This window comes from Brachybacterium vulturis (genome assembly GCF_043641765.1).
Lineage (GTDB): Bacteria > Actinomycetota > Actinomycetes > Actinomycetales > Dermabacteraceae > Brachybacterium > Brachybacterium vulturis_A.
In genome coordinates, this window is sequence record NZ_JBHZRO010000004.1 from 1 (window position 1) to 229,184 (window position 229,184).

The following is a 229,184-nucleotide window of genomic DNA, read 5'->3' on the forward strand; positions in this document are numbered from 1 at the left end:
TGATGACGAGTCGTCGCGGTAGCCATATGCCCAGGCTCTCAGGCGAAACCGCCTCACATATGGGAGACACGCCCTAGCTGGCGACGCTCACGAGTCGTCGCGGTTCGCTACGCCTTCGATGTCCGCGGTGCCGCGGTAGTCCTCGTCGGTAAGGGCGGCCGTGAAGATGTCGGGGTCGATGATCTCGTGCGGCACGGGCCGTCCGTCCTCGACGGCGGAGGCGTAGGAGAGCCAGCCGTACATCATCGACAGCGGGAACTCGTCGTCGTTGCCGCAGTAGCTGCGTCGGCGCCAGAGCGACCAGAGGACGATCGACTGGGCGATGTCGGCGGTGACTGCGTCGCGGCGGGACTCGGTCGCCTTGCGGAGCTCGGTGAGGGTGAACTGGCCGTCTTCGCTACTAGCCGCACAGGCAGCCATGACCCGGGCAGCGCCGGGCGGCATGGGGTCGGCGATGGCGATGAGGTTGATGTCCAGCAGCAGCCGTTCGCGGTCCCATTCGTCTTCGTCCTCGGGCACGAAGGTGACGTCGTTGCCGTCGCGGAAGGTGCCGAAGCCGGGGTGCGGGGTCCGCCAGGGGTCCGACGGCGGCAGGGTGTCCAGGATCGTGGCGGTCACGCCGGTGGCCCAGGCGATGGTGAAGGCGGGCGTGCGGCGGGTCCATTCGCGGAAGCGGCGGTCGATGTCGACGCGGGTCGTCATGGGCACGAGGGGGTCGTGCGCGGCGGCGGCCCACTGGGCGAATGTGCGCCGGCGCGAGGTTGCTTCCTCGCGTGTGATCTCCATGATTCCGCCCGTCGTCCGCTCGAACTGCATCAGGTCATCGTTCCATGTCTGCCTGCAGGAACGAAGTCTCGTGCACTTGATTCGGTGCACCGTGGCATATAACCAGTATGAGCAACTCACTCGCAGTCATCGGACTGCCCCACGTGCGAGAAGCGCTGGAGAGCTTCGGATTCGAAGTCGTTTCCGGCGACGGGTTCCCCGAGGTCTCTCGGCTTATCCGCGACACGGCGGCCACTTCGGCGCTTCCGGTCCTGGTCGAGGATCACAAGCAGATCGGGCTCGAGCAGCTGATCTCCCGCCTGCCCGAGACAGCTCCGGTGGTGATCGTGCGCGGGGCGGACCCGATCCTTGGAGAGACGCGTAGTTCGATCCCGATGGCGTCGAGCCTGGGCGACTATCTCGGTGCGCTCGGGTTCCAGGATCTTGACCCGATGCTGCAGGGCCTCCGCGTCGAGGCCGACGGCACGATCCCCCAGCCCCTACCCGAAATGCTCCCAGCCCGGGAGCACCGTGTCGACTCAACCACGACTGAGCCCGACTCGTCTGATCGGGCGCCTGTCGAGCCCGTCGAGGACTGGCTGAACGATGAGGACGACGATGCCGCGCGCCCGGCGCCGTCCCTCGCAGAGTCTGCGCCCATCACCAAACGCGCCGCAGCGCAGTCGGCGCTGACGGACTGGCTCGAGGATTCCACCGACGATCCCGAGCCCGCGGCAGCGCTCTCGGACGGCTCGGAAGCGGACGATGAGGAGGAGTTCGACGGGTTCCACTCCCCCACCCCGCAGCAAGGCTCGCGCATTCCCCGGGTCGAGTCGGAACCGGATGAAAGTTCACCGGTCTTTCCGGGCAGGCGTCCAATCGCCCTGCCGACCTTCGCCGCCGGCACCGACTCAGCGCCGATCACCGATCCGGATCCGCAGCTCGATCCCCTGGACGAGGAGCTCTTCGACGACCTCTCCGACAGCCTCGAGGGGCCGGGCGTCGAGGACGAGGACAAGGTCGATGCCGATACCGCACTGGATGACGTCACCAAGGCCAGTGCCACCAAACGCAGCCGGCGCAGCACTGCCCCCGCCGAAGTGATCGCCTGCTTCTCCGGGAAGGGCGGAGAGGGCAAGTCCACACTCGCGCTCGCACTCGCGCAAGCGGCCGCCGAGATCGGGGACAAGCGCGTGTGTCTGATCGATGCGAATCGTGCCCAGGGCGATCTCGGCCTTTACCTGCGGGTACGGACCACGGACCTCCCTTCGATCTACGACGCCGTCATGATCGGAGACCCCGCCTCGGCGATCCTCTCCCCCGAGCAGCTGAACCAGGCACGGCAAGGCCGGGGCGATCACCTCGCGTTCTCGTTCGTCCAGGCGCCCCGTCCGGTCAAGGGCCACGACGACATTGGTAAGGAGATCGCCACGGTCACGGCCGCGCACTACACCGAGGTCCTCCAGATCGCACGGGCCCGGTTCGACCTGGTCATCATCGACACCCAGATCACCGAAGGGCTGGACACGACCGGCGTGATCGACCGGGTCATTGCGCCGCTGCTGGCGCGCGGGGGCTACGGGGTCGGGATCTGCGAGCTCACCACACCAGGCGTGGAGAACCTGCTCGTGGCGATGGAGTCGCTTCGTCAGCACGGCGCCGAGGCGACGCGGATGATGTCGATCGCGAACAAGGTCCGGCCCTCGATCACCGACTACGGCAAGCTGCCGCAGCTGCTGGGCAGGGACTCATCGTGGAAGGGCGCGATCCACTACGACGACCGCATCTACGACGACCTCGTCGCCCGGCGCATCCCCTACGCGGTACCGACCCTCTACGGCGTTGTCATGGACGTGCTCCTCTCCGTCACCGGGGACCCGGAGTTCGACCTTCGAGACTCAGGAACCGTTCCCTCTGGACGGCCGTGGTGGAAGAGGTGGCTGCGACGATGAACCGGGCCACTTCCGAGCAGCTGTGCACGCTCCTGGACCAGATGATCTGGGCGCGCTGCGCCACCGAACAGGCGCGACCGCGGCACCGGGTGCGACTGCATGCCTTGCCACCGACTATGTGGATCCGCCCAGCCCGAGGCGTCGGCGGCCACAAAGCCACTCGGACCGGCACTCTGCCCGCCACCATCAACTGGCGGAACGGAACCCTGCACGCCGCCGACCCCGCCACGGGGCACCCCGTCTCCGCAGGATGGAGCGTGGACGCCGCCGGCACCCACCTGGCCGGCGCCATCGACCTCGCCGAAGGAACCACCAACCTCGGGCGCCCCACGGGCACGATGTGGCCCGCGCACCATGCACCCGTGTTGTCCGCGTATCAGGCGACGCGGCTGCTCGATGAGTTCATCGAGCGCGGTGAGCTCGCGCGGTGGACGATGCTCGCGCACCTGGAGCAGTACGCCCAGGAGAGCGTCCATCAGGTTGCGACGTCGATCTGCCGGGAGATCACCGGCATCGAGGAGCACGAGACCGCGGTGAGGCTGCTTGATGATCAACAGCTCGACCTCGTCGTCACCCACGTGCTCTACGGCGCTGCCGGCCCGGACAGTCGCATACTGCGCTCCTTGGACCGTTGCCTGGACCCGGCCACCACCCGGAACGTCGACCCGATCCGGTACCTCACCACCCAGATCCGCCGGGACCTCGGCGACCAGGTCCGCGTCGCCATCGGCGATCCCCAAGTAGGCCCTCGAGTCCGTCGCGTCGCCCGCTCACTCGGCACCGGCGCCGGCCTCGAGCAGATCATCGACCGCTACAACGGCCTCCACCCCACTGACCGGGTGTCCACCACACGCGCCATCCGAGCATTGACCGTGGCCCCGTCGCTGGAATCCATTGCCGTCCGCAACATCGTGGAGGCCAGTGATGTCTGAGCACCCCACCGGCGAGATCGACATGTCCCTACTCATCAGCCAGCGGCGCGTCGCCAACGCTGCGCGCGGTGAGCTCTTACAGCTGATCACCGACGGGACCGTCACGCCGTGGGAGGCGATCATCGCCGCCGCGGCGTCTGGAGAGAAGCCGTTGCTGCGTCTGCGCCTGGAGCAGATCATCACCGCCGGCCCGGGGATCGGTGCCGCACGAGCCCGCGCCGTCATCGCACAGGTGCTGCACATCCTCGAGGCCACCGAGTCCCGCACCGCGAACGGGCACGTCACCCTCGCCTTCATCCTCGACGAGCAGGCCCGCGGACGGCGCCTGCTGGCGGTGCTGGATGCATTCATCTCCCATGGCTTGATCCAGCAGGCCCAGGACCTCACCGTCTGGCCGGGATTCCCTTTCGCCGCCGCCCCGTTTCCCCGGGAGGATGCACGATGACCGCGCTGTTGCTGAACACGACTGCAAGGCTCCGTCGGCGGGCTGATCATCATCGTCGCTGCGACTGCGATCGGGACACGCTCGAGACGCCGTGGAAGGCCGAGATGTGCCAGATACTCCACGCCCGGAACCGGGTCGAGAAGCGCGCCCTTCTCGATGAATTTTTGTACACACATGAAAGCGAAATTGCGCGGGTCCTGAAGAGGGCGCAGCATATTTCGCGTCTGGACTACCACGACAAGGATCTGGTCCTCTCCTATTTCGGAGATGCGCTGATGAGAATGCTCGAGACGCGGTGGAGGGCGAAGTCCGGGCCCGGGACCAGCAGTGTGTTCGACTACTCACGAAACCTGCCGACGATCCTGGAGGCGGAGACGCGGTACTGGATCCGTGAAGACCGACGGAAGGGTCTATTGAACGGAACTGCCGGGGTCCCGGGCGACAGCTCTCATGATCGTCGGGCGAAGCTGGTGAAGCGTTCCCGTGAACTGTTCGAGGCCGAGCATGCACACACCCCCTCCGATGCCGAGCTCGTCGACTTCCACAACACGCGCATGTACGCGACTCGAAAGGACGCCGCGCGGCAGTCCGTCCTGATCACGATCCGGGGTCTCGGCAGTCTCCGGTCGATACCGTTGGAGGATCCGTCTCTGTTCGGTGAGGATCGTCTGGCCTGGACGGATGTACCGGATGAGGGGGCGTCTGAGCGCACTGCGCGGATTCGGTCGATCGTGGCCGAATGCGCGCGGAGAGACGCCGTACGAGAGGCTACGCGTATTCGCGCGCCGAAGCGTCAGCCGGTCCCTATGGCGAGCGTGGCGCGGGTGTTCTTCGCGCATCACTGCGAGGGAGAGTTCCCTACGCGAAAGGAGCTGGTCGCAGAGCTCGGCGTGACTGAGCCGGCCAGCCGCCGCGAGATCGGATCACATCTCAATGAAATCCTCGCGATCTCTCGCCGACAGTTCGCGGACTACCGAAACGCCGACTGAACGCCAATATGCACGACTCCTCAAGGGAAGTGTGCCTACACTGTCCGCGCAATCACTCTAATCACTGGAGGTCACAATGGCTCGCAAGACCCAGGTTCTGCTCGTTGACGATATCGATGGTTCGGATGCAACGAACACGGTGACGTTTGGGCTGGACGGCGTCTCGTACGAGATCGACCTGAACGAGGACAACACTCGTCAGCTGCGCTCCGAGATGGAGAAGTGGACCGTTATGGCGCGGCGCACTGGTGGTCGTGCGCAGCGCGGCACCGGTGCCAGCACCGGCGGCGACGCCGCGAAGATCCGCCAGTGGGCGGTCGCGAACGGTTACGAGGTCTCGGAGCGGGGTCGCATTCGCGCCGATGTCCGTGAGGCCTACGCCAAGGCGAACTGACTCCGCACTGTCCTCACTCGGCCCGGCACACCTGGATGGTGCCGGGCCGTGGTGCGTCCGCGCACGTCTTGCAGCACGGGTCCGCTGATGAGTGCAGCGCTGCCTTAAGACAATCTTGAGAATGCGTTCGATCTCTCGCGTCATCCTTTCGACCGTACAGGTAAAGGCCCGGCCTACCCTCCGGGGGTATCAGGAGAGCGTGCGCAAAGCCGCGGTTAAATCTTCAAGCAGGGCACCCCATGCCTCCGTAGAACCGCCGAACCAGCCCGTACGTTGGTTTCACTGCCCACGAAATGAGCTGGCGCTTCACTGGTCGCTCTGCCGTCGCTGCGGCACTGACGAAGTCATCGACTCCCTCCCGTCTCGAGGAGGGAAACCTACGGAGTAGAACCATGGCCCATAACAACACCCACCGCGCCTTCGGCCGAGCAGTCACGCCTGTCGGGACCGCTGGCCGCGCGTTGCGGGGCACCGGCGGTGCCGCTGTCCTCGGCACGGTCCTCCTCGGATCCGCTTTCGCCGCGGGGCCGGCTCAGGCCGCCCCGGCCGCGTCGCCCGCCGCACCTGCCATTTCTGCACAGGCTGCTGCGCCGGCGGCGCCGGCCCCGGCACACGCGACGTCCGTCTCCACGGCGGAGAAGCTGCGGTGGGGTTCGCAGGGCTCTGCCGTGGAGCAGCTGCAGTCAGCTCTGAACGACCATGGTGATTCGCTGTCCGTCGACGGAAAGTTCGGCAAGCTCACCCATGGGGCTGTGAAGGACTTCCAGCGCTCGCACGACCTGAAGATCGACGGCGTGGTGGGCCCTGAGACGCGCGGCGCGCTGAACGGCAGCGACGCTCCGGTCTCCGGCGGCGGGACGTCTGCTCCTGCCCCGGCGAAGTCCGCGATCAGTTCGCAGCAGGCGATCGTCGATGCCGCGCGCAGCCAGATCGGTGCCTCCTACTCGTGGGGGACCTCCAAGCCGGGCGTCAGCTTCGACTGCTCGGGTCTGAGCTCTTACGCGTACGAGCAGGCCGGTATCGACCTGCCCCGTACCTCGTCTCAGCAGGTGGCGGCTGGAACCACGATCTCGAAGTCCGAGGCCCAGCCCGGTGACCTCGTGGTGTGGCCTGGCCACCTCGGGATCTACGCCGGTGGCGACACGGTCATCGACGCGGGACGCAGCCCGGGTGCCGTCACGGAGCGGACTATCTGGGGTTCGCCGACCTTCGTCACCTTCCGCTGATCGCACGCCACAACGCCAGCGCAGAGGGAGCCCCGACCAACGGTTGGGGCTCCCTCTGCGTGTAGACGCAGCGTCGTCAGCTGATCGAGGCCAGCAGCTCAGCGCAGGCCTGCTCGCAGCGACGGCAGGTGTCGGCGCAGACCTTGCAGTGCTCGTGCATGCCGGCGTGCTTCTCGCACTCCTCGGCGCAGGACCGGCACGCTGCCTGACACGCCTCGAGTAGAGCACGGTTGAGGGCGATGTTCTCGCCCGTCTGACGGGACAGGACGCGTCCGGTGGCTTCGCAGACGTCGGCGCAGTCCTGGTTCCGGCGGATGCACTGGGTCAACTCCGCCACCATGTCCTCGGCCAAGCAGGCGTCCGCGCAGGCTGTGCAGGTCTGGGCGCACTCGAAGCAGGCCTCGATGCATGCGGCGAGCTTCTGCTGGTCGATGGTGCCGAGGTCCTTCGGGTAGGTCTGAAGCATTGAGGCGACGTGATGGGTCATGGTGATGCTCCTTTTCGCTCCGAACGGACCGGCGGATACCGACCCGCTCCGCCGACGATAGTCAGGGCACCCCGAAAGACGGAAGCGAGTAGACCGTCCGTTTCGGAGGCAGTGCGGATCGACTGGTCAGCGCTGTGCTCAAGAAGTCCAGATCTGGCCTTGAGGAGATCTTGACCTGGGAACCATAGGCTGGCGCAAAGTGTCCTCTGACTAGGAGAGATTATGCGTTCTCGTCGTTCCTTCGGTCGTCTCGCGGCCGTCGTTTTCACCGGTGCGATTGTGTTTGCCGGCTGCGCCGACAGCGGGTCTGACGGCGGTCAGACGTCGGGTGGGTCCGAGGCATCGGAGGCGTCCGATGGTGGTGGCCACGGGGGTATGGAGCACCCGATGGATGGCGGCCCTGCGCCCGAAGGTATGGCAGCTGCGGAGGATCCCGAGTTCCCAGTCGGCACGGAGGTGACGCTCACGGCGGACCACATGGAGGGTATGGAGGGTGCGACGGCGACGATCTCCGGTGCCTTCGACACCACGACCTACTCGGTCAGCTTCACCCCGACCGATGGCGGCGAGCCGGTCACTGACCACAAGTGGGTCGTTCACCAAGAGCTTGAGAACCCGGGCGAGGCACCGCTGGCGGAGGGCACGGAGGTGGTCATCACCGCTGATCACATGGCGGGTATGGAGGGTGCTGAAGCCACCATCGACAGTGCCACCGAGGAGACTGTGTACATGGTCGACTACGAGGCCGACGGGATGATGATGACGAACCATAAGTGGGTCGTCGAGAGCGAGATCGAGCCTGCGTGATGACCACCCCGTCGAGCCCTCGAGGTGCAGTCGCTTCCTCCGGGGATGGCTCCCGTCGTCGCACTGTGCGGCTGCCCCGACGATCGGTCTTGATCGGTGCCGGTCTGTTCCCGCTCGTGGTCGCCGGCTGCGGCACCGTCGGGTCCGAGCCCGCATCCATCGCGGGTGATCAGGAGCTGCTCCAGGACCATGGCTTCGCCGACGCCGACGCGCACGAGATCATCGACCGGCTCGAGGCGCTCCCGGTGGCCGAGCGACCGCAGAACCTGATCGCCAGCGTCACTGCGACGTCTCTTCAGCTCCAGGACGATGCAGGGCGGGAGGCCGAGCTGCCTCTTCCGCAGGATCAGTTCTACCTGTCGGTGGCCCCGTTCGTGGAGACCACCCACGAGTGCGCCTTCCACAGTCTGACGACGTGCCGCGGGGAGCTCCGCAGCCGCGAGCTCACTGTGAGCGTGGTCGACAGCAGCTCGGGCGAGATCCTCGAGGAGGGCACTCGCACCACTCACGACAACGGGTTCATCGGTTTCTGGCTGCCGCGCGGGGCCACAGCGGAGCTCACGTGCACTCTCGAGGGCTACACGGGGTCCGCGTCCATCTCGACCCAGGCGGAGGATGATCTGACGTGTCTGACCAGTCTCCAACTGACGTGATCGGACGAAGCCTCCGCACCGCACTTCGACGCCCCGTCACCGACCCATTCATGAGGAGCGGGGCTCGGGTCGGCCCGAGTCGGCGGACCACACTTCTGAGCGGCGGTCTATTCGTCCTTGCTCCCCTACTTGCGGCGTGCAGCAGTTCTTCGGATGCCGCGAGCGAGGCGAACGCCGGGTACGTCTCCGGTGACGGGGTCGTCGTGGAGATCCCCCCTGAGGGCCGCGCCGCTTCTCTGGAGATCCGGGGAACGACGTACGGCGGTGACGACTTCGACTCCACGGCGCTGCGCGGTGCACCGTTGGTGATCAACGTCTGGTACGCCTCGTGCCCGCCGTGCCGTGTCGAAGCACCAGCACTGAAGGCCGTGCACTCCGAATATGGTTCACAGGGCGTGGAGTTCGTGGGCGTCAACACCCGCGACAAGGCCGGACCGGCCGCCGCATTCGAGAAGACCTTCGGCATCACCTATCCCTCCATCCCGGACCCCGATGGGGTCGTGATCACGTCGATGGACGGCAGCGTCTCACCCAACGCGGTCCCCACGACATTGATCCTCGATGCTGAAGGACGAGTAGCCGCCCGGATCACGGGCGCAGCCGACCAGAGCACTCTCGAGAGCCTTTTGGATGCCGTGCTGGCGGAGGGTGCCTGATGGGTGAACTCTTCGCCACCACCGTGCTGAGCGGACCCCTGGCCGCAGCCCTGCTGCTGTCGACAGTTGCTGGTCTGGTCGCGTTCCTCTCACCGTGCGTGCTCCCGGTGGTCCCCGGCTACCTGGGATACATCACCGGCCTCACCGGACCGGGCACCGGGCCGCGTAGCAACAGTGATCCGGGCGAGCGTCCGTGGCGCCTGGTCGCCGGCGCGGTGCTGTTCGTGGCTGGATTCACTGCGGTGTTCCTGGTCATCGGCGGCTTCGTCGGCGCCCTCGGGTCATTGATGGTCCAGTACACCAGCGCGATCAATCGGATCTCCGGGGTGCTGGTGATCCTCATGGGACTGGTGTTCGTGGGAATCTTCCCCCGTCTCTCCGGTGAGAAACGGATCCGGAAGCGCCCCGATGCCGGACTCGCCGGCGCACCCCTGCTCGGGATCACGTTCGGCTTCTCCTGGACTCCGTGCATCGGCCCAACGTTCGCCGCGGTCGCCGCGCTCAGTCTCGGGGAGGCCTCCGCGAGCCGCGGCGCACTCCTCGCGTTCGGCTACGCGATCGGGCTCGGGATCCCGTTCATCCTCTTCGCCCTCGTGTTCCGGCGCGCCCTCGGCATCTCCAAAATGCTGTCCCGGCATCGCCGCACGCTCCAGATCGTCGGTGGCTCCGTGCTCATCGCCATCGGACTCCTGCTGGTCACCGGCGTGTGGGAGCAGTGGATGGCTCTCCTGCAGGTGCGGATCGGCAACTTCACTACGATCGTCTGAGGGGTGCGTTCCGCCGTGCGCGGCGGGCTCAGCGGTCAGCGGTCGCACGAGGAAGCCGAATGGTGAAGGTGGCTCCCTGTCCGGGCCCCTCACTGGCTGCGGCCATGGTCCCGCCGTGCGCATCGACGAGGGCGCGGCTGATCGTCAGGCCGATGCCTGAGCCGGAGTTGTCACGGGTGCGGGAGCTGTCGGCGCGGAAGAACCGTTCGAACAGGCGTGACCGGTCCTCATTGGTGAAGCCTTCGCCGTCGTCCGCTACCGTGATCTCCACCGTGCTGCCGTGGGTGGCTGCCGAGACCGTGACGGTGCCTCCGGGGGAAGTGTGCCGTAGAGCGTTGCTCAGCAGGTTTCCGAGGACTTGGGCGAGGCGGTCCGGGTCCGCGTGGATCGTCACGGAGTGGGGCAGGGCCGTTTCTCGTCGTAGTGCCACGCCCGCTGTCTCGAACCGTTCATCCCATGCCGGGAGTATCGACTCCAGCAGGTCGTCGACGGTGAGGGGGTGCAGCTGTACCGGGAGCTGGCCCTCCTCGGCCCGGGACACTTCACTGATGTCGTCAGCCAGCCGCGAAAGTCGCATGGTCTGGCTGGCGAGGATGGGCATGGCTGTCTCCGGCTCGATGACGCCATCGGCCATCGCCTCGTGATGTGCCGAGAGGGTGGCGATGGGGGTGCGCAGCTCATGGGCGAGGTCGGAGAGCAGTTGGCGTCGGGTCTCCTCGACGGCGTCCAGGCGCGCTGCCATGTCGTTGAGCGTGGCGGCCAGGGAGTCGAGTTCGGTCCCGGCTCCGACGGAGGGCACGCGCGTGGAGTAGTGGCCGCGGGACAGTTCATCGACAGCCGAGGTGAGGCCGTGAAGCGTCTGGCGGAGTCGTCGTGCCAGGTTCCAGGTGACCAGGCCGGCGGCCAGGAGGGAGACCACCAGTCCGACCCCGAGGGCAAGTGCGAGCGCGTCACGGTAGGCGCGTTCGATGTGGACGAGCTCGTCGCTGCCCACCGGGAGATCGGTCTGGAGCAGGTGGTAGTGGAAGACGGCGGGCCCGATGATCACCGTCAGCACCGTGATGGTGAGCGCGCCGGCGAGCAGCACGATGAGCTGGCCGATCATCAGGCGCGAGGCCAAGCTGGTGCCAGGGCGAACCGTTCGCACAGAGGTACCCGGTGCGGTCACGAGCTCATCCCTTCCCCATCCGGTACCCGATACCGCGCACCGTGGTGACGAACCGTGCAGACTCAGCCGTCTCGTCGAGTTTTCGTCGGAGGTTGGCGATGTGCACATCGACGAGATGGTCATCTCCGATCCAGCTGTCTCCCCAGACGGCCTCCATCAGCTGTCTGCGACTGAAGGCCTGGCCAGGACTGAGCGCCAGGGTCATCAGGAGTCCCCTCTCGGTGGGGGTCAGCGGAAGTGGCCGGCTGGCGAGTCGCACCTCCTGGGCGGCTGTGTCGATCTCGAGCTCTCCGTACGTGCGCACTGTGTCCGAGGATGCCGTCACGGAATCGGCGCGGGGCCTGCGCAATACGGCCTGGACCCGAGCGACGAGTTCACGCACGCTGAACGGCTTGGTGAGGTAGTCATCCGCCCCCACCGACAGTCCGACAAGGCGATCCACCTCCTCGGACCGTGCCGTCGTGATGAGCACGTAGCAGTCGGAGAAGGCTCGGATCCTGCGCATCACCTCCAGACCGTCGAGCCCGGGCAGGCCGAGATCGAGGATGATCACGTCCGGCGACAGAGTGCGGGCTGCCTCCACCGCCTCGGGACCGCTTCGCGCGCTCGCAGTCGCGTAGCCGGCCTTCACGAGATACGCCTGGACCACGTCCGACAGCGCGGCTTCGTCCTCGACGACGAGAATCATCGCCGCTGCACGATCCGTTTCACTCCTCATGGCTCCAGTCTGGTCCCTGATCCTGGAGATCGCGTGTCTACGGAGGTGCAGGCGGACTATCTGGACCAGATCTTGAGGAACTCTCGATGAGAACTTCGCCCGCCCCGGGGGAACCTGATGTGGACCGTGCCGCGGACGAACTCGACCCACCAGGGAGCTGCTCGATGATGCCTACCGATGCGATGTCGTGGCTGATGTGGGTGATGGTCGCCGGTCTGCTCGCTCTTCTCTGGGCCTCGGCACTGCTGCTGGCATGCACTGTGCTGCCAGGGCGCCCCCGACGCGCGCGGGACGAGAACGAGGCGATCGGAGAACTCTCACTGCGCCTCGCTCGAGGCGAAATCACGGCCGACGAGTTCGAACTACAGCGACAACTGGTCCTGAAGGCCTTTCGGCCTTGACGCCGCCCCCTCACTCCAGAAGGACTGCACCTGTGAAGAGCTTTCCCCGCCGCACCGTGTTCACCGGAGGTCTCGGCGCGGCAGCGCTGACGCTCGCGGCATGTGGTAACCGCACCACCCCGACTGAGGCGGGGACCTTCGCACCGCCTCCAGCCCTGACTCCGAAGGCCGGTCAGAACGTCATCACCCAGACCCTCACCGCGGCGCCGACGACCGTGGATCTTGGAGGGAAGACGGTCTCGACCTGGGCATACGGCGAGAGCCTCCCCGGGCCGCTGATCCGCGCCACAGCTGGCGACCTGCTGCGCATCACGCTCGAGAACCGCCTGCCCGAGACCTCCACGATCCACTGGCACGGAATCCGACTGCACAATGCGGCCGACGGGGTGCCGGGGATGACGCAGGATCCGGTCGAGCCGAACACCTCCTACACCTACGAATTCGTCGCCCCCGACCCCGGCACGTACTTCCTCCACTCCCATGTCGGCCTGCAGCTCGACCGCGGGCTCTACGCCCCACTGATCATCGATGACCCCGACGAACCCGGAGACTACGACGCGGAATGGATCGTGACCCTCGATGACTGGATCGATGGGGCGGGGCAGACTCCCGATGAGGTGCTGGCTGCGCTGACCGGTACCAGTCCCTCGGATTCCGGAGGCATGGACCACGGCGACATGCCCATGGGCGACGACCCCGCCGACGGGGGATCCAGAGGCATGGACCACGGCGACATGCCCATGGGCGAGGAGCCCTGGGGCGATGCCGGCGACGTGACCTACCCCCACTTCCTCCTCAACGGCCGGGTTCCCGAAGCGCCGGAGATCTGCGAGGCGAAGCCCGGCCAGCGTGTTCGCATCCGTCTGATCAACGCCTCCGCCGACACCATCTTCGCCCTCGCACTCGGAGACCACGATCTCTTGGTCACCCACTCGGACGGATTCGCCGTCGAACCGGTCGCCGCCAAGGCGCTCTATCTCGGAATGGGTGAACGGTACGACGTGGCGGTCACCGTAAAGGACGGCATGTTCCCTCTGGTGGCGCGTCCCGTCGGGAAGACCAGCGGCGGCCAAGGGCTCGCCGTGCTGAGGACCGGTGCCGGGAAAGCGCCCGCCGCGGACGTCCAGGTCCGGGAGCTCGACGGGGAGGTGCTCATCGGATCCACGCTGGAACCGGCCGAGACCGCGCGACTCGAGGACCGCCCGGTTGACAGCGAGCTCGAACTCGCGTTCCAAGGCTCGATGCAGCCCTACCAGTGGGCCATCAACGGCGCCCCCTACGGGCAGCACACTCCACTCAGTATCCGCGAGGGACAGCGGGTGCGGATCATCGCGACCAACCAGACGATGATGAGCCACCCCTTACACATACACGGCCACACCTTCGCCCTGCCCTCCGGTCTTCGCAAGGACACCGTGATGATGGCACCCATGGAATCGTTCGCCCTCGACTTCGATGCGGACAATCCAGGCCGGTGGGCAGCGCACTGCCACAACGCGTACCACCAGGAAGTCGGCATGATGACAGGGATCGACTACGCGACCTGACGTCGTACGGCCACGCCCCCGAGGGCGTCACGGTGAGGCCGGTTGCGTCACTGCGCTCGATTCGACCGTCCTTCACCTCATCGTCCGAGACGTTCACGACCAGACGTGTGCCAGCCACCAACCTGCTGATCGGAGGCCCCGCACGGAGCGCATCTCCCCGTTGTCCCCTGCCAGAGCAGACTCTCCAACCCTGCTCGGGCGCCTCATGCGCCGGATGGTTTCGCGCGCCGGACAGGCAGCCGTAACGCTTGCATGCTACCCGGCGGGGGTATAGCCTTCCTTTTGAGTCCATACCCCCTGGGGGTATCCGCTGAGAAGGAGCACAATCATGACGACGACGCACGAGTACCAAGTGACGGGAATGACCTGTGGGCATTGCGAGATGTCCGTCCGCGAGGAGGTCGGCGAGCTCTCCGGGGTGACTGACATTCAGGTCAGCGCCCAGACGGGCCGCCTCGTCGTCACGTCCGAGGAGCCCCTCAATGACGCAACGGTCCTCGCCGCGGTCGAAGTGGCCGGCTACTCGGCGGTCAAGGCCCGATGAATGCCGCGGGACGACTGATCGCCTACGGCGCCGCTGTCGCAGTGACCTTCGGCGGCGCCTTCGTCGCGGCCGGCGCCGTCGTCCCGGACCGGGTCGTCGAGCGATGGGCCACACAGGCAGCCGACACATCGCACGATGAGGCCAGCCACGAGGCCGCAGGCACCCTGCCCGCGGTCTCACCACAAAAGGGAGTCTCGATGTCCTCGCAGGGCTACGTGCTGTCCGAAGTCTCCGCTCCGCAGTCCACCGAGGAGTCCGGTGAACTCGTCTACACGATTACCGGGCCCGACGGGAGCCCCGTCACGGAGTATCAGGAGGCCCACGAGAAGCAGATGCACCTGATCGTGGTCCGCACCGACGGCACCCAGTACCGCCATGTGCACCCGGAGCTGGACCCGTCCACCGGAAGCTGGTCCCTACCCTGGCAGTGGGAGGAGGCCGGCACGTACAAGATCTATGCCGACTTCGCCCCCACCGGCGACGGCGAGGACACCCTGACGCTGTCTCGAACCGTTGACGTTGCCGGCGAACTCACGCCGGTCACCGACCGTCCCCTCTCCGCGAAGGACGAGGTGGACGGGTTCGAGGTGACTCTGGACGGGGACCTGACTGCCGGGACCTCCAGCGACCTCACGCTGAGCGTCACCCAGGACGGCGCTCCGGTGACCACCTTGGAGCCCTACCTCGGTGCCTTCGGCCATCTCGTCGCCCTGCGCGAGGGCGATATGGAGTACCTCCACGTCCACGCCGAGGGCGAGGACCCGTCTGCTGGAGAGACCTCCGGCCCGGAGGTCTCCTTCATGGCGGAGGCACCCACGGCCGGCCACTACTACCTCTACCTGGACTTCCAGATCGATGGCGAGGTGCACACCGCGCGGTTCGTCGTCGAGGCGGAGCAGGGCACCGAGAACGAGAGCGCCGATGCGCACCCAGAGGGTCACTGACCCCATGGGGCCGGATCGACCGTCTCAACAGATCGGAAAGGACCTGCAGTGAACCCCGAAACACCGCTCATCGCGGAAGCCGGCATCGAGCTGGAGATCGGCGGCATGACGTGCGCATCCTGCGCGAACCGGATCGAGCGGAAACTCAACAAGCTCGACGGCATCACCGCGACCGTCAACTACGCCACCGAGAAAGCCAAGGTGACGGCCCCAGAGGGCTACGATCCGCAGCTGCTCGTCAGTGAAGTCGAAAAGACCGGATACACCGCCGCACTGCCCAAGCCCGCCACCCGCAAGGACTCAGCGAACACGCCTGGGGACGATCAGGAGAGCTCCGACCCGGAGCTCACCTCCCTGCGCCACCGGCTGATCGGTGCGGTCGTGCTGACCGTCCCGGTCATCGCGATGGCGATGATCCCCGCCCTTCAGTTCACCTACTGGCAGTGGCTCTCGCTGGCGCTTGCGGCCCCGGTCATCGTGTGGGGCGCCTGGCCGTTCCACAAGGCGGCCTGGACGAACCTCAAGCACGGCGCAGCCACGATGGACACGCTCATCTCGATGGGCACCTCTGCTGCCCTGCTGTGGTCCCTGTACGCACTGTTCTTCGGAACCGCCGGCACCCCAGGCATGACTCACCCCTTCGAGCTGACGATCGCGCCCTCCGACGGGGCAGCGAACATCTACCTCGAGGTCGGTGCGGGTGTCACGATGTTCATCCTGGCCGGCCGCTACTTCGAGAAGCGCTCCAAGCGCCAGGCCGGCGCCGCCTTGCGCGCCCTGCTCGAGCTCGGTGCGAAAGAAGTCTCCGTGCTGCGCGGAGGCCAGGAGCAGAAGATCGCCATCGACGACCTCGTAGAGGGTGACGACTTCATCGTCCGCCCTGGCGAGAAGATCGCCACCGACGGCACCGTCGTCTCCGGCACCTCTGCGGTCGACGCCTCCATGCTCACCGGGGAGTCGGTCCCCGTCGAGGTGGGTGAGGGGGGCGCCGTCACCGGTGCCACCGTCAACGCCGGCGGGCGGCTCGTGGTCCGTGCTACGCGCATCGGCTCCGACACCCAGCTGGCCCAGATGGCCAAGCTCGTCGAGGACGCCCAGACCGGCAAGGCCGAGGTCCAACGCCTGGCCGACCGCATCTCGGGGATCTTCGTGCCGATCGTCATCCTGGTCGCCGCGCTCACCCTCGGGGCGTGGCTCGGCGCCGGGTTCCCCGTCACCGCGGCCTTCACCGCCGCCGTCGCCGTGCTCGTGATCGCCTGCCCCTGCGCGCTGGGTCTGGCGACTCCGACCGCGCTATTGGTGGGCACCGGCCGCGGAGCCCAGATGGGTGTTCTGCTCAAGGGCCCCGAGGTGCTCGAGTCCACCCGCAAGGTCGACACCGTGGTGCTGGACAAGACCGGTACCGTCACCACCGGCAAGATGACCCTCACCGATGTCGTCACCGATGAAGGCACCGATCGCGCCGAGCTGCTGCGCCTGGCCGGCGCCGTCGAGGACTTCTCCGAGCACCCGATCGCCCAAGCGATCGCCAAGGGCGCCACCCAGGAGGTCGGCGAACTCCCGACACTCTCGGACTTCACCAACGTCGAAGGTAAGGGTGTGCGCGGCACAGTCGAAGGACGGGCTGTCGTCGTCGGCCGAGAGAGCCTCCTCGCCGAGACGCAGATGGCGCTGAGCCCCGCGGTCGCCGCTGCCAAGGCGGAGGCCGAGGAACAGGGCAAGACCGTCGTCGCCATCGGCTGGGACGGAATCGCCCGGGGAATCCTGGTGGTCGCTGACACGGTCAAGCCCACCAGCGCTGAGGCCGTCGCCGCGATGAAGGCGCTGGGTCTGACCCCGGTCCTGCTGACCGGCGACAACGAGGCCGTGGCCCGCCAGATCGCTGCCGAGGTAGGCATCGCCGAGGTCATCGCCGAGGTGCTGCCGTCGGAGAAGGTCGATGTGGTCTCCCGCCTCCAGCGCGAGGGCCGCACCGTCGCAATGGTGGGCGACGGCGTCAATGACGCCCCCGCCCTCGCCCAGGCCGACCTGGGACTGGCGATGGGCACCGGCACCGACGTCGCGATCGAGGCCAGCGACATCACCCTGGTGCGAGGTGACCTCCGCAGCGCCGTCGATGCCATCCGCCTGTCCCGCAAGACCCTCGGCACGATCAAGACCAACCTGTTCTGGGCGTTCGCCTACAACACGGCCGCGATCCCCATCGCCGCGCTCGGCATGCTCAACCCCATGCTCGCCGGCGCCGCGATGGCCTTTTCCAGTGTGTTCGTCGTGGGCAACAGTCTGCGCCTGCGCGGCTTCACCTCCATCGCGAAGCACTGACCCCTCCGCAAGAAACCCTATGGAAGGAACCCCATGAACGACACGACCGACCAGACCTCCAGCTGCTGCGGCCACACCTCCCACTCCTCCGTGGAGTCCGAGGGGCGCCCGAACCTGATGGGCGCCGCGGAGGACGACATGGCCACCTGTCCGGTGATGGAGGGCAGGCCCGTCGTCAAGAGCACCGCCGAGGCCGCGGGCTTGTTCCGCGACTACGAGGGCACCCGCTACTGGCTGTGCTGCGCCGGCTGCGGCCCGCTGTTCGACGCCGACCCGAAGAAGTACGTCGCCGCCTGAGGACCACCGCTCAGCGGGAGGGGGCCACTGTCAGGCAGTGCGCCCCCTCCCCCATATAGATCGGAGCTCGGCAATGCCCGACACGACGCACGTTCTCGTCATCGGTGCAGGAGCTGCGGGGTCGGCCGCAGTCCGGGAGCTTGCTCAGCACGAGGGGATCACCACAACCGCCGATTCGGGGCTACGCGCGCCGTCTCTACCTCTCCCCTCCTTCTCACCCACGACCGAGCAGGTCGGCTCGTCGGAGTCAGCGGCCTGGATGCCGCCGCCGACGTCATGGCTCTGGTGCCGCGCCTCAACTCCTCGATCACGCCGATGCTGACAGCGGAATCCAACTCCTCGACATATACCCCCTAGGGGTATATGGTCGGGTGCATGAACGCTGGCAACCACCCACCCCGTCACGACCACGGAGGACCCGGCATGCAGCACTCTCATCCTTCTCCCACACCTCAGGGCGCCCACACCGGTATTGCTGAGCACGACGCACCCGACGCGCATCACGACCACGGAACTCACGGAGACCACGAGGACCACTCGGGACACGAGGGCCACTCAGCGCACGGCGGTCACGCCGGTCACGGGGACCACGTCGGGCAGTTCCGGCGGCTGTTCTGGATCAACCTGATCATCGCGGTTCCGGTTGTCGTGTTCTCGCCGATGTTCGCGATGCTGCTCGGGTACAGCATTCCCGATGTCCCCGGCGCGATGGGGATCGCCCCGATCCTCGGCACCGTCATGTACGTCTGGGGCGGCCGCCCGTTCCTCACCGGCGCCGTCTCCGAGATCCGCTCGCGCCAGCCCGGGATGATGCTCCTGATCGGGCTCGCGATCACGGTCGCGTTCATCGCCTCCTGGGGGGCGACCCTCGGGATCCTCGACCGCCAGCTCGAGTTCTGGTGGGAGCTCGCCCTGCTGATCGTGATCATGCTGCTGGGCCATTGGGTCGAGATGCGCTCCCTCGCCCAGACCACCTCCGCGCTCGACTCCCTGGCCGCACTACTCCCGGACATGGCAGAACGCATCGAAGGCGACGAGCTCGTGAGCATCTCGCCCACCGAGCTGCAGCGAGGCGACCTCGTCCTCGTCCGCCCCGGGGCGAGCGTCCCGGCTGACGGCACGATCCGCGAAGGCCGCGCCGACGTGGACGAGTCCATGGTCACCGGCGAGTCCCGCCCCGTGACGCGCTCCACCGGAGACTCCGTCGTGGCGGGCACCGTCGCCACCGACTCCAGCCTCCGCATCGAAGTCACCGCCACCGGCGACGACACCGCCCTCGCCGGAATCCAGCGCCTGGTCACCGAGGCGCAGAACTCCACCTCCCGGGCACAGCGCATCGCAGACAAAGCTGCGGCGTGGCTCTTCTGGTTCGCTCTCGGCGCCGCCGTGATCACCGCGATCACCTGGTCACTGCTCGGCATGCCCGATGATGCCGTCGTTCGCACGGTGACCGTCCTGGTCATCGCCTGCCCCCACGCGCTGGGGCTCGCGATCCCGCTGGTCGTCTCGATCGCCACCGAGCGGGCCGCCCGCGGCGGCGTCCTGGTGAAGGACCGCCTGGCCCTGGAAGCAATGCGCACCGTCGACGCCGTCCTGTTCGACAAGACCGGCACCCTCACCAAGGGCGAGCCCGTCCTCGCCGAGATCATCACCCGCGGCGCGGACAAGACCGAGGTGCTGGCCCTGGCAGCTGCCGCCGAGGCGGAGAGCGAGCACCCGCTCGCCCGCGCCATCGTCGCCAAGGCACAGACCGAAGGAGCCCAGATCCCTGCGGGCTCAGACATCAGCTCCACTCCGGCACTCGGCGTGAGTGCCCAGGTGGACGGGCACGAGATCCGCGTGGGCGGTCCCCGCCTGCTCGAGGAGACCGGAGTGAGCGAAGTCGACGAGGCCGAGGCCTGGCGCCAGGAGGGCGCGATCATCCTCCACGTCCTCTGTGACGGCGAGGTGATCGGCGGTCTCAAGCTCCACGACGAGGTACGCCCCGAATCTCGCGACGCCGTCGATGCCCTGCACAGCTTGGGCGTCGAGGTCGTCATGATCACCGGTGACGCCGAGGCGGTCGCGAACAGCGTCGGCAAGGAGCTCGGCATCGACCGGGTCTTCGCCGGGGTGCGACCCGAGGACAAGTCCTCGAAGGTCGCCCAGCTCCAGAAGGAGGGCAAGAAGGTCGCGATGGTCGGCGACGGCGTCAACGACGCCCCTGCCCTCGCCCAGGCCGATGTCGGCATCGCCATCGGTGCCGGCACCGACGTCGCGATCGCCTCCGCCGGGGTCGTGCTCGCCAGCTCCGATCCACGCTCGGTGCTCTCAGTCATCGAGCTATCCCGCGCCGCCTACCGAAAGATGAAGCAGAACCTCTGGTGGGCAGCCGGCTACAACCTGATCTCCGTGCCGCTCGCGGCGGGGATCCTCGCCCCGATCGGGTTCGTGCTGCCGATGTCCGTCGGCGCGATCCTCATGTCCCTGTCCACCATCGTCGTCGCCCTGAACGCCCAGCTCCTGCGACGCCTCGACCTTCGCCCGGAGGCGACCGTCGCGGCCGTCCGAGCTCGCCACTGACCCTCCCTCACCGAATGGAATCACTCATGAGCACTGCACCTGACCCCACCGAGGAACAGGCCTGCCACAGCGGACCCCACGGCTACATCCAGGACAAACCCCGCTACCTCAACCGCCTCAAGCGCATCGAAGGCCAAGCCCGCGGGATTTCTCGGATGGTCGACGAGGAGGTCTACTGCATCGACATCCTCACCCAGATCTCTGCCCTGAACAGCGCACTCGAGAATGTAGCGCTGGGACTGCTCGACGACCACCTCCGTCACTGCGTCCTCGACGCCGCCCGGGAAGGCGGAGAAGCAGCCGAGATCAAACTGAAGGAGGCCTCCGACGCGGTACGGCGCCTCGTCAAGGCGTGACGCGTTCCCGGGGACCGCTTGCTCTCTCTCGTAGGCGGGCCGCGGTGCGGTTACAGTCCGATCTTGCCGGCTGTGGAGTCTTCGAGGGCGCTGGCGGGGCGCACGTACCGTGCGAGTGAGTCCAGTCGACGGTGTCTGGTAGTGCGGGAGATGGTCATCGGGTCGACGCCCGCCGCTGCGGCGGATGTCGCGTGTCCGGCGCGCAGCGAGTGTCCCGAGACCCAGGTCTGGGCGACTCCTGCGATGTGGGCGTAGTCCTTCTCGTTGATGTTGGCTGCTGCGGCGCGGGCCTGGATGATGCGGGCGATCGAGCGGTCCGACAGTGCGGTGTCGCCGATACGGGAGTGGTTGTAGATCCGAGAGAACAGCGGACTCCCAACCCCCAACTTCCTACCGCTAGCTTCGAACCATGCTTCGAGTGCGAGGACCGGGCACGTCTCGGAGTGGGCCCCGAGTGGGATGCCGATGAGGTCTCCTCTCCCGGTCTGGTCGGTCTTCGAGCGGCGGATCTGCAGCAGCAGGCCGGCGTCCTGGCGGGCAATGTCGTTCGTGGTGAGGGCTGCGAGCTCGCGGCGGCGCAGTGCGGCGGCGAGCCCGAGCAGCAGGATCACACGATCTCGTGTGCCGGTCGCGGTCTCGAGGTCGTCCATCGCGTCGATGATCTGACGCATCAGGGCGGTCGTCAGAGGAGTCGCCCGGCGGGATGGTGCGGTCCCCAGGGCTCTGCCGACGGAGCGGAGTGCCTGTCGGACTCCGTGGTGGGCGGTGGGGTCGTCGAGACCTTTGTCGAGGTGGGCCGCGGAGATGGCCGCGACGTCTCGCGAGATCGTCGAGTGGGCGACCTGTTCGGCGCGGTGTGCGATGTAGGACGCGACGACCTCCGGACCTGTGGGGATGCTCGGGTAGCCCCGCACCCGGCACCAGGCCGTGAAGGTGTGCATGGCGGAGGCGTAGGAGCGTCGCGTCTCGGCGGAGCGGCTGCTGGCGAGGAGGGCGCCGACACTCTGTGCGTCCTCGAGCGTGACGGGGGTGGGCGGTGCCTTCCATGCGTCGAGGGCTCTGCTCATGTGGGCTCCTTGGATGGCTCGAGAGCTCAGGGGGCTCCCGTGGTGCCCGGTAGCGGGCGTCAGACTGCGCTCTCATTCTCCTGGCTGGAGACCCAGTCGTTGACGTTGGAGACGCGGTAGCGGACGCGGCCGCCGAGCTTGACGTAGGCGGGGCCCAAGCCGAGGCTGCGCCAGTTGGCGAGGGTTCCGGCGGAGAGGCCGAGGACGTCGGCGACTTCGTAGGCGGTCATCAGTTCGTCGAGCGTGACGACATCGCGGGGTGCGGGCTTGCGGGGCATCGTGTCCTCCGGATTCGAGCGGGGCCGCGGTCCGGCCCTTGTGCTCCGCAACAGTGGGCGGGGGCTCACGGAACCTGTCGCGGAGGTAACGGCGCACGCAGGCGGGCTCACTGTGCGTCACGCGATGTGCTCCTGGTCTGACCTGCTCGTGAACCCGAACGAGTGGCTCGATACGGCCACGCCGGGGACGCACGCGACGTCCGTGCAGGAGGTGCAGAGGGCGACGAGGGCTCGGACCGCGTTGACCTTCGCTGGGCTGGGGAGTTCGTCGGAGGGTCTTTGGTCGAGGACGCGGTGACCGTAGGCTGATGGGGTCGGCGAGAGGAGGTGGGTGCATGTCTCGCGCCGCGACCACCAGGCTGGAACCTGGAGAGCACAGCATCGACCGGGCTCAGGTGTTCCCGTACCGCGACGGCTTCGCCATCCGATGGTCGATTCGGCTTCATAGCGGGAGGCTCATGCGCCCGCTCACGCAAGGGCCGACCAAGGGCAAGGTGAGGGCTCGAGCGAGGGCGAGGGCTGCAGACCTGCTGAGCAGTTCCAGCGACGGCCGGTGGAAGGGCACCAGCGACACCCTCGACTATCTGGACAAGGTCACTCTCCCGGCCATCCGTGCCGAGCGACTGGCCGATACGACGACCAGGCGCTACGAGCTCGCATACCGGATTCTGCGCGGGGAGTGCGGCGACGAGGATTGCAAGCACGCTCATTCTTTGGCCGGTCTGTCGTTGCGGGAGGCGATGCGGCCTCGAGCCCTGATCTCGTGCCTGGAGGAGATCGGGAGGCTGCACGGTGCGGTCAACGCGAAGCATGCGAAGACGGTGGCGAAGAAGTATCTGGCGGCGCCGCTGCGCGTGGATGAGGTGATCGAGTACAACCCCCTGATCGAGCTGGATGTCGACCTGTCGGGGGCGAAGATGCCCGCGTACTCGCGGGGCGGTCGGGCGTTGACCGCGGAGCAGTACCGCGCGGCGATCGAGTATCTGCTGGCCGCGGATCCGGAGGACGTGGAGGCGCCGAAGCGTGGGCGGTGGACGCACGGGCAGCGGGTGGTCGAGCGGGCCGCGTGCATCGACATCGTGCTCGCGCAGGCGACGACGGGGCTACGGACCTCTGAGCTGTGCATGAGGCCCACGGAGGACTGCCGCGTGGACGATTCGGGCACGTTCATCGTTGAGTTGTCGCCGGAGGCCACGAAGACGCGGACGGGCCGCCCGGTCCCTGTCCTCGCCCCTGCGGTGAGCAAGCGGCTGGCGGCGAGGCTGGAGTCGGAGTCTCCGTGGCTGTTCCCGTCGCCGACGGACCCGGCCAAGCCGTGGGATCCACGCAACCGCGACAGGAAGCTCGCAGCGCTGTACAAGGAGCTGGCCGAGAAGCTGAACATCGAGATGTTCGAGAATGAGCGCGGGCACTCGTGGCGCACGACGAACAACACCCTGTTGTACGACGTGCTGCCGGAGGCGACCCGCACTCGGTTGTTCGGGCATACGGCAGCCGTGAATCGGCAGCGGTACACGGCGGTCACGAGCACGGAGGCGGTGGTCTCTGCGGCAGCCGCCATGTTCGAAAGTGACCGCTAGAGTGACCGCTAGCGGCGGGATTTGGCGGTCACATCCCGGAACCCCCGTGAAGCGTGTGGCTGCAAGTATCCGCTCACTGCCTGCGCATTCGTCGTCCGACCTGGGCATCTGCCCCTAGTCCGCACCGAGTCAGGGGGTCGCAGGTTCAAATCCTGTCAGCCCGACCATCGGCCTGGGCCGTGTCATCGTCTCCGGACGACGGCGCGGCTCAGGTCTTTTTTCGTCGGCCTGCCGTCGCGGGCCCCGGCACTTCGGGGATGTCGCTCTTCGCCCAGCCCGGACGCGGCTTCCGCTCGGAGTCATCCCGGGAGCGGTACAGGATGTACGGCCGGTTCAGGTAACCGAACGGGATGGTGAACGCGTGGACCAGGCGGGAGAACGGCCAGATCGCGAACAGCACCAGAGCTATCAGCACATGCAGCTGGAAGAACAACGGCGCCGACGCCATGAGGGACGCGTCCGGGTTCAGGGTCCAGAAGTTCCGGAACCAGATCGAGAGTCCCTCGCGGTAGTTGTAGGAGCTCTGGAGGTTGAACAGGGTCGCCAGGATCCCCAGCAGGATGGAGAGCCCCAGCAGGCCGAACATGATCTTGTCGCCGACCGGGGTCACGGTCCTCACACGGTCGTTGGTGGTGCGTCGCCAGGCGAGGATCATGATGCCCCCGGCGGTGACCGCCGAGGCGACGATCCCCATGCCGAAGGCCCCCCAGTGATACATCGACTCGGTGATACCGATCGCGTCGGTCCATCGCTGCGGGATCAGCAATCCCATCAGGTGTCCGAAGAAGACCGCGATGATGCCGTAATGGAACAGCGGCGAACCGAACCGGAGCAGCTTGGACTCGTAGAGCTGGCTGGATCTGCTGGTGACCGTGTACTGGTCCGTGCGGAAACGCCACACGTGCCCGAGGATGAAGATCGCCAGCACGAAGTAGGGCAGCACTATCCAGAGCAGGATGTCCAGCGTCGTGTCATCACTCATCGTCGGGGGCCTTTCGTCAGTTCGATCGGGACGGCACTCGCGGTGGCGTCGTGATCGCAGGAGGACGGGGCCGCCATGGTGTGAGTGGCGACCGCGGCGGCATCCTCTTCCTGCCCGTAGCCGTCCAGTCCCACGGTCTCGTCGTCCGGGCCCTCGGCCGCGAGACGCATCACGGCCTCGCGGTCGTCCACATCCAGCGGTGGCAGCGTCTCCGAGATGGCGTCGAGGACGCCGTGCCATGGTGAGTCGGTCTCCTGCAGGTGCAGTCGCAGCAGTTCCAGACCGGGCCGGTTGGTGCGCAGGATCTTCGCTCCGCGCTCCGCGTCGTACCCGGCGGCGAACTCGAGCACGGTGGGCAGGTGGTCGGGCAGCTCGTTGCTCCCGGCCTCGGCCCCCGCGGCGCGGAAATCCTGCTTGATCCGGACCAGTGCCATACCGCGGCGACGCGTATCGCCCTGGCTGAAGTAGGTCAGGTACAGGCAGCCGCGGCGTCGGGTGTCGAAGGTGTCTACATAGCGGGACTGCAGCTCGCGCAGCGGAAGTGCTTCGATCGCCTCGAGGCTGGCGAGCAGGCCGGATCCGGTCTGTTCGGGCAGGTCCTCGGCGAGCCGTCGGATGACGTCGACCTTTCCGAGCAGTTCGGCGTCGGGGTACCCGAGCAGCCAGGAGGCGCAGATCCAGGTGGCTCGCAGCTCCGCATCGGACAGACCGGAGGCATGCAGGGGATCTCGCTTCTGCGCCAGAGGCACCTCGGCGCCTCGGCGCTCGAGCACGCGGGAGAGCAGTCCCATCAGGCGGTCCCCCCCGTCGGTTCGGGGAACAGCCCCTGCGGAACACCCTTGCCGTCCCAGTTCAGCAGATTGACCCGACCCTCGCCGGGACTCGGCACATTGCCCTCCTCGCGCTTGCTCGCATATCCGGGCCCGGCCATGCCCGCCCCCTCGGCCTCCGCCGCCATCCCGGGCCCGCCCTCACTGTTCAGCGGGCAGTCGGTGCCGATGCCCTCGAGGTTGTGGGCGGACTCTCCGTGGCCTCGCGGGATGACGTAACGCTCGTCGTACTTGGCGATCGCGAGCAGTCGGTACATGTCCCGCATCGTCTCCCCCGTCATGGCGACGGCATTGGCGATGCCCTCCTTGGGTTCTCTGCCGAGATCCACATCGCGCATGTAGGAGCGCATCGCGGCCATCCGGTACAGGACGCGCTCCACGGTCGGGACATCGCCGGCGGTGAAGAGGTTCGCCAGGTATTCCACCGGGATCCTCAGCGTGTCGATCGCTGCGAACAGATTGTCGGCGTCCTCGGCGTCGAAGCCGCTGTCGGCCACGGAGTCCACCATCGGAGAGAGCGGCGGGATGTACCAGACCATGGGGAGGGTGCGGTATTCCGGGTGCAGGGGCAGTGCGACTTCGTACTCCTTGATCAGCTTGAAGATCGGGGAGTTCTGCGCCGCCAGGATCCAGTCATAGGAGATGCCGCCCTTCTCGGCCGCCGCCATCACCTCAGGGTCGTGCGGGTCGAGGATCAGATCCTTCTGGGCCGCGTAGAGGTCCTTCTCATCGGGTGTCGACGCTGCGTCGGTGACCCGATCGGCGTCATAGAGGACGAGGCCGATGTAGCGCAGCCGCCCGACGCACGTCTCGGCGCAGATGGTCGGTTCTCCGAGCTCGAGCCGGGGGTAGCAGAAGGTGCACTTCTCGGCCTTGCCGGTCTTGTGGTTGAAGTAGACCTTCTTGTACGGGCAGCCGGAGACGCACATCCGCCAGCCGCGGCAGTCGTCCTGGTCGACCAGCACGACGCCGTCCTCGCTGCGCTTGTAGATGGCGCCCGACGGACAGGCGGCCACACAGGTGGGGTTCATGCAGTGCTCGCAGATGCGCGGCAGGTAGAACATGAAGGTCTGGTCGAACTCGAGCTGGACCTTCTCCTCGATCCCGCGGATCATGGGGTCCTTGTCCTTGTTCGCGTACGTCCCACCGAGGTCATCATCCCAGTTGCCGGACCACTGGATGTCGATGGGCTTGCCGGTGAGCTGGGATTTCGGTGGTGCCGTGGGGATGTTCTTCTGGGCCGGGGCGTTGAGCAGGTTGTCGTACTCGTAGGTCCAGGGCTCGTAGTAGTCGTCGATATCGGGCAGCAGCGGGTTCGCGAACAGGGTCAGCAGCTTCTTCAGCCGGCCGCCGCCCTTCTGGCGGAGCTTGCCGCGTCTGTCCAGCTCCCAGCCGCCCTTCCACTTCTCCTGGTCCTCGTAGCCGCGGGGGTACCCTTGACCGGGCCGGGTCTCGACGTTGTTGAACCACATGTACTCGGTGCCATCGCGGTTGGTCCATGCCTGCTTGCAGGTCACGGAACAGGTATGGCAGCCGATGCACTTGTCCAGGTTCATCACCATGGACATCTGGGCCATGACGCGCATGTCGCTGCTCCTTCTCTGGTCCGGTGCTCAGTACTCGACGGGGGCGGTGCGTCTGCGGATCACGGTGACCTCGTCCCGTTGCGTGCCCGACGGACCGATGTAGTTGAATCCGTAGGACAGCTGGGCGTACCCGCCGATCAGGTGCGACGGCTTCAGCATGATCCGGGTCAGGGAGTTGTGGATGCCGCCGCGCTTCCCGTCCCGCTCGGTCAGAGGGACGCCGACGATCCTCTCCGGGGCGTGGTACATGAACGCGGTGCCCTTCGGCATCCGATGGCTGACGATCGCGCGCGCCGCCACGACGCCGTTGCGATTGACGGCCTCGATCCAGTCGTTGTCGGCGATCCCGACCGCCTCGGCGTCCTCGACGCTCATCCAGATGGTCTGCCCGCCGCGGGACAGGTTCGTCATCGGAGAGGTCTCGACGTAGGTGGTGTGGATCGACCATTTGCTGTGAGGGGTCAGGAACCGCACGCTGATCCCGGGTGAGGCGGCGTCGTGAGTGGTCTCTCCGATCCCCACCTCCCCGAACAGGGCCGTCATGCTCAGCGGCGGACGGAACACGGGCATCGCCTCACCGATCTCCAGCATCCAGTCGTGATCGAGGTAGAAATGCTGCCGCCCGGTCAGGGTGTGCCACGGCTTCATCCGCTCGACATTGATGGTGAACGGGCTGTAGCGACGCCCACCCGATTCCGACCCGGACCACTCCGGGCTGGTGATCACCGGCTGCGGTGACGCCTGGGTGTCCGAGAACTCGATCGTCCTGCCCTCGGCTTCGGCCGAGAGATCGTGCAGCGTGGTGCCCGTGCGCTTCTCCAGGGTCTTGAACCCCTCGGTCGCCATCTTCCCGTTCGTGGTGCCGGACAGCGCGAGGATGAACTCGGCGGCCTGCCGGTCGGTGCGCAGCAGCGGTTGCCCGGCGCCGACTCCGGAGCGCGCGGTCCCGTTGAGACCGCGCAGGCGTTCGACGTACTCGCCGACGTCGTAGGTCAGGCCCTTGGTGGTCATCCCCAGCGTCTCCAGCAGCGGGCCGGCGGAGGTGAACTTCTCGTGGATCGCCGTATAGTCGCGCTCCACCTCCATGAAGCTCGGCATGGTCCTGCCCGGCACCGGCTCGCACTCGCCCGCCTTCCAGTCCCGCACGCGACCATGCGGCGTCGCCATCTCACCGGGAGAGTCGTGCTGCATCGGGTGGGCGACCACGTCCGTCCGGGTCCCCAGGTGCTCCACGGCGAGCTCGCTGAACTTCTTCGCGATCGTCTCCCAGGCCTCCCAGTCGGTGCGGGCCTGCCAGGGGTTCTCGATCGCCGGGCTGAACGAGTTGACGAAGGGGTGCATGTCCGTGGTGGACAGGTCGTGCTTCTCGTACCAGGTCGATGCCGGCAGGATCACGTCGGAGTGCAGCGTGTGCGTGGTCATCCGGAAGTCCAGCGTCAGCATCAGGTCGATCTTGCCGGTGGGCGATTCCTCCCGCCACCGCACGTCCCGGGGCCGGAACTCCTCCGGGGTCTCCTCGACGTCGAGGGCGTCGTCCGTGCCGATCACGTGCCGGAAGAAGTACTGCTCCCCCTTGGCCGAGGAGCCCAGGGTGTTCGCGCGCCAGACCGACCAGATGCGTGGGTAGTTGTTCGGCGCATCCGGGTCCTCGGCCGCGAAGTTGATCGTCCCCGTCTTCAGTGCGTCGACCAGGTACGGGACCGTCTCCTGGCCTGCTGCGGCGGCACGGTCGGCGACCTCGAGAGAGTTGATGTCGAGCTGGGGATAGAAGGGCTGCCAGCCGAGCCGCTGACTGAGCGCGATCGTATCGGCGATCGAGGTGCCCGCGAAGCGTCCGGTCCCCGTGGTCGCGGCGAAGGTGTCGGTCCCGAACTGGTCGTAGCGCCACTGGCCGGAATGCATGTACCAGTACGGGGTCTGCGTCGCCTGACGCGGCGGGCGCGACCAGTCCAGTGCCATCGCCAGGTGGGTGAAGCCGGTGAGCGGACGCACCTTCTCCTGACCGACGTAATGGGCCCAGCCGCCGCCGTTGACGCCCTGGGTTCCGCACAGCATCGTCAGCGTCAAGAAGGTGCGGTAGATGGTGTCGGAATGGAACCAGTGATTCGTGCCCGAGCCCATGATGATCATGGAGCGGCCGCCGGAGTCGATCGCGTTCTGGGCGAACTCGCGACCGATCTTCGCCGCCGTGCCGGCGGGGACGCCGGTGATGGTCTCCTGCCAGGCAGGAGTGCACAGGGCCTCGGCATCGTCGTCGCCGGATGCCCACTGACCCGGCAGGCCGTCACGGCCGACGTTGTACTGCGCCAGCATCAGGTCGTAGACGGTGGTGACCAGCCGGTCGCCGTAGCGGCGCACCGGGACGCCGCGCACCGCATCACCACGGCCCTCGACGCCGGTGGTGTCGAAGCGCGGCACGAGGACCTCGGCCACGTCCTCATGCAGTCCCAGCAGGGTCAGCGCCGGCTCGATGTCGCCGAGCTCGAGGTTCCACGTCCCGAGCCCCTCGTCGTTGTAGCGGTGGCCCAAGGTGCCGTTCGGGACCACCGGCGCGTCGGTGACGGTGTCCAGCATCATGGGTTTGAAGTCGGCATCCGCGCTGTGGCGCACGGAGTCCGCGCCGATGCCGTCGTCCGTGGCGACGACGAACTTGCCCGGCACCAGTGAGCCGTCCTCGCGGCGCTCCAGCGCCACCAGGAACGGAAGATCCGTGTAGTGCTTGACGTAGTGGTCGAAGTACGGCGTAGTCCGCTCCACGAAGAACTCGCGCAGGATCGTATGACCCATCCCGATCGCGAGTGCGGCATCGGTGCCGGGGTGTGGTGCCAGCCACTGGTCGGCGAACTTGACCGACTCGGCGTAGTCGGGCGCGACCGAGATGACCTTCTGACCGTGATACCTGGCCTCGATCATGTAGTGCGCGTCCGGCGTACGGGTCTGCGGGACGTTGGAGCCCCACATGATCAGGTACGAGGAGTTCCACCAGTCCCCCGACTCCGGCACATCGGTCTGGTCACCCATCACCTGCGGCGAGGCCAGGGGCATATCGGCGTACCAGTCGTAGAAGCTCAGCATCGGGGCGCCGATGAGCTGGTGGAACCGGGAGCCGGACGCGAACGAGCCCTGACTCATCGCCGGGATCGGGGAGAAACCGGCGATCCGGTCCGGCCCGTACTCCTTGATGGTGTGAACGTGGGCCGCGGCGATCAGCTCGACGGCTTCGTCCCATGAGGCCCGGATCAGACCCCCTTTGCCCCGCTGCGACTTATAGCGGCGTGCCTTCTCCGGATCGTCCACGATCGTCTGCCAGGCCAGCACCGGGTCGCCGCCCGGGACCGCCTCCTTGGCCTCGCGGAACAGCTGCAGCAGCTCGCCGCGCACGTACGGATAGCGCACCCGGGTCGGGGAGTACGTGTACCAGCTGAACGAGGCGCCCCGGGGACAGCCGCGCGGCTCGTACTCCGGCATGTCCGTGCCTACCGACGGGTAATCGGTCGCCTGCGCCTCCCAGGTGATCACGCCGTCCTTGACGAACACCCGCCATGAGCAGGACCCGGTGCAGTTCACCCCGTGGGTCGAGCGCACCACCTTGTCGTGGGACCAGCGCTCCCGGTAGAAGGAGTCGGCGGTGCGTCCCCCTTGCTTGTGGAGCTCGCGGTTGTCCCCCGACATCCTCTCGCTGGGGGTGACGAGTCTCCGGGTCCCGATCAGGGAGTCGATCAGGGAGTCGTCGATCTTGCCGCCGCGTGGGCGATCTCGAGATGCGTCCTGGGCGTTCATGCGGTTCCCTTCGTCGAGACTCCCGAGACGGCGGCACCGGAGCCCGATGGTCCAGTGGCGCCCTTCCCACGCTGCTCTGCGCATCGGCGCCTTACCCTGCATCACGACCTGAGGCAAGGGCGGCACTCAGGAGGCTGCGTAAGATGCCTCACTCTCTCGAGGCTACACGGGAATTGCTCTGATGGGGTGATTCGCATCCGTCGAGTCGGGGGCGCACCGGTCAGGAGAAGTGCCCGCGGGACAGCGCGCCGAGCACATCGGAGCTGGTCTGCGAGATCATGTCCAGTGGGATGCCCGCGGGGCACACTGCCGTGCATTCGCCGATCTGGGTGCAGCCGCCGAAGCCCTCGGCATCATGCTGCTCGCTCATCGCCACGGCGCGGGAGTCGCGTTCGGGCTGGCCCTGCGGCAGGGAGCCGAGGTGGGTGATCTTCGCCCCCAGGAACAGCGATGCCGAACCGTTGGGGCAGGCGGCGACGCAGGCTCCGCAGCTGATGCAGGCCGCGGCGTCGAAGGCGCGGTCGGCGTCTTCGCGGGCCACGGGAGTGGAGCTGGCCTCGGGTGCGGATCCCGTCGGTGCCGTGATGTAGCCGCCGGAGGCGACGATCCGGTCCAGCGCGCTGCGGTCGACCACGAGGTCCTTGAGCACCGGGAAGGCACCGGCGCGCCACGGCTCGATGTCGATCTCCTGCCCGTCCTCGAAGTGGCGCATGTGCAGCTGGCAGGTGGTGGTCAGCGACTCGGGCCCATGGGCGATCCCGTCGATGACGACCCCGCACATCCCGCAGATCCCCTCCCGGCAGTCATGGTCGAAGGCGACGGGGTCCTCCCCCTCCGCCGTGAGCTCTTCGTTGAGCACATCGAGCATCTCCAGGAAGGACATCTCCGGGGAGATGTCCCCGACCCGGTAGGGGACCATCCTGCCCCTCGCCTCGCTGTGCGCCTGGCGCCAGATGTTCAGCGTGAGTCTCATGTGTAGCTCCTCTGCGTCAGCTCGACGTGCTCGAACTCGAGATGCTCCCGGTGCAGCCTCGGTGGCGAGTCGTCCCCGGTGAACTCCCAGGCGGCCACGTAGGTGAAGTCCTCGTCGATGCGCTGGGCCTCGCCGCCCTCGGTCTGGCTCTCCGTGCGGAAATGGGCGCCGCAGGACTCCTCGCGATGCAGTGCGTCGATGCACATGAGCTCGGCGAGCTCGAAGAAGTCCGCGACCCGCCCGGCTCTCTCGAGCGTCTGGTTCAACTCCGCTCCCGTGCCGGTGACCCGCACGTCGCTCCAGTACTCATCGCGCAATGCGCGGATCTGGGTGATCGCGCGCTGCAACCCCTTTGCGCTGCGCTCCATCCCGCAGTGCTCCCACAGGATCGCTCCGAGCTCACGGTGGAAGGAGTCCACCGAGCGGCTGCCCCGGACCCCGAGCAGCGCGTCGATCCGTGCGCGCACCTCCTCCACGGCCCGCTGCGCCTCCGGATGAGTGGAGTCCATCTCGGCGGGCAGCGGGTGGGAGGCGAGATAGTCGGCGAGGGTGTTGGGCAGCACGAAGTAGCCGTCGGCCAGGCCCTGCATGAGAGCGCTGGCGCCGAGGCGGTTCGCTCCGTGGTCGGAGAAGTTCGCCTCCCCGATGACGAAGAGCCCCGGAAGCGAGCTCTGCAGGTCATAGTCGACCCACAGCCCGCCCATCGTGTAGTGGATCGCCGGATAGATCCGCATCGGCACCTGATAGGGGTCCTCGCCGGTGATCTTCTGGTACATGTCGAACAGGTTCCCGTACCGCTCCTCCACGGTCCGCCGGCCCAGCCGCTCGAGCGCGTCGGCGAAGTCGAGGTAGACGCCGCGACCACCGGGCCCGACCCCGTGCCCCGCATCGCACTGGTTCTTCGCGGCGCGGGAGGCCACATCGCGCGGCACCAGGTTCCCGAAGGCGGGGTACTGCCGCTCGAGGTAGTAGTCGCGTTCCGACTCGGGGATCTCGCGCGGGTCCCGCGCATCGTCCAGCTGGACGGGGACCCAGATCCGTCCGTCATTGCGCAGTGACTCGCTCATCAGCGTCAGCTTCGACTGGTGCTCGCCGCTGACCGGGATGCAGGTGGGGTGGATCTGGGTATAGCAGGGGTTGGCGAAGTAGGCGCCCTTGCGGTGGGCGCGCCAGGTCGCGGTGACATTGCAGCCCATCGCATTGGTCGAGAGGTGGAAGACGTTGCCATAGCCTCCCGAGGCGAGCACGACCGCATCGGCCAGGTGCGTCTCGATCTCCCCGGTGACCATGTCGCGCACCACAATGCCGCGGGCCCTGCCCTCGATGACGATGACCTCGAGCATCTCGTGGCGGGTGTGCATCTCGACGGTGCCCGCATCGATCTGCCGCTCCAGCGCCTGGTAGGCGCCGAGCAGGAGCTGCTGGCCCGTCTGCCCGCGGGCGTAGAAGGTCCGGGAGACCTGCACGCCGCCGAAGGAGCGGGTGCTCAGCAGGCCTCCGTACTCGCGGGCGAAGGGCACCCCCTGCGCCACGGCCTGGTCGATGATCGCCTTGCTGACCTGGGCCAGGCGATAGACGTTCGATTCGCGGGCGCGGTAGTCCCCGCCCTTGACCGTGTCATAGAAGAGCCGGCGGATGCTGTCGCCGTCGTTGCGATAGTCCTTCGCGGCGTTGATGCCTCCCTGGGCGGCGATGGAATGCGCGCGCCGCGGGCTGTCCTGATAGCAGAACACCGACACGTGGTAGCCGGCCTCGCCCAGGGTCGCCGCGGCGGAGCCGCCGGCCAGACCGCTGCCCACCATGATCACCGAGCGCTGCCGGCGGTTCGCCGGGCTGATCAGGCCTGCCTCGAAGCGCCGCGTGTCCCAGCGGTCCTGGATCGGCCCGTTCGGAGCCTTGGTGTCGACCACGGGGTCACCCACCGTGAACAGAGTGCTCATCACGTCACCATCCCGAATTGGATCGCCAGCGGCGGCAGCACGAAGCCCAGGATGATCACGGCCGTGACCAGGTAGGCCAGCTGGTTCAGGTGCCGGCGCCGCCGCACGCCGGTGTTCGCTCCCAGGGAGGCGAAGGCGCTCCAGACGCCGTGCCGCAGATGGAGCCCGAGCGCCAGCAGGGCGAGCAGGTACGAGAGGGTCACCCACCAGATCGAGAACCCGTTCACCATGCGCTGGTAGGGGCTGTCGGAGGCACCCCCCGGGGCGATCACGTTCAGCGTCAGGTGCAGGAGGTGATAGATCACGAAGAGCCCGAGCACGATCCCGCCCCAGCGCAACGTGAACGAGGCGTAGGTCCGCTGCACCCCCCGCGGCGCCTTCTTCGTCGCGTAACGGCGGCTGCCCCGACCTCCCGTCGCGCTACGCATGCGATGCCAGAGCAGGAATGCCGCAACCGCGTGGGCGAGCACGCTCGCCAGCAGCACCACGCGGAGGACCCACAGCGCTCCACCGCGAGGCAGGAACGGCTCCCCCAGCGTGCGCAGGTGGGCGGCATAGTCATCGAACGCTGCCGCACCGGAGAAGACCTTGAGGTTCCCGTACATGTGGGCCAGCAGGAACAGCGCCATGACGATCCCGGTGACCGCCATCACCGCGTGCAGGACCACCGAGCTGCGCCGTATCGAGGTCCGGCGGCGTACCGGTGCGCGCACCCCCATCGGCACCACTCCCTCTGCTCGCCCTGTGTCATGGATCACTGTGGCAAGATTTTCGCGTTCGGGCAAGGATGCGGACGGGCGACCCCGGTGCCATCCCTGTCCTTGCACCGTGCGAGACCGAGATCACTCCCGGCATGCGACGATGGGGTCATGAAGAGGAAGATCTCGATCGAGGCCCTGGCCCGCCAGCAGATCAAGGCCGCGCAGCGCGCCGGAGGCCGTCGTGCGGCCGAGACCGTCTTCGGCGGGCACGAGAAGGTGCTGCGCCAGACGGTGATGGGCCTGCTCAAGGATGCGGAGATCGGCGAGCGGGAAAACCTCGACGAAGCGACGATCTACGTCCTCGAGGGCCGGGTCCAGCTCTGGGTCGGCGACGACTGCTGGGAGGCGAGGCAGGGAAGCCTGCTGGTCCTCCCCCAGGCGCGGCACCGGCTCGTGGCCATCATGGACTCCGCGCTGCTGATCACGGTGGCCAAGCTGCCGACCGGCCCCGACGAGCGCCCCGCGCCGGCCGATGTGCCCGCGATCCCGACGTCGGCTCCCCAGGAGCCGCCGGCGCCCTGAGGGGTGATCGTGCGCCGACGCGGTATCGACCGGCGTGCTGGTAGTCGATCAGCTGAACATCGGGTTGATCACCCGTCCCCAGGTGCTCTTGTTGCCCCAGATGTTCTGACGCAGGCCCTCGAGCTGCAGGATCTGCGAGTGGTCGACGAACAGGTTGACCTCGTTCCCGTAGTGCTTGAGGTACCACTCGAAGACGGGGCCGTCAGCGGCTTCGAACATCACGTTCTCCAGGCCGACACCGTTGATGATCGAGGCCACCGCCGAAGTGTTCCAATCGGTCACGTTCTCGGTGATGCCCTCGGACTCGATCATCACGATGTCGGCGCCCGCCTCGAGGGTCCGACGTGCACGCTCGATCAGGTCGCCGACGTCCTTGGCGCCCTCCGCGGCCAGCTCGGCCTCACCGGAGTCACCGCCGGAACCGATCTGGATGCCGAGCTCGGGCTTGGCCCTCAGACCGGCCGCCGTCACCCTCTCGACCAACCGCAGCAACCCGGAGGTGGGAAGAATGATGAAGCCGGTGGAGATCTCGATGGTGTCGAAACCGACCTCCTTGGCCTCGCGCAGGTAGGCGTCCACCGCGTCCTCGCCGTAGCGCAGCACGGTCTCGATCCACCCGCCGGAGGAGACGTAGGCGCCGTGCTCATGCGCGATATCGCTGAAGGCACGCACCTGTTCCTTGGGCACCAGCGCGAAGGAGCCGCCCGCCCATTTGATGCCGTCGACCCACTGCCCGGCGACGTCGAAGACGTCCTGCAGGTGGCGGGTGCCGAAGGTGGAGTAGTACGGAGCGCGGATCTCGGTCAGCCCGTGGGTGCGGGGCTTCATCGGACGGTGCGCACGGGGCACGATGTCGAAGCTGACGTCGTGTGCGGAAGCGTTCTGGGTGGTCATGATCTGTCCTTTCAGTGGGTAGATCCGGCGCGGGAGAGCACGTCGGTCAGTCGCCGTACGGGATGGCGCTCGAGCTCGTGGACGATGTCGGCGATCTCCTCGGTCATCTCGGACCCCACGACCGGCAGGGCGAGGCCGCGGTACTTGCGCATCGCCCCGGCCCAGTCCAGAGGATCGGTGTGGAAGCCCTCGTAGGCGGTCTCGAAAGCGGTCAGCACGGTCCCGTCGGCGAGGGTCACCGTCAGGTCGGCCACCATCTCCTGTGGGAACCGTGAGGAGTAGTCGGCGTCCGGTGTGATGTGGACCCGTCGCATCAGGCCCTGCACGTCGTCGGCGACGATCCGCTCGTGGTGATACTGCTCCGGCTCGACCTGTCCGTCCAGCAGTGCGACGGCCAGCAGCCACGGCAGGGAGTGGTCGGCCTCCTCCTTGGTGCGGATAGAGCGCTTGTCCCCCTCCTCGCCACCGCCGATGATCGAGTGGGCCACGTCGAAGGTCCTCAGCTCCACGCGCTCGATGGCGCGGACGAGGAACCCGTCCTGGAGCCGCACCTCGAGGGCGGCATCCAGAGCGGTCTGTGAATGGATCTCGGAATTGTGCTTCTTCACGATCGTCTCGCGCACCTTCTCCAGGTCCTCGCGCGACCAGTCGATCTCGAACGAGCCGGTGATGGTCTCCTGCAGGCCCTTGTTGCCCTCGAACACCTCTGCCGGACCGGTCAGGCCCCGCTGCGCCAGCAGCGCCGCGAAGGTCGCCTCCTTCGCCATGTTCGGGTAGGCAAGCCCCTTCCAGTGGGAGAGGTCGCCCGTCCGGGTGACGCGCAGGGCATTGTTGGCGGTGCCGGAGATCGAGATCGCATTCTGCGTCTGCTCCCGGTCGAGACCGAGAGCGCGCGAGACACCCGCCGCAGCGGCGTATGCCCCCTGCACGGTGTGGTCGAAGCCGCGGGCGCGCACCGGAGCGACGTCGGACAAGCGCGTCTGCACCTGATAGCAGACCGCGAGAGCGGCGAGGAGATCCGCACCGGACGCGTCGACGGACTCCGCGGCCGCCAGCACAGCGCCCAGGTTGTCGGAAGGGTGGTTGGTCTCGCCCGCCGCAAGATACGAGTCCATGTAGTCGAGGTAGCGGCTCAGGGCCCCGTTGTAGAAGGCCACGCGGTCGATCGGGCCGCGACCCCCTCCGATGAAGGTCGCATCCGCACTCCCTCCGAGGTCGGCCAGCAGGGAACGGATCGCGCGCATCGGCGCCGCACCCTGCGCCGCGATCGCGACGCCGAGCGTGTCCAGGACACGGATCCGCAGCTGCTCGGCCGCCGCCTCGCTGAGCTGCTCGTAGCGACTTGCGTGCACGAATGCTGCCAGGTCACGGACGTGAGTCATCGCCCATCATCTCCCTATTTAGGTGAGCCTTGCCTTACTCAAGACTCTACACCTAAATAGTTTGACGTCAAGATACTTGTGGGGTCAGCCCCTCACCGGTCCCACCCAGACCTGCTGGGCGTTGGTGAACTCGCGGATGCCGTGCGGGCCCAGCTCGCGGCCGTAGCCGGAGCGCTTGATCCCGCCGGAGGGCAGGCGCGGATCCGACTTCACGATGCCGTTGACCGAGACCTGTCCCGCCTCGATGCGGCTCGCCATCCCCACTCCCCGCTCGGTCTCGGTCCAGATCGCGGCGCCGAGGCCGTACGGGGTGTCATTGGCCAGGGCGAGCGCGTGCTCCGCATCGTCCGCGGCGATCACCACGGCGATCGGCCCGAAGGTCTCCTCGGTGCAGACGGTCATCCCCGGCCGGACCCCGGTCAGCAGCGTGACCGGATAGAAGAAGCCCTCCCCCGCCGGCAGCTCGCCGCCGAGCACCAGCGTGGCGCCGGCCTCGACGCTGGTGGTGACCTGTCGATGCAGACCCTCGCGCAGCTGTTCGCGGGCGATCGGGCCCACCTTCGTGGCCGGATCGCGGGGATCGCCGACCACCAGATCCCGCAGCTGCGCGGCGAGCAGCTCCACGAACTCGTCGTGCACCGAGCGCTCCACGATGATCCGTTTCGCGGCGATGCAGGACTGACCGGCGTTGATGATCCGTGAGAGCGCCGAGACCTCCGCCGCCTTCGCGAGGTCCGCGTCCGCCAGCACGATGCAGGGGTCGGAGCCGCCGAGCTCGAGCACCGCGGGCTTGATCTCGCTCGCGGCGATCGAGGCGACCGTCGCCCCGGCTCGGTCGGAGCCGGTGAAGGAGACCGCCTGGACGCGGGGGTCACGGATCGCCTGCTCGACATCCTCGGTCTGCGCCAGCAGGGTCTGGAACACACCGTCGGGGGCGCCGGCCTTGCGGAACACCTCCTCGAGCGCGGCTGCGCAGCCCGGCACGTGGGGATCGTGCTTCATGATGCAGGTGTTCCCGGCCATCAGCGCGGGGGCGCAGAAGCGGAACGCGACCCAGAACGGGGCGTTCCAGGGCAGGATCCCCAGCACCGGCCCCAGCGGCAGGTACTGCACGTACGACGAGGTCGCGTCCGAGGCCAGATGCTCGTCGGCGAGGTATTCGGGACCGTACTCGGCGTAGTGCTCGGCGGCCCACGCCGATTTCGCGACCTCCCCGCGGGCCTCCCCGATGGGCTTGCCCATCTCCTCGGTCATCAGGGGCGCGAGCTCCTCGGTGTGCTCGCGCAGATAGGTGGCGACCCGGCGCAGGACCTCCGCGCGCTCGGCGAGGGTGGTGTCCTTCCAGGAGGCGTAGGCGGACTGGGAGCGGTCGATGAGCGCGGTGATCTCCGCCGGGGTCGCGGCGGGCACCTCGCGCACGACGCGTCCGGTGGTGGGATCGATGGCAGTCAGGGTGGTCATAGGTGGCTGCTCCTCTCAGAAGCGGGGCGTGAGGACGGCGCCGGCGGGGAAGGAGCGCGCGGAGCTCTCGTGGACGGTGAAGTCCTCCGGCAGGGTGAAGAACGACGTGCAGCCGTCCTTCGTGATGTGGACGGTGTCGGAGATGCCGACGGTCTTGGTCCCGTCCACCCCCCACATCCACGGCAGCAGGTGGAAGGTCATGCCCTCCTCGAGCCGGCGTTCGTCGCCCTCCAGCAGGGAGACGATGTAGCCCTCGTCCCAGGACGGCGGGAAGGCGATCCCGATCGAGTAGCCGGCGCGGGTGACCAGCTTCGCCCCCACGTCGTTGCTCTCGATGCGGGAGCGGGTCAGCTCCGCGATCTCGGAGATGGTCACCCCCGGCTTCATCAGGGCCCGCAGCTCCGCCAGCGTCTGCTTCATCAGCTCCTGCGCGGAGTGCATCGAGTCCGAGAGCGCCCCGTTGACCACCGTGCGCATCATGGCCGTGTGGTACCTCCGGTAGCAGCCGCCGACCTCGAGGAACACGTGCTCTCCGGGCCTGATCATGCGCCCTTCCCAGGTGGAGTGGCCGATCATCGACCGGGGCCCGGAGGCGACATAGGGCAGGACCGCCGGGAACTCCCCGCCGGCCCGGAACATCGCCGAGGTGATGGCGGCCGCCACATCGTTCTCGGTGGCGCCGGCCATCGCGGTGTGCAGACCGGCCGCCATCCCGGCCTCCCCGGCGTAGGCCGCGAGCTGCATCACCTCGATCTCGGCAGGGGACTTGCGGATCCGCCCCTCCTCGACGATCCCGAAGCAGTCCACCAGGCCCTCTCCGAAGGCGTCGTGGATGCGATCCTGCTGGTAGGCGGGGAAGTAGTAGCTGTTGCGCTCGTACCCCACCCGGGAATCCCCCAGCCGCAGGTCGCGCAGGGTGCTGACCAGCTCCAGGATCGCGTCGCCGTCATCGGGATACGGGCGGGAGTTCTCCACCCAGGTCCGGGCGATCACATTGGACTCCTCGAGCGCCCGGGTGATCATCACCGAGTCGGCCGCGAGCGGCACGACCAGCGCCTGGAAGAAGGAGTACCCGGTGGTCTGGTAGTCCGTGAGGTACATGAGGTTCTCGGGGTCGGTGATGATCACCGCTTCCAGCTCCCGCTCCTCCATCCGCTGCCGCAGCTCTGCGATCCTGCGCTGGTACTCCTCGGGCGCGAAGGTCATATCGGAGCGACGGCGCATCAGAGGGCCTTCGCCGCGGCGTCGATGGCCTGGCCCAGCAGAGCCAGGCCCTGCTCGAGGTCCTCCTCGGGGATCGTCAGCGGCGGGATCAGCTTGATCACCCGACCCCCGCTGCCGCAGGGGCCGATCAGCAGGCCCCGGTCGAAGCTCTCCTGCTGGACCCGCTTGGCGAAGGCGCCGTCGCCGGTGTCCAGGGCCTGCATCATGCCCCGGCCCCGGACCTCCCAGTCCCGCTCCGGGTGCTTCGCAGCGATGGCCTCGAGCGCCTCGCGCATCGTCTGCCCCTTGGCGAGCACGTCGGCGAGGAACGATTCGTCGGTGAAGTAGTCCAGCGCCACGGTGCCCGCGACGAACGACAGCCCCTGTCCGCGGAAGGTGCCGGTGTGGGCACCGGGAGACCAGTGGGCATCGACCTCCGGCTTGTTCAGGGTCATCGCGATCGGGGTGCCGAAGCCCCCGAGGCCCTTGGCCAGGGCGATGATGTCCGGGTCCAGGTCCATCCCGTCGAAGGAGAAGTACCCGCCGGTGCGGCCGACGGCGGCCTGGATGTCGTCGACGATGAACAGCGCGCCGACCTCGCGGGCGAGGTCCTGGATCTCGTGCAGCCACTCGCGGCTGGCGACGTTGACGCCGCCCTCGGCCTGGACCGGCTCGACCAGGAAGGCCGCGGGAGCGGTGACCCCGCTGGAGGGGTCGCGCAGCGCGGCGGCGTAGTCGGCGATCCCGGTGCGGCCGCCGGGGGCGGTCTCGAAGGGCAGGCGCACCACGTCGGTGAGCGGCACGCCGGCCCACTGGCGGAAGGCCTGGTTCGCGGTCGCCGCGAGGGAGCCGAGGGTCATGCCGTGGAAGCCATGGCTGAACGCGACGATCTCGCGCCGCCCGGTGGCCAGGCGGGCCAGCTTGAGCGCCGCCTCGATCGCGTTGGAGCCGGTGGGCCCCATGAACTGCAGCTTGTGGTCCATGCCGCGCGGGGCGAGGATCACCTCGTGGAAGCGGGCGATGAAATCCCGCTTCGTGGTGGTGTACGTGTCCAGGCTGTGGGCGACACCATCCGCCTGAATGAAATCGATCAGCGCTTCCTTCATCCGCGGGTTGTTGTGCCCGAAGTTCAGCACGCCGGCCCCGGCGAAGAAGTCGATGAAGCTGGTGCCGTCCTCATCGACCTGGCGAGCATTGGAGGCGGAGGCGAACACCGTGGGATACGCGCGGCAGTAGCCGCGGATCTCGGACTCATGCTGTTCGAAAATGGTGGTGTCCAAGAGGGACCTCCTTCGCGATGCAGGGCGACCTCGCTCGTCACGCCCGGCCGCATAGCGAAGACCACCCCGTCTGGCAAGTGTGTGCCGGTGAGCTGACTCTCGCCCGGAGACGCTCACCCCGTCAAGTACCCGGTCCTGGCGACACTCCGGGACATTCCCCGCGCAGGTCACCGATCCGACCGCTCGGTAAGGAGGGCTCTGTCAGCTCTCGTCCCCGACGTCCTCGTGGGTGCCCCAGTCCGTCCTGTCCACGGAGATCTGCGCGGCCATGTCCTCGAGGAAACCGGTGACGATGTCGCGCTCGGCGGGCAGCAGGCGCCGGACCGCCTCCACGCGGCGGGCCTGGGCCGTCCCGACGGTGCGCATCGCCGCGCTGCGGGTGGAGGGCTCGATGGTGATCACCAGGGCCCGCCGGTCCGAGGGATGGCGGGTGCGCCGGACGTGCCCGGCACCTTCGAGCCGGTCCAGGAGCTTCGTGGTCGAGGCGCTCGAGATCCCCAGCGCCTGGGCGATCGCGCCCGGGGTGGCACGGGTGCCGGTGTTCTCGCAGACGATGAGGAAGTGCAGGGCGCGCATATCCGTCTGGCCCAGCTGCATGTACCGCAGGGAGGCCTCGCTCAGCTCCTGCTCCGCGGTTCGGAGACGGGCCAGGGCGGCCATCAGGGCATCGATCTGCGCGATGTCCCGGTCGTCCAGGCCACGACGATCGACCAGCTCCTGCCGAGGATCGCTGGCTCCGATGCTGAACAGGGAGGGAGGAGCGGCAGGCTGATCGCGGCCGTCCTCGGCGCGGCGCGAGGAGCTCATGCCCCTGATCATAGCGAGCAACACCTCACCCGGCTGATCTCTCGCTAGGCTAATGAGTTGTGCGACACTGGTGCCGGGGCGCCGCCGGCAGCGGGGCGCACCGCCCACCTCGAAGGAGCATCATGACCTCTCCGGCGCCCTCTCCCACCCCCTCCGGGCCCACGCACCGGCGCACAGGCGGCTCGTTCCCGAGGGTGCTCAGAGTGCTGCTGCCCGCCCTGCTGATCCTGGCCTGGCTGCTCGCCGCCGGGATCGGCGGACCGTACTTCGGCCGGGTCGACGAGGTCTCCTCGAACGACCGCACCGCCTATCTGCCGGATTCCGCGGACGCCACGGAGGTCGCCCAGCGGGCCGAGGACTTCACCGGCGCCGAGGCGATACCCGCGATCATCGTCGTCACGGCCGAGGAGGAGCTGGACGAGGAGACCCTCGCATCGCTCTCCGAGGTCACCGAGGCGCTCGCCGCGCTGGACACGGTCGCCGGGGAGGTCTCCCCCGCGATCCCCTCCGAGGACGGCCTCGCCGTGCAGGTCTTCGTCCCACTGGACACTGACGCGGATCTCGGCGCCGCCGTCGCGGAGATCGAAGCGGAGCTCGCCGCCGACCTGCCGCAGGACCTCAGCTCGTACGTCACCGGACCGGCCGGCTTCTCCGCCGACCTCGCCGCGGGCTTCGCCGGGATCGACGGGCTGCTGCTGGGTGTCGCGCTCGCCGCCGTGCTGGTGATCCTGCTGATCGTCTATCGCTCGCTGCTGCTGCCGCTGATCGTGCTGTCGACGAGCCTGTTCGCGCTGTGCGCGGCGCTGCTGACCATCTGGCATCTGGCCGCCGCGGAGGTGCTGCTGCTGTCGGGCCAGACCCAGGGGATCCTGTTCATCCTCGTCATCGGTGCGGCCACCGACTACTCCCTGCTGTACGTCGCCCGGTACCGCGACGAGCTGCGGCACACGAAGGAGCGAGGCCGCGCCACCCTCAAGGCGCTGCGCGGCACCCTCGAGCCGGTGCTCGCCTCCGGCGGCACGGTGATCGCCGGCCTGCTGTGCCTGCTGCTGTCGGACCTGAAGTCCAACAGCACGCTGGGTCCGGTGGCGGCGATCGGGATCGTGTTCGCGATGGCGGCCGCGCTGACCTTCCTGCCCGCCGTGCTGTACGCCACCGGTCGGGTCGCCTTCTGGCCGCGCCGCCCGCACTACGCGCCGGAGGCGCCGGACGCGGGCGCGGACCCTGCCGCCCACGGGATCTGGGGACGGATCGCGCTCGCCGCACGACGTCGGCCGCGCCCGCTCTGGATCCTCACCGCCCTGGTGCTCGCCGTCGGCTGCCTGGGCGTCACCCAGCTCGAGGCCGACGGCGTGCCCCAGTCCGATCTGGTGCTCACGGCCTCCTCCGCACGCGAAGGGCAGGCCGCCCTCGGCGAGCACTTCCCGGGCGGCTCCGGCTCCCCGCTGCAGGTCATCACCGCCGAGTCCTCCCTCCAGGAGGTCGCCGACCGGCTCCTCGGGCAGGACGGCATCGAGTCGGTGGCGGTCACCGTCGAGGACGCCCCGGCCGGCACCGCCGCGGTGACCGAGGAGGGCATCCAGGCGCAGGGGCCTCCCGGTGCGCCGGCGCCGGCGCCGACGGTGGCGGACGGCGATGTGCTGGTGCAGGCGACGCTCTCGGATGCCGCGGATTCCGCGGCGGCCGAGGCGACGGTGCGCGAGGTGCGGGCGGACCTCGCCGACCAGGATCTCCCGGCGCTGGTGGGCGGCGTGACCGCCACCTCGATCGACACCAATGATGCCTCCGCCCACGACCGCGCGCTGATCATCCCGGTGGTGCTGGTGGTCATCACGCTGATCCTGATGCTGCTGCTGCGCTCGGTCCTGGCGCCGGTGCTGCTGATCACCACCACCGTGCTGTCCTTCGGCACCGCGATGGGGGTCTCCGCGCTGGTGTTCGATCACCTCTTCGCCTTCCCCGGCGCCGATCCGGCGGTCCCGCTGTTCGGCTTCGTGTTCCTGGTGGCCCTCGGCATCGACTACAACATCTTCCTGATGACCCGGGTGCGCGAGGAAGCACGGACGCACGGCACCCGGGAGGGGGTCGTGCGCGGGCTCTCCGTCACCGGCGGTGTCATCACCTCGGCGGGGTTGGTGCTCGCGGCGACCTTCGCCGCGCTCGGGGTGATCCCGATCCTGTTCCTCGCGCAGATCGCCTTCATCGTGGCCTTCGGCGTGCTGCTGGACACCTTCGTGGTGCGCACGCTGCTGGTGCCCGCCCTGGCGCTCGACCTCGGGAAGCTCATCTGGTGGCCCTCGGCGCTGTGGCGCCGCGGGCGGGACTGAGCTCAACGGCGTCGCCGTGCAGCTGCTCCACCCGTGAACAGACGGGTGCGGGTCGGCCCATGTTCCTAGAATGGCTCCCATGAGCGAATCGTCCCCCCTCCCCCAGACCCCGTCGGCCTCCCCCGGCACCGACAGCGAGTACGTCCTGACCGTGGTGTGCGCAGAATCGCCCGGCATCGTCCACGCGATCTCCGGTGCCATCCTCGAGGTCGAGGGCGACATCACCGAGAGCCGACAGTTCGTCAGCGGCACCACGCATCGCTACTACCTGCGGATGCAGGTCAGGACCCCGGCCTCGAGCGAGGCACTGGAGGCCGCGCTGGCCCCGGCGGTCGAGCGCTTCGGCCTCGAGCTCCGCATCGATGAGGTGGGACGGCCCGTGCGCACCCTGATCCTGGGGTCGACGACGCTGCACTGCGTGAACGATCTGCTGTTCCGGATGGAGTCCGGGCACCTGCCGATCGAGGTCCCGCTGATCCTGGCCAACCATCCCACCCTGGAGAAGCTGGCCGGCTTCTACGACGTGCCCTTCGAACATCGCAGCACCAAGGGTCCGGGCGCGAAGGAGGCCTTCGAGGATCGGGTGCGCGAGGCGGTCGAGGAGCACGACATCGAGCTGGTGGTGCTGGCCCGCTACATGCAGATCCTGTCCCCGGAGCTGTGCGCCGAGCTCGCCGGCCGCTGCATCAACATCCACCACTCCTTCCTGCCCGGCTTCAAGGGCGCCAACCCCTACCGGCAGGCGCATGAGCGCGGGGTGAAGCAGATCGGGGCGACCGCCCACTTCGTCACCACCGATCTCGACGAGGGGCCGATCATCGAGCAGGAGGTGCTGCGGGTGGACCACACCCGGTCGCCCGAGGAGCTGATGGCGATCGGCCAGGACGCCGAGATCCGGACCCTGCGCCAGGCCGTGGCGTGGTACGCGCAGTCCCGGGTGCTGCTGGACGGCTCGCGCACCATCGTCTTCCGCTGAGCTCGGGCCCGGTCTCAGGAACGGGGTCGAGCGCGACCGACGCCCTGGGCCCTTTCGGCATCGGCGTACCGCATCCCGGCCGGGACCTGGGCCAGCTCGAACCAGGCCGCGGCCCGTGGCAGCATCCGCACGTCCTGCCAGGGGATCTCGAACGCCGGGTCGCGCCACAGCGTCAGCGCGATCTCCGCCCGACGACCGGACGCCACCAGCACCAGTCGCCGCAGCCGGGACAGCGGATGCGGACCCGCACGGGAGCTGTCGGGGATCGCCACCACACCGCCGAGGTCGAGCGGCCAGACGGTCTCTCCCCAGCACAGTGCGGCCTGCTCGGTGGTGCCCGCGATCACCGCCGGAGGGCGCAGATCGGCGGCCCTCACCGGGGTGGGAGCGATCGGCGCGCCGCGCTCGAGCACCTCCCGCTCCACCCAGGCGCCCGGCAGCAGCGTCCTGCCGGCGACCGAGACATCCACCAGCAGCGCCTCGGAGAAGGGGGCGAGGGCGGGGCTCAGCCGTCCGCCGTGGGACAGGTCCCGTCGCGGGACGGCGATCACGCGCACCACCGCCTGGTCGCCGGGGCGGTCGGTCAGCGCGATCCGGACCCGGGTGCCGGGCAGCGGCATCTGCCCTCTCATCGCTGGCACCGGGTCTCGAGGTGACCCTCCAGGGCCAGCGACAGCTGCCTGGTGAAGCGCTCGTTCATCGGCGGTGGCGCACCGACCGGGGGCAGTGTGCGGACGGCGAGCATCCGCGTGCGGGCGGGGTCCAGCACCAGCGCGGTGGCGCCGGGCATCCACAGCAGCTCGTGTCCGATGTGCTCGCCCAGCGAGAGGACGAATTCCGGGGTGGCGATGGGGGTTCCTCCTGCAGCGGCCGCGGTCAGCCGCCCATGATGACGGGCAGCGATACCACGCCGATCACCAGCAGGTTGACCAGCAGCGCGCCGACGGTGAGCAGCACGATCAGTACCAGCATCACCCAGAACACGATCCAGCCCACCTTGTTCATCTTCTGCGCGGTGAAGGGGTCGTTGTCCATCTGCACGAGTGCGATGATGCCGAAGATCGCCGGAATCGTGCCGCCGCACAGGAAGCCGACGACGATCAGGATGATCGCGCTGGTCTGGAGCGAGCTCCGGTCCGGGAGCGGTCCGGCAGGCTGAGAGGTCATCGCAGCTGGTGTCCTTGTCGTGGGGAGATGTCGGGCGACGTCAGTCGGTGAGGGGACGGCCGTAGGCGTCACGCTCGAAGGCCGGTGACCGGGCCAGCACCATGATCCCCTCGATGACGCCCCACCATGCACCGAGGCCGCAGGTGAAGACGGTGACCAGGATCTGGATGATGCCGATGGTGGTGTAGCCCATGAGGAAGCGGTGCACCCCGAGACCACCGAGGAAGATGCCCAGCAGACCCACCACCAGACGGCTCTGCGGCTGGCCCGGCGGCACCGGGCCGGCGGCACCGGGCTGTTCGTAGGGATCCGAGGCCGAGGGCCCGGAACCGGGCGGCGGCGACCAGCCCTGCTGTCCCTGACCGAAGGGATCCTGCCCGGCGAACGGCTGCTGACCGTAGGGATCCGAGGCGGGCGGCTGCGCCCACGGATCCCGCGGGGGCTGCCCCGCGTCGTTCCGCGCACCGGGCGGGGCGCCGTCATCGTGCCCCTGGGGGTTCCAGGAGCCGTGGTCACCGGGATTGCTCATGGTTCCCACGATACGCGGTCCGGCCGCGGCGCACGGTGCTCAGCGCTGGCGCTTCTCCCGGATCCGCACGCCGATCACGATGGGCGAGCCGGTGAAGGTGAAGTCCTCGCGCAGTCGCCGCTCGATGAACCGGCGGTAGCCGTGCTCGAGGAAGCCGCTGGCGAAGATGACGAAGCGCGGCGGTCGGGTGCGTGCCTGGGTGGCGAACAGGATGCGGGACTGCTTGCCGCCGCGCAGCGGATGCGGATGCGCGGCCACCAGCTGGCCGAGGAAGGCATTGAGCCGGCCGGTGGGGATGCGCCGGTCCCAGGAGTCCAGCGCCGTCTCGATCGCGGGGACCAGCTTCTCGGCGTGCCGGCCGGTCTGGGCGGAGATGTTCACGCGCGGCGCCCAGGCGACGTGCGCGAGATCACGCTCGATCTCGCGCTCCAGGGCCTTGTGCCGTTCCTCGTCCAGCAGGTCCCACTTGTTGAAGGCGAGCACCAGGGCACGGCCCGATTCCAGCACCATGTCGATGATCTTCAGGTCCTGGGTCGAGATCGGCTCGGAGGCCTCGAGCAGCACCACGGCGATCTCGGCCCGGTCCAGCGCCGCCCGGGTGCGCAGCGAGGCGTAGTAGTCGGCACCCTGGGCCTGGAGGACCCGCCGCCGGATTCCGGCGGTGTCCACGAAGGTCCACTCCTTGCCGCCGAGGGTGATCTTCTCGTCGACCGGGTCACGGGTGGTGCCGGCGATGTCGTCGACCACGACGCGCTGCTCCCGGGCGAGCCGATTCAGCAGGGAGGACTTCCCGACGTTCGGGCGGCCGAGGAGGGCGACCCGTCGCGGTCCGTGATCCGCGGGGGCGCCGCGCCCCTCCTCGGGCATGGCGCTCACCACGGTGTCCAGCAGGTCGCCGGAACCACGGCCGTGCAGGGCGGAGACCGCATGCGGCTCCCCCAGGCCGAGATTCCACAGCGCCGCGGCCTCGAGCTCACCGCGCTCGTCATCGACCTTGTTGGCGACCAGCACGATCGGCACCTTCGCCCGGCGGAGCACCTTGAGCAGCTGCTCGTCGGTGGTCGTGATGCCCACGTTCGCATCGACGATGAACATCACCACGTCGGCGAGGGAGACCGCGAGCTCGGCCTGCTCGGCGACGCGGTGGGCCATGCCCTGGACCCGCTCCTCCCAGCCACCGGTATCGACCAGCCAGAAGTCGGTCCCGGTCCATTCCGCCTCGTAGAACACGCGGTCGCGGGTCACCCCGGGCCGATCCTCCACGACTGCCTCGCGTCGGCCCAGGATCCGGTTGACCAGCGTGGACTTGCCGACGTTCGGGCGGCCGACGACGGCGACGACGGGGAGGTTGCGCTGGACGGCGGGGCGGGGCCCCTCCTCCTCGTGCCCGGTGAGCAGCGCCAGGTCCTCCTCATCGAGGTCGTAGGCGGACAGGCCCGCCCGCAGCGCGGCCTCGACCTCCTCGTCGGTGGGACCCGCGGTGCCCTCGGCGCGGGGCTCCCGGTCCGAGAGCACCGCACGGTCGCGGGCCGCCGGCTCCGGACGGCCGTGCAGGGTCTCTTCCTGGGCGGATTCGGCGGCCGCGACCAGCATCAGGACCTGTTCGACCACGTCCTCGACCCCGAGGCCGGTGGTGTCCACGGTCTCGACGCCCTCGGCGGCGGTGCGGAACTCGGAGACGGTGGCGTCGTCGCGGTCGCGGCGCAGGACCTGGTCCGCCATCCGCGCCCGGGTGTCCTCGGTGTCCGCGAGGTCCAGCTCCGCGGCGCGACGCCGCATCCGCTCCTCGTCGGAGGCGGTCAGCAGCACCCGCACATGGGCGTCGGGCGCGACGACGGTGGTGATGTCGCGTCCCTCGGCGACGCAGAAGCCGCGCTCCGCGGCCGCGGCGAAGAACAGCTCGCGCTGGCGGCGCTGCAGGATCGCACGCACCAGCGTGTTGGTGGCGACGGCACTGACCTGCTGGGAGATCCGCTCGGAACGGATCTCGGCGGTGATGTCGGTGCCGGCGACCACGACGGTCGCGCCCGCGGGATCGGTGCCCTGGACGAGGTCGATCTCCTGGGCGGCCCGGGCGACGGCCTCACGGTCGGTGAGGTCGATGCCCTGGTCCAGGCACCACCAGGTCACGGACCGGTACATCGCGCCGGTGTCGAGGATCCCGCCGTCGAGGGCATCGGCCACCAGCCGCGACACGGTGGACTTGCCGGAGCCGGCGGGGCCGTCGATGGCGATGGTGATGCCCTCGGCCGGGCGGGTCGACGCGAGGTCGGAGGGGTCGTGCGGCGCGCTGGTGTGCATCCGGCAAGGATACGGGCCCCTCAGGCGTCCGCGACCCTCCACCCGCGTTCGGCGAGCTCCCGCGTGAGCAGGTCCTCACGGGCGGCGTCGATCGCGAGGTGCGCGAGGCCCACGTCACGCCCCAGCTCGTGCTCGAGGCGGAGGTCCTCGAGGTTCACGCCGACCTGCCCGATCTCCGTCAGCAGCCGGGCGAGCTCTCCGGGACGGTCGGGGACCAGCACCACGAGCGTGGCGAAGGCGTCGGTCGCACCGCCGTGCTTGCCGGGGATGCGGCGCACCCCCCGATTTCCCGCAGAGACGAGCTCGGCGAGGGCCCGACGGGAACCGGTGCCCGGATCCGGGTCCCCCTCCAGCGTGCCGAGCGCCGCCAGCACCTCCTCGAGGCGTTCCCGGACCTCGCCGAGCACCTGCCCGACCGCACTCGCGTTCGCGCCGAGGATCTCCACCCACAGCCGCGGATCGGAGTCGGCGATCCGGGTGGTGTCGCGCAGGCCCTGACCGGCGAGGCCGAGAGCGGGCTCGCTGGGCCGGAGCAGGGTGGCGGCCAGCAGGCTCGACATCACCTGCGGCACATGGGAGACCTGGGCGACGGCGATGTCGTGGGCGGCGGCGTCCATCGTGGTGGGCACCGAGCCGATCTCGAGGGCCAGGCCCCGCAGGGCGCTGACCGCACGAGCCTCGGTGCTCTCGTGCGGGACGATGACGAAGGGACGGCCCAGGAACAGATCGGCGCGGGCGGCGATCACCCCGGAGACCTCACGACCGGCCATGGGGTGGGCCCCGATGTACCGCGGCAGGTCCTCGCTCCGCGCCCGGCGGCGCAGTCCGTCCAGCACCGTGGACTTGACGCTGGCGACGTCGGCGACCAGGGCCTCCGGCCAGCTGCGCAGCGCCCGCTCCACGAGCGCCGCGGAGACGTCGGGCGGCGCCGCGACCAGCACCAGCGCAGGATCGGGGGCGTCAGCGCCCGGCAGCTCCCCCACCCCGAGCTCGACGGCCAGGGCGGCGGTGCCCGGGGAGGCGTCCTCCACCTGGATCTCCACCCCGGCCCGGCGCAGCGCCAGGCCGAGGGAGCCGCCGATCAGCCCGGTGCCGATGATCCGCACCGGTGACGGCACCAGGGCCGTCACAGCCCCACCTCGGCCATCAGGGTTCCCAGCTCGCGACCGGTGAGTTCCCGGGTGGTGCCGGAGGGGAGATCGCCCAGCAGGACGGGTCCGATGCGGGTGCGCATCAGGGCGGTCAGCTCGAACCCCTGGGAGGCGAACATGCGGCGCACGATGCGGTTGCGGCCCTCGTGGAGCGTCACCTCGACCACCGCTTCCCGGCCGTCCTGGGCCAGCACCCGGGCGCGGTCGGCGCGGGCCGGGCCGTCCTCGAGCTGGACCCCTTCGCGCAGCGTCTTGACCAGGCCGCGCGGCGGGCCACCGGGGGCGTCGAAGCGGCACACGTAGGTCTTGTCGACCTCGAAGCTGGGATGGGTCAGGCGGTGGGCGAGCTCCCCGTCGTTGGTCAGCAGCAGCAGACCCTCGGTCTCGTAGTCCAGCCTGCCCACGTGATACAGCCGCTGCGAGTGCCCGGCGGTGAACTCGCTGAGGTCGCGCCGCCCCTCGGGATCGCTCATCGCCGAGACCACTGCCCGGGGCTTGTTCAGCACCAGGGTCAGCTTGGACGTATCCAGCTGCAGCCGGCGCCCGTCGACGTGGATCACCTGAGCGGCGGGATCCACGCGGACCCCCTGCTCCTGGACGATCTCGCCGTCCACCCGCACCCGGCCGCCGGAGATCAGCGCCTCACAGGCACGGCGCGAGCCGAACCCGGCCCGGGCCAGCACCTTCTGCAGTCGTTCGCCGTCCTCCCGATGCGGCTCCGAGGAGGAGCCGGCGGCGGCCTCGGCGGCGATCCGCTTCCCCTCGCCGTCGCGGAGGCGGACGTGACGGGGCGGGGTGAAGGCGCTGCGCCGTCGGGCCGGGCGGCCGGAGCGATCTGCGGCCATCAGGCGGCGGCGCCGCGGGAGATGAGCTCCCGGGCGAGCTGGCGGTAGGCCGCCGCGCCCTTGTTCGAGGTGGCGAAGGAGATGATCGGCTCCGCCGCCACGGAGGCGTCGGGGAACTTCACGGTGCGGTTGATGGTGGTGTGGAGGACCTGGTCCGGGAACGCCTCCACGACGCGCTGGCACACCTCGCGGGCGTGCAGGGTGCGCGGGTCGAACATGGTGATGAGGATGCCGTCCAGCTCGAGGCGCGGGTTGATGCGGTCCTGGACCTTCTCGATGGTCTCGACCAGCAGCGCCACGCCCCGCAGTGCGAAGTACTCGGCCTCCAGCGGGATGATCACGCCGTGGCTGGCGGCCAGTGCGTTCACGGTCAGCAGTCCCAGGGACGGCTGGCAGTCGATGAGGATGACGTCGTAGTCCTCGGCCACCGGGCGCAGCACCCTCGCCAGGGCCATCTCGCGAGCGACCTCGTTGACGAGGGTGACCTCCGCGGCGGAGAGGTCGATGTTGGCCGGGAGCACGTCGAGGTTCTCGGTGTGCGTCTCCTGGATGACTCCGTGCACGTCGTGGCCGCGCTCCATGAGCAGGTTGTAGACGGTCAGGTCGAGCTCGTAGGGATTCACGCCGGTGCCTGCGCTGAGGGCGCCCTGGGGATCGAGGTCCACCAGGAGCACCTTGCGGCCGAGCTCGGCCAGTGCCGCGCCCAGGTTGATGACACTGGTCGTCTTCCCGACTCCGCCCTTCTGGTTCACCATCGAGATGATCCGGGCCGGGCCGTGGCCGTCGAGCGGGGCCGGCTCCGGGAGCTCCGGCATCGGGCGCCCGGTCGGGCCGAGGTCGATGTCGAGCTGCTGGGAGGAGGTCGGGCTCACGTCGGTGTCCTGTCGTCGGCGTCGTGGTCTGTGGCGGGCACGGGGCGCTCCGCGAGGAGTCCGGAGGGGTCCGGTCCCGCTCCCGGACGCGGGAGCTGCGCCGTGCTGTCGTCGTCTCGCGCAGGACGTCCGCCGCCGGTGGGGCCGGGCAGGGGCGTCGTGCCGGACAAGTCTAAGCCCCCCGCCGGGCCCGGGGGTGGGCACCCGCATGGGTCTCGCGCAGCGAATCCACCGTGACCTGCGTGTACAGCTGTGTGGTGGTGACCGATGCATGACCCAGCAGCTCCTGCACGGACCGCACATCCGCTCCCCCGTGCAGCAGATGCGTCGCGTAGGAGTGGCGCAGGGTATGCGGGCTGATCGGCTCGGGCAGAGCGGTCAGCTCCGCCGCCTCGGCGGCGCGTTGGACCACCTGCCAGGCCGCCTGCCGGGTCAGCCGGGTCCCGCGCGAGCCGAGGAAGACCGCCGGTGTGCCGGGTCCGCGCGTGGCCAGGAGCGGGCGGCCACGGGTCAGGTATGCCTCCAGCGCCTCGAGCGCGTAGCGGCCGACGGGCACCATGCGGTGCCTGTCGCCCTTGCCGCGCAGCACGGCCGCGCGCTCCCGCACCTCGACGTCGTCGATGTCGAGACCGGTGGCCTCCGAGATCCGGGCGCCGAGCCCGTAGAGGACCTCGAGCAGGGCCCGATCGCGCAGCGCCCGGGCGGTGGAGTCCCGGCCGGTGCCGGGCCGTCCCGCCGCCTCGATCAGCGCCTCGACCTGGTCGATGGTGAGCGGATGCGGCAGTCGCCGAGGCAGCGCCGGGGCCGGCACCAGCCGGGAGGGGTCACCCGTGGTGGAGACCCGTTCGGCATCGAGGAAGGAGTGCAGACCGCGCACCGCGGCCAACGAGCGGGCGGCCGAGGCGGCCGAGAGCACGCTGCCCCCGTCGGCCCCGGTGCGCAGCGCCTGCAACCAGGCACCCAGGTGCCGCGGGTCGACCGCTGCCGGATCGACATCCTGCCGGGACAGGCCCTGGAGATAGCGGCGCAGGTCCCGTTCATAGGCGGCGAGGGTGTGGGCGGACAGACCGCGCTCGATCCGCAGATGGCTGAGGTACTGCTCGAGGAGCCGGCGGTCTGCGGGGCGCAGCGCCGCGGCGGGGTCCGGCGTGCCGCCCGGGGTCACAGAGTGACGAAGGGATCGATCGCGAGGGCGACGAACAGGACGGTCAGGTAGGTGATGGACCCGTGGAACACGGTCATCGGGCCCAGCGCCTTCCCGGTCAGGCCGCGGCGCACCCGCAGCGCGTAGCGCACCACCAGGGTCCCGAACCAGAGACCCGCGCCGCCGGCGGCGACGCCGTACACCCAGCCGGTGGCGCCGAGCGGGATGATCGCGAGGCTGGAGGCGACCATCAGCGCGGTGTGCATGAGCATCTGGCGGGCCACGCTGGTGCGGGACGCGACCACCGGCAGCATCGGCACACCGGCGGCGGCGTAGTCCGTGGAGAACTTCTCTGCCAGGGGCCAGTAGTGCGGCGGGGTCCAGAAGAAGATGACCAGGAACAGCAGCACGGCCGTCCAGGAGACGGTCCCGGTCACCGCCGACCAGCCGATCAGCACCGGCATGCAGCCCGCGACCCCGCCCCAGACGATGTTCTGGCTGGTGCGGCGCTTCAGCAGCATCGTGTAGAAGACGACGTAGAGCAGGATCGCACCCACCGCGAGGGCGGCCGACACCCAGTTGACCAGCAGTCCCAGCCAGAGCGCGGAGACGATCGAGATCGTGATCCCGAAGCTCAGGGCGGCCCGCGGGGAGATCGCCCCGGAGGGGATCGGCCGGTTGCGGGTGCGCTTCATCTTCGCGTCGATGTCGCGCTCGAGGTACATGTTCAGGGTGTTGGCGCCGCCGGCGGCGAGATAGCCACCGACCATCGTGGCCAGGATCAGCCACAGCGAGGGGAACCCGCCCGCGGCGAGGAACATGGTGGGGATGGTGGTGATCAGCAGCAGCTCGATGATCCGCGGCTTGGTCAGCGCCACGTAGCTGAGGACCACGGAGCGCACGGGCTGCGGGGGCCGATCACCGTCCCGGCCCGAGTTCCGTACCGACGCTCCCTGGGTGGCGGTCACCGCCCACCGTCCTTCCTCCTGAGCGCGACGCGGTCGTCGCGTGAACGCCGCCAGTCTAGGCCGCGGGGGCGGAGCGCGGGACCCCGACACGGGGTGAGACCCGGCACCGTCCGCCCGGCGCGGCGCTCCTGAGGTGCGGCGCGGGGGCCGGGCCCCGCTCCCGGCAACCGGCTGGACGACGGAGCCGCGGGGGCACGGTCCGGACTAAGGTGGGGCCGTCGTCTCGCGCAGGACCTCCCACGCCACCGCGTGCCGAGGCCCTGCCGCCGAGGCCTGTCGAACCCAGCGGCCGCCAGCGCCGCACTCCGCCGAAAGGAATCCTCCGACATGACAGAGACTTTCAAGGCCCCTGAGGGCTGGACCGATCTGGACAGGCGGGCGGTCGACACCGCCCGCGTCCTCGCCGCGGACGCCGTGGAGAAGGTCGGCAGCGGTCACCCCGGCACCGCCGTGAGCCTCGCCCCGGCCGCGTACCTGCTCTACCAGGACCTGATGCGCCACGACCCGACCGACAGGAACTGGCTCGGTCGAGACCGCTTCGTGCTCTCCGCCGGCCACTCGAGCCTGACCCAGTACATCCAGCTCTACCTCGGCGGCTTCGGCCTCGAGAAGCAGGACCTCGAGGAGCTGCGCACCTGGGGATCCAAGACCCCGGGCCACCCGGAGAACTTCCTCACCGACGGCGTCGAGATCACCACCGGCCCCCTCGGCCAGGGCATCTCCTCCGCGGTCGGCTTCGCGATGGCGCAGCGCCGTGAGCGCGGCCTGCTCGATCCGTCCGCCGCTCCCGGCACCAGCCCCTTCGACCACTTCACCTACGTGATCGCCTCCGACGGCGACCTCCAGGAGGGTGTCAGCAGCGAGGCCAGCTCGCTCGCCGGCACCCAGCAGCTGGGCAACCTCATCGTGCTCTGGGACGACAACGAGATCTCGATCGAGGGTGACACCTCGATCGCCTTCACCGAGGACACCGCCGCGCGCTACGAGGCCTACGGCTGGGACGTGCGCACCGTGGACTGGACCCGGGGCGGCAGCGAGTACTTCGAGGACGTCGCCCTGCTGAAGGCCGAGATCCTTGCGGCACAGCAGGTCACCGACAAGCCGACCTTCATCCGGCTGCGCACCGTGATCGGCTGGCCCATCCCCGAGCTGGCCGGCAGCCACACGGTCCACGGCGCCAAGCTCGGCACCGAGGGCGTCGCCGGTCTGAAGGAGGTGCTCGGCTTCGACGTCGAGCAGCAGTTCCAGGTCGACGAGGACGTGCTGGCCCACACCCGCGGGCTCGCCGAGCGTGCGGCTGCCACGAAGGCGGAGTGGGAGCAGGGCTACCAGGCCTGGCGCGCCGCGAACGCCGATGCGGCGACGCTGCTGGACCGTCTGCGGGCGCGTGAGCTCCCGAGCGGCTTCGCCGAGGCCTTCCCGAGCTTCGAGGCCGACGAGAAGGGCATCGCCACCCGCGCCGCCTCCGGCAAGGTCCTGAACGAGCTCGCCGCCGTGATGCCGGAGCTGTGGGGCGGCTCCGCCGACCTCGCCGGCTCGAACAACACCACCATGAAGGGCGAGCCGTCCTTCCTGCCCGAGGAGCACAGCTCCTCCGAGTTCGCCGGTGACCGGTTCGGCCGCACGCTGCACTTCGGCATCCGTGAGCACGGGATGGGCTCGATCCTCTCGGGCATCTCCCTGCACGGCCTGACCCGTCCCTACGGCGGCACCTTCTTCCAGTTCGCCGACTACATGCGCGGCGCCGTGCGTCTCGCCTCGCTGATGAAGGTCCCGGCCACCTACGTGTGGACCCACGACTCCATCGGCCTGGGCGAGGACGGCCCCACCCATCAGCCGGTCGAGCACCTGGCCGCCTACCGGGCGATCCCGAACCTGTCGGTCGTGCGTCCGGCGGACGCGAACGAGACCGCGCAGGCGTGGAAGGCGCTGCTGGAGCGCGACCGCGGCCCCGTCGGCCTGGTCCTGTCCCGCCAGGCGATGCCGACCTTCGACCGCACCGAGTACGCCGGTGCCGAGAACCTGGCCAAGGGCGGCTACATCATGAAGGAGGCCTCGGCGGAGCCGAAGGTCATCCTCATCGCCACCGGCTCCGAGGTGCAGTACGCCGCCGCGGCGCAGAAGCAGCTGGAGGCGGCCGGCACCCCGACCCGTCTGGTCTCGATGCCGTCCGTGGAGTGGTTCGACGAGCAGGACGAGGCGTACCGGGAGTCCGTGCTCCCCGCCTCCGTCACGGCGCGCGTGAGCGTCGAGGCCGGGATCGCGATGCCCTGGCACCGCTTCCTGGGCACCCATGGCCGGGCGGTCTCGCTCGAGCACTACGGCGCCTCCGCCGACGCCAAGACCCTCTTCCGCGAGTTCGGCTTCACCGCAGAGGCCGTGGTCGAGGCCGCGCAGGAGTCGCTCGCCGCCTCCGGCGCGTGAGCACGTGCGGGGCAGGACCTGCGCGGTCCTGCCCCGCCGCCCTCTCCCCCGCCCGTTCGACCGCGACAGGGTTCCCCGAGCCACATCATGGAAGAATCGGACCCTCGCCGACGTTGACCCCGACGACACCAGTTCGACACAGGGCGCCCAGCGCCCGGAAGGAACGACCATGGCTCAGAACACCCACACCCAGGCACTCTCCGACGCCGGAGTCTCCATCTGGCTCGACGACCTCTCCCGTCAGCGGATGGACTCCGGCAGCCTGCAGGAGCTCATCGACACCCGCAACGTCGTCGGGGTGACCACCAACCCCTCGATCTTCCAGGCCGCGATCTCCGGCCGCTCCGAGTACGACGCGGACATCGCCCGCCTCACCGGCGAGGGCAAGGGCGTCGAGGAGATCCTCGAGGTGCTCACCACCGACGACGTGCGCCGCGCCGCCGACCTCTTCGCCGATCTCCACACCACCACGCACGGCGTCGACGGCCGCGTGAGCATCGAGGTCGATCCGCGCCTGGCGCATGAGACCGAGCAGACCATCGCACAGGCGGAACACCTCTTCGAGGTCGTGGGCCGCGAGAACGTGCTGGTCAAGATCCCCGCCACCGAGGCGGGGCTGCCCGCGATCACCGCAACGATCGCCGCGGGCATCAGCGTGAACGTCACCCTGATCTTCTCGGTCGAGCGCTACCTCGCCGTGATGGATGCCTACCTCTCCGGTCTCGAGCAGGCCGCGAAGGCGGGCAGGGACCTCACGAAGATCCACTCGGTCGCCTCCTTCTTCGTCTCCCGCGTGGACTCCGAGATCGACGGCCGGCTGGAGGCTCTGGACACCGAGGACGCCCTCGCCCTGCGCGGCCAGGCGGGCGTGGCCAACGCCCAGGTCGCCTTCGGCAAGTACCTGGAGGTCTTCGCCTCCGAGCGCTTCGAGGCGCTCAAGGCCGAGGGCGCCACCGTGCAGCGCCCGCTCTGGGCGTCGACCGGGGTGAAGAACCCGGACTACCCCGACACCCTCTACGTCGACAATCTGGTCGCCGCGCCGAGCGTGAACACCATGCCCGAGAAGACCCTCGAGGCCGCTGCCGATCACTCCGAGCCCAAGGCCCCGCTGAACGCGGAGATCGCCACCGCGGCCGAGTCCGTCCTCGAGCGCCTCGAGGAAGCCGGCGTCGACCTCGCCGACGTCTTCGCCGTGCTCGAGCGCGAGGGCGTCGAGAAGTTCGAGAAGGCCTGGAACGAGCTGCTCGCCACCGTCTCCGAGTCGGTCGAGTCCGTCCGCGCCTGACCCCGCGAGAAGCACGGCCCGCCCACCGCGGCGGGCCGTGCTCCCGTGCTCCTGTCCGAGAAAGGACGATCGTGACCGACTCCCCCACCCTCCTCACCGGGGCGGACGCGCCGAATCCGCTGCGCGACCCCCGGGACCGCCGCCTCCCCCTCATCGCCGGCCCCAGCTCCATGGTGATGTTCGGCGTCACCGGCGACCTCGCGCGCAAGAAGCTGCTGCCCGCGATCTACGACCTCACCCACCGCGGCCTGCTCCCGCCCAGCTTCGGCCTGGTCGGCTTCGGTCGCCGCGACTGGTCCCATGACGAGTTCGCCGACTATGTCCGCACCTCCGTCTCCGAGCACTCCCGCACCGGCTTCGACGAGAGCGTGTTCGAGCAGCTGCGCGGCGGTCTCCGCTTCGTCACCGGCACCTTCGACGACACCGCCGCCTTCGAGAAGCTCACCGAGGTGGTCGGCGAGCTGGACCGCACCCGCAGCACCGGTGGCAACCACGCCTTCTACCTCTCGATCCCGCCGGACGCCTTCCCCACGGTGCTCTCCCAGCTGGCGGACTCCGGCCTCAACACCGCCGACAACGGCTCCTGGCGCCGCGCCGTGATCGAGAAGCCCTTCGGGCACGACCTCGCCTCGGCGCGCGCGCTGAACGACGTGGTCGAGAAGGCCTTCCGGCCCGAGGAGGTGTTCCGGATCGATCATTACCTGGGCAAGGAGACGGTGCAGAACATCCTGGCGCTGCGCTTCTCGAACCAGCTGTACGAACCGCTCTGGAACGCGAACTACGTCGACCATGTGCAGATCACGATGGCCGAGGACATCGGCATCGGGTCCCGAGCCGGGTACTACGACGGCATCGGCACCGCCCGCGATGTGATCCAGAACCACCTGCTGCAGCTGCTCGCGCTGACGGCGATGGAGGAGCCGGTCACCTTCCGCGCCTCGGACCTGCGGGCCGAGAAGGAGAAGGTCCTCTCCGCGGTGGAGCTGCCCGAGGACCTCGCCTCCCATACCTCCCGCGGCCAGTACGTGGGCGGCTGGCAGGGCGGCGAGGAGGTGCGCCCCTATCTCGAGGAGGACGGGATCCCCGCCGACTCCACCACCGAGACCTTCGCCGCGATGCGGCTGGACATCGCCACCCGCCGCTGGGCGGGCGTGCCCTTCTACCTGCGCGCCGGCAAGCGCCTGGGCCGCCGGGTCACCGAGATCGCCGTGGTCTTCAAGCGTGCCCCGTTCCTGCCCTTCCGCTCCACGGACACCGCGGACCTCGGGCAGAACGCGATCGTGATCCGCGTCCAGCCCGATGAGGGCGTGACGATGCGCTTCGGCTCCAAGGTCCCCGGCACCCAGATGGAGGTGCGGGACGTGACCATGGACTTCGCCTACGGCATGAACTTCACCGAGGAGTCGCCGGAGGCCTACGAGCGCCTGATCCTCGACATGCTGCTCGGGGATCCGCCGCTGTTCCCACGGCAGAAGGAGGTCGAGCTCTCCTGGCAGATCCTCGACCCCATCACCGAGTACTGGGAGCAGAACCTCGACCCGTCCCCGTACCGCCCCGGCACCTGGGGCCCCGACACCGCGCACGAGATGCTCGCCCGTGACGGGCGTACCTGGAGGCGACCGTGATCACCACCCTGACCGACACCACCGCATCGACGATCAACAAGCAGATGATCGAGATGCGGGAGACCTTCGGCGAGAACACCATCGGTCGGGTCCTGACCCTCATCATCATCGCCACCGGCGACGTCGAGAAGCCCCTGGAGGCGGCCGTCGCGGCCAGCCACGAGCATCCCGCGCGGGTGATCGTGGTCGATGCGGAGCCCGAGGCCGCCAGCTCCGGTCTCGATGCCGAGATCCGGGTGGGACGCGATGCCGGCGCCGCGGAGGTCGTGATCCTGCGTGCTCGCGGTGACGTCCTGTCCTCACTGGACACCCTGGTGATGGCGCTGCTGCTGCCCGATGCGCCGATCGTGACCTGGTGGCCGGAGAACGCACCGTCCTCGCCCGTCCACGACGTGCTGGGCTCCATGTCCCAGCGCCGGATCACCGACTCGGCGGCCTGCGCCGATCCGCTGGGGACGCTGAAGCGGCTGCGCCGCGGCTACGCCAGCGGCGACTCCGACCTGGCGTGGAGCCGACTGACCCGCTGGCGCGGACTCGTCGCCAGCGCCTATGAGGTCCCACCCGTCGCCGTCCCCCAGCAGATCCAGGTCAGCGGCACCGTCGATGACCCCTCGGTGGCGCTGATGGCCGGCTGGCTCCGGCACGCGCTCGGCATCGACGCCGAGGTGCTGCCCCCGCGCGAAGGGGCGCCGGACTGCGCCGGGGTGCACAGCGTGCGCCTGGTCCGCGAGGACGGCACCATCGAGCTCAGCCGGGTGGACGACGACTCGATCGTCATGAAGCTCCCCGGGGACGACACCGGTCAGCACGTGACGATGCCGCGTCGCACCCTGCCCGAGCTGGTCACGGAGGAGCTGCGCCGGCTGGATCCGGACGAGGTGTACGGCGAGGTCCTCGCGAGCACCTACAGCAGCGTCGGAGATGCCGCGACCTTCGCCACCGGGAAGCCCGAGCCGCGAGATGTCGTGGGGCCCGATGCCGACGCGGTCGCGGCGGCCGCCGCCTCCGCCACCGCCGCGCAGCTCGCCGCCGCGCTCACGGAGCGCCCGCAGGCCCATCTCGTGCTCACGGGCGGGACGGTGGGCACCAAGACCGCGGCCGCACTGCCCGAGGCCCTGCTGGCGGCGGGCGTGGACTGCAGCCGTCTGCATCTGTGGTGGGGCGATGAGCGCTATGTGGACCCTGACTCCGCGGAGCGCAACGAGGTCGGTGTGCGCGAATCGCTGCTCGCGCCGCTCCAGTCGACAGCCGGTCTGCCCGCCCGCCACGTCCACGTGATGCCCTCCCCGGCCGACGGCATGTCGCTGGACGACGCCGCCGCCTGGTACGGGCAGCAGCTCGACCAGATGGGCGGCGACGAGCCGTTCAGCACCCGGGGCCAGGCATTCTTCGACGTGCTGCTGCTCGGGGTGGGACCCGATGGTCACATCGCCTCGCTGTTCCCGCAGCATCCCGGTCAGCGCCGGGTCACCACCAGCGCGGCCGGGGTGACCGATTCGCCCAAACCGCCGTCGGAGCGGATCTCGCTCACCTGGCCGGTGCTGAACTCGGCCCGGCACGTGGCGCTGCTGGTCGCCGGGGCGGAGAAGGCCGGCGCCGTCCGCGACGCGCATGGGCAGATCGACCCGTGGCGGGTTCCGGCGTCGTCCGTGCGCGGCCTGGAGTCGACCACCTGGTATCTGGACGAGGCGGCGGCGCAGACCTCGACCTGAGCACCCCCGCATGACGAAGGGCCGGTCACCGCGAGGTGACCGGCCCTTCGTCATGCGGGAGGAGGCGTCAGAGCAGCTTCTCGACGATGCCGAGGCCGACGGCGCACAGCCCCCACGACACGGCCACCCCGACGGTGAGCCGGTTCAGGTTCCGCTCGGCGACGCCGGAGGCGCTCGCGGACGAGGAGACGCCACCACCGAACATGTCGGACAGGCCACCGCCGCGCCCCTTGTGCAGCAGGACGAACATGATGGTGAGCAGGCCGAGGACGGCCAGCAGGATCTGAAGGACGAGCTTCAGCAGAGGCAGATCCACGTGGACGGGCACCTTCCGATAAGACTGACGGACCGATCCAGCATACGCCACCGGCCGGGCCCGTTCAGGACCCGGCCCGCGTGGGACGGCTTACGTCAGTGGCTGATTCAGCCCTGATACCCGGCGATCTTGGCGAACTCCTCGGCCTTCAGCGAGGCACCGCCGACGAGCGCGCCGTCGACATCGGCCTTGCCCATCAGCTCGGCGACGTTGGAGGACTTCACGCTGCCGCCGTACAGGACGCGCGCCGCATCGGCGACGCCGTCGCCGTGCTGCTCACGCAGGGACTCGCGGAGGGCATGGCAGACCTCCTGCGCATCGTCCGCGCTGGCGACCTCACCGGTGCCGATCGCCCAGACGGGCTCGTAGGCGATCACGATCGTCGCCAGCTGCTCGGCGTCCAGGCCCTCGATGCCGCCGCTGAGCTGAGCGAGCGTGTACGGGACGTGGTTGCCGGCCTGGCGCTCCTCGAGCGGCTCGCCGACGCACAGGATCGGGGTCAGGCCCGCGGCGAAGGCGGCCTTCACCTTGGCGCTGGTGACCTGCTCGTCCTCGCCGTGGTACTGGCGGCGCTCGGAGTGGCCCACGGCGACGTAGGTCGCGCCCAGGGCCGTCAGCATCGCCCCGGAGACCTCGCCGGTGTACGCGCCGGATTCGTGCGCGGAGAGGTCCTGCGCGCCGTAGGCGATCGGCAGCCTGCCGGCATCGACGGCCACCTGAACCGTGCGAAGGTCCACGAAGGGCGGCAGCACGACGGTCTCGACCTTGTCGGTGTCGAACCCCTTGAGCTGGTCGCCGAGCTCCTCCACGAGGGCGAGGGCCTGCTTCCAGTCGAGGTTCATCTTCCAGTTGCCCGCCATCAGCGGGGTGCGGGGGGTGGTCATTCGGTGTCCTCCTCGAGGATGGTGATGCCCGGCAGGCTCTTGCCCTCGATGAGCTCGAGGCTCGCGCCGCCGCCGGTGGAGATGTGCGAGAAGAGGGATTCGTCGAATCCGAGGGTGCGGACCGCGGCGGCGGAGTCGCCACCGCCGACCACGGTGAAACCGGCAGCCTTCGAGAGGGTCTCCGCGACGGAGACGGTGCCCTTCGCGAAGGACTCGAACTCGAACACGCCCATGGGGCCGTTCCAGAACACGGTCGCCGCGTCGGAGATCTTCTGCCCGAACAGCTCGGCCGTCCTCGGCCCGATGTCCATGCCCTCCTGGTCGGCGGGCATCTGCTCGACGGGGACCACGGTCGGCGTGGCATCGGCGGAGAACTCGGGGGCCACGACGGTGTCCACCGGGAGCACCAGCTCGACGCCGTCGCGCTCGGCGCGCTCCATGTACTCGCGGACCACGTCCAGCTTGCTCTCGTCCAGCAGGGACTGCCCCACCTCGAAGCCCTTCGCCTTCTGGAAGGTGTAGGCCATGCCGCCGCCGATGAGGATGCGGTCGGCCCTGCCCAGCAGGGAGTCGATCACGCCGAGCTTGTCGGCGATCTTCGCCCCGCCGAGCACCACCACGAAGGGGCGCTCGGGCTGGTCGGTGACCTTGCGCAGCGACTCGACCTCGCTGCGCACCAGCTGGCCGGCCGCCGCGGGCAGCAGGGTCGCCAGCTCGAAGACGGAGGCCTGCTTGCGGTGGACGACGCCGAAGCCGTCGGAGACGAAGGCGTCGCCGAGCGTGGCCAGCTCCGTGGCGAAGGCGAGCCTCTCGGCGTCGTCCTTCGAGGTCTCCCCTGCGTGGAAGCGCAGGTTCTCGAGCACCGCGACGCGGCCGTCCTCGAGACCGGCGACGACGTCCTGCGCGGAGGCGCCGACGGTGTCGGACGCGAAGGCGACCTCCTGGCCCAGCAGCTCGCCGAGGCGGCCCACGACGGGCCTCAGCGAGTACTTCGCCTCCGGGGCGCCCTGGGGGCGGCCGAGGTGGGAGATCACGACGACCCGCGCACCGGCCTCGACCAGACGGGTCAGGGTGGGCAGCGCCGCGCGGATGCGGCCGTCATCGGTGATGGTGGTCCCGTCCAGGGGGACGTTGAGGTCCGCCCGGACGAGCACGCGCTTGCCGCGCAGCTCGCCGAGCGAGTCGATGGTCTTCAGCACTGTGGTGCTCCTTCGAGGTCTCACCGTCGGGCCGCTCTGCGGCGCGACGGCTCTGGGGACGAGCGGAGCCCGCCGGGCACCGACCCTTCGGGGCGGCGACCGGCGGGCTCCAGGTCGGTCCTGGTCGTCCTGCGACGACTCCGGGATCAGAGGGACTTGCCGACGAGCTGCGAGAGCTCGACGAGCCGGTTCGAGAAGCCCCACTCGTTGTCGTACCAGGAGAAGACCTTCACCATGTTGCCGATGACCTTGGTCAGCTGGCCGTCGATGATCCCGGAGTGGGGGTCGCCCTCGATGTCCTTGGAGACGATCGGGTCCTCGGTGTAGCGCAGGACGCCCTTGAGCGGGCCCTCGGCGGCCTGCTTCAGGGCGGCGTTGACCTCCTCGGCGGTGACCTCGCGCGAGGCCTCGAAGGTGAGGTCGGTGATCGAACCGGTGGGGACCGGGACGCGCAGCGAGTAGCCGTCCAGCTTGCCCTTGAGCTCCGGCATCACCAGCGCCACGGCCTTGGCCGCACCGGTGGTGGTGGGGACGATGTTCAGCGCGGCGGCACGGGCACGGCGGGGATCCTTGTGCGGGCCGTCGTGCAGCATCTGGTCCGAGGTGTAGGCGTGGACCGTGGTCATCAGGCCCTTGACGATGCCGAACTCGTCGTTGAGCACCTTCGCCACCGGGGCGAGGCTGTTGGTGGTGCAGGAGGCGTTGGAGACGATGTGGTGCTTCGCCGGGTCGTAGTCGCCCTCGTTCACACCGATCACGAAGGTCGCGTCCTCATTCTTCGCCGGAGCGGAGACGATGACCTTCTTGGCGCCGGCCTCGAGGTGGGCCTTGGCCTTCTCGGCGTCGGTGAAGATGCCGGTGGACTCGATGACGACGTCCGCGCCGATCTCTCCCCAGGGGATGTTCTTCGGGTCGCGCTCGGCGTACGCCTTGAAGGTGTTGTCGCCGACGGTGATCGAGTCCGCGTCGTGCGAGACCTCGTCGGGCAGCACGCCGCCGATGGAGTCGAACTTGATGAGGTTCGCGAGCGCGGCGTTGTCCGTGAGGTCGTTCACACCCACGATCTGGATGTCCGCCTTCTGCTCGAGAGCTGCGCGCAGGAAGTTCCGGCCGATGCGGCCGAATCCGTTGATACCAACCTTGACTGTCAAGGGTTCCTCCTCGATCCACAGCGATGCTGTGAAATTCCGGTACTGACATGGCGCGCACGCCCTCGTACGCTCGGACGCCGCCGGTCTCACCCGACGGCCGCCACGATCCTATCAATGACCGGGGTCCGGTGACGGCGGGAGCCGCTCCTCGTCCACCCCTTGGTCGGTCCCCGGGACGCCGAGCTCCTCCGCGCGCTTGTCCGCGGTCGCCAGCAGGCGCCGGATCCGGCCCGCCACGGCATCCTTCGTCAGCGGCGGGTCCGCCAGGCGGCCGAGCTCCTCCAGGCTCGACTGGCGGTGCTCCAGGCGGAGGCTGCCCGCGGCCTGGAGATGCTCGGGCACCTCGTCGCCGAGGATCTCCAGCGCGCGCTGGACCCGCTGTCCCGCGGCCACTGCGGCCCGAGCGGAGCGTCGCAGGTTCGCGTCGTCGAAGTTGGCCAGTCGGTGGGCGGTGGCCTTCACCTCGCGCTTGGTGCGTCGCTCCTCCCAGATCTTCACGGTCTCCGGGGCCCCCATGCGCGCCAGCAGCATCGAGATCGCTTCACCGTCGCGCAGCACCACCCGGTCGGTCCCGCGGGCCTCACGGGCCTTCGAGGCGACGCCCAGGCGGCGGGCGGCGCCCACCATCGCCAGCGCGACCTCGGGCCCCGGGCAGGACAGCTCCAGTGCCGAGGAACGCCCCGGCTCGGTGAGCGTGCCCCGGGCGAGGAAGGCACCGCGCCAGGCGGCCTCCGCGTCGACCGAGGCTCCGCCGACCACGAACGGCGGCATCCCGCGCACCGGGCGGCCGCGCGCGTCCAGCAGACCGGTCTGCCGCGCGAGCATCCCACCCTCCCGGTCGACCCGGACGATGAAGCGCGTGGTGCGCCGGATCCCGGACGGGGCGAGGACGGCCAGATCGGCGCGGTGCCCGTACATGTCGGCGATGATCCCGTGCAGACGGCGGGCGACCGCTGCGGAGTCGAGCTCGGCCTCGACCACCACCCGGCCCGCCACCAGGTGCAGTCCGCCGGCGAAGCGGAGCATCGCCGCCGCCTCGGCCTTGCGGGCGGAAGGGCGGTTCACCTCGAGATGGCTCAGCTCCTCCTTCGCCTCACCCGTGAGAGCCATGCGTGTCCTCCTCGGTCCTCGTCGTCGCGGGAGCCGCCGCGGCCCCCGCTGTCCCGAGCGCGGTCCCCTCGTGCTCGGGTTCGACGTCGCCGTAGGCATCGTCGAAGAGATCACGGTACGCGGCGGCGAGGCGGACCGGGTCGTGATGGGGCGTGCCGTCCCCCACGCTCACCTGGCGCAGGAGCGTCCTGATACCGCGGGAGCGGGCATCCTCCGCGAGGTCCAGGGCGTCCTCGAGCGTGGTCGGGTCCGCGAGCAGCGCGTCGAAGCGGCATCCCTGCGAGGCGTTCACCAGCACCTCGAGCATGTCCTGGCTGGTCATGCCCTCCGCTTCCTGCGCCCCCACCGAGAGGTTCGTGGTGATGCAGACCCGTCCCGGGCTGGTCCGGATCGCCTCGGCGATCTCCGGGATCATCAGGTGCGGGAGCACGGAGGTGTACCAGGAGCCGGGGCCGACGATGATCCAGTCGGCCCGGCCCAGGGCGTCGATGACGTCCTGCGGGACCCGTGGACGCTCGGGGATCAGGCGCACGTCCTCGACGCGGCCCTCGGCGGTGGCCACCTGCCACTGCCCGGAGACCGTGCGCAGCTCGCCGTCGGCCCCGCGCACGTGGGCCTCGATGTCCAGGGGGTCCAGCGCCATCGGCAGCACGCGGCCGCGCGCGCCGAGCAGCTCGGCCATCTGGTCCAGGCCTTCGATGGGGTCCTCGAGGATCTGCCACAGCGCGACGATCAGGAGATTGCCCAGGGCGTGCCCGTCGAGCTCCCCCTCGGTGGCGAAGCGGTGCTGGATGACGTCACCCCAGATCGAGCCCCAGTCGGAGTCCTCGCACAGCGCCGCGAGCGCCATGCGCAGGTCGCCGGGCGGCAGCACCGGCATCTCGGTGCGGATCCGGCCGGAGGAGCCGCCGTTGTCCGCGACGGTGACCACCGCGGTGATGTCGTCGGCCAGCAGCCGCAGTGCGCGCAGGTTCGCGGCGAGGCCGTGCCCGCCGCCGAGTGCGACCACCCGCAGCGGTCGCTGGGGGTCGCCGCGGCGGCCGCGCCGGGCACTGGCGGAGCGGTCCGCGCCGCGCAGACGGAAGCCGCCGGAACGGGGGGCGATGCTCATTCTCGCCCCAGATCGCGGTGACGGATCCGGACGGCGTGGCCGGCCCTGCGCAGCTCCTCGCCGATCTTCTCGGAGACCGCGACGCTGCGGTGCTTGCCGCCGGTGCAGCCGACCGCAAGGGTGGTGAAGTGCTTGTTCTCGGCGCTGTAGCCCCGCAGCACGGGCGTGATCATCTCGAGGTAGCGGCGCACGAACTCCCCCGCATTGGCATCGCCCAGCACGTAGTCGGCGACCTCGGGATCCGTGCCGCGCTTCGGTCTCAGCGCGGGCACCCAGTAGGGGTTGGGGATGAAGCGGACGTCGCTGACGTGGTCGGCCTCGAGCGGGATCCCGTACTTGAACCCGAAGGACAGCATGGTCACCGTCAGCTGCTGCTCCTCGCTGGTGCCGAAGACGGTGCGCATCTTCATGGTCAGCTGATGCACGTTCAGCGGGGAGGTGTCCACCACCAGGTCCGCCATCCGGCGGTACGGGGCGAGCATCTCCCGCTCCCGACGGATGCCCTCGAGCACGCCCTCCTCGCCCTGCAGCGGGTGGGGGCGGCGCACCGAATCGAAGCGGCGCACCAGGGTCGACTCATCGGCGGTGAGGAAGAGCAGGCGCAGCCGCAGATCGGCCTTGCGCAGCTCGGCCACCACGTCGGTGAGCTCGTTGAAGAACGGACCGGAGCGCGGGTCGACCACCACAGCGAAGCGGTTCTCCCGGCCCACGGCGGTGGCACGCAGGTCGTAGAGCGTGCCGATCAGCTGGGGGGCGATGTTGTAGACGACGTACCAGCCCATGTCCTCCAGGGCGTGGGCGGCGGTCTCGCGCCCGGCTCCGGCGAGGCCGGTGATGATGACGACGTCGCCACGGGTGTCGGTGCTCGGGCCGGGTGTTCGGTCCTCGGTCACGGGCGCTCCTTCCAGGACAGGGGCAGCAGGCGGTGGGATGGTCAGGGGTCGATGATCTCGCCGGTCGCCGTGTTCACGGCGACGCCGAGCGCCGCATCCTCGATGACGGTGTCCGTCTCCGTGTTCGCCTTCGCTGCGCTCCCCTCCTCGGATCGTAGCGCGAGCGCGATCTGCGCGGCCAACGCGGGCCCGATCCCGTCGACCGCGGCCAGCTCCTCCTCGCTCGCCTCCCGGATCGCGGAGACGGTCACGAAGCGGTCCAGCAGGGCGCGCCGACGGACGGGCCCCAGCCCGGGGATGCCGTCCAGGGCGCTGGCCTGCATGGCGCGGCCCCGCTTGGAGCGGTGGTAGGCGATCGCGAAGCGATGGGCCTCGTCCCGCAGCCGCTGGACGAGGAACAGCGCCTCGCTGGTGCGCGGCAGGATCACCGGGTACTCGTCCCCGGGCAGCCAGATCTCCTCGAGACGCTTGGCGATCCCGGCCAGGGCGATGTCGGTGATGCCGAGGTCGTCCATGGCCTGCTGGGCGGCGGCGACCTGGGGCGGGCCGCCGTCGACCAGCAGCAGGGAGGGCGGGTAGGCGAAGCGCCGCCGGTCCTCGTCGGACGCCTCCGGTGGATCCAGATGATGCCTCAGCCGGCGGCTGATGACGTCGTACATCGAGGCGGTGTCGTCGCGGGCGGCCCCGCCGCTGACGGAGTAGCGGCGGTACTCGCTCTTCCTGGGCAGGCCGTCCTCGAACACCACCTGGGACCCCACGACGTTGGTGCCCGAGGAATGGGAGATGTCGAAGCACTCGATGCGCAGCGGCGGCTCCGCGAGGTCGAGCGCCTCCCCCAGGTCCTCGAGCGCCTTGGTGCGGGCGGTGAGGTCGCCGGTGCGCTTCAGGCGATGCAGGCGCAGGGCCTCGGTCGCGTTCTCGCCGACGGTCAGCAGCAGATCCTTCTTCTCGCCGCGCTGCGGGACCCGCAGGTCGACTCGCGCCCCCATCAGCTCCTGGACCTGCGCCCGGTTCGTCGGCAGCACCGGGACCAGCACCTCCTTGGGCGCCGTCCCCTCGGAGTACAGGGTGGTCAGCGCGCGCTCGATGAGGTCCGGAGCGGTGGACTCGTCGAGGATCTCGGCGGTCCATCCCCGCTGGCCGCGGATCCGGCCTCCGCGCACGTGGAAGACCTGCACGGAGGCCTCGAGCTCGTCCTGGGCGAAGCCGATGAGATCGGCGTCGGTCGCGTCGGAGAGCACGACGGAGTTCTTCTCCATCACTTTCTCCAGCGCCCGCAGGTCATCGCGCAGGCTCGCGGCGGTCTCAAAGTCCATCGCGGCGGCCGCGGCCTTCATCTGCCGTTCGATGCGGCGGATGTAGGTCGAGGTGTTGCCGGCCATGAAATCGGCGAACTGCTCGGCCAGCCTCCGGTGCTCCTCCTCGGAGATGTCCCCCACGCAGGGGGCGGCGCACTTGCCGATGAAACCCAGCAGGCAGGGCCGCCCGGAACGCTCGGCGCGGCGGTACACCCCGGCGGTGCAGGAGCGGATCGGGAACACCCGCAGCATCAGATCGAGGGTCTCTCGGATCGCGCCCACCTGCGGGTAGGGCCCGAAGACGCGGTCCCCCTTGGCACGGGGCCGGCGGGTGATGTGCACCCGCGGCACCGTCTCCCCCATCGTGATCACCAGGTACGGGTAGGACTTGTCGTCGCGGAACTTGACGTTGAACCGCGGATCGAACTCCTTGATCCAGGTGTACTCCAGGGTGAGCGCCTCGACCTCCGTGCCCACCACGGTCCACTCGACGCTCGCGGCGGTCGTGACCATCCGCCGGGTCCGCTCGTGCAGGACGGCGAGGTCCTGGAAGTAGTTCACCAGGCGCTGGCGGAGGTTCTTCGCCTTGCCCACGTAGATGACGCGGCCGTGCTCGTCCCGGAACCGGTACACCCCCGGGCGGGCGGGGATGGTGCCGGTGGCGGGGCGGTAGGTCGCGGGATCGGCCATCAGCAGCTCACCGCGTCCCGGACAGTCCCGCTCGTCCGGCGGTCAGCATCGGGGCGAGGAAGTGGCCGGTATAGGAGCCGGGCGTCTCGGCGACCTGCTCGGGGGTGCCGGTGGCGACGATCCGCCCGCCGCCGGAGCCCCCCTCGGGGCCGAGGTCGATGACGTGGTCGGCGGTCTTGATGACATCGAGGTTGTGCTCGATCACCAGCACCGTGTTGCCCTTGTCCACCAGCCCGTTCAGCACCTCCAGCAGTTTGCGGACGTCCTCGAAGTGCAGGCCCGTGGTGGGTTCGTCCAGCACGTAGATGGTGCGTCCGTTGGAGCGCTTGTGCAGCTCAGAGGAGAGCTTGACGCGCTGCGCCTCGCCACCGGAGAGGGTGGTCGCGGACTGGCCGAGCTTGACGTAGCCGAGACCCACGTCCACCAGGGTCTGCATCTGGCGGCGGATCGCGGGGACCGCATCGAAGAACACCAGCGCCTCGGCGATCGACATGTCGAGCACCTCGGCGACGTTCTTGTCCTTGAACGTCACCTCGAGGGTCTCGCGGTTGTATCGCTGGCCGTGGCAGACCTCGCACTGGACGTACACGTCCGGCAGGAAGTTCATCTCGATCTTCAGCGTGCCGTCGCCGGAGCAGGCCTCGCAGCGGCCGCCCTTGACGTTGAAGGAGAAGCGCCCCGCGGTGTAGCCCCGGATCTTCGCCTCGTTGGTCTGGGCGAACAGGGTGCGCACCCGGTCCCACACACCGGTGTAGGTGGCGGGGTTCGAGCGCGGGGTGCGGCCGATGGGCGACTGGTCCACGTGCACCACCTTGTCGAGGTGCTCGAGCCCGGTGACCCGCTTGTGGCGGCCGGGCACGATGCGGGCCCGGTTGAGCTCCTTGGCGAGCACCGAGAACAGGATGTCGTTGACGAGCGAGGACTTCCCGGAACCGGAGACGCCGGTGATCGCGGTGAGCACCCCGAGCGGGAAGGAGACGTCCTGCCCGGCGAGGTTGTTCGCGCGGGGACCGACGACGGTGAGCATCCGCTCCTCGTCGACCGCCCGGCGCTCCGGCGGCAGCGGGATCTCCAGCTCGCCGGAGAGGTAGCGGCCGGTCAGGCTGTCGGGGTTGCGCTTGAGGTCGGCGACCGCGCCGGAATGCACCACCCGGCCGCCGTGCTCACCGGCCAGGGGGCCGATGTCCACCACCCAGTCGGCGGAGTTCAGCGTGTCCTCGTCGTGCTCGACCACGATCAGGGTGTTGCCGAGGTCGCGCAGCCGCTCGAGCGTGCCGATGAGCCGGGCGTTGTCCCGCTGGTGCAGTCCGATCGAGGGCTCGTCGAGCACGTACAGCACACCCACCAGGCCGGAGCCGATCTGGGTGGCGAGCCGGATGCGCTGGGCCTCGCCGCCGGACAGGGTGCCGGCGGCCCGCGCGAGATTGAGGTAATCCAGTCCCACGTCGAGCAGGAAGCCGAGCCGGGAGCGGATCTCGCGCAGCACCTCATCGGCGATCTTCGCCTCCCGCTCCCCGAGCTCGAGGCCCTCGTGGAAGGCGAAGGCCTCCCGGATCGACATCTCGGTGACCTCGGCGATGGAGCGACCGCCCACGGTGACCGCGAGCACCTCGGGGCGCAGGCGCGCGCCCCGGCAGGCGGGGCACGGCACCTCGCGCATGAACTGCTCGTAGCGCTCCTTGGCCCAGTTCGATTCGGTGTCGTTGTGGCGACGCTCGAGGAAGTGCATGACGCCCTCGAAGCCGGTGGAGTAGGTGCGCTCGCGGCCGAAGCGATTGCGGTACTTCACATGGACCTGGTGGTCCTTGCCGTGCAGCAGCGCTTCCTGGGCGCGCTGCGGCAGCGCTCGCCACGGAGCGTCCATGGAGAAGCTGAGCTCCTCGGCGAGGCCGGCCATCACCTCGAGGTGGCGGTCGGTGTGGCCCATGGCCCAGGGGGCGATCGCCCCCTCGGCCAGCGACAGGTCCTCGTCGGGGATCACCAGCTCGGGATCGACCTCGAGCCGCTGGCCCAGGCCCGTGCACTCCGGGCAGGCGCCGTAGGGGGCGTTGAAGGAGAAGGTGCGCGGCTCGATGTCATCGATCGCCAGCGGATGACCGTTCGGGCAGGCGCGCTTCTCGGAGAAGCGGCGCGTGCGGCCCGGATCATCCTCATCCAGGTCCACGAAGTCCACCGACAGGATCCCCTCGGCGAGCCGCAGCGCGGTCTCCACCGAGTCGGTGAGCCGGCGCCGGGAGTCCGGCTTCGCGGCCAGCCGGTCCACGACCACCTCGACGGTGTGCTTGAACTTCTTGTCGAGGGTGATCTCCTCGTCGAGCCGACGGTTCTTCCCATCGATCCGGGCACGGGCGAAGCCCTGGGAGCGCAGTGAGCTCAGGAGGTCCACGTGCTCGCCCTTGCGACCCTGGACCACGGGGGCCAGCAGCTGGAAGCGGGTGCCGGGCTCCTCGCCGAGCAGGGTGTCGACGATCTGCTCCGCGGAGGAGGAGCTAACCAGCTCGCCGCAGATCGGGCAGTGCTGCTCGCCGGTGCGGGAGAACAGCAGGCGCAGGTAGTCGTAGATCTCGGTGATGGTGCCGACGGTGGAGCGCGGGTTGCGGTTGGTCGACTTCTGATCGATCGAGACCGCCGGGGAGAGCCCCTCGATGAGGTCGACGGAGGGCTTGTCCATCTGGCCCAGGAACTGCCGGGCGTAGGCGGACAGCGACTCCACGTACCGGCGCTGTCCCTCGGCGAAGATGGTGTCGAAGGCCAGGGAGCTCTTCCCGGAACCGGAGAGCCCGGAGAACACCACCAGCTTGTTGCGGGGGATGTCGATATCGATGTTTTTGAGGTTGTGCTCGCGCGCACCACGGACGACCAGGGATTCACTCACCGGGCCATCCTAGAGGTGGAACCCGGCCTTCGAACAGTTGTTCGGAGGAGAGGTGGGCGACATACTGGGTCCATGAGCGATCACGAGTACACCGGACATGTCGAGCCCGGCGACGAGCCGATGGTGCGGGACCTGCGCCACGTGCAGATCCGCAAGCTCTCCGTGGGGCCGATGAACAACAACGCCTATCTGCTGACCTGCCGGTCGAGTCGGGCGCAGCTGCTGATCGACGCCGCAGCGGACACCGACGCGCTGCGTCGCATGGTCGCCGCGGGTGGGGAGCACAACGGACTCCATCTCATCGTCACCACGCACAGCCACCACGACCACGTGGGCGCGCTCGCGGAGATGATGGCGGCCACCGGTGCCCGCACCGCCGCCGGCGAGGCCGACGCCAAGGAGATCACGGAGCGGATCGACGTGCCCCTGGTGCATGGCGATGTGCTCGAGTTCGGCGCGCAGCAGGTCGAGATCATCCATCTGCGCGGCCACACCCCCGGCTCGATCGCGGTGCTGCTGCGCGCCGGGGACGAGGGCGACCACCTCTTCACCGGCGACTCCCTGTTCCCGGGCGGGGTGGGCAACACGGACCAGGACCCCCAGCGCTTCGCGCAGCTGATCGACGACGTCGAGCAGCGGCTCTTCGACCGCCTCGGGGACGAGACCTGGGTGTATCCCGGGCACGGGGACGACACCACCCTCGGCGCGGAGCGGGCCTCACTGCCGGCCTGGCGCGAGCGGGGCTGGTGACCGCTCCCCCGTCACCGACGTGGTGCGTCCTCGGTCGCGGTGACGGCGGGCGTACCCGTCTGCTCGCACTGGATGCGGACGGCGGGCGGCTCGAGGACGAGGAGACCGGGGCCGACGGTCTCCCCTCGCTCGTCGCCCGGTGGGAGGCGGAGCACTCCCCGCGCTGGGTGTTCAGCGATGCGGCGGCCTGGTATCCGCGGCTGCTCGCGGCCGGGGTGAGGGTCCAGCGCTGCCACGACCTGCGGCTGGTGCACCGGATCCTGCGCCACTCGGCGCTCGTGCACGACGCGGAGGCGCTGCGCGCGGCCGACGTGTGGGACACCCCGCTGGACCCCCAGGCGCCCGTGCGGGATACGGGAGCGACGCTGTTCGACCTCGCGGCGACGTCCCCGCGCTCCGGCGGTGTGCCCTCCGACCTCGAGGAGACGCTGGCCGAGCACGCCCGGCAGCGCACCGCGATCGCCGGGGCGGAGGACCCGGCGCGGCTGCGCCTGCTGGTCGCCGCCGAATCGGCCGGGGCGCTGATCGCGGCCGAGCTGCAGGCGGCCGGGATCCCGTGGGATGTGGCCGAGCACGACCGGATCCTCACCGCCGCGCTCGGGCCGCGCCCCTCCCCCGGCACCCCGCCGTCGAAGATGGTGGCCGCCGGCGCCGAGGTGCGCGCCGCGCTCGGTGACCCGCTGGTGCCGCTGGAGTCCCCGCCGAAGCTGCTGCGCGCCCTGCACCGCTCCGGGATCGACGTCCCCTCCACCTCGCAGTGGGAGCTGCAGCAGCACGAGCACCCGGCGATCGAGCCGCTGCTGCGGTACAAGAAGATGTCGCGCCTGCTCACCGCGAACGGCTGGACCTGGCTGGATGAATGGGTGCACGAGGGCAGGTACCGGCCCGTGTACGTGCCGGGCGGGGTGGTCACCGGACGCTGGGCCTCCAGCGGCGGCGGGGCGCTGCAGCTTCCCCGGCAGCTGCGACCGGCGCTGCGCGCCGATGCGGACTGGCGCCTGATCAGCGCCGACGTCTCCCAGCTGGAGCCACGGGTGCTCGCGGCGATGTCCGGTGACCCCACGATGATCGCCGCGGGTGCCGGGAAGGACCTCTACGCCGGGATCGTCGAGGCGGGGATCGTGCAGACCCGGCAGGAGGCGAAGATCGGGGTGCTCGGCGCGCTGTACGGCGGCACCACCGGGGACAGCGCACGGGTGGTGCCGCGGCTGCGGCGGACCTTCCCTGCCGCGATGGCGCTGGTCGACGGGGCGGCCGCGACCGGGGAGCGCGGGGGGACGGTGACCACCTGGCTGGGCCGCTCCTCCCCTGCGCTCGAGGAGTCGTGGGCACAGGCGCAGCGTGCTGCGAACCAGGTCGATGCCTCGGCCGGTCAGCAGGAGGCGGCGCGACGCTCCGCCCGGGAGCGGGGCAGGTTCACCCGGAACTTCGTGGTCCAGGGCACGGCGGCCGAATGGGCGCTGTCCTGGATGGCGGCGCTGCGGCTGCGGCTCGCACGCTTCGCGGAGGTGCCGGAGTCGGCCGCGGCCGTGGCGTCCGGGCCGGTGTTCTCCCGTCGGGCGCATCTGGCGTTCTTCCTCCATGACGAGGTGATCGTCCACGCCCCCGCAGAGCAGGCCGAGGCCGCGGCGACAGCGATCCGCGAAGCCGCCGATGCGGCCGGGCGACTGCTGTTCCCCGGCAGCGCGATCGACTTCCCCTTGGATCTGGAGATCAGCGAGCGCTCGGCGGAGAAGTAGGCTCCGCGGGCTGAGCGGGCTCCTGCGGATCACGGCTGTCGAGCGCGGCCACCGCGAGGGACAGCCCCCCGTAGGCGAGACCCATCACCACCCGAGGAGCGGGCACGCCCCGTCGGCGCAGCAGTCCCTCCAGGCCGCGGTCGAGCCAGATGCTCGCGGCGTCCGAGCCGGCGATGATGCCGCCGACCACGACCGGGACCGCGGCGGAGGACACCCGCCGGAGTGCTTTCCGGCGTGGTCCGACGGTATCGACCGCACCACCCGGTGTGCACCGACGATCGTCGTCAGCACGGCTGATCCTCGTCGACGCCGCACCCTCGCGGGAGGGATGCCCGTCCGGCATGATGAGTGGATGCGCCTGTGGTCACTGCACCCCCGTCACCTCGACCGTCAAGGCCTCACGGGCTGCTGGCGCGAGTCCCTGCTGGCCCAGGCCGTGCTCGCCGGACGCACGAACGGCTACCGCGCCCACCCCCAGCTCGAGCGGTTCCGCGCGCAGGACGAGCCGCTCGCCGCCGTCGGCTTCTACCTCTCCGTCCTGGCCGAGCAGGCCACGGCGCGCGGATACCGGTTCGATCGCTCGAGGATCGACCGCTCCCCCGCCGATGGAGCGGTAACTGCGCAGATCCCCGTCACCGACGGGCAGCTCACCCTCGAATGGAGGCATCTGCTCACAAAGCTCGAGCACCGCAGCCCCGAGCGCTGGCAGCGAGAGCTCCTCCTCGCGGGCCCCGACCCTCATCCGCTGTTCACGGTGGTGCCGGGCCCGGTCGAGCCGTGGGAGCGCGCACCCGGGTGAGGACGACCTCTGCCCGACCGGACAGCTCCGACGGATGCCCCCCACCCTCCATCCGTGCACATCATGCGACACCGGTCTCTCGTCTGTCGGTGCCCGGTGATGGGCTGGTACCGGACGTCACAGGAGCCGTCGCAGGGAGACCCCCTCATGACCATCACGCCATTGCCGGAGAGACCCGATGGGCGCATCGTCCGCCCGCGCCCCGACCGCCCGCAGGCCGAGGAGCTGGGCGAGCGGATCCAACAGCAGGCGGCGGTGATCGCCGAGGCCACCTGCAAGCTGCTGCTCATGGTCGCCGACTTCGACGAGCGCGCCGGGGTGGGCTGGTTCGTCGGCCTCAAGTCGACCGCCCACTGGCTGGCGTGGGCCTGCTCGATGACTCCGGGCACCGCCCGCGAGCACGTGCGGGTGGCGCGAACGCTCCCGACGATGCCGCTGACCGTCGCAGAGTTCCGGGCCGGGAGGCTGTCCTACTCCAAGGTCCGCGAGATCACCCGGGTGGCCGACCGGGTCGAGGAGGCCCAGCTGGTGGAGATGGCCCGCGCCATGACCGCCTCCCAGCTCGCCAGGGTCATCTCCTCGTTCCGCGCCGTCGACGGCAGTCGTCTCGGTCAGGACGCTGTCCGTGAGGCACGGTGACAGACCCGCGAGGACGGCATGGTGGAGATCCGTGCCGAGCTCCCCGCGGAGATGGGCGCCGAGGTGGTCACTGCGCTGGACCTCGCACTGGATCGCGACGGCCACGACCCGTCGGGGAGCGAGGAGGATGCCGCGCTCCGATCTGCCCCCGGGCCGACCGAGGAGACAGATGCTCACGACGACCCGACCCGGCTCGTCACGGAGGCCGCGCAGACCACCACGACGCCGACGCTGGAGCAGCGACGAGCCGATGCACTGCACGACCTCGCCCGGACCTACCTCGATGCCGAGCCCGATGACCGTTCCGGCGAGGGTCGCCACCTGGTCGTCGTCCAGGTCAGCGCGGACTCGCTCACCGCCGGCGTTCCCGCGGGAACGCTCGGGGCCGCTGGGCCTCCCACCGTCGACGTTTCCGCGGGAAGGTCCGAGCGCTGTGGGGTGGTCGGCCAGAGGCCATTGGAGGTGCACACTGCCGAGCGCCTCGCTTCCACCGGGAAGGTTGCTCTGCTGATCACCGATGACGGAGGGGAGGCCCTGCATCTGGGCCGGTCCCGCCGGCTCGCCTCTCCCGCCCAGCGCCGTGCCCTGCGGCTGCGCGACGGCGTCTGCAGCTTCCCGGGCTGCCATCAGAGTCGTCATCTCGATGCTCACCACACCACCCCGTGGTCACAGGGCGGTGCAACGGACATCGAGGGGTTGGCGCTGCTGTGCCGTCGTCACCATGTGCTGGTCCACGAGGGCGGTCTCCGGCTCGTCCCGGCCCTGGACCGGGCCACGCCGTCCGACCCTCGCTTCGACGTCCTCGACGAGTCCGGCCGTCCCGTGACGGCCCGCTGGCCGGCGCTGCTCGAACAGCTTGCCCTGCGACACCTCCCGGATGCCCCGGACGCCGAGGTGCGGTCCACGGCCTCTGCCTCCGCCTCTGTCCCCGCCTCCGGTGCCTCCGACGACGGTCCTGGCCCGGTCGGCGAACGGTCCGACCGCATCGCCGCCACCACCGGCGGAGCCGGCTTCCGACTCGCCGACTGTGTGGACGCGCTCTGCCGAGCAGTCGTGGAGCGGGCTGCCTGATCCTCGAGCGGTCGACCACCACGCCCTGGCTGCTGGCGCCGCGGGGCACGTTCTCACCGTCGGGCGAAGCGCCGCCACATCACGGTTGGAGAACACTTCTCTGGATATGCGTCGAATTATTGACTCCCCCGACCACGCGCCCTAGCGTCGCCAGCACGCGCATTTCACGATCTCGCGTGTCGATGACGACTCCGGATACGAAACTGGCTCCCCAGAAAGGCTCTCCGTGAACCTGATCAAGCGATTCAAGACCGTTGCGGCAGTATCGACGACACTTCTGCTGGCAGGCACTCTGGCCGCCTGCGGCGGCTCGGCCGAGGAGAGCAGCGGCGGCCTGCAGGACACGTACGTCGTCGCCACCGACACCTCGTTCGTGCCCTTCGAGTTCAAGGAGGACGGCGAGTACGTCGGCTTCGACATCGACATCGTCAACGAGATCGCTGACCGATCCGGATTCGAGATCGAGCTGGAGACCACCAATTTCGACGGGATCATCCCCGGCCTGCAGACCGGGACCTTCGACATCGCGATCGCCGGCATCACGATCACCGAGGATCGTGCCGAGGTCGTGGACTTCACCAGCCCGTACTACAAGTCGGGTCTGCGCATCGGCGTCCCGGCCGACGACACCAGCATCACCGGCGTGGAGGACCTCGAGGGCCTGACCATCGCCACCCGGCTCGGATCCACCAGCGCCGACTACATCGAGAACAACATCGACGGTGCGACGCCGAACACCTACGAGCAGCTCGACCAGGCGTACCTGTCGGTCGAGGGCGGCGGGTCGGACGCGGTGCTGTACGACGCCCCGAACGTGGAGTACTACATCAAGACCACCGGCGGCGACAGCCTGAAGATCGTCGGTGAGCTGCTCGAGGCCCAGGACTACGGACTCGCCGTCTCCCAGGGGAACGAGGACCTGCTCACGGCGATGAACGAGGCGCTCGCCGAGATGATCGAGGACGGCACCTACTCCGAGATCTACCAGGAGTGGTTCGGCAGCGAGCCGGAATGGCTGGACGAGCTGGCTGAGTCCCAGGTCAGCTGACCCTCCACGGATGAACCTGAACATGCACGGGTGGGCCGGCACGGCTCACCCGGAGGAGAAGGTGAGTGCCGAATGAGGACCCTGCTGGACTTCGACTGGATCGGCGTCCTCGACTTCCTGCCCCAGCTCGGCGTGGGCATGCTGTTCACGCTGCTGATCTCCGTCGTCGGGCTGGTGATCGGGTTCGTGCTGGGCGCGATCTTCGGACTCGCGCGCCTGAGCCGGTTCACGGTGGTCAACTGGATCGCCACCGCCTACATCGAAGTGGTGCGCGGAACCCCCCTGCTGGTGCAGGCGATCTGGTTGTTCTTCGCCCTGCCGCTGATCATCCAGTACACGCTGCCATCCGTGCTCGCCGGCATCATCGTGATCGGCGTCAACTCCGGCGCCTACATCGCCGAGATCGTCCGCGGTGCCGTCCAGTCCATCGACAAGGGACAGATGGAGGCGGGCCGATCCCTCGGCATGAGCCACCACGTCACCATGCGCAAGGTGATCTGGCCACAGGCGTTCAAGCGGATGATCCCGCCCCTGGGCAACCAGTTCATCATCAGCATCAAGGACACCTCGCTGCTGTCGGTGATCCTCGTGCCCGAGCTGCTGTTCCAGGCCCGGACCATCGCCTCGAACCAGTTCAATGCGGTGGAGATCTACACGGCCGTGGCCGTCTGCTACCTGGCGATCACACTGACCCTGTCCGGCGTGCTGCGCCTGACCGAGAAGCGTCTGGAGCTCCAGGCATGATCATCGACATCCACGACCTGCACAAGTCGTTCGGGACGAACGAGGTCCTCACCTCCATCGACCTCTCCGTCGACGACGGCGAGGTGGTCTGCGTGATCGGACCGTCCGGGTCGGGCAAGAGCACCTTGCTGCGCTGCATGAATCGGCTGGAGGAGATCACCAGCGGCGAGGTGGTGGTGGACGGTCACCGACTGACCGACCCCAAGCTCAAGATCGACACCATGCGTGCCGAGATCGGCATGGTGTTCCAGCAGTTCAACCTCTTCCCGCACAAGACCGTGATCGAGAACATCATGCTCGCACCGCAGATGGTGCGCCGTCTGGGCACGGACACGGCACGTGAGCGGGCCCGAGCCCTGCTCCGCAAGGTCGGCCTGTCGGACAAGGAGCTGGAGTATCCGAGCCGGCTCTCCGGCGGCCAGCAGCAGCGTGTGGCGATCGCCCGGGCGCTCGCGATGGAGCCGAAGATCATGCTGTTCGACGAGCCGACCTCCGCCCTCGACCCGGAGCTGGTGGGCGAGGTGCTCGCGGTGATGAAGGATCTCGCCCTGGAGGGCATGACCATGGTGGTGGTCACCCACGAGATGGGCTTCGCCCGCGAGGTCGGCGACCGGCTGATCTTCATGGACGAGGGCAGGATCGTGGAGGAAGGGGTCCCGGCAACGGTCTTCGACCACCCGCAGGAGACGCGCACGCAGGCGTTCCTGGAAAAGATCCTCTGAGGCATCACCCGGGCGCTGCGCGGGCCCCTTGCGGACCCGCGCGGAGCTCCCACGGGATCGTCGTTCAGCTCGAGCGCTGCACCGCCCGCAGCTCCTTCTTCAGCTCCTGCACCTCGTCGCGCAGCCGGCCGGCGACCTCGAACTGGAGGGTCTCGGCGGCCTGGTACATCTGCGCGGTCATCTCGTCGATCATGCCGGTCAGCGCGCCCACCGGATCATCCCCCAGGTCCACGCTGCGGCCCTTGACCGCGTCGACGGCGTTCGAGCGCGCCCTGTCGGCGGCCACCCGCTCCTTGCCGGAGCGGTAGTCGGTGGCCATCAGGGTGTCGGTGTCGATGTCCTCGCGGGCCAGCATGTCGGTGACGTCCGCGATCCGTTTGCGCAGCGGGGTGGGGTCGATCCCGTTCTCCTCGTTGTACGCGATCTGCTTCTCGCGGCGACGGTTGGTCTCATCGATCGCGGACTGCATCGAATCGGTGATCCGGTCGGCGTACATGTGCACCTGGCCGGAGACGTTGCGGGCGGCGCGGCCGATGGTCTGGATCAGGGAGGTGCGGGAGCGCAGGAAGCCCTCCTTGTCCGCATCGAGGATCGCCACCAGCGACACCTCGGGCAGATCCAGGCCCTCGCGCAGCAGGTTGATGCCCACCAGCACGTCGAACTCCCCCAGGCGCAGCGAGCGCAGCAGCTCGATGCGGCGCAGCGTGTCCACGTCGGAGTGCAGGTACTGCACCCGCACCCCGTTCTCCAGCAGGAAGTCGGTGAGGTCCTCGGCCATGCGCTTGGTGAGCGTGGTGACCAGCACGCGCTCGTTGCGCTGGACCCGCTTCTCGATCTCCTCGCGCAGATCGTCGATCTGTCCCTTGACGGGCTTGACGATGACCTCGGGGTCGACCAGGCCCGTCGGGCGGATGATCTGCTCGACGTAGCCGTCGGCCCGGCCCAGCTCGTAGTCGGCCGGGGTGGCGGAGAGGTAGACGGTCTGGCCGGTGCGCTCGGTGAACTCGGAGAAGGTCAGCGGCCGGTTGTCCAGCGCCGAGGGCAGGCGGAAGCCGAAGTCGACCAGGGTGCGCTTGCGGGAGCGGTCCCCCTCGTACATCGCCCCGATCTGCGGGACGGTCACGTGCGACTCGTCGATGACCAGCAGGAAGTCCTCGGGGAAGTAGTCCATGAGCGTGTTCGGCGCGGTGCCGGGCTCGCGTCCGTCCAGATGGCGGGAGTAGTTCTCCACCCCGTTGGTGGAGCCCATCTGGCGCAGCATCTCGAGGTCGTGGGTGGTGCGCATCCGCAGCCGCTGCGCCTCGAGCAGCTGGTTCTGGTGCTCGAGCTCCTCCAGCCGCTCGGCGAGCTCGATCTCGATGGTGCCGATCGCGCGGGAGAGCCGCTCGGGGCCGGCCACGTAGTGGGAGGCGGGGAAGATGTGGATGTGCTCCTCCTGCCGGATCACCTCCCCGGTCATCGGATGCAGGGTGAAGATCGCGTCGATCTCGTCGCCGAAGAACTCGATGCGTATCGCGAGCTCCTCGTACATCGGGATGATCTCCACGGTGTCTCCGCGCACCCGGAAGGTGCCGCGCTCGAAGGCCACGTCGTTGCGGTCGTACTGCATGTCCACGAAGCGGGTCAGCAGCTCGTCGCGGTCCAGCTCCTGGCCGGTGCGCAGCTGCACCATCCGGTCCACGTACTCCTGCGGGGTGCCCAGGCCGTAGATGCAGGAGACGGAGGAGACCACCACCACGTCACGGCGGGTCAGCAGCGAGTTGGTGGCGCTGTGGCGCAGCCGCTCCACCTCGGCGTTGATCGAGGAGTCCTTCTCGATGTAGGTGTCCGACTGCGGGACGTACGCCTCGGGCTGGTAGTAGTCGTAGTAGGAGACGAAGTACTCCACCGCATTGTGCGGCAGCAGCTCGCGGAACTCGCTGGCGAGCTGGGCGGCGAGGGTCTTGTTGTGCGCCATGATCAGGGTGGGCCGCTGCACCTGCTCGATCAGCCAGGCCGTGGTCGCCGACTTGCCGGTGCCGGTGGCGCCCAGCAGCACCACATCCTGCTCGCCGTCGTTGATCCGCCGGGTGAGGTCGGCGATGGCGGTGGGCTGATCGCCCGAGGGGTGGTACTCGGAGACGACCTCGAAGGGATGTTCGGCGCGGACCAGATCGGTGACGGGACGCATGTGCCGAGCCTACGACCCCCGGCCGACGGGCGACACAGCCTTGCGGCGTCCTCAGCGCAGGGCGGAATCCCCGGGACCGGCCCCGAGCACGGCGAGCATCATGTCGAGGGCATGGAGGGCGCGGCCGGCGAGCGTCTCCCGATCAGCGGTGTTCAGCACCAGACGATCGGCGCGGCGGATCCGCTCGAGGTCGGTGACCTGTGCGGCCATGATCGATTCGACGTAGGCGCGGTCCTTGCCGCGGTCCCGGACCACCCGGTCGATGCGGTCCTCGCGCCGGGCGAGCACGGCGACGACCCCCCGATAGTCGGCCTCGTGGTGCTTCTCGAGCAGCAGGGGGCTGTCGTGGACGACCACCCGCTCCCCTGCCCGGGCCGCCTCCGCCTCCTCGGCGGCGACGGCGATGTCCACCCGGGACAGGACGATGCGTTCGAGGTCCGCTCGCGCATCGCCGTCGGCGAACACCAGGCGGGCCAGGGCGGCGCGGTCGATGCTGCCGCCGGGGGTGCGGAACTGCTCGCCGAAACGGGCGACGGCCTCCTCGACCCCGTCCCCGGGCAGGTCCAGGACCCTGCGGGAGTGGGCGTCGAGATCGATCACGCGATGCCCGGCGCGGCGCCAGAGATCGGCGACGGTGGACTTCCCGGAGCCGATCCCGCCGGTGAGGCCGAGCCGCAGCGGTGCGGTGACGTGGGGCATGCCTCGATGGTACGGCCCCGTAAGAGCCATCACGCGAAGGTTCCCGCTGGTGACGCCGGGGTCGTACCGTATCGGGGTGGACCCTCTCGAACTGCTGATCACCAATGACGTGCTGCGCGTCATGGACCTGCTGGGCGTGTTCGTGATGGGGGTCGCGGCCGGTGCGCTGGCCTCCCGGCTGAACTTCGATGCGGTCGGTTTCGCGGTCATCGGCATCATCGCCGGTCTCGGTGGCGGGATCGTGCGTGACCTGGTCCTCGACTTCGGCATCCCCGCAGCGTTCGCGGATCCGTGGTATCTCGCCTGTGCGCTGGGCGGCGCCGGCTTCACCTTCGTCATCGCCGCGGACGGCGCCTGGTGGCGGCGCCTGGTGTCCGTGCTGGACATCGCCGCGATGGGGCTGTGGGCGGCCACCGGCACCGCGAAGTCCCTCGGCTACGGGCTGGACGTGCTGCCGGCGATCCTGCTCGGCATCACCAGCGCGGTGGGCGGCGGGGTGATCCGTGACGTGCTGGTGGGGCGGATCCCCGCGATCTTCGGGGGCGGCCCGCTGTACGCGACCGGTGCGCTGGTCACCGCAGTCCTCACCTGGGCGGTGGTGGCTCTGGGCCTGCCCTCTCCGTTGGTGCTGATCGCCGTGGCCGTCGGCTCGCTGCTCGCCGGGGTCGCGGCGTGGCGGCGCTGGACGCTGCCCGGCCACAGCGAGTGGCAGGTGACGATGTCCGCCGCGCAGCTCAAGCGCCTGGTGCGCCGCACCCGCAAGCGCGAGCGTGAGCGCGTCGCCCTGGAGACCGGCACGATCCCCGTGATCGATCCCGACAGCGACGACCTCGCCGATGATGCGGCCGCGGAGGATCTCGACGCGGCGCGCTATGAGGATCGCGTCTTCGAGGCCTCCGCGGCCGAGGAGCTGCCCGGCTCCCCCGAGCACGGGCAGCAGCATGAGCAGCGGGCGCCGGACCCCGGCCCGTCCGGCGACGACCCGGCGGACCACGAGGATCCGGCGGGCGAGAGCCGCTGAGCCGCGCCCGGGTCCAGCGACCCGCCGCGTGGCCCCGGGTCGGGATCAGGGCCGCAGCAGCTCGAGCATCCCCGCGACGTCCTGTGCCCGCAGCTGGCCCGGCGCGGATCCCTCGCCGACCGTCGCGAAGGTGGCGGCGCTGGCGAAGGTCTCGGCGGCGACGCGGCTGCTGGACCCCAGCGGGCCCATGCTGATCGCGATATGGGGGCCCGAGAGATCCTCGGCGGCGGTCAGGCTGGCCGAGAGCAGGGTGAGGACGTCGCGGGGGCCGCGGGGCGTGACCGCGATCTTCGGGACATCCGCGCCGAGCCGTCGCTGGGCACGCAGGATCTCCACCAGCTCCGCCTCGGCCGGGGTCGACTCCATGTCGTGGAAGGAGCCGACGACCACCGTGCCGTGACGGTGGGCGGCGGAGATGACGCGAGCGACCGTCGCCGGTGCACGGGAGGTCTCGATGTCGACCAGGTCGACCGGGGACTGGGTGCCGGCGCGGCGGAGCGCGATCAGGGATTCGAGCAGGATCCCCAGGTCGCGATCCGCGATCGGGCGGGCGCCGCCCTCGGCGGCGGTGCGGAAGGTCACCAGCAGCGCCCGGTCCGGGCCCAGGCGCGCACGCAGCGCGGGCAGCGCGGCCAGCACCGCCTCGCGATGCTCGCCGATGTCCTCGAGGTCGGTCCGGAAGCGGTCCAGCCGCCACTCCAGGATCCGGGCCGGGGTGCTGACCGCGGCATCGGCCTGGGCGAGCAGCTCCTCGGTCTCGGAGCCGACCAGCGGGACGATGATCTCGGGCCGGGCCCTGCCCAGCTCGATCCCGCGCACCGTCGCCGTGCGTCGGCGCGCATCGGTCTCCGGCACCGCGGCGGCCTCGGTTGCGGCGGTTTCGGCGGGGGTCGCGTCGTGGTCGGGGTGCTCGTCGTTCATGGGGTGCTCACTCCTCGGTGATCGCGGCGTAGGCGGACAGCAGCAGGGCGGGGTCGGGCCCCTCGATGCGGGAGACCTTCCCGATCCGATCCAGCACCACGAAGCGCAGCAGACCGGCGCGGGTCTTCTTGTCCCGCTTCATGGCGTCCTCGAGCTTCGGCCACTGTCGATCACGGTAGGTGGTGGGCAGGCCCAGCGAGGTGAGGATCTCGCGGTGGCGATCGACCTCGGCCTCGGAGAGCTTGCCCGACAGGTGCGAGATCTCGGCGGCGAACATCATGCCGATGCTCACCGCGGCGCCGTGACGCCACTGGTAGCGCTCATTGCGCTCGATGGCGTGGGCGAGCGTGTGGCCGTAGTTGAGGATCTCGCGCTCCCCCGCCTCTCGCAGATCGGCCGAGACCACCCGGGCCTTGACCCGGATCGCTCGCTCGATGACCTCGCGGAACTGCGCCGTGGTGACGTCGAGGGCTGCCGCGGGATCCTGCTCGAGGATGTCCAGGATGCGCGCGTCCTCGATGAAGCCCGCCTTGACCGCTTCGGCGAGACCGGCGGCGATGTCGTGCGCGCCGAGGGTGCCCAGCACGTCGAGATCCGCGACCACGGCGACCGGCGGGTGGAAGGCGCCGACGAGGTTCTTGCCCTCGGCGGTGTTGATGCCGGTCTTGCCGCCCACGGCCGCGTCGACCATGGCGGCGACCGTGGTGGGCACCTGGAGGACGTCGATCCCGCGCAGCCAGGACGCGGCGACGAAGCCGGCCAGATCCGTCGCGGCCCCGCCGCCCAGACCCACCACCAGGTCGCTGCGGCCGATCTCGGCCTGCCCGCAGACTCCCCAGAGGAAACCGGCGACCTGGGCGGTCTTCGCCTCCTCACCGTCGGGGATCTCGGCGGCGAAGGCCTGCCGGCCGGTCTCGGCGATCGCGCTGCGCACCTGCTCCGCGACGTCGCGCAGGCTCGGCTGGTGCACGATGACGATGCGTCGCACGCGTGCGGGCACGAAGGCGGGGAGGTCGGCGAGCAGACCACGACCGACGTGCACGTCGTAGCCGCCGGTCGGGGTGGTCACGGGAATGACCGTCGTGCTCATGAGATCTCCTTCTCGGGGTGGGGCGTGGGATCGTCGCGCAGGACGCGGAGGATGGAGCGGGCGACCCGGGCCGGGGTGCCGTGGCCGGAATCGATGCGGAGCGCCGCCAGCTCGCGGTAGCAGGGGGCGCGCTGCACGGCCAGCTCCCGCCAGCGGGACATCGGGTCCTCGCCCGACAGCAACGGGCGGCCCGTGCCGTGCGCGATCCGGCGGGCGGCGATGGCCTCATCGACGTCGAGCCAGATCACCGGCGCACCCTGCAGCAGTTCCCGGGAGACGGGGTGCAGCGGGGCACCGCCGCCGAGGGACAGCACCCCGGGGTGCTCGTGCAGCGCCCGGGCGAGGGTCGCGGCCTCGAGCTCACGGAAGCCGGCCTCCCCGTCCGCGGCGAAGATCTCGGGGATGGTGCGGCCATCGGTCTCCACGATCAGGGCGTCGAGGTCCGCGAAGGGGACCTCGAGCCGGGAGGCGAGGGCGCGGCCGACGCTGGTCTTCCCCGCGGCCATCGGACCGATGAGGATCGCGAGGGGGCCGGTCACGGAGCGGGGTCCGGACGGCGGTCGGTCAGCGCCGACTGCAGAGCCTGGGTCCCCTCCAGGTGGGCTCGGATCTCGGCCACGGAATCGCCGCCGGTCTTCTCCAGCAGGGCGTCGGCGAGTGTCAGCGCGACCACGGCCTCGGCGATCACCGCCGCCGGGGCGACGGCGCAGGTGTCGGAGCGCTGGTGGTTGGCGGTGGTCTGCTCACCGGTGGAGACGTCGACGGTGCGCAGCGCACGGGGCACCGTGGAGATCGGCTTCAGGGCACCGCGCACCCGGATGACCTGGCCATTGGTCATGCCGCCCTCGATCCCGCCGGCGCGGTTGGTCACGCGCGGGTAGGTCCCCGAGGAGGGTGAACCGGTCCCGGACTGGGTCTCGTCGACGGCGAGGATCTCGTCGTGGGCCGCGGAGCCGCGACGACCGGCGGTGGCGAAGCCGTCCCCGATCTCGACGGCCTTCATCGCCTGGATGGACATGATCGCCTGGGCGAGCCGGCCGTCCAGGCGGCGGTCCCACTGGATATGGGAGCCGAGTCCGACGGGGGCGCCGTAGGCGAGGACCTCGACCACGCCGCCGAGGGTGTCGCCGTCGGCCTTGGCGGCGTCGACCTCCGCGACCATCGCGGCCGAGGTCTCACGGTGGAAGCAGCGCAGCGGATCGGCGTCCAGCGCCTCGAGGTCCTCCGGGGTGGGCAGGTCCGCATCCTCGGGCACCCGCACCCCACCGACCTGCAGAGTGTGGGCGACCAGCCGGATGCCGGCGGCCTGCTCGAGCAGCGCGGCGGCGACCCTGCCGGCGACGACCCGGGCGGCGGTCTCGCGGGCGCTGGCGCGTTCGAGGATCGGTCGGGCCTCGTCGAAGCCGTACTTCAGCATCCCCGAGAGATCGGCGTGGCCGGGACGAGGACGGGAGAGCGCCCGGTTGCGGGCGATCTCGCGCTCGTCGCCGGTGCCGGCATCGATCAGGAGGTCCTCCCGCGCGACCGGATCGGCGCTCATCACCTTCTCCCACTTCGGCCACTCCGAGTTCGCGATCTCGATCGCCAGCGGTGAGCCGAGGGTGCGGCCGTGGCGGAGCCCGCCGTGGATCGTCAGCACGTCCTGCTCGAACTTCTGCCGACTGCCGCGGCCGTGGCCGAGTCGGCGGCGTGCCAGCGCCGCCTTCAGATCGTCACTGGTCAGCTCGATACCGGCGGGGACGCCGTCGAGCAGGGAGATGAGAGAGGGGCCATGGGATTCCCCGGCCGTGAGCCAGCGCAACATGGCCTCGATTCTCTCATGCGGCGCAGCCTCCCCGTCCCGGCGTCCGAGGCCGGGACCCCGGTCCGCGTCAGTCCTCGTCCAGCTCCACGGATTCGACCGGGGTGAGCTGCTCGACCAGCGGGACCACATCGGCGATGCCGTCCAGCACCGCCGTGGGCCGGTACGGGTACTGCGTGATCTCCTCCTCCTGGGTGGAGCCGGTCAGCACCAGCACGGACCGCATCCCGGCCTCGAGCCCGGACTTCACATCGGTGTCCATGCGGTCCCCGATCATGATCGAGGTCTCCGAGTGGGCACCGATCCGGTTCAGCGCGGTGCGCATCATCAGCGGATTGGGCTTGCCGATGTAGTAGGGCTGGATCCCGGTGGCCGCCGTGATCATCGCCGCGACCGCCCCCGTCGCCGGCATCGGACCCTCGGCGCTGGGGCCGGAGACGTCCGGGTTGGTGGCGATGAACTTCGCTCCGCCGGTGATCAGACGGATCGCCCGGGTGATCGCCTCGAAGGAGTAGGTGCGGGTCTCCCCCAGGACCACGAACTCCACGTCGGAGTCCGCGAGGATGAACCCCTCCTCGTGCATCGCACTGGTGAGGCCGGCCTCCCCGATGACGTAGGCGGCGGCGCCGGGCTTCTGCTCGGCCAGGAACCGTGCGGTGGCCAGCGCACTGGTCCAGATGGACTGCTCCGGAATATCGATCCCGCTGCGGGACAGCCGAGCGCGCAGGTCCCGCGGGGTGAAGATCGAGTTGTTGGTCAGCACCAGGAAAGGACGCCCGAACCGCTGCAGGGCGGCGATGAAGTCGGCGGCTCCGGGCAGTGCGGCCTCCTCATGGACCAGCACTCCGTCCATGTCGGTGAGCCAGGAGTGGATCGGGTGGTCATCGAGTGTCGCGGTCATGGAACCAGTGTGCCGTGTCCGCCACGCTGCTGCCCAGCCTGTTCACGATCCGCCCACGGCAACGGCCCGGCCCCCGCGCGATGCGGGGACCGGGCCGTTGCTCGGAAGGATCCGTGGATCAGTTGCCGGTGAGCTTGGCGCGCAGGGCGGCCAGGGCCTCGTCGGAGGCCAGGGTGCCCTCGTCCGAGGAGCTCGACTGGTAGGAGGACTGCGCCGCGGCGGGGGCGGCGGGCTCCGAGGAGGAGGACGACGAGGTCGTGGACGCGGCGGCCGGGGCGTTCGCGGACTCCTCGTCGGCCTTGATGGCCTCGATGACCTGAGCCTTGTGCGCGGTCCAGCGCTCGTAGGCGGCCGCGTACTGACCCTCCCACTCCTCGCGCTGGGTCTCGTAGCCCTCGAGCCACTCGTTGGTCTCCGGGTCGAAGCCCTCGGGGTACTTGTACTCGCCGTTGGCGTCGTACTCGGCGGCCATGCCGTAGAGCGCGGGATCGAAGGTGGTGTCGTCACCCTCGGGGTCGACGCCCTCATTGGCCTGCTTGAGCGAGAGCGAGATCCGGCGACGCTCGAGATCGATGTCGATGACCTTGACGAACACGTCCTGGTCGACGGTGACGACCTGCTCGGGCAGATCCACGTGGCGCTGGGCCAGCTCGGAGATGTGCACGAGGCCCTCGATGCCGTCCTCGACACGCACGAATGCGCCGAAGGGGACCAGCTTGGTGACCTTGCCCGGGACGACCTCGCCGATGGCGTGGGTGCGGGCGAAGAGCTGCCACGGGTCCTCCTGGGTCGCCTTCAGCGACAGGGAGACGCGCTCGCGGTCCATGTCGACGTCCAGGACCTCGACCTTGACCTTCTGGCCCACCTCGACGACCTCGGAGGGGTGGTCGATGTGCTTCCAGGACAGCTCGGAGACGTGCACCAGGCCGTCGACACCGCCGAGATCGACGAAGGCGCCGAAGTTCACGATGGAGGACACGGCGCCCTCGCGGACCTGGCCCTTCTGCAGGGTCTGCAGGAAGTCCGAACGGACCGCCGACTGGGTCTCCTCGAGGTAGGCGCGACGCGAGAGGACCACGTTATTGCGGTTCTTGTCGAGCTCGATGATCTTCGCCTCGATCTCCTGGCCGACGTAGGGCTGCAGGTCGCGGACGCGCCGCATCTCCACGAGGGAGGCGGGCAGGAAGCCGCGCAGGCCGATGTCGACGATGAGGCCGCCCTTGACGACCTCGATGACGCGGCCGGTGACGACGCCCTCGTCTTCCTTGATCTGCTCGATCGTGCCCCAGGCGCGCTCGTACTGGGCGCGCTTCTTGGACAGGATCAGACGGCCTTCCTTGTCCTCCTTCTGGAGGACCAGGGCCTCGATCTCGTCGCCGACCTCGACGACCTCACCGGGGTCGACGTCGTGCTTGATGGACAGCTCGCGCGAGGGGATGACGCCCTCGGTCTTGTAGCCGATGTCCAGGAGGACCTCGTCGTGATCGACCTTCACCACAGTGCCCTCGACGATGTCGCCATCGTTGAAGTACTTGATGGTGGCATCGATGGCGGCCATGAGTTCGTCGGCGCCGCCGATGTCATTGATGGCGATCTGGGGGGTCGTGGTGTCGGTCATGTAGGTAAGGACTCCGTCGGGACAGGAATTGAGTAGGGTCGATGGACGTGCCGACCCTCCGTGGAGGGCCGGTCGGTGCCCGGGCGGCGCACGACGTGGTGACCACGACGGCGTCGGCTCGCGCACAGACCTCGAAGAGCCTAACAGTCCGGCCGCAGATCCGCGAGGACCAGGGCACCGACCGACGGCGCCACCGGTGTGACGTCCGTCCCGCGGGGCCCTCCCCGCCGCTCCGGCTCCGCCCGGGGCGTGCGCTCAGTGCGCGGCCTCACGCCAGGTGCGGCCGATGCCGACGCCGACCTCGAGCGGGACGGACAGCTCGTAGGCCGAGTCCATGCCGTCCTCGACGATGGTCCGCACCCGGTCCAGCTCCCCCGGCGCGACCTCGACCACGAGCTCGTCGTGGACCTGCAGCAGCATCCGGGAGGCGAGCTCCGCCTCCCGCATCCGGCGCTCGACGGCGAGCATCGCGAGCTTGATGATGTCCGCCGCGCTGCCCTGGATCGGGGAGTTCAGCGCGACCCGCTCGGCGTTCTCGCGGCGCTGACGGTTCTCGGAGGTGAGGTCGGGGAGATAGCGCCGACGACCCAGCAGCGTCTCGGTGAATCCGGTGCTCCGGGCGGTCTCCACGCTGTGGTGCAGGTAGTCGCGCACCCCGCCGAAGCGCTCGAAGTAGCCGTCCCGCAGCGCGGTCGCCTCGGCCCGGGAGATCCGCAGCTGCCGCGAGAGGCCGAAGGCGGAGAGTCCGTAGGCCAGGCCGTAGCTGACGGCCTTGGTCTTCGAGCGCATCGCCGGGTCCACCGCGCCGGGGCTCACCCCGAACACCCGGGAGGCGACGAAGTTGTGCAGGTCCTCCCCCGAGCGGAAGGCCTCGATGAGGCCGGTGTCCTCGGACAGGTGCGCCATGATGCGCATCTCGATCTGCGAGTAGTCGGCGGTCAGCAGCGTCTCGAAGCCCTCCCCGGCGACGAACACGTCCCGGATCCGCTGCCCCTCGGCGGTGCGCGCGGGGATGTTCTGCAGGTTCGGCTCGGTGGAGGCGAGACGACCGGTCGCGGCGGCGGTCTGCTGGAAGGTGGTGTGCACGCGGGAGCCGGCATCGACCACCTTGTCCAGCCCCACCAGGTAGCCGGTCAGCTTGCTCATCTCGCGGAAGCGCAGCAGCGCGGTGAGGAAGCGGTGCCCGGCGGAGTCGGGATCCAGCGACTCCAGCAGATCGGTGAGGGACTCGGCGTCGGTGGAGTGTCCCGAGGAGATCTTGCGCGTGGTGGGCAGGCCGAGGGTCTCGAACAGCACCACCTGGAGCTGCTTGGGCGAGGCGAGGTTGACCTCCTCCCCCACGATCTGCCCGGCCTCGCGCTTGGCCTGCGCGACGAAGCCCTCGAACTCCTCCCGCAGGGTCCCCAGCGCCTCCTGGTCGATCGCGATGCCGCGCTCGTGCATCGTCTCGAGCACGGCCTGCAGCGGCTGTTCGAGGTCGTCGAGGATGCTGCGGGCCCACGGCTCGCCGGTGGTGCGGGCGGTGAGCTCCTCGGCCGCGGGGTGCAGCGCTGCGGCCGCGGTCGCCAGGCGGGCCCCGGCGCGGGCGACATGCTCGGCACGCACCTCCGGGGTCTCCTTCTTCAGGGTCGACTCCGCGGGCTTGCGGGGCTTCGGCTCGAAGCTGGCCCCGCCCAGATCGGTCGCGAGCGCCTCGGCGTCGTAGCTGCGCGCCCCGGGTCGCAGCACGAAGGACTCCAGTGAGAGGTCACGCGCCCGCTCCCCCAGCCGGTACCCGTTCAGCTCCAGCCAGGAGCGGACCGCCGGGGCATCGGCGACCCGGATCTCGGTGGCGGCGGCGAGGGCGGCGGCGAGCAGGTCGGTGGCCTCGGGGTCCAGCCGTCCCAGCTGGATCGCGCCCGCCACGGCGGGGGTCGCGAGGCCCACCAGGGCCCCGCCGCGGACGTCCTCCACGGCATCGAGGGCGAGCACCTCGCCGCCGGTGTCCAGCAGCTGCTGCAGCGCGGCGGCGTCGCGGATGTCCAGGACCTCCGCGGCCTGCGCCGTCTCCTCTGCGGCGCCCTCGTCCGCCCCCTCGCCCAGCAGCGCGGCCGGGAGGTCACGGCGGATCGTGTCGCCGAAGGCGAGGTCGTCGAACACCTCGAGCACCCGGGTGCGGTCGCCCCGGCCCAGGGCGTAGTGCTCTGCGTCGGTGGGCAGATCCAGGGTGGTGACGGCGGCGTTCATCCGCCGGTTCCGCTCGACGTCCGCGAGGTGATCGCGCAGGGATTGGCCGGCCTTGCCCGTGATCTCCTCGGCGTGGGCGATCACCCCGGGCAGGTCGCCGTACTGGACGATCCACTTCGCGGCGGTCTTGGGGCCGACGCCGGGCACGCCCGGGAGGTTGTCGGCGGCCTCGCCCACCAGGGCCGCGAGGTCGGGGTATCGCTCGGGAGGGATGCCGTACTTCTCCTCCACCGCGTCCGGGGTCATCCGACGCATCTCGGTGACGCCCTTGATGGGCTGCAGCAGGGTGACCTTCTCGCCGATCAGCTGGATCGCGTCACGGTCGCTGGAGACGATCAGCGCCTCGTGGCCCGCCTCCTCGGCGCGGGCGGCGAGGGTGGCGATGATGTCGTCGGCCTCGTAGTCCTCGTAGGTCAGCCACCGCACCCCGAGCGCGTCGAGGACCTGCATGATCAGGTCGATCTGGCCGTGGAAGGCCGGTGGGGTCTCGTCGCGGCCGCCCTTGTACTGGTCGAAGATGCGGTCGCGGAAGGTGCCGCCGGGCAGGTCGAAGGCGACCGCCACATGCGTGGGCCGCTCGGAGGCGACCACGTTGATGATCATCCGGGCGAAGCCGTACACCGCGTTGGTCGCCTGGCCGCGGCCGTCGCTGAACCCGTCGGCGGGCAGGGCGAAGAAGGCCCGGAAGGCCATCGCGTGCCCGTCGATGAGAAGGATGCGCTGGTCGTCGGTGTCACTCGCACTCATGGGGAGCAGTCTCCCACGTCGCTGATGCCCTCGCGGCCCGCTCGGCTGTGGCAGGCTCGAGGCATGAACGACTCCCTGCGCACCCCCGATCCCTCACCGGCCCCGTCCGCCCCGGGCGGTGCCCCCACCGCACCGCCGGTCAGCGACGAGCTGCGCGAGCACTTCACCCCACTGCTGCAGGGGACGCTCCTGGAGCGCTGCGGGATCGAGCTGCTCACCCTGGACGCGGGCGGCGGCACGGCGACGATGCCCGTGCCGGGCAACACCCAGCCGGCCGGTCTCCTGCACGGTGGTGCGACCATCGCGCTGGCGGAGTCCATCGCCTCCTTCGCCGCGCTCCTGCAGGCCCGTGCGGTCCACGGCGACGGGGCGCACGCGGTGGGGACCTCGGTCTCGGCCCTGCATCACCGCTCGGCCCGCAGCGGCAGGGTCCTCGCCTCCTGTGAGCCGCTGCATCTGGGACGCCAGGTGGCCAATTATCTGGTCGATGTCCACGACGACCAGGGACGACTGCTGAGCACCGTGACCGTCGCGACCCAGCTGCTGCCGCCCCGCTGACATCCGCTCACCGGCGGCTCCGGGCCACGCTGCGGCGGCGGGTCATCCGGCGGCTTCGAAGCTCGTCGCCGAGCCGCCCTCCAGCATGTTCGCCGCAGACCAGGTGTACTCGCGCAGCTCCCCGATCCGGGCGTCGGAGAGCGGCCCCAGCTCGAGCTTCCCCGCCCGTCCCTCGTAGGCCACGGTCGCACGGTCCTGGGCCTCGAGCGCAGTCCGCATCACCCGCCGGCAGGTCTCGTAGTCGGTGCAGGCCTCGGAGCCGGTGAGGATCGCCGGGACCGCGGCGGCCAGTGCCGTGCCGGTCACCGACAGTGCGTGCTGCGCGGCCAGGCAGGCCATGGTGAACGCGTCATACCCCTGCTGGGAGTAGGCGAAGCCGCTGCGCAGGAAGCCGCTGCTGCGATTGAGCATCATCGCTCCGTGCCCCGCGGTGATCTCGCCCCCGGGCTGGTACCCGGTGGCAGAGCTCAGGCAGTCCGGGAGCAGCTCCTCCGCGACCGGCAGCTGTGAGTAGTCGACGGTCGCGGCCGGGGAGAGCCGCGCAGGGATCGTGATCGTGGGGCGGTCGTCCTCGTCCAGGGTGGCGTCGTACAGCGCGGAGAGGAAGGGCGCCGACTCCTGACCGCCGTTGAGCACCAGCAGCGCCGGCGGCTCCTGCAGCACGGACTTCACCCGGGCACCGATGTCGCCGAGATCTCCCACCGGGTAGAACTGCTCGGACACGATCCGCCCGCTGCGCGGGTTGAGAAAGAGCTCCAGCTCCTGGAGCAGGCTGCGCCCCTGGGCGGTGTCCTCGGAGAGGAAGGCGACCGTTCCCGGGGTCCCGCCCTCGGCGGAATCGGTGCCCAGCGCGATCTGGCCGTACTGCGCGGCGAGGATCCGGTCATCGGGAGCCAGCCGCATCAGCAGGTTCGCGGTCTGCACCTCCGGGGTGCGCACGCTCATGCCCGAGGTGAACACGTCGATCACCGCCAGGCCCGCCTCGACGATCGTAGGCATCGCTGCGATCAGCGACTCCTCGTCGATCGAGGTGATCAGGCAGGTCGCGCCCGCGCCGGCCAGCTCCTCGATGACCCCGGTGAGATCCTCACCGGGCTCCTGCATCACGTGGCGGTCGAGCAGGGTGACCTCGTGCCCGAACAGTCCGTCCCAGCGGGCGTTGACGTCGATCCGCGCCTCCTCGATCGAGACGGAGATCGCCTCCTCGAAGGCGGCCATCCGGCCGTAGGCCGCACCGATCTGTCCGATCATCAGCGGGGTGTCGGGCTCCTCGAGCGCCTGAGCGGTGGGGGGAGGCTCCGTCGGCCGGGACCCCCGTCCCCGCCCGCAGCCGGTCAGCGCGCCGGCGCCGAGGATCCCGACCCCGAGACCGCGCACCAGGGCACGTCGTGTGATCGCCATCGTCGCGCAGTCCCCCTTCTCCGCCCGACCCACCCCGGGTCCGGGCGGTCCCCTCTCAGTCCTTCGGACCGCCCAACTGGTCCACGACCGCGTCAGCGACCTCCCGCATGGTCAGACGACGATCCATCGACGTCTTCTGGATCCAGCGGAACGCCTCCGGCTCGCTCAGCCCCATGTTGGTCTGCAGCAGCCCCTTGGCCCGGTCCACGCGCTTGCGGGTCTCGAACCGCTCCCCCAGATCAGCGATCTCGGACTCCAGCTGGGTGATCTGCTGGTAGCGCGAGATGGCGATCTCGATCGCCGGCAGCAGATCCGCCGGCGTGAAGGGCTTGACGACGTAGGCCATCGCGCCGGCGTCCCGGGCCCGCTCGACCAGCTCGGCCTGCGAGAAGGCGGTGAGCATCACCACGGGCGCCAGATTGTCCTCCCCGATCCGCTCGGCGGCGGTCACGCCGTCCATCTGCGGCATCTTCACGTCCATCACCACGATGTCGGGGCGCAGCTCACGGGCCTTCGCCACGGCACTCTCGCCGTCGCCGACGGCCGCGATCACATCGAAGCCCGCCTCGGTCAGCGTCTCGACGATGTCCATCCGGATGAGGCTCTCGTCCTCGGCCACCACCGCGGTGCGGCGCGGTGCCTCCACCTGCGGCGGAGCATCGTCCTGGGCGTCGTCGGGGAGGGAAGTCGTATCGTCAGTCATGTCGCCCTGTGTCTCGAGAAGGGCCTCTCCATCGGTGCACAGCACCTCCAGGGTCAAGGCCGGTGGTCATCAGCGGTATCCTAATCCAGCCCTCCTGCACGGGGGGTGAGCCGGGTTGGCGGAATGGTAGACGCGGCGCACTCAAAATGCGCTGTCCGCGAGGGCGTGCGGGTTCGAGTCCCGCACCCGGCACCTCCAGCTGTGTTCTGTGATCTGCAGTGACGTTCACAGTGCGCCCCAGATCGAGTCTCTTGGGGCACGACATGGGCACATGCTTTCCAGGCCCGCGCCGATGAGGAACCTCATCCCGGGCCGCGCTCGCCCGTCGGATCCTCGCGCGGGCCACCGGCCGCGTGACGATCCCCCTCGGATGACCGGCCGGCATCGTCGGGAGGCGCACCCACGGGGACGTGGCTGTGACCGGCCATGGGGCTGCGAACACGGTCATCACGGAACCGACGCGCGATCGCTCGTCGGGCTCCGATCCCGGCTTCATGTGCGACGCGCGAGCGGCCGCAGCAGCGGAGGCCGCACAACATTGTCAGAACACTCACGACGAATGCGAAGCATGCCGAGGCGAGGTCGAACCCTGAACGGCAGCGGCAGACCCGCCGCGCAGGAACATTCCGCAATGCCCCTTCGGAATCTGGGACAGCCTGTTACCGTGAACGGGCGATCGTGCCGCACGTCACACCACCGTGGCGCAGAGCACGCCATCCCTCCCCTGGCGCCGCCCAGCGCACACGGACCCAGAAAGGCGACAACGTGAATCGATCCACACCCTCGACCTCCTCCTCTTCCCATTCCTCACGACTCCCCGGCGCGGCCATCCTGTCGCGCCGCGGCGTCCTCGGCCTCGGCCTCGCCCTGGGCGGCGTCGCGGCCCTGCCCGGCACGGCGGCGCTCGCGTCCCCGGACGGCGGCGAGCTGCCTGTGGTACGCCCACAACCGAGCGCGATGGAACCGAGCGAGCACGGCGTGAACCTCGGTGGGAAGGTCTCGATCATCGTCGGCCAGGACACCGACCCCGCGGCGCTGGCCTCCCTGGAAGCTCTGCTCGAGCGCCCCGGCGGGCCCGTCGACGTCGTCCTCGCGACCGAGGCGAGCACCACCGCCCACGGCCCCCGGATCCACCTCGGCACCCCGGAGGACAACCCGACGGTGGCCCCCGCTCTCGCGGGCCTCGGCATCGACGGTCCGGGCGACCTCGCCGCAGACGGGTACGTCCTGGCCACCGGCCGCGACCGCGGTCCCGTAGCCGTGCTCGCCGGTCGGGACGCCCGGGGCACGTACTACGCCGTCCAGACCCTGCGCCAGCTCCTGGCCGGCACCTCCAAGCTCCCCGCCGTCCTGGTGCGCGACGAGCCGCTGATGGAGATCCGCGGGGCCATCGAGGGGTTCTACGGCATCCCCTGGTCGCACCAGTCACGCCTGGACCACTTCGCCTTCTACGGCGCCCACAAGCTCAACACCTACATCTACACGCCGAAGGACGATCTGCTGCTGCGCTCGAAGTGGCGCGAGCTCTACGAGGGCGAGGAGCTGGACCGTCTCGCCGAGCTGGTGACGACCGCGAACGCCCACCACGTGGCCTTCACCTATGCCCTCTCGCCCGGCAATGACATCACCTACGGCAGCGACGCTGACTTCGAGGCCACCGTGACCAAGTTCGATCAGCTGCGCGAGCTCGGCGTGACCAGCTTCTACATCGCCCTCGACGACATCCCCACCGGTCTCGGCGAGGAGGACGCCGCCCAGTTCGACTCCCTCGCCGCGGCCCAGGTGCACTACCTCAATCGGATCCAGAGCGAGTACGTGGACGCGAACGGACTGGTCCCTCTGCAGACCGTCCCCACGCACTACGCCGGCTCCGGGCGCAGCGCCTACAAGACCGCCTTCGGCACCGGCGCGGATCCCGACATCCGCATCCAGTGGACCGGTGAGGGAGTGTTCTCCCCATCGATCACCGAGGAATCCGTCGCCCGCGCGGTCGAGAGCTACCACACCGACCACCTGTTCATCTGGGACAACTTCCCCGTGAACGACGGCCGCCGCGACCGCCTGTTCCTCAACCCGCTCGAGGGCCGTGACGACTCCCTGCACGAGCTGCTGGCCGGCTTCACCGCGAACCCCATGATCGAGCCCTACGCCTCGCTGATCTCCCTGGCGAACTACGGCGACTACTGCTGGAACCCGTCCGCCTACGACCCGTGGGAATCCTGGGCGGCCGTGCTCGACGAGCTCGCAGGTGCGGACGAGGAGGTCCGGGCCGCTCTGCGGGTCTTCGCGGACCTCAATCAGAACTGGCCCTACCGCGCGGGATCCCCGTCGGCCCCCGAGCTCGGAGCGGACATCGAGGACTTCTGGGCGGCGTACGAGGCCGGCGCACCGAGCGGGCAGGACCTCCAGGACCGCCTGGCGGCCATCACCGCCCTGGACGAGGTCCTGGCCGAGATGGCGTACGTCCAGTTCCATCAGGACACGCGTCCGTGGATCATCGCCGCGGGGCACTGGGCCGACGGGTTGCTCGCTCAGGTCGAGATGCTCGGCGCGCTCGCGGAGGACCGGCCGGAGGATGCGGCGGCGGCCGCGGCCCGCGTGGGGGATCACCTCGCGGAGGCGGGGAAGGCGACCGTTCCCGACCAGCGAGCGGACGGGGTGTATCGGGAGGACCAGATCGTCCCCTCCGTCGGCGATGGACGGTTCGAGACCTTCGCCTCCCGGGCCTGGGAGGAGCTGCGCGCCGTCCTGCCGAACGATCCCTCCCTGCCCTTCCGTGGTCTGCCCGGCACGGCCACCACCACGATCGGCACCTACGGCGACCACCTCCCGGAGCGGATGGTCGACGGCGACCTGTCCACCTTCTACTGGTCCTCCCGGGCCCCGCAGGTCGGCGACGAGATCCGCCTCGAGCTCGAGGAGAGCCACCCGATCGGATTCGTGCGCGTGCAGATGGCCCGCAGCGACACCACTGCCGGCGATCAGATCTACCACGGGGCGCTCGAGCTCTCTGCCGACGGCGACAGCTGGACCCAGGTCGGTGCCACCACCGGTGACCCGGTCGTGGAGGTGACCCTGGATGCGCCCATCGAGGCGCGGTACGGCCGCCTTCGCGTGACCGGCCCCAATCCCGGCGGGAAGTGGGTACAGGTCCGCGAGTTCGGACTCGCCGAGGAACCCCCCACCGCCTGATTCCACCGAGGCCGGCCCCGGACCGAGAACCGGTCCGGGGTCGGCTCCATGGTCACGCGCAGAAGGAATGCGGGCCGATCCCCACGCCCGGCACCTCGCATCGCGATGGCGGCGCCCCGCAGCCCAGGAGCTGCCGGACGCCGCCATCGCGCAGCGTCTTCCGTCTCAGCTGTGCACGCCGGAGGCGATCCGATCAGCCTCGATGCGGGCGGACTCGGTGCCGTCGAGGTCGCCGATGCGATGCACGCGCAGCGTGTTGGTGGAGCCGTGCACGCCGGGAGGGGAACCGGCGGCGACGATGACCAGATCGTTCTTCTGCAGGCCCTTCTGCTCGCGCAGCAGATCGTCGACCTTGCCGACCATCGCGTCGGTGTCATTCTGCATCGGGACCAGGTGCGCCTCGATGCCCCAGGTCATCGACAGCTGGCGGGCCACCTCGGGATACGGGGTCAGTGCCAGCAGCGGGATGCTGGGACGCAGTCGGGACAGGCGGCGCGCGGTGTCGCCGGACTCGGTGAAGGTCACCAGGTACTGGGCGGAGAGCTGGTCGCCGATCTCGGCGGCCGCGCGGGTGATCGCACCGCCGCGGGTGTGCGGGATGGTGCCCAGCGGGAGGATGCGATCCGCGCCGTTCTCCTCGGTGTTGATGATGATCCGGGCCATGGTGCGCACCGCCTCGAAGGGGTACTTGCCCACGCTGGTCTCTCCCGAGAGCATGACCGCGTCGGCGCCGTCGAGGATCGCGTTGGCGCAGTCCGAGGCCTCCGCGCGGGTGGGCCGCGGGCTCTCGATCATCGACTCCAGCACCTGGGTGGCGACGATCACGGGCTTCGCATTGCGGCGGGCCAGCTCGATGGCGCGCTTCTGCACCAGCGGGACCTGCTCCAGCGGCAGCTCGACACCCAGGTCGCCGCGGGCGACCATGATGCCGTCGAAGGCACCGACGATCGAGCGCAGCGCCCGCACCGCCTGCGGCTTCTCGATCTTGGCGATCACCGGCACCCGACGGTTCTCCTCCTGCATGATGCGCAGGACGTCGTCCATGTCGTGGGCGTCGCGGACGAAGGACAGCGCCACCAGATCCGCGCCGAGGCCCAGACCGAAGCGGAGATCCGCCACGTCCTTCTCGCTCATCGCGGGAACGGACACGGCCACGCCCGGCAGGTTGATGCCCTTGTTGTTCGAGACCGGTCCGGGGACCTCGACGACGGTGACGACCTCGGTATCGGTGACCTCGGTGACACGCACGGAGACCTTGCCGTCGTCGATCAGCAGCACATCTCCGGGGCGGCAGTCGCCCGGCAGGCCCTTGAAGGTGGTGGAGACTCGCTCGCGGGTGCCCTCGATGTCGTCGGTGGTGATGGTGAAGGTCTCACCGACCTCGAGCTGATGCGGACCGTCGGAGAACGTGCCCAGGCGGATCTTCGGGCCCTGCAGGTCCACCAGCACGGCGACGTTCTTCCCGAGGTCCTCGGCGGCGCGACGGATGTTCGCGTACACCTGCGAGTGATCGTCGTGCGTGCCGTGGCTGAAGTTCATCCGGGCGACGTTCATCCCAGCCTCGATCAGGGTGCGGATCTGCTCGTAGGTGCCGGTCGCGGGACCGAGTGTGCAGACGATCTTCGCTTTGCGCATGTCAACCCATCTGTAGTTCGTGTGAGGGCCGCGTTCCCTCCCGGAACAGCGCGAGAGCGCCGCCAGAGGGCCGCGGCATCGCGTGTTCTTCCCCCTAGTCTTTCACATTGTGACGGGCTTCTCGCCGGGGTCCACGGGGCGCGGCAGCGAAGTGCTCCCCATCAGCTGCGCATCGACCGCCGCGGCGCAGGAGCGCCCCTCGGCGATCGCCCAGACGATGAGGCTCTGGCCTCGGGCGCAGTCGCCGGCGGTGAAGACGCCGGGCACGGTGGTGGACCAGTCAGCATCGTGCCGGATGTTGCCACGCGAGGTGATGTCCACTCCCAGCTCCTCCAGCAGGCCCTCCCTGCGGGCCGCGGTGAAACCCAGGGCGAGCAGCACCAGGGTGGCGGGAAGCACGGTCTCGGTGCCGGGGGTGGGCACGCGGGACCCGTCCTGATACCGGGTGCGGGCCACGACGAGCCCGCTCACGGCGCCCTCGTCGTCGACCCGGAAACCGGTGGTCGAGGCGAGGTAGGAGCGCTCCCCGCCCTCCTCGTGGGCGGCGGAGACCTCGAACAGCACGGGATGCGTGGGCCAGGGCTGGCTCGCGTCGCGCTCGGCCGGTGGCTGGGTGCCGATCGCGAGGGTGGTCACCGAACGGGCTCCCTGGCGCAGCGCGGTGCCCAGGCAGTCGGCGCCGGTGTCCCCACCACCGATGATCACCACGTCCTTCCCCTCCGCAGTCAGCGGGTCCGCGACCCAGTCACCCTCGACCAGGCGGTTCGCCTGGGTGAGGTAGTCCATCGCGGCATGGATACCGCTGGCCCCACGGCCGGGCACCGCCAGTTCGCGCGGCACGCTCGCGCCGGTGGCGAGCACCACCGCGTCGAAGCGGGAGCGCAGCTCCGGGACGCTCAGCGAGCCCTCCCCCGTCCCTCCGACGTCGATCCCGGTGCGGAAGCGGGTGCCCTCGGCGCGCATCTGCGCCAGCCGCCGCTCGAGATGGCGCTTCTCGAGCTTGAACTCGGGGATCCCGTAGCGCAGCAGTCCGCCGATCCGGTCATCGCGCTCGAGGACCACCACGGAGTGGCCGGCACGGGTCAGCTGCTGGGCGGCGGCGAGCCCGGCCGGGCCGGAGCCGACCACCGCCACCGAACGACCCGTCTGCCGCGTGGGCTCGACCGGCTGCACCCAGCCCTCCGCGAAGGCCCGGTCGATGATGGAGACCTCGACGTTCTTGATCGTCACCGGGGGCTGATTGATCCCCAGCACGCAGCTGGACTCGCAGGGCGCCGGGCAGGCGCGGCCGGTGAACTCCGGGAAGTTGTTGGTCGCGTGCAGGCGCTCGCTCGCCTCCCGCCAGTCCTCGCGGTAGACCAGGTCGTTCCACTCCGGGATCAGGTTGCCCAGCGGGCAGCCCTGATGGCAGAAGGGGATGCCGCAGTTCATGCAGCGCCCCGCCTGCCGGGAGACGACGTCCAGGGTGCCCTGCTCCCTGGCCTCGTAGACCTCTCGCCAGTCCATCAGGCGCAGCGGGACCGGGCGTCGGGCGGGCAGCTCCCGGTCGCGGTCGCGCAGGAATCCTCGGGGATCAGCCATGGGTGGCCTCCATGATCTCGTTCCAGACGTGGTTCGCATCGGGGTCCTCGCCCCGGGCCGCCGCGTCCTCGCGAAGGGCGGTGATGGTGAGGAAGGCGCGTGGGGCGATCTCGGTCAGCCGTTCCAGCAGCTCCTCCTCGTCCGCGAGCAGCGCGGCCGCCCGGTCCGAGCCGGTGCGTGCGACGTGGTCGGCCAGCGCCTCGAGCACGAACCCGCGGTGCTCGGGTCGCACCGGTGTCACCGCGAAGCCGGGGGCATCGGCGGGGTTCAGGCGGGCGGGGTCGAGGTCGAGCACGAACAGGGTGCCGCCGCTCATCCCGGCCCCGAGATTGCGGCCCGTCGGCCCCAGCACCAGCACCGCGCCACCGGTCATGTACTCCGCGCCGTGGTCGCCGATCCCCTCGACGACCAGGGTCGCCCCGGAGTTGCGGACCCCGAACCGCTCCCCCGCGGCGCCGGCCAGCAGCAGGCGGCCGCTGGTCGCGCCGTAGGCGCAGGTGTTCCCGGCGATCGGGGCGGAGGTCAGCGACGGGGCGGTCCCGCGGCCGTGGCCGACGGCGATGATGCCTCCGGAGAGGCCCTTGCCGACGTAGTCGTTGGCGTCCCCTCTCAGGTGCATGCTGATCCCGCGCGGCAGGAAGGCGCCGAAGGACTGGCCCCCGGTGCCCTCCAGGTCCAGCACGATCGCGTCCTCGGCCAGGCCGTGGCCACCGGTGCGGCGCGTCACCTCGTGCCCGAGCAGGGTGCCGGCGCTGCGCTGGACGTTGCGCAGGGTGTCCCGCAGGTGCACCGACCCGGCGGTGCCCTCGAGCACCTCCTGGGCACCGGCGATCCAGGGATGGTCGGCAGCGCGGTCCAGCTGGTGGTCCTGTCCGCGCCGCCGCCGGGGGAAGTCGCCCTCGTGGACGGTCGGCGGGGTGAGGATGGCGGTGAGGTCCAGGCCCTCGCGCTTGGCGGCGCCGAGCACGGTGGCGGCCCGCTCGCCCTCGGCCAGGGTCAGCAGGTCGCCGCGGCCGATCGCCTCGTCCAGGGAGCGCAGTCCCAGCGCCGCCAGATGCTCGCGGACCTGTGCGGCGAGGAAGCGGAAGAAGGTCACCACGTGCTCGGCCTTCCCGGTGAAGCGCTCCCGCAGCTCGGGGTTCTGGGTTGCCACACCGACGGGACAGGTGTCCAGGTGGCAGACGCGCATCATCACGCAGCCGGAGACCACCAGCGGCGCGGAGGCGAAGCCGTACTCCTCCGCGCCCAGCAGCGCGGCGATCACGACGTCGCGTCCGGTCTTCAGCTGGCCGTCCACCTGCACCGTGATCCGATCGCGCAGGCCGTTCTGCAGCAGGGTCTGCTGGGTCTCCGCCAGGCCCAGCTCCCAGGGGGTGCCGGCGTGCTTGAGGGAGTTCAGCGGGCTGGCACCGGTGCCGCCGTCGTGGCCGGAGATCAGGACCACGTCCGCATGCGCCTTGGAGACGCCGGCGGCGACCGTGCCCACGCCGAAGCGGGAGACCAGCTTGACGTGGATGCGCGCTGCCGGGTTCGCGGACTTCGCGTCGTGGATCAGCTGGGCGAGGTCCTCGATCGAGTAGATGTCGTGATGGGGCGGGGGCGAGATCAGCCCGATCCCGGGGGTGGAGTGCCGGGTGCGGGCGATCCACGGATAGACCTTCTCGGGCGGCAGCTGCCCGCCCTCCCCGGGCTTGGCGCCCTGGGCGATCTTGATCTGGATGTCCTTGGCGAAGGTGAGGTACTCGCTGGTGACCCCGAAGCGGCCGGAGGCGATCTGCTTGATCGCACTGCGACGCTCCGGATCTCGCAGGCGCTCGGGGTCCTCGCCGCCCTCACCGCTGTTGGACATTCCGCCCAGGCGATTCATGGCGATCGCCAGGGTCTCGTGGGCCTCCTGCGAGATCGAGCCGTAGCTCATGGCTCCGGTCATGAACCGCCGAGTGATCGCCTCCACCGGCTCGACCTCGTCCAGCGGCACCGGCTCGAGCCGGCCGGTGCGCAGGCGCAGCAGCCCGCGCAGCGTCATCAGGCGCTCGTGCTGGTCGTCGACCTCATCGGTGTAGCGACGGAACTCCTCGTACTGGCGGGTGCGGGTGGAGTGCTGGAGGCGGAACACCGCCTCGGGGGTGAACAGGTGCGGCTCCCCCTCGCGGCGCCATTGGTACTCGCCGCCGACGGGGAGGGCGCGGTGCGCGGGCCGCTGTCCGTCCACCGGATAGGCCAGCGCGTGGCGGGCCGCGTTCTCCGCGGCGATGACGTCCAGCGTGATCCCGCCGATGCGGCTGATGGTGCCGGGGAACCACGCCTCCACGAGCTCATCGGCGAGGCCGACGGCCTCGAAGATCTGGGCGCCGCGGTAGGAGGCGACGGTCGCGATGCCCATCTTGGACATGATCTTCAGGACTCCCTTGCCGAGGGCCCGATTGAGGTTCGCGACCGCCTGCGCGGGCGTGAGGTCGCTGACCACCCCGCGGTCGACGAGCTCCTCGACGCTCTCCATCGCGAGATAGGGGTTGATCGCGCTCGCGCCGTAGCCGATGAGCAGGGCCGCGTGGTGCACCTCCCGCACGTCCCCCGCCTCCACCAGCAGCGCGGCGGAGGTGCGCCGGCCGGTGCGCACCAGGTGGTGCTGGACGGCACTGGTCAGCAGCAGGGACGGGATCGGGGCGAGCACCTGGTTCGCGTCTCGGTCCGAGAGCAGCAGGAACGTGGCGCCCTCGTCGATCGCGGTGACCGCCTCCTCGCACAGCTCGCGCAGCCGCTGCTCGAGCGCGGCCGTGCCCCCGCCCACGGGGTACAGACCGCGCAGCCGCACGGTGCGGAAGTCGGCGGTGGCGGGGTGCGCATCGATCGCGACGATCTTCGCCAGCTGGTCGTTGTCCAGGATCGGGAAGTCCAGGGCGAGCTGGCGGGCATGCTGCGCGGTGGCGTCCAGCAGGTTGCGGGAGCGGCCGATGGTGATGCCCAGGGAGGTGACGATCTCCTCCCGCAAAGAATCCAGCGGCGGGTTGGTGACCTGCGCGAACATCTGCGTGAAGTAGTCGAACAGAAGACGCGGACGGTCCGAGAGCGCCGCGATGGGGGTGTCGGTGCCCATCGCGCCGAGCGGTTCGGCGCCCTTCGCCGCCATCGGGGCGAGCAGGATGCGCAGCTCTTCCTCCGTATAGCCGAAGGTCTGCTGGCGGCGCACCACGGAGGCACGGGAGTGGGTGATGTGCTCGCGCGCGGGCAGGCCCGCGAGCGGGACCTTCTGCTCCTGCACCCAGGTGCGGTAGGGGTGCTCGGTGGCGAGGCCGCGGGTGACCTGCTCGCTGGGGATGATCTCCCCGCGCTCGAGGTCGAGCAGGAAGATCTCCCCCGGTGCGACCCGGCCGGTGCGGACCACCGCGCTGCGGGGCACGTCCACCAGCCCGGTCTCGGAGCCGAGCACGATCAGGTCCTCGTCGGTCACCCAGTAGCGCAGCGGCCGCAGCCCGTTGCGGTCCAGCCTCGCACCCACCTGTGTGCCGTCGGTGAAGACCACCGCGGCGGGGCCGTCCCATGGCTCCTGGAGCGCTGCGTGGTACTCGTAGAAGGTCCGGAGGTCTGGATCCATCGAGGGGTCGTTCTCCCACGGCTCGGGGATGAGCATCATCAGGCAGTGGGCGAGGGAGCGGCCGGACAGGTGCAGCAGCTCGAGCGCCTCGTCCAGGCCGGCGGAGTCGGAGGCACCGGGGGTGTTCACCGGCAGCAGTCGGGCGAAGTCCTCGCCGAAGGCGTCGGTGGCCATGGCACCCTCGGCGGCCCGCAGCCGATTGCGATTGCCGATCACGGTGTTGATCTCGCCGTTGTGCGCGAGGGTGCGGAACGGCTGGGCCAGCGGCCAGGCGGGGAATGTGTTGGTGGAGAAGCGCGAGTGCACGATCGCGAGCCGGGTCGCGAAGCGTGGATCGCGGAGGTCCGGGTAGAACGCCTCGAGCTGGACCGGGGTGAGCATGCCCTTGTAGACCATCACCCGCGTGGACAGGGAGGGGAAGTAGCCGGCGGTGCTGTGCTCGACCCGGCGGCGCACGGCGAAGGCGGCCCGCTCGAGGGCGAGCCCGGTGCGCTCGCCGGCGGCGTCGGCGAGGAAGACCTGCACCATGTCCGGACGCACCGCCTCGGCGGAGGGACCGACGATCCCCTCGGTGACCGGGACGTCTCGGGTCCCCAGCAGCTGCAGGCCCTCCTGGACGGCGATCTCGACGAGCGTGCCGAGCACCCGGTCCCGGCCCGGGCGGTCGCCGGGCACGAAGGCGATGCCGGCGGCGTAGGCGCCGACGGGCGGGAGGTCGATCCCGCTCGCTGCGCGCAGGAAGGCGTCCGGCAGCTGGACGATGATCCCCGTGCCGTCGCCGGTCTCCTCCTCGGCGCCGACGGCGCCGCGGTGCTCGAGATTGCGCAGCGCCGTCAGGGCGTGCTCGACGATGTGGTGACCGGGGTCGCGGAGGGTGGCGATCATCGCCACCCCGCAGGAGTCGACCTCGGAGCCCGGATGATAGAGCCCGTGAGCAGCGGGGAGGGCGGAGAAGCGGGAGCTGAGCGGGAGCATGATGCCTGAACCCTTCGGGGTGGGCGGCCGGTGGCGGGATCGTCGTGACGACGTGCACCCTTGTCCGGGGCGCCTCCCGCGCCGGCGATCAGCGTCGCTCGGGGCGGGGTCCCTGGGGTCCGGGTGCCGGGTCGGGGCCGGTGGAGGGAGGCGTCCCGGACTTCTCGGTCTCGTCCTCGTCGGGGCCGTTGCCCGCGGTCTGCGCAGGCAGCTCGAAGGAGCCGTCGGCGGCGACGACCTCTCCCCCGCGCTGCTGCCTGCGCCGGGTGAGCACGATGAACATCGCGATGCCGACCAGCGCCATCACGATCGCGACCAGGGTGTGGATGCGCAGCGGCCCGATCATCAGCACCGGCTCGGTGCGGATCGCGTCGACGAGGGCGCGCCCGGTGGAGTAGATCGCGACGTAGGCCCAGAAGATCCGGCCGCCGGCCCACTGGTGGCGACGGCTGAGCAGCAGCAGGACGGCGAGCCCCGCGAGCATCCACAGCTGCTCGTACAGGAAGGTGGGGTGGTAGGTGCCGGGGATGCAGCCGCCGATGGTCTGCCCGTTGGTGACGCAGGTGATGTCCCATGCCCACCAGGCATCCAGCGCAGGGCCGTAGAGCTCCTGGTTGAACCAGTTCCCGAAGCGGCCCAGGATCTGGGCGATCAGCAGGGTGGGGGCGACGGTATCGGCCAGGGCGGTGAAGGAGACGCCCTTGTGGCGTGCCATCAGCCAGACCGCGAGCGCACCGCCGGCGACGCCGCCGTAGATCGCGAGCCCGCCCTGCCAGATGAAGAGCACGGCCAGCGGGTCCCCGTCCGGGCCGAAGAAGGGCGCCGGGGAGGTGAGCACGTGCCAGATCCGGGAGCCGACGATGCCGGCGATGATCGCCACGAAGATGATGTCGAAGAAGGTGTCGCCATCACCGCCGCGCGCCTCCCAGCGCTTGGTCGCCCACCACATCGCCGCGCCGATCCCGGCGAGGATGCACAGGGCGTAGAAGTGGATCGTGAGCGGTCCGAGGGAGAGCGCGGAGAGCGACGGGCTGGGGATCATGTCCGTCCTCCGCTCAGGTCTCGGTGCGGGCGCGCTCGACGCCGGCGCGCAGGTCGTCTGCCACCGCCGCCAGGGCGGTGCGGGCCGCTGCGTCGTCGCCCTGGTTCTCGCTCAGTGCGCGTACGAAGGCGGACCCGACGATCACCCCATCAGCATACGCGCCGACCTGCGCGGCCTGGTCACCGTTCGAGACGCCCAGTCCCACACAGACGTTCTTCGCCCCGGCCGCCCGGGTCCGCTCGACCAGGCCCTCCGTGGCCGCGGAGACGCTGGCCCGGGTGCCGGTGACACCCATGGCGCTGGCGGCGTAGACGAAGCCCTCGGTGTGCGAGACCACATGCGCGAGGCGGTCGCGCGGGGAGCTCGGAGCCACCAGGAAGACCCGATCCACACCGTGCCGCTTTCCGGCCTCGATCCAGTCGGCCCCCTCGTCGGGGATGAGGTCCGGGGTGATCACGCCGGCGCCGCCGGCGGCCGCGAGGTCGCGGGCGAAGGCATCGGGGCCGTAGGCGAGGATCGGATTCCAGTAGCTCATCACGAGGATCGCCGCGCCCCGGCCCGAGAGCGCCTCGACGGCCTCGAGCACGTGGCGGGTGCGGGTCCCGCCGGCGAGGGCGGCGGAGGCCGCCTGCTGGATCACCGGGCCGTCCATGACGGGGTCGGAGTACGGCAGCCCCAGCTCGATCATGTCGGCGCCGTGGTCGATGAGGATCCGGGCGGCCTCGATCGAGCGCTGCAGATCGGGATAGCCCACGGGCAGGTAGGCGATGAGGGCGGCGCGGTTCTCGGAGCGGGCGCGGTCCAGGACCTCGTCGGCACGCAGGCGAGCGCTGTCGGCGGTGGTCATCGTGTCTCCTCGTGCGTCGGTGCGGCCCGGTCCGGGCTGGTCTCGCGGGCGGCGGCGCGGAGCGCGGAGAGGTCGGCGCGGGCCGGTTCATCGCCCACCAGGCCGAACCAGGTCGAGGCGGTGTCGACGTCCTTGTCCCCGCGGCCGGAGAGGCTCACCAGGATCACGGCGTCCTCCCCGAGCTCCCGGCCCAGCTGCAGGGCACCGGCGAGGGCATGGGCGGACTCGATCGCGGGCATGATGCCCTCGGTCATCGACAGCAGGGCGAAGGCGTCCATCGCGGGACCGTCGTCGACAGCCCGGTACTCGGCGCGGCCGATGTCCGCCAGCCAGGCGTGCTCGGGACCGACGCTGGGATAGTCCAGCCCGGCGGAGACGGAGTGGGATTCGATGGTCTGACCGTCCTCGTCCTGCATCACGAAGCTGCGGGCACCGTGCAGCACCCCGGCGGAGCCGCCGTTGAGGGTCGCCGAGTGCCGGCCCGAGTCGATGCCGTCACCCCCGGCCTCGCAGCCGATCAGCCGCACCAGCGGGTCGGTGTCGTCGAGGAAGGCGTGGAAGATCCCCATCGCATTGGAGCCTCCGCCCACGCAGGCGACGACCGCATCGGGGAGCCGGCCCACCCGCTGCAGGGTCTGGGCCCGGGCCTCCTCGCCGATGATGCGGTGGAAGTCGCGGACCATCGCCGGGAAGGGATGGGGGCCGGCGACGGTGCCCAGCAGGTAGTGGGTGGTCTCGACGTTGGCGACCCAGTCGCGGAATGCCTCGTTGATCGCGTCCTTGAGGGTGCGCGAGCCCTGCTCGACGGGGACCACGTCCGCGCCCAGCAGTCGCATGCGGGCCACGTTCAGGGCCTGGCGCTCGGTGTCCTCACCGCCCATGTAGATGGTGCAGTCCAGCCCGAACAGCGCCGCCGCGGTCGCGGTGGCGACGCCGTGCTGACCGGCGCCGGTCTCGGCGATCACCCGGGTCTTGCCCATCCGCTTGGTCAGCAGCGCCTGCCCCAGCACATTGTTGATCTTGTGGCTGCCGGTGTGGTTCAGATCCTCCCGCTTGAGCAGGATGCGGGCGCCTCCTGCGAGCTGCGAGAAGCGCGGAGCCTCGGAGAGGAGGGAGGGACGTCCGGTGTAGTCGGCGGCCAGCCGCTGCAGCTCGGCGGTGAACTCCGGGTCCACGATCGCCTTCTCGTACACCTCGATCAGCTCGTCGAGTGCGGGCACCAGCGCCTCGGGCAGGAAGCGCCCGCCGAAGTCCCCGAAGTACGGGCCGGTCTCGGAGCGCAGCTCGGTGGTGGGGCGGGTGAGATCCAGGACGACGTCCTCGAGCGGGACACGCTGGGGATCGGGGCTGCTCATGCCTGAGCTCCTTCCGGGAGGGGGCGCCCGCGTCGGGCCACCCGACGGTACGAGGCGACGGCATCGGCCGGAGCACCGGAGGTGACCAGGGCCTCGCCGACCAGGACGGCGTCGGCACCGGCGGCGGCGTAGGCCTCGACATCGGCGACCGAGGCCACCGCCGACTCGCCGATCGCGAGCGGCCCGGCGGGGATCCTGGCCAGCAGGTCCGCGGCCCGACCGAGGTCGACGGTGAGGTCCTTGAGGTTGCGGGCGTTGACGCCGATGAGATCCGCCCCGAGGGCGAGCGCGCGCTCGAGCTCGGGCGCCGTGTGGGTCTCCACGAGCGCCTGCATGCCGAGCTCGCGGGTGAGGTCGTACAGGTCCCGCAGCAGGGCGTCGTCCAGGGCGGCGACGATCAGCAGCACCAGGTCGGCGCCGTGGGCGCGCGCCTCGAGCACCTGATAGGACTCGACCACGAAGTCCTTGCGCAGCACCGGGACGTCGACCCGGGAACGGACGGCATCGAGGTCGGCGAGGGTTCCGCGGAAGCGGCGCTGCTCGGTCAGGACGCTGATCGCGGAGGCACCGGAGTCCGCATAGAGCGCGGCGAGCTCGGCCGGTTCGGGGATCTCGGCGAGGGCTCCCTTGGACGGACTGGACCGCTTGACCTCGGCGATCAGCCCCATGGTGGTGCCGTCGCCGCGCAGTCGGGCGGCGGCGTCCAGGGCCGGCGGGGCGGCCTGGGCCAGGCGCGTGATCTCCGCCTCGGGCACCGCGGCGCGGCGCGAGGCGAGATCCTCGCGCACGCCGACGATGATCTCGTCGAGGACGGTTCCGGTGGTGGTCACACAGGCCTCCTGCAGCAGAGCGGGGTGGTGGGCACCCCGCGGGGTCGGTGGCGGGTCTCAGCCGCCGACGAGGGAGATCGGGGCCAGGAACCAGAACATCGGCAGGTTCCGCAGCACCGTGAAGAGGGAGAGCAGCCCGACCAGGACCAGCAGCACGGTCCTCGAGGGCATCAGCTCCGTGCGCAGGCCCCGCGCGCGCCGCCCGGTCCAGACCGCCATGCCGATCCCGACCAGCGGGAGCGCGAGAGTCACCGGCGCGTTGCTGCGCAGGGCGAGCAGCGGCTCACCGGCCAGCAGGGCGTGCACGGAACGGATCGCTCCGCAGCCGGGACACTCCAGGCCGGTGAGGTGGTTGAGCACGCACAGCGGGATGTGGGTGCGGAACGGATCGAAGACCAGCTGCACCAGGAGGGCGAGAGCGATGCCGGCGGCACCGATCGCGAGCGGCAGCAGCATCCGGCGCGGGCCCCGGGCGGGAGCGAGGGCCACGGCGGCGCCGTGCTCCCGCCGCGCCGGCGAGGTCACCGCGCGTCGGCCTCAGCGGGCCGGCCGGAGCGCGCATTGCGGGCGGAGCCGTCCGCGGCGGTGGCTGCGGCCTGTGCCGCGCCGTAGCGGCGGGGCTGGCCGCGGCCGGTCAGGGACAGCGCCGCGCCGATGAGGATGGCCAGCAGGACCACCCCGGCGCCCACCCAGATCAGGATGCTCAGGGCGCTGGCGACCATGCCGATGGCGATCCCGAGGGAGCCCAGCACGATACCGAGGTTCATGGTCCAGGCCGCGACGGTCTTGCCCTCGTTGTGGTGGGGCGGCGGCGGCACGGTGTAGCTCTTCGGCATGATCCTTCTCCAGTCAGGGTCCCGGTCGCGCCCATTGTGCCACGCCAGGGCGTCCTGGAGAGCGCATCGTCCATCGCTGCGCGCGAGGTGTCGCCCACCGGGTGAGCGTGATCACCGCGCGGGCGGGGGCGGCTCCGTCCCGGGGGGCTCCTGCGGGCTCGGCGGCGTCGGCTGCTGCGCGTGTCCGAGGCTGGGGTCCTCGCCGCGGGTGAGCGCGTCCCAGGCGGCCGCAGGATCCTCGGTGGGGTCGGCGGTGACGGCGACGGCGGCGCTGCGGTACCGGTCGCGGCGCGGCCAGCCGCCGCCCGCGAGCAGCACCAGCACCCCGACCGCCAGCACCCCGAGCGCGGGCACCAGGGTCAGCAGCGGCCACGCGGTGGTCGCGCCCGCGACCGCGGCGCCGACCACGCCGGTGGCGGTGGTGGCGGCCGCGCCCGCCGCAGCGGCCGGATCCCGCAGCACGCCGAGCGCCGCCAGGCCGGCGCCGACACCGCTCAGCAGCAGCACCGGACCGGTCAGGAAGCGGAGCCAGGCGGAGGGCAGGGCGGTGGCGAGCGAGGCGGCGATCGCCACCAGCGCGAGGGCGAGCACCGCCGGTGCCGCCTCCGCGCCGAGCACCTCCACCTGCTGCACGGTGCCGGTCAGATCCGGTGCGGTCGCGTGGATCCAGGTGGTGCGGGTGGTCCCGGCCAGCAGCGCGGAGGCCGCGGTGCCGGCGAGGACGGTGGTGCGCCGGCCGGGCAGAGCGCGGCGGGCGGCGGGCTCCTGCGTGCTCATGCCGGGCGGAGCGTGTCGGCGGCCGCGGCGGCCCGCAGCGCGGCGGCGGCCTTCGACTGGGTCTCGCGGTGCTCCATGGTCGCGTCGGAGTCGGCGACCACTCCCCCGCCGGCCTGCACGTGGGCGGTGCCGTCCTTGATGACGGCGGTACGGATCGCGATCGCCATGTCCATGTCACCGGCGAAGTCGAAGTACCCCACGGTGCCTCCGTAGACGCCGCGCCGCACCGGTTCGAGCCGGTCGATGATCCGCATCGCGGAGGGCTTCGGGGCGCCGGAGAGCGTCCCGGCCGGGAACGTGGCCCGCAGCGCGTCGTAGGCCTCGACACCGCTGGGCAGATGCCCGGTGACGGTGGAGACGATGTGCTGGATGTGGGAGAAGCGCTGCAGGTGCATGAAATCGCGGACCACCACCGTGCCGGGAGCGCAGAACTTCTGCAGGTCGTTGCGGGCGAGGTCGACGAGCATCAGGTGCTCCGAGCGCTCCTTGGGGTCGGCGAGCAGCTCGGCCCCGAGCCGCTCGTCCTCCTCCGGGGTGGCGCCGCGCGGCCGCGAGCCCGCGATCGGATGGGTGGTGGCAGTGGCCCCTCGCACGCTCACCAGGGACTCCGGGCTCGCGCCGACCACGTCGATGGGCTCCCCCTCGGCGTCGACGGTGCGCAGCAGGTACATGTACGGGCTGGGGTTCATCCGCCGCAGCACGCGGTAGACGTCCAGCGGATCCGCGGCGATCGGCAGCGAGAACCGCTGCGAGGGGACCACCTGGAAGATCTCGCCGTCGATGATGTCGCGGACCGCCTCGTGCACGGCCCGCTCGTACTCGGGCTGCGTGGTGCGGGCCGTGGGCTCGAGCTCGCGCACGGTGTCGTAGACGACCGCGCCGCCCCCGACCGGGGTGCGCAGCCGTTCCCGCATCGTCTCCAGTCGGGCGAGGGCGTCGTCGTAGGCGGCGTCGACGCCGTCGTCGGTGGCGTTGAGGTTCAGGGCGTTGGCGACCAGCACCACGGTGGAGTCGTGCGCGTCGTGGACCACGACGTCCTGCGCCAGCAGCATCGAGAGGTCCGGCAGGCCGATCTCGTCCGGCGGGGGTGCGGCGAGCTTCTCCCAGTGCCGGACCGCGTCGTAGGCGACGAAACCGACCATCCCACCGGAGAAGGGCGGCAGGTGGGGCTGGCGGGCGGCACGGAACTCGCTGGTCACCGCGCGCAGCGCCTCCACGGGGCTGCCCGTGGTGGGGACCCCGGCGGGGACGTCCCCGCGCCAGTGGGCCTGGCCGTCGCGCTCGGTGAGGACGGCGCGGGCCCGGGTGCCGATGATCGAGTAGCGGGACGCCTCACCCTCCCCCGCGGACTCGAGCAGGAAGGTGCCGCGGGGGCCGCCGTCGGCCGTCAGTCGGCGATAGAGGGAGACCGGGGTGTCCTCATCGGCCAGCAGCCGCACGCTGAGCGGGACCACGCGCTGACGGGCGGCGAGGTCCCGGAAGGTCTCGCGGTCGGGGGTGATCACGCCGAGCGCATCGCCCTCGCGCCCGCCGACCTGCTCGGGGTAGGCCTCGGCGCGGGTCGGCGTCGTGGTGGGCTGCTCTCTCATGCGGTGCGCTCCGTGGGGGGAAGGACGACGGCGCCCAGGTCGCCGCCGTCGAAGCAGGTGTCGGTGCCGCGGTGGCAGGCGGCTCCGACCTGGTCGACGCTCACCAGCAGGGTGTCGCCGTCGCAGTCCAGGGCGACCGAGCGGACCCATTGGACGTGTCCGCTGGTGTCGCCCTTGCGCCAGTACTCGCTGCGGGAGCGTGACCAGTAGGTGACGCGTCCGGAGCTCAGGGTGCGGGCCAGCGCCTCGTCGTCCATCCAGCCCACCATCAGCACCCGGTGGTCGGTGGCGTCCTGCACCACGGCGGTGAGCAGTCCGGCGTCGTCGTGCTTGAGGCGGGCGGCGAGAGCGGGGTCGAGGCGGGGAGCGGGCGTGGTCACAGGGCGCGCCCCAGCTCCTCGGCGCGGTCCGCGCGCTCCCAGGTGAACTCCGGCAGCTCACGACCGAAGTGGCCGTGCACGGAGGTCAGGGCGTAGATCGGGCGCAGCAGGTCCAGGGCGTCGATGAGCGCGGCCGGGCGCAGATCGAAGACCTTCCGCACGGCGGCGGCGATCTGGTGCGAGGGGACGTGCCCGGTGCCGAAGGTCTCCACGTACAGGCCCACCGGTTCGGCGACGCCGATGGCGTAGGCGACCTGCACCTCGCAGCGGTCGGCGAGGCCTGCGGCGACGATGTTCTTGGCCACCCAGCGCATCGCATAGGCGCCGGAGCGGTCCACCTTGCTGGGGTCCTTGCCGGAGAACGCGCCGCCGCCGTGACGGGCCATGCCGCCGTAGGTGTCCACGATGATCTTGCGGCCGGTCAGTCCGGCATCGCCCTTGGGGCCGCCGAGCACGAAGCGGCCGGAGGGGTTGATGTGGGTGACCACGGACGAGGTGTCCAGGCCCAGGGACTCGAGGTCCTCGAGCACCGGGGCGATGACGACCTTCGAGATCGCCGGGGCCAGCTGGCTGTCGAGGTCCGCCTCGGCGCTGTGCTGGGTGGAGACCACGATCGCGTCGACGCTGCGGGCCACACCGTCCTCGTCGTAGCCGATCGAGACCTGGGTCTTGCCGTCCGGGCGCAGGTACGGCAGCACCTCGTCGCGGCGGGCCGCGGAGAGGTTGCGGGTGAGGCGGTGGGCGGCGTGGATCGGCAGCGGCATCAGCTCCGGGGTGTCGCGGCAGGCGTAGCCGAACATGAGTCCCTGATCACCGGCGCCGAGCTTCGCGAACGCCTCCGCCGCCACGTCCCCGCGGGTCTCGAAGGAGGAATCCACCCCCTGGGCGATGTCCGGGGACTGGGCCCCGATGGAGACCTCGATGCCGCAGGAGTCGGCGTCGAAGCCCTTCTCGGAGGAGTCGTAGCCGATCTCCCGGATCACGTCGCGCACGATCGTGGCGACGTCGCTGTATCCGCTGGTGCGGACCTCTCCGGCGACGTGGACGAGTCCGGTGGTCACCATGGTCTCCACGGCCACGCGGGCGCCGGCGTCCTGGGCCAGCAGATCATCGAGGATGGCGTCGGAGATCTGGTCGCAGATCTTGTCGGGATGCCCCTCGGTGACCGATTCGGACGTGAAGGTGCGCAGCTCGCTGGTGGTCATGGGGATCAGGGTACTTCCGGCAGGACGGGCAGGAGGGCGTCGAGCACCGCGTGGGCGACGAGGGTCTTGGAGCCCTCGGCGCGGGCGACCTCCTCACCGCTGCGGTCCAGGATCCGCACGGCGTTGTCGGCGGCGCCGAACACCCCGGAGGTCAGGTCGTTGAAGACCAGGAGGTCCGCGCCCTTGCGCCGGGCCTTCCGGCGCGCCAGGTCGAGCGCGCTGTCCTCGTCGGATCCGGTCTCGGCGGCGAAGCCGACGATGGCCGGGCGGGCCGCTCCCGAGTCGGTGCGCTCGAGCACACTGCGGCGCAGGATGTCCTGGGTGCGGCGCAGGGCGATCGCGGGCACCGCGTCGCTGTCGTCCCCGGCGGACTCGTCCTTCTTGATCTTGGCCCCCGCCCGCTCGGCGGCGGTGAAGTCGGCCACCGCGGCGGCCATCACCAGCGCGTCGGCCCGGCCGCGATGCGCGGCGACCAGTGCGGCGAGCTCGGCGGCGCTGGCCACGTCCAGCCGCTGGGCACCGGGTGGGGTCTCCAGGTCCACGTTCGCGGCGGCCAGGCGGACGCGGGCGCCGCGCACGAGGGCGGCATGGGCGAGTGCCCAGCCCTGCCGTCCGGAGGAGCGGTTGGCCAGATAGCGGACCGGGTCGAGGTCCTCGCGGGTGCCGCCGGCGGTGATCAGCAGCTCCCGGCCGACGAGGTCCCGGCGCACGGCGCCCCGCTCGTCCCTCGGGGCGGTGATCGCGGCGCGGGCGGCCTCGCAGATCGCTGCGGGCTCGGGGAGCCGGCCCGGCCCGGAGTCAGGGCCGGTGAGCCGGCCCACGGCGGGCTCGAGCACCGTCAGACCGCGCTCGCGCAGCACCGCCACGTTCTCGACGGTCGAGGGGTGCTCCCACATCTCGGTGTGCATCGCCGGCGCCACCATGATCGGGGCCCGGGTCACCAGGGCGGAGGCGGTCAGCAGGTCGTCGGCGCGACCCATGCGCAGCCGGGCCAGCAGGTCCGCGGTCGCCGGCGCGATCACCACCAGATCGGCCTGCTGGCCGAGGCGGACGTGGGCGACCTCCTCGACATCCTCGAAGACCGAGGTGAGGACCGGGTGGTGACTGAGCGCCTCCCAGGTCGCGGCCCCGACGAACTCGAGGGAGGAGGCGGTGGGGAGGACGCGCACATCGGCCCCCTCGCCGACAAGACCGCGCACCAGGTGCGCGGTCTTGTAGGCGGCGATGCCACCCCCGACGCCGACCAGGACGCGGGCACCGCTGAGGGTCCGCAGCTCGCTGCTCATCGGATCATCCGGCGGAGGCCGGGATCAGAGCGGGAAGTCGGTCGGCGGGATCTCGGGGGCGTCGTCGCCGAGCATCAGCGGGGCCGGAGCGTTCGGGTCCGGCTCGTTCTGCGCGGCGTACTCCTCCTCGTCGATCTCGCGGATCGTGAGCAGGTCCTCGTCGATCTCGCGCAGGGCGATGGAGAGCGGCTTCTCCTGGTTCTCGACGTCCACCAGCGGGCCGACGAACTCCAGCAGGCCCTCGGAGAGCTGCGAGTAGTACGAGTTGATCTGGCGAGCACGCTGGGACGCGTACAGCACCAGGGCGTACTTCGAGTCGACGGTCTCCAGGAGACGGTCGATCGGGGGGTTCGTGATGCCTTCGGGCTGTGCGACTGTTCCGGCCACGGATGTCCCTTCGTGAGATATGACGGGCGACGCCTCAGGATACGCCCTTCCCCGGGTCGGGGCGAGGCCGCGGGCCCCGGGCCTCAGGTGAGGTCGCGCACGCCGAGCAGGTGGGCGAGCTCTCCGGCGGCCCGATCCACGGCGTCGTTGACGATGGTGACGTCGAACTCGTCCTCCGCCGCCAGCTCGACCCGTGCGGTCGCCAGGCGGCGCTCGCGCTCCTCGGCGTCCTCCGTGCCGCGGCCCACCAGGCGGTCCACGAGCGTGTCCCAGTCCGGTGGGGCGAGGAACACGAAGCGGGCGTCCGGGAGGGTCTCGCGGACCTGTCGTGCGCCGGCCAGATCGATCTCCAGCAGCACCGGGCGACCTTCCTCGACCTTCTGCTCGACGGGGCCGCGCGGGGTCCCGTACCTGTGGCGACCGTGCACCACGGCCCACTCCAGCATCTGACCGTTCTCGATCAGGGAGGAGAACTCCGCCTCGCTGACGAAGCGGTAGTGCACCCCGTCCACCTCACCGGGGCGCGGTGCCCGGGTGGTCGCGGAGACGGACAGCCAGATCTCGGGATAGCGGGCACGGATCGCCGCGGAGACGGTGCCCTTGCCGACCGCCGTGGGGCCGGCCAGGACGGTGACCGGGGCCGACGCCTTCGCGGCGCCGGCCCCGGTGGAGGATTCGTTCACTCTGCGAAGTGCGCGACGAGCTTCTCCGCCTGGTGCGAGCCGAGGCCGCGGATCTTGCGGGAGGGCGAGATGCCGATCTCCTCCATGATCTGCTGCGCCTTGACCTTGCCGACGCCCGGGAGGGCCTCCAGCAGCGCCGAGACGCGGAGACGACCGACGATCTCGTTGGTCTCGGCCTCCTTGAGGACCTTCGTGATCTCGTCGCCACGATGACCGGCGCTGTCCTTCAGGCGTGCCTTGATGGCCGCGCGCTCGCGACGAGCCTCTGCGGCCTTCTTCAGGGCATCGGCCCGCTGCTCAGGGGTGAGGGGAGGGAGAGCCACTGTTCTTACCTCTTGTTCTCTTGCTGGTGACGGGGAGATCCGAGCGGACCTCGGTGTGGGAAGAGCGTAACCCCATATTCGTGGCGGAGCGCACTCATGACACGCTTCATCGCTGGTCCGGTGCGGATCGGGGCGTGCGGCGACCCGCTGCGGCGACGCCCGGACCGCCGCCACCCGGCGGCGGTCCGGGCGGTGAGCACTCAGGTGAAGTCCGCCTGCAGCGCCTCGGCACGCGCCCGCAGCGTCGCCTCGTCCGGGCCTGCGGCCGAGAGCCCACGGGACAGCGAAACAAGCACGTGACCTGCATTTTCTCCGAACACTTCGGAGAGCTGCGCAGGTCCGGCACCCTGAGCGCCGAAGCCCGGGGCGAGCAGCGGGACGGTAGGCGCCGCGCGATCCAGACCGAGCTCGCGGTACGCGCGGCCGACGGTCGCTCCGACCACCAGTCCCACGCTCGACCACTCCCCCGGCCCGGCGTTCCCGATCCGTTCGGCGTGTCGCGCGATCTCCAGCGCCACCGGCGTGTCGCCCGCCGTCCGGGCGTGCTGGATCTGCGGTCCGTCCGGGTTCGAGGTCAGCGCCAGCAGGAACAGGCCCTTGCCGTGCTCGGCGGCAAGCGCGGCCGCCGGGTCGAGCGAGCCGGCGCCGAGGTACGGGCTGACGGTGATCGCATCGGCCTCCAGCGGGGCGCCCGGGAGCAGATGCGCCTGGGCGTAGGCGCCCATGGTGGAGCCGATGTCCCCGCGCTTGACGTCGAGGATGGTCAGCACCCCTGCCTCGCGGGCGGCGGCGAGCAGCTCTTCGAGCACCGCGACCCCGGCGGAGCCGTGGCGTTCGAAGAAGGCCGACTGCGGTTTGATCGCCGCGACCGTCCCGCCCATCGCGGCCAGCGTGATCCGGGAGAACTCCCGCAGGCCCGCAGGGGTGTCCGGCAGCGACCATGCCTCCAGCAGGGAGGAGTGCGGGTCGACACCGGCGATCACCGGGCCCTGGGCCTGCACGGCGCGGCGCAGACGCTCCCCGAAACCCTCGCTCCCCGCCGGGCCGCGCTGCGGCCCGTTCATGCGCCGGACCGAGCGGTGCGGGCCGCCGCCAGGCGTGCGGTGTGGTCCTGCAGGCTGGTGACCTCGAAGCGCTCCACCGGTCGTGCCTCGATCGCCTGCACGGCCGCCTGGAACTCCTGCAGCGTGGTGATCATCGGGACATCCATGCTGGTGGCCGCGGCGCGGATCGCGTAGCCGTCGACCCGGGCGTTGGAGCCCGACGGAGTGTTCATCACCAGGTCCACCCGGCTGTTCTCGATCAGCTCGATGACGCTGGCGTCCTCGCCCGGCTCGGAGGCCTTGCGCAGCACCCGGCAGGGGATGCCGTAGCGGCGCAGCACCCGCCCGGTCCCGGCGGTGGTGAGGATCTCGAAGCCGAGGGCCGCCAGGCGCGCCACCGGGAGCGGCAGGGAGCGCTTGTCCCGGTCGGAGACCGAGACGAAGGCGGTGCCGGAGGTGGGCAGGCCCTGGCCGGCGATCGCCAGCTGCGATTTGGCGAAGGCCAGCGGGAAGGTGGAGTCCAGGCCCATCACCTCACCGGTGGAGCGCATCTCCGGACCCAGCACGGAATCCACCGCGCGTCCCTCGTGGGTGCGGAAGCGCTTGAAGGGGAGCACCGCCTCCTTGACCGCGATCGGTGAGTCGTCGGGCAGGTCGGCCCCGTCCCCCTCGGCAGGGAGCACTCCCCTGCGGCGCAGGTCGGCGATCGAGGTGCCGGCCATCAGCAGGGCCGCGGCCTGGGCGAGCGGGACGCCGGTGGCCTTGGCGACGAAGGGCACGGTGCGGGAGGCGCGGGGATTGGCCTCGAGCACGTAGAGGACGCCGTGGGAGAGGGCGTACTGGATGTTCAGCAGTCCCCGCACGCCCACCCCCTCGGCGATCGCGAGGGTGGAGGTGCGGATCCGGTCCAGCACCGCGTCCGACAGCGTCACCGGGGGCAGGGTGCAGGCCGAGTCGCCGGAGTGGATGCCGGCCTCCTCGATGTGCTCCATGACCCCGCCGAGGTACAGGTCGGTGCCGTCGTAGAGGGCGTCGACGTCGATCTCGATCGCGGTGTCCAGGAAGCTGTCGATGAGGATCGGGGCCTCGGCACGGCCGCCGTCGGGCAGGTTCCGGCCGACGTAGTCGAGGAGCCCGGGCTCGTCGAAGACGATCTCCATGCCGCGGCCGCCGAGCACGTAGCTCGGCCGCACCAGCACCGGGTAGCCGACCGTCGCGGCGACCTCGATCGCATCGCTGAGGCCCCAGGCCGTGCCGTAGGGGGGCGCCGGCAGGTCCGCCTCGGCGAGCAGGGCACCGAAGTGGCCGCGGTCCTCGGCGTTGTCGATGGCGGAGGGGCTGGTGCCGATGATCGGCAGCCCGGCGGCCTCGAGCCGGCGGGCGAGCGCGAGCGGGGTCTGGCCGCCCAGCTGGACGATGACCCCGGCGACCGGGCCCGCGGCCTTCTCCGCCTCGTAGACCTCGACCACGTCCTCGAAGGTGAGCGGCTCGAAGTAGAGGCGGTCGGCGATGTCGTAGTCGGTCGAGACCGTCTCGGGGTTGCAGTTGATCATCACGGTCTCGTAGCCGCCGCCGGGCAGCTCCGGATCGCCCAGCGCGATGGCGGCATGGACGCAGGAGTAGTCGAACTCGATGCCCTGGCCGATGCGGTTGGGGCCCGAGCCGAGGATCAGCACCGCCGGCCGCTCGCGCGGCTCGACCTCGGTCTCCTGGTCGTAGGTCGAGTAGTGGTAGGGGGTGGCGGAGGCGAACTCCGCGGCGCAGGTGTCGACCGTCTTGAAGACCGGATTGATGCCCAGCGCCTCGCGCACCCCCTTGACCACGTCGCCGCTGTGGCCGCTGAGAGCACCGATCTGGTCGTCGGAGAGCCCGTGGCGCTTGGCCAGGGACAGCAGGTCGGCGTCGAGCACCTCGCTGGAGCGGATCTCGGCGGCGAGCTCGGCGATGATCAGCATCTGGTCGAGGAACCAGCGATCGATCGCGGTGGCCTCCACCAGCCGGTCGAGGGTCTCCGCGGGATCGACGACGCCCTCGGCGGCGGACCACAGGATCCGGCCGATGTCCACCAGGCGCTCGGCGGTCGGGGTGCGGGACGCGTCCAGCAGCTCGGTGACCTCGGCAGGCGTGGGGGGCGCCCCCTCGTAGGAGAAGGCGGCCCCCTTGACGTCGATGGAGCGCTGCGCCTTGCCGAGGGCCTCGGTGAAGTTGCGGCCCAGCGCCATCGCTTCGCCGACGCTCTTCATGGTGGTGGTCAGCGTCGCGTCCGCGGCGGGGAACTTCTCGAAGGCGAAGCGCGGGACCTTCACCACGACGTAGTCCAGCGCCGGCTCGAAGCTCGCCGGGGTGGTGCCGGTGATGTCGTTGCGGATCTCGTCCAGCGTGTACCCGATAGCGACGCGGGCGGCGATCTTGGCGATCGGGAAGCCGGTGGCCTTCGAGGCCAGCGCCGAGGAGCGGGAGACGCGCGGGTTCATCTCGATGACCACCACCCGCCCGGTCTCCGGATGGGTCGCGAACTGCACGTTGCACCCCCCGGTGTCGACGCCGACCTCGCGGATGATCGCGATGCCGAGGTCCCGCAGGGTCTGCATCTCCACGTCGGTGAGGGTCAGCGCCGGGGCCACGGTGACGGAGTCCCCGGTGTGCACGCCGACGGGGTCGACGTTCTCGATCGAGCAGATCACGACGCAGTTGTCCGCGCTGTCGCGCATCAGCTCGAGCTCGAACTCCTTCCAGCCCAGGATCGACTCCTCCAGCAGCACCTCGGAGGTCGGCGAGTAGTGCAGCCCGTCACCGCCGATGCGGCGCAGGTCGGCCTCGTCGTAGGCCAGGCCCGAGCCGAGGCCGCCCATGGTGAAGCTGGGTCGCACCACCATCGGGTAGCCGAGCTCCTCGGCGCCGTCCAGCAGATCCTCCACGGTGTGGCAGATCTTCGAGCGCGCGGACTCGCCGCCCACCCGGTCCACGACCTCCTTGAAGAGCTGGCGGTCCTCGGCCTTGTTGATGGCGTCGAGGCTGGCGCCGATCATCTCGACGCCGAACTCGGCGAGGGTGCCGTTCTCGGCGAGGGCGATCGCGGCGTTGAGCGCGGTCTGCCCACCGAGGGTGGGCAGCAGCGCGTCGGGCCGCTCCTTCTCGATGATGGTGCGGATGATCTGCGGGTCGATCGGCTCGATGTACGTGGCATCGGCGATCTCCGGGTCGGTCATGATCGTGGCCGGGTTGGAGTTGACGAGGATGACCCGCAGGCCCTCCTCGCGCAGCACCCGGCAGGCCTGGGTGCCGGAGTAGTCGAACTCCGCGGCCTGGCCGATGACGATCGGGCCGGAGCCGATGACGAGGACGGAGGAGAGGTCGGGGCGACGGGGCATTCAGGACTCCTTGGAGGCAGAGGCGGCGCGGTGGGCGATCGCGAGCTCTGCCAGACGATCGAAGAGGGGCGAGGCGTCGTGCGGTCCGCCGGCTGCCTCGGGGTGGTACTGGACCGAGAACGCGGGGCGGTCGAGGCAGCGCAGCCCCTCGACCACGTCGTCGTTCAGGCCGACGTGCGAGACCTGCACGCGACCGTAGCGGCCCTCGTCGTACGGGGCGATGTGCTCGCCCTCGAGGGGGACGTCGACGGCGAAGCCGTGGTTGTGGGCGGTGATCGCCACCTGCCCGGTCTCTCGGTCCTGGACGGGCTGGTTGATGCCGCGGTGGCCGAACTTCAGCTTGTACGTGTCGAAGCCGAGGGCACGGCCCAGCAGCTGATTGCCGAAGCAGATCCCGAAGAAGGGCAGCTCGGCGTCGAGGACTCCGCGCAGCAGCGCGACCTGCTCGGTGGCGGCGGCGGGGTCCCCGGGGCCGTTGGAGAAGAACACGGCGTCGGGCGCGAGCGCGATCAGGTCCTCGAGGGAGGTGGTCGCCGGCAGCAGGTGGACGCGCAGTCCGCGGGCGAGCATGCTGCGCGGGGCGGCGCTCTTGATGCCGAGGTCCACGGCCGCGATCGTGGCGCGCACCTCGCCCTCGGGCTCCAGGACCACCGGCTGGGCGATGGTGACCTCCTCGACGAAGCTGGCACCGCTCATCTCGGGCTGCTGCCGCACCTGGGCCAGCAGCTGCTCCTCGGGGATCCGGAGCGCGTCGCCGGAGAAGATCCCGCCGCGCAGCGCACCGGTCTCGCGCAGCCGACGGGTGAGCATGCGGGTGTCGATGTCGCTGATGCCGACCACGTCGCCGCCGATGAGCAGCTCGTCCAGGGTCTGCTCGGCGCGGTACGAGGAGGCGATGCGGCTGGCATCGCGGACGGCGTAGCCGCGCACCCACACCTTGCGCGATTCCATGTCCGCGGCGTTGGCCCCGGTGTTGCCGATGTGCGGGGCCGTCTGCACGACGATCTGGCCGGCGTAGGAGGGGTCCGAGAGGGTCTCCTGGTAGCCGGTCATGCCGGTGGTGAAGACGACCTCGCCGAGGCGGGAGCCGCGGGCGCCGTAGGCGGAGCCGCGCAGGACGGTGCCGTCCTCGAGGATCAGCAGTGCCTTGTCCGGGCGCGCCCGGCGGCTCGTGGGCCTGGGGGAAGCGGGGGATGTCATGCGTGCTCCTTCCGGGAGAGCAGGAGGTCGTGGTCGGTGCGCCGAGCGAGGCGCAGACCGGTGTCGAGGAGCTGGCCGCCGAGGCGCCAGCGGAGGATGAGCAGCCCGTCGCCGCCGATGAACTTCCCGGCCATGCCCGGACCGGAGGTGATCTCCACGAGGTCCGCGGCGGGAATGGTGAGGTCCGGGGCACCCGTGCGCTCCAGGCGCCAGGAGCCGCCGTCGCCGAGGGTCACCCGGGCCTTCGCACGCTGGCCCAGGCCGTGGGCGACGACCCGTTCGAGGGGCTGCTCGGCGAGGACCGTGTCGACGTAGACGGCGTCCACGGGTCCGTGGTCGATCCCCTCCCCCAGCTGGGCGAGGGTGTGATCTGCGGGGAGGGGCAGATGCTGCTGGGAGCGACCGCGCCGCGTCCATCCCCACGCCATGGCGGTCAGGGCCGCGGCGAACAGCACCCCGAGCAGCAGGACGGGGATCAGCCGCTCGCTCATCGCCGGACCACCTGCCCGTCACGGACGGTGGGTCGCCCGCCGAGCACGGTCAGGCGGTTGCTGCCGGGCAGCTCGAGCCCTGCGAAGGGCGAGTTCCGGCTGAGGGACGCATGCTCGGCGGGATCGGCCACCCGCATCGGTCGCGGGTCCCAGACCAGCACATGGGCCGGGGAGCCGGGCTCGAGCGGGTGCCCCTGCTCCCGGTCGCGTCCGATCTCGGCGGGCTTCTCGGAGAGCACGCGGGCGACGTCGCGCCAGCTGAGCCGGCCCTGGTCGACCATGGTCAGCTGCACCAGCGACAGCGCCGTCTCCAGGCCGGTCATACCCATCGCGGCCTGGTCCCATTCCCGGTCCTTGGCGTCGCGGGGATGGGGGGCGTGATCGGTGGCGACGATGTCGATGGTGCCGTCGGCCAGCCCTTCCCGGACCGCCTCGACATCGGCGGCGGTGCGCAGCGGCGGGTTGACCTTGAACACGGCGTCGAACTGGCGCACGTTCTCGTCGGTCAGCAGCAGGTGGTGCGGGGTGACCTCGGCGGTCACCGCGATGCCCCGCTGCTTCGCCCAGCGGATGATGTCGACGCTGCCCGCGGTGGAGAGGTGGCAGACGTGCAGGCGGGAGCCGACGTGCTGGGCGAGCAGCACGTCGCGGGCGATGATCGACTCCTCGGCGACGGCCGGCCAGCCGGTGAGCCCCAGCTCCGCGGAGACCACGCCCTCGTGCATCTGGGCGCCCGCGGTCAGCCGCGGGTCCTGGGCGTGCTGGGCGATGACCCCGTCGAAGGACTTCACGTACTCCAGGGCCCGTCGCATCAGCACCGGGTCGTGGACGCACTTGCCGTCGTCGCTGAAGACGCGGACCTGCGCACCGGAGTTCGCCATCGCATCGAGCTCCGCCAGCCGCTCCCCCGCCAGGCCCACGGTGACCGCTCCGACCGGTCGCACCGTGCACCAGCCGGCGCTGTCGCCGCGGCGGGCGATCTGCTCGACCACACCGGCGGTGTCCGCGACCGGGGTGGTGTTGGCCATGGCATGCACGGCGGTGAAGCCGCCGCGGGCGGCGGCGCGGGTCCCGGTCTCGACGGTCTCGGCCTCCTCCCCGCCGGGCTCGCGCAGGTGGGTGTGGAGGTCCACCAGGCCGGGCAGCACGATGCAGTCCTCGGCCTCGATGACCTCCGTGTGCTCGGGCAGCTCCAGGTCGGTGCCGACGGCCTGGATGCGGCCGCCGGCCAGGAGCACGTCCTGGACGTCCTCGCCGTAGGGACGGCCGCCCCGGATCAGCAGCGGTGTCGCGGCGGCGTCACCGGTGGGCACGGTGCTGTCGATGGTCTCAGTTCTCACGGTGCGCCTCCCGGGCGTCGGTGGCGAGCAGGTGGTAGAGGACTGCCATCCGGACGAAGACGCCGGAGGCGACCTGTTCGACGATGACGCTGCGGGGGGAGTCCGCGACGGCGCCGGCGATCTCGAAGCCCCGGTTCATCGGTCCGGGATGCAGGACGATCGCGTGCTCGGGCAGGGCTGCGGCGCGGGCGATCGTCAGCCCGTAGCGGCGGGAGTACTCCCCCTCCGTGGGGAAGAAGCCGCCGCCGACCATCCGTTCGCGCTGCACCCGCAGCATCATCACGGCATCCGGGCAGTCGGCGAGGGCCGCATCGAGGTCGTAGCTGATGGCGCAGGGCCAGGCGGAGGCGCCGACGGGTACCAGCGCGGGCGGTGCGACCAGGGTGACGCGCGCGCCGAGCAGGGTCAGCAGCAGGACGTTCGAGCGCGCCACCCGCGAGTGCAGCACGTCGCCGACGATCACCACGTGGAGCCCGTCGAGACCGGCCCGGGGGTCCCCGGGCCGCAGGTGGCGACGCAGGGTGAAGGCGTCGAGCATCGCCTGGGTGGGATGCTCGTGCGCCCCGTCGCCGGCGTTGACGATCGGCTGGTCGATCCACCCGGCGTGCGCCAGCAGGTGCGCGGCGCCGGAGGATCCCGAGCGCACCACGACCGCATCGGCGCCCATGGCCTGCAGGGTCAGTGCCGTGTCCTTGAGGGATTCGCCCTTGGACAGGCTCGACCCCTTGGCGGAGAAGTTGATGACGTCGGCGGAGAGCCGCTTCGCCGCGGCCTCGAAGCTGATCCGGGTGCGGGTGGAATCCTCGAAGAAGAGGTTCACCACGGTGGCGCCGACCAGCGTGGGCAGCTTGCGGATCGCGCGCGATTGGGTGTCGGCCATGTGCTCGGCGGTGGCGAGCACGGACAGCGCCTCCTCGCGGGTGAGGTCGGCGATGGCGATGAAGTGCTTCATGCCTGCTCCCCCTCGCGGGCGGGGGCGGCGGGTCGCACGATGTCGACCGCGTCCTGTCCGTCGGTCTCCGCGAGCTGGACCTGGACGCGCTCGCTGCGGGAGGTGGGCAGGTTCTTGCCCACGTGATCGGCGCGGATCGGCAGCTCGCGGTGCCCGCGGTCCACCAGCACCGCCAGGCGCACCGCGGCGGGGCGACCGATCGCTCCGAGGGCGTCGAGCGCGGCCCGGACGGTGCGGCCGGAGTAGAGCACGTCGTCGACCAGGACGACGGTGCGGCCGTCGATCCCGGAGCGCGGGATGCGGGTGGGGCGGGGTGCCCGGGTGGGGTTCGAGCGCAGATCGTCGCGGTACATGGTGATGTCCAGTGCGCCGTACAGCTCGCTGAGGTCTGCGTCCTCGGGCAGGCCCTCGGCGCGTGCGATCAGCTCGGCGAGGCGGCGGGCGAGCGGCACGCCCCGGTGCGGGATGCCCAGCAGCACCAGGTCCTCGGCGCCGTGGCCGCTCTCGAGGATCTCGTGCGCGATGCGGGTCAGCGCCCGCCGGATCTCCGGGGGGCCCAGCACGCGGGAGCTGTCGGCCCCCTCAAGCGAGGCGGGGTTCAGGGGTCGTTCGGTCATGCGGTCTTCTCCCTTCCACGCCTCACAGGACGTGTCGTTAAAGGGTGGTGCGCTCAGGCGAGCATGGTCGATCCTACGGGGCCGGGGTCACGGCGGCCGCGGCCGCCCGCCCCTCGGACACGGCCCTGCTCAGGAGAGCAGGCCGCGGACCTCGGCGAGCCGCTGCAGCAGCCCGTTGACGAAGCGCGGGGAATCGTCGGTGGAGAGCACCTCGGCGATCTTCGTGTACTCGCCGAGGATCGCGCCGCGTCCCGCCGCGTCCTCGCCGTACAGCACCTCGGCGCAGCCCAGGCGCAGGATCGCGCGGTCGACCGCCGGCATGCGGTGCAGCGGCCAGTCGCGCGAGTGCGTGGCCAGGTCCTCGTCGATGTCGGCGGCGTGCGGGGCGTAGAGCTCGACCAGTTCGCGGGCGCGCTGCGGCAGCGGCGTCTGGGCGGCGGTGCGCTGCCGGCGCTGGCCGAGCACGTCGAGCACATCGGCCTGCTTGGCGTCGGCCTCGAACAGCACGTCGATCGCTCGGATCCGGTCCCGGGAGCGTCCGTGGAGACGGTCCGCGGGTGCGGGCACGGTGCGCTCGAACTCCACCTCCGCACCCTCGCGGGTGGGATGGGGCAGGCCGGTGGCCCGGGGGGCGGGACGGTCCCCGGGGCCGCCGGCCTGCCCGGCGGGAGGACCTGAGCTCATTTGACGCGCTCGAGGTAGTCGCCGCTGCGGGTGTCGACCTTGACCTGGTCGCCCTCGCTCAGGAACAGCGGGACCTGGATCTCGAGGCCGGTCTCCAGACGGGCGGGCTTGGTGCCGCCGCTGGAGCGGTCACCCTGCAGCCCCGGCTCGGTGAACTCGATCGTCAGCGCCACGGAGGTGGGCAGCTCGACGAACAGCGCCTGGCCCTCGTGGAAGGCGACCACCACGTCCTGGCCCTCGACCATGAAGTCCTTGGCGTCGCCGACGATCTCGGTGGTGAGGCTGGTCTGCTCCCAGTTCGAGGTGTCCATGAACACGTACATGTCCGTGTCGAGGTAGGAGAACTGCATGTCGCGGCGGTCGACGGTGGCGGTCTCCACCTTGAGGCCGGCGTTGAACGTCTTGTCCACGCCCTTGCCGGACAGGACGTTCTTCAGCTTGGTGCGCACGAAGGCCGGTCCCTTGCCGGGCTTGACGTGCTGGAACTCGACCACGCTCCAGAGCTGCTGGTCCAGCACCAGGACCATCCCGTTCTTCAGATCGTTCGTCGTCGCCATGGGTCTCCTCGGTTGTCGTCGTGGCGGACCCAGGATAGCGCCCAGGAGCCCGGCATCCCCGGTCTGCGCGGAGCTCAGCGGGCGGACGTGAGGTCGATCATGCTCAGCAGGCGCACGGCGAGCGGGTGGGCGGCGCTCTCCTCCCGCCATCCGCTGGTCTTGACCGCGCGGGAGACCGTCTGCTGGGTGACGCCGAGGCGCGCGGCGAGCTGGGCCTGGGTCGCGCCGGGGTCGTGGCGCAGCGCTCGGACCGCCTCCCACTGTCCGCGGCTGCGGGCCCGGATCATCCAGCCCACCAGACGCAGCACTGACTCCACGTCGGCGGCGGTGTCCCGGTGGCGGGCGTCGGCCGCGCGGACCGCGAGCGGCACCTGGGACGTGGTGCCGGCGGTGCGGAGGGCCTCCTCGGCGGCCGCCATCGCGGGGCCGGCGATCTCGCGCACCGAGGCGGGCAGCGGTCGCTGCACGGCGCCCACACCGAGGCCGACGGCCAGGGAGCCGACCTCTGCGGCCCGGAGCAGGGCCTCCAGCGCCTCCTCCGCACGAGCGGCCAGCACCAGCGCCTCGGGGCCGGCGGTGCGCTCGGGAGGCAGCGGCAGCTCGAGGTCCGCCAGCGCCTCGAGCAGCGCCGGGACCGGATCGCCGGCGGTGCGGCCGTGGCCGGGCCTGCCGGAGAGGGAGAGGACGAACATGCGCCGCCTTTCACAGAGACTGTCAGGTGTTGCTGACGATACAGCGTGCATACGCTGATCTGTGCGCGGTGGGTGGTGCGTCGGTGGCGCGGGGTCGGGCTCAGGCGAGCTCGATGAGCTCCTGGTACTCGGCGTTCCAGAGGTCCTCGACCGCGTCGGGCATCATCAGCACGCGCTCGGGGTTCAGCGAGGCGACGGCGCCCGGGTCGTGGGAGACCAGCACCACGGCCCCCTCGAAGGCGGCGAGGGCGCCGAGGATCTCCTCGCGGCTGGCGGGGTCGAGGTTGTTCGTCGGCTCGTCCAGCAGCAGCACGTTAGCGCTCGAGACCACCAGGGTGGCCAGGGCCAGGCGGGTCTTCTCGCCGCCGGAGAGCACGCGGGTGGGCTTGTGGACGTCGTCCCCGGTGAACAGGAAGGAGCCGAGGATCTTGCGGGCCTCGACCTCCGGCAGCTCGTAGGCCGCCGTCATCATGTTCTCCAGCACCGTGCGGTCGAGATCGAGGGTCTCGTGCTCCTGCGCGTAGTAGCCCACCCGCAGCCCGTGCCCGGGCAGCAGGCCGCCGGTGTCCGACTCGTCCACGCCGGCGAGGATCCGCAGCAGCGTCGTCTTGCCGGCACCGTTCAACCCCAGGATGACCACCTTCGAGCCGCGGTCGATCGCCAGATCCACCCCGGTGAAGATCTCCAGGCTGCCGTAGGACTTCGAGAGGTCCTCGGCCATCAGCGGGGTCTTCCCGCAGGGGGCGGGCTTGGGGAAGCGCAGCGAGGCGACGCGGTCCTGCTGGCGCTCCCCCTCGACGCCGTCGAGCATCCGCTCGGCCCGCTTGAGCATGTTCTGGGCGGCGACCGCCTTGGTGGCCTTGGCACGCATCTTCTCGGCCTGCGCGGTGAGCTGGGTCGCCTTCTTCTCGGCGTTGGTGCGCTCGCGCCGGCGGCGCTTCTCGTCGTCCTCGCGCTGGCGCTGGTACAGCTTCCAGCCCATGTTGTAGATGTCGATCGAGGCGCGGTTCGCGTCGAGGTAGAACACCTTGTTGACGACGTGCTCGACGAGCTCCACGTCGTGGCTGATGATGATCAGTCCGCCGCGGTAGCCCATCAGGTACTCGCGCAGCCAGACGATCGAGTCGTGGTCGAGGTGGTTGGTGGGCTCGTCCAGGATCATGGTGGCGGCCTGGGAGAACAGGATCCGCGCGAGCTCCACGCGGCGCCGCTGGCCGCCGGAGAGCGTGCCCAGCTCCTGCTCGAGCAGGCGGTTGGGCAGACCCAGATTCGCGGACATCCGCTTGGCCTCGGCCTCGGCCGCGTAGCCACCGGCCGCGTCGAGCTCCGCCTCGATCCGCGGGTAGCGGTTCATCGCCTTCTCCCGACGCGCCTCCGTGAGGCTCATGTCCCCCATCTCCTGCTCGGCGCGGCGCAGCTTCTTGAAGATCCCGTCGAGGCCGCGGGCGGAGAGGATGCGGGCCAGGACCGGCTCGGTGTCCTCCCCGCTGTGGGTGTCCTGCGGCAGGTAGCCCAGCTCCCCGGTGACCTCGACGCTGCCCTCGGAGGGGTCCAGGGTCCCCGAGAGCACCTTGGTCAGGGTGGTCTTGCCGGCGCCGTTGCGCCCCACCAGCCCCACCCGGTCCCCGGCGGTGATCTGGAAGGAGAGATCGCTCATCAGGAGCCGGGCGCCGACTCGGATGGCGAGGTCGTGCACGGTGATCACGGGGCTGGCTCCTGTTCGGACGAGAATGGCGGGACCGGGCGCGGGCCGCCCGGTCGCCGGGGCCGTGCCCCGCGCGGGGCCGGATCGAGTCTAGGGCCGCACGGCCCGCAGGGCCTGCGAATACCCGCCGACGGTGCCGCGCACCACAGCGGGTCCGCCCCGGAATCCGGATCGGGGCGGCTCGCGTCGCAGCATCTGCGCGGGTCCACCGGGTGACATGCTGGACCCAGCGGCCCGGTTCCGGGCCGGCAGTCACAGCGGAGAGGCACGGCATGCGGATCGGGGTACCCCGGGAGGTCAAGAACAACGAGAGCCGGGTCGGGCTCGGCGCCGCAGGCGTCCACGAGCTCGTCGCGCGGCGCCACGACGTGGTGGTCGAGACCGGAGCCGGGATCGGCTCCGGCGTGAGCGACGAGGACTACCGGGCGGCGGGGGCGACGGTCCTCGACTCGGCGGACGAGGTCTGGGCCCGCGCCGACCTGGTCATCAAGGTGAAGGAGCCGCTCCCGCAGGAGTACGGACGGCTGCGCCGGGATCTGATCCTGTTCACCTACCTTCATCTCGCAGCGGACCAGGAGCTCACCGAAGCGCTGCTGGCCTCCGGCGCCACCGCCATCGCATACGAGACGGTGCAGCAGCCCGACCGCTCACTCCCCCTGCTCGCCCCGATGAGCGCGATCGCGGGCCGGCTGGCTACGCAGGTCGGCGCCTATCACCTGATGGCCCCGCTCGGCGGTTCCGGGGTGCTGATGGGCGGGGTCCCCGGCACCTCCGAGGCGAACGTGCTGGTGATCGGTGGCGGCGTGGTCGGCGAGCAGGCGGCGATGATGGCACACGGCCTGCATGCGAACGTCACCGTGATGGATCTGGACCTCTCCCGCCTCGGCCAGATCGCCACCATGCACCATGGCGGCATCCTCACCCGGTACTCCACCGCGCTGGACCTGGCCGAGGAGATCCGCCGTGCCGACGTGGTGGTGGGCTCGGTGCTGATCCCGGGCGAGCGGGCCCCGAAGCTGGTGACCGACGAGATGGTGGCGGGCATGAAGCCCGGCTCGGTGCTGGTGGATGTCGCGATCGATCAGGGCGGCTGCTTCGAGCACTCGCGTCCCACCACGCATGACGACCCGACGTTCCGCGTCCACGACACCGTCTACTACTGCGTGGCCAACATGCCCGGCTCGGTACCGGTCACGGCGACAGCGGCGCTGAACAACGCGACCCTGCCCTACGTCCTGAAGCTCGCGGGCTCCGGCTGGCAGGAGGCGCTGCGTCACGACGGCGCACTCGCGAAGGGCCTCCACACCCACGACGGCAGGCTCACCCACGCGGGCACCGGGGAGGCGCACGGCATCGAGGTCACCGCTGCGGAGTCCGTCATCGGCTGACCCGGCACCACCGGGAACGAAAATGTCCCGTGGTGACCGATGTGAACACTCACATCGGTCACCACGGGACATTCCTGCGCTGGGGCCACGGCGGCCGGCGCGGGGCTCAGAGGCTCAGAGGTTGAAGCCGATCGCGCGCAGCTGCTCGCGTCCGTCCTCGGTGATCTTGTCCATGCCCCACGGCGGCATCCACACCCAGTTGATGCGGTGCGACTCGGTGATGGGGTCGAGCACGGCGAAGGTCTGCTCCTCGAGCACGTCCGTGAGCGGGCACGCGGCGGAGGTCAGCGTCATGTCGACGACGGCGTTGCCGTCCTCGATGGTGACGCCGTACACGAGACCGAGGTCGACGACGTTGATCCCGAGCTCGGGATCGATCACGTCCTTCATCGCCTCGATGACGTCATCGGAGCTCACCGTCGCATCCGGGGTCTTCTGATCGGTCATGGGATCCTCCCGATGGGATGGGGGCCGCGGGACGGCTCCCCGGGGGTGGGTGCCGGCCCGTTCCGGGATCCCTCCCGGTCCGGGCCGGTCGGTGGGCTCAGGCGCCGACGAGGAACCGGTCGTAACCCTCGGCCTCGAGGCGCTCGGCCAGCTCCGGACCGCCCTGCTCGGCGATCCTGCCGCCCACGAAGACGTGGACGAAGTCCGGCTTCACGTACTGCAGGACCCGGGTGTAGTGGGTGATCAGCATGATGCCCACCTCGGTGTTCTCCTTGGCGCGGTTGATGCCCTCGGAGACCACGCGCAGCGCGTCGACGTCGAGACCGGAGTCGGTCTCGTCGAGAACGGCGATGCCGGGCCGCAGCAGCTGCATCTGCAGGATCTCGTGGCGCTTCTTCTCACCGCCGGAGAAGCCCTCGTTGACATTGCGCTCGGCGAAGACCGGATCCATCTTCAGGTCGTTCATGGCGCCCTTGACGTCCTTGACCCAGGTGCGCAGCGAGGGGGCCTCGCCGTCGACCGCGGTCTTGGCGGTGCGCAGGAAGTTCGAGACGGTGACGCCGGGGACCTCGACGGGGTACTGCATCGCGAGGAACAGTCCGGCGCGGGCGCGCTCGTCGACGCTCATCTCGAGCACGTCCTCACCGTCGAGGGTGACCTCGCCGTCGGTGATCTGGTACTTGGGATGGCCGGCGATCGCGTAGGCGAGGGTGGACTTGCCGGAGCCGTTGGGGCCCATGATCGCGTGGGTCTCGCCCGCCTTGATCGTGAGGTCGACGCCCTTGAGGATCTCCTTCGTGCCCTCGGGGGTCTCGACGGTGGCGTGGAGGTTCTTGATCTCCAGAATCGACATAGGTGGTTCTCCTTGGCCAGTGGTGCTGGTGGATTCGTGAGGACGGATGGGCGCCGCAGGCGGTGCCCGAAGTGTTCAGGTGGCGGGAGCCGCGGTCGGATCCACCAGGATCGTGCCGCTGCTCTCGTCGATGCGCACGGGGAAGACCCGTACGGGGAGGACGGCCGGCAGCTGCAGCGGGCGACCTGTGACCAGGTCGAACTGGCTGCCGTGCTTCCAGCATTCGATGGTGCATCCCTCGACGTCGCCGTCGCTCAGCGCGATCTCGTCGTGCGAGCAGATGTCCTCGAGGGCGTGGACGCCGCCGTCCTCATCGCGCACCACGGCGATCTCGAGGTCGCCGAGGACGACATCGATGGCCTCGCCGGGAGCGAGGTCCGCCAGGGTGGCGACGGGGACGAAGGCGTCCGACATCAGTTCATGCTCCGTGCGAGCTCGTCCTCGATGGAGGCCGAGAGGCGCTCGCGGATCTCCGGCACGTCGATCTGCTGGATGATCTCGGCGAAGAAGCCGCGCACCACCAGACGACGGGCCTCGATCTCGGGGATGCCGCGGGCACGCAGGTAGAACAGCTGCTCGTCGTCGAAACGACCCGTCGCCGCGGCGTGGCCCGCACCCTCGATCTCACCGGTCTCGATCTCGAGGTTCGGCACCGAGTCGGCGCGCGCCCCCTCGGTGAGCACCAGGTTGCGGTTGAGCTCGTAGGTGTTGGTGCCCTCGGCCTCCTTGCGGATCAGCACGTCGCCGACCCACACCGAGCGGGCGTTCTTGCCCTGCAGCGCGCCCTTGTAGGCGACGTTGGAGACGCAGCGCGGCGCGCTGTGGTCCACGAACAGCCGGTTCTCGAAGAACTGGTTCTCGTCGGAGAAGTACAGGCCCAGCTTCTCGATCTCCCCGCCGGGTGCCGCGTACTCGCCGATGGAGTTCAGGCGCACGGCGCTGCCGCCGAGGGTGACGGCGACGTGCTTGAGGCGGGAGTCGCGACCCACGCGGGAGTGGTGGGTGGCGATGTGCACGGCGTCGTCGTCCCAGTCGTGCAGGGTGATGACGGTCATCTGTGCGTTGTCACCGACGATCATCTCGACGTTCTGCGCATACTGCGCGGCGCCGGAGTGATTGAGGATGAACGTCGCCGAGGAGGACTCCTGCGCCTCGAGCACGATGTGCGCATTGGCCCGTCGGTCGGCGCCATGGCCGATCATGTCCACCCGGAACGGCGCGTCGTAGGCGACGTTCTTGGCGGCGACCAGGTGCAGCGCCTGCTCGCTGCGGGCCGAGGCCACCGCGGTGGCGAGGTCCTCGGGCACCAGCACGGTGCCGCGCGGCGCCTGTCCGGGCGCCAGGGCGGCGACCTCGGGAGCCCCTTCGGGCACCGTGACCCGGTACTCCACCGCGGGGTCGCCCTCGCGGTCGTCGGTCGCCTCGTCCCGGAACAGGGCCGCGAAGCGGCGCAGCGGGGTGAAGCGCCACTCCTCGATATCGCTCTTGGGGACCTCGTGGTCGGAGACCTCGAAGGAGCGCTTGCGGGCTCCGCGGTTCTCCGCGGCGTGCGCGGCGGAGACGTCCTGCCCCGGCAGGGTCAGGTTCTCCTCCTCCAGCTCGGGCGCCGCGATGGTGTCCGCCCCCTCGAGGGCGGTGCCGGCGGCGACCGGCGCGGCACCGGCCGCGTGGCCGACGGCCTCGTTGGCCGTGGGGTCTCCGGCGCTCTCCGCGCCCTTCACATCGGTGGTCGTCATCAACCGACTGCTCCTTCCATCTGCAGCTCGATCAGGCGGTTCAGCTCCAGGGCGTACTCCATGGGGAGCTCGCGCGCGATGGGCTCGATGAACCCGCGCACGATCATGGCCATCGCCTCGGTCTCCTCCATGCCGCGGCTCATCAGGTAGAAGAGCTGCTCCTCGGAGACCTTGGAGACGGTGGCCTCGTGGCCCATCTGGACGTCGTCGACGCGGACGTCGACGTAGGGGTAGGTGTCGGTGCGCGAGATGGTGTCCACCAGCAGCGCATCGCACAGCACGGTCGAGGCCGAGTGCTCGGCGCCCGGCATCACCTGGACCAGGCCGCGGTAGGAGCTGCGCCCGCCGCTGCGGGAGACCGACTTCGAGACGATCGAGCTCGAGGTGTGCGGTGCCATGTGCACCATCTTCGAGCCGGTGTCCTGGTTCTGGCCCTCGCCGGCGAAGGCGACCGAGAGAGTCTCTCCGCGGGCGTGCTCGCCCATCAGCCAGACCGCCGGGTACTTCATGGTGACCTTGGAGCCGATGTTGCCGTCGACCCACTCCATGACGCCGCCCTGCTCGACGGTGGTGCGCTTGGTGACCAGGTTGTACACGTTGTTCGACCAGTTCTGGATCGTCGTGTAGCGGACGCGCGCGTCCTTCTTCACCACGATCTCGACGACCGCGCTGTGCAGCGAGTCCGAGTCGTAGATCGGGGCGGTGCAGCCCTCGACGTAGTGCACGTAGGAGCCCTCGTCGGCGATGATCAGCGTGCGCTCGAACTGGCCCATGTTCTCCGTGTTGATCCGGAAGTAGGCCTGCAGCGGGATCTCGACGTGGACACCCTTGGGGACGTACACGAAGGAGCCGCCGGACCACACGGCCGTGTTCAGGGCGGAGAACTTGTTGTCACCCGAGGGGATGACGGTGCCGAAGTACTCCTTGAACAGCTCCGGATGCTCCTTGAGCGCGGTATCGGTGTCCAGGAAGATGACGCCCTGCTCCTCCAGGTCCTCGCGGATCTGGTGGTAGACGACCTCGGACTCGTACTGCGCGGCGACACCGGCGACGAGACGCTGCTTCTCGGCCTCGGGGATGCCGAGTCGGTCGTACGTCTCCTTGATGTCCGCCGGCAGATCCTCCCAGGAAGTGACCTGCTTCTCGGTGGAGCGGACGAAGTACTTGATGTCGTCGAAGGCGATCCCCGAGAGGTCCGGTCCCCAGGTGGGCATCGGCTTCTTGTCGAAGAGCTTGAGCGCCTTCAGGCGCCGCTCCAGCATCCATTCGGGCTCGCTCTTGCGGGCCGAGATGTCTCGCACGACCTCCTCGGAGAGCCCGCGGCGCGCATTGGCGCCGGCAGAGTCCTCGTCGTGCCAACCGAAGGCGTACTGGCCCATCGAATCGATGATCTCGTCCTGCGAGAGCTTTTCTGGTGCGCTCGTCATGGTGTCCTTCCCTCTGTGAGTGGAATGTGTGTCGTGCAGGCATGGGCGCCCTGCGCCAGGGTGGCGAGGCGTTGGACGGGCGCTCCGATGAGTCGGGAGATGGCCCTGGTCTCCGCCTCGCACAGCTCTGGATGATCTGCCGCGACGTCGAGGACAGGGCAGTGCCCGTGGCACAGCTGGGCCGTCACGAGCGTACGCGCCGCAGCGCCGGAGTGCGCACCGCGGGCCGGCAGCGTCACGTGCAGGGGACGCACCGTGGTGGCGTACCCCCGTTCGGTGAGCAGTTCGGAGAGCAGCTCCAGCTTGCGCTCGGGCGTGACGGTCTCTCCTGCCGCCTCCCGCTGCGCGACCTTCTCGGCGACGGCGCTCTCCCAGTCGGCGATGCGGCGCTCCGCCAGGGCGGTCACCGCCTCCTCGCCGCCGAGCCGGGCGAGCTCGTCCACCGCCATCACCGCCATCTCGTCGTACCCGCCGGGCAGGTTCTCGTGCGCGGACTGCGAGAGCACGAACGACTTGCTGGGGCGACCGCGGCCACGGGGGCCGACGGGCATCTCGTGCTCGGCGATGATCCCGTCGGCCTCGAGCGCCGCGAGATGGCGGCGCACCGCGGCGCTGGTGAGGTCGAAGCGCTCGGCGAGCTGCCGAGCCGTGATCGGGCCGTACGTGGAGATGTCCTGCACGAGACGGTCGCGCGTGCCCTGCGCGACGTTCGGCGCGGACTCCGATGCGGTCACCGTGGCCTCCTCTCGTCCGGCGTGAGCTTTCATTTTACAACATCAGGCTTGCCAAATACGACCCGTCCGCTGTGCGGCACGGCACCAAGGGTGCCCTAACCTGGCAATTCGCTCCCTTCGGGGCCGCCGTCGACGCGCGGACTTCCATTTATGATCAGTTTCAACTACCGTGGTGCCATCACCGCGCCGCTCCCGGAGCGCCACCGATCTGAAGGGACCCGTCTGATGACCACCCAGGAGAACACCCAGGAGACGTCCACCCACGGCTCCTACGTCGTGAAGGGGAAGTCCTTCGACCGCGACATGTCCTACATCGACGACCGCATCACCCGCGACGGCCGCGACGGCTGGCCGGTCGAGGCCGGCCGCTACCGCCTGATCGCCGCCCGCGCCTGCCCCTGGGCCAACCGCACCCTGATCTCCCGCCGGCTGCTGGGGCTGGAGGACGCCCTCTCCGTGGGCATGCCCGGCCCCACCCATGACAAGCGCTCCTGGACCTTCGATCTCGACGAGGGCGGGGTCGACCCGGTGCTCGGCTACGAGCGCCTCCAGCAGGCGTTCTTCGCTCGCTTCCCCGACTACCCGCGCGGCATCACCGTGCCCGCCGTCGTGGACGTGCCCGGCAAGGGCGTCGTCACCAACGACTTCCAGCAGATCACCCTCGACTTCGCCACCGAATGGACCGCGCATCATCGCGCCGGCGCCCCGGACCTCTACCCCGTCGCGCAGCGCGAGGAGATCGACGCGCTGAACAAGTGGATGCTCCACGCCGTGAACAACGGCGTGTACAAGGTCGGCTTCGCCGGCTCGCAGCAGGTCTACGAGGCGGAGTTCCGTGCCCTGTGGGCAGCCCTCGACGAGCTCGAGGAGCGCCTGGGGCGCAGCCGTTACCTGATGGGGCCGACGATCACCGAGGCCGATGTGCGACTGTTCCCCACGCTGATCCGTTTCGACCCCGTCTACCACGGACACTTCAAGGCGAACCGGCAGCCGCTGGCGAGCATGCCGAACCTGTGGAACTACACCAAGGACCTGTTCACCACCCCGGGATTCGGCGACACCGTCGATTTCGAGCAGATCAAGCGCCACTACTACTACGTGCACGAGGACATCAACCCCACGCAGGTGGTGCCGCTGGGTCCGGACCTGAGCCCGCTGCTGGAGCGCCACGACCGCGACCGCTTCGAGACCGCGACCTGGGGCCCCGAGGGCACCGCGCCGCAACCGCCGCTCGCCGCCGAGGTGGTCGATCCGGCGCACACGCCGCTGCACGTGACCGGCCGCTGAGGGGCCTGTCGCGGGGCCCGCGGGTGGGGGCCCCGGTCACAGAGGCCCGAGCGGGCGGGTGACCGGGGGCTCACCGCTGGTGCCCGCACCGGACCCCGCGGCCTACGATGGTGCGCGCCATGGAAGACCACTCCCCCGCCCTCGTCGCCCACGACCTCACGCTCAGCTACGGCTCCGTGCGTGCGCTGGACGGGCTGAGCCTGACCGCCGAGCGCGGCGCCGTCACGGCGCTGCTGGGCCCCAACGGCGCCGGCAAGACCACCGCCATCTCCTGCGCCACCGGTCTGCTGCGCCCCGATGACGGCTCGGTGCGGGTGCTCGGCACCGATCCGTGGCGCTCGAGCCCGGAGCATCGGGCCCGGGTGGGGGTCATGGTCCAGGACGGCGGCCTCACCTCCGGAGCCTCCACGATGCAGCTGCTGCGCTACGGCGCGAGCCTGCACGCCGCGCCGCTGGACGTCGCCGAGGTCGCCGCCCATCTGGGGATCGACGACTTCGCTCGCACTCTGGTGCGGCGCCTCTCGGGGGGCCAGCGCCAGCGCCTGGCGCTCGCCCTGGCGATCATCGGGCGTCCCGATCTGGTGTTCCTCGACGAGCCCACCGCCGGGATGGATCCCTCGATCCGGCGACGGGTGCGGGAGCTGATCCGCGGGCTCGCGCGCACCGGCACCGCCGTCGTCCTCACCACCCATCTGATGGACGACGTGGTGGGGCTGGCCGATGCCGTCCGTGTGATCTCCCGCGGCCGGGTGCTCGCCTCGGGCTCCGTCCAGGAGGTGATCAGCGAGCATCGCTCGGCCGACGGTGCGGTGGTGGTCCAGGCCACCGCCGCGGGCGTCGACCCCGAGACGGTCCCCGCGCTCGAGGCCGATCTCCGCGCCACCGCCGCCCGGCACGGCGCTCGGCTGGAGGTCACCTCCGGCGGCGCGGCCGATCTCGAGACCGTGCTGCTGGACCTGATGGATGCGGACCGCACGGACACGGCGGCACCGCCCGCGGCCCGGACCACCGCGGCTGTCGCCCCCGAGGAGGAGACCCGATGACCGTCCTGCGCGAGCCCGCCTCCCCCGACCACGCCGAGCGCACCCCGCGCCCCGCCGCGCCGCTGCGTCGCATCCTCGCCCACGCGAACCTGGAGGCGCGGATCCTGCTGTCCAACGGGGAGCAGCTGACCGTCGCCATCGCCCTGCCGGCCCTGGTGCTGATCGGACTGTGGCTGCTCCCGCTGGGGCGCCTCGACGGCGTCCCCGCGATCGACACCGCGGTCGCGGCGACCTTCGCCACGGCGCTGATCTCCACCTCCTTCACCTCGCAGGCGATCATCACCGGCTTCGATCGGCGCAACGGCGTGCTGCGCTGGGTGGCGACGACGCCGCTCGGCCGCGGCGGATATCTTGCCGGCAAGATCCTGGCCACCCTCGCCACCCATGTGCTCCAGGTCCTCGTCCTCGGCGTGATCGCCCTGCTCATCGGCTGGCGCCCGGACCTCCTGGGCCTCCTCGGCGCGCTCCCGGTATGGCTGGCGGGGACCGTCGCCTTCGGTGCGCTGGGCCTGCTGGTCGCCGGCACCCTGCGCACCGAGGCGGTGCTGGCGGTCTCCAACCTGGTGTTCGTGCTGCTGGTCGCCGTCGGCGGCGTCGCCTTCCCCACCTCGTCCTATCCGCGGATCCTGGCGGGTCTGGTGGATCTGCTGCCCTCGGGCGCCCTGGGAGAGCTGCTGCGGGCCTGCCTGGCCTCCGGCCCCTTCTCCCCCGGCTCCGCCCTGGTGCTGCTCGTCTGGGCCGTCGCCGGCGTCCTCGCCGTGGTGCGCTGGTTCCGGTGGACGGACAGCTGAGCCGCGCCCTGGCGGACTCGATGCGGCATCCGTCGCATCCGTCTCCACGGCCCAGCGAATTCCCGGGCGGGGAATCTAGACTCGAGGCATGGCCCGCCCCACCGACCCCGCGACGCGTCTGCCCGAGCGACACGGCCGCGTCACCACGCTGCCCGACCGCCGTCTGACGTCCTGGGGACCGCAGCGCCGGGCCCGGCTGGCCGCCGTCGTGTTCTGGGGCAACCTCCTCAGCCAGATCGGCATCATCCTCTCCGGTGCCGCGGTGCGGCTGACGGCCAGCGGTCTGGGCTGCTCGACCTGGCCGAACTGCAAGCCCGGCCAGTTCACCCCCGAGCTGACGATGGCCTCCGGCATCCACCCCTTCGTGGAGTTCGGCAACCGGATGCTGACCGGGGTGCTGAGCGTCTTCGCGGTCGCGCTGCTGCTGGTGACCTGGCGCTGGCTGTCGCATAAGGGCCCCGGCTTCCGACGCCTGGCCTGGGTGCCGCTGATCGGCACCGCTCTGCAGGCGATGATCGGCGCTTTCGTGGTCTGGTTGGACCTGCATCCCGGACTGGTGAGCCCGCACTTCCTGATCTCCCCGCTGCTCGGCGCCGTCTCGATGGTGCTCCTGGTGCGGCTGTACGACGGTGACGGCCGGATGCGCCTGGCGGTCCCCGCCCGGGCGATGAGGGTGTTCGTGCCGCTGGCCGCGGTGGGATTCGTGGTCCTGGTGCTGGGCACCATCGTCACCGGCACCGGCCCGCACTCCGGAGATTCCGGGGACGTCACCCGGATCGCCCTGAATCCGATGATCGCCGCCCGCATGCATGCGCTCTCCGTCTACGCGTTCTGCGCACTGCTCGCCGGGCTGCTGCTGGTCCTGCACCGCGCCCGCGCCCGTCGCGAGGCGGTCGTCGCCGCCTGGTGGCTGGTGGTGCTCACGCTCGCGCAGGGCGTGATCGGCTACGTCCAGTACTACCTCGGTCTGCCCGAGCTGGTGGTCTTCCTCCACATGATCGGGGCGGCCCTGTTCGCCGCGACCATCGCGTGGGTGGGGGCCCGATTGGTCACCTGGCAGGATGCCGCCCCCGGTGCCGAGCCGGACCACGGGGAGGCGCCCTTCGCCCACGACTCCACGGAGGCCCGATGATCCTCGGCCGACGCCGCCGCAGCTCCACGCAGGAGCTGCCCACCCTGGCCCAGGCACGCCCGGCGGGCGAGTTCGTCGCCTCGACGCTCTCCCACCTGCGCGCGGTGGTGGACGTGGGCTGGAACCTGCTCGAGATCGATGCGGAGGCGCACCGGCTGATCCGCGAAGCCGGGGCGACCAGCTGCTACCTCGACTACCACCCGGTGTTCGGGGCCTCCCCCTTCGGGCACGTCATCTGCACCTCGCTGAACGACGGAGTCCTGCACGGACGGCCCTACGACCGGGTGCTGGCCGACGGTGACCTGCTCTCCCTCGACTTCGCCGTCGAGGTCAAGGGCTGGGTCGCCGACTCCTGCCTCTCGATCACCGTCGGCACGCCCCGCACGGAGGACCTGCAGCTGATCCGGGACACGGAGCAGGTGATGTGGGCCGGCATCGATCAGGTGCGCGCTGGGCACACCGTCGGGCACATCGGCCATGCGGTGATGAACCGGGCGCATGCGCTGGGGTACATGATCAACGACCGCTTCGGCGGCCACGGCGTGGGCCGCACCATGCATGAGGCCCCGTTCGTGCCCAACCACGGCACCCCCGGCGGCGGGGCCGAGCTCATCGCCGGTCAGCTGATCACGGTGGAGCCGTTCCTGGTGCCGACCACCTCCGCACTGCGCGTCGATGAGCGCGACGGCTGGACCCAGCTCTCCGTCGACGGCTCCCGCGGTGCCCACGCCGAGCACACGCTGCAGGTCACCGACGGTTCCCCGATCGTGCTCACCGCCCGGGCGGATGACCCCTCGCCCCGCAGCTCCCTGGGCTGATCCGGTCCCCCGGCCGCTCCCACCGGTGGGCTCGGCGCCGCGTCCCTCTCAGGACCCGGGCAGCAGGCCGCGCAGGCTCGCGGCGATGCCGGAAGCGTCCAGCCCCTGCGCCGCGAGGATCGCCTCGCGCCTGCCGTGCGGGATGAACTCCGCATCGATGCCGAGGGTGCGCAGCACCGGGCCGGGGGCCGCGAGCGTGGCACGACGGGCCAGCCGGGTGCCGAGCGCGGCTCCGATCCCGCGCTCGGCGAGGCCGTCCTCGAGGGTGAGGACCGCACGGGCGGAGGAGGCCAGGTCCAGGAGCTGATCGCCCAGCGGCAGAGCGCGGACCGGGTCGAGCACGAGGATGTTGAGAGAGCCGTGGTCGGCGGCGAGGTCGGCGGCGGCCTCGACGGCGCGCGGCGCCAGAGCGCCGAACGAGACCAGCAGGATGTCCACGGGGGCCTCCGGATCCCCGGCCAGCACCTCCCCGGCGGGCAGACGTGCCAGGGCGGGCAGCTCCGGCGGGCAGGCGCCCTTGGGGAAGCGCACCAGGGACGGACCGGAGGTCTCCAGCGCGGCGGGGACCGCGGCGTCGAGCCGGACGGCGTCCCGCGGCGCCCACAGCGAGAGCCCGGGCACCGTCGTGGCGAGTGCGAGGTCCCAGATGCCGTGATGGCTGGGGCCGTCGTCCCCGGTGATGCCTGCCCGGTCCAGGGTGATCGTGACGTCCTCGCCATGCAGGGCGACGTCGAGCAGGAGCTGGTCGAGCGCCCGGTTCAGGAAGGTCGCGTAGAGGGAGACGACCGGTCTGCGGCCGCCGGCGGAGAGCCCGGCGGCGGTGTCCAGGGCGAGCTGCTCGGCGATCCCGACGTCGAGCACGCGCCCCGGCATCTCCTGCTGCATCGGGCTGAGGCCCACGGGGTCGACCATCGCGGCGCTGAGCGCGATCACGCGCTCGTCGGCGCGGGCCGCGGCGAGCACGGCGGCCCCGAGGCGCGAGGTCCAGGTCGGTGCCGGGGTGCTCGCGGCCGGCTGCCCCTCGAGCGGGAAGGGGCCGGTGGCGTGCCAGTGGTCCACGGCATCGGCCTCGGCGCGGGCGAACCCGGCACCCTTGCGGGTCAGGACGTGGACGAGCACCCCGGCGCTCGTCGGCTCCGCGGCGGCACGGCGCGCCGAGACCAGGGCGTCGGCGAGGGCCTCGGGATCATGGCCGTCGACCGGTCCCACGTAGGTGAGTCCGAGGCCGGTGAACACGTCGTCGCCGGCCCGGACCCGCCCTCCGCGCAGCGCTGCGAGGTGGGCGGCGATGCCGCCGACGGTCGGAGCGTAGGAGCGCGTGTTGTCGTTGAGCACCACGACGGTGCGGGATCCGCGATCGGCCCCCAGCATATTGAGCGCCTCCAGCCCCACGCCGCCGGTGAGGGCACCGTCCCCGATGACCGCGACGGCGCACCCGTCGGCACCGGCGAGGCGATGGGCGCGGTCCAGTCCGTGGGCCCAGGCGATCGACCCCGAGGCGTGCGAGTTCTCCACCAGGTCGTGGATCGATTCGCTGCGGTCCGGGTACCCGGCGGTGCCGCCCGCGGTGCGGAGCCCGTCCAGCTCGGCGCGGCCCGTGAGCATCTTGTGCACATAGGCCTGATGACCGGTGTCGAAGACGATCGGCTCGGCCGGGGAGCGGAACTCGCGGTGCAGGGCGATCGTCAGCTCGACGACTCCGAGGTTGGGGCCCAGGTGCCCGCCGCTGCGCGAGCAGATCTCCACCAGACGCCGACGCACGGTGCGCGCGAGCCCGGGCAGCTGCTGGGCGGACAGTGCCCGCAGCGCGCCCGGATCCGCGGGGATCGGCACCTCGGCCGGCACCGGGGCCGGCTCCGACGGCGTCACCGCAGCGGGCTCGCAGGACGGGGCGACGGGACGCTGCTCAGTGGTGGACACGCGGGGTCCTCCCTCGGGGACTGGGCCGGATCAGGCCCAGGCTACGGGGTCCTGACCTGTCACGATATGCGACATGGTCACATCTGTGCATATCTTCGCCGAGGGTCCACGGGTCACCACAGGGTCTGCATCGGGGTGCACAGAGGCCGCGCATCGGTGCACGGGAGCGGGGGCGAGGGTCCGTCCCGGACCCGGACGCGACGACGCCCCGGCCAGTGGACCGGGGCGTCGTCCGCTGCGTTGGTCGCTCAGGCGGCGGCGACGAGCGAGCGCAGCACGTACTGCAGGATGCCGCCGTTGCGGAAGTACTCCGCCTCGCCCGGGGTGTCGATGCGGACCACCGCATCGAAGGTCACGGCACTCGCCTCGTCTCCGTCCCTGGCCGCGACGACCGTGACGGTCTTCGGGACCGAGCCCTCGTTCATCGCGGTCACGCCGGTGACCGAGAAGGTCTCCGTGCCGTCGAGGCCCAGCGACTCGGCGTTCTCGCCCGCGGGGTACTGCAGGGGCAGCACGCCCATGCCGATCAGGTTCGAGCGGTGGATGCGCTCGAAGCTCTCGGCGATGACGACCTCGACGCCGAGGAGCTTGGTGCCCTTGGCCGCCCAGTCGCGGGAGGAGCCGGTGCCGTACTCCTTGCCGGCCAGGACCACCAGCGGGATGTCCTGCTCGGCGTAGGCCTGGGCCGCGTCGTAGATGAACTCCTGCTCACCGGTCAGGAAGTTCTTCGTGTAGCCGCCCTCGACGCCGTCGAGCAGCTGGTTCCTGATGCGGATGTTGGCGAAGGTGCCACGGATCATGATCTCGTGGTTGCCGCGGCGCGAGCCGTAGGAGTTGAAGTCCTTGCGGGCAACCCCGTGCTCCTGCAGGTAGCGGCCGGCCGGGGAGTCCAGCTTGATCGCACCGGCGGGCGAGATGTGGTCCGTGGTGGTCGAATCGCCGACCTTGACCAGCACGCGCGCACCGGAGATGTCGGTGAGCGGATCCGGTGTCGCGCCCATGCCCTCGAAGTACGGGGGCTTGCGCACATAGGTGGACTCGGAGTCCCACTCGAAGGTCGCACCCTCGGGGGTCTCCAGGCTCCGCCAGCGGTCATCCCCGGTGAAGACGTCCTGGTAGTCCTCGGTGAACATCTCCTGGGAGATGGACTCCGCGATGACCTTCTCGACCTCGGTCGGGCTCGGCCACAGGTCACGGAGGTAGACCTCGTTGCCGTCCTTGTCCGTGCCCAGGGAGTCGTTCTCGAAGTCGAAGTCCATCGTGCCCGCGAGCGCATAGGCGATGACCAGCGGCGGGGAGGCCAGGTAGTTCATCTTCACGTCGGGGTTGATGCGGCCCTCGAAGTTCCGGTTGCCCGAGAGCACCGCGGTGACGGCGAGGTCCTTCTCGGCGATGGCCTCGGAGATCTCCGGTTCCAGCGGTCCGGAGTTGCCGATGCAGGTGGTGCAGCCGTAGCCGACCAGGTGGAAGCCGAGCGACTCCAGCGCGGGCCAGAGCCCGGCCTTGGTGTAGTAGTTGGTGACCACCTGGGAGCCGGGGGCCATGGAGGTCTTCACCCACGGCTTGGAGACCAGGCCGCGGTCCACCGCGTTCTGGGCGAGCATGCCCGCGGCCATCATCACCGACGGGTTCGAGGTGTTGGTGCAGGAGGTGATCGAGGCGATCGAGACGATGCCGTGGTCGATCGAGAAGTCCTCGCCCTTGACCTGGACCGGGTTCGAGGCGCGGCCGGCGACGTGCTGATGGGCGGGGGCGGAGCCGCCGGAGTCGTTGTCCGAGCCCTGGCTCGCCGGGTCGGAGGCCGGGAAGGTGCCCGCGGTGTCCCCGCCGTTCACGGGGGCCTCGTGGTGGGCCGCGTAGGACGGCAGCACCTCGCGGAAGGACTCCTTGGCCTCGGTCAGCACGATGCGGTCCTGGGGACGCTTCGGGCCGGCGATCGAGGGCACCACGGTGGACAGGTCCAGCTCGAGGTACTCCGAGTACACCGGCTCCTTCGACGGATCGTGCCACAGGCCCTGGCGCTTCGCATAGGACTCGACCAGCGCGAGCTGCTCCTCGGAGCGGCCGGTGAGTCGCATGTAGTCGACCGTCACCTCATCGATCGGGAAGATCGCGCAGGTGGAGCCGAACTCGGGGCTCATGTTGCCGATGGTCGCGCGGTTGGCCAGCGGCACCTGGGTGACGCCCTCGCCGTAGAACTCGACGAACTTGCCCACCGCGCCGTGGTTGCGGAGCATCTCGGTGATCGTCAGCACCACGTCGGTGGCGGTCGCGGCCGGAGGGATCTCGCCGGTGAGCTTGAAGCCGACCACGCGCGGGATCAGCATGGAGACCGGCTGGCCGAGCATCGCGGCCTCGGCCTCGATGCCGCCGACGCCCCAGCCCAGCACGCCCAGGCCGTTGACCATGGTGGTGTGGGAGTCGGTGCCGACGCAGGAGTCGGGGTAGGCGCGCAGCACGGACCCGTCCCCCGTGCTGTTCGGGACCTCACGGGTCATGACCGTGCGGGCCAGGTACTCGATGTTGACCTGGTGGACGATGCCGGTGCCCGGGGGCACGACCTTGAAGTCGTCGAAGGCGGTCTGGCCCCAGCGCAGGAACTGGTAGCGCTCGCGGTTGCGCTCGTACTCGAGCTCCATGTTCTTCTCGAGCGCGTCCAGGCGGCCGGCCACGTCGATCATCACGGAGTGGTCGATGACCATCTCGGCGGGGGCGAGCGGGTTGATCTTCTCGGGATCGCCGCCGAGCTCCTGCATGGCCTCGCGCATGGTGGCCAGGTCGACCACGCAGGGCACGCCGGTGAAGTCCTGCATGATCACGCGGCCGGGGGTGAACTGGATCTCGACCGAGGGATCGGCCTCGGGGTCCCAGCTCGCCAGCGCGCGCACGTGCTCGGCGGTGATGTTCGCACCGTCCTCGGTGCGCAGCAGGTTCTCGAGCAGGATCTTCAGGCTGTAGGGAAGCTTGTCGGCGCCCTCCACGGCGTCGAGCGCGTAGATCTCGTAGTCGGTCCCGCCGACGGTGAGATCCTGTTTCGCGGCGAATGAGTCGACAGTGCTCATCAGGCGAACTCCTTTGGTGTTGAGGTGACCCCTCCATCGTAGGCGCGTCCGCCGCGGGAAGCAGGCGAACGCCCACCTCGTCCCGGACAGGTGCCCGTGCAGGTCGTGGAGGGGCCGGTCGGGTGGACCCCGACCATTATCTTGAAGTCAAGATAAATAATACCATGACCCGCCGCCGGGTCCTGACAGGCTGTCAGCTGCCGGGCCCGCCGGCGGGCGGACACGGCGGAGGGTGCGGTCCGTGGGCGTCAGCCCGCCGCGCGCTCGAGCACCGCGACGGACTCGATGTGGTGGGTGTGCGGGAAGAGGTCGAAGGAGCGCAGGTCGACGATCTGCCATCCCTGCGTCTCGATGGCAGCCAGATCGCGGGCGAGCGTGGAGGGCTCGCAGGAGACGTAGACGATCCGCTGCCGCACCGCCCGGGCGAGCAGGCTCATCAGCTCGGTGCCGGCGCCGTTGCGGGGCGGGTCCAGCACCACCGCGTCGACGCCTCCGCGCCGGGCGCGGACCCAGTCCGTGACGTCCGCAGTGGCCGTGGAGGCCTGCGGCAGGGTCTCGAGGTTCTCGGCGGCGAGCTGGGAGGCGCGGCGGTTGCCTTCCACCGAGACCACCGAGCCGTCCGGACCCACCTGCTCGGCGGCCACCGCACCGAAGAGCCCGACGCCGCCGTAGAGATCCCAGGCGCTGCCTCCGTGGGGGGCACGCAGAGTCGTCTCGACCACGCCGGAGAGCAGCTCGGCGGCGCGCCGGTGCGACTGCCAGAAACCGGTGGCACCGACGGTGAACATCCGCTCGCCCACCCGTTCGTGGACGGTGCCGTCCCCGCGCAGCGGGACCAGCTCCCGCGCCGTGCGCACCGCGACGTCCGCGTCGCCCCAGGACTCCGGTATCCGCACGGAGCCGGGGTCCAGCTCGCGACCGATCAGCACCACCGAGGCGGGACCGGCGGAGGGGGCCACGGCATCGATCGCCTCGGTGCCCGGGGGTGCCGTCCACTCCCCCAGGTGCAGATCGCGGATGCTCTGGGCGGAGAGCGGATCCTCGCCCACCGGGCGCACGGCGTGGGAGCGCCAGCCGCGCATCCCGACCCGCCCTTCGGCATCGACGGCGTAGCGGACACGGGTGCGCCAGGCCAGACCATCGGCATCATGGGGTGCGGGCTCCACCTGCACCTGCTCGATCGGGTAGCTGGTCACGCCGGCACGGCGCAGCAGCTCCTGCATGACCTCGCTGGCGATCCGGCGCTGCGCCGGCAGGGCGATATGAGCCCACTCCGCGCCGCCGACGCCGTCGACCCCGGCGTCCTCCCAGACGGAAGGGACCCGGTCAACCCCGGCCTCGAGCACGTCCAGCGCCTCGGCCCGCCAGAAGCGGGCATCGCGCTTCTGCCGGGGATCCTCGAGCAGGCGGGCGGTGACGGTCTCCCCCGGCGTGGTGCCCCGCACGAACACCACACGACCCTCGTGGCGGGCCACGAAGGTGCCACCGGCAGCGGGAGGGCCGACGGTGAGAGTGAGGAGGCGATCGCCGAGGGCGGCGTCACTCGGCATGCGGTCGGCATCCGGGCTCATCGGACACTCTCTTCCCGTCCGGGTCGGGGACGACGCGGACCGTGGCTGCTCGTACAGATGGTGGGCCGACAGCAGATACCTGCTCGCAGGACCCTCGTCCCCATTGTCTCATCGGGCGGACCGTCCTCGGTCACGCAGTGCTCCGGATCTCGCCGGCCTGCGCGCCCCCGGTGGTCAGTCGCGGTCGCGGCGGGACAGGAGGCCGCGGTGCATGAGCCAGACCAGGTAGGCGACGATGACGAAGGCCGGCAGGCCCATGGCGATCTTCGCGGCGCCGAGCGCCGCCACCTGGCCGGTCAGCAGCAGGGGCAGCTGGACGGCGAGCTTCGCGGCGTACAGCAGCACGAACAGCAGCGTCGCGCGTGTGTAGACGCGCCGGGCGTCGGGATCCTCGACCCAGTCCTTCACCCGCGGGTCCAGCAGACCCACCATCAGCCCCACCAGAGGGCGCCGGAAGGCCAGCGAGGTCAGCAGCACCAGCAGTGCGACCGCATTGGTGACGATGCCGGGCCAGTAGAAGTCCGAGCCCTCCCCGGACCGGATCGCGAGCACCGCGCCGAGCGCGGCGGCGAGCAGTCCGCCGAGGACGGTGCTGATGCTCTGCCGCTGGACGATGCGGGCGATCAGCAGCACGGCCACCGCCGCGGTCGCGGCCACCGCGGCGATCATCACCGAGCGGGTGGAGACGAAGAGCACCACGAACAGGAGCGTGGGCAGCACCGATTCGATGATGCCGCGCGGCCCGCCGATGGCGTCGGCGACCGAGAACTCCTCCTCCTGGAGGACTGCCCCCAGCCCGCTGCGCCGCGCCTCGTCGCCGTTCGGGGCAGGGTCCGGGGTGGAGTGCGGCTGCTGCGACGGCGAGTCCTGCGACGGCATCTGCGGCGAGGGGACCGGGTCTTCCGTGGCGGGGCTCATCCGATCTGGGTGATCTCGGGACCGCGGGCCAGCGGGTCCAGCGGTCCGGAGCGGATCTGGTCCAGTCCGGGACGCTCTCCGGGAAGGTGGAGCGGGATCAGCTCCTGGGGGGCCATCGCACCGCTGCCACGCACCACGACCAGGCGTGAGACCAGGGTCTCGAAACGGCGCGACTGCTCGGGATCGCCGAGCGCCTTGCCGGTGAGGATCGCCCGGAGGAACCAGCGGCTGCCGTCGACGCCGATGAATCGTGCCGGACGGTAGCCGGTGCGCCCGTCGGCCCGCTTCACCGGCAATCGGGTGATCAGCTCGGTGCCGAAGGCCCCGGTGCGCGTCTCCGCGGTGCCGCCCTGCGTGACCACGGAGTCGCGCAGCGAATGGCGCACGTCCTCCCACAGGCCGCGTGACTTCGGGGCCGCGAACGCCTGGACCTGGAGCGAGGAGCCTCCCAGGACGAGATTCGCGCCGGTGACCGAGCCGCTGCGCTGATCGACCTCCATCCGCAGCTCCAGGCCGTCGATGGTGGGGACCTGCAGCCCGCCGAGGTCGATGCGGTCCTCCTCCGGGGCGTCGGCCTCACCGTAGGGGCCGTCCTCGAGATGCTCACCGCGGGGCGGCTGGGCGGAGTCGACCTCCGGCCGGTCCGGAACGGCCTGCTGCGGTGCGGCGTCGTCCTGCTCCAGGAGCTCCTCGACGCGCTCGTCGGACTCCGCGGACTCGTCGGACCCGTCGGACTCGTCGGACTCCGCGAGCCGCCGCTCATCGCGGCGGTCGGTCCGCTCGGCCTCCTCGGCCCGGTTCCGCTTCTTGCCAGAGAACAGTCCCATGCTCATCCCTCCGTGGTCTCGTGGGCTCCGGTGGGGGCGCCGCCCCCACCGAATCCGCCGCTGGAGCCGAAGCCGGCACCGGCCCGGGCGGTCTCGTCCAGATCCTCGACCTCGTCCAGCCGCGGGGCGAGGAACGGCACCACCACCAGCTGGGCGATGCGGTCCCCGACATGCAGGGGGAAGGGCTCCGACGGATCGGTGTTGTGCAGGGCGACCTTGATCGGGCCCCGGTAGCCGGCGTCGACGATACCGGGCCCGTTGAGCACCGTGATGCCGTGGCGGGCGGCGAGGCCCGAGCGGGGGCACACCATGCCCACGGTCCCGGCCGGCAGGGCGAGGGCGAGGCCGGTGTCCACCAGCGCCCGCCCCCCGGCGGGGATCACGAGCTCCTCCGCGCTGGCCAGATCCAGTCCGGCGTCGTCGGGGTGGGCGCGCTGCGGCATGGGCACCGCCTCGCGGCGGCGGATCCGCAGCGCGGGTGCCGCGGGGGCGGAGGCGGGCTGGGCGCCCTCCGGCAGGGTGTCAGCGTGGTCGACAGGCATGGTCCCAGAGTATGTCGTCCGCGGGCGGGTGCATCCAGCCGCCGCGGAGCTTTGCCGGCCCAGGGCCGACCGAGCGGGTCCTCAGGCGGTGCGTGAGACCATGGGGGCATGCCCGCAGCAGCCGATCACACCGCCGAGCCCGCGTCCCCGCCCCCTGCGGGGGGCGACGTCCCCGCCGCCGGGGAGGCCCCTCTGTTCCACGAGCGTCTGCTCCCGGGCCCGGGACTGTGGCTCACCGCCGTGCTGGTGGGCGGGGCCCTGGGCCTGATCCTGGTGCCGGTGAATCTCACGGTCGCGATCGTGGTCTCCGCGGTCGCGATCATCGTGGCGCTCATCCTGGTCGTGCAGTACTCGCCGGTGCTCGAGGTCACCGAGGGCCGGTTCCGTCTGGGCCGTGCCCGGATCGAGGTGGAGCTGCTCGGCGTCCCGGCGGTGCTGCGCGGCGAGGAGTGGGCGCGGACCATCGGGCAGGACTTCGAGCCCCTGGCGCACCACTGCGTGCGCGGCTGGACGCGCACCGGGCTGCGGGTCGAGGTGCTCGACGACGAGGACCCCACCACGGCCTGGGTCGCCTCCACCCGTCGCCCGGACGATCTCGCCCTGGCCCTGCGCACGGCGCAGACGCTGCGGGAGGGCGAGAGCCGCTGACGGCGGGGTCATGGCGCCCTCCGCGGCCCCTCCTCGGAGCCATCACCTGCACAGCGGCACCGCCCCCATCGGGTGCGGTGCCGCTGTGCTGCGCTGTGACGGGGCCGCGCTGCGGCCGTCCTCCGCCGGAGGGCCGGGGATCAGGCCGCCGCGCACTCCTTGCAGATGATGAGGGTCCCCTCGACGTGGTCGATCTGGCTGCGGTGCTTGACGAGGAAGCAGCTGGCACAGGTGAACTCGTCCGCCTGGCGGGGCAGCACCCGCACCGAGAGCTCCTCGCCGGAGAGATCGGCCCCCGGGAGCTCGTACGAGTCCGCGGCCTCGGCCTCGTCCTCATCGACGGTGGGGGTGGCGGCCTCGCTCCGCCGACCCTTCAGCTCCTCGATGGAGTCATCGTTCGACTCGTCGTCGTTCTTGCGCGGGGCGTCGTAATCAGTGGCCATCAACGGTCCGTTCCTGGTAGTCGTCGGAAGATCCGACCGGGGGTCCTGGGGCAAATCCGCGCCGGGGGTGTCCTCGCGGGCCGCCTCCCGGCGGCCCCGCTGTCAACGCTGAATGCGGCGGCATTATTGCAGAGTGGTCTGCGACCTACAACACCGTGTCCGCAAGGGATGGCAACACGCCACCGGCGCAGGTCCCGGGATCGGGCGCCGCGGCGCCGCGCACGATATGGTCACGGCCTAGACATCTGCACCGAGCGACACGTCTGCACGCCAGCGACCAGGCTCCGACGGAGAGGACGACGATGCGCGAGCTCGAACTCGACGGGATCCATGACGACGGGGAACATGTGCTCCTGGTCGACTCCGATGGCGGGCGGTACACGCTGCGCATCGACAGGGCTCTGCGCGCCGCCGTGCGCTCGGACCGCCCGGCGCTGAACATGATCCAGGCAGCCGATGCAGCGCCCCTGCGCCCCCGGGAGATCCAGGCGATGCTCCGCTCCGGCCGCAGCGCGGAGGACATCGCGGAGGCCTCCGAGATCCCGCTGGAGCACGTGCGCCGCTATGAGGGGCCCGTCCTCGCCGAGCGCGAGTGGACTGCGCAGCGGGCCCGCGTCTACCCCGTCGGCCGGGGCGGCCCCCGCCTGCTCGACGTCGTCTCCGAGCGGCTCGCCGCGCGGGAGGCGACCGGGGAGACGGCCTGGGACGCCTGGCGGCGGCAGGACGGCACCTGGACCCTGGAGCTGACCTTCTCCGCCGGCGGCCGCACGCGTCAGGCGCACTGGGTCGCCGACCTCGACAACCGGTCGGTCACCCCGGTCGATGACGAGGCCCGTTGGATCAGCGACGAGGACGCCCCGCCGGAGCAGTCCCGCGGTCGAGGCCGGCTCCAGGCCGTCAAGAGCGCCGTCTACGACCTCGAGGCCGACGGCTCGCTGGAGGGCTCGCCCGCGTCCACCCCGCGCGCCCGCACCTGGCCGCCCCGACGGCCGTCGCCCGAGGAGCATCCCTCGGTGATCGACGACGACGATCTCGACGCGCTCAACGCCCGTCGGGGCATGCGCTCGGTGCCGCGTCCCGAGGACTCCGGCACCGTCTGGTCCGGTCTCGAGGACGCGGATCCCGCCGTGGCGGCCGAGGATCCCTCCGCGAACGGCTCGGACGATGGGCAGGGACAGCTCGCGGACGACTCGGCGCGGGCCGCGGGATCCGAGGACCCTGCCACCGCGGAGCACGAGATGGCCGATCCGGACCGCGAGGCCGCGCTCGAGCACTCGGTCGGTGCCGGCGAGGACAGCGTGTTCGAGGACCTCGGCCCCGCAGCGCTCGACGCCGACGGCACGGACTCCTCCCACGGGGCGACCGCTCCGTCCGAGGAGCCCGGCTCCGCGAGGGACGAGGACGCGGGCGACTCCGCCGGCGCCGCCGCGGAGATCGCCTACCAGGACACCGTGGATCTCACCCCGCTGCCGGGCTTCGACGAGCCCTCCGCCGCGGAGGGTCCGACGCCGGCGGAGGAGCCCGCGGAGCCCGCGCCGGCCAAGAAGTCCCGGCCCCGCAGCAAGCGGGCCTCGATGCCCAGCTGGGACGAGATCGTCTTCGGCTCGAAGCACGACTGACCCGGCGCAGCTCAGCTCTCGGTGCGCAGCAGCGGCACCCAGGCCTCCGCCGAGGTCAGCGATCCGTGGACGCCGATCATGCGGCGTGCGGTCTCGGGCCGGCGGGAGAGGTCGTCGATGCTCCAGCGCCCCCGGGCGAGCACCAGCACGTCCGGGATCCGGGGCGCGACCCGCTCGGGGACCGCGGCACCGACCGGTCCCAGCAGGCCTGCAGCGAGGACCTGCGGGCGGCGGAGCACCAGCGCCCGCTCGCCGAGCAGTGCGGTGAGTCCCTCCGCGAGCTCCTCGTCCGCCCCCGCTCCCGGCACGGTGTGCAGTGCCAGAGCGCGCGCCTCCCCCGCCGCCTCCTCGACCAGGCGCAGCAGCTGCGGCTGAGCGGCGAGATCGATGATGTGCTCCGCCGAGGTGTCGACCATCCCGTGATCGGCCGTGAGGTGGATCCGGGTGCCGCGCGGGAGCCGGCGCAGCAGGGTGGCGAGAAGGGAGTCGACCTCGGCCAGCGCCGTCCTCCACTGCTCGGAGTCGATCCCGTGCCGGTGCCCGGCGTGGTCGACATCGTCGACGTGGAGGTGCACCAGCCCGTCCGGTCCCGCCCGGTGCAGCGCGGTGCGCACCGCTTCGACCCGGTCGCCGCGGCCGTGGCCGAGGAACTCCCAGCCGCGGAAGGCGACGCCGCTGAGATGGGAACCGGCGTGCTTCGCGGGTGCCACCTGCACGGCTCGACGAGTCCCGGTCTCCACCGGGGTGGGCAGCGGCATCCACTGCCGAGGGTCCGTGCCCGGGGCGCCGGTGAGCTGGTTCAGGCCGCGCCCGGTGCGCGGATCTCGGGTGAGATAGCCGAGCACGCCGTGCCTCAGCGGGGCCTGCCCGGTGTGCAGGGAGACCATCGCGCTCGAGGTGGTCGCCGGGGTCACGGTGCGGATCCGGGAGATCTGCGACTCCGCCCGCCGCAGCGTGGGGGTCAGCGAGCGGTGCTCGGCGAGCAGATCGGCTCCCACCCCGTCCAGCAGCACCACCAGATCGCGTCCGGGCTCGGGATGCTCGAGCAGGGGCGGGATCACATCCAGCAGCGCAGGACGGTCCGTCCCGGCGAACGGCGGGGGCAGCAGGTCCGCGGGCCAGCCGTCCGGGCGTTCCGGCGCGGTCATCGGCGGCCCCGGGGCGGGCGGGGGACGGGCACCGGTCAGTCCCCTGCCGCGTCGATCGCGTCGACCAGACGGTCGTGGAAGGCCAGCGCCGCGTCCACCGCGTCGACGCCGTCGGCCAGGGCCGAGACCCGCAGTGCGAGGTCGGACGGAGCGATGGTTCCGGTGTATCCGTGGTCGATCTGACAGTTCGGATCCTCGCAGACCGCCCGTTCCAGATCCACCCGCCGGCTCCCGTCCCAGCTGACCCCGAGAGTGATCTCGGCCTCCGTGCCGGGGCTCCCCTTGCCGTCGGTGTCGAAGACCTGGGAGAGGCCGGTGGAGGTGATGGCCCGCAGTCGGATCCGCTCGGTGGTGGAGACCACCTGGCTGGGATTGAGCGCGTCGGCCGGGTCATCGTCGAGGTGCGTGATCAGCAGGTGGGTGGTGGTGAGGACCACGACGGTGAGATGGCGGCGCACCTCGGGGCCGTCGAAGGTGGTCTCGGGCCGCACCAGATGGGCGATCGGACGCGCGGTGCGCAGCAGACGCTCCAGGCTCTGCGCCGCCGTCTGCGGGAAGTAGCCGGCGGTCTCGAGGTCCGTCAGGAGGTCGGCGGGAAGAGCTGTGGTCATCCCGGCATTGTCCCACGACCGCCGCTGCCGCGCGGTTCTCCTGCGGATGGTCCGGACAGTGCACGGCGAGCACTGTCGGTGCGGTTGGGCGCAGGGGCCAGCCGGGCCCGCGCGCCGACCACCGCGAGGCCGTGCTGTGCGACCAGCACCGGATACAGCTCGAGGGAGGCGAGCTCGGGCCGGTCCTCCGCGAGCAGACCGATGCGGACCACCAGGTCGGCGAGCGCCGCCCGATCCGCGGGCGGCAGCCCGCGGGTGCCGCGCAGCTTGATCGCCGAGGCCGGGGTGTCCACCAGGTGCGCCGCTCCGCTCTCGCTGAAGGGAGGGATCGCATAGGCGATGTCCTCGAGCAGGTCGGTGGCGTCTCCGGCCACCGACAGGGAGACCACCGGGCCGAGCGAGGGATCCTCGACGCTGCGCACCACCATCGGCACGCCGGCCGGGCCCATGGCCTGCACCTCGAGCGGAGCGCTCGAATAGGACAGGTCCTGGCGCATGCCCTCCACGGCATGGCGCAGCTGGGCCGCGTCAGGGATCCCCAGGCGCACTCCCCCGAGGTCCGCGCGATGGCGGAGCTCGGGGTCGGTGCTCTTGAGCGCGACCGGGTACCCGATCGCGGCGGCCTGGGTCGGGGCGTCGTCGACGCCGGTGATCGGACGCGCGGGGAGCAGACCGATCCCGTAGGCGGCGAGCAGCTCACGGGTGTCCTCCGTGCTGAGGTCCCCGCCCGCGGTCCCCACCCCGGCCCGCCAGCGCTCCACCACGGTCCGAGCGGCGGCGCGATCGATGTCCTCGCGCTGGGCGGGCGCCTCGTCGTCGACCTGCGGGCGCAGCGCGGCGGCCTGCATGCCGGCCGCGGCGCGGGCGACGGCGTACGGGGTCGCATGGACCGGGGGCAACGAGCCGTCCTCGCGCACCGCCCGCTGCACGGCGCTGAAGCGCTCGGTCGAGGAGACCAGGCACACCAGCAGCACCACCTCGGCATGCTTCGCCACGAGGGCCATCTGTCGCAGCACCTCGGCGGCGTCCCCGGTCAGCGGATCCAGGATCCCGGCGATCACCAGGTCCACGTGGCCGGGGGCGGCCATGGAGGTGAAGGCGCGCTGGATCAGGCGCACGTCGGGTGACAGCGGGACGCCGTCGTTGTCCGCGACCACCTCCAGCCCGGCCTGGTCGGCGGCGCCGTGCAGGGACGCACCGAGCGCGGCGGTGTTCGAGAGCAGGCCCACGCGAGGGCCGAGCGGCACCCCCTGCCGGTCGAGGGCATCGACCACGTCCAGGAGATGGTCCACTCCCCTGGCCTGCACCACGCCGGCGGCATCGAGCACCTGGTCCAGGGCGCGGCGCGGCAGGGTCGAGGCCCGTACGTCGTGCCCGGGGGGCCGATGCGACTCACTGCCCGGGGGGCGCAGCACGATCAGGGGCGTGGTCCGGGTGAGCCGCCGGGCGATGCGGGTGAACTTGCGCGGGTTGCCCATGGACTCCAGGGCGAGGCCGATCACGCCGACCTGCTCGTCGTCCTCCCAATGCTGGAGGGTGTCGTTGAGGGAGACGTCGGCCCGGTTGCCGACACCCACGAACTCATGCAGCCCGATGCCTCGGGCGTCGGTGCCGGCCAGCAGCATGGCCGAGAGCGCGCTGGACTGCCCGGCGAGCGCGGCCGTGCCGGGCCGCGGCATCCGCGGCGAGAGGGAGAGGCTGATCGGGTCCTCGCCGGTGCGCAGGAAGCCGAGGGAGCCGGGCCCCAGCAGGCGCATGCCGTGCCGGCGGGCCCGGGCCACCAGCTCCCGCTGCAGGCGGCGGCCCCCGTCGGTGTCCGCGAACCCCTCGGTGGGGATCACCACGCTGTGCACGCCGATCGCGGCGCATTCCTCGATGGCGCCCAGGCAGGCCTCGGGGCGCAGCGCGATGACGGCCAGGTCGACGGTGCCGGGAACGTCCGCCACCCGCGCCCAGGTGCGGTGGCCGCGCAGTTCGAGGGCGTCGCGTGCCACGAGCTGCACCGTGCCGGTGTACCCGGAGTCCTCCAGAGCGGTGAGGAAGCGCCCCCCGGTGGAGTCCGTTCTCGAGGAGACCCCGATCAGCAGCACGGAACGCGGGTCCAGGAGCCTCTCCATCGCATGGGACTCGGCGCGGTGCTCGCGTTCGGCCATCACGGCGAGCGAACGGGCGGTGGGATCGATGCGGAAGGAGACCATCACGACGCCGTCGTCCATGGCGCGATCCACGTCGAAGCCGGTCTCGGTGAAGACCTTGAGCATCCTCGCGTTCTGCGGCAGCACCTCGGCGGTGAACTCGTTGATGCCGCGCTCCCGGGCGGCGGCCGCGAGATGCTCCAGCAGCACGGAGGCGAGCCCCGTGCCCTGACGGGAGTCGGAGACGTTGAAGGCCACCTCGGCGGAGTCCGGGGTGACCCGGTCGTAGCGGCCGACGGCGATGATGTCCTGCCCCACCAGCACGATGAAGGCGACCCGGTCCACATGGTCCACGGTCGTGAAGCGGGCGAGGTCCCGCGGGGAGAGCCGCGCCATCGGGGCGAAGAATCGCAGGTAGCGCGAGTGCTCGGACTGGCGCTGATGGAACTCCTGGAGGGCATCCGCGTCCGCGGGCCGGATCGGCCGCAGATGGGCGGCGGAGCCGTCGCCCAGCGCGATGTCGGCTTCCCAGTGCGCCGGGTAGGCGGGCTCGGTCTCCTCGTCGCCCCGGGTGCGACGGCGCAGGGGGCGCAGTCCCTCTCGTCTGTCCGCCATGGTGCGATCCTAGCGTCGACATGGGGTCTGCCCGGAGGTTGACGGGATTCACGCCCTCCCCGGCACCGGGCTCCCGGGATCATGGCCGGTCATGCGCCATGATGTTCTGCATGGCCCGATCACGCAGCACCACCCCGCCCTCCGGAGACGAGGCCGTCGAGGAGACCATCGTCGACATCGACGTCACCAGTGAGATGGAGACGTCGTTCCTGGAGTATGCGTACTCCGTGATCTACTCCCGGGCGCTCCCGGACGCCCGTGACGGCCTCAAGCCGGTGCAGCGGCGCATCCTCTACATGATGGCCGAGATGGGTCTGCGTCCGGAGAAGGGCCACGTCAAGAGCCAGCGCGTGGTCGGCGAGGTGATGGGCAAGCTGCATCCCCACGGCGACACGGCGATCTATGACGCACTGGTGCGGATGGCGCAGAGCTTCAACATGCGCATGCCGCTGGTCGACGGCCACGGCAACTTCGGGTCGCTGGACAACGGTCCGGCCGCGCCGCGCTACACCGAGGCCCGACTGGCGAAGGCCGCGCTGCTGATGACGGATTCGCTGGACGAGGACGTCGTGGACATGATCCCCAACTACGACAATCAGCTGCTGCAGCCGGAGGTGCTGCCCGCCCAGTACCCGAACCTGCTGGTCAACGGGGCCTCCGGGATCGCCGTCGGCATGGCCACGAACATGGCCCCCCACAACCTGGTCGAGACCGTCGCCGCCGCGCGGCACCTGATCGATCATCCGGAGGCGGAGCTCGAGGAGCTGATGCGCTTCGTGCCGGGTCCGGATCTGCCCACCGGCGGCCGGATCGTGGGCCTGGACGGCATCCGGGACGCGTACCGCACCGGGCGCGGCTCCTTCAAGATGCGGGCCACCACCCGGATCGAGAACGTGACCTCTCGCCGCAAGGGCATCGTGGTCACCGAGCTGCCGTACCAGGTGGGCCCCGAGCGGCTGGCCGAGAAGCTGCGGGATGCGGTGCAGGCCAAGCGGGTCACCGGCATCACCGATTACCAGGACCTCACCGACCGCCACCACGGCCTGCGCCTGGTGATGACCGTGAAGTCGGGCTTTGACCCCGAGGCCGTGCTGCAGCAGCTGTACAAGTACACGCCGCTGGAGGAGAACTTCGGCATCAACAATGTGGCCCTGGTCGAGGGGCAGCCGCGCACCCTGGGCCTGAAGCAGCTGCTGGAGGTGTTCGTCGAGCACCGGCTGACGGTGGTGCGGCGCCGCACCGAGCACCGCCTGAGCAGGCGCAAGGCCCGACTGCACCTGGTGGAGGGTCTGCTGCTGGCGATCCTGGACATCGACGAGGTCATCCAGATCGTGCGGCAGAGCGACGACTCCGAGACGGCGCGCACCCGGCTGATGACGGTCTTCGATCTCTCGCATCTGCAGGCCGAGTACATCCTCGAGCTGCGGCTGCGACGGCTGACGAAGTTCTCGCAGATCGATCTCGAGGCCGAGCGCGATGATCTGCGCCGGGAGATCGAGCAGCTCGAGGAGATCCTGGGATCCGAGGCCGTGCTGCGGGCGCTGGTCTCCGAGGAGCTCGCCGCCGTGGCCGCCGAGCACGGTGATTCCCGCCGCACCGTGCTGCTGGAGGCCGCGGAGAAGCCGGCCGTGATCTCCGGCGCCTCTCTCGAGGTGGCCGACGAGCCGTGCCGGGTGCTGCTGACCGGGACCGGACTGATCGCCCGGGTCACCGGCGAGGAGCCGCTGCGGCGCGAGGGACCGCGCGGCGCGCACGACGTGATCGTCTCCCACGCCCGCTCCACCACCCGCTCGAGTGTCGGCGTGGTCACCGATCGTGGCCGCGTGCTGCGGCTGTCGGTCGTGGACCTGCCCTCGCTCGCCCCGACGGCGGGAGCGCCGTCACTGGCCGGAGGCACCCGGCTCGCGGACCTCATCGACCTCGAGCGCGAGGAGCACGCCCTGGGTCTGGTCCGTCTGGCCGAGGCGGACATCGCCCGCGGCGGAGCGATCGCGCTGGGCACGGCGCAGGGTGTGGTCAAGCGGGTCCAGCTCGACTTCCCGCGGTCCGACGGCTTCGAGATCATCTCGCTCAAGGACGGCGACACCGTGGTCGGGGTCGTGGATCTCGAGCAGGACGAGGACCTCGATCTGGTCTTCCTCACCGCCGAGGCGCAGCTGCTCCACTTCCCCGCCTCCGGGATCCGCCCCCAGGGTCGCACCGCGGGCGGCGTCGCAGGCATCAAGCTCGCAGGCGGCGACCGGGTGGTCTCCTTCGGAGCGATCGATGTGACGGCTCCGGCCGACGTGGTCACCGTCGCCGGCAGCTCCGGCACCCTGCCGCTGCTGCAGACCGGCTCGCTGAAGGTCTCCGCCCTCACCGAGTTTCCCGCCAAGGGCCGGGCCACGGCCGGGATGCGCTGCCATCGCTTCCTGCGCGGCGAGGACACGCTGATCGGCGCCTGGGTGGTGCCGCACCCGGCCCGCGCCGCCTCGGAAGCGGGACAGCCGATCGATCTGCCGGAGCCGACGGGCCGCCGGGACGGTTCGGGCACGCCGGAGGCCGTGCCGATCGCCGCCGTCGGCTGAGCCGCGCACGCCGCCGCGGGCCCGGGGGTGCCGGCCGGCCCCGACGGACACCGGGGCCTCTTCGGCGTGTTCCAGCAGGCGTTCCAGGGGGTCGCGCTCGATCGCCTGGCCGGCTCCTTCTGGGTCGCCGTCGCGGGCGGGGTCGCCGCCTATGCCACCTCGGCGGCAGCTGCGTCGCTGACCACCCGCTCCCTGGCCACCCTGCTCGCCGCGTTCCTCACCATGGGGGTGCTCGCGAGCGCCATGAGCGCGGAGGACCCGTACTGGTGGCAGCGGTACTTCTCCGAGCTCGGCGAGGGCGAGGACCTCGCGAGCGTCACCTTCGACCTCACCCTGCTGCTGACCGGGGCGTCGCTGGTGACCGTGGCCGAGCTCCTCGCCCACGATCTGCACCGCTGGGCCCGCGGCGCCGGCGAACCGGCGTGGCGGATCACCGCCGTGCGCGCCCTGCTGACCACGGTCGGGGTGCTGGTCGCCCTGGTGGCGGTGATCTCGCGCTCCGTGAGCATCGTCTGGCACGACGTGGTCGCCCAGTCGCTCGTGGTCGTCTTCGGCCTCACCCTGCTCGCGGTGCCGGTGCTGCTGCGGCGGCTGCCCGGAGCGCTGATCGCCGTCACCGCCATCGCCTTCGCCCTGCTGGTGACCGCCACCGTGCTGTACGCGGGGGTGGGCTAACTGAACATGACCGCCTTCGAGATGGGTGCCGCGGGGATCGTCTGCGGCTGGCTGCTGCTGTTCATCCGCACGGTCTCGGCAGCCGCGGAGGGCATGGAGGAGCCGCTGCGCAGCGCGGCACCGGCACCCGCGGGTCCGGGAGCCGGTCACGGCGGCGCGACACCAGGCTGAGGGCCCGGAACCTGCGGGTGGTGACGTGCGACGATGGGGTCATGACTCCCACCGCCACCGATGCCCCCACCCCGTCCGTCCCGCTTCCCGAGGGGGTCCGCCTCGGCGAGACCCACGGGGTCCCGGCGCTGCTGGTGACGACCCCGGCCGCCACGGCCGAGCTGCTGCTGGACGGCGCGCAGCTGATCAGCTGGATCCCCACCGGCGAGCAGGACCTGCTGTGGCTCAGCCCGGACTCCGCCTTCGGCGAGCGCGAAGCGGTGCGCGGCGGTATCCCGCTGATCGGGCCCTGGTTCGGACCGGGTCGCGACCTGGCGATGGAGGTCAAGCACGGCTGGCTGCGGAACGTCCGCTGGGAACTGGTCGTCGCCGAGCGTGAGGGCGACGAAGTGGTGATCACCCTGGCCACCCCCGAGGACGTCAAGGCGCTGACCGCGACCGCCCGGTTCCGCCTCGGCGCCGAGCTGTCGGTGGATCTCACGATCACCGCCGGTCCCCGCCCGCTCGAGCTGGAAGCGGCATTGCACACCTATCTCGCCGTCGGCGATGTGCGCCGGATCGAGATCCACGGCCTGGAGGGCGCCGCCTTCCTCGACAACACCCGGGGCCTGGTCGCTGACGTCATGCCGGAGGGGGAGCCGCTGCGCCCGACCGCCTCCACCGACCGGGTCGTGGACTCCACCGCCGAGGTGACCGTGAACGATACGCAGAACTCTCGCCGCATCGTCTCGACCCCGCGCGGCACGTCCAAGACCGTGGTGTGGAACCCCTGGGACGCTCTGGTGACGGAGATGGCCGATATCCCCGATGCGGCCTGGTCCGACTTCGTGTGCCTCGAGCCGGCCATCGCCAAGGACGGCTACGTGGCGCTCGCTCCCGGGGACTCGCACCGCATCGGCGTCACCTACCGCATCGAGCGCTGACCCCGACCCCGCCCAGCGGGGACCGCGGGACCCAGCCACCCCCGGGGGGTGGCTGGGTCCTCGTCGTCGTGCCGGGCTCTGCGCCGCCCGTCCCGGAGCTGCGCCGACGGGTCGCCGATAAATCAGTTGTGCCCGCCAGGGACGGGATGGTCGACTGTCCGTATGGAGATGCATACGACCCCGATCGCGACCTCGGCCGGCCCGGCCGCGGCGTCGCCCGGCCTCGCCGCATCCCCCACCCCGCCTCACGGACATCCCGTGGCTCTGCGAGCGGTCGCTGGGGGTCGCAGCACCGCCGGGCCCGCCGCGCCGATGGCCGGCTGACGGAGCAGACCGCTCCGCGCCCCGCCGTGCGGCCACGCCGCCGGCACCGCTGAGACCAGCTCTCGCCGCACGACGCCCTCACCCCCGAGGACGTCGCCCGTAGCGAGCGCACCCTCCTGCACGCTTCACGGACAGCTGCTGTCCGTGCCGTGCCGGATCCTCGTTCTTACCACCCTCCTTCAGGAGCCCAGGTTGTCCGCTCGCGCTGCCCTCGATACCCACACCCCGACCACCACAGCCAGCACCGATCCCGCAGAGGCCACCGCCTCGACCCGCGCCGCCCGCGACACCGTGGCGAGCCGCGGATCATCCGGTGCCGACACCGGCCTGCGCCGGCTCGAGCAGCTCTCCGACGCGGACGCGCTCGAGACCGCGCTGACCCGCTTCCTCGCCCGCCGCCGAGCGGTGCGGCGGGCTCGTCGCGAGCTGGCCGTCCGGCAGGCGCGCCAGGAGCACGAGCTGCTCATGCAGCAGGCGCTGCTGGGCACCGGCCTCTCCCATCTGCGGTGAGGCCGCGGCGCATCCCCGGGGGATCTCACGAGGTCTTCCCGCACGGCCCGCCCGGACATCGTCCGGGCGGGCCGTCTCACGCCGGGTGGGTGGCCAGCATGCTGCGCTCCGGGAGTCGGGCCCGACGGATGTGATCCGGTCGCAGCGGAGCGCCGATGCCGATCGAGGTCGCCCCAGCGATCACCACCGCCCCGCCCACCACGGCGAGGGCGGGCCCCGTGAGGCTCTCGATGCCGAGGTGCGTCATGATGCCCGGATCCATGCCACGGTTCCCGGTGTCGACGAAGGCGACGGCGACCAGCTGCCCGATCGCGAGGGCCGCTCCCCCACCGACCACCAGCGGCAGCGCCACCTCGAGCCAGTGCGCACCGCGCGCACGCCCACAGGGGTGCCGAGCAGCCGGAGGCGGGCGTGCTCCGCCCGGCGTCCCATCGCCAAATCGGCCGCGGCGAGCAGGAAGGCGCCCAGGCCGACGGCCAGGACCACCAGGTTCAGCAGGCGGCTGGTGTCGATGGTGGCCTGATACGGGGCGAAGTCCTCCGCCGCCCAGCCGATATGGGCCTCGATCCCCTCGGCTCTCAGCTCCGCGGGCAGGTCGGGGCGCGGCGACGCGGTGATCGTCGCGTACACCCGCCGAACTGCGAGAACTGCTCCTCGGTGAGCAGTGCCCGAGGGACGACAAGGTGGGTCCTGAATCCGTGTCCTGCCATGCCGGGACCGGAACCCGGGTGGGCTCGTGCGCAGAGACCTCGATCCGCAGCACCGGGTCTCCGATCCCGCCGGTGCTCTCGTCGTACTCGGTGCTGAACAGATCCACGGTTCCCTGGAGCGGTGTCTCCAGGTCGAACCCAGCCGCAACCGGAATCCAGGCTGCACGGTCATTCCGGCAGCCCTCCACCTCCGGTCGGAGGACGCGGAGCTCCTCGCAGGTGGTCGCCATCGGCATCCAGCACGCCGGCGAGCTCGTGCACGAAGCGTGCTCATGGGGTGCCCTGTCTCATTCCGCGCCGTGCAGCTCCATCACCACCAGCTCGCGCCGGTCGTTCACCCGCACCGCGGCGATGCTGTCGCCCAGGCCGCGGCTGATCACCATGGTGGTGCCGCCGCGCTCGTCGACACCTTCGCTGAGCTCGGGCAACCATCCCTGGTGCGGTGCATACAGCTCGCCCGCCCCGGGAATCCGCACCTGCACCGCCTCGTTGCGCAGCACCATGGTGCCGCGGTCCTCGAGACCGGGAACCGTTCGCGGAGGCTGCGCCCTGGCACAGTGCGGCGGGGCGCGACCGCCAGCGGCGCGGTCACCGCACGGCGATCCCCTCGGCGACCATCGCCGCCTTCGCCTGCGCGATCGTCAGCTGCTGGAAGTGGAAGACGCTCGCGGCCAGCACCGCATCGGCGCCGGCGTGGACCGCGGGGGCGAAGTCCTCGGGCGTGCCCGCGCCGCCGGAGGCGATCAGCGGCAGGGTCGTGGCCTCGCGCGCCAGGCGGATCAGCTCGAGGTCGAAGCCCTGCTTGGTGCCGTCGGCGTCCATCGAGTTCAGCAGGATCTCCCCGGCCCCTCGCTCGGTGACCTCACGGATCCAGGCGATCGCATCGATGCCGGTGCCGCGCCGGCCGCCGTGGGTGGTGACCTCGAAGCCGGAGCCGGAGCGGGCGGTGCCCTCAGGGGTGTCATCGGTGACGCGCCGGGCGTCGATCGACAGCACCAGCACCTGATTGCCGAAGCGGCGGGAGATCTCGGAGATCACCTCGGGGCGGGCGATCGCCGCGGTGTTCACCCCGCACTTGTCGGCGCCGGCCCGCAGCAGCTGGTCGACATCGTCCACCGAGCGCACGCCGCCGCCGACGGTCAGCGGGATGAAGATCTGCTCGGCGGCAGCACGCACCACGTCGATCATGGTGTCCCGGCCGCCGGAGGAGGCGGTGACGTCGAGGAAGGTCAGCTCATCGGCGCCCTCCGCGCCGTAGCGGGCGGCCAGCTCCACCGGGTCCCCGGCATCGCGCAGGTCCTGGAAGTTCACGCCCTTGACGACGCGGCCGGCGTCGACGTCCAGGCACGGGATCACGCGGACGGCGACACTCATGCGTCGATCCTCTCCAGATCGAGCTCTTCGGCTCCCTCGATGATGAACTGCTTGCGCGGAGCGACCTCGGAGCCCATCAGCAGCTCGAAGACGGCGCTGGCGGCCTCGGCATCCTCGATCCGCACCCGCCGCAGCGTGCGATGGCCGGGATCCATGGTGGTGTCCGCCAGCTGATCGGCGTCCATCTCGCCCAGGCCCTTGTAGCGCTGGATCGGCTCCTTGTACTTCTTGCCACGGCGCTCGAGGTTCTTCAGCAGCGTGTTCAGCTCCGCCTCCGAGTAGGTGTAGACCAGCTCGTTCTTCTTCTTGCCGCCGTGGATGATCTCCACCCGGTGCAGCGGGGGCACCGCCGCGTAGACCCGCCCGGCCTCGACCAGGGGCCGCATGTAGCGGTGGAACAGGGTCAGCAGCAGGGTGCGGATATGGGCGCCGTCGACGTCGGCGTCGGTCATCATGATGATCTTGCCGTAGCGGGCGGCGTCCAGGTCGAAGGTGCGGCCGGACCCGGCCCCGATCACCTGGATGATCGCCGCGCACTCGGTGTTCTTCAGCATGTCCGTCACGGACGCCTTCTGGGTGTTGAGGATCTTGCCGCGGATCGGCAGCAGCGCCTGATGCTCGGAGGAGCGGGCGTTCTTCGCGGTGCCCAGCGCGCTGTCGCCCTCGACGATGAACAGCTCGGAGCGCTCCACGTCGTGGGTGCGGCAGTCGGCGAGCTTGGTGGGCATGGTGGAGGACTCCAGCGCGTTCTTGCGACGGGAGACCTCCTTGTGCATGCGGGCGGCGATCCGTGCCCGCATCTCCGAGACCACCTTGTCGATGACCAGGTTGGCCTGCTCCTTCTCGCCCTTGCTCGTCGAGGTGAGGAAGTCCGTCAGCCGCTCCTCGACGACCTTGGCGACGATCGCACGGATCGCAGGGGTGCCGAGGACCTCCTTGGTCTGCCCCTCGAACTGCGGCTCGTCGATGCGCACGCTGACCACGGCGGTGAGGCCCGCGAGCGTGTCGTCCTTCTCGATCTTCTCGTTCTTCGCGTTGAACTTCACCCGGCGCGCGTGGTTCTCGACCTGCTTGCGCACGGTCTTGACCATCGCCTGCTCGAAGCCGGTGACATGGGTGCCGCCCTTGGGGGTGGCGACGATGTTCACGAAGGAGCGCACGGTCGAGTCGAAGTCCGCTCCCCAGCGCAGGGCGATGTCGACCTCGCAGGAGCGCTCCACATCGGTGGAGACCATGTGGCCCTTCGCATCCAGCACCGGGATCGTCTCGGTGTACTCACCCGTGCCGTGCAGCCGGATCACGTCGGTGATCTTCTGATCCTGGGCGAGGTACTCGACGAACTCGCTGATGCCGCCGTCGTACTTGTAGGTGCGGGTCGCCGGCTGGTCCGGGGACGCCTCGGGACGGCGATCGGTGACCGAGAGCTTGAGGCCGGGCACCAGGAAGGCGGTCTGCCGGGAGCGGCGGTTGAGGTCGTCGAGCGAGAAATGGGAGCCCTTGACGAAGATCTGCGGATCTGCCCAGTAGCGCACCCGGGTCCCGGTCACGCCCCGCTTGGCCTTCCCCACCACCCGCAGCGCAGCAGCCCCGGAGGACGGGGTGAACGGGGACTCGGGGTCCGGGCCATCGGTGTCGGCGAACTCGCCGGGCTGGCCGCGCTGGAAGCTCATGGCGTAGACCTTGCCGCCGCGGTCGACCTCGACGTCGAGCCGGCCGGACAGGGCGTTGACGACGCTCGCACCGACGCCGTGCAGGCCGCCCGAGGCGGCATAGGAGCCGCCGCCGAACTTCCCGCCGGCATGGAGCTTGGTGTAGACGACCTCGACGCCGGTCAGGCCGGTGCGGGGTTCGACATCCACCGGGACGCCGCGGCCGGTGTCCCGCACCTCCACCGAGTGATCCTCGTGGAGGATGACCTCGATCGACTCCCCGTGCCCGCCGAGCGCTTCGTCGACGGCATTGTCGAGGATCTCCCAGAGACAGTGCATGAGCCCCCGAGAGTCGGTAGAGCCGATGTACATGCCGGGACGCTTGCGCACGGCCTCGAGGCCCTCGAGGACCTGGAGGTTGCGGGCATCGTAGGCGGACTTCTTCGCAGCGCTGGTGGTGGACACCCCTCGGATCCTACGGGTCCGAGCGCGTCGAACCCGGCATTGAGCCGTGCCGTCCCCCTCACAGGTCGGGACCGGCCGCTGCATCCGCGTCGCCGCTCACACGCCGTTGCGCCCCCAGCGAACCGCGCCTGTGGACACTCCCCCGGAGATGCTCCGCGATGCTACAAATGGGGCTATGAACCTGACTCTTGAAGCTCCCCGGCTCACGGCACATGACCGCTGCGACCGCTGCGGCGCCCAGGCCTACGTCAAGGTCCTCCTCGAGGCCGGTGGCGAACTGATGTTCTGCGCCCACCACGCGCGCGCCCACCAGGACGCATTCACCACCGTCGCCTCCGAGGTCATCGACGAGACCGAGCGCCTGCACCTCAAGCCCGAGCCGATCGAAGACTGAGCGACGTACTGCGAGCTCGCGAGCGGTAGGAGCGCAGTCCGCACGCAGAGCTGAGCGACGTACCGCGAGCTCGCGAACGGTAGGAGCGCAGTCCGCACGCAGAGCTGAGCGACGTACTGCGAGCTCGCGAACGGTAGGAGCGCAGCCAGCAGACACCGCTGAGCGACGCGCTACGGCATGCGAGCGCAAGTCCGAGACCGCCGCCGCACATCGGCCTGATGGCACGCAGGGCGCCCACCAGAAGGTGGGCGCCCTGCGTCGTCCCCGCATGGGTGCCCCCTCCGCGGCGCCTGCACGGCGGAGCACCCGCCGTCAGTCCGCCAGCAGGTGCTCGGCCCGGATCGCGTACTCGACCCATGCGGTGCTGCGGCCCTGACGCGGGTCCCGCTCACCGGTCGCCGTGAAGCCGAGACGCTCGTACAGCCTCTGTGCGGCGAGGTTGGACTCGTCCACGTCCAGGCGCAGGTCCGGACGCCCGAGGTCGAGCGAGAGCCGGGTGAGGGCCGCGAACAGACGGCGGGCGATCCCGCTTCCTCGCGCCTCGGGCCGCACCCAGAGCGAGACGATGTGCGCACGGTCCGGAGGGATCGGGTGCTCCGGGGTGTACCCGGCCGGCAGCAGTGCGATACCGCCCAGCACCGCCTGGCCGCGACGCGCCTGCAGGTGCAGCCGAGGGCCGGCGATCTCTGCGCGCCACTGCTGCGCGGTGCGGGCACGGACCTCGTCCGGATCGGCCCAGAACGCGTTCGGGTCCGCGGCCAGCATATCCAGGCGCAGATCCCGATGGGACTCCCAGTCCTCGATGCCGACGCGATGGACGCGCAGAGATCTGTCCGTCTGCGCGACAGTTCGCGATGTCGTGCTCATCGACCTTCTCCCGGGAACGTGGGTGCCGTCTCCGGCCGCAGCTGCGGCCTCGGACCGAGCACGGGCCCGGATTCTCCCGAATCCGGACCCGTGGACCGTCCGTCGTGCAGGGGAACTCGCTCAGTCGAGGTAGTCCCGCAGGACCTGCGAGCGCGAGGGGTGACGCAGCTTCGACATGGTCTTGGACTCGATCTGGCGGATCCGCTCACGGGTCACGCCGTAGACCTTGCCGATCTCGTCCAGGGTCTTGGGCTGGCCGTCCTCGAGCCCGAAGCGCATGGAGACCACCCCGGCCTCGCGCTCGGAAAGGGTGTCCAGCACCGAGTGGAGCTGCTCCTGCAGCAGCGTGAAGCTGACCGCGTCGGCCGGGACCACGGCCTCGGAGTCCTCGATGAGGTCGCCGAACTCGCTGTCGCCGTCCTCTCCCAGGGGGGTATGCAGTGAGATCGGCTCCCGGCCGTACTTCTGGACCTCGACGACCTTCTCGGGCGTCATGTCCAGCTCCTTGGCGAGCTCCTCGGGGGTCGGCTCGCGGCCGAGGTCCTGGAGCATCTGCCGCTGCACACGGGCGAGCTTGTTGATGACCTCGACCATGTGCACGGGGATGCGGATGGTGCGGGCCTGGTCCGCCATCGCTCGGGTGATGGCCTGACGGATCCACCAGGTGGCGTAGGTGGAGAACTTGTAGCCCTTGGCGTAGTCGAACTTCTCGACGGCGCGGATCAGACCGAGGTTGCCCTCCTGGATGAGGTCCAGGAACAGCATTCCGCGGCCGGTGTACCGCTTGGCCAGGGACACCACGAGGCGGAGATTGGCCTCGAGCAGATGGTCCTTGGCGGCGCGGCCGTCATCGACGATCATGGTCAGCTCGCGACCGTGCTTGGTGAGGCGACCGTTCTTGTCCTTGAGAGACTCGTCGCCCTTGAGCTTCTGCTCGGCGAAGAGCCCGGCCTCGATGCGCTCGGCGAGCTCGACCTCCTGCGCGGCGTTCAGCAGCGCGACCTTGCCGATCTGCTTGAGGTAGTCCTTGACCGGATCGGCCGTGGCGCCGGCGGTGACGACCTGCTGCGCCGGGGCGTCGTCCACCGCGGCGTTGTAGACGAAGCCTCCCGAGGCCTCGACCTTGGCGTCGTTCGTGGACTGGGTCTTCTTGGCCTCGCTGTCCTCGGTCTCGTCCTCGGCGTCGTTCTCGGCCTCGGGCTCGACGGCCTTGACCGCGGCCTTCTTCGCGGCCGTCTTGCGGGGGGCCGCCTTCGATGCCGGAGCCTTCTTGGCCGCGGCCTTCTTGGCAGGGGCCTTCTTGGCCGCAGTCTTCGTCGCCGGCACCTTCTCGGCGCTGGTCGTCGCATCCGGGGAGGAGTCGGCGGTGTCGGTCTCGACGGCCTCGGCCTCGGTGTTCTTCGCTGCCTTCGGGGCCGAGGCGCGGGTCGAGCTCTTCGCCGTGGGCGAGGTCTCAGCAGTACTGGAGGAGGTCACAGAGTTCCTTCTTCCGGCGGCGGCCCGGTGCGGGCGGTCCGCCACACTCGGGCGATCGGTCTTCTCGGCGCGGCTCACGGTCTGCGCTGCGCGCTGCGGATCCGGTGTGGACCGGTCTCACGGCGCACGAACGCACGGTGCCGTCAAGCCTGTCGAGTATAACGCCCGTCGCACGGGTTTATTCCCACGCGTCCACGTGGTTCAGACGCGAGTGTTCGCGGAGGTCAGAGGATCGTCTTTGACAGCGAGCACGGGACACGGCGCCCCGAGCACGACGCGGCGCGCTGACGCTCCGAGGTTCAGCTTGCCGATGGGAGGTTTGCGCCGCAGGCCGATCACGATCAGGCTCGCCTCGACCTCGTCGACGACGGAGAGCAGGAACTCCCCGACGTCCCGCTCCGCACTGGTGCGGATAGTGACGTCTCCGCACTGGACACCGGCCCGTTCCAGCTCCGCCCGGACCTCGTCCTCGGTCGCGGCGGTGGCCCCGCGCTCCGGGTCGTGATACTGGTGCGAGGCGACGGCGATCCCCTCGGCGTGGCGTGCCGCGTAGCGCATCGCGGCGCGCAGCGCGGCCCGTCCCTGGCCCGACGGGGAGTACCCCACGACGATGGTCATGCGACGTCTCCTCACTGAACGAGCGGTTCCCGGTGGTCTGGGCGCCGGCGGCGCTCAGTGACCTGCTGGCTCAGCTTAGACGGCGAGGAGGTCGCTGATCCACTTCTCCAGTCCCGGATGGGTGAGCAGGAACGCGTCGTGCCCGATGGGGGAGGACGCCACGTGCCATGCGGCCCGGGGGATGTGCAGCGCCGTCTCCTGCACCAGCGCGGGCGGGAACAGGCGATCGGAGTCGATGGCGACCACGAGGGTGCGGGCCGTGACCCGCTGCAGCGCGATGGCCACTCCGCCACGGCCTCGCCCTACGTCGTGGGTGCTCATCGTCTCGGCCAGGGTGAGATACGAGTTCGCATCGAACCGGCGGGCGAGCTTGTCTGCGTGGTGATCGAGATAGCTGGTCACCTGGTGTCGGCCGCGACCGTCGAAGGGGTTCTCCTGCCCCTGGGGGCGGTTGCCGAAGCGGTCCTCGAGCTCCTCGGCGGTGCGGTAGGTGGTGTGCGCGATGCGGCGGGCGATACCGAGCCCGGTGCGGGGGCCGGCACCGGCGCCGGTGTCGTAGTAGTCGCCGCCGTGGAACTCCGGGTCGAGTCGGATGGAGGCGATCTGAGCGTTGTTCCAGGCGATCTGGTCCGCTGTCGCCCGGGCCGAGGAGGCGATCACGGCGAGACGCTCCACCTCCTCCGGGTGGGAGACGCCCCATTCCAGGGCGCGCATCCCGCCCATGGAGCCACCGATCACCAGCGCCCAGCGCGCGATGCCGAGCTGCTCACGCAGCCGGCGCTCGGCGGCCACCTGGTCCCGAGTGGTCAGGACCGGGAACCGCGAGCCGAAGGCGCGGCCGTCAGGTGCCGGCGAGCTCGGGCCGGTGCTCCCCTGGCAGCCGCCGAGGACGTTCGGGGCGATGACGTGGAAGCGGTCGGTGTCGATCGGTCGGCCGGGACCGACCATCTCCTCCCACCAGCCGGCGCTCGGATGGGATCTCCCGGCCGGTCCGCGGAGGTGGGAGTCCCCGGTCAGCGCATGCAGCACGAGCACGGCATTGCCACGGTCCTCGTCCAGGCTCCCCCAGCTCTCGTAGGCGAGGGTGACGTCCGGGAGCACGACGCCGCTCTCGAGCGTGAGCGCACCGATCCCGGCGAAGCGGCGCTCCCCGGTCCCGTGCCGCGGATGCCATGCACCGGCGGTGCTGCCGGTCGGCGGCGCCGACGTTTCCGGGCCCGACGCTCCGTCCTGGACGGAGGTGGCCGCGTCGAGATCGCGGTGCTCTCCGAGAATGGTCATCGGTGCTGCTCCTTCAGGGCCCTCCCGGCCTCCGCGGAACGAGTCCTCGGGTCAGGCGCTGGGCCACCAGGCGGGGAAGATCGGGGTGTCGGTCATCCGTGACAGCAAGGGTGCCAGAGTCGAGTCCGGTTCCTCCTCCCGGAGCTCGTCGACGAGACCGCCCGCGGTGGCGAAGCGGTGGTTCCACCACGCCAGCAGCACCAGCAGCGCCGTCAGCGCTCGCCATGCGGACCGTGCCGTGCTGCGCTGCGCCGGGCTCCCGTGGGAGGTCGCTGCGGCGGCGATCGAACGCATCCGCTCCAATCCCACATACCACTCACCACCTGCACAGACATCCGGATGCGGGGCCCGGTCCGGGTCGGCGACGAGACCCTGGAGAAGGGTCTCCCGGTCGATCTCGCGTGCGCCGCCGTGCTCGACGCACTGGGCCAGGAGCTCCCAGTGCAGGCGGTCCACCGCGACGGCGGACAGCAGCGCGGCCACCTGTTCACACTTCGTCATCCGGACCTGTCCCGAGAGCCTCCCGGACCCTGCCAGGAGCGGGAGGAGCGCCGCTCGCGCGGTCGCGAACAGGGTGGCGGGATCCGCTGCGGAGGCGATGTCGACGGCTGGCAGCTCCAGGCCTCGTCCGATCTCGAGCAGCCGTGCCTCGTGCGCATCTCCTCGCGGGATCGGGCGCCCGCGCAGCACGGCGCTCGCCGCGGTGCGGGTGTCGGCGAACTCCCGCAGCGGCCCGGACTCCGTCAGTCGCACCGCTGCACCCCCGGAGCGGGACGGCACCCGGTGCAGAGTCCAACAGGTCGAGCCTGCTGCGCCGTGGACGCTCCTGAGGGTGCGGGCCTCGTCACCGAGCGCCCGCGCGGCCTCGTGCACGAGCGTCCCCGCCCGCTGCAGGATGTCCTCGACGACGGGGGCGAGCAGTGCCTGGTGGCCGTCGCCGAGCACGATCAGGGCGCTCACCGCCCCGGAGCCCCGCTCCCGCATCAGTGCCAGGTGGCGCTGCAGGTGGGCGTGCCCGCGGGGGCCCAGCAGATCATGGAGCGGGGAGCGGGTGATCAGCGCCGAGGAGCCCCTCCCCTCGCTGCCGGCGAGGATCAGGCAGTCGGTGGGCGGCTCCCCCAGGCAGAGACGGGCTTCGGCGAGCAGTTCGGCGGGATCCTCCACCCCGAGGCGGGGGAGGCCATGGTCAGCGGGTGTGGTGTCGGTCGTCATGCAGGAGACCCTGTCCGACTCCATGCCTGTGCGCAGCAGCGCGCCGCCGAGTGGGGACGGACGTGGTGTGGGGAGGAACCGTCGGCCCGCGTGCGCTGCCGCTCACGGGGACGTGGGAGGATCGTGGGGCCCGTTCGGAAAGGACCCTTCGATGACCTCCGCTGACACCCCTGACGTCGACGCAGTGCTGCATGACCTCGATCAGCGGCTGGTCGCCCGGATCGCAGAGATCACCCGCGATGAGCTCGAGGAGCGCCGCCGCGAGCTGTCAGCGATCTCGCCCGAGACCGCGGAGCTGCCCGTCCGGCTGCTCGACTATCTCGAAGGCGGCAAGCTGCTGCGACCCCGCTTCTGCTTCTGGGGCGGGGTCGCGGCTCTCGACCGGGAGCCCACGGAGGCCCAGCTCGACTCCCTGGCCCGCTACGGCGCAGCGATCGAGCTGGTCCAGGCGGCGGCGCTGATGCACGACGACGTCATCGACCACTCCCCCGTCCGCCGCGGCCGGCCGGCGCTCCACGTCCAGGCGGGCCGGTGCCACCGCGACGCCGGACTCGGGGGCTCCGCGGACGACTACGGGATCGCGGTCGCGATCGTGCTCGGTGACCTGGCGCTGAGCTGGGCGGAGCAGATCGCCGCCGGCATCACAGGCGGGTCCGACGCCGTCGCCGCCGCCCGCCGCGAGTTCGACGCCCTGCGCACCGAGGTGATGTCGGGCCAGTTCCTGGACATCCTGCAGCAGGCGGGCGGCTTCTCCTCCGCCGTCGACGCGGAGCAGGCCGCGCTCTCCGTGATCCGGTGGAAGACGGTCCCCTACACCGTGCTGCGGCCGGTGCGCATCGGTGCCGCCCTGATGGGCGCCTCCGAGGCAGCGCTGGAGACGCTCTCGGGCTGGGCCATCGAGGTCGGCACCGCCTTCCAGCTGCGCGATGACCTGCTGAGCGTGGTCGGCGACCAGCACGAGACCGGCAAGCCGATCGGCGGCGACATCGTCGAGGGCAAGCGCACGGTGCTCCTGGCGCGCACCGAGGCGGCGACAGGGGCGGAGGGCCGGGCACTGCTGGCCGAGGTCGTCGGCCGCGCCGGGAGCTCCGCGGCGCAGATCGCAGCGGTGCACGACCTGATGGTCTCCACCGGGGCGGTGGAGTCGGTGGTGCAGGAGGTCCGACAGCGGGCGGAGCACGGTCGCGCCCTGCTCGCGAACGCCTCGATGCTGGGAGGGACCGGCCGTACCGGCCTCGGGGCGCTCGCCGCGATGGCCACCGATGTGGAGTCCTTCACCGCCTGAATCGGCAGACGCTCAGCACCGCGGCGGGACGGTGCTGGGACGGCGGCGGGGTCAGAGCGCGAGGGCGAGCGCGCGTCGGCGCACCTCGCCGCGCTGACCGCTGCGGAGCTGGTCGATCGGACGGCCCGGCAGGCTCTCGTCCGCGGTGAACAGCCAGGCCAGCAGCTCCTCGTCGTCGAAGCCCCCGTCGCGGAGGATCGTGATGGTGCCGGCCAGATGCGGGATGAGTCCGTCCTCGGTGACCATCAGGGCGGGCACCTTGCGCACCACGGGGCTCCCGCGGCGCAGCGAGATCAGCTGCCCCTCCTCGATCAGGCGTCGGACGCGCGAGACCTCCACGTCCAGCCGCTCGGCGACGTCGGGCAGGGTGAGCCATTCGGGGATGAGGGCATCGAGATCGTCCACGGCACCACAATGCCACGTCCGTGCGCCCGAGCGCATCCCGGACCGGGACCGCCGTGGGCTCCGCCTCGCATTCGCACCGGCGCCTGCCGTGTGTCGGTGCCGCATACCGAGCATCGGCCCCCCTAGATTGGCCCCGTGAGCGCGGCGACGTCGACCTCCCCCGGCATCAGCCAGCTCCTCGACGACCGCTACCGGGTCGAGGAGCTGATCGCGCGCGGCGGAATGGCGACCGTCCATCGCGGCCATGACGAGCGGCTCGACCGCGTGGTGGCGCTGAAGATCATGCATCCCCATCTGGCGATGGACGAGGATTTCCGACGCCGTTTCGGGCGGGAGGCACGCTCCGCCGCCCGCCTGGCCCATCGCAATGTGGTCGGCGTGTTCGACCAGGGCGAGGACGAGGACCGCATCTACCTCGCGATGGAGCTGATCGAGGGGGAGACGCTGCGGGCCCGCATCGTCGCCCAGGAGCGGCTCACCCTCCGCGACAGCCTCGATGTCACCACCCAGGTGCTGCAGGCCCTGGTGGCCGCGCATGAGGCCGGCATCGTCCATCGGGACATCAAGCCCGAGAACATCCTCATCGCCGAGGACGACCTGGTGAAGGTCGCGGACTTCGGCCTGGCCCGCGCCACCGGCTCGAGCAACTCCTCGGCCAGCGCGGCGCTGCTGGGGACGGTCGCCTACATCAGCCCCGAGCTGGTCACCCGCGGCCATGCAGATGAGCGCAGCGACCTGTACTCCCTCGGGATCGTGCTGTTCGAGATGCTCACCGGCCACCAACCCTTCCGGGGCGAGCAGCCGGTCCACATCGCGTTCCAGCACGTCCACGAGGACATCCCGGCGCCCTCCTCCCTCGTCTCCGGCATCCCTCGCGAACTCGACTCCTTGGTCACCTGGTCCGCAGCACGGCAGGTCGAGCAGCGGCCGGCGACTGCGACGGATCTGCTGCGAGCGGTGCAGGAGCTCGCCGCGACCCTCCCGGCCGCGGTGCTCGACTCCCGGCCGCAGGTGCGGGAGTCGACCAGCACCTCCGACGTCCCGCAGATGACGACCTCGCTCGAGGAGGTCGCCTCTGCGCTCGACCACGGCCCGCGCACCTTCCCCGCCGACCTGCTCGCTCCGGCAGAGGACGCCGAGCAGCCCCCCGCCGCTGCCGAGGACCCGGAGGCGGCGGACGCCACGGAGCAGGGCTCCTCCGCGCGGGAGCAGACGGAGGACGACAGCGATCAGCGGCTCGTGGTGCTGCGCGCCCCGCGCATGCCCCGGGGGCGCCATCTCCCCCATGGGGCCCGCCGGCGCTCGCGGCCGATGGCGCTGCTCGCGACGCTGAGCCTGCTCGCCGTGCTCGCGTTCGGGGCGTGGGCCGGAGGCGACTGGTACCTGAACACCGGTCCCGGTGCCGACAGGACCGTCCCCCTGGTCATCGGCACACCGCTCGCTGATGCCGAGGCGGCTCTCACCTCCGCCGACCTGTCCGTCAGCACCGAGGAGCAGTTCGACGACACCGTCCCCGCGGGCCATGTCATCTCCGCCTCCCCCTCCACCGGCAGTGCCGTCAAGAAAGGAGCCGAGGTCCAGGTGAGGGTCTCCAAGGGCGAGCAGACCTTCCCCGTCCCCCAGCTGGTCGGGCTCGACCTCGACAACGCCCGCACCGAGGTCGGAGCGCTCGGCCTGGAACTCGTCCAGGATGCCCCGGAATACTCCGAGACCGTGCCGGAGGGCGAGGTCATCTCCCAGACCGCTGCGGCCGATGCGCTGCCCGCCGGTGGCGAGGTGCACGTCGTGCTCTCCCAGGGACGGCAGCCGCTCTCGGTGCCCGATCAGCGCGGACGCGATGGTGGGGCCGCACGTACCGCCCTCGAGGACGCCGGATTCGAGGTCACCAGTGGGCAGGCGCACTCCGGCAGCGTGCCTCGCGGCGCGGTCATCTCCCAGTCCCCCGCCTCCGGAACGCTGTTCCGCGGCGAGACCGTGCACATCGTCACCTCGCTCGGACCGGAGATGGTGACGGTGCCCGACGTGTTCCGCACGCCCGAGGCCGAGGCGAAGGCCGCGCTCGCGGAGGCAGGCTTCGCGGTCGAGGTCGTGCACGACAAGGGGGAGCCGGTGTTCGGACTGGTCTACGAACAGTCGGCGGCCGCGGGTGCGGAGCTCGAGAAGGGCTCGACCATCACCCTCAAGGTCTTCTGACTGCTCGGCTCAACGACGCGAGAGCATCTCGGCGACCAGGAAGGCCAGTTCGAGGGACTGCTGGTGGTTCAGCCGCGGATCCACGAGGGTCTCGTAGCGGCGGGTGAGCCCCTCCTCGTCGATCTCGCCGCTGCCGCCGAGCACTTCGGTGACGTCATCGCCGGTGAGCTCCATGTGCAGACCGGCGGGGACGGTCCCCAGCGCCTGGTGCACCTCGAAGAATCCGACCACCTCATCGAGGATGTCCTCGAAGCGACGTGTCTTGTATCCGTTGGAGGAGGTGATGGTGTTGCCGTGCATCGGATCGGTCACCCAGGCCACCTGCGCCCCGGAGTCCCGCACGCCCTCGACCAGCGCCGGGAGCCGATCGCGGATCGTGCCGGCACCCATGCGGGTGATGAAGGTCAGACGGCCGGGCTCGCGCTCCGGATCGAGGCGGTCGATCAGGCGAAGAGCGTCGTCGACGGTGGCCGTCGGCCCGAGCTTGACGCCGATCGGGTTCCGCAGGCGGGCCATGAAGTCGACGTGCGCGCCGTCGAGCTGCCGGGTGCGCTCCCCGACCCACAGGAAGTGGCCGGAGCAGCCGTAGATCTCGCCCGTACGGGAGTCGATGCGGGAGAGCGCCTCCTCATAGTCCAGCAGCAGAGCCTCGTGGGAGGCATAGAACTCCACGACCTTCAGGGCATCGAAGTCCGCCCCGATGGCGTCCATGAAGCGCACGGCCTTGTCGATCTGACCGGCCAGTTCCTCGTAGCGATCATACCCGGCGCCTGAGGTGAATCCGCGGTTCCAGGAGTGGACCTCGCGCAGATCGGCGAAGCCGCCGCCGGTGAATGCGCGCAGCAGGTTCAGCGTCGTGGCGCTGGTGGTGTAGGTCCTCCACAGCCGGGCGGGATCCGGGATCCGCGCGGCGGGCGTGAAGTCGAATTCGTTGACGGCGTCTCCACGGTAGGTGGGCAGGGTCTGCCCGTCACGGGTCTCCTCGTCGGCCGAACGGGGCTTGGCGAACTGTCCCGCCATGCGGCCCATCTTCACCACCGGCAGCGAGGCCCCGTAGGTGAGGACGGCCGACATCTGCAGGATCGTGCGGATCTTGTTCCGGATCCGATCGGCGGTGGAGTCCGCGAAGGTCTCCGCGCAGTCACCCCCGGCGAGCAGGAAGGCCTCGCCCCGGGCCGCGGCGGCGATGCGGTCACGCAGCACGTCGACCTCGCCGGCGAACACCAGGGGCGGGGCGGCGCGCAGGTCGCCGAAGACCTTCTCGCGTGCGGCCTCGTCGGGCCACACCGGCTGCTGCACCCGCGGATACTCGCGCCAGGCGCTGAGGGCCGCCAGTCCGTCGTCGGCCGAGGACAGGGTGAAGGCGTGGGCGCGAGCGGGAGCATCAGAGCTGAATGGAGTCACCCGCCCAGGGTAGCCAGTCCTGGCCCGGTCCGGAGGGGCGGTCCCACGGGGCGGTCGCTCACACCGCGGAGTCCGGCTCCGCCGGGCCCGGCGACCGGCCGTCCGCGGCGCGCAGGCGCTGCTTCATGACGCTCGCGTACTCCTCCACCCGCTCCTGGCCGGAGAGGGCGTGGATGCTGTCCATCACCGCGTCGGTCACCGCCCGCAGCACCTCCGCCTCCTCGGCGCCGGCGCACTCTTCGAGGACCGACTGCACATCGACCGGTGGTCCGACGAGGGCGTGGATGCGCGGCCGACGCCGCGGGAGCCAGCGTCGTCCGCGCTGCGCCTCGTGCGCGCCGAGCATCGCGACCGGCACGACCGGCGCTCCGGAGGCGAGGGCGAAGCGCGCCACACCGGTCTTCCCGCGATGCAGTCGGCCATCGGGGCTGCGCGTCCCCTCGGGATAGATCCCCAGCACCTCGCCGCGCTCGAGCACGGCGAGCCCGGCCTCGATCGCGGAGCGGGAGGCGTCACCGCCGCTGCGGTCCACCGGCATCACCCGGATGCCGCGCATCACCGCGGCGACCAGACGGTGCACCGGCGAGCGCCCCTCGAAGATGTCCGACTTCCCCAGGAAGTTCACGCTGCGCCGCACCTGCCCGGGCAGGAAGACCGTGTCGGAGTACGCCTGATGGTTGGACGCCAGGATCACCGGGCCGCGGTCGGGAATGTGCGCGGTCCCGCTGATCGTGGGGTTCCACACCACCCTCACCACCGCCATGACGACGGGTTTGGCGATCTCGTAGAGCACGGGGGACTCCTCGGTCGGAGCTCTGTCGAGCCGGGATCCGGATGACGCATGACGGTGCGGGTGCGACGATGGGCACATGGCGTTCAGCGACCTCTCCCGCCCCTGGCGCGCGCCCGGACACCCTAACCCGCGCGGCGGGCTGCTCCTGTGCCACGGGTTCACCGGCTCGCCGCAGTCGATGCGGCCCTGGGCCGAGGACCATGCCGCTCGCGGATGGGCGGTCGACCTGCCGCTCCTGCCCGGGCACGCCACCACGGAGCGGGAGCTCGCCGCGACCTCCTGGCGCAACTGGTATCACTGCGTGCGCGAGGCCGCCCTCGCCCTGTCCCAGGAGCATGGCCCGATCGCCGTGGGCGGGCTGTCGATGGGCGGTGCGCTCGCGCTCGCGCTCGCCGAGGACCCGCAGCTGCGCGGACGCATCTCGGCCGTGGTCGCCGTGAATCCGGGGATGACCCTGCCCGTGGCGGCGAACGCGGCCGGGCTGATCGCGCCGGTGGTGCGCACCCTGCCGGGAATCGGGTCGGACGTCGCGCGGAGCGGGGTCCGTGAAGAGGCCTACGGGCGCCTTCCGGTGCCGGCGATCGCGCAGCTGCGCCGCCTGTTCCGGCGCACGCGCCGGGCGCTCGGCGCAGTGGAGGTGCCCGTGCTGCTGGCCACCTCGCGCATCGATCACACCGTCCCGCCCACGGACAGCGACATCGTCGCCGCCGGGGTGCGCGGTCCCGTGGAGCGGCTGTCCCTGACCCGCAGCTTCCATCTGGCGACCCTGGACCATGATGCCGGGATGCTGTTCGAGGCCTCCGCACGCTTCCTCGACCAGCACGTCCCGGTACCGGGAGGTCGCTGATGAACACGGATCACGGGCCTCGGGACGTCGATGCCGAGTTCGCCCGGATGCTCGAGGGCGAAGGGCTGCAGCTGCGTCCCGGGCAGGCGCCGCGGGAACCTGCGGCACCGGAGCATCCGGCACCGTCGGATGACGCGGATCCCGCCGGCGCCGCCGACGAGTCGCTGTGGTCGCCCGGCGCCGATTCCCCGCCGGAGCCGCCCAGCGCGGAGTCCGTGGCCCGCTCGCGGGCGGCGCACCCCTCCGCAGGTGGCCTCGGTCCGTCCGGACCGCGCGATGCCGCGGTGCCCCGGGAGCTCGACGACGACGAGGTCATCTACGGGGACTTCGAGCAGCCGGACCCCGACCTGCCCACGCCCTCGGACGGGGCGATGTGGTCGTGGACCGCGCTGCTCGGAGGATTCGTGCTGATGCTCATCGTCGCCGTCACCCCGTCCCTGCCGGGCCTGCTCGGCTGGCTCGGCGGCCTCGCCACGCTCGCAGGGCTGGTCTCCCTCCTGCTGCGCGCGCCTCGGGAGCACGACGGCGATAGCGACGACGGGGCCGAGCTCTGAGGGCGTCGAGCCCGCAGATCAGCGGGCGAGGTCCGCGGCGCCGACGATCCCGGCCCGGTTGCCCATGCCGGCCACGACGAACGGGGCCAGCGGCCGGTGCGAGCGCGCCGTGAGATTCTTGGCGTAGGCCTCCCGGGCCGGCTCGAGCAGCAGGTCTCCGGCGGCGGCGACCCCGCCGCCGACGACGAACACGTCCGGGTCCAGCAGGGACGCGATCGAGGCCAGGCCCCTCCCCAGCCAGGTGCCGATCTCCGCGATCAGCTCCTGCGATCCGGGATCGCCCTGCTGGGCGAGCCGGGTGATCAGCGGACCGTCGATCTCCCGCTTGTTCCCACCTGCTGCCTGCAGCAGCGGGCTCATCAGCGGATCGCCCGCCCCGGCCCGCCGCTTCGCGGTGCGCACCAGGGCGGTGCCGGCGGTGTACTGCTCGAGGCAGCCGCGCCGGCCGCAGCCGCACCATTGGCCGTCCGGGACCGCGGTCACATGCGCGATCTCCCCTGCGAACCCGGCACTGCCGCGCACCAGCTGACCGTCCAGGACGATGGCCCCTCCCAGCCCGGTGCCCACGGTCACCATGAGCATGTGGGCGGCCTCGGTCGCGGCCCCGAAGCGGTATTCGGCCCAGCCGGCCGCGTTCGCGTCGTTCTCGACCACGACCGGAAGCCCGGTGAGGCGCTCCAGCTCCTCGGCCAGCGGATGCTGGCGCCAGGCGAGGTTGGCCGCGAAGTTCACGGTGCGTCGGTCGGCACCGACGAACCCGGCGGCCCCCACCCCGACACCGACCACGGCATGGTCCTTCTGCAGTTCGGCGACCGCGTCCGCCACGGCCGCCTCGATCAGGGCGGCGTCGGTCGCGGGCGTGCTGCGGGTGGTCGCGGTGATGATCTCCCCCGATTCGTCCACCACCCCGGCCGCGATCTTGGTCCCGCCGATGTCCACTCCGATGGAGAGCATGCCGCTCCTGTCAGTTCCGGTCCTCGCGCTGCCGAGGACAGCTGTCGCGAGGGCATCTGCCCCGCTGCCTGTCATGCGCCATCGTATGCGTCACCTGCCGTAAGCTTGAGACGACCCCACCAGCGCTTCCGGGCAGCCGCTGGCCGTGCCCGCCTCGCGCCCCTGGCCGGATCGAAGGAGATTCGATGAAGCAGTTCACCTCGCCGCCGCAGCATGAGAGCCGTCCAGACGAGAACACGACCGACCTCCTGCTCGGGAGGCTCCGCGCCAACCCGTCGGTCCCCATCTACGAGCTCGCCCAGGACGACGGGACCTACCGGCCCCTGAGCACCGCTGACTTCATCGAGGAGGTCACGCAGATCGCGAAGGGGCTGATCGCCACGGGCATCGAGTCCGGTGATGTGGTCGCGATCCTCTCCCGCACCCGCTACGAGTGGGCACTCATGGACTGGGCGGTGTGGTGGGCAGGCGGGATCAGCGTCCCGATCTACGAGACCTCCTCCCCCAGCCAGATCCAGTGGATCGCCTCCGACTCCGCGGCGAAGTACGTGCTCGTCGAGTCGACCCGGCACCAGGAGGACGTGGAGTCCGTCCGCGGCGAGCTCCCGGAGCTCAGGCACATCGGGGTGCTGGAAGACGGAGCCCTCGAGACCCTGAAGACACGCGGCGCCGAGGTGAGCGACCAGGACCTCGAGGCGCGACGCACCAGTCGGCGGCTGGACGACGTCGCCACGATCATCTTTACCTCCGGGACCACCGGCCGACCCAAGGGCGCCGAGCTCACCCATGCGAACTTCGTGGACACCACCCGCAGCGCGCTGAACCTGCTGGGCGAGCAGGTGCTGCCCCCGGGCAGCCGGCTGCTGATGTTCCTGCCCATGGCCCACGTGTTCGCCCGCCTGATCACCGTGCTCGCCGCATCCTGGCCGGTCACCACCGCGTTCACCTCGGACACGAAGACCCTGCTGCCGGACCTGGCCGCCTTCAAGCCGACGTTCCTGCTCGCCGTGCCACGGGTGTTCGAGAAGGTCTACAACGGTGCGGAAGCCAAGGCCATCGCCGCGGGCAGAGGCAAGATCTTCACCGCCGCCGCAGAGACGGCCATCGCCCACTCCACCGCGCTCTCCGCGGGGAGGGTGCCGCTCGCACTCCGGGCGAAGCACGCGCTGTTCGAGAGGCTGGTCTACGGCAAGCTCCGCGACGCGATGGGTGGAAACGTCCAGTGGGCGGTCTCCGGCGGTGCGCCGCTCGGCGCCCGGCTGTCCCACTTCTTCCGCGGCATCGGCGTGACGATCCTCGAGGGGTACGGGCTCACCGAGACCACCGCGCCGATCTGTGTGAACCTCCCCTGGGACGTGCGCCCGGGCACTGTCGGCCCGCCGCTGCCGGGCAGCACCGTCGCGATCGACGAGAGCGGCGAGATCCTGGTCAAGGGCGTGATGGTCTTCGCCGGCTACCACAACAACCCCGAGGCCACGGCGGAGTCGCTCCAGGACGGCTGGTTCCGCACCGGAGACCTGGGGGCGCTCGACGCGGACGGGAACCTCACCATCACCGGCCGCTCCAAGGAGGTCATCGTCACCGCCGGCGGGAAGAACATCTCCCCGGCCCAGCTCGAGGACCAGCTGCGCTCGCACCCGCTGGTCAGCCAGTGCGTGGTGATCGGTGACCAGAAGCCCTTCGTCGCGGCGATCCTCACCCTGGACGCGGAGATGCTGGGCACCTGGCTGAAGAACAACGGGCTGCCCGAGATGACCGTCGCCGAGGCCGCGAAGCACGAGCAGGTGCGTGCAGAGCTGCAGACGGTGGTGGACCGGGCGAACCGGACCGTCTCCCGCGCGGAGTCCATTCGGGCCTTCGAGGTCATCGATTCGGACTTCACCGAGGAGAACGGCTACCTCACCCCCTCGCTGAAGCTGAAGCGCAACGTCGTGGTCAAGGACCTGGCGCCGATCATCGAGGCCATCTACTCGGGCGAGAAGCCGAGGAGCTGACCGCACGGATATCGCGACCCCGACGGCGGGGCGGCCTCGCGCCGCTGCGCTGTCGGGGTCGCGTCGTACGCTTCGCCCATGTCCGCGCGCCGCCAGCTGAGCTTCGATGATCTCGGCACCCCGTTGGCGGAGGCGACGCTGGTGGTCGTCGACCTGGAGACCACCGGCACGGATCCAGCGGCCGACGCCATCACCGAGATCGGCGCGGTGAAGGTCCGCGGCGGCGAAGTGCTCGGGGAGTTCCGCACCTTCGTCGACCCCGAACGTCCGATCCCCGCCTACATCGCGGCGCTCACCGGGATCACCGACGCGTCCGTGGCGGAGGCACCCTCCATCCGCACGGTGCTGCCGATGTTCCTCGACTTCGTCGGGGAGGCGGCACTGGTGGCGCACAACGCCCGTTTCGACATCGGCTTCCTCAGCGCCCAGGCGGCCGTCTGCGAGATCAGCTGGACCAAGCCGCCGGTGCTGGACACCCTCGCCCTGGCGCGCACCGTGTTCGGTCGCGACGAGGTCCGCGACCACAAGCTCTCCACCCTGGCCCGGCACGTCGGGGCGAGCATCACACCGGACCATCGGGCGCTCTCCGACGCACGGGCCACCGTCGACGTGCTGCATGCGATCATCGAGCGGCTCGGTGCCGCCGGTGGGTCCACCCTCGAGGACCTGGGCACCGCCCATCGCCGCGCGACACCCACGCAGCTGCGCAAGAAGCATCTCGCCGCGGACGTCCCGTCGGTGCCCGGGGTGTACCAGTTCCTCGATGCGGAGGGGGCGGTGCTCTACGTCGGCACCTCCCGCAACCTGCGCTCCCGGGTGCGCACCTATTTCACCGCCGCGGAGACCCGGCGCAAGGTGCTGGACATCCTCCCGCGCGTCGAGTCGATCCGGGTCATCGAGTGCGCCACCCCGACCGAGGCAGGGATCCGCGAGCTGCGGATCATCGGCCGCGAGCAGCCGCCCGCGAACCGCCACGGCCTGAATCCGCAGAAGGCGCACTGGCTGCGTCTGGGCCCCGGCGGGCAGGGCCTGCGGGCCGCTCGGCTGGCGAAGGCCGAGACGGACGGTTCGGCCCAGCTCGGGCCGCTGGCCTCCCGGCACGAGGCCGAGCCGCTGCGCGGGCTGCTGACCGACGCGGTCCTCGGACGGGGCGCCGCCTTCGACTCCTCCTCGCGCCGGGAGCTGACCTCCGAAGGGCACCGCGCCCGGCTGCGACGAGCGATCCTCGAGGATCCCGCCGAGGTGCTCGACCATGTCGCCGCCCGGCTCCGCTCCCACGTCCAGGCGGGTCGCTACGAGGACGCGGAGAAGCTGCGCAGGCTCACCCACACCTATCTCACCGCAGCCCGGCGCGCCTGCCGTCTCCGCGCCCTCGCGGAGGTGCCGCTGCTCATCGCCGCACGCCCCAGCACGGAGGCGGTGATCGGCGGGCGCGGGTGGGAGCTGCTCGCTGTCCGCCACGGTCGCTTCTCGGGCACCACCCTGGTGGCCGCCGGCAAGGACCCGCTCCCCTTCGCCCGCTCCCTGGAGCTGACAGGGACCGGGGAGGCGGATCTGGCCGCACCGCTGTGCCAGGGGTACCACCAGGAGGCGGAGATCCTGCTGACCTGGCTCGAGGGCGACGGGGTGCGCATCGTGCTGGTCGACGGCACCTGGCAGGTCCCGGCCAGGGCCCGATTCGACCAGGAGCATCTCGCCCGGCGCTTCGCCCGGACCGGCGAGGCCGAGGAGGCATAGGCTCGGGGGAACGCCCCGCCGCTGCCGGCGCCCCGTCGAAGGAGAAACCATGATCACCGCCATCGTCTCGATCGTCGTCGAGCCCAGCCGCATCCCCGAGGTCGCCCAGGAGATCGTCGACATCGAGGGGATCGAGCAGGTGTACTCCGTCACCGGCGACGTCGACCTGATCGCGATCGCCCGGGTGCGGGCGCACGAGGACCTCGCCGGCGTGATCGCCGGAGCGCTCAGCCGGGTCGACGGCGTGCTGGACACCACCACGAACATCGCCTTCAAGACGTACTCGAAGCAGGATCTCGACGCCGCCTTCGACCTCGGCATCGACGGCTGACCCGGCGAGCGGGAGACGCTCCGGCCGCCGAGCAGGGCCTGGGCGCGGTGCCTGCTCAGCCGCGGCGGGCGACGACCTCCTGCGATGCGGCGGCCCAGCTCTCGACCAGCGCGGCCGGTCGGCCGGAGTCCAGCGCCGCGGCGACCTCCCCGTAGGCGGCGGCAAAGCGCTCCTCGAAGCCGTCGGCCGCCGCCTCATCGATCCCGTCGAAGGCGACCACCCCGGCGGCGGCGTTGAGCAGCACCGCCTCACGGATCGCGCCCATCCGGCCGGTCCGGACACCGGCATAGAGATCGCGGGCGACCTCGGCGTTCTCCTGCGCACTGCCGCCGCGCAGCGCATCGTGCCCGCTGCGCGGCACCTCCAGCAGCACCGACGGATCCAGCACGTGCTCGCGCACCTGGCCGCCGCGCACCTCCCAGACGTCGGAGGGGGCGGTGACGGTGAGTTCGTCCAGACCGTCCCGGCCGCGGAAGACCAGCGCACTGGTGCCGCGAGAGGCGAAGACCCCCGCGACCACGGGCGCGATCACGGTGTCCGCGACCCCGACCGCACTGGCACGCGGCCGGCCCGGGTTCGTGATCGGGCCGAGGATGTTCATCACGGTGGGGATGCCCAGCCCTCGGCGCGCCTCGGCCGCGAACTTCATCGACGGATGGAACACCTGGGCGAAGAGGAAGGTCATTCCGATCTTCCCCACCAGGTCCTCCACGTCCGGCACCGGCAGGTCCAGCCGCACGCCGAGCGCCTCCAGCACATCCGCCGACCCGGATTTCGAGGTGGAGGCGCGGTTCCCGTGCTTGACCACCGTCCTGCCGGTCGAGGCGATCACCATGGACGCCATCGTCGAGATGTTGACCGTCTGCGCGAGGTCGCCGCCGGTGCCGACGATGTCCACCGCTTCCCGCGGCACCGCGACGGCGTGGGCGTGGGCGATCATCGAGTCCGCCAGCGCCTCCAGCTCGCTGCTGGTGACCCCCTTGGCCTGCAGTGCGACGAGGAAGCCGGCGAGCTGCACGGGGCTGGCGGCCCCGGCCATGACCTCGTCCATCGCCCAGGACGCCGCGGCCGCTTCCAGCTCCTCGCCACGCACCAGACGCGAGGTGATCCGTGACCAGGTGGGGGTGTTCTCGCTCATGCCCCGATCATCGCATCACCGACTCCCCGGCCGTCGACCTGCTCACGGAACGGATCACGGAACGGTCACAGCCCCGCAGGGGCCGGTCACCAGGAGTGATCGGAAGCGTGTCCTGGTTCGTGACACGTCGTCAGGAGGGATATGCTGGCCCGGTCCGCCCGGGGCGCAGGCCCCGCGATGTGCTCGGTCGTCGTGTACCGGCACACCGAATCTGACGACACGACATAATGGTGACGTGACTACAGCGACCCTGACTGAGCGCCCCTCCGCCGCTGCCGCCCCAGCGGTCGGCCGCCCGAACCCGACGCAGATAGGCACCCTCGTCTGGCTCGCGAGCGAGCTGATGTTCTTCGGCGGCCTGTTCGCGATGTTCTTCACCCTGCGCTCGATGGCGCCGGACACCTTCACGGCCGGTGAAGCCAACTTCAAGCACGGCTTCGCCCTGCTGAACACCTCGATCCTGGTGTTCAGCTCGGTCACCTGCCAGATCGGCGTCTTCATGGCCGAGGGTCGGTTCCCCTGGGGCCGGCCGTTCCCACCCCGCAAGCGTCGCGAGGGCTCGGTCCTCAACGTCGCCGGCTGGGGGATGATCGAGTGGTACACCCTCACCTTCATCCTCGGCGCGATCTTCGTCTCCGGACAGGCCTACGAGTACACCGAGCTCGTCCATCACGGAGTGACGATGTCGTCCTCTCCGTTCAGCTCGGTCTTCTTCCTCTCCACCGGCTTCCACGGCATCCACGTGATCGGCGGACTGATCGCGTTCCTGATGGTGCTGATGCGGGCGTACGTGGCGGACGAGTTCACCGCGCACGAGCAGGTCTCGGCGATCTGCATCTCCTACTACTGGCACTTCGTCGATGTGGTCTGGATCGTGCTGTTCTTCATCGTGTACATGCTCGACCCGATCATGGCGCTCGGCGATTCGGGGCACGTGATCCCGGTGACGTTCGACTGGAGCATCTTCTGATCCCCGCAGCCAGCCCGGCCAGCACGCCCGGCTGCACCCCAGCATCCCCCTCCTCCGTCCGCCCCCTCCACGAATCGAGGTCCGCACCGTGAAGGCTCTCGCCGCACGTCGCCACCACCCGATGGCGCTACTCGTGATCCTGCTGCTCGCGCTCGTCGCGACCGGTGGGCTGTACGCGGCACTCCAGCCGCAGACGGCACAGGCCGAGGCCTACACGCAGGACGATGTCGAGGCCGGCGAGGCGCTCTTCCTCGCCAACTGCGCGACCTGTCACGGTCGCAATGCCGCCGGCCTCACCGATGCCGACGGCAGCGCGCTCGGTCCCTCGCTGATCGGCGTGGGCGCGGCCGCGGTCGACTTCCAGGTGGGCACCGGCCGCATGCCGATGCAGAGCTCCGGCGCGCAGGCGGCGCGCAAGCCCCCGCAGATGACCGAGGAGCAGACCCGCCAGCTGGCGGCCTACGTCGCCTCCCTGGGCCCCGGTCCCGCGGTCCCCGCCGAGGAGTGGCTGGACACCAGCCAGGGCGACGCCACCAAGGGCGGCGAGATCTTCCGCATCAACTGCGCCATGTGCCACAACGCCGCCGGTGCCGGCGGTGCGCTGACGCGCGGCAAGTACGCCCCGCCCGTCATCGGCATCGAGGCCAAGCACGTCTACGAGGCGATGGAGACCGGGCCGCAGAACATGCCGGTCTTCAACGACAACAACCTCACCCCCTCCGACAAGCGTGACGTCATCACCTACCTCGAGGAGCTCGAGGCGAACGGCTCTCCCGGCGGGATGAACCTGGGCTCGCTGGGTCCGGTGACCGAGGGCCTGTACGCGTGGACGATCATCCTCTCCCTGCTCCTGGGCTGTGCAGTCTGGCTGGGGGCGAAGGCGAAGTGAATGCGAGCATGAACAACAACCTCGACGGCAGTTCCTCCCCCCGTGTCAGCGCGGTCGCCCCCAGGGAGGGCGGCGGCTTCCCGAACCCGGGCCTGCCCCCGCACGTCCATCGCCAGGCGGATCTGTCCAAGACCGCGGAGAAGCGCGCCGAGCGCATCGTCGCCGCCATGTTCCTGCTGTCGGTCGTGGGCACCGTCGTGTTCATCGCGGCGTACTTCGTGGTGACACCGACCGGCATGAACATCTTCGCCGAGGAGGGCTCCGCGAGCGCCCTGTGGTGGTCGAACCTCGTCACCGGACTCGGTTTCGCGGCGGCCATGTTCTTCATCGGTGCGGCCGCGATCCACTGGGCCAAGACCCTCATGCCCGATGACGAGATGGTCGAGGAGCGCCACGACATCCGCAGCACCGACGAGACCCGGGAGGCCGCGGTGGGCATCATCACCGACGGCTTCGAGGAGTCCGGCATCGCTCGGCGTCCCCTGATCGTCACCGCGATGGTGGCGTCACTCGTGGCACTGCCGATCGCGGTGCTCGCCCCGCTGTCCACGCTGGGCCCGCTGCCGGGCAACAAGCTCCACCACACCTTCTGGGGTCAGAACCCGCGCCAGCGCCTGGCCCGGGACCACGACGGCACGCCGATCAAGCTGTCCGACGTCGCGCTGAACTCGATCTTCCATGTCATGCCCGAGGGCCTCACCCACGAGACGCCGCACCACCTCGAGGAGCGTGCGAAGGCGGCAGCGGTGATCGTCCGCATCGACCCCGCGCTCTCCAAGAACGAGCAGAGCGCATCGATGGGCGTCGAGGGCGTGCTCGCGTTCTCGAAGATCTGCACCCATGTGGGCTGCCCGGTAGCCCTCTACGAGCAGCAGACCCACCACATGCTCTGCCCGTGCCACCAGTCCACCTTCGACGTCACCGACGGCGCCAAGGTGATCTTCGGCCCGGCACACCGCCCGCTCCCCCAGCTCCCGATCGAGGTGGACGACGAGGGCTACCTCGTCGCCCCCGGCGACTTCACCGAACCGATCGGTCCCAGCTTCTGGAACATCCACAAGGACAAGCCCATGTCCGACGCGCCCAAGGACAAGTGATCTCGTGACGACCACGACTCCCAGCCCCCGGAAGCAGGCTTCCGTCGACGCGGACAGCTCCCGCGTCCACAAGCTCGGCGCAGTGGGCGGCGACTGGCTCGACCAGCGCGTCGCCGGCGGCGGCCTCGTCAAGTTCATGGCCCGGAAGATCTTCCCCGACCACTGGTCGTTCATGTTCGGCGAGGTGGCGCTGTACAGCTTCGTCATCCTGCTGATCTCGGGCACCTTCCTGACGATGTTCTTCGACCCCTCGATGGAAGAGGTCGTCTACAGCGGCCCGTACGTCCCGCTGCAGGGCGAGACCATGTCGAGGGCCTATGAGTCCACGCTCGAGATCTCCTTCGAGCTGCGCGGCGGCCTGCTCTTCCGCCAGATGCACCACTGGGCGTGCCTCGTGTTCATGGTCGCGATCTTCGTGCACATGTTCCGGGTGTTCTTCACCGGCGCGTTCCGCAAGCCGCGCGAGCTGAACTGGATCGTCGGCTTCACGCTCATGGTCCTGGGCATGGTGGCCGGCTTCTCCGGCTACTCCCTCCCGGACGACGTGCTCTCCGGCAATGGTGTCCGGATCATCGACGGCCTGATGAAGGCGATCCCGGTGGTCGGCACCTACCTGTCGATGCTCCTGTTCGGTGGCGAGTTCCCGGGCACGGATATCATCCCTCGCCTGTTCACGATCCACATCCTGCTGGTCCCGGCGTTGATCCTCGGGCTCATCGGCGTCCACCTGGTGCTGCTGGTGCTGCACAAGCACACCCAGTACCCCGGGCCTGGCCGCACCGAGCGCAACGTGGTCGGCTTCCCGGTGTTCCCGGTGTATGCGGCCAAGGCCGGTGGGTTCTTCTTCCTGGTCTTCGGCGTCATCACGCTGATCTCTGCGACGACCTCGATCAATGCGGTGTGGGTCTACGGCCCGTACGACCCCTCCCCCGTCTCGGCGGGATCGCAGCCGGACTGGTACATGCTCTGGACGGACGGCGGACTGCGCCTGATCCCGGGCTGGGAGTTCACCATCTTCGGGTACGTGATCTCGCTGAACATGCTGATCCCCTTCGCGGTGTACGGCCTGTTGCTGGCGTCGCTCGCGCTGTACCCGTTCATCGAGGCCTGGGTGACCGGTGACGATCGTGAGCACCATCTGAACGATCTGCCCTACAACGCCCCGGTGCGCACCGGGCTCGGTGTCGCCTGGCTCATGGTCTATCTGATCCTTGCGCTCGCGGCGACGAACGACCTGATCGCGATCGCGCTGAATCTGTCGATCAACGATCTGACGTGGGCGTTCCGCATCGGGATCTTCGTGGCGCCGGTCCTGGCCTTCTTCATCACCAAACGATTGTGTCTGTCGATCCAGCGTCAGAAGCGGCAGAAGGCCCTCCATGGCGAGGAGACCTCGCGCGTGGTCCGCACGGGCACCGGCGAGATGCTGGAGATCCACGCGCCGCTCAGCGACTACGACCGCTGGGTGCTGGTGCAGCACGATGACTACCGTCCGCTCAGCGCGGGCAAGGGCGTCTCGTCGCTGCGCGCCAAGGCGAGCAGCTTCTTCTTCAAGGACCGCATCGAGCCGGTCACGCCGGCCGAGCTGCGGGCGGCGCTCGAGCACGCCGGCCACGAGAAGCATGTCATCGACGAGGCGACCGGTGGCGACTACCGCACCCCGGCCGAGAAGGTCGTGCACTGAGTCGACCACCGCGCCGGTCCACGGCGCACAGGACGGGCCCCGAGGGATTCTCCTCCCTCGGGGCCCGTCCTTCGTGCTGCGGTCACCGCGCAGGCGGCCACCGTGCAGGCGACGTGGGAGCGTCCGCGCAGGCACCGCTGCGTGCACCGCTCCCCTGTGCTCGTGAGCGGCCGGCAGCGTGGTCCGCCCCGCGAGCGGCCGGTGCACCGCGAGCAGCCCTGCAGTGCGCCGGAGTCCCCTGCTCCGCACGCAGTCGGTGTCGCTCCGCGGTGGGGTCAGTGCACGATGGGCGGGTGGGGGCGCCGGGGCCCCGGTGCCGGCCGGCCGGCGGCGGCCTCGACGAGGTAGCGCGCAGCCAGCGCTCCGAGGCGGCGATCCGCCCGTCGCAGGGCGCGCACGGAGCGCAACGGGGCACTCGAGGGATCCAGCTGCGCACTCCGCAGGGTCTCGCTCGCCCAGGTCGTCGCGGCCGTCAGAGCGGGGTCGTCGGGGAAGAGCCCACGCAGCTGCTGCTCCGCACGCTCCGCCGGACCCTGGCTGCTGCCGATCATGCTCATCGTCCCCTCCTCGGTGGCCGCGATACCAGCGAGCGGAGTCCTCTCCGCCGGGAGCGCGGCTGCTGGGCGTCACGCTAGCACCGGGCGGCCTCGTGTCCTCGGGTCCGGGAGCTGCTCTCTGCGGGGAGACGCGGTACCGGGGCGTTCATAGGCATTCCGCACTCCGAATACTGCGTTTATCAGACGTAACCCAGATGACAGCCATTCGCTGACCGGGCGTCGGCGCCGGGAGCGACCTCCCGGCCGCCTGAGCTCCCCCGCCAGCTGGGGGACGCACACCACCAGGACGCCCTCACCTGTTCCGGAGCCGCCGCGCACCGACGACGGACGGACGGCAGAAGGCCCCGCATCGAACCGATGCGGGGCCTTCGCTGCGAGGGGCTCGAGGGAGCCGCCGCAGTCAGCTCAGTGCGCGTGCTGGCCGGCGGAGAACTCCAGGACCCACAGGAGGATTCCGTAGATGGCGAAGATGACGCCGAAGGCGAAGATCCACCAGCCGGCGGCCACGCCGAGGAAGCACAGCGCAGCGCCGATCGCGACCCAGAGCGGTGCCCAGCTGTAGGGCGAGAAGCTGCCCTGCACGCCGGCGGCCTCAGACACCTCGCCGTCCAGGTCGTCCGAAGCGTCGAGCTCATGCCTGCGTGCGGCGATCGTGAGGGTCATCGCGATCATGAAGCCGAGGCCCGACAGGGCCAGGACCGCCGGGAAGCCGACGGTCTCGATGCCGAGCGGCTCATAGCGAGCCGTGAGGAACCCGTAGGCGATGCCCACGATCAGGAAGAAGACTCCCAGGATCCAGAAGATCTTTGCGCTTGCTCTCATGTCAGTTCGTCCTCGGGTTCAGGGCGGGCTCCTCCGCGAGCATGTGATCCTGCAGCGCGACCTCCGGGTGGTGCAGATCGAAGGCGGGACGCTCGGACCGGACGCGGGGCAGCGAGTGGAAGTTGTGGCGCGGCGGCGGGCAGGAGGTCGCCCACTCCAGGGACGATCCATAGCCCCATGGGTCGTCGACCTCGACCTTGACTCCCTTGAGGTGCGTGAGCACCACGTTCAGCAGGAACGGCAGCGTGGAGATGCCCATGATGAACGCCCCGACGGTGGAGATCTGGTTCATCCAGTCGAAGCCGTCCTCCGCCAGGTAGTTGACGTAGCGGCGGGGTGCGCCGGCAACGCCCAGCCAGTGCTGGATCAGGAACGTCATGTGGAAGCCGATGGTCATCAGCCAGAAGTGCAGCTTGCCGAGACCCTCGCCGAGCTTGTAGCCGAACATCTTGGGCCACCAGAAGTAGAAGCCCGCGAACATCTCGAAGATGACGGTGCCGGCCATCACGTAGTGGAAGTGGGCGACCACGAAGTAGGTGTCGGAGACGATGAAGTCCAGCACCGGCGAGGAGAGGATGACGCCCGTCAGGCCACCGAAGATGAAGGTGGTGAGGAATCCGAGGGTGAACAGCATCGGCGTCTCGAAGGTCAACGAGCCCCGCCACATGGTGCCGATCCAGTTGAAGAACTTCACTCCCGTCGGCACGGCGATGAGCATCGTCATGAAGGCGAAGAAGTCCAGCATCACCGCACCGGTGGTGTACATGTGGTGCGCCCACACGGTCACGGAGAGAGCGGCGATGGCGATCGTCGCACCGACCAGCGTCTTGTACCCGAAGATCGGCTTGCGCGAGAACACCGGGATGATCTCCGTGGCGATGCCGAAGAAGGGCAGCGCGAGCACGTACACCTCGGGGTGGCCGAAGAACCAGAACAGGTGCTGCCACAGGACCGGTCCGCCGTTGGCGGCGTCGAAGATGTTCGCCTCGAAGCGTCGATCCGCTCCCAGCGCGAGCAGCGCGGAGGCCAGCGGCGGGAAGGCCATCAGCACCAGCACGGCGGTGATCAGCGCGTTCCAGGTGAAGATCGGCATGCGGAACATGGTCATGCCGGGCATGCGCATGCACAGGATGGTGGTGATGAAGTTGACCGAGCCCAGAATCGTGCCGAAGCCCTGCAAGGCCAAGCCGAAGACCCAGAGATCACCTCCCAGGCCGGGGGAGAACGTGGTGTCCGACAGCGGCGCGTAGGCGAACCAGCCGAAGGAGGCCGCGCCCTGCGGGGTCAGGAAGCCGGAGACGACGATGATCGAGCCGAACAGCGTGATCCAGAAGGCGAACATGTTCAGGCGCGGGAACGCCATGTCCACGGCGCCGATCTGCAGCGGCACCAGGTAGTTCGCGAAGCCGTTGAACAGAGGCGTGCCGAACATCAGCAGCATGATCGTGCCGTGCATGGTGAACAGCTGGTTGTACTGGTCCTTGGAGACCACGACCTGCAGTCCCGGCTCCCACAGCTCCGCACGGATGCCGAGCGCGAGCAGACCGCCGAACGCGAAGAACGCGAAGGCCATGCCCATGTACATCAGGCCGATCAGCTTGTGATCGGTGGTGGTCAGAAGATTGAAGGCGTGCCGACCGAGGCTCGTCGGCCGCTCCTCCTGGAACCGCCTGGGCACCGACGTGCTCGGTGCGGCGGTGGTCTCGGTGCTCACTCGTTCTCTCCCTCGGTCCCGGCGGTCGCCGTCTCCTCGGAGTAGCGAGGACCGGCGTCATCCTGCTTGTCGCGCATGCTCCACTCCTGGTCATTGCGGTTCAGGTCGACGCCGAGCTGGCCCTCGAGCCCCTCGGCCCGCAGCTCCTCCATGTGCGCGTCGAACTCCTCCGGGGAGACGACGACCACGTTGAACAGCATGTCGGAGTGGTACTCGCCGCACAGCTCCGCGCACTTGCCGGCGTAGACGCCCTCACGGGTCGGGGTGACCTGGAAGGTGTTGGTGTGCCCCGGCATCATGTCCTTCTTGTACAGGAAGTCCACGACCCAGAACGAATGGATCACGTCACGGGAGTCGAGGCGGAACTCGACGGTCTGTCCGACGGGCAGGTACAGCGTGGGCAGCGACTCGGCCGCCCCGGGCTCGCCGGTGGCGAAGGACTGCACGCCGGCGGGCTCGTGGACGTCGTCGTCGACATAGTTGATGTCCCAGCTCCACTGCTTGGCCACGACATTGACGGTGTAGTCGGGCTCAGCCGTGTGCATCTCGACTTCACGGGTATCACGCTGGGTGAAGTAGAAGAAGGTCAGCACCATGACCACCGGCACGAGCGTGAACATCAGCTCGAGCGGCACGTGGTAGCGCAGCTGGACCGGGAAGCCGGTGTCGTGCTTGCGGCGCCGGTAGGCGATCGCGCACCAGATCGTCAGTCCCCAGATGATGAGGCCGACGATGACCAGGACGGCCCAGGAGCCGACCCAGATGTTGGTGATCCGTTCGGTCCGGTCGGTGACTTCCTGACCATCGGCCGGACCGGGCATGTACCCGCGCTGCTGCGCCTGGGTGCAACCGGCGAGGACCAGTGTGGCCAGGGCGAGGCCTGCTGCCGCTGCGCGGCGTCCGCGTCGCGCGCGCTGGGGGACCTGGGGGATCACAGGGGATGACCTTCCGCTCGTCGTCTCCGGACCTCGCCACCGGGCCGCGCGCTCTGGCTCGGCCGGCTCCGCGATCTGGAGCTGGTACTGATGTGGGCGGGACATGCCCACGGTGCCGCGCCCTTCCCCACGGGAAGGACCGTGGCGGGCACGGGGCCCACCCTTTGACGGCACAACGTCATCATACGGCTTCCCGGAGGTGCTGTGGCCACCTCGACTCGCCGCGATCCGTGCCGTCCCGGAGTCCGTGATCGGTCCGTGACCTCGAGGTCGCCGGCCTCACACGGAAAAGGGCCCGGCCAGGTGACGCGATCGTCACCGGGTCGGACCCTGACCTCCTGACCGGCAGCCGTCCCCGCATGCGGGGACGGCTGCCGGTCGGTGCGGCTCAGCCGAAGGAGTCCCCGCAGGCGCAGGAGCTGCCCGCATTGGGGTTGTCGATCGTGAAGCCCTGCTTCTCGATGGTGTCGGCGAAGTCGATCACCGCACCGGCGAGGTACGGGCTGCTCATCTTGTCGACGACGACCTCGACCCCGTCGAAGTCCGCGACCAGATCGTTGTCCATGACGCGCTCGTCGAAGTACAGCTGATAGATCAGGCCGGAGCAGCCACCGGGCTGCACGGCGATCCGCAGGCGCAGATCGTCACGGCCCTCCTGCTCCAGCAGAGTGGACACCTTCTGGGCGGCGCCGGGCGTGAGGTCGACGCCATGCGCAGCGGCGGGACGCTCGGTAGTGGGCGTTGTCATGAGGTCCTCCTCGAAACTCGTGTCCGGCCAGGATACGCCCCACCGGGCCGGAACGGGGAGCGGAGGTCCCGGCGCGCCGTCGCGCCCCGGACCCCGTAACGCCCGCAGGTCACAGCGCGCCGCGGAAGAGGGCCACCAGGATGACCCCGAGATACCCGAGCAGCACCCCGACCACGGCGCCCGTGGCCCCGTCGCGACTGCGCCCCGTGAGCACCATCGACGCCGCGGCCACCAGGACGGCCGCGACCACGATGAGGCCCCACCACACGAAGAAGTACCCGGCGAGGAAACCGATCACGATGCCGCCGAGCAGCATCGGGACCAGCAGCGGCGAGATGGGGGTGCTACCGTCACCGCTCCCCGACCGCTGCGAGGGTCCGGGGCGCTGGGAGGGGTGGCTCATGCCCGTCCTCCACCGAGAGCGCCGGCACCGCGCAGCAGCAGCGCTTCGGCGAGACAGACCTTCGCGAACTCTCCCAGATGGAGCGACTCATCGATGCCGTGGGCCCGGGACTCCGGGTCCTCGACCCCGGTGACGAGCACCTCGGCCTGCGGGAACACCTCGAGCAGGTCGGCGATGAACGGGATGGAGCCGCCCAGTCCGGTGTCCACGGCAGGGGTTCCCCAGGCGCGCGCGAAGGAGTCCCGGGCGAGGTCCATCGCCGGTGCCGCCTGGCGGGCGCGGTAGGGCTTGCCCTGCTCGCCGCGGCGGATCGTGACCTGTGCAGTGGCCGGCGCATGGCTCTCCAGGTGCGCGACCAGGGCCGCCATCCCCGCGGCGGGGTCCTCGCCCGGGGGGATCCGCAGGGACACCTTGGCCCGCGAGACGGGTATCAGCGTGTTGGAGGCCTCCCGCACGCTCGGTGCGTCGATGCCGATCACGGAGAGCGCCGGGCGCGTCCACAGCCGCGCGGTCAGCGAACCGCTGCCCGCGAGCTCCGCACCCTCAAGGACCCCGGCGTCGCGCCGGTAGTCGGCCTCGTCCATCTCGACACTCGGGTCCTCGGCGCGGGCCAGTCCCTCGACGGCCACCTCGCCGTTCTCGTCGTGCAGGGTGGCCAGCAGGCGGGACAGCTGGGTCAGCGCGTCGAGCACCGGCCCGCCGAACAGTCCGGAGTGGACGGCATGGTCCAGTGCCCGCACCTCGACCACGAGGTCCACCACGCCGCGCAGGCTGGTGGTCAGGGCGGGGGTGCCCACCGCCCAGTTCGCGGAGTCCGCGACGATGATGAGATCGGCCTCCAGACGGTCCCGGTGGGTCTCGATGAAGGGACGGAAGGTCGGAGAGCCGGCCTCCTCCTCGCCCTCGACGAAGACCGTCACCCCGATGCCGTCGGCGGCGAGCTCCTCGCCGACCAGGCGCAGGGCCGTGACATGGGCCATCACGCCGGCCTTGTCGTCCGCCGCGCCGCGACCGTAGAGCCGGCCGTCCCGTTCGACGGGGTCGAAGGGGTCGCTGGACCAGTCCTCGACGTCCCCGGTGGGCTGGACGTCGTGGTGCGCGTACAGCAGCACCGTCGGCCGGCCCTCGGCGGCGGGGGTCCGTCCGATCACGGCCGGGCTGCCGCCCTGGACAGACTCGATGCTCACCTCGGCCATCCCGGCGCCGCGCAGCAGCGCGGCGACCGCCTCGGCGCTGCGGCGCACGGGTTCGTGGTCGTAGCCGTCGAAGGCGATCGACGGGATGCGCACGAGGTCCTTGAGGTCCTCGACGGCGGTCGGCAGCAGCGGCTCGAGCCGGGCGCGCAGCGCCTCGACCTCCTCGGCTCCACCGGTGCGAGCAGTGCGGGATGAGGGATCAGGAGTGCTCATGACCGTCACGGTACCGCCGCCGGGCGGCGGCACGGTCCGTCCGGGCCGTGTCGCGCGGGCCGCTCGGGGAGGCCACCGCCGACGTCGCCTAGACTGCTGCGGTGATCTTCCGCAAGTCCGCACCCCCGCCGAGCCCCGAGCCCGAGCCGCAGTCCGCGCGCCCCGGTTCCAAGGGACGTCCCACCCGTACCCGCAAGGAGGCCGAGGCGGCTCGCCGCCGGCCCCTGGTGGTCGATGACCGCAAGGAGGCACGTCGCCGGGACCGGGAGCGGGCCAGCCGCGAACGGCAGGAGTCCCAGCAGGCCCTGATGAGCGGCGATGAGAAGAAGATGCCGCCTCAGCACCGAGGCCCTGAGCGCAGCTTTGTGCGGGACGTGGTCGACTCCCGCTGGAACATCGCGGAGCTCTTCTTCCCGGTCGCGCTGGTGTTCATGGTCATCTCGCTCGTCCTGCCCCTGATCCGCCCGGAGCTCACCACGTCGTTGAGCACCGGCATGATCATCGTGCTGTGGGGTGGGATCGCCGTGTGCGTGGTCGACAGCCTGTTCCTGCGCAAGCGGATCCGGCGCCAGGTCACCGAGCGCTTCGGCGAGGTCCCGCGCGGTCTGGTGGGCTACGGCATCATGCGAGCGATCCAGATTCGTCGCTTCCGTCTGCCCCGCGCGCAGATCAAGCACGGCCAGGCGCCTCGCTGACCCGACTCCGCACCTCTGCCCCGGCACCGCCGCTCGGGTGCGGCCCCGCCATCGACACGAGAACGGCCGACGCGAAGCTCCGCGTCGGCCGTTGCTCTGTGCGCAGAGCCCGGTTCAGGCCCCCGCTGCTCGGTTCGGGGCGGTGTCGGCGGAGGCAGATTCCGCCTGCTGCCCGCGCGGAGCAGGCGTGGTGTCGACCCCGGCCTCCTTGCGCTGCTGCGGGGTGATCGCCGCCGGAGCGGCGGTCAGCGGGTCGAAGCCGTTGCCGGTCTTGGGGAAGGCGATGACCTCACGGATCGAGTCCTCCCCGGCGAGCAGGGCCACGATCCGGTCCCAGCCGAAGGCGATGCCGCCGTGCGGCGGTGCCCCGTACTGGAAGGCATCCAGCAGGAAGCCGAACTTCTCCTGCGCCTCCTCCTCGCCGATGCCCATCAGGCGGAACACCCGCTGCTGCACGGACTGGTCATGGATACGGATCGAGCCGCCGCCGATCTCGTTGCCGTTGCACACGATGTCGTAGGCGTAGGACAGCGCCGCGCCGGGATCGGTGTCGAAGGTGTCCATGAACTCGGGCTTCGGCGAGGTGAAGGCATGATGCACGGCGGTCCAGGCACCACCGCCCACGGCCACGTCGCCGGCGGCACGGGCATCGGCCGCCGGCTCGAACATCGGTGCGTCGACGACCCAGACGAAGGCGAATGCCTCCTGATCGATCAGTCCGAGCCGCTCGGCGATCTCCCCGCGGGCCGCGCCGAGCAGGGCGCGCGAGGCCTTCACCTCACCGGCGGCGAAGAAGATGCAGTCGCCGGTGGAGGCACCGGTCGCCGCGAGCAGGCCGGCCTTCTCGGTCTCGGAGATGTTCTTGGAGACCGGTCCGGTGAGGGTGCCGTCCTCCTGCACCAGCACGTACGCCAGGCCCTTCGCGCCGCGCTGCTTGGCCCAGTCCTGCCAGGCGTCGAGCTGGCGACGGGGCTGGGACGCGCCTCCCGCCATGACGACCGCGCCCACGTACGGGGCCTGGAACACCCGGAACGGGGTGTCCTGGAAGTACTCGGTCATCTCGACCAGTTCGAGGTCGAAGCGCAGATCCGGCTTGTCGGAGCCGAAACGGCGCATCGACTCGGCGTAGGTGAGGCGCGGGAAGGGAGTGGTGATCCGGTGACCGCCCTGGGCCCACACGGCGGTGAGGATCTGCTCGGCCAGGGAGAGGATGTCCTCCTGGTCCACGAAGCTCATCTCGACGTCGAGCTGGGTGAACTCGGGCTGGCGGTCGGCGCGGAAGTCCTCGTCGCGGTAGCAGCGGGCGAGTTGGAAGTACTTCTCGATGCCGCCCACCATCAGCAGCTGCTTGAAGAGCTGCGGGGACTGCGGCAGCGCGTACCAGGAGCCGGGGGACAGGCGTGCCGGGACCAGGAAGTCCCGGGCGCCCTCGGGGGTGGACCGGGTCAGCGTCGGGGTCTCGACCTCGACGAAATCCTGGTCCAGCAGGGTGTCGCGGGCTGCGCGGTTGACCTCGGAGCGCAGACGCATCGCGGCTGCCGGGCCCTGCCGGCGCAGGTCCAGGTAGCGGTAGCGCAGGCGCGCCTCCTCCCCCACGTCGGTGTGCTCGTCGAGCTGGAAGGGCAGCGGCGCGGAGACGCTGAGCACCTCGACCTCGCTCGCGGTGACCTCGATGTCGCCGGTGGGCAGCTGCGGGTTCTCGTTGCCCTCGGGGCGACGGCCGACGCTGCCGATGACCTGCAGCACGTACTCGTTGCGCAGGTGCATCGCCTCGTCCTCGCGCACCACCACCTGGGTGACGCCGCTCGCGTCGCGCAGATCGAGGAACGTCACGCCGCCGTGGTCACGGCGACGGCCGATCCAGCCGGTGAGGGTGACGGTCTGTCCGATGTGCTCCTGGCGGAGCTCACCGGCGGTATGGGTGCGCAGCACGAGGTGTCCTTCTGATGGGGTCGACAGGTCATGGCTCGCCCGAGAGCCTGAGCGCTCGGCGGCCAGCACGCGCGACGGCGTGAGTGGCCACCTTACCGCGCAGGGTGAGCGATCTCGCCACCGCGGCACTGTTGCTCGGGCCATCCCGCCCGTAGAATCGACCACGGTCCGACCTGCGAGAGTGCAGGTCTGTTTTCGCCCGAGATCGCCCGAGCCGCATCGTGCCACCGCACGATCCTCGTTGCGCGAGATGTATGGGCGCCCACGCCCGTTGACCGGGCACTCACGCCCTGCGACACGTTAGGGCTTGTTCACCCCCTGACTGTCGAAGGACACCATGACCGACGTTTCCCCTGCCCCCGACTCCGCCGCCCCCGAGCAGCCCGAGACGACCGCGCCGTCAGAGACCGCGCAGTCAGAGGCCGCGCCGGTCGAGCCGGAGGCCCCTGCCGGCCCCAGCTTCGACGACATCGCACTGCCGACTCCCCTGCGCCGCGCGGTGGATGAGCTCGGCTTCACCACCCCCTCGGCCATCCAGGCCCAGGCCATCCCGCCGCTGCTGGAGGGCCGCGACGTGATCGGCGTCGCCCAGACCGGCACCGGCAAGACCGCCGCCTTCGGCCTGCCGCTGCTGGCCGCGATCGATCCCTCGCGCCGTGAGGTGCAGGCCCTCGTGCTCGCCCCGACGCGTGAGCTGGCGATGCAGGTGGCCGACGCCATCGCCTCCTTCGCCACCTCCATCGGCGGGCTCGACGTGGTCGCTCTCTACGGCGGGTCCCCGTACGGTCCGCAGGAGCGGGCCCTCGCCCGCGGCGCCCAGGTCGTCGTCGGCACCCCCGGCCGTGTGATGGACCACATGCGCCGCACGAACCTGCGCCTGGACACCATCCGCTTCGCGGTCCTGGACGAGGCCGACGAGATGCTGCGGATGGGCTTCGCGGAGGACGTCGAGGAGATCCTCTCCCACTCCCCCGCCAGCCGTCAGGTGGCGCTGTTCTCCGCCACCATGCCCTCGGCCATCCAGCGGGTCGCCCAGACGCACATGAAGGACCCGGTGCGGGTGAGCGTGAGCCCGCAGTCCTCGACCGTCAAGAGCGTGACCCAGACCTACGCCGTGGTGCCGTTCCGGCATCGGACCGGCGCCCTGGCCCGCGTGCTGCAGACCTCTCCGGCGGAGGCCGCGATCGTGTTCGTGCGCACCCGCGCCGCCGCCGAGGAGGTCGGCACCGCCCTGCTCTCGCGAGGCCTGATCGCCGCATCGATCAGCGGCGATGTGCCCCAGAAGGAGCGGGAGAAGATCGTCGAGCGCCTGCGCGACGGTTCGCTGCAGGTGCTGGTCGCCACCGATGTCGCGGCCCGCGGCCTGGACGTCGAGCGGATCGGTCTGGTCGTGAACTTCGATGTGCCCAAGGAGGCGGAGTCCTACGTGCACCGCATCGGGCGGACCGGCCGCGCCGGGCGCTCCGGGGAGGCGCTGACCTTCATCGGTCCCCACGAGCGTCGGGCGCTGAAGAACATCGAGCGGGCCACCAAGCAGACCCTCGCCGAGGCGGACATCCCCTCCCCGCGCGACGTGTCCAAGCATCGTCTGGCCGCGCAGCTGACCAAGCTCCCCGAGCGCATCGAGCGCGGCCGCCTGGAGATGTACCGCGAGCTGATCGGCGAGTTCGTCACCGAGCACGGCCTCGATCCCCTCGAGCTCGCCGCCGCCCTCGGCGCGATGTCCGTCGGCGATGACGGCCCGGGATCCGCCTCCGAAGAGCAGGAGTTCACCGCGAAGCTGTCCGGAGACGACCGGCAGGTGGAGCGCGGCCCGCGCGGCGACGCCCCGAGCACCGAGCGCGGCTTCACCTCGTACAAGGTCGGGGTGGGCCACACCCACGGCGCCCGGCCGCCGGGCATCGTCGGTGCGATCACCGGCGAGGGCGGACTGCACGGCAAGGACATCGGCAAGATCCAGATCTTCCCCAACTTCGCCCTGGTCCAGATCCGCGGTGCGCTGTCCTCCGAGCAGATGGAGCGGATCTCCCGGGCCAAGGTCGGCGGCCGCGAGCTGCGGATCGGCCCCGATCAGGGTCCGCGCGGCGGCAAGGGCCCGCGGCGGGACGGCGACCGCCCGTTCCGCCGCCATGACCGTCCCCACCACGACGACCGCGGTGGCCGCTTCGACTCGAAGCGTCGCCCCTTCCGTCGCAGCGAGGGCTGAGCACCCCGCGCCTGCCGGACGAGGAGCGCCCCCGTCACCGGAGTCCGGTGACGGGGGCGCTGCACGTGGTGCGGTGGGGGTCAGCCCTGCTGCCTCGGCAGCTCTCCTGCCGTTCGCAGGCTCACAGCACGTCGATCAGCCCTGCTGCTGCTCCTGCGCCTCGGCGTAGGCCTTGCGGACCTCGTCCATGTCCAGGTTCTTCACCTGGCCGATGAGGTCCTCGAGCGCGGACTGCGGGAGGGCACCGGCCTGGGAGAACACCGGGATGCCCTCGCGGTAGGCGACCAGGGTGGGGATCGAGGTCACGCCGTAGCGCATCGCCAGCTCCTGCTGGTCCTCGGTGTCGACCTTGGCGAAGGTGACGTCCTCGTGGGTCTCGGAGGACTCCTCGAAGATGGGAGCGAAGCGCTGGCACGGCACGCACCAGCCCGCCCAGAAGTCGATCAGGACAATGCCGTCCTCGACGGTCTTGTCGTGGTTCTCGGTGGTCAGGGTATGCGTAGCCATGACCGGTCGAACGCCGCGGCACCCGGGAACATTCCCGTGATGCCGCGGTGTGACTCAGCTCATCGCTCCGGGATCCTCAAGCCTGCGCGGCGGACTGCCCCTCGTCGGCGGCGAGGATCCGCACGCTCCGGTCCTGGGCCGGCGGCTCCCAGGCCGCGGCGTCGGCATCGGACTGCTCGCCGCTGCGGATGTCCTTGACCTGGTCGGCGGCCCCATCGACCCCCGGAAACCAGATGAACGGGATCCCCCGACGATCCGCATAGCGGATCTGCTTGCCGAACTTGGCGGCGCTCGGGGCGACCTCGCAGGGGATGCCCCGACCGCGCAGCGCCCGGGCGGCGGCGTCGCTGAGGTGGCGGTGCTGCTCGCCCGTGACGGAGACCAGCACGCAGGTGGGCACGGAACGGCTGGCCGTGGCCAGGCCCGCCGAGAGCAGGCGGGAGATCAGCCGCGACAGGCCGATCGACAACCCGACGCCGGGATAGGTGTGGCGGTTGTCGGCGGCCAGAGCGTCATAGCGGCCGCCGGAGCAGATCGAGCCGAGCGATTCGTGCCCGGTCACGAAGGTCTCGAACACGGTGCCGGTGTAGTAGTCCAGGCCGCGGGCGATGGAGAGATCAGCCATGATCACGCCCGGCACGGCCGCCTCGACGCGCTCGATGACCGCAGTCAGCTCGGCGATGCCCTGCTCGACCATCTCGCCGCTGCCGCCGAGATCGCGCACCTGCTGCGCGAAGGACGCATCCCCGGTGCGGATCGAGGCGAAGTCGAGGCAGGCCTGTGCCTGCTCCGGGCTCGCCCCGGATTCGGTCAGGAGCAGCTCCCGCACTGTGTCGGCGCCCACCTTCGGCAGCTTGTCCAGGCTGCGCAGCACCGCGGACTGGTCCTCCAGACCGATGGACCGGAAGAACCCCTCGGAGAGCCGGCGAGTGTTGGCGTGGATCGTGAATCGTGGCATCGGCAGTCGGTGGAGGATCTCTGCCATCACCACGGCGACCTCGGCCTCGATGTGGCCCGGAAGGGTGTCCTGACCGATGACGTCCAGGTCCGCCTGGTAGAACTCGCGGAAGCGGCCGTCCTGGGGGCGCTCGCCGCGCCAGACCTTCTGGATCTGGAAGCGTCGCAGCGGGAAGGCCAGAGAGTTCTGGTGCTCGAGCACGTAGCGCGCCAGCGGCACCGTGAGGTCGAAGTGCAGCCCCAGGGTGCGCGAGCGATCCTCCCGGGCGGGGTCCGCGCCCTCCTCCTCGGCATGGAGGCGGCGCAGGACGTACACCTCCTTGTCGATCTCTCCTTTGCGCAGCAGCTGTTCGAGCGGCTCGACGGCGCGCGTCTCGATCCCCGAGAAGCCGTGCAGCTCGGCCACCTCGCGGAACACGTCGATCACGTGCTGTTCGACGAGGCGCTCCGCGGGGAGCCACTCCGGGAATCCTGACAGGGCGGCGATCTTCGCCATGCGGTGCACTTCCTTCTCGGTCATGGGCTGAATGCCGAGCCCCATTATCCCTGACGGTGCGGGGCGGGGCCCGACAGCGGTGCGCGTCCTCGCGCATGCGCGTGTCGCTGTAGAGTTCCGTGAGGTGGTCCGCCCCCGCGATGGGTCGGCCTCCTGCCCGCCCGACCGCCGATCCCGGCGGCAGTGTCCCGCCCCGCAGCGGATCCTTTCGAAGGAGCTCAATCGTGAGCGAGTCCGAGACCCCCCTCCCCGCCTCCTCCCCGGTGGACGCCGACACCGCGACCCCGGCCCACAGCACCGAGCCCGCCGCGGTGGAACAGCCCACTGCGATCGAGCAGCCCGAGCCGGCGGAGCTGCCCGACACCGCGGCACTGCCCGCCGCGTCCGAGCGGGACGCCGAGTCGGCGGACGCAGCGGGGCCGACGACCTCTCCGGAGACCCCGGCACAGCCCGCGACGGACCGGCCGGCCCCGGTGCCGACCGCTCCCAAGCCCGGGGCACACGGTCCCCGGTCCGCCGCCCCGACCCCCGCCGCCCTGGCTGCGAAGAAGCCGAGCGCCGCTCTGCTCCCGGTCGCACCGCCGGTCACGGAATACGACCCGGAGCAGATCGCCGCCGCCGCGGCCTTCGGCACGGTCGCCGAGGACGGCACGGTCACGGTCCAGGACGGCACCCAGGTGCGGACCATCGGCTCGACCACCGAGAGCGACCGTGACGCGGCGCTGGAGCCCTTCGCCCGCGGCTACCTCGATCTGGTCGCCTTCCTCGATCTCACGCAGACCACGCTCAACGCCCCCGAGCACACCCAGAACGAGCTGAACCGACTGCTGGAGAACCTGCGCAAGAACATGAAGGAGCCGCAGGTCGTGGGGGACATCCCGGCTCTGCGGGAGCGCGCGAACGAGCTGCGGGAGCTGGCCAAGGCGAAGATCCGCGACCTCGAGGCCAAGCGGGCCGAGGGTCGTGAGGAGGCGATCGCTCGGCGCACGGAGTTCGTGGAGTCCATCGAAGCACTGGTGGCCACCGATCCGGAGCAGATCTCGTGGAAGAACGCCGGCGAGACCATGCGTCAGATGGTCCCCACCTGGAAGCAGATGCAGACCGCGGACGTCTCCCTGGACCGCCCCACCGAGGAGGCGCTGTGGAAGCGGCTCTCCGCGGCCCGCGCGACCTTCGATCGGATGCGCAAGCAGTTCTTCTCCCAGCTGGATGCCAAGCACGCCGAGGCCGCAGAGGTCAAGGAGCAGCTGATCGTCCGGGCCGAGTCGATGCAGGAGTCCACCGACTGGGGACCCACCGTGCGGGCGTACAAGGACCTGATGGACGAGTGGCGACACGCTCCGCGCGGCAGGCGCAAGAAGGATGACGCGCAGTGGAAGCGGTTCAAGGCCGCCCAGGACACCTTCTTCCAGGCCCGCAACGCCGACCTCCACGAGACCGAGGCCGAGCAGCGCGAGAATCTCGCGGTCAAGGAGAAGCTGCTGTCCGAGGCCGAGTCGATCGATCCTGCGAAGGATCTGGAGAAGGCGAAGCAGGCCCTGCGCTCGGTGCAGGATCGCTGGGAGGAGGCGGGCAAGGTCCCTCGCGGCGACATGCGCCGGATCGATGACCGGCTCCGCGCGGTCGAGCGGGCGGTGAAGAATGCCGAGCAGGACGAGTGGCGGCGCACCGATCCGCGCACCAAGGCGCGGGTCGAGGGCGCCTCCTCGCAGCTGCATTCCGCGATCGCCTCGTACCAGGACGCATTGGACAAGGCCGTGGCCGGGGGCGATCCGGCGAAGATCGCCGAGGCCGAGGCCGCGCTCGAAGCGCGCAAGGAGTGGCTCGCGGTGATCGAGCGCTCAGCGCGCGATCTCGGCTGACCGGTTCGCCGCGCGGACCTCCCCGGCCGCAGACCGTTCCTCCACCGCCCCCGTCTGTCCACAGCGACAGGCGGGGGCGTTGCTCTCGGGACGCCGCCGGGACACAGTCGGAGCATGCAACCGCTCCTCGCCCCCGCCCGGCCCGGGCCGCCATCCCGAATCGGGCCAACGGTCCCGGACCGGGACGGGGACGGCCCGGAACCGCCGACCTCGATCGGGCTGTGCGCGGCCTGGTCCCGTCACGCAGCGGAGCTCGCGGTCCCCATCGGCGCGGCCCTCCAGCACTGGGAGGAGACCCCGCCCACGCTGGTCCTGGTGGCCGAGGGCTATCTCACGCGTCTGCTCCCCGGACGGTATGTACCGCCCGATGTGCTGCAGAGCGCCGTCCGACGGGCGCTCGCCCTCGGCTGCGCGCTCGGTGCCCGGCTGCAGTCGCATCATGTGATCGCCGGACCCTCCGCGGCCTGGGTGCTGCTGGGCGGAGTGCCTCCGGCCCCGGCGGAGCTGCTCTCCCCCGCGCATCGGGGCGAGATCGCCGGGGTCGTGCTGCGCACCGCACGGCTGCGGCCCGACGAGGTCGAGACGATCGGGGGCACGCCGATCACCATCCCGGTGCGGACGGCGATGGACCTGCTGAGGTTCACCCCGGCAGCGGTGGCCACTCCCCTGCTGACGGGGCTGGTCGACAGCGGCCACGTCGAGGTGGACGAGGTCCGTCGGCGCCTGCACCGGATGCATCGCCATCCCGGGGTGCAGTCTGCTCGGGAGAGATGGGAGGTGGTGCTGGGTGGTCAGCGGGGCGAGAGCGGGGCCCCCGCGCCCACGGGCTTGCCGTCGGCCGTGACCCGGTACACGTCGTAGACGCCCTCGATCCGCCGTACATGCGCGAGCACGGACTGCAGATGCGAGGGATCGGCCAGCTCGAAGGAGAAGAAGCTGGTGGCGAGCCGATCACTGTTGGACTGCGCGGAGGCGGAGTGCAGATTCACCTGCTGCTCGGAGATCACCAGGGCGATGTCGGTGAGCAGACGCGGACGGTCCAGCGCCTCGATCTTGATATGCACGAGATACGCGGCGCTGTGACGACCGGACCAGGAGACCTCGACCATGCGATCGGGCTGCTGCTCCTGCAGCTGGATGGCGTTGGTGCAGGTCTCATGGTGCACCGAGATGCCCGAACCGCGCGTGATGAAGCCGACGATGGGGTCCCCCGGCACCGGTGCGCAGCATTTGGCGAGCTTGACCCACAGATCGGCATGACCATCGACGATGACGCCCTGGTCGGTCTCCGAGGCACGGCGCTCCTCGCGTCCGGCCCGGGACCGCACCCGGGACGGCATGGTGATCTCGGCCACGTCCTCCTCGGCGCCGATGCTGCCGCCGAACGAGGCCCGCAGCTTCTCGACCACGTGCTGCGCCCCGGTGTGGCCCTCGCCGATCGAGGTGTACAGCGCATCGACCGAGGGGAGGTTCAGGTCGTCGGCGGCGGTGGCGAGGGTGTCATGGGTCAACAACCGGCGCATGGGCAGATCCTGCCGACGCAGCGCCTTGGCGAGCTCGTCCTTGCCCTTCTCGAGAGCCTCCCCCCGGCGCTCCTTCGAGAACCAGTGCCGGATCTTGCTGCGTGCGCGCGGCGACTTCACGAAGCCCAGCCAGTCCCTGCTGGGGCCTGCGTCGGGGGACTTCGAGGTGAAGACCTCGACCACGTCCCCCGTCGACAGCGGCGACTCGAGAGAGACCAGGCGGCCGTTGACCCGCGCTCCGATGGTGCGGTGCCCCACTTCGGTGTGCACGGAGTAGGCGAAGTCGACCGGCGTGGCTCCCTGCGGGAGTGACAGCACGTCCCCCTTCGGGGTGAAGACGTACACCTCCTGCGTGTTGATCTCGAAGCGCAGCGAGTCCAGGAACTCCCCCGAATCCGTGGTCTCCTTCTGCCAGTCCATGAGCTGGCGGAGCCAGGCCGCGTCGTTGCTGCCCGTGGCGGTGTCCCCGCCCCCCGGGCTGCCGGCCATCGCCTTGTACTTCCAGTGCGCCGCGACGCCGTACTCCGCCCGCCGGTGCATCTCCCGGGTGCGGATCTGGATCTCCACCGGCTTGCCGGTGGGGCCGATCACCGTGGTGTGCAGCGACTGGTAGAGATTGAACTTCGGCAGCGCGATGTAGTCCTTGAACCGTCCCTGGACCGGCGACCAGCGTGCGTGCAGGGTGCCGAGCACGCCGTAGCAGTCGCGGACGGAGTCCACCAGCACACGCACCCCGACCAGGTCGTAGATGTCGGAGAAGTCCCGGCCGCGCACGATCATCTTCTGGTAGATCGAGTAGTAGTGCTTGGGGCGACCGGTGACCTCGGCCTTGATCTTCGCCTTCCGCAGGTCCTCATTGATCTGGGTGGAGACGGAGGTGAGGTACTGCTCCCGAGCCGGGGCGTGCTGTGCGACCAGGGAGACGATCTCTTCGTAGACCTTCGGGTACAGCACCTGGAACGAGCGGTCCTCGAGCTCCCACTTCATGGTGTTCAGGCCCAGCCGGTGCGCCAGCGGCGCGTAGATCTCGAGGGTCTCCTTCGCCTTCCGCTCCGCGGAGGCGGCCGGGACGTACTTCCAGGTGCGCGCGTTGTGCAGCCGGTCGGCGAGCTTGATCAGCAGCACCCGCACGTCGCGGCTCATCGCCACGATCATCTTGCGGACCGTCTCCGCCTGTGCGGCCTCGCCGTAGGTGACCTTGTCGAGCTTCGTCACGCCGTCCACCAGCACGGCGATCACCTCGCCGAACTCGCTGCGCAGCCGCTCCAGGGAGTAGTCGGTGTCCTCGACCGTGTCGTGCAGGAGTGCGGCGGCGACCACCTCGGCCGGGGAGCCCAGCTCCGCGAGGATCATGGCGACCGACACCGGATGGGTGATGTAGGGGTCGCCGCTCTTGCGCGTCTGTCCCCGATGGGCCTGCTCCGCCACGGTGTACGCGCGACGGACGAGGTCAGGGTTCTCCTTCGGGCTGACCGCCATGATGGTCTCCAGCAGCGGAGCCAGCAGCGGGTCGACGGGGGCGCCCGCGCGTGAGGAGAAGAATGACAGCCGCGAACGGCTCCGGCGGGAGGGCGGCGACGGGGACCGCGGCAACGAGACATCCGACGCTCCGGACGCACTGCGCTCGCCGCCCGTCGGCACGGAGGCCCTCGGGGGCGGGGATGCTGGCTCTTGCGGCATGCACACCTCCTGGCTGAGAGGACCAGTCTACGCGCGGGTCACCACTGAACCGGACGCCGCTCCGAGTGGTGCGCCGCACCCCGCGCCGGGATCAGCCCTCGATCCGCCAGACCGTCGAGAGCTCGGTGCCCGCGAGACGATCGCGCCCCCGGAGCGCCGCGAGCTCGATGAGGAACGTGGCGCCGAGCACCTCGACGTCGAACCGGCGGGTCAGCTCCAGGGTCGCCGCTGCGGTGCCGCCGGTCGCCAGCAGGTCGTCGACCAGCAGCACGCGCGCCCCGGCCGGGAAGGAATCCTGCGGGATCTCGATCCTCGCACTGCCGTACTCCAGGTCATAGGTCAGCCCGGCAGGATCACCGGGGAGCTTCCCGGCCTTGCGCACCGGGATGAAGCCCGCTCCGATCTCGTACGCCAGCGGAGCTCCGAGCACGAAACCGCGCGCCTCGGTGCCGACGATGTACTCGACGCCCTCGGGGAGCAGGGTCACCCAGTGCCGGATCACGGTGCGCAGCGCGACGGGATCGCGCAGCAGCGGGGTGATGTCCCGGAACAGCACGCCCGGGATCGGGAAATCGGGATGCTCCGCGATGTGCGAGTCCAGCAGCGCATCGATCTCCGCGGCGCCGGAGATGGCGCCGGGGGCGGCGGACCGGGCCCCGGCGATCACCGGCCTCCTCCCTCAAAGGTGCGACGTCGACGCGTGGTGCGGCGCGGCTGGCGCCGCGGGGGCGCCGCGGCGGCGGACCCTGTCGGCTCCGCGGCGTCGGTCTCCGACGCCCCCTCGCGGCCGTCCCCGGCCTCGCCCTCGGCGTCCGCGGCGTCCGGAGCGTCGAGACCGTCGGCGGCGGCCTGGTCGCCGTCCTCCCCGTGCCGTGCTCGCAGCACCTTCTCGGTGTGTGCGGAGATCTCGGGGTCTCCACGGCGCAGGTCCACGAGGAGTCCCGGAGCCAGGAAGACCGAGGAGTAGGTGCCGGCGATGATGCCGATGAACAGGACCAGCGAGATGTCCTTGAGCGTGCCGGCGCCGAGCAGGAAGGCGCCGATGAACAGGATCGCGCCCACCGGCAGCAGCGCCACCGCCGAGGTGTTGATGGAGCGCACGAGCGTCTGGTTGGCGGCCCTCTGCACCTGCTCGGCATAGGTGGTGCGGGTCTGGCGGACCAGTCCGGCGGTGTTCTCGCGCACCTTGTCGAAGACCACGATGGTGTCGTAGAGCGAGTACCCCATCACGGTGAGGAAACCGATCACGGTGCCCGGGGTGATCTCGAAACCGACCACCAGATACACGCCCACCGTGATCAGCATGTCGTGGAGCAGGGCGCCCATCGCGGCCAGGGACGACTTGGCGTTGCGGAAGTACAGCGCCATCATCCCGGCGACCAGCGCCAGGAACACGATCACACCGCGCAGCATCTTCTGGGTGACGTCCCCGCTCCACACCGGTCCGATGAAGGAGCTCGAGACGGCATCGGTGGAGACCCCGTAGGCCGCGGCGAGATCCGCGGCGACGGCGGCCGTCTCACCCGAGTCCAGGTGCTCGGTCTGGACCCGCATGGTGTCCTGCCCCAGCACCGTGATCTTCGGTTCGTTCTCCGGCAGGTGGTCGCGGACCACTTCACGGGCCGAGGTCTGCTCGGTATCGGCCACCCCGGCGACCTGGAACTCGGAGCCGCCGGTGAACTCGATGCCGAAGTTCGGTCCCCGCACCACGGAGAACACCGCCAGCAGCACGATCAACACCAGGCTGAACAGGTACCAGGTGCGGCGCCGGGTGATGATCGGGACGGTGCGACGACCGTCATGCAGTTGATTGCCGAAGCGGGCGAAGGTCGCGGTCATCGGCTCTGCTCCTCGGTGTCCTCGGCTGGGCTGTCTGGAGAGGGACCGGGCGTCGCGGGACCGTCCTGGCCCGGGCCCTCTCCGGCCGCAGCGCGCTCCGCGGCCTCGCGCTCCAGGCGTGCGCGCCGCACGGCGAGCGGTTCCCGGGGCTCGTCGCGGGCGGCCCCGGCCCCGCCGCCGCGCATCGCGACCGGGCGCACCCGCCCGCGGCCGGCGTAGGCGGGGACCTGGCGACCGAGCCGGGCCGGGTCCAGGCCGCTGAACGGGTGCCCCTTGCCGAAGAACCGGCTGCGCACCAGCGACTGCAGCAGCGGGTGAGTGAAGAGGAAGACGATCAGCAGGTCCATCAGGGTGGTGAGGCCGAGCACGAAGGCGAAGCCGCGCACCCCGCCGGTGGACAGCGCGTACAGCACCACTGCGGCGAGGAGGTTGACGGCGTCGGAGGCGAGGATGGTGCGCTTGGCACGGTCCCAGCCGTGGTCGACGGCCGCGACGATCCCGCGCCCCTCCCGGATCTCGTCCCGCACCCGCTCGAAATAGACGATGAAGGAGTCGGCGGTGAAGGCGATCGCCACGATCAGGCCCACCACGCCGGCCAGGGAGAGCCGGTAGCCGATCTCCGGGATGTTCGAGAGCGTGGTGAGCGTGCCGTAGGTGAGCAGGCCCATGATCAGCAGGCTCGACGTGGTCACCATCGCGAGCAGGCGGTACTGGGCGAAGGCGTACAGCACCACCAGTGCCAGGCCGATGAGCCCGGCGATCAGGCCCATCTCGAGCTGGTCGGCGCCCAGGGTCGCCGAGACCTGCTGCTCCGAGGCGACCTCGAACTCGAGAGGCAGGGCACCGAACCGCAGCTGATCGGCGAGCTGGCTCGCCTCCTCCTGCGAGAAGTTGCCGGAGATCGAGGCCTCACCGCCGGTGGAGGGCTCCTGCACCTGCGGGGCGGAGATCACCAGTCCGTCCAGCACGATGCCGAAGGCGTCGGTGGCGCCCTGCCCGTTGTAGAGCGCCGTGGTCAGGTCGGCGAAGCCCTGGGAGCCCTCCTCGGAGAAGCTCATGTTCACGACGTAGTAGCCGGTGGCCTGCCCGGTCGGGGTGAGGTCGGAGGCGACACCGGAGTCCTCGATCGCCGAGCCGGCGACGACTTCGGGGCCCAGCAGGTATTTCGCGGTGCCGTTCGGGTCGCAGGCGACCACCGGCTCGTCGGCCGGCGCCTCGGTGACCTTCTCCTGCTGGGAGCCGGGGTCCACGCAGTCCGCCGTCATCAGATCGGTCTGCAGCTCGGGGGTGAGCCACTCCAACGACCAGGCCGGGTAGGGAAGCTCGCCGGCCGCCGGGGCCGGGGCCGGAGCCATCGCGGGATCCGTGCCGGGCAGCCCGTCGAACAGGTGCTGTGACGGATCCACCGGAGCCGCGGAGGTCTCCTCCGGAGCGGATGCCTCGCCGTCGGCGGACTCGCCGCCGCCGTCCGAGCTCCCGCCGCCGTCGGAGGGTGCGGGCTCGTCCACCCCCTCGGGGGCGACGACGCCGAGGACCGGACGGAATGACATGGAGGCCGTCTGCCGGATGGCCTCCGAGGTCTCCTGGTCGATCTGACCGGGCACGTCGATGACGATGTTGGTCCCGCCCTGGACGGTGATCTCGGTCTCCGCCACGCCCATCGCGTTGATGCGCTGGCTCATGATCTGCCGTGCCTGCTCCATGGCGGCGTCGTCGATCTCGGCGCCGTCCCGGGACTGCGCCTGCAGGATGATCTGGGTCCCGCCCTCGAGGTCGAGGGCGAGCTTCGGTGCTGGGTGCCAGTCACCCTTCCAGATGCCGGCACCGACCCCGCCGCCCAGCAGCAGGATCAGCACCGCTAGGGCCGCCAGGGCGATGCGACGTGCGGGCATGATGCGAAGTTCCTCAGGACGGCGGATGGTCGATGCGCGGAGTGCGCGACCGCGGACGGTCTCAGCGGGACGACGTGCCGCGGGAGGTCACAGCGGGGCGATTGCCCCGGGTGGTCAGTCGCGGTCGCGACGGTGGTCGTCGCGGGCGGAGTCCTCGGAGATGGTCACGCCGGGGATGGCGTCCTGGGAGGAGGGCTCCTCCTCGGAGGCCTCGTCCTCGCCCGCCGCCAGCTCTTCCTCGTTCACCTGCTGCGCGATCGCCTGACGCGCCCACTTGGTCTGCGAGCCGTCCTCGCTCTCGAGGACCACGACATCGTCGTACGCCTCCACGATCAGGCCGAAGAAGCCCGAATGGGTGCGCACCTCATCGCCGATCCCGAGCTGGCGCACGCGCTCGAGCTGCTTCTGCTGCGCCTTCTTCTGACGGCTGGACATCCACAGCAGGGGCAGCATCATCACGGCGAAGATGAGCAGGAGGGGGAGCAGAGATTCCACGGAATTCCTTTCGGCGGACGGCACGGACACCGTGCTGCTGCACGCTGAGGGACCGCCGCGGACGACTGACCGCCCCACTGTACCCGTCCCACCCGCACCACCCGTCCAGGGTCGACGTGAACCTCCGTACGGGCAGGCACCCCTCCGGGGAACGGCTCAGAAGCGGCCGAGCATCGGCGTGACGCCCTTCGGCCCCTCGGGCGGCTCGAGCCCCAGATGGGTCCAGGCCGCCGGCGCCGCCGCCCGGCCGCGCGGGGTGCGCAGCAGGAAGCCCTCACGCACCAGGTAGGGCTCGATCATGGTCTCGACCGTCTCGGTCTCCTCGCCCACGGCGACGGCCAGGGTCGACAGTCCCACGGGCCCTCCGGAGAAGCGCCCGCACAGCGCGGACAGCACCGCCCGATCCAGTCGGTCCAGGCCCCGCTCATCGACCTCGTACACCCGCAGGGCCTCCTTCGCCGCGGCCAGGTCGAGACGGCCGCTCCCCCGCACCTGCGCCCAGTCCCGCACCCGGCGCAGGAGCCGGTTGGCGATCCGCGGGGTGCCCCGGGACCGTGACGCGATCTCGACCGACGCCGACTCCTCCAGGGCGACCTCCAGCCGCTCCGCGGAGCGGCGGACGACCTCCCGCAGCTCCTGCGGGGAGTAGAAGTCCAGATGACCGATGAAGCCGAAGCGGTCACGCAGCGGTGCCGGCAGCAGACCGGCACGGGTGGTGGCTCCGACCACGGTGAACGGCGGCAGGTCCAGCGGGATCGAGGTCGCCCCGACCCCCTTGCCCACCACGACGTCGACCCGGAAGTCCTCCATCGCGATGTAGAGCATCTCCTCGGCGGGACGCGCCAGGCGATGGATCTCGTCGATGAACAGGACCTCGCCCTCGTCGAGAGAGGACAGGATCGCGGCGAGGTCGCCGGCGTGCTGGATCGCCGGGCCCGAGGTGATCCGCAGCGGAGCGGTCAGCTCGGCGGCGATGATCATCGCCAGCGTGGTCTTCCCGAGGCCGGGCGGGCCGGAGAGGAGCACGTGCTCCGGGGTGCGCCCCCGGGCCGAGGCGGCGTCCAGGACCAGGGACAGCTGATCGCGCACCACCTGCTGGCCGACGAACTCGTCGAGATGGCGCGGACGGAGGGCGGCCTCGGCCGTGCGCTCCGGCGGCATCGAACGCGCGCTGGTGAGCGAGGGCTCTTCGCCGTCGGTCATCGATGACCTCCGAGACCGCGCAGCGACCGGCGGAGCAGCGCGGCGGCGTCGAGGCCCTCACCGCCGTCGGCCCGCACCGATTCCACCGCGCCCAGCGCGGCCTTCTCGGCCCAGCCGAGCCCCACCAGCGCCTCGACCACGTCGGCATCGGGCCCCGCAGGCGCCGCCGTCGCGGACGGAGCGTTGCCGCTGACCGGAGTGGACGGCGCCGGCAGCTTCCCGCCGAGCTCGAGCAGCATCCTGCCGGCGACCTTCGGGCCGATACCGGGGGTGCGGGTGATGGTCTTCGTGTCCTGCTCGGCGACGGCGCGCCGCAGCTCCTCCGGATCGAGCACCGCGAGCACCGCCAGGGCGGTGCGCGGCCCGATGCCGGAGACCGACTGGACGATGCGGAAGGTCTCGGCCTCCTCGGCGTGCGGGAACCCGTAGAGGGTCAGGGAGTCCTCGCGGACCACCAGTTCGGTGTGGAGGGTGAGCTCGGCCCCGTGGCGGGTGGCACCGAGCGCCTGCGGGGTGGTGCGGACGAGGTAGCCGATACCGCCCACCTCGAGCACGAGGGAGTCGAGGTCGAGGCGGGCCACCCGCCCGGTCAGGGATGCGATCACCCCTCCAGCCTAGAACGCCTGTTCGATCAGTGGCGGGACGTGGAGCGCTCCCGGGCGCGTCGGGCCTCGCGTTCGGCCCGCGCCCAGACGCCCTGGGCGCTGGTCCGGGCGGCGCCGGCGGCATCCAGTGCCACGGGGCCCGGGCCGCGCCACAGCTGGGTCAGGGCGATCGCCACGGCATCGGCGGCGTCGGCGGGCTGCGGCGCGGCCTCCAGGCCCAGCAGCCGCATGAGCATCGTCTGGATCTGCTTCTTGTCGGCGCGTCCGCTCCCGGTCACCGCGGCCTTCACCTCGGAGGGAGTGTGCAGGGCGGTCGGGATGCCCCGCTCGGCGGCCTCGAGCAGGGCGATGCCGGAGACCTGCGCGGTGCCCATCACCGTCGAGATGTTGTTCTGGCTGAAGACCCGCTCGACCGCGACCGCGTCCGGGGCGAACTCCTCGAGCGCGGCGCGCAGGCCCTGCGCGATGGTGAGCAGGCGCTGGTCCAGCGGCGCCTCGCTCTCGGAGCGGATCACGCCGGCGTGGACCAGCCGGGCCCGGCGGCCGCCGAGGGCGTCGACCACGCCGATGCCGCACCGCGTCAGACCGGGATCGACCCCGAGCACGCGCATCGTGGTCATCGTCGGCTCCTGCCGTCGGCCGCCCCGGACGGTGCGGGGCCGCAGGCGGCCGCCGCTCCGCCCGGCGGGGTCACTCCGAGTCCACCAGCTGCGAGGCGACGTCCTCGGGGATGTCGAGGTTGGAGTACACGTTCTGCACGTCGTCGCTGTCCTCGAGGGCCTCGATCAGGCGCAGGGCCTTCCGGGCCCCGTCGAGATCCACGGGGGTGCGCATGGTGGGCACGAACTGCGCCTCGGCGCTGTCGTAGTCGATGTCCGCCTCCTGCAGTGCGGTGCGCACGGCGACCACGTCGGTGGCCTCGGAGATGATCTCGAAGGTCTCGCCCTCGTCATTGATCTCCTCGGCGCCCGAGTCCAGCACCACCTCGAGCAGCTCGTCCTCGCTGTGCTCCCCCTTGGGCACGGCCACCACGCCCTTGCGCTCGAAGAGGTAGGACACCGACCCGGAATCGGCCATGCTGCCGCCTGACCGGTTGAAGGCCAGCCGCACCTCGGAGACCGCACGGTTCTTGTTGTCGGTGAGGCACTCGACCAGCACGGCGACACCACCGGGGGCGTAGCCCTCGTACATCAGCGTCTCGTAGTCGACGCCCTCGCCGTCGAGGCCGCCGCCGCGCTTGACGGCGCGGTCGATGTTGTCGTTGGGGACGGAGGTCTTCTTCGCCTTCTGGATGGCGTCGAAGAGCGTGGGGTTGCCGACCGGGTCAGGACCACCCATGCGGGCCGCGACCTCGATGTTCTTGACCAGCTTGGCGAACAGCTTGCCGCGCCTGGCATCGATGACGGCCTTCTTGTGCTTCGTGGTCGCCCACTTGGAATGCCCTGCCATCTCTCTCCTCCCGACTCTGCCGCCGTCCGGCGGCGGATTCCCGCTCCATTCTAGGGCCAGCTCGCGGCGCACCCCGCACGGCATCGGCGGAGGTGCCCGCACGGGGCGTGCGGGGCGCCGCTCAGCCCCGCACGACGGGCGCGGTGAGAGCGCCGATCAGGCGACGGTCGGCGGTGATCTCCTCGAGCAGCTCGCGTTCGCGGGCACGGGTCCTCGCCGTCGTCCGTCCGAACAGGACGCTGTGCCGCTCCATCCCCAGTGCCACCGCGGAACGGATCAGGTGGCGCATGCCCATCCGGGACACGGCCCCGTGGCGCGCCGCCCAGCTCTCCGCCCGCCGGCGGCGACGCATCGAGATCAGCATGTCGACCTCGTCCGGGGACAACCAGCCGGCGCGTCCGTACTCCGAGAGCTGCCGGCGCAGGATGCGCTTCTCCCGCAGCCGCAGGAAGAGCACGATGCCCACCAGGAGCAGGAAGATGGGCACCTGGACGCTCGCGTAGTAGCGCAGGAAACCGGCCATCGGCGCCTCGGGGTCCACCGGGAGGAAGAAGGTCGACCCGTTCCACAGCGCATGCAGCACCATGCCCAGGGAGAGACCGCCGACCCCGAGCCCGAAGTACAGCATCAGTGAGCGCCGCTCCGCGGCGATCCCCAGGCCCAGCCCGCACAGCGCGGTGAAGGAGACGTGCGCGAAGGGGGAGAGGATGCCGCGCAGGAAGAAGGTCTGCCAGAAGACGGCGACCTCGCCGGCGGCCTGGGCCTGGTGGAAGGACCGGGCGAAGTAGAGGATGTTCTCGGTGAAGGCGAAGCCCCCGGCGATCAGCGCTGCATAGACCACTCCGTCGAGCGGTCCGGAGATGTATCTCCGGCCCCAGATCAGCAGACCGATCAGCCCGGCGGACTTCATCGCCTCCTCGACCACGGGGGCCTGCACGACGGCTCCCAGGAAGGTGCCGACCAGCTGCGTCTCCTCCTCCGGGGAGATCCAGGCGTCGAAGAAGGTGCCGAAGAAGAGGGTCAGCAGCACCGACCCGATCGCCCCCCAGGCGAAGGCGTAGACCAGCGAGATCCGGGGCTGCGGGGTGTACCGGTCCAGCCACCACACCGCGGCGAGGATCATCCCCACCGGCACCAGCGCGGCGGTGAACGCCACCAGCGAGGTGCCGAAGCCGAGCGGGAGGATGACGAAGAAGTACAGTCCGACCGCGGCGGCGGCGAGCATCAGGAAGGACAGCCCGAACAGCGCCCACCGCACCCAGGGGCGGCGGCGCCGACGCGCTGCGGGGCTCCCGCCGAGCCGGGCCGGGGCGTTCGGGTCCGCGCGCTCGACGTCGTAGCCGTACGGGTCCGACGTACGGTCCCGGCCGGCCGAGCCGCCGTACGGGGCAGCGCGGGCCGGCGGCTGCGGGGCGGGGGGCGGGGGGCTCCCGGTCGTGTACGTCACGGACAGTCCTGCCTCTCCCCCGGTCGGTGCGACCTGCCTCGGCCCCGGCGGCCCCTGCGGAGCGCAGGCCGGACGGCCCCGGTCATGCTAGCTCAGGGCCAGGCATCGGCATACAGCCGACGGGTGTCGGCGAGCAGGATCGGGATCGCCTTGGTGCGGCCGACGACGGGCAGGAAGTTCGCGTCCCCCGGCCAGCGGGGCACCACGTGCTGATGCAGGTGCGCGGCGATGCCGGCCCCCGCGACCTCGCCCTGGTTCATGCCCAGGTTGAAGCCCGCCGGTGCGGAGACCTCGCGGATCACGCGCATCGCGGTGCGGGTGAGCTCGGCGACCTCGAGCACCTCGGGCTCCTCGAGATCCGTGTAGTCCGAGACATGGCGGTACGGACACACCAGCAGGTGCCCGGAGTTGTACGGGTACAGGTTCAGGATCACGTACGCACTCCGGCCGCGATGGACGATCAGCGCGTCCTCATCGGTGCGCTTCGGTGCAGCGCAGAAGGGGCACTGCTCGTCGTCGTGTGGGTCCACGGGCTTGTTCTCCCCGCCGATGTACGCCATGCGGTGCGGCGTCCACAGCCGCTGGGTGTCGTCGGGGACGCCCGCGAAGTCACGGGCGGCCTCGAGGGCAGGCCGGCCGGCGGACCCGTCGGGCGTCCTGGGCTCGGGGCTCACACCTGCGCCTTGTCCTCGATGGCGGTGACGATGCGCTCGATCGCCGCGTCGACGTCGATCCCGTTGTCCTGGCTGCCGTCGCGCATGCGGAAGGAGACGGCGCCCTTGTCCTGATCCTCGCCACCGGCGATGAGCAGGTAGGGCACCTTCTCCTTGGTGTGGGTGCGGATCTTCTTCTGCATCCGGTCATCGGAGGAGTCGACCTCCACCCGCACCCCGCGGGCGCGCAGCTTCGCGGCGACCTCCTCGAGATAGGGCACGTACTCCGCCGCCACCGGGACGGCGACGACCTGCACCGGTGCCAGCCACACCGGGAACGCGCCGGCGTAGTGCTCCAGCAGCACGCCGAAGAACCGCTCGATCGAGCCGAACAGGGCACGATGGATCATCACCGGGCGCTGCCGGGAACCGTCGGGAGCGGTGTACTCGAGCTCGAACAGCTCGGGCTCGAAGAAGTCCAGCTGGATGGTGGACAGCTGCCAGGTGCGACCGATCGCATCCTTCGCCTGGACAGAGATCTTCGGCCCGTAGAAGGCGGCGCCGCCCGGATCCGGGACCAGCTCGAGTCCGGAGGAGGCGGCGACCTCCTCGAGGGTGCGGGTGGCCTCCTCCCAGGTGGATTCGTCCCCGACGGACTTCTCGGGGTCACGCGTGGACAGCTCGAGGTAGAAGTCCTCCAGCCCGTAGTCGCGCAGGAGGTCCAGGACGAAGTCCAGGGTCCCGGCGATCTCGTCCTTCATCTGCTCCCGGGTGGTGTAGATGTGCGCGTCGTCCTGGGTGAAGCCGCGGGCGCGGGTCAGCCCGTGCACCACACCGGACTTCTCGTAGCGGTAGACGCTGCCGAACTCGAACAGCCGCAGCGGCAGCTCGCGGTAGGAACGGCCGCGGGAGCTGAAGACGAGGTTGTGCATCGGGCAGTTCATGGGCTTGAGGTAGTAGTCCTGGCCCTGCTTGGTGACGTTGCCGTCCGCGTCCACCTCCTCGTCCACGTGCATCGGCGGGTACATGCCCTCGGCGTACCACTCCAGGTGCTTCGAGGTCTCGAAGAGGTGCTTCTTGGTGATGTGCGGGGTGGAGACGAAGGAGTACCCGGCGTCGACGTGACGGCGGCGGGAGTAGTCCTCCATCTCCATCTTGATCATGGCGCCCTTGGGGTGGAACACCGGCAGCCCGGAGCCGATCTCGTCCGGGAAGGAGAACAGGTCCAGCTCGCTGCCGAGCCGGCGATGGTCGCGGCGCTCGGCCTCGGCGAGGCGCTCCTGGTGGGCGCGCAGCTCCTCCTTGGTGGGCCAGGCGGTGCCGTAGACGCGCTGCAGCATCGGGTTCTTCTCGCTGCCGCGCCAGTAGGCGGCGGCGGAGCGGGTGAGCGCGAAGCCGTTGCCGATGAGCTTGGTGGTGGGCAGGTGCGGGCCGCGGCACAGATCCGTCCAGACGGTCCGGCCCTTCTTGTCGACGTTGTCGTACATGGTCAGCCCGCCCTCGCCGACTTCGACGCTCGCGCCCTCGGCGGCGTCGTCGGCAGTCGACTTCAGCCCGATCAGCTCGAGCTTGTAGGGCTCCGCCGACTCCTCGGCGCGGGCGGCATCGTCGGAGATCTCGCGACGCACGAAGCGCTGACCGGACTTGATGATCCGGTTCATCTCCTTCTCCAGCGCCTTGAGGGACTCGGGGGTGAACGGCTCGGCGACGTCGAAGTCGTAGTAGAAGCCGTCGGTGATGGGCGGACCGATGCCGAGCTTGGCGTCGGGATTCGTCTTCTGCACCGCCTGGGCGAGCACATGGGCGGCGCTGTGGCGCAGGATCGCCAGACCGTCCGGGGACGAGATGTCGATGCCCTCGACCTCCTGACCCGCCGCGAGCGCGGTGTCCAGGTCCCGGAGCTCACCGTCGATGCGCAGGGCGATGACCGAGGCGGTGCCGGTGAACAGCTCAGCGCCCGTGGTCCCCTCCTCGAGGTGCTGGGGCGAACCGTCGAGGGTGATGGCGATCTGGGCCACAGGGTGCTCCTTCTGGGTCGGGTCGAGCCGGCCGACGATGCCGGCTCCACGGGCGATGGTATCCGCCTCGCCGGATCCCCACGAGCCGGCCGGGGCGGCAGGGACCGGGGACGCCGGAGGGCCCCGGTCCGCAGACCGGGGCCCTCCTGTGCTGGTGGGCGATACTGGGTTCGAACCAGTGACCTCTTCCGTGTCAGGGAAGCGCGCTACCGCTGCGCCAATCGCCCGTGACGACACCGTGACGGCGCCGACGGAGGTGGGTACGGGATTCGAACCCGTGTACACGGCTTTGCAGGCCGTTGCCTCGCCTCTCGGCCAACCCACCGCAGATGCTCTCGCATCTTTGGGGAACGGCGCTCCCGACAAGTCGTCGAGCGCGCCGCCCCTCGGAGCGGACGACCGGATTCGAACCGGCGACCCTCACCTTGGCAAGGTGATGCTCTACCAACTGAGCTACGTCCGCGTGACGAGGATCCGAGGATCCTGCCGTGGGCGATACTGGGATCGAACCAGTGACCTCTTCCGTGTGAAGGAAGCGCGCTACCCCTGCGCCAATCGCCCTGAAGGTGCTGACCACCCTCTCGAGTGGACTCGAAGAAGCTTACACGGTTTCCGGGATGCTCCGGGCCAGAGGGGATGTGACCTGCATCCCGCCCCCTCGGCGATCGCGGCCGGGCCGCACCGACGCACGAGGCGGCACCGCCTGTCCCACCCCGCCTCGGCGAGCACGCCGCCGGAGCACGCGGTGACCTCGGACACTGTGCATCCTCAGCATTTGCGAAGCCGGGCGGAGCGGAATATCGTCGTCCCTCGTCGGCTCAGCCGATGTGCGGACGTAGCTCAGTTGGTAGAGCATCACCTTGCCAAGGTGAGGGTCGCCGGTTCGAATCCGGTCGTCCGCTCCACCCCTCCCCCGCGTCCTCGGACGCACCGGGCGATTGGCGCAGCGGTAGCGCGCTTCCCTGACACGGAAGAGGTCACTGGTTCGATCCCAGTATCGCCCACCACGCACGGCCCCCTCGGAATCCCGAGGGGGCCGTCGTCGTCCCGCGCGGACGATGCGGCGCGCGGCACCCGCACCTCGTTCAGGAACGGTGCGTCTACTCTGGGCTCATGCAGATCTGGACCGGACAGGCCTACCCCCTGGGTGCCACCTTCGATGGCTCGGGCACGAACTTCGCCCTCTTCTCGGAGGTCGCCGAGCGCGTCGAGCTGTGCCTGATCGACGAGGCGGGCACCGAGCGGCGCGTCGAGGTCACGGAGGTGGATGCCTACGTATGGCACGTGTACCTGCCGTCGGTGCAGCCCGGTCAGCGCTACGGCTTCCGGGTGCACGGGCCCTACGACCCCGCCGCCGGCCACCGCTGCGATGCCTCGAAGCTGCTGCTGGACCCGTATGCGAAGGCGATCGCGGGGATGGCCAGCAACCATCCCTCGCTGTACAGCTACGACTTCGAGGACCCCGCCGAGCGCAACACGGACGACTCCGTGCGGCACACCATGCACTCCGTGGTGATCTCCCCCTTCTTCGACTGGGGCAATGACCACCCGCCGGCCCACGAATATCACGACACCGTCATCTACGAGGCCCACATCAAGGGCCTGACGATGCTCCATCCGGACATCGACGAGGACATCCGCGGCAGCTACGTCGCCATGGGGCATCCGGCGATCATCGAGCACCTCACGGAGCTGGGCGTCACCGCGGTCGAGCTGATGCCGGTCCATCAGTTCGTGCAGGACGGCCACCTGGTCGAGAAGGGGATGCGCAACTACTGGGGCTACAACACCATCGGCTTCTTCGCCCCCCACAACGAGTACTCGCACGCCGGGCAGCTGGGCCAGCAGGTCCAGGAGTTCAAGCAGATGGTCAAGAACCTCCACGAGGCGGACATCGAGGTGATCCTCGATGTGGTCTACAACCACACCGCCGAGGGCAACCAGCTGGGCCCCACCCTCTGCTTCCGCGGCATCGACAACGCCGCCTACTACCGTCTCGTCGAGGGGGACGAGGCGCACTACTACGACACCACCGGCACCGGGAACTCGCTGCTGATGCGCACCCCGCACGTGCTGCAGCTGATCATGGACTCGCTGCGCTACTGGGTCACCGAGATGCATGTGGACGGCTTCCGCTTCGATCTCGCCTCCACCCTCGCCCGCGAGCTGCACGAGGTCGATCGACTCAGCGCTTTCTTCGACATCATCCAGCAGGACCCGGTGATCTCCCAGGTCAAGCTCATCGCGGAGCCCTGGGACCTCGGTGAGGGCGGCTACCAGGTGGGCGGCTTCCCACCGCTGTGGTCCGAATGGAACGGGAAGTACCGCGACACGGTGCGCGACTTCCACCGCTCCCAGCCGGGCAAGATCGGCGATTTCACCTCACGCCTGGCCGGCAGCTCGGACCTGTACCAGCACACCGGGCGCACCCCGATCGCCTCGATCAACTTCGTCACCGCCCACGACGGTTTCACGCTGCGGGACCTGGTCTCCTACAACGATCGGCACAACGCGGCCAACGGGGAGGGCGGCGAGGACGGGGAGAGCCACAACCGCTCCTGGAACTCCGGGGTGGAGGGCCCGACCGACGATCCGGAGGTGCGCGACCTGCGCCTGCGACGGGCGAAGAATCTCATGGCCACGCTGCTGCTGAGTCAGGGGGTGCCGATGATCCTGCACGGCGACGAGATGGGTCGCACCCAGGACGGGAACAACAACACCTACTGCCAGGACAACGAACTGGCCTGGATGGACTGGGAGCTGGACCCGTACGAGATGGACATGCTCTGGTTCACCCAGAGCGTCATCGCGCTGCGTCGGGACCATCCGATCTTCCGCCGTCGGCGCTTCCTGCAGGGGACCGCCCAGGACGGAGCCGATTCGCTGCTCCCGGACGTCGAATGGCTCGGCACCGACGGCGCCCTGATGACCGACGAGGACTGGAACAATCCGCAGAACAAGTGCTTGACGATGTTCCTCAACGGCTCCGGGATCCCCGAGCCGAACCTGCGTGGGGAACGGATCATCGACGACTCGGCGCTGGTGATGTTCAACGCCTCCGGAAATCCCGTGGACTTCACGCTGCCCCCGGCCGACCACGGCCGGGAATGGCGCGTCGAGCTGGGCACCGGGGACACGATCGATGTCGGTGAGGTCCTCGCGGCCGGGACCACACACACCCGCCCTGGCCATTCGCTGCTGATCCTCATGCGGCCGCCCATGACAGAGCATTACGCAGACCTTCCCGAACACGACGAGAACCGCCCCGCCCGCGCCTGAGGCGGGCCCACCGACACCGACCGGCCCGCCCCGGCCGGGAGCACCGCCCGGGGCGCGACGAAGGAGAGCATCGCCCCGTGAGCATCGATCCCGTCCCCCGCCCCGTCCCGCAGGGGAGCGAGGGGGCCAGCACCACCGCCACCCTGCCCGCCCTCCGCTCCGTCCCGGCCTCCACCTACCGCCTGCAGCTGCATGCGGGGTTCACCGCGGATGATGCCGTGCAGGTGGTGCCGTACCTCGCGCGGCTCGGGGTGGGCCACGTCTTGTGCTCCCCCGTGCTGCAGGCGGCGCCCGGCTCGACCCACGGCTACGACGTGGTCGAGCACTCCCGCATCAGCGAGGAGATCGGCGGGGAGGACGCGCTGCGTCGGCTGGCCGCTGCGGCGCATGCACACGGGATGGGCCTGATCGCCGACGTCGTCCCCAACCACATGGCGATCCCCACCCCGATCTGGCACAACCGTGCCCTGTGGTCGGTGCTGCGTGAGGGGACCGCGTCCCCCTTCGCGGACTGGTTCGATGTCGAGCTCAGCGGGGAGCGCTCGCTGCTGGTCCCGGTGCTGGGTCGCCCCATCGGTGCCGTCCTGGCCGATGAGGAGATCTCCGTGGGAGAGGAGCAGATCCCGCAGGCCGACGGTTCCCTCCGCACCGAGCACGTGGTGCGGTACTACGACCACGTGCTGCCCGTCGCCGCCGGCACCGAGCACCTGGGCCTGGCGGATCTGCTGGATCGGCAGTGGTACCGATTGGCGTACTGGAAGGTCGCCGACGACGAGCTGGACTACCGGCGCTTCTTCGACGTGGACACCCTGGCCGCCGTCCGGGTGGAGCTTCCTCACGTGTTCGACGCGACCCATGCGACGCTGCTGCGGCTGCAGGGCGAAGGGGTGATCGACGGCTACCGCATCGACCATCCGGACGGCCTCGCCGATCCCCGGGGGTACCTGCGGGACCTCGAGCGCGCGACCGGCGGGGCCTGGACCGTGGTGGAGAAGATCCTGGACGGTGAGGAGCAGCTGCCCGGGGACTTCGCCTGCGCGGGCACCACGGGGTACGACGCCCTGTGGCGGGTGGGCGGGCTCTTCCACGACCCGCACGGGGCGATCGGGCTGACCCATCTGTGGCAGCGCCGCACCGGCGACCTGCGCCCGTTCGAGGAGGTCGCCGAGGAGTCCACGGATCTGATCGTCTCGACCAGCCTGTGGGCGGAGATCGAGCGCCTGACCGCGCTGATCCACAAGATCTGCCAGGAGGACATCCGCCTGCGTGACACCACGAGGCGGAACCTCCAGAAGGTCGTGGTGGCTCTGCTGACATCGATGGATCGGTACCGCGCGTACATCGTGCCGGGGGAACCGGCCCCGGGCTCCGAGCGCACGGTGATCGAGCAGGCGGCCGCCCGGGCGTACCGGCGCCTCGGCGAGGACGAGGACCTCAGCGCGACCTTGGACACCGTGGTGGCGCTGGTCTGCGGCGACGAGGTGGGCAGCGCGGGCCGCACCCGCAGCGCCGAGCGCGACGAGGTGGTGGTGCGTTTCGCCCAGACCTGCGGCCCGGTCCATGCCAAGGGGCTCGAGGACACCGCGTTCTACCGCTACTCCCGTTTCGTCGCCGTCAACGAGGTGGGGTCGGACCCGGATCGGATCGGGGTGGACCCGGACCAGCTGCACGATCACGCCGCCTCGATGCTCCGCACCCGTCCCGATGCGATGACCACCCTGTCCACGCACGACACCAAGCGCAGCGAGGACGTGCGAGCGCGCCTCGCGGTGCTCACCGAGCAGCCGCTGGAATGGTCGGTGGTGGTGCAGGACCTGGAGCGGGCGACCGCCGCGCATCGCGGGGACCGGGTCGACGGGGCCGTCGAGCTGCTGCTGTGGCAGATCCTCGCCGCCTGCTGGGCGCTGCCGGGGGCGGCCGCCGCGCCGCTGACCGCCGAGCGGCTGGACCAGTACCTGCGGAAAGCCATGCGGGAGGCGAAGACCCACACCACCTGGACCGAGCCGGACGGCGAGTACGAGCAGCAGGTGCTGGAACTGGGCCGGGCCGGCCTGGCCTCGTCCGAGGTCGACGGGATCCTCGCCGAGTGGACGCGCCGCACCTTCGCCGCCCAGCGCAGCGCGATCCTGGGCCAGAAGCTGGTGCAGCTGACGATGCCGGGCGTGCCGGACGTCTACCAGGGCAATGAGACGATCGACTTCTCGCTCGTGGACCCGGACAACCGCCGCGAGGTCGATCATGCCGCGCATCGCGAGCGCCTGGCACGGATGATCGAGGGGGCGGGCCCGGACGGGATCGCCGACGAGAAGCTGTGGCTGACCCACCGCGCCCTGGTGCTGCGCCGTGAGCGGCCGGAGCTCTTCCAGGGTCGGGAGGCGGCCTATCGCCCGCTGCCCACCACCACCGGCCACGCCGTCGCCTTCGGTCGTGCCGTGGGCGAGGGCCCGATCGAGGCGGTCACCGTGGTGACCCGGCTCGCCCACGGCCTCTCCCAGCGGGGTGGCTGGGGGGACGCCTGGATCGCGCTCCCGCCGGGCCGCTGGCGCGACACCCTCAGCGGCAAGGAGGTCGCGGGCGGGCAGCCGGCTCTCGATGCGCTGCTGGACGAGTGGCCGGTCGCGCTCCTGGTGCGCGTCGGGGAAGGGGAGGACGCCCGATGAGCACCGTTCCGGTCCCGGCTCGCGACTACGGCGCCTACCGGGTGTGGGCACCGCACGCACAGCAGGTGACCGTCCGGATCGACGGGGCCGAGCAGCGGATGCGGACCGCCGGCGACGGCTGGTTCGAGCTGCCGGAGGTGCCCGCCGTGCCAGGCGCCCGCTACGCCTTCCGCCTCGACGGCTCCGAGCCGTGGCTGCCCGATCCGCGCTCGCTGTCCCAGCCGGACGGTGTCCACGCCGACAGCGAGGTGGTCGATCCCGCGCCGCTGCGCCAGGAGACCGCCTGGACGGGTCGTGAGCTGCGCGGACGGATCCTGTACGAGCTGCACGTGGGCACCTTCAC

199 protein-coding genes, 7 tRNA genes and 1 pseudogene (1 of these 207 running past the window's edge) are annotated in these 229,184 nt (G+C 70.5%); 72 read left to right on the forward strand and 135 right to left on the reverse strand.

What is annotated here, in order from left to right; genetic code table 11:
- Positions 1–87: 87 nt before the first annotated feature.
- The gene (locus tag ACHUEU_RS03880; protein ID WP_394214590.1) at positions 88–786 is read right to left on the reverse strand and encodes a hypothetical protein; all 699 of its coding nucleotides are present in this window, start codon (positions 784–786) and stop codon (positions 88–90) included.
- A 107-nt stretch (positions 787–893) separates the two neighbouring features.
- On the opposite strand from ACHUEU_RS03880, the gene ACHUEU_RS03885 reads away from it, so the two are divergent.
- The 6 genes from ACHUEU_RS03885 (at position 894) to ACHUEU_RS03910 (ending at position 6,703) form a co-directional block, all read left to right on the forward strand.
- Complete coding sequence (locus ACHUEU_RS03885) at positions 894–2,717, forward strand: nucleotide-binding protein (RefSeq protein ID WP_394214591.1); 1,824 nt, start codon at positions 894–896, stop codon at positions 2,715–2,717.
- Positions 2,714–3,649 carry a hypothetical protein gene (locus ACHUEU_RS03890; protein ID WP_394214592.1) on the forward strand — a complete coding sequence of 312 codons (936 nt, stop codon included), beginning with the start codon at positions 2,714–2,716 and terminating at the stop codon, positions 3,647–3,649. Before ACHUEU_RS03885 ends, ACHUEU_RS03890 begins: the two co-directional genes overlap by 4 nt.
- Positions 3,642–4,094 (forward strand): hypothetical protein, encoded by a 453-nt coding sequence (locus ACHUEU_RS03895; protein ID WP_394214593.1) that lies wholly within the window; start codon positions 3,642–3,644, stop codon positions 4,092–4,094. The genes ACHUEU_RS03890 and ACHUEU_RS03895 overlap by 8 nt, the downstream gene beginning before the upstream one ends.
- Entirely contained in the window at positions 4,091–5,083 is a 993-nt protein-coding gene (locus ACHUEU_RS03900) for a hypothetical protein (protein ID WP_394214594.1), read from the forward strand. The genes ACHUEU_RS03895 and ACHUEU_RS03900 overlap by 4 nt, the downstream gene beginning before the upstream one ends.
- Positions 5,084–5,159: 76 nt before the next feature.
- Positions 5,160–5,477: a histone-like nucleoid-structuring protein Lsr2 gene (locus tag ACHUEU_RS03905; RefSeq protein WP_010534546.1), complete on the forward strand. Its 318-nt coding sequence runs from the start codon at positions 5,160–5,162 to the stop codon at positions 5,475–5,477.
- A 392-nt stretch (positions 5,478–5,869) separates the two neighbouring features.
- Entirely contained in the window at positions 5,870–6,703 is an 834-nt protein-coding gene (locus tag ACHUEU_RS03910; protein ID WP_394214792.1) for a C40 family peptidase, read from the forward strand.
- 76 nt (positions 6,704–6,779) lie between these two features.
- Here ACHUEU_RS03910 and ACHUEU_RS03915 read toward each other — a convergent pair whose 3' ends face one another.
- Entirely contained in the window at positions 6,780–7,190 is a 411-nt protein-coding gene (locus ACHUEU_RS03915; RefSeq protein WP_394214595.1) for a four-helix bundle copper-binding protein, read from the reverse strand.
- Between the two features lie 222 nt (positions 7,191–7,412).
- Between ACHUEU_RS03915 and ACHUEU_RS03920 the strand changes: the two genes are divergently transcribed.
- From ACHUEU_RS03920 to ACHUEU_RS03935, 4 genes are all read left to right on the forward strand, one after another.
- The gene (locus ACHUEU_RS03920; RefSeq protein WP_394214596.1) at positions 7,413–7,997 is read left to right on the forward strand and encodes a YdhK family protein; all 585 of its coding nucleotides are present in this window, start codon (positions 7,413–7,415) and stop codon (positions 7,995–7,997) included.
- 89 nt (positions 7,998–8,086) lie between these two features.
- Positions 8,087–8,650 carry a CueP family metal-binding protein gene (locus ACHUEU_RS03925; protein ID WP_394214597.1) on the forward strand — a complete coding sequence of 188 codons (564 nt, stop codon included), beginning with the start codon at positions 8,087–8,089 and terminating at the stop codon, positions 8,648–8,650.
- 203 nt (positions 8,651–8,853) lie between these two features.
- A complete protein-coding gene (locus ACHUEU_RS03930; RefSeq protein WP_394214598.1) occupies positions 8,854–9,306 on the forward strand; it encodes a TlpA family protein disulfide reductase in 453 nt (150 codons plus the stop codon).
- Positions 9,306–10,073 (forward strand): cytochrome c biogenesis CcdA family protein, encoded by a 768-nt coding sequence (locus tag ACHUEU_RS03935; protein ID WP_394214599.1) that lies wholly within the window; start codon positions 9,306–9,308, stop codon positions 10,071–10,073. The genes ACHUEU_RS03930 and ACHUEU_RS03935 overlap by 1 nt, the downstream gene beginning before the upstream one ends.
- 28 nt (positions 10,074–10,101) lie before the next feature.
- On the opposite strand, the gene ACHUEU_RS03940 is transcribed toward ACHUEU_RS03935, so the two are convergent.
- Both ACHUEU_RS03940 and ACHUEU_RS03945 read right to left on the reverse strand, forming a co-directional pair.
- Positions 10,102–11,178, reverse strand: a complete 1,077-nt coding sequence (locus ACHUEU_RS03940; RefSeq protein WP_394214600.1) for a sensor histidine kinase — start codon at positions 11,176–11,178, stop codon at positions 10,102–10,104.
- A gap of 67 nt (positions 11,179–11,245) precedes the next feature.
- Positions 11,246–11,959 carry a response regulator gene (locus ACHUEU_RS03945; protein ID WP_394214601.1) on the reverse strand — a complete coding sequence of 238 codons (714 nt, stop codon included), beginning with the start codon at positions 11,957–11,959 and terminating at the stop codon, positions 11,246–11,248.
- Between the two features lie 164 nt (positions 11,960–12,123).
- Here ACHUEU_RS03945 and ACHUEU_RS03950 point away from each other — a divergent pair, with 164 nt between their 5' ends.
- From ACHUEU_RS03950 to ACHUEU_RS03985, 8 genes are all read left to right on the forward strand, one after another.
- The gene (locus ACHUEU_RS03950; protein WP_394214602.1) at positions 12,124–12,360 is read left to right on the forward strand and encodes an SHOCT domain-containing protein; all 237 of its coding nucleotides are present in this window, start codon (positions 12,124–12,126) and stop codon (positions 12,358–12,360) included.
- Between the two features lie 32 nt (positions 12,361–12,392).
- Complete coding sequence (locus ACHUEU_RS03955; RefSeq protein ID WP_394214603.1) at positions 12,393–13,907, forward strand: multicopper oxidase family protein; 1,515 nt, start codon at positions 12,393–12,395, stop codon at positions 13,905–13,907.
- Positions 13,908–14,235: 328 nt separating this feature from the next.
- A complete protein-coding gene (locus tag ACHUEU_RS03960; RefSeq protein WP_394214604.1) occupies positions 14,236–14,451 on the forward strand; it encodes a heavy-metal-associated domain-containing protein in 216 nt (71 codons plus the stop codon).
- On the forward strand, positions 14,448–15,395 hold the full coding sequence (locus tag ACHUEU_RS03965; RefSeq protein ID WP_330883926.1) for a hypothetical protein: 948 nt from the start codon (positions 14,448–14,450) through the stop codon (positions 15,393–15,395). Before ACHUEU_RS03960 ends, ACHUEU_RS03965 begins: the two co-directional genes overlap by 4 nt.
- Positions 15,396–15,443: 48 nt before the next feature.
- Complete coding sequence (locus tag ACHUEU_RS03970) at positions 15,444–17,717, forward strand: heavy metal translocating P-type ATPase (RefSeq protein WP_394214605.1); 2,274 nt, start codon at positions 15,444–15,446, stop codon at positions 17,715–17,717.
- 33 nt (positions 17,718–17,750) lie between these two features.
- Positions 17,751–18,014 carry a hypothetical protein gene (locus tag ACHUEU_RS03975; protein ID WP_330883925.1) on the forward strand — a complete coding sequence of 88 codons (264 nt, stop codon included), beginning with the start codon at positions 17,751–17,753 and terminating at the stop codon, positions 18,012–18,014.
- 423 nt (positions 18,015–18,437) lie between these two features.
- Positions 18,438–20,576: a heavy metal translocating P-type ATPase gene (locus tag ACHUEU_RS03980; protein ID WP_330883924.1), complete on the forward strand. Its 2,139-nt coding sequence runs from the start codon at positions 18,438–18,440 to the stop codon at positions 20,574–20,576.
- A gap of 26 nt (positions 20,577–20,602) precedes the next feature.
- Positions 20,603–20,932: a metal-sensitive transcriptional regulator gene (locus ACHUEU_RS03985; protein WP_394214606.1), complete on the forward strand. Its 330-nt coding sequence runs from the start codon at positions 20,603–20,605 to the stop codon at positions 20,930–20,932.
- A 50-nt stretch (positions 20,933–20,982) separates the two neighbouring features.
- On the opposite strand, the gene ACHUEU_RS03990 is transcribed toward ACHUEU_RS03985, so the two are convergent.
- Positions 20,983–21,999, reverse strand: a complete 1,017-nt coding sequence (locus ACHUEU_RS03990; RefSeq protein ID WP_394214607.1) for a tyrosine-type recombinase/integrase — start codon at positions 21,997–21,999, stop codon at positions 20,983–20,985.
- Between the two features lie 59 nt (positions 22,000–22,058).
- On the reverse strand, positions 22,059–22,277 hold the full coding sequence (locus ACHUEU_RS03995; protein WP_394214608.1) for a helix-turn-helix transcriptional regulator: 219 nt from the start codon (positions 22,275–22,277) through the stop codon (positions 22,059–22,061).
- Between the two features lie 335 nt (positions 22,278–22,612).
- Here ACHUEU_RS03995 and ACHUEU_RS04000 point away from each other — a divergent pair, with 335 nt between their 5' ends.
- Entirely contained in the window at positions 22,613–23,857 is a 1,245-nt protein-coding gene (locus tag ACHUEU_RS04000) for a tyrosine-type recombinase/integrase (protein ID WP_394214609.1), read from the forward strand.
- A gap of 208 nt (positions 23,858–24,065) precedes the next feature.
- On the opposite strand, the gene narI is transcribed toward ACHUEU_RS04000, so the two are convergent.
- The 7 genes from narI to ACHUEU_RS04035 all read right to left on the reverse strand — a co-directional run bounded on the left by narI (position 24,066) and on the right by ACHUEU_RS04035 (position 34,616).
- Complete coding sequence (gene narI, locus ACHUEU_RS04005) at positions 24,066–24,839, reverse strand: respiratory nitrate reductase subunit gamma (protein ID WP_394214610.1); 774 nt, start codon at positions 24,837–24,839, stop codon at positions 24,066–24,068.
- The gene (narJ, locus tag ACHUEU_RS04010) at positions 24,836–25,630 is read right to left on the reverse strand and encodes a nitrate reductase molybdenum cofactor assembly chaperone (RefSeq protein WP_394214611.1); all 795 of its coding nucleotides are present in this window, start codon (positions 25,628–25,630) and stop codon (positions 24,836–24,838) included. The genes narI and narJ overlap by 4 nt, the downstream gene beginning before the upstream one ends.
- Positions 25,630–27,255, reverse strand: coding sequence for a nitrate reductase subunit beta (narH, locus tag ACHUEU_RS04015; RefSeq protein WP_394214612.1), 1,626 nt, complete (start codon positions 27,253–27,255; stop codon positions 25,630–25,632). The genes narJ and narH overlap by 1 nt, the downstream gene beginning before the upstream one ends.
- A gap of 27 nt (positions 27,256–27,282) precedes the next feature.
- Complete coding sequence (locus ACHUEU_RS04020) at positions 27,283–31,035, reverse strand: nitrate reductase subunit alpha (protein WP_394214613.1); 3,753 nt, start codon at positions 31,033–31,035, stop codon at positions 27,283–27,285.
- 220 nt (positions 31,036–31,255) lie between these two features.
- Positions 31,256–32,008, reverse strand: coding sequence for a succinate dehydrogenase/fumarate reductase iron-sulfur subunit (locus ACHUEU_RS04025; RefSeq protein ID WP_394214614.1), 753 nt, complete (start codon positions 32,006–32,008; stop codon positions 31,256–31,258).
- Positions 32,005–33,948, reverse strand: coding sequence for a fumarate reductase/succinate dehydrogenase flavoprotein subunit (locus ACHUEU_RS04030; RefSeq protein ID WP_394214615.1), 1,944 nt, complete (start codon positions 33,946–33,948; stop codon positions 32,005–32,007). Before ACHUEU_RS04030 ends, ACHUEU_RS04025 begins: the two co-directional genes overlap by 4 nt.
- A complete protein-coding gene (locus ACHUEU_RS04035; RefSeq protein ID WP_394214616.1) occupies positions 33,948–34,616 on the reverse strand; it encodes a succinate dehydrogenase cytochrome b subunit in 669 nt (222 codons plus the stop codon). The genes ACHUEU_RS04030 and ACHUEU_RS04035 overlap by 1 nt, the downstream gene beginning before the upstream one ends.
- Before the next feature lie 201 nt (positions 34,617–34,817).
- Here ACHUEU_RS04035 and ACHUEU_RS04040 point away from each other — a divergent pair, with 201 nt between their 5' ends.
- Positions 34,818–35,231, forward strand: a complete 414-nt coding sequence (locus ACHUEU_RS04040; RefSeq protein ID WP_394214617.1) for a cupin domain-containing protein — start codon at positions 34,818–34,820, stop codon at positions 35,229–35,231.
- A gap of 48 nt (positions 35,232–35,279) precedes the next feature.
- Here ACHUEU_RS04040 and ACHUEU_RS04045 read toward each other — a convergent pair whose 3' ends face one another.
- The 6 genes from ACHUEU_RS04045 to ACHUEU_RS04070 form a co-directional block, all read right to left on the reverse strand.
- On the reverse strand, positions 35,280–36,125 hold the full coding sequence (locus tag ACHUEU_RS04045) for a phosphosulfolactate synthase (protein WP_394214618.1): 846 nt from the start codon (positions 36,123–36,125) through the stop codon (positions 35,280–35,282).
- Positions 36,126–36,136: 11 nt separating this feature from the next.
- On the reverse strand, positions 36,137–37,507 hold the full coding sequence (locus ACHUEU_RS04050; RefSeq protein WP_394214619.1) for an MmgE/PrpD family protein: 1,371 nt from the start codon (positions 37,505–37,507) through the stop codon (positions 36,137–36,139).
- Positions 37,508–37,591: 84 nt separating this feature from the next.
- Positions 37,592–38,968, reverse strand: a complete 1,377-nt coding sequence (locus ACHUEU_RS04055; RefSeq protein WP_394214620.1) for an NAD-dependent succinate-semialdehyde dehydrogenase — start codon at positions 38,966–38,968, stop codon at positions 37,592–37,594.
- A 15-nt stretch (positions 38,969–38,983) separates the two neighbouring features.
- Complete coding sequence (gene doeA / locus ACHUEU_RS04060; RefSeq protein WP_394214621.1) at positions 38,984–40,192, reverse strand: ectoine hydrolase; 1,209 nt, start codon at positions 40,190–40,192, stop codon at positions 38,984–38,986.
- On the reverse strand, positions 40,192–41,451 hold the full coding sequence (locus ACHUEU_RS04065) for an aspartate aminotransferase family protein (protein ID WP_394214622.1): 1,260 nt from the start codon (positions 41,449–41,451) through the stop codon (positions 40,192–40,194). The genes doeA and ACHUEU_RS04065 overlap by 1 nt, the downstream gene beginning before the upstream one ends.
- 201 nt (positions 41,452–41,652) lie before the next feature.
- Positions 41,653–42,258: a MarR family winged helix-turn-helix transcriptional regulator gene (locus tag ACHUEU_RS04070; protein WP_394214623.1), complete on the reverse strand. Its 606-nt coding sequence runs from the start codon at positions 42,256–42,258 to the stop codon at positions 41,653–41,655.
- A 122-nt stretch (positions 42,259–42,380) separates the two neighbouring features.
- Here ACHUEU_RS04070 and ACHUEU_RS04075 point away from each other — a divergent pair, with 122 nt between their 5' ends.
- Positions 42,381–44,585: an MMPL family transporter gene (locus tag ACHUEU_RS04075; RefSeq protein WP_394214624.1), complete on the forward strand. Its 2,205-nt coding sequence runs from the start codon at positions 42,381–42,383 to the stop codon at positions 44,583–44,585.
- Between the two features lie 79 nt (positions 44,586–44,664).
- Positions 44,665–45,561 (forward strand): formyltetrahydrofolate deformylase, encoded by an 897-nt coding sequence (locus ACHUEU_RS04080; RefSeq protein ID WP_394214625.1) that lies wholly within the window; start codon positions 44,665–44,667, stop codon positions 45,559–45,561.
- 14 nt (positions 45,562–45,575) lie between these two features.
- On the opposite strand, the gene ACHUEU_RS04085 is transcribed toward ACHUEU_RS04080, so the two are convergent.
- The 10 genes from ACHUEU_RS04085 to ACHUEU_RS04130 all read right to left on the reverse strand — a co-directional run bounded on the left by ACHUEU_RS04085 (position 45,576) and on the right by ACHUEU_RS04130 (position 54,538).
- Positions 45,576–46,193 (reverse strand): hypothetical protein, encoded by a 618-nt coding sequence (locus ACHUEU_RS04085; RefSeq protein WP_394214626.1) that lies wholly within the window; start codon positions 46,191–46,193, stop codon positions 45,576–45,578.
- Positions 46,190–46,351 carry a hypothetical protein gene (locus tag ACHUEU_RS04090; RefSeq protein ID WP_394214627.1) on the reverse strand — a complete coding sequence of 54 codons (162 nt, stop codon included), beginning with the start codon at positions 46,349–46,351 and terminating at the stop codon, positions 46,190–46,192. The genes ACHUEU_RS04085 and ACHUEU_RS04090 overlap by 4 nt, the downstream gene beginning before the upstream one ends.
- A gap of 86 nt (positions 46,352–46,437) precedes the next feature.
- Positions 46,438–46,728, reverse strand: a complete 291-nt coding sequence (locus ACHUEU_RS04095; protein ID WP_394214628.1) for a hypothetical protein — start codon at positions 46,726–46,728, stop codon at positions 46,438–46,440.
- Between the two features lie 40 nt (positions 46,729–46,768).
- Entirely contained in the window at positions 46,769–47,257 is a 489-nt protein-coding gene (locus ACHUEU_RS04100) for an NINE protein (RefSeq protein WP_394214629.1), read from the reverse strand.
- A 39-nt stretch (positions 47,258–47,296) separates the two neighbouring features.
- Entirely contained in the window at positions 47,297–49,558 is a 2,262-nt protein-coding gene (gene der / locus ACHUEU_RS04105; protein ID WP_394214630.1) for a bifunctional cytidylate kinase/GTPase Der, read from the reverse strand.
- A 20-nt stretch (positions 49,559–49,578) separates the two neighbouring features.
- Positions 49,579–50,688 (reverse strand): prephenate dehydrogenase, encoded by a 1,110-nt coding sequence (locus ACHUEU_RS04110; RefSeq protein ID WP_394214631.1) that lies wholly within the window; start codon positions 50,686–50,688, stop codon positions 49,579–49,581.
- Positions 50,685–51,554 (reverse strand): pseudouridine synthase, encoded by an 870-nt coding sequence (locus ACHUEU_RS04115; RefSeq protein WP_394214632.1) that lies wholly within the window; start codon positions 51,552–51,554, stop codon positions 50,685–50,687. The genes ACHUEU_RS04110 and ACHUEU_RS04115 overlap by 4 nt, the downstream gene beginning before the upstream one ends.
- Positions 51,554–52,426 carry a ParA family protein gene (locus ACHUEU_RS04120; protein ID WP_463454937.1) on the reverse strand — a complete coding sequence of 291 codons (873 nt, stop codon included), beginning with the start codon at positions 52,424–52,426 and terminating at the stop codon, positions 51,554–51,556. The genes ACHUEU_RS04115 and ACHUEU_RS04120 overlap by 1 nt, the downstream gene beginning before the upstream one ends.
- Positions 52,427–52,598: 172 nt before the next feature.
- Positions 52,599–53,591 carry a tyrosine recombinase gene (locus tag ACHUEU_RS04125; RefSeq protein WP_394214633.1) on the reverse strand — a complete coding sequence of 331 codons (993 nt, stop codon included), beginning with the start codon at positions 53,589–53,591 and terminating at the stop codon, positions 52,599–52,601.
- Positions 53,588–54,538 (reverse strand): heme o synthase, encoded by a 951-nt coding sequence (locus ACHUEU_RS04130; RefSeq protein ID WP_394214634.1) that lies wholly within the window; start codon positions 54,536–54,538, stop codon positions 53,588–53,590. The genes ACHUEU_RS04125 and ACHUEU_RS04130 overlap by 4 nt, the downstream gene beginning before the upstream one ends.
- Positions 54,539–54,865: 327 nt before the next feature.
- Here ACHUEU_RS04130 and tkt point away from each other — a divergent pair, with 327 nt between their 5' ends.
- The 4 genes from tkt (at position 54,866) to pgl (ending at position 61,584) form a co-directional block, all read left to right on the forward strand.
- On the forward strand, positions 54,866–56,962 hold the full coding sequence (tkt, locus tag ACHUEU_RS04135) for a transketolase (RefSeq protein WP_394214635.1): 2,097 nt from the start codon (positions 54,866–54,868) through the stop codon (positions 56,960–56,962).
- A 169-nt stretch (positions 56,963–57,131) separates the two neighbouring features.
- Positions 57,132–58,247, forward strand: a complete 1,116-nt coding sequence (gene tal, locus ACHUEU_RS04140) for a transaldolase (protein ID WP_394214636.1) — start codon at positions 57,132–57,134, stop codon at positions 58,245–58,247.
- A 170-nt stretch (positions 58,248–58,417) separates the two neighbouring features.
- Positions 58,418–59,872 (forward strand): glucose-6-phosphate dehydrogenase, encoded by a 1,455-nt coding sequence (gene zwf / locus ACHUEU_RS04145; protein WP_394214794.1) that lies wholly within the window; start codon positions 58,418–58,420, stop codon positions 59,870–59,872.
- A complete protein-coding gene (gene pgl, locus ACHUEU_RS04150; protein WP_394214637.1) occupies positions 59,869–61,584 on the forward strand; it encodes a 6-phosphogluconolactonase in 1,716 nt (571 codons plus the stop codon). The genes zwf and pgl overlap by 4 nt, the downstream gene beginning before the upstream one ends.
- A 67-nt stretch (positions 61,585–61,651) precedes the next feature.
- On the opposite strand, the gene secG is transcribed toward pgl, so the two are convergent.
- From secG to uvrA, 9 genes are all read right to left on the reverse strand, one after another.
- On the reverse strand, positions 61,652–61,894 hold the full coding sequence (gene secG / locus ACHUEU_RS04155; RefSeq protein WP_394214795.1) for a preprotein translocase subunit SecG: 243 nt from the start codon (positions 61,892–61,894) through the stop codon (positions 61,652–61,654).
- Positions 61,895–62,007: 113 nt separating this feature from the next.
- Positions 62,008–62,784 (reverse strand): triose-phosphate isomerase, encoded by a 777-nt coding sequence (gene tpiA, locus ACHUEU_RS04160; RefSeq protein WP_394214638.1) that lies wholly within the window; start codon positions 62,782–62,784, stop codon positions 62,008–62,010.
- On the reverse strand, positions 62,781–63,983 hold the full coding sequence (locus ACHUEU_RS04165; protein ID WP_394214639.1) for a phosphoglycerate kinase: 1,203 nt from the start codon (positions 63,981–63,983) through the stop codon (positions 62,781–62,783). Before ACHUEU_RS04165 ends, tpiA begins: the two co-directional genes overlap by 4 nt.
- Before the next feature lie 146 nt (positions 63,984–64,129).
- Positions 64,130–65,134: a type I glyceraldehyde-3-phosphate dehydrogenase gene (gene gap / locus ACHUEU_RS04170; RefSeq protein WP_394214640.1), complete on the reverse strand. Its 1,005-nt coding sequence runs from the start codon at positions 65,132–65,134 to the stop codon at positions 64,130–64,132.
- Between the two features lie 111 nt (positions 65,135–65,245).
- Positions 65,246–66,244, reverse strand: coding sequence for a DNA-binding protein WhiA (gene whiA, locus ACHUEU_RS04175; protein ID WP_394214641.1), 999 nt, complete (start codon positions 66,242–66,244; stop codon positions 65,246–65,248).
- Positions 66,228–67,355, reverse strand: coding sequence for a gluconeogenesis factor YvcK family protein (locus tag ACHUEU_RS04180; protein ID WP_394214642.1), 1,128 nt, complete (start codon positions 67,353–67,355; stop codon positions 66,228–66,230). The genes whiA and ACHUEU_RS04180 overlap by 17 nt, the downstream gene beginning before the upstream one ends.
- Positions 67,352–68,248, reverse strand: a complete 897-nt coding sequence (gene rapZ, locus ACHUEU_RS04185) for an RNase adapter RapZ (RefSeq protein ID WP_394214643.1) — start codon at positions 68,246–68,248, stop codon at positions 67,352–67,354. Before rapZ ends, ACHUEU_RS04180 begins: the two co-directional genes overlap by 4 nt.
- 41 nt (positions 68,249–68,289) lie before the next feature.
- On the reverse strand, positions 68,290–70,236 hold the full coding sequence (gene uvrC, locus ACHUEU_RS04190) for an excinuclease ABC subunit UvrC (RefSeq protein WP_394214644.1): 1,947 nt from the start codon (positions 70,234–70,236) through the stop codon (positions 68,290–68,292).
- A 7-nt stretch (positions 70,237–70,243) separates the two neighbouring features.
- On the reverse strand, positions 70,244–73,111 hold the full coding sequence (uvrA, locus tag ACHUEU_RS04195) for an excinuclease ABC subunit UvrA (protein WP_394214645.1): 2,868 nt from the start codon (positions 73,109–73,111) through the stop codon (positions 70,244–70,246).
- A 72-nt stretch (positions 73,112–73,183) separates the two neighbouring features.
- Here uvrA and ACHUEU_RS04200 point away from each other — a divergent pair, with 72 nt between their 5' ends.
- Both ACHUEU_RS04200 and ACHUEU_RS04205 read left to right on the forward strand, forming a co-directional pair.
- Positions 73,184–73,861: an MBL fold metallo-hydrolase gene (locus ACHUEU_RS04200; protein ID WP_394214646.1), complete on the forward strand. Its 678-nt coding sequence runs from the start codon at positions 73,184–73,186 to the stop codon at positions 73,859–73,861.
- Positions 73,858–75,600, forward strand: coding sequence for a bifunctional 3'-5' exonuclease/DNA polymerase (locus tag ACHUEU_RS04205; RefSeq protein WP_394214647.1), 1,743 nt, complete (start codon positions 73,858–73,860; stop codon positions 75,598–75,600). The genes ACHUEU_RS04200 and ACHUEU_RS04205 overlap by 4 nt, the downstream gene beginning before the upstream one ends.
- Here the strand turns inward: ACHUEU_RS04205 and ACHUEU_RS04210 are convergent.
- On the reverse strand, positions 75,575–75,814 hold the full coding sequence (locus ACHUEU_RS04210) for a hypothetical protein (protein WP_394214648.1): 240 nt from the start codon (positions 75,812–75,814) through the stop codon (positions 75,575–75,577). The genes ACHUEU_RS04205 and ACHUEU_RS04210 overlap by 26 nt on opposite strands.
- 138 nt (positions 75,815–75,952) lie before the next feature.
- On the opposite strand from ACHUEU_RS04210, the gene ACHUEU_RS04215 reads away from it, so the two are divergent.
- The 6 genes and pseudogenes from ACHUEU_RS04215 (at position 75,953) to ACHUEU_RS04240 (ending at position 80,623) form a co-directional block, all read left to right on the forward strand.
- Complete coding sequence (locus tag ACHUEU_RS04215) at positions 75,953–76,399, forward strand: pyrimidine dimer DNA glycosylase/endonuclease V (RefSeq protein ID WP_394214649.1); 447 nt, start codon at positions 75,953–75,955, stop codon at positions 76,397–76,399.
- A gap of 288 nt (positions 76,400–76,687) precedes the next feature.
- Positions 76,688–77,626 (forward strand): annotated as a pseudogene (locus ACHUEU_RS04220) (DUF222 domain-containing protein); the annotation flags it as partial.
- A 3-nt stretch (positions 77,627–77,629) separates the two neighbouring features.
- Positions 77,630–78,109, forward strand: coding sequence for an HNH endonuclease signature motif containing protein (locus tag ACHUEU_RS04225; RefSeq protein WP_394214796.1), 480 nt, complete (start codon positions 77,630–77,632; stop codon positions 78,107–78,109).
- Between the two features lie 226 nt (positions 78,110–78,335).
- On the forward strand, positions 78,336–79,157 hold the full coding sequence (locus ACHUEU_RS04230; RefSeq protein ID WP_394214650.1) for a transporter substrate-binding domain-containing protein: 822 nt from the start codon (positions 78,336–78,338) through the stop codon (positions 79,155–79,157).
- 72 nt (positions 79,158–79,229) lie between these two features.
- Complete coding sequence (locus ACHUEU_RS04235) at positions 79,230–79,901, forward strand: amino acid ABC transporter permease (protein WP_394214651.1); 672 nt, start codon at positions 79,230–79,232, stop codon at positions 79,899–79,901.
- Entirely contained in the window at positions 79,898–80,623 is a 726-nt protein-coding gene (locus ACHUEU_RS04240) for an amino acid ABC transporter ATP-binding protein (RefSeq protein ID WP_394214652.1), read from the forward strand. The genes ACHUEU_RS04235 and ACHUEU_RS04240 overlap by 4 nt, the downstream gene beginning before the upstream one ends.
- A 64-nt stretch (positions 80,624–80,687) precedes the next feature.
- Here ACHUEU_RS04240 and uvrB read toward each other — a convergent pair whose 3' ends face one another.
- Positions 80,688–82,793: an excinuclease ABC subunit UvrB gene (uvrB, locus tag ACHUEU_RS04245; RefSeq protein WP_394214653.1), complete on the reverse strand. Its 2,106-nt coding sequence runs from the start codon at positions 82,791–82,793 to the stop codon at positions 80,688–80,690.
- Between the two features lie 51 nt (positions 82,794–82,844).
- Complete coding sequence (coaE, locus tag ACHUEU_RS04250; protein WP_394214654.1) at positions 82,845–83,492, reverse strand: dephospho-CoA kinase; 648 nt, start codon at positions 83,490–83,492, stop codon at positions 82,845–82,847.
- A gap of 76 nt (positions 83,493–83,568) precedes the next feature.
- On the opposite strand from coaE, the gene ACHUEU_RS04255 reads away from it, so the two are divergent.
- Entirely contained in the window at positions 83,569–84,513 is a 945-nt protein-coding gene (locus tag ACHUEU_RS04255) for a trimeric intracellular cation channel family protein (protein WP_394214655.1), read from the forward strand.
- Between the two features lie 45 nt (positions 84,514–84,558).
- Here the strand turns inward: ACHUEU_RS04255 and aroD are convergent, their stop codons facing one another.
- From aroD to polA, 7 genes are all read right to left on the reverse strand, one after another.
- On the reverse strand, positions 84,559–85,434 hold the full coding sequence (gene aroD / locus ACHUEU_RS04260) for a type I 3-dehydroquinate dehydratase (protein WP_394214656.1): 876 nt from the start codon (positions 85,432–85,434) through the stop codon (positions 84,559–84,561).
- A gap of 7 nt (positions 85,435–85,441) precedes the next feature.
- A complete protein-coding gene (aroB, locus tag ACHUEU_RS04265; RefSeq protein WP_394214657.1) occupies positions 85,442–86,524 on the reverse strand; it encodes a 3-dehydroquinate synthase in 1,083 nt (360 codons plus the stop codon).
- Positions 86,521–87,063, reverse strand: coding sequence for a shikimate kinase (locus ACHUEU_RS04270; protein ID WP_394214658.1), 543 nt, complete (start codon positions 87,061–87,063; stop codon positions 86,521–86,523). Before ACHUEU_RS04270 ends, aroB begins: the two co-directional genes overlap by 4 nt.
- On the reverse strand, positions 87,060–88,328 hold the full coding sequence (aroC, locus tag ACHUEU_RS04275; RefSeq protein WP_394214659.1) for a chorismate synthase: 1,269 nt from the start codon (positions 88,326–88,328) through the stop codon (positions 87,060–87,062). Before aroC ends, ACHUEU_RS04270 begins: the two co-directional genes overlap by 4 nt.
- A 67-nt stretch (positions 88,329–88,395) precedes the next feature.
- On the reverse strand, positions 88,396–89,226 hold the full coding sequence (locus ACHUEU_RS04280; RefSeq protein ID WP_394214660.1) for an HAD-IIA family hydrolase: 831 nt from the start codon (positions 89,224–89,226) through the stop codon (positions 88,396–88,398).
- Between the two features lie 118 nt (positions 89,227–89,344).
- Complete coding sequence (gene rpsA / locus ACHUEU_RS04285; RefSeq protein WP_394214661.1) at positions 89,345–90,844, reverse strand: 30S ribosomal protein S1; 1,500 nt, start codon at positions 90,842–90,844, stop codon at positions 89,345–89,347.
- 255 nt (positions 90,845–91,099) lie between these two features.
- Positions 91,100–93,817: a DNA polymerase I gene (gene polA, locus ACHUEU_RS04290; RefSeq protein ID WP_394214662.1), complete on the reverse strand. Its 2,718-nt coding sequence runs from the start codon at positions 93,815–93,817 to the stop codon at positions 91,100–91,102.
- A 63-nt stretch (positions 93,818–93,880) separates the two neighbouring features.
- Here polA and ACHUEU_RS04295 point away from each other — a divergent pair, with 63 nt between their 5' ends.
- Positions 93,881–94,375 carry a hotdog fold thioesterase gene (locus tag ACHUEU_RS04295; RefSeq protein WP_394214663.1) on the forward strand — a complete coding sequence of 165 codons (495 nt, stop codon included), beginning with the start codon at positions 93,881–93,883 and terminating at the stop codon, positions 94,373–94,375.
- 42 nt (positions 94,376–94,417) lie between these two features.
- Here the strand turns inward: ACHUEU_RS04295 and ACHUEU_RS04300 are convergent, their stop codons facing one another.
- Positions 94,418–95,776, reverse strand: a complete 1,359-nt coding sequence (locus tag ACHUEU_RS04300; RefSeq protein WP_394214664.1) for an ABC transporter substrate-binding protein — start codon at positions 95,774–95,776, stop codon at positions 94,418–94,420.
- 55 nt (positions 95,777–95,831) lie between these two features.
- Positions 95,832–96,479: an ANTAR domain-containing response regulator gene (locus ACHUEU_RS04305; protein WP_394214665.1), complete on the reverse strand. Its 648-nt coding sequence runs from the start codon at positions 96,477–96,479 to the stop codon at positions 95,832–95,834.
- Positions 96,480–96,588: 109 nt separating this feature from the next.
- Between ACHUEU_RS04305 and ACHUEU_RS04310 the strand changes: the two genes are divergently transcribed.
- Both ACHUEU_RS04310 and ACHUEU_RS04315 read left to right on the forward strand, forming a co-directional pair.
- Positions 96,589–96,671, forward strand: a tRNA-Leu gene (locus ACHUEU_RS04310).
- Positions 96,672–97,244: 573 nt separating this feature from the next.
- A complete protein-coding gene (locus tag ACHUEU_RS04315) occupies positions 97,245–99,671 on the forward strand; it encodes a beta-N-acetylglucosaminidase domain-containing protein (RefSeq protein WP_394214666.1) in 2,427 nt (808 codons plus the stop codon).
- Positions 99,672–99,836: 165 nt separating this feature from the next.
- On the opposite strand, the gene pyk is transcribed toward ACHUEU_RS04315, so the two are convergent.
- The 28 genes from pyk to ACHUEU_RS04455 all read right to left on the reverse strand — a co-directional run bounded on the left by pyk (position 99,837) and on the right by ACHUEU_RS04455 (position 131,649).
- Positions 99,837–101,306 (reverse strand): pyruvate kinase, encoded by a 1,470-nt coding sequence (gene pyk, locus ACHUEU_RS04320; protein ID WP_394214667.1) that lies wholly within the window; start codon positions 101,304–101,306, stop codon positions 99,837–99,839.
- Between the two features lie 102 nt (positions 101,307–101,408).
- Positions 101,409–102,887: a glutamate synthase subunit beta gene (locus ACHUEU_RS04325; protein ID WP_394214668.1), complete on the reverse strand. Its 1,479-nt coding sequence runs from the start codon at positions 102,885–102,887 to the stop codon at positions 101,409–101,411.
- Positions 102,880–107,457, reverse strand: coding sequence for a glutamate synthase large subunit (gene gltB / locus ACHUEU_RS04330; RefSeq protein WP_394214669.1), 4,578 nt, complete (start codon positions 107,455–107,457; stop codon positions 102,880–102,882). The genes ACHUEU_RS04325 and gltB overlap by 8 nt, the downstream gene beginning before the upstream one ends.
- An 88-nt stretch (positions 107,458–107,545) precedes the next feature.
- On the reverse strand, positions 107,546–108,499 hold the full coding sequence (lgt, locus tag ACHUEU_RS04335; protein ID WP_394214670.1) for a prolipoprotein diacylglyceryl transferase: 954 nt from the start codon (positions 108,497–108,499) through the stop codon (positions 107,546–107,548).
- 13 nt (positions 108,500–108,512) lie between these two features.
- Positions 108,513–109,346: a tryptophan synthase subunit alpha gene (trpA, locus tag ACHUEU_RS04340; protein WP_394214671.1), complete on the reverse strand. Its 834-nt coding sequence runs from the start codon at positions 109,344–109,346 to the stop codon at positions 108,513–108,515.
- Positions 109,343–110,701: a tryptophan synthase subunit beta gene (trpB, locus tag ACHUEU_RS04345; RefSeq protein ID WP_394214672.1), complete on the reverse strand. Its 1,359-nt coding sequence runs from the start codon at positions 110,699–110,701 to the stop codon at positions 109,343–109,345. Before trpB ends, trpA begins: the two co-directional genes overlap by 4 nt.
- Positions 110,698–111,531, reverse strand: a complete 834-nt coding sequence (gene trpC / locus ACHUEU_RS04350; protein WP_394214673.1) for an indole-3-glycerol phosphate synthase TrpC — start codon at positions 111,529–111,531, stop codon at positions 110,698–110,700. The genes trpB and trpC overlap by 4 nt, the downstream gene beginning before the upstream one ends.
- A gap of 57 nt (positions 111,532–111,588) precedes the next feature.
- A complete protein-coding gene (locus tag ACHUEU_RS04355; RefSeq protein ID WP_394214674.1) occupies positions 111,589–112,056 on the reverse strand; it encodes a DUF2752 domain-containing protein in 468 nt (155 codons plus the stop codon).
- Complete coding sequence (locus tag ACHUEU_RS04360; protein ID WP_394214675.1) at positions 112,053–112,367, reverse strand: HGxxPAAW family protein; 315 nt, start codon at positions 112,365–112,367, stop codon at positions 112,053–112,055. Before ACHUEU_RS04360 ends, ACHUEU_RS04355 begins: the two co-directional genes overlap by 4 nt.
- 111 nt (positions 112,368–112,478) lie before the next feature.
- On the reverse strand, positions 112,479–113,144 hold the full coding sequence (locus ACHUEU_RS04365; RefSeq protein ID WP_394214676.1) for a Trp biosynthesis-associated membrane protein: 666 nt from the start codon (positions 113,142–113,144) through the stop codon (positions 112,479–112,481).
- Positions 113,141–114,733 carry an anthranilate synthase component I gene (locus ACHUEU_RS04370; protein ID WP_394214677.1) on the reverse strand — a complete coding sequence of 531 codons (1,593 nt, stop codon included), beginning with the start codon at positions 114,731–114,733 and terminating at the stop codon, positions 113,141–113,143. Before ACHUEU_RS04370 ends, ACHUEU_RS04365 begins: the two co-directional genes overlap by 4 nt.
- The gene (hisI, locus tag ACHUEU_RS04375; protein ID WP_394214678.1) at positions 114,730–115,113 is read right to left on the reverse strand and encodes a phosphoribosyl-AMP cyclohydrolase; all 384 of its coding nucleotides are present in this window, start codon (positions 115,111–115,113) and stop codon (positions 114,730–114,732) included. The genes ACHUEU_RS04370 and hisI overlap by 4 nt, the downstream gene beginning before the upstream one ends.
- A complete protein-coding gene (metK, locus tag ACHUEU_RS04380; protein ID WP_394214679.1) occupies positions 115,110–116,318 on the reverse strand; it encodes a methionine adenosyltransferase in 1,209 nt (402 codons plus the stop codon). The genes hisI and metK overlap by 4 nt, the downstream gene beginning before the upstream one ends.
- A gap of 5 nt (positions 116,319–116,323) precedes the next feature.
- The gene (gene coaBC, locus ACHUEU_RS04385) at positions 116,324–117,604 is read right to left on the reverse strand and encodes a bifunctional phosphopantothenoylcysteine decarboxylase/phosphopantothenate--cysteine ligase CoaBC (protein WP_394214680.1); all 1,281 of its coding nucleotides are present in this window, start codon (positions 117,602–117,604) and stop codon (positions 116,324–116,326) included.
- A gap of 24 nt (positions 117,605–117,628) precedes the next feature.
- Positions 117,629–117,991, reverse strand: a complete 363-nt coding sequence (gene rpoZ / locus ACHUEU_RS04390) for a DNA-directed RNA polymerase subunit omega (protein WP_096803308.1) — start codon at positions 117,989–117,991, stop codon at positions 117,629–117,631.
- Positions 117,992–118,074: 83 nt separating this feature from the next.
- A complete protein-coding gene (gene gmk / locus ACHUEU_RS04395; RefSeq protein ID WP_394214681.1) occupies positions 118,075–118,674 on the reverse strand; it encodes a guanylate kinase in 600 nt (199 codons plus the stop codon).
- Positions 118,671–118,997 (reverse strand): integration host factor, actinobacterial type, encoded by a 327-nt coding sequence (gene mihF, locus ACHUEU_RS04400; RefSeq protein WP_394214682.1) that lies wholly within the window; start codon positions 118,995–118,997, stop codon positions 118,671–118,673. Before mihF ends, gmk begins: the two co-directional genes overlap by 4 nt.
- Positions 118,998–119,197: 200 nt before the next feature.
- The gene (gene pyrF, locus ACHUEU_RS04405; RefSeq protein ID WP_394214683.1) at positions 119,198–120,061 is read right to left on the reverse strand and encodes an orotidine-5'-phosphate decarboxylase; all 864 of its coding nucleotides are present in this window, start codon (positions 120,059–120,061) and stop codon (positions 119,198–119,200) included.
- Positions 120,058–123,411: a carbamoyl-phosphate synthase large subunit gene (gene carB / locus ACHUEU_RS04410; protein ID WP_394214684.1), complete on the reverse strand. Its 3,354-nt coding sequence runs from the start codon at positions 123,409–123,411 to the stop codon at positions 120,058–120,060. The genes pyrF and carB overlap by 4 nt, the downstream gene beginning before the upstream one ends.
- Positions 123,412–124,611 (reverse strand): glutamine-hydrolyzing carbamoyl-phosphate synthase small subunit, encoded by a 1,200-nt coding sequence (gene carA, locus ACHUEU_RS04415; protein ID WP_394214685.1) that lies wholly within the window; start codon positions 124,609–124,611, stop codon positions 123,412–123,414. It lies immediately after the preceding gene.
- A complete protein-coding gene (locus tag ACHUEU_RS04420) occupies positions 124,608–125,102 on the reverse strand; it encodes a PH-like domain-containing protein (protein ID WP_394214686.1) in 495 nt (164 codons plus the stop codon). The genes carA and ACHUEU_RS04420 overlap by 4 nt, the downstream gene beginning before the upstream one ends.
- Positions 125,099–126,442, reverse strand: a complete 1,344-nt coding sequence (locus ACHUEU_RS04425) for a dihydroorotase (RefSeq protein WP_394214687.1) — start codon at positions 126,440–126,442, stop codon at positions 125,099–125,101. Before ACHUEU_RS04425 ends, ACHUEU_RS04420 begins: the two co-directional genes overlap by 4 nt.
- The gene (locus tag ACHUEU_RS04430; RefSeq protein ID WP_394214688.1) at positions 126,432–127,394 is read right to left on the reverse strand and encodes an aspartate carbamoyltransferase catalytic subunit; all 963 of its coding nucleotides are present in this window, start codon (positions 127,392–127,394) and stop codon (positions 126,432–126,434) included. Before ACHUEU_RS04430 ends, ACHUEU_RS04425 begins: the two co-directional genes overlap by 11 nt.
- Positions 127,391–128,011, reverse strand: coding sequence for a bifunctional pyr operon transcriptional regulator/uracil phosphoribosyltransferase PyrR (pyrR, locus tag ACHUEU_RS04435; protein ID WP_394214689.1), 621 nt, complete (start codon positions 128,009–128,011; stop codon positions 127,391–127,393). The genes ACHUEU_RS04430 and pyrR overlap by 4 nt, the downstream gene beginning before the upstream one ends.
- Positions 128,012–128,140: 129 nt before the next feature.
- Entirely contained in the window at positions 128,141–128,695 is a 555-nt protein-coding gene (gene nusB / locus ACHUEU_RS04440; RefSeq protein WP_394214690.1) for a transcription antitermination factor NusB, read from the reverse strand.
- Positions 128,692–129,252: an elongation factor P gene (gene efp, locus ACHUEU_RS04445; protein ID WP_394214691.1), complete on the reverse strand. Its 561-nt coding sequence runs from the start codon at positions 129,250–129,252 to the stop codon at positions 128,692–128,694. Before efp ends, nusB begins: the two co-directional genes overlap by 4 nt.
- A 74-nt stretch (positions 129,253–129,326) precedes the next feature.
- Positions 129,327–129,944 carry a MarR family transcriptional regulator gene (locus ACHUEU_RS04450; protein WP_394214692.1) on the reverse strand — a complete coding sequence of 206 codons (618 nt, stop codon included), beginning with the start codon at positions 129,942–129,944 and terminating at the stop codon, positions 129,327–129,329.
- A gap of 100 nt (positions 129,945–130,044) precedes the next feature.
- Positions 130,045–131,649, reverse strand: a complete 1,605-nt coding sequence (locus ACHUEU_RS04455) for an ABC-F family ATP-binding cassette domain-containing protein (RefSeq protein WP_394214693.1) — start codon at positions 131,647–131,649, stop codon at positions 130,045–130,047.
- A gap of 272 nt (positions 131,650–131,921) precedes the next feature.
- Here ACHUEU_RS04455 and ald point away from each other — a divergent pair, with 272 nt between their 5' ends.
- Positions 131,922–133,037 carry an alanine dehydrogenase gene (ald, locus tag ACHUEU_RS04460; RefSeq protein WP_394214694.1) on the forward strand — a complete coding sequence of 372 codons (1,116 nt, stop codon included), beginning with the start codon at positions 131,922–131,924 and terminating at the stop codon, positions 133,035–133,037.
- Between the two features lie 114 nt (positions 133,038–133,151).
- Here the strand turns inward: ald and ACHUEU_RS04465 are convergent, their stop codons facing one another.
- The 6 genes from ACHUEU_RS04465 to ACHUEU_RS04490 form a co-directional block, all read right to left on the reverse strand.
- Positions 133,152–133,484, reverse strand: a complete 333-nt coding sequence (locus tag ACHUEU_RS04465; RefSeq protein ID WP_394214695.1) for a metal-sulfur cluster assembly factor — start codon at positions 133,482–133,484, stop codon at positions 133,152–133,154.
- Between the two features lie 97 nt (positions 133,485–133,581).
- Positions 133,582–134,337, reverse strand: a complete 756-nt coding sequence (gene sufC / locus ACHUEU_RS04470) for a Fe-S cluster assembly ATPase SufC (protein WP_394214696.1) — start codon at positions 134,335–134,337, stop codon at positions 133,582–133,584.
- Positions 134,338–134,412: 75 nt separating this feature from the next.
- Positions 134,413–134,751, reverse strand: coding sequence for a non-heme iron oxygenase ferredoxin subunit (locus ACHUEU_RS04475; protein ID WP_394214697.1), 339 nt, complete (start codon positions 134,749–134,751; stop codon positions 134,413–134,415).
- Positions 134,751–136,073 (reverse strand): Fe-S cluster assembly protein SufD, encoded by a 1,323-nt coding sequence (gene sufD / locus ACHUEU_RS04480; RefSeq protein WP_394214698.1) that lies wholly within the window; start codon positions 136,071–136,073, stop codon positions 134,751–134,753. The genes ACHUEU_RS04475 and sufD overlap by 1 nt, the downstream gene beginning before the upstream one ends.
- Positions 136,073–137,500 (reverse strand): Fe-S cluster assembly protein SufB, encoded by a 1,428-nt coding sequence (sufB, locus tag ACHUEU_RS04485; protein ID WP_394214699.1) that lies wholly within the window; start codon positions 137,498–137,500, stop codon positions 136,073–136,075. Before sufB ends, sufD begins: the two co-directional genes overlap by 1 nt.
- Positions 137,497–138,234: a helix-turn-helix transcriptional regulator gene (locus ACHUEU_RS04490; protein WP_394214700.1), complete on the reverse strand. Its 738-nt coding sequence runs from the start codon at positions 138,232–138,234 to the stop codon at positions 137,497–137,499. The genes sufB and ACHUEU_RS04490 overlap by 4 nt, the downstream gene beginning before the upstream one ends.
- Before the next feature lie 225 nt (positions 138,235–138,459).
- On the opposite strand from ACHUEU_RS04490, the gene ACHUEU_RS04495 reads away from it, so the two are divergent.
- The 5 genes from ACHUEU_RS04495 (at position 138,460) to map (ending at position 143,305) form a co-directional block, all read left to right on the forward strand.
- The gene (locus ACHUEU_RS04495; protein ID WP_394214701.1) at positions 138,460–139,521 is read left to right on the forward strand and encodes a glutathione S-transferase family protein; all 1,062 of its coding nucleotides are present in this window, start codon (positions 138,460–138,462) and stop codon (positions 139,519–139,521) included.
- Between the two features lie 119 nt (positions 139,522–139,640).
- Positions 139,641–140,564, forward strand: a complete 924-nt coding sequence (locus ACHUEU_RS04500) for an ABC transporter ATP-binding protein (RefSeq protein WP_394214702.1) — start codon at positions 139,641–139,643, stop codon at positions 140,562–140,564.
- The gene (locus ACHUEU_RS04505; protein WP_394214703.1) at positions 140,561–141,355 is read left to right on the forward strand and encodes an ABC transporter permease; all 795 of its coding nucleotides are present in this window, start codon (positions 140,561–140,563) and stop codon (positions 141,353–141,355) included. The genes ACHUEU_RS04500 and ACHUEU_RS04505 overlap by 4 nt, the downstream gene beginning before the upstream one ends.
- Positions 141,356–141,443: 88 nt before the next feature.
- On the forward strand, positions 141,444–142,487 hold the full coding sequence (locus tag ACHUEU_RS04510) for a COX15/CtaA family protein (protein WP_394214704.1): 1,044 nt from the start codon (positions 141,444–141,446) through the stop codon (positions 142,485–142,487).
- Positions 142,484–143,305 (forward strand): type I methionyl aminopeptidase, encoded by an 822-nt coding sequence (map, locus tag ACHUEU_RS04515; RefSeq protein WP_394214705.1) that lies wholly within the window; start codon positions 142,484–142,486, stop codon positions 143,303–143,305. Before ACHUEU_RS04510 ends, map begins: the two co-directional genes overlap by 4 nt.
- Positions 143,306–143,353: 48 nt before the next feature.
- Here map and ACHUEU_RS04520 read toward each other — a convergent pair whose 3' ends face one another.
- From ACHUEU_RS04520 to dut, 6 genes are all read right to left on the reverse strand, one after another.
- Positions 143,354–145,225: a 1-deoxy-D-xylulose-5-phosphate synthase gene (locus tag ACHUEU_RS04520; RefSeq protein WP_394214706.1), complete on the reverse strand. Its 1,872-nt coding sequence runs from the start codon at positions 145,223–145,225 to the stop codon at positions 143,354–143,356.
- Positions 145,226–145,473: 248 nt separating this feature from the next.
- Positions 145,474–148,287: an aconitate hydratase AcnA gene (gene acnA, locus ACHUEU_RS04525; RefSeq protein ID WP_394214707.1), complete on the reverse strand. Its 2,814-nt coding sequence runs from the start codon at positions 148,285–148,287 to the stop codon at positions 145,474–145,476.
- Between the two features lie 248 nt (positions 148,288–148,535).
- The gene (locus ACHUEU_RS04530; RefSeq protein WP_394214708.1) at positions 148,536–149,858 is read right to left on the reverse strand and encodes a class I SAM-dependent RNA methyltransferase; all 1,323 of its coding nucleotides are present in this window, start codon (positions 149,856–149,858) and stop codon (positions 148,536–148,538) included.
- A 174-nt stretch (positions 149,859–150,032) separates the two neighbouring features.
- Positions 150,033–150,776, reverse strand: coding sequence for a DUF3159 domain-containing protein (locus ACHUEU_RS04535; RefSeq protein ID WP_394214709.1), 744 nt, complete (start codon positions 150,774–150,776; stop codon positions 150,033–150,035).
- Positions 150,773–151,603 (reverse strand): DUF3710 domain-containing protein, encoded by an 831-nt coding sequence (locus ACHUEU_RS04540; RefSeq protein WP_394214710.1) that lies wholly within the window; start codon positions 151,601–151,603, stop codon positions 150,773–150,775. Before ACHUEU_RS04540 ends, ACHUEU_RS04535 begins: the two co-directional genes overlap by 4 nt.
- A gap of 2 nt (positions 151,604–151,605) precedes the next feature.
- On the reverse strand, positions 151,606–152,145 hold the full coding sequence (dut, locus tag ACHUEU_RS04545) for a dUTP diphosphatase (protein ID WP_394214711.1): 540 nt from the start codon (positions 152,143–152,145) through the stop codon (positions 151,606–151,608).
- A gap of 108 nt (positions 152,146–152,253) precedes the next feature.
- Here dut and ACHUEU_RS04550 point away from each other — a divergent pair, with 108 nt between their 5' ends.
- Positions 152,254–152,793 (forward strand): DUF3093 domain-containing protein, encoded by a 540-nt coding sequence (locus tag ACHUEU_RS04550; RefSeq protein WP_394214712.1) that lies wholly within the window; start codon positions 152,254–152,256, stop codon positions 152,791–152,793.
- A gap of 140 nt (positions 152,794–152,933) precedes the next feature.
- Here ACHUEU_RS04550 and ACHUEU_RS04555 read toward each other — a convergent pair whose 3' ends face one another.
- Positions 152,934–153,236, reverse strand: coding sequence for a DUF4193 domain-containing protein (locus ACHUEU_RS04555; RefSeq protein WP_394214713.1), 303 nt, complete (start codon positions 153,234–153,236; stop codon positions 152,934–152,936).
- Positions 153,237–153,538: 302 nt separating this feature from the next.
- Here ACHUEU_RS04555 and sepH point away from each other — a divergent pair, with 302 nt between their 5' ends.
- A complete protein-coding gene (sepH, locus tag ACHUEU_RS04560) occupies positions 153,539–154,855 on the forward strand; it encodes a septation protein SepH (RefSeq protein ID WP_394214714.1) in 1,317 nt (438 codons plus the stop codon).
- An 11-nt stretch (positions 154,856–154,866) separates the two neighbouring features.
- Here the strand turns inward: sepH and ACHUEU_RS04565 are convergent, their stop codons facing one another.
- From ACHUEU_RS04565 to ACHUEU_RS04575, 3 genes are read right to left on the reverse strand one after another with little or no spacing between them, the layout of a single operon-like run.
- On the reverse strand, positions 154,867–156,003 hold the full coding sequence (locus tag ACHUEU_RS04565) for an alkaline phosphatase family protein (RefSeq protein ID WP_394214715.1): 1,137 nt from the start codon (positions 156,001–156,003) through the stop codon (positions 154,867–154,869).
- A 35-nt stretch (positions 156,004–156,038) separates the two neighbouring features.
- On the reverse strand, positions 156,039–156,614 hold the full coding sequence (locus ACHUEU_RS04570; protein WP_394214716.1) for a DUF5998 family protein: 576 nt from the start codon (positions 156,612–156,614) through the stop codon (positions 156,039–156,041).
- Entirely contained in the window at positions 156,611–159,364 is a 2,754-nt protein-coding gene (locus ACHUEU_RS04575; protein ID WP_394214717.1) for a bifunctional acetate--CoA ligase family protein/GNAT family N-acetyltransferase, read from the reverse strand. The genes ACHUEU_RS04570 and ACHUEU_RS04575 overlap by 4 nt, the downstream gene beginning before the upstream one ends.
- Before the next feature lie 110 nt (positions 159,365–159,474).
- Here ACHUEU_RS04575 and ACHUEU_RS04580 point away from each other — a divergent pair, with 110 nt between their 5' ends.
- From ACHUEU_RS04580 to ACHUEU_RS04600, 5 genes are all read left to right on the forward strand, one after another.
- Entirely contained in the window at positions 159,475–161,931 is a 2,457-nt protein-coding gene (locus tag ACHUEU_RS04580) for a DNA gyrase/topoisomerase IV subunit A (RefSeq protein WP_394214718.1), read from the forward strand.
- Between the two features lie 27 nt (positions 161,932–161,958).
- Entirely contained in the window at positions 161,959–162,606 is a 648-nt protein-coding gene (locus tag ACHUEU_RS04585) for a hypothetical protein (RefSeq protein ID WP_394214719.1), read from the forward strand.
- Between the two features lie 6 nt (positions 162,607–162,612).
- A complete protein-coding gene (locus ACHUEU_RS04590; protein ID WP_394214720.1) occupies positions 162,613–162,777 on the forward strand; it encodes a hypothetical protein in 165 nt (54 codons plus the stop codon).
- 41 nt (positions 162,778–162,818) lie between these two features.
- Positions 162,819–163,700, forward strand: coding sequence for a D-hexose-6-phosphate mutarotase (locus ACHUEU_RS04595; RefSeq protein WP_394214721.1), 882 nt, complete (start codon positions 162,819–162,821; stop codon positions 163,698–163,700).
- A gap of 516 nt (positions 163,701–164,216) precedes the next feature.
- Entirely contained in the window at positions 164,217–164,534 is a 318-nt protein-coding gene (locus ACHUEU_RS04600; RefSeq protein ID WP_394214722.1) for a hypothetical protein, read from the forward strand.
- Positions 164,535–164,610: 76 nt separating this feature from the next.
- Here ACHUEU_RS04600 and ACHUEU_RS04605 read toward each other — a convergent pair whose 3' ends face one another.
- From ACHUEU_RS04605 to ACHUEU_RS04625, 5 genes are all read right to left on the reverse strand, one after another.
- Positions 164,611–164,781 (reverse strand): hypothetical protein, encoded by a 171-nt coding sequence (locus ACHUEU_RS04605; RefSeq protein ID WP_394214723.1) that lies wholly within the window; start codon positions 164,779–164,781, stop codon positions 164,611–164,613.
- The gene (locus ACHUEU_RS04610) at positions 164,778–165,164 is read right to left on the reverse strand and encodes a hypothetical protein (protein WP_394214724.1); all 387 of its coding nucleotides are present in this window, start codon (positions 165,162–165,164) and stop codon (positions 164,778–164,780) included. The genes ACHUEU_RS04605 and ACHUEU_RS04610 overlap by 4 nt, the downstream gene beginning before the upstream one ends.
- Positions 165,165–165,531: 367 nt before the next feature.
- Positions 165,532–165,747 carry a hypothetical protein gene (locus ACHUEU_RS04615; RefSeq protein ID WP_394214725.1) on the reverse strand — a complete coding sequence of 72 codons (216 nt, stop codon included), beginning with the start codon at positions 165,745–165,747 and terminating at the stop codon, positions 165,532–165,534.
- 85 nt (positions 165,748–165,832) lie between these two features.
- Complete coding sequence (gene hisF / locus ACHUEU_RS04620) at positions 165,833–166,618, reverse strand: imidazole glycerol phosphate synthase subunit HisF (protein WP_394214726.1); 786 nt, start codon at positions 166,616–166,618, stop codon at positions 165,833–165,835.
- Entirely contained in the window at positions 166,615–168,732 is a 2,118-nt protein-coding gene (locus ACHUEU_RS04625) for a DNA gyrase/topoisomerase IV subunit B (RefSeq protein ID WP_394214727.1), read from the reverse strand. Before ACHUEU_RS04625 ends, hisF begins: the two co-directional genes overlap by 4 nt.
- A 175-nt stretch (positions 168,733–168,907) precedes the next feature.
- Between ACHUEU_RS04625 and ACHUEU_RS04630 the strand changes: the two genes are divergently transcribed.
- Positions 168,908–169,126, forward strand: coding sequence for a DUF7455 domain-containing protein (locus ACHUEU_RS04630; protein ID WP_096803350.1), 219 nt, complete (start codon positions 168,908–168,910; stop codon positions 169,124–169,126).
- Between the two features lie 312 nt (positions 169,127–169,438).
- Here ACHUEU_RS04630 and ACHUEU_RS04635 read toward each other — a convergent pair whose 3' ends face one another.
- The 5 genes from ACHUEU_RS04635 to ACHUEU_RS04655 form a co-directional block, all read right to left on the reverse strand.
- Entirely contained in the window at positions 169,439–169,993 is a 555-nt protein-coding gene (locus ACHUEU_RS04635; protein ID WP_394214728.1) for a GNAT family N-acetyltransferase, read from the reverse strand.
- A gap of 120 nt (positions 169,994–170,113) precedes the next feature.
- Positions 170,114–171,547, reverse strand: a complete 1,434-nt coding sequence (locus ACHUEU_RS04640; RefSeq protein WP_394214729.1) for an RNA polymerase sigma factor — start codon at positions 171,545–171,547, stop codon at positions 170,114–170,116.
- A gap of 123 nt (positions 171,548–171,670) precedes the next feature.
- Positions 171,671–172,087 carry a universal stress protein gene (locus ACHUEU_RS04645; RefSeq protein ID WP_394214730.1) on the reverse strand — a complete coding sequence of 139 codons (417 nt, stop codon included), beginning with the start codon at positions 172,085–172,087 and terminating at the stop codon, positions 171,671–171,673.
- Positions 172,088–172,162: 75 nt separating this feature from the next.
- The gene (gene metX, locus ACHUEU_RS04650; RefSeq protein WP_394214731.1) at positions 172,163–173,368 is read right to left on the reverse strand and encodes a homoserine O-acetyltransferase MetX; all 1,206 of its coding nucleotides are present in this window, start codon (positions 173,366–173,368) and stop codon (positions 172,163–172,165) included.
- A gap of 51 nt (positions 173,369–173,419) precedes the next feature.
- Positions 173,420–174,580 carry a hypothetical protein gene (locus ACHUEU_RS04655; RefSeq protein ID WP_394214732.1) on the reverse strand — a complete coding sequence of 387 codons (1,161 nt, stop codon included), beginning with the start codon at positions 174,578–174,580 and terminating at the stop codon, positions 173,420–173,422.
- Positions 174,581–174,731: 151 nt separating this feature from the next.
- Here ACHUEU_RS04655 and ACHUEU_RS04660 point away from each other — a divergent pair, with 151 nt between their 5' ends.
- Positions 174,732–175,865, forward strand: coding sequence for a polyprenyl synthetase family protein (locus ACHUEU_RS04660; protein ID WP_394214733.1), 1,134 nt, complete (start codon positions 174,732–174,734; stop codon positions 175,863–175,865).
- A gap of 51 nt (positions 175,866–175,916) precedes the next feature.
- Here the strand turns inward: ACHUEU_RS04660 and ACHUEU_RS04665 are convergent, their stop codons facing one another.
- Positions 175,917–176,270 carry an Rv2175c family DNA-binding protein gene (locus ACHUEU_RS04665; RefSeq protein ID WP_394214734.1) on the reverse strand — a complete coding sequence of 118 codons (354 nt, stop codon included), beginning with the start codon at positions 176,268–176,270 and terminating at the stop codon, positions 175,917–175,919.
- 135 nt (positions 176,271–176,405) lie between these two features.
- On the opposite strand from ACHUEU_RS04665, the gene pknB reads away from it, so the two are divergent.
- Positions 176,406–178,463, forward strand: coding sequence for a Stk1 family PASTA domain-containing Ser/Thr kinase (gene pknB / locus ACHUEU_RS04670; RefSeq protein ID WP_394214735.1), 2,058 nt, complete (start codon positions 176,406–176,408; stop codon positions 178,461–178,463).
- 9 nt (positions 178,464–178,472) lie between these two features.
- Here the strand turns inward: pknB and ACHUEU_RS04675 are convergent, their stop codons facing one another.
- Positions 178,473–179,867 (reverse strand): class II 3-deoxy-7-phosphoheptulonate synthase, encoded by a 1,395-nt coding sequence (locus ACHUEU_RS04675; protein ID WP_394214736.1) that lies wholly within the window; start codon positions 179,865–179,867, stop codon positions 178,473–178,475.
- A gap of 58 nt (positions 179,868–179,925) precedes the next feature.
- Positions 179,926–180,660, reverse strand: coding sequence for a lysophospholipid acyltransferase family protein (locus tag ACHUEU_RS04680; RefSeq protein ID WP_394214737.1), 735 nt, complete (start codon positions 180,658–180,660; stop codon positions 179,926–179,928).
- A 76-nt stretch (positions 180,661–180,736) separates the two neighbouring features.
- Here ACHUEU_RS04680 and ACHUEU_RS04685 point away from each other — a divergent pair, with 76 nt between their 5' ends.
- Both ACHUEU_RS04685 and ACHUEU_RS04690 read left to right on the forward strand, forming a co-directional pair.
- Positions 180,737–181,507, forward strand: a complete 771-nt coding sequence (locus ACHUEU_RS04685) for an alpha/beta hydrolase (RefSeq protein WP_394214738.1) — start codon at positions 180,737–180,739, stop codon at positions 181,505–181,507.
- Positions 181,507–182,061 (forward strand): hypothetical protein, encoded by a 555-nt coding sequence (locus ACHUEU_RS04690; RefSeq protein ID WP_394214739.1) that lies wholly within the window; start codon positions 181,507–181,509, stop codon positions 182,059–182,061. The genes ACHUEU_RS04685 and ACHUEU_RS04690 overlap by 1 nt, the downstream gene beginning before the upstream one ends.
- 18 nt (positions 182,062–182,079) lie before the next feature.
- Here the strand turns inward: ACHUEU_RS04690 and ACHUEU_RS04695 are convergent, their stop codons facing one another.
- Positions 182,080–183,015, reverse strand: coding sequence for an ROK family glucokinase (locus ACHUEU_RS04695; RefSeq protein WP_394214740.1), 936 nt, complete (start codon positions 183,013–183,015; stop codon positions 182,080–182,082).
- A gap of 185 nt (positions 183,016–183,200) precedes the next feature.
- Here ACHUEU_RS04695 and ACHUEU_RS04700 point away from each other — a divergent pair, with 185 nt between their 5' ends.
- The 3 genes from ACHUEU_RS04700 to ACHUEU_RS04710 all read left to right on the forward strand — a co-directional run bounded on the left by ACHUEU_RS04700 (position 183,201) and on the right by ACHUEU_RS04710 (position 187,077).
- Positions 183,201–185,009: an AMP-dependent synthetase/ligase gene (locus tag ACHUEU_RS04700; RefSeq protein WP_394214741.1), complete on the forward strand. Its 1,809-nt coding sequence runs from the start codon at positions 183,201–183,203 to the stop codon at positions 185,007–185,009.
- 78 nt (positions 185,010–185,087) lie between these two features.
- Complete coding sequence (locus ACHUEU_RS04705) at positions 185,088–186,746, forward strand: DEDD exonuclease domain-containing protein (RefSeq protein ID WP_394214742.1); 1,659 nt, start codon at positions 185,088–185,090, stop codon at positions 186,744–186,746.
- Between the two features lie 49 nt (positions 186,747–186,795).
- Positions 186,796–187,077: an Lrp/AsnC family transcriptional regulator gene (locus ACHUEU_RS04710; protein WP_394214743.1), complete on the forward strand. Its 282-nt coding sequence runs from the start codon at positions 186,796–186,798 to the stop codon at positions 187,075–187,077.
- 55 nt (positions 187,078–187,132) lie between these two features.
- Here the strand turns inward: ACHUEU_RS04710 and trpD are convergent, their stop codons facing one another.
- A complete protein-coding gene (gene trpD / locus ACHUEU_RS04715; protein ID WP_394214744.1) occupies positions 187,133–188,215 on the reverse strand; it encodes an anthranilate phosphoribosyltransferase in 1,083 nt (360 codons plus the stop codon).
- A gap of 235 nt (positions 188,216–188,450) precedes the next feature.
- Between trpD and ctaE the strand changes: the two genes are divergently transcribed.
- The 4 genes from ctaE to qcrB all read left to right on the forward strand — a co-directional run bounded on the left by ctaE (position 188,451) and on the right by qcrB (position 192,855).
- On the forward strand, positions 188,451–189,185 hold the full coding sequence (gene ctaE, locus ACHUEU_RS04720) for an aa3-type cytochrome oxidase subunit III (RefSeq protein ID WP_394214745.1): 735 nt from the start codon (positions 188,451–188,453) through the stop codon (positions 189,183–189,185).
- An 88-nt stretch (positions 189,186–189,273) separates the two neighbouring features.
- Complete coding sequence (qcrC, locus tag ACHUEU_RS04725; protein WP_394214746.1) at positions 189,274–190,074, forward strand: cytochrome bc1 complex diheme cytochrome c subunit; 801 nt, start codon at positions 189,274–189,276, stop codon at positions 190,072–190,074.
- 8 nt (positions 190,075–190,082) lie between these two features.
- Entirely contained in the window at positions 190,083–191,171 is a 1,089-nt protein-coding gene (gene qcrA, locus ACHUEU_RS04730; RefSeq protein ID WP_394214747.1) for a cytochrome bc1 complex Rieske iron-sulfur subunit, read from the forward strand.
- A 4-nt stretch (positions 191,172–191,175) separates the two neighbouring features.
- Positions 191,176–192,855: a cytochrome bc1 complex cytochrome b subunit gene (qcrB, locus tag ACHUEU_RS04735; protein ID WP_394214748.1), complete on the forward strand. Its 1,680-nt coding sequence runs from the start codon at positions 191,176–191,178 to the stop codon at positions 192,853–192,855.
- 275 nt (positions 192,856–193,130) lie between these two features.
- On the opposite strand, the gene ACHUEU_RS04740 is transcribed toward qcrB, so the two are convergent.
- The 7 genes from ACHUEU_RS04740 to ACHUEU_RS04770 all read right to left on the reverse strand — a co-directional run bounded on the left by ACHUEU_RS04740 (position 193,131) and on the right by ACHUEU_RS04770 (position 199,443).
- Complete coding sequence (locus tag ACHUEU_RS04740) at positions 193,131–193,412, reverse strand: hypothetical protein (protein WP_394214749.1); 282 nt, start codon at positions 193,410–193,412, stop codon at positions 193,131–193,133.
- Between the two features lie 405 nt (positions 193,413–193,817).
- Positions 193,818–194,234 (reverse strand): aa3-type cytochrome oxidase subunit IV, encoded by a 417-nt coding sequence (ctaF, locus tag ACHUEU_RS04745; protein ID WP_394214750.1) that lies wholly within the window; start codon positions 194,232–194,234, stop codon positions 193,818–193,820.
- Position 194,235: 1 nt separating this feature from the next.
- Positions 194,236–195,948 (reverse strand): aa3-type cytochrome oxidase subunit I, encoded by a 1,713-nt coding sequence (ctaD, locus tag ACHUEU_RS04750; RefSeq protein WP_394214751.1) that lies wholly within the window; start codon positions 195,946–195,948, stop codon positions 194,236–194,238.
- Positions 195,945–196,883 carry an aa3-type cytochrome oxidase subunit II gene (ctaC, locus tag ACHUEU_RS04755; RefSeq protein WP_394214752.1) on the reverse strand — a complete coding sequence of 313 codons (939 nt, stop codon included), beginning with the start codon at positions 196,881–196,883 and terminating at the stop codon, positions 195,945–195,947. The genes ctaD and ctaC overlap by 4 nt, the downstream gene beginning before the upstream one ends.
- Positions 196,884–197,271: 388 nt before the next feature.
- Complete coding sequence (locus ACHUEU_RS04760) at positions 197,272–197,631, reverse strand: HesB/IscA family protein (RefSeq protein WP_394214753.1); 360 nt, start codon at positions 197,629–197,631, stop codon at positions 197,272–197,274.
- Between the two features lie 109 nt (positions 197,632–197,740).
- Complete coding sequence (locus tag ACHUEU_RS04765; RefSeq protein ID WP_394214754.1) at positions 197,741–198,034, reverse strand: hypothetical protein; 294 nt, start codon at positions 198,032–198,034, stop codon at positions 197,741–197,743.
- On the reverse strand, positions 198,031–199,443 hold the full coding sequence (locus tag ACHUEU_RS04770; RefSeq protein WP_394214755.1) for a dipeptidase: 1,413 nt from the start codon (positions 199,441–199,443) through the stop codon (positions 198,031–198,033). The genes ACHUEU_RS04765 and ACHUEU_RS04770 overlap by 4 nt, the downstream gene beginning before the upstream one ends.
- A 101-nt stretch (positions 199,444–199,544) precedes the next feature.
- On the opposite strand from ACHUEU_RS04770, the gene ACHUEU_RS04775 reads away from it, so the two are divergent.
- Positions 199,545–200,138, forward strand: a complete 594-nt coding sequence (locus ACHUEU_RS04775) for a DUF3043 domain-containing protein (protein WP_394214756.1) — start codon at positions 199,545–199,547, stop codon at positions 200,136–200,138.
- Between the two features lie 114 nt (positions 200,139–200,252).
- On the opposite strand, the gene aspS is transcribed toward ACHUEU_RS04775, so the two are convergent.
- Positions 200,253–202,070 carry an aspartate--tRNA ligase gene (gene aspS / locus ACHUEU_RS04780; protein ID WP_394214757.1) on the reverse strand — a complete coding sequence of 606 codons (1,818 nt, stop codon included), beginning with the start codon at positions 202,068–202,070 and terminating at the stop codon, positions 200,253–200,255.
- 337 nt (positions 202,071–202,407) lie between these two features.
- Between aspS and ACHUEU_RS04785 the strand changes: the two genes are divergently transcribed.
- Positions 202,408–204,276 carry a DEAD/DEAH box helicase gene (locus tag ACHUEU_RS04785; RefSeq protein WP_394214758.1) on the forward strand — a complete coding sequence of 623 codons (1,869 nt, stop codon included), beginning with the start codon at positions 202,408–202,410 and terminating at the stop codon, positions 204,274–204,276.
- 135 nt (positions 204,277–204,411) lie between these two features.
- On the opposite strand, the gene trxA is transcribed toward ACHUEU_RS04785, so the two are convergent.
- On the reverse strand, positions 204,412–204,783 hold the full coding sequence (trxA, locus tag ACHUEU_RS04790; protein WP_394214759.1) for a thioredoxin: 372 nt from the start codon (positions 204,781–204,783) through the stop codon (positions 204,412–204,414).
- 76 nt (positions 204,784–204,859) lie between these two features.
- Positions 204,860–206,236: a histidine--tRNA ligase gene (gene hisS, locus ACHUEU_RS04795; protein ID WP_394214797.1), complete on the reverse strand. Its 1,377-nt coding sequence runs from the start codon at positions 206,234–206,236 to the stop codon at positions 204,860–204,862.
- 224 nt (positions 206,237–206,460) lie between these two features.
- Between hisS and ACHUEU_RS04800 the strand changes: the two genes are divergently transcribed.
- The gene (locus tag ACHUEU_RS04800; RefSeq protein ID WP_394214760.1) at positions 206,461–208,098 is read left to right on the forward strand and encodes a DUF349 domain-containing protein; all 1,638 of its coding nucleotides are present in this window, start codon (positions 206,461–206,463) and stop codon (positions 208,096–208,098) included.
- Positions 208,099–208,212: 114 nt separating this feature from the next.
- Positions 208,213–208,959, forward strand: a complete 747-nt coding sequence (locus tag ACHUEU_RS04805; RefSeq protein WP_394214761.1) for a hypothetical protein — start codon at positions 208,213–208,215, stop codon at positions 208,957–208,959.
- On the opposite strand, the gene ACHUEU_RS04810 is transcribed toward ACHUEU_RS04805, so the two are convergent.
- From ACHUEU_RS04810 to ACHUEU_RS04885, 16 genes are all read right to left on the reverse strand, one after another.
- The gene (locus tag ACHUEU_RS04810) at positions 208,890–211,301 is read right to left on the reverse strand and encodes a RelA/SpoT family protein (RefSeq protein ID WP_394214762.1); all 2,412 of its coding nucleotides are present in this window, start codon (positions 211,299–211,301) and stop codon (positions 208,890–208,892) included. The two genes, ACHUEU_RS04805 and ACHUEU_RS04810, sit on opposite strands and share 70 nt — an antisense overlap.
- A gap of 91 nt (positions 211,302–211,392) precedes the next feature.
- Positions 211,393–211,965 carry an adenine phosphoribosyltransferase gene (locus ACHUEU_RS04815; protein ID WP_394214798.1) on the reverse strand — a complete coding sequence of 191 codons (573 nt, stop codon included), beginning with the start codon at positions 211,963–211,965 and terminating at the stop codon, positions 211,393–211,395.
- Complete coding sequence (gene secF, locus ACHUEU_RS04820) at positions 211,965–213,140, reverse strand: protein translocase subunit SecF (RefSeq protein ID WP_394214763.1); 1,176 nt, start codon at positions 213,138–213,140, stop codon at positions 211,965–211,967. The genes ACHUEU_RS04815 and secF overlap by 1 nt, the downstream gene beginning before the upstream one ends.
- Positions 213,137–215,032 carry a protein translocase subunit SecD gene (secD, locus tag ACHUEU_RS04825; RefSeq protein ID WP_394214764.1) on the reverse strand — a complete coding sequence of 632 codons (1,896 nt, stop codon included), beginning with the start codon at positions 215,030–215,032 and terminating at the stop codon, positions 213,137–213,139. The genes secF and secD overlap by 4 nt, the downstream gene beginning before the upstream one ends.
- A 114-nt stretch (positions 215,033–215,146) precedes the next feature.
- A complete protein-coding gene (gene yajC, locus ACHUEU_RS04830; RefSeq protein ID WP_394214765.1) occupies positions 215,147–215,527 on the reverse strand; it encodes a preprotein translocase subunit YajC in 381 nt (126 codons plus the stop codon).
- 156 nt (positions 215,528–215,683) lie between these two features.
- Positions 215,684–216,730, reverse strand: coding sequence for a Holliday junction branch migration DNA helicase RuvB (gene ruvB / locus ACHUEU_RS04835; RefSeq protein ID WP_394214766.1), 1,047 nt, complete (start codon positions 216,728–216,730; stop codon positions 215,684–215,686).
- Positions 216,727–217,335, reverse strand: coding sequence for a Holliday junction branch migration protein RuvA (ruvA, locus tag ACHUEU_RS04840; protein ID WP_394214767.1), 609 nt, complete (start codon positions 217,333–217,335; stop codon positions 216,727–216,729). Before ruvA ends, ruvB begins: the two co-directional genes overlap by 4 nt.
- A 26-nt stretch (positions 217,336–217,361) precedes the next feature.
- Positions 217,362–217,955: a crossover junction endodeoxyribonuclease RuvC gene (ruvC, locus tag ACHUEU_RS04845; protein WP_394214768.1), complete on the reverse strand. Its 594-nt coding sequence runs from the start codon at positions 217,953–217,955 to the stop codon at positions 217,362–217,364.
- Between the two features lie 70 nt (positions 217,956–218,025).
- Positions 218,026–218,784 carry a YebC/PmpR family DNA-binding transcriptional regulator gene (locus tag ACHUEU_RS04850; RefSeq protein ID WP_394214769.1) on the reverse strand — a complete coding sequence of 253 codons (759 nt, stop codon included), beginning with the start codon at positions 218,782–218,784 and terminating at the stop codon, positions 218,026–218,028.
- Positions 218,785–218,905: 121 nt separating this feature from the next.
- On the reverse strand, positions 218,906–220,231 hold the full coding sequence (locus tag ACHUEU_RS04855; protein WP_394214770.1) for a PrsW family intramembrane metalloprotease: 1,326 nt from the start codon (positions 220,229–220,231) through the stop codon (positions 218,906–218,908).
- Positions 220,232–220,323: 92 nt separating this feature from the next.
- Positions 220,324–220,905: an HIT family protein gene (locus tag ACHUEU_RS04860; protein ID WP_394214771.1), complete on the reverse strand. Its 582-nt coding sequence runs from the start codon at positions 220,903–220,905 to the stop codon at positions 220,324–220,326.
- The gene (gene thrS, locus ACHUEU_RS04865) at positions 220,902–222,902 is read right to left on the reverse strand and encodes a threonine--tRNA ligase (RefSeq protein WP_394214772.1); all 2,001 of its coding nucleotides are present in this window, start codon (positions 222,900–222,902) and stop codon (positions 220,902–220,904) included. The genes ACHUEU_RS04860 and thrS overlap by 4 nt, the downstream gene beginning before the upstream one ends.
- 152 nt (positions 222,903–223,054) lie before the next feature.
- Positions 223,055–223,129 (reverse strand) — tRNA-Val (locus ACHUEU_RS04870).
- A gap of 27 nt (positions 223,130–223,156) precedes the next feature.
- Positions 223,157–223,227, reverse strand: a tRNA-Cys gene (locus ACHUEU_RS04875).
- A 65-nt stretch (positions 223,228–223,292) separates the two neighbouring features.
- Positions 223,293–223,365, reverse strand: a tRNA-Gly gene (locus ACHUEU_RS04880).
- A gap of 26 nt (positions 223,366–223,391) precedes the next feature.
- Positions 223,392–223,463: transfer RNA gene (locus ACHUEU_RS04885), tRNA-Val, on the reverse strand.
- A gap of 268 nt (positions 223,464–223,731) precedes the next feature.
- On the opposite strand from ACHUEU_RS04885, the gene ACHUEU_RS04890 reads away from it, so the two are divergent.
- The 5 genes from ACHUEU_RS04890 to treZ form a co-directional block, all read left to right on the forward strand.
- Positions 223,732–223,807 (forward strand) — tRNA-Gly (locus ACHUEU_RS04890).
- A gap of 27 nt (positions 223,808–223,834) precedes the next feature.
- Positions 223,835–223,909 (forward strand) — tRNA-Val (locus tag ACHUEU_RS04895).
- A gap of 106 nt (positions 223,910–224,015) precedes the next feature.
- Positions 224,016–226,181 carry a glycogen debranching protein GlgX gene (gene glgX, locus ACHUEU_RS04900; RefSeq protein WP_394214773.1) on the forward strand — a complete coding sequence of 722 codons (2,166 nt, stop codon included), beginning with the start codon at positions 224,016–224,018 and terminating at the stop codon, positions 226,179–226,181.
- 83 nt (positions 226,182–226,264) lie between these two features.
- Positions 226,265–228,841 (forward strand): malto-oligosyltrehalose synthase, encoded by a 2,577-nt coding sequence (gene treY, locus ACHUEU_RS04905; protein WP_394214799.1) that lies wholly within the window; start codon positions 226,265–226,267, stop codon positions 228,839–228,841.
- Positions 228,838–229,184, forward strand: the start of a protein-coding gene (treZ, locus tag ACHUEU_RS04910; protein WP_394214774.1) for a malto-oligosyltrehalose trehalohydrolase. Its footprint extends 1,432 nt past the window's final position; only the first 347 of its 1,779 coding nucleotides appear in the window; its start codon is at positions 228,838–228,840; its stop codon lies beyond the right edge, outside the window. Before treY ends, treZ begins: the two co-directional genes overlap by 4 nt.

What these genes read in the sequence shown, in the direction of transcription:
- ACHUEU_RS04760 (WP_394214753.1), bottom strand. Translation starts at nt 197,631, where the DNA reads ATGACAACGCCCACTACCGAGCGTCCCGCCGCTGCGCATGGCGTCGAC.
- ACHUEU_RS04810 (WP_394214762.1), bottom strand. Translation starts at nt 211,301, where the DNA reads ATGCCGCAAGAGCCAGCATCCCCGCCCCCGAGGGCCTCCGTGCCGACG.
- glgX (WP_394214773.1), top strand. Translation starts at nt 224,016, where the DNA reads ATGCAGATCTGGACCGGACAGGCCTACCCCCTGGGTGCCACCTTCGAT.
- ACHUEU_RS04605 (WP_394214723.1), bottom strand. Translation starts at nt 164,781, where the DNA reads ATGACGCACCTCGGCATCGAGAGCCTCACGGGGCCCGCCCTCGCCGTG.
- ACHUEU_RS04495 (WP_394214701.1), top strand. Translation starts at nt 138,460, where the DNA reads ATGACCACCCAGGAGAACACCCAGGAGACGTCCACCCACGGCTCCTAC.
- ACHUEU_RS04100 (WP_394214629.1), bottom strand. Translation starts at nt 47,257, where the DNA reads ATGAGCAATCCCGGTGACCACGGCTCCTGGAACCCCCAGGGGCACGAT.
- ACHUEU_RS04235 (WP_394214651.1), top strand. Translation starts at nt 79,230, where the DNA reads ATGAGGACCCTGCTGGACTTCGACTGGATCGGCGTCCTCGACTTCCTG.
- trpD (WP_394214744.1), bottom strand. Translation starts at nt 188,215, where the DNA reads ATGAGCGAGAACACCCCCACCTGGTCACGGATCACCTCGCGTCTGGTG.
- ACHUEU_RS04045 (WP_394214618.1), bottom strand. Translation starts at nt 36,125, where the DNA reads ATGACCACCCAGAACGCTTCCGCACACGACGTCAGCTTCGACATCGTG.
- ACHUEU_RS03995 (WP_394214608.1), bottom strand. Translation starts at nt 22,277, where the DNA reads ATGCCCCGCAAGCCCGCACCCCGCGATGTCGTCACGCTCGACGAACTG.
- ACHUEU_RS04565 (WP_394214715.1), bottom strand. Translation starts at nt 156,003, where the DNA reads ATGACCGCGCCGGAACGCCCGGACGGCTGGCCCGCGGACCTGCTGCCC.
- narI (WP_394214610.1), bottom strand. Translation starts at nt 24,839, where the DNA reads ATGAGTGATGACACGACGCTGGACATCCTGCTCTGGATAGTGCTGCCC.
- trpA (WP_394214671.1), bottom strand. Translation starts at nt 109,346, where the DNA reads ATGACCACCGCCGACAGCGCTCGCCTGCGTGCCGACGAGGTCCTGGAC.
- ACHUEU_RS03940 (WP_394214600.1), bottom strand. Translation starts at nt 11,178, where the DNA reads ATGATCGGCCAGCTCATCGTGCTGCTCGCCGGCGCGCTCACCATCACG.
- ACHUEU_RS04115 (WP_394214632.1), bottom strand. Translation starts at nt 51,554, where the DNA reads ATGGCCGCAGATCGCTCCGGCCGCCCGGCCCGACGGCGCAGCGCCTTC.
- ACHUEU_RS04070 (WP_394214623.1), bottom strand. Translation starts at nt 42,258, where the DNA reads ATGAGCTCCTCGCGCCGCGCCGAGGACGGCCGCGATCAGCCTGCCGCT.
- ACHUEU_RS04450 (WP_394214692.1), bottom strand. Translation starts at nt 129,944, where the DNA reads ATGTTCGTCCTCTCCCTCTCCGGCAGGCCCGGCCACGGCCGCACCGCC.
- ACHUEU_RS04710 (WP_394214743.1), top strand. Translation starts at nt 186,796, where the DNA reads ATGATCACCGCCATCGTCTCGATCGTCGTCGAGCCCAGCCGCATCCCC.
- ACHUEU_RS04690 (WP_394214739.1), top strand. Translation starts at nt 181,507, where the DNA reads ATGAACACGGATCACGGGCCTCGGGACGTCGATGCCGAGTTCGCCCGG.
- ACHUEU_RS04295 (WP_394214663.1), top strand. Translation starts at nt 93,881, where the DNA reads ATGAACGACTCCCTGCGCACCCCCGATCCCTCACCGGCCCCGTCCGCC.
- ACHUEU_RS03915 (WP_394214595.1), bottom strand. Translation starts at nt 7,190, where the DNA reads ATGACCCATCACGTCGCCTCAATGCTTCAGACCTACCCGAAGGACCTC.
- aroB (WP_394214657.1), bottom strand. Translation starts at nt 86,524, where the DNA reads ATGAGCACGACGGTCATTCCCGTGACCACCCCGACCGGCGGCTACGAC.
- ACHUEU_RS04000 (WP_394214609.1), top strand. Translation starts at nt 22,613, where the DNA reads ATGTCTCGCGCCGCGACCACCAGGCTGGAACCTGGAGAGCACAGCATC.
- ACHUEU_RS03975 (WP_330883925.1), top strand. Translation starts at nt 17,751, where the DNA reads ATGAACGACACGACCGACCAGACCTCCAGCTGCTGCGGCCACACCTCC.
- ACHUEU_RS03945 (WP_394214601.1), bottom strand. Translation starts at nt 11,959, where the DNA reads ATGAGGAGTGAAACGGATCGTGCAGCGGCGATGATTCTCGTCGTCGAG.
- sepH (WP_394214714.1), top strand. Translation starts at nt 153,539, where the DNA reads ATGCGCGAGCTCGAACTCGACGGGATCCATGACGACGGGGAACATGTG.
- aroD (WP_394214656.1), bottom strand. Translation starts at nt 85,434, where the DNA reads ATGAACGACGAGCACCCCGACCACGACGCGACCCCCGCCGAAACCGCC.
- aroC (WP_394214659.1), bottom strand. Translation starts at nt 88,328, where the DNA reads ATGTTGCGCTGGCTCACGGCCGGGGAATCCCATGGCCCCTCTCTCATC.
- whiA (WP_394214641.1), bottom strand. Translation starts at nt 66,244, where the DNA reads ATGGCTCTCACGGGTGAGGCGAAGGAGGAGCTGAGCCATCTCGAGGTG.
- ACHUEU_RS04530 (WP_394214708.1), bottom strand. Translation starts at nt 149,858, where the DNA reads ATGAGCCCGGATGCCGACCGCATGCCGAGTGACGCCGCCCTCGGCGAT.
- ACHUEU_RS04630 (WP_096803350.1), top strand. Translation starts at nt 168,908, where the DNA reads ATGAACCTGACTCTTGAAGCTCCCCGGCTCACGGCACATGACCGCTGC.
- ctaF (WP_394214750.1), bottom strand. Translation starts at nt 194,234, where the DNA reads ATGAGAGCAAGCGCAAAGATCTTCTGGATCCTGGGAGTCTTCTTCCTG.
- ACHUEU_RS04770 (WP_394214755.1), bottom strand. Translation starts at nt 199,443, where the DNA reads ATGAGCACTCCTGATCCCTCATCCCGCACTGCTCGCACCGGTGGAGCC.
- ACHUEU_RS03990 (WP_394214607.1), bottom strand. Translation starts at nt 21,999, where the DNA reads ATGAGCAGAGCCCTCGACGCATGGAAGGCACCGCCCACCCCCGTCACG.
- ACHUEU_RS04050 (WP_394214619.1), bottom strand. Translation starts at nt 37,507, where the DNA reads ATGACTCACGTCCGTGACCTGGCAGCATTCGTGCACGCAAGTCGCTAC.
- ACHUEU_RS04300 (WP_394214664.1), bottom strand. Translation starts at nt 95,776, where the DNA reads ATGGCGATCACACGACGTGCCCTGGTGCGCGGTCTCGGGGTCGGGATC.
- map (WP_394214705.1), top strand. Translation starts at nt 142,484, where the DNA reads ATGATCCTCGGCCGACGCCGCCGCAGCTCCACGCAGGAGCTGCCCACC.
- secD (WP_394214764.1), bottom strand. Translation starts at nt 215,032, where the DNA reads ATGCCCGCACGTCGCATCGCCCTGGCGGCCCTAGCGGTGCTGATCCTG.
- sufC (WP_394214696.1), bottom strand. Translation starts at nt 134,337, where the DNA reads ATGTCGATTCTGGAGATCAAGAACCTCCACGCCACCGTCGAGACCCCC.
- ACHUEU_RS04055 (WP_394214620.1), bottom strand. Translation starts at nt 38,968, where the DNA reads ATGACCACCCTGACTGCCATCGATCCCACCACCGGACGCGTCGTGCGC.
- pyrR (WP_394214689.1), bottom strand. Translation starts at nt 128,011, where the DNA reads ATGACCGAACGACCCCTGAACCCCGCCTCGCTTGAGGGGGCCGACAGC.
- carA (WP_394214685.1), bottom strand. Translation starts at nt 124,611, where the DNA reads ATGACATCCCCCGCTTCCCCCAGGCCCACGAGCCGCCGGGCGCGCCCG.
- ACHUEU_RS04705 (WP_394214742.1), top strand. Translation starts at nt 185,088, where the DNA reads ATGTCCGCGCGCCGCCAGCTGAGCTTCGATGATCTCGGCACCCCGTTG.
- hisS (WP_394214797.1), bottom strand. Translation starts at nt 206,236, where the DNA reads ATGGCGAAGATCGCCGCCCTGTCAGGATTCCCGGAGTGGCTCCCCGCG.
- ACHUEU_RS04575 (WP_394214717.1), bottom strand. Translation starts at nt 159,364, where the DNA reads ATGGCGGACAGACGAGAGGGACTGCGCCCCCTGCGCCGTCGCACCCGG.
- lgt (WP_394214670.1), bottom strand. Translation starts at nt 108,499, where the DNA reads ATGATCCCCAGCCCGTCGCTCTCCGCGCTCTCCCTCGGACCGCTCACG.
- ACHUEU_RS03950 (WP_394214602.1), top strand. Translation starts at nt 12,124, where the DNA reads ATGATGCCTACCGATGCGATGTCGTGGCTGATGTGGGTGATGGTCGCC.
- ACHUEU_RS04505 (WP_394214703.1), top strand. Translation starts at nt 140,561, where the DNA reads ATGACCGTCCTGCGCGAGCCCGCCTCCCCCGACCACGCCGAGCGCACC.
- ACHUEU_RS04595 (WP_394214721.1), top strand. Translation starts at nt 162,819, where the DNA reads ATGACTCCCACCGCCACCGATGCCCCCACCCCGTCCGTCCCGCTTCCC.
- coaBC (WP_394214680.1), bottom strand. Translation starts at nt 117,604, where the DNA reads ATGAGCAGCGAGCTGCGGACCCTCAGCGGTGCCCGCGTCCTGGTCGGC.
- ACHUEU_RS04785 (WP_394214758.1), top strand. Translation starts at nt 202,408, where the DNA reads ATGACCGACGTTTCCCCTGCCCCCGACTCCGCCGCCCCCGAGCAGCCC.
- pyk (WP_394214667.1), bottom strand. Translation starts at nt 101,306, where the DNA reads ATGCGCAAAGCGAAGATCGTCTGCACACTCGGTCCCGCGACCGGCACC.
- ACHUEU_RS04085 (WP_394214626.1), bottom strand. Translation starts at nt 46,193, where the DNA reads ATGAGAGGGCAGATGCCGCTGCCCGGCACCCGGGTCCGGATCGCGCTG.
- ACHUEU_RS03985 (WP_394214606.1), top strand. Translation starts at nt 20,603, where the DNA reads ATGAGCACTGCACCTGACCCCACCGAGGAACAGGCCTGCCACAGCGGA.
- coaE (WP_394214654.1), bottom strand. Translation starts at nt 83,492, where the DNA reads ATGCCCCACGTCACCGCACCGCTGCGGCTCGGCCTCACCGGCGGGATC.
- ACHUEU_RS04695 (WP_394214740.1), bottom strand. Translation starts at nt 183,015, where the DNA reads ATGCTCTCCATCGGAGTGGACATCGGCGGGACCAAGATCGCGGCCGGG.
- ACHUEU_RS03905 (WP_010534546.1), top strand. Translation starts at nt 5,160, where the DNA reads ATGGCTCGCAAGACCCAGGTTCTGCTCGTTGACGATATCGATGGTTCG.
- ACHUEU_RS04360 (WP_394214675.1), bottom strand. Translation starts at nt 112,367, where the DNA reads ATGCCGAAGAGCTACACCGTGCCGCCGCCGCCCCACCACAACGAGGGC.
- tal (WP_394214636.1), top strand. Translation starts at nt 57,132, where the DNA reads ATGGCTCAGAACACCCACACCCAGGCACTCTCCGACGCCGGAGTCTCC.
- ACHUEU_RS04240 (WP_394214652.1), top strand. Translation starts at nt 79,898, where the DNA reads ATGATCATCGACATCCACGACCTGCACAAGTCGTTCGGGACGAACGAG.
- ACHUEU_RS04420 (WP_394214686.1), bottom strand. Translation starts at nt 125,102, where the DNA reads ATGAGCGAGCGGCTGATCCCCGTCCTGCTGCTCGGGGTGCTGTTCGCC.
- ACHUEU_RS04765 (WP_394214754.1), bottom strand. Translation starts at nt 198,034, where the DNA reads ATGAGCCACCCCTCCCAGCGCCCCGGACCCTCGCAGCGGTCGGGGAGC.
- ACHUEU_RS04180 (WP_394214642.1), bottom strand. Translation starts at nt 67,355, where the DNA reads ATGAGCATCGCCCCCCGTTCCGGCGGCTTCCGTCTGCGCGGCGCGGAC.
- ACHUEU_RS04740 (WP_394214749.1), bottom strand. Translation starts at nt 193,412, where the DNA reads ATGAGCATGATCGGCAGCAGCCAGGGTCCGGCGGAGCGTGCGGAGCAG.
- ACHUEU_RS04685 (WP_394214738.1), top strand. Translation starts at nt 180,737, where the DNA reads ATGGCGTTCAGCGACCTCTCCCGCCCCTGGCGCGCGCCCGGACACCCT.
- trxA (WP_394214759.1), bottom strand. Translation starts at nt 204,783, where the DNA reads ATGGCTACGCATACCCTGACCACCGAGAACCACGACAAGACCGTCGAG.
- ACHUEU_RS04570 (WP_394214716.1), bottom strand. Translation starts at nt 156,614, where the DNA reads ATGACCACAGCTCTTCCCGCCGACCTCCTGACGGACCTCGAGACCGCC.
- ACHUEU_RS04365 (WP_394214676.1), bottom strand. Translation starts at nt 113,144, where the DNA reads ATGAGCACGCAGGAGCCCGCCGCCCGCCGCGCTCTGCCCGGCCGGCGC.
- ACHUEU_RS04370 (WP_394214677.1), bottom strand. Translation starts at nt 114,733, where the DNA reads ATGAGAGAGCAGCCCACCACGACGCCGACCCGCGCCGAGGCCTACCCC.
- polA (WP_394214662.1), bottom strand. Translation starts at nt 93,817, where the DNA reads ATGAGTGCGAGTGACACCGACGACCAGCGCATCCTTCTCATCGACGGG.
- ACHUEU_RS04635 (WP_394214728.1), bottom strand. Translation starts at nt 169,993, where the DNA reads ATGAGCACGACATCGCGAACTGTCGCGCAGACGGACAGATCTCTGCGC.
- ACHUEU_RS04305 (WP_394214665.1), bottom strand. Translation starts at nt 96,479, where the DNA reads ATGACTGACGATACGACTTCCCTCCCCGACGACGCCCAGGACGATGCT.
- ACHUEU_RS04325 (WP_394214668.1), bottom strand. Translation starts at nt 102,887, where the DNA reads ATGGCTGATCCCCGAGGATTCCTGCGCGACCGCGACCGGGAGCTGCCC.
- ACHUEU_RS04540 (WP_394214710.1), bottom strand. Translation starts at nt 151,603, where the DNA reads ATGGGACTGTTCTCTGGCAAGAAGCGGAACCGGGCCGAGGAGGCCGAG.
- ACHUEU_RS03880 (WP_394214590.1), bottom strand. Translation starts at nt 786, where the DNA reads ATGGAGATCACACGCGAGGAAGCAACCTCGCGCCGGCGCACATTCGCC.
- ACHUEU_RS04040 (WP_394214617.1), top strand. Translation starts at nt 34,818, where the DNA reads ATGAAGAGGAAGATCTCGATCGAGGCCCTGGCCCGCCAGCAGATCAAG.
- nusB (WP_394214690.1), bottom strand. Translation starts at nt 128,695, where the DNA reads ATGAGCTCAGGTCCTCCCGCCGGGCAGGCCGGCGGCCCCGGGGACCGT.
- ACHUEU_RS04465 (WP_394214695.1), bottom strand. Translation starts at nt 133,484, where the DNA reads ATGACCGATCAGAAGACCCCGGATGCGACGGTGAGCTCCGATGACGTC.
- efp (WP_394214691.1), bottom strand. Translation starts at nt 129,252, where the DNA reads ATGGCGACGACGAACGATCTGAAGAACGGGATGGTCCTGGTGCTGGAC.
- carB (WP_394214684.1), bottom strand. Translation starts at nt 123,411, where the DNA reads ATGCCCCGTCGCCCCGACCTCTCCTCCGTCCTCGTCATCGGCTCCGGC.
- metK (WP_394214679.1), bottom strand. Translation starts at nt 116,318, where the DNA reads ATGACCACCAGCGAGCTGCGCACCTTCACGTCCGAATCGGTCACCGAG.
- dut (WP_394214711.1), bottom strand. Translation starts at nt 152,145, where the DNA reads ATGCCTGTCGACCACGCTGACACCCTGCCGGAGGGCGCCCAGCCCGCC.
- tpiA (WP_394214638.1), bottom strand. Translation starts at nt 62,784, where the DNA reads ATGACCACCCCCCGCACCCCGCTGATGGCGGGCAACTGGAAGATGAAC.
- ACHUEU_RS04090 (WP_394214627.1), bottom strand. Translation starts at nt 46,351, where the DNA reads ATGCCCGGCGCCACCGCGCTGGTGCTGGACCCCGCCCGCACGCGGATG.
- ACHUEU_RS04075 (WP_394214624.1), top strand. Translation starts at nt 42,381, where the DNA reads ATGACCTCTCCGGCGCCCTCTCCCACCCCCTCCGGGCCCACGCACCGG.
- ACHUEU_RS03890 (WP_394214592.1), top strand. Translation starts at nt 2,714, where the DNA reads ATGAACCGGGCCACTTCCGAGCAGCTGTGCACGCTCCTGGACCAGATG.
- narH (WP_394214612.1), bottom strand. Translation starts at nt 27,255, where the DNA reads ATGCGCGTCATGGCCCAGATGTCCATGGTGATGAACCTGGACAAGTGC.
- ACHUEU_RS04655 (WP_394214732.1), bottom strand. Translation starts at nt 174,580, where the DNA reads ATGACGACCGACACCACACCCGCTGACCATGGCCTCCCCCGCCTCGGG.
- ruvB (WP_394214766.1), bottom strand. Translation starts at nt 216,730, where the DNA reads ATGACCGACGGCGAAGAGCCCTCGCTCACCAGCGCGCGTTCGATGCCG.
- ACHUEU_RS04200 (WP_394214646.1), top strand. Translation starts at nt 73,184, where the DNA reads ATGAGCGATCACGAGTACACCGGACATGTCGAGCCCGGCGACGAGCCG.
- ACHUEU_RS03885 (WP_394214591.1), top strand. Translation starts at nt 894, where the DNA reads ATGAGCAACTCACTCGCAGTCATCGGACTGCCCCACGTGCGAGAAGCG.
- ACHUEU_RS04660 (WP_394214733.1), top strand. Translation starts at nt 174,732, where the DNA reads ATGACCTCCGCTGACACCCCTGACGTCGACGCAGTGCTGCATGACCTC.
- ACHUEU_RS03965 (WP_330883926.1), top strand. Translation starts at nt 14,448, where the DNA reads ATGAATGCCGCGGGACGACTGATCGCCTACGGCGCCGCTGTCGCAGTG.
- ACHUEU_RS04590 (WP_394214720.1), top strand. Translation starts at nt 162,613, where the DNA reads ATGACCGCCTTCGAGATGGGTGCCGCGGGGATCGTCTGCGGCTGGCTG.
- ACHUEU_RS04615 (WP_394214725.1), bottom strand. Translation starts at nt 165,747, where the DNA reads ATGGTGCTGCGCAACGAGGCGGTGCAGGTGCGGATTCCCGGGGCGGGC.
- ald (WP_394214694.1), top strand. Translation starts at nt 131,922, where the DNA reads ATGCGGATCGGGGTACCCCGGGAGGTCAAGAACAACGAGAGCCGGGTC.
- ACHUEU_RS03980 (WP_330883924.1), top strand. Translation starts at nt 18,438, where the DNA reads ATGCAGCACTCTCATCCTTCTCCCACACCTCAGGGCGCCCACACCGGT.
- qcrA (WP_394214747.1), top strand. Translation starts at nt 190,083, where the DNA reads ATGAACAACAACCTCGACGGCAGTTCCTCCCCCCGTGTCAGCGCGGTC.
- ACHUEU_RS04555 (WP_394214713.1), bottom strand. Translation starts at nt 153,236, where the DNA reads ATGGCCACTGATTACGACGCCCCGCGCAAGAACGACGACGAGTCGAAC.
- pyrF (WP_394214683.1), bottom strand. Translation starts at nt 120,061, where the DNA reads ATGAACGGGCCGCAGCGCGGCCCGGCGGGGAGCGAGGGTTTCGGGGAG.
- ACHUEU_RS04580 (WP_394214718.1), top strand. Translation starts at nt 159,475, where the DNA reads ATGGCCCGATCACGCAGCACCACCCCGCCCTCCGGAGACGAGGCCGTC.
- ACHUEU_RS04850 (WP_394214769.1), bottom strand. Translation starts at nt 218,784, where the DNA reads ATGGCAGGGCATTCCAAGTGGGCGACCACGAAGCACAAGAAGGCCGTC.
- doeA (WP_394214621.1), bottom strand. Translation starts at nt 40,192, where the DNA reads ATGCGCCGTCGCTCCGATATGACCTTCGCGCCCGAGGAGTACCAGCGC.
- ruvC (WP_394214768.1), bottom strand. Translation starts at nt 217,955, where the DNA reads ATGACCACGATGCGCGTGCTCGGGGTCGATCCCGGTCTGACGCGGTGC.
- ACHUEU_RS04095 (WP_394214628.1), bottom strand. Translation starts at nt 46,728, where the DNA reads ATGACCTCTCAGCCTGCCGGACCGCTCCCGGACCGGAGCTCGCTCCAG.
- ACHUEU_RS03900 (WP_394214594.1), top strand. Translation starts at nt 4,091, where the DNA reads ATGACCGCGCTGTTGCTGAACACGACTGCAAGGCTCCGTCGGCGGGCT.
- der (WP_394214630.1), bottom strand. Translation starts at nt 49,558, where the DNA reads ATGCACACCAGCGCGCCGCACGACCCCTCCGACCTCGCGTCGACCCGC.
- ACHUEU_RS04500 (WP_394214702.1), top strand. Translation starts at nt 139,641, where the DNA reads ATGGAAGACCACTCCCCCGCCCTCGTCGCCCACGACCTCACGCTCAGC.
- zwf (WP_394214794.1), top strand. Translation starts at nt 58,418, where the DNA reads ATGGTGATGTTCGGCGTCACCGGCGACCTCGCGCGCAAGAAGCTGCTG.
- ACHUEU_RS03895 (WP_394214593.1), top strand. Translation starts at nt 3,642, where the DNA reads ATGTCTGAGCACCCCACCGGCGAGATCGACATGTCCCTACTCATCAGC.
- uvrC (WP_394214644.1), bottom strand. Translation starts at nt 70,236, where the DNA reads ATGGCCGATCCCGCGACCTACCGCCCCGCCACCGGCACCATCCCCGCC.
- ACHUEU_RS04030 (WP_394214615.1), bottom strand. Translation starts at nt 33,948, where the DNA reads ATGAGCACTCTGTTCACGGTGGGTGACCCCGTGGTCGACACCAAGGCT.
- trpB (WP_394214672.1), bottom strand. Translation starts at nt 110,701, where the DNA reads ATGAGCAGCCCCGATCCCCAGCGTGTCCCGCTCGAGGACGTCGTCCTG.
- uvrB (WP_394214653.1), bottom strand. Translation starts at nt 82,793, where the DNA reads ATGCGTCCCGTCACCGATCTGGTCCGCGCCGAACATCCCTTCGAGGTC.
- ACHUEU_RS04805 (WP_394214761.1), top strand. Translation starts at nt 208,213, where the DNA reads ATGCAACCGCTCCTCGCCCCCGCCCGGCCCGGGCCGCCATCCCGAATC.
- ACHUEU_RS04080 (WP_394214625.1), top strand. Translation starts at nt 44,665, where the DNA reads ATGAGCGAATCGTCCCCCCTCCCCCAGACCCCGTCGGCCTCCCCCGGC.
- acnA (WP_394214707.1), bottom strand. Translation starts at nt 148,287, where the DNA reads ATGAGCACTGTCGACTCATTCGCCGCGAAACAGGATCTCACCGTCGGC.
- ACHUEU_RS04645 (WP_394214730.1), bottom strand. Translation starts at nt 172,087, where the DNA reads ATGACCATCGTCGTGGGGTACTCCCCGTCGGGCCAGGGACGGGCCGCG.
- ACHUEU_RS03935 (WP_394214599.1), top strand. Translation starts at nt 9,306, where the DNA reads ATGGGTGAACTCTTCGCCACCACCGTGCTGAGCGGACCCCTGGCCGCA.
- sufB (WP_394214699.1), bottom strand. Translation starts at nt 137,500, where the DNA reads ATGACGAGCGCACCAGAAAAGCTCTCGCAGGACGAGATCATCGATTCG.
- ACHUEU_RS03920 (WP_394214596.1), top strand. Translation starts at nt 7,413, where the DNA reads ATGCGTTCTCGTCGTTCCTTCGGTCGTCTCGCGGCCGTCGTTTTCACC.
- ACHUEU_RS04280 (WP_394214660.1), bottom strand. Translation starts at nt 89,226, where the DNA reads ATGACCGCGACACTCGATGACCACCCGATCCACTCCTGGCTCACCGAC.
- ACHUEU_RS03910 (WP_394214792.1), top strand. Translation starts at nt 5,870, where the DNA reads ATGGCCCATAACAACACCCACCGCGCCTTCGGCCGAGCAGTCACGCCT.
- ACHUEU_RS04700 (WP_394214741.1), top strand. Translation starts at nt 183,201, where the DNA reads ATGAAGCAGTTCACCTCGCCGCCGCAGCATGAGAGCCGTCCAGACGAG.
- gltB (WP_394214669.1), bottom strand. Translation starts at nt 107,457, where the DNA reads ATGCTCCCGCTCAGCTCCCGCTTCTCCGCCCTCCCCGCTGCTCACGGG.
- tkt (WP_394214635.1), top strand. Translation starts at nt 54,866, where the DNA reads ATGACAGAGACTTTCAAGGCCCCTGAGGGCTGGACCGATCTGGACAGG.
- ACHUEU_RS04215 (WP_394214649.1), top strand. Translation starts at nt 75,953, where the DNA reads ATGCGCCTGTGGTCACTGCACCCCCGTCACCTCGACCGTCAAGGCCTC.
- ACHUEU_RS04535 (WP_394214709.1), bottom strand. Translation starts at nt 150,776, where the DNA reads ATGAGCCCCGCCACGGAAGACCCGGTCCCCTCGCCGCAGATGCCGTCG.
- ACHUEU_RS04020 (WP_394214613.1), bottom strand. Translation starts at nt 31,035, where the DNA reads ATGAACGCCCAGGACGCATCTCGAGATCGCCCACGCGGCGGCAAGATC.
- ACHUEU_RS04430 (WP_394214688.1), bottom strand. Translation starts at nt 127,394, where the DNA reads ATGAAGCACTTCATCGCCATCGCCGACCTCACCCGCGAGGAGGCGCTG.
- hisF (WP_394214726.1), bottom strand. Translation starts at nt 166,618, where the DNA reads ATGAGTGTCGCCGTCCGCGTGATCCCGTGCCTGGACGTCGACGCCGGC.
- narJ (WP_394214611.1), bottom strand. Translation starts at nt 25,630, where the DNA reads ATGGGACTGCTCTCCCGCGTGCTCGAGCGCCGAGGCGCCGAGGTGCCT.
- ACHUEU_RS04510 (WP_394214704.1), top strand. Translation starts at nt 141,444, where the DNA reads ATGGCCCGCCCCACCGACCCCGCGACGCGTCTGCCCGAGCGACACGGC.
- sufD (WP_394214698.1), bottom strand. Translation starts at nt 136,073, where the DNA reads ATGACGACCACCGATGTGAAGGGCGCGGAGAGCGCCGGAGACCCCACG.
- ACHUEU_RS03960 (WP_394214604.1), top strand. Translation starts at nt 14,236, where the DNA reads ATGACGACGACGCACGAGTACCAAGTGACGGGAATGACCTGTGGGCAT.
- ACHUEU_RS04025 (WP_394214614.1), bottom strand. Translation starts at nt 32,008, where the DNA reads ATGAGACTCACGCTGAACATCTGGCGCCAGGCGCACAGCGAGGCGAGG.
- rpsA (WP_394214661.1), bottom strand. Translation starts at nt 90,844, where the DNA reads ATGACCGACACCACGACCCCCCAGATCGCCATCAATGACATCGGCGGC.
- ACHUEU_RS04475 (WP_394214697.1), bottom strand. Translation starts at nt 134,751, where the DNA reads ATGTCGGACGCCTTCGTCCCCGTCGCCACCCTGGCGGACCTCGCTCCC.
- ACHUEU_RS04550 (WP_394214712.1), top strand. Translation starts at nt 152,254, where the DNA reads ATGCCCGCAGCAGCCGATCACACCGCCGAGCCCGCGTCCCCGCCCCCT.
- metX (WP_394214731.1), bottom strand. Translation starts at nt 173,368, where the DNA reads ATGACCATTCTCGGAGAGCACCGCGATCTCGACGCGGCCACCTCCGTC.
- secF (WP_394214763.1), bottom strand. Translation starts at nt 213,140, where the DNA reads ATGACCGCGACCTTCGCCCGCTTCGGCAATCAACTGCATGACGGTCGT.